218 protein-coding genes, 4 pseudogenes and 1 riboswitch (2 of these 223 only partly in view) are annotated in these 230,686 nt (G+C 46.0%); of the genes and pseudogenes, 162 read left to right on the top strand and 60 right to left on the bottom strand.

The window, feature by feature from the left end; all coding sequences use genetic code 11:
* Positions 1 to 475: the 3' portion of a hypothetical protein gene (locus ACNAZ4_RS08495; RefSeq protein ID WP_415813812.1), read on the top strand. The gene continues 92 nt to the left of window position 1, outside the view; only the last 475 of its 567 coding nucleotides appear in the window; its start codon lies off the left edge, out of view; it ends in the stop codon at positions 473 to 475.
* 410 nt (positions 476 to 885) lie between these two features.
* The gene (locus ACNAZ4_RS08490) at positions 886 to 2,385 is read left to right on the top strand and encodes a malate:quinone oxidoreductase (RefSeq protein ID WP_415813811.1); all 1,500 of its coding nucleotides are present in this window, start codon (positions 886 to 888) and stop codon (positions 2,383 to 2,385) included.
* A gap of 240 nt (positions 2,386 to 2,625) precedes the next feature.
* Here ACNAZ4_RS08490 and ahpF read toward each other — a convergent pair whose 3' ends face one another.
* From ahpF to ACNAZ4_RS08475, 3 genes are all read right to left on the bottom strand, one after another.
* Positions 2,626 to 4,155, bottom strand: a complete 1,530-nt coding sequence (ahpF, locus tag ACNAZ4_RS08485) for an alkyl hydroperoxide reductase subunit F (RefSeq protein WP_415813810.1) — start codon at positions 4,153 to 4,155, stop codon at positions 2,626 to 2,628.
* 13 nt (positions 4,156 to 4,168) lie between these two features.
* Positions 4,169 to 4,732 (bottom strand): alkyl hydroperoxide reductase subunit C, encoded by a 564-nt coding sequence (gene ahpC / locus ACNAZ4_RS08480; RefSeq protein WP_415813808.1) that lies wholly within the window; start codon positions 4,730 to 4,732, stop codon positions 4,169 to 4,171.
* 467 nt (positions 4,733 to 5,199) lie between these two features.
* Positions 5,200 to 5,688, bottom strand: a complete 489-nt coding sequence (locus ACNAZ4_RS08475; protein ID WP_415813807.1) for a hypothetical protein — start codon at positions 5,686 to 5,688, stop codon at positions 5,200 to 5,202.
* A gap of 30 nt (positions 5,689 to 5,718) precedes the next feature.
* Positions 5,719 to 5,802: riboswitch (cyclic di-GMP riboswitch) on the bottom strand.
* Between the two features lie 344 nt (positions 5,803 to 6,146).
* Here ACNAZ4_RS08475 and ACNAZ4_RS08470 point away from each other — a divergent pair.
* From ACNAZ4_RS08470 to ACNAZ4_RS08450, 5 genes are all read left to right on the top strand, one after another.
* Positions 6,147 to 7,082, top strand: coding sequence for an ImmA/IrrE family metallo-endopeptidase (locus ACNAZ4_RS08470; RefSeq protein WP_415813806.1), 936 nt, complete (start codon positions 6,147 to 6,149; stop codon positions 7,080 to 7,082).
* 13 nt (positions 7,083 to 7,095) lie between these two features.
* Positions 7,096 to 7,434: a helix-turn-helix domain-containing protein gene (locus ACNAZ4_RS08465; protein WP_415813804.1), complete on the top strand. Its 339-nt coding sequence runs from the start codon at positions 7,096 to 7,098 to the stop codon at positions 7,432 to 7,434.
* A 281-nt stretch (positions 7,435 to 7,715) separates the two neighbouring features.
* Positions 7,716 to 8,666 carry a heme-dependent oxidative N-demethylase family protein gene (locus ACNAZ4_RS08460; RefSeq protein ID WP_415813803.1) on the top strand — a complete coding sequence of 317 codons (951 nt, stop codon included), beginning with the start codon at positions 7,716 to 7,718 and terminating at the stop codon, positions 8,664 to 8,666.
* Positions 8,663 to 9,118, top strand: a complete 456-nt coding sequence (locus tag ACNAZ4_RS08455) for a dimethylamine monooxygenase subunit DmmA family protein (protein WP_415813802.1) — start codon at positions 8,663 to 8,665, stop codon at positions 9,116 to 9,118. The genes ACNAZ4_RS08460 and ACNAZ4_RS08455 overlap by 4 nt, the downstream gene beginning before the upstream one ends.
* An 11-nt stretch (positions 9,119 to 9,129) precedes the next feature.
* Positions 9,130 to 10,095, top strand: coding sequence for a PDR/VanB family oxidoreductase (locus ACNAZ4_RS08450; protein ID WP_415813800.1), 966 nt, complete (start codon positions 9,130 to 9,132; stop codon positions 10,093 to 10,095).
* Positions 10,096 to 10,144: 49 nt separating this feature from the next.
* Here ACNAZ4_RS08450 and ACNAZ4_RS08445 read toward each other — a convergent pair whose 3' ends face one another.
* Positions 10,145 to 11,377: a dicarboxylate/amino acid:cation symporter gene (locus ACNAZ4_RS08445; protein WP_415813799.1), complete on the bottom strand. Its 1,233-nt coding sequence runs from the start codon at positions 11,375 to 11,377 to the stop codon at positions 10,145 to 10,147.
* A 225-nt stretch (positions 11,378 to 11,602) separates the two neighbouring features.
* Positions 11,603 to 12,595 carry a DUF3231 family protein gene (locus tag ACNAZ4_RS08440; protein WP_415813798.1) on the bottom strand — a complete coding sequence of 331 codons (993 nt, stop codon included), beginning with the start codon at positions 12,593 to 12,595 and terminating at the stop codon, positions 11,603 to 11,605.
* Positions 12,596 to 12,913: 318 nt separating this feature from the next.
* On the opposite strand from ACNAZ4_RS08440, the gene ACNAZ4_RS08435 reads away from it, so the two are divergent.
* The 4 genes from ACNAZ4_RS08435 to ACNAZ4_RS08420 all read left to right on the top strand — a co-directional run bounded on the left by ACNAZ4_RS08435 (position 12,914) and on the right by ACNAZ4_RS08420 (position 18,772).
* Complete coding sequence (locus ACNAZ4_RS08435) at positions 12,914 to 13,087, top strand: lipoprotein (RefSeq protein WP_415813796.1); 174 nt, start codon at positions 12,914 to 12,916, stop codon at positions 13,085 to 13,087.
* 96 nt (positions 13,088 to 13,183) lie between these two features.
* Complete coding sequence (locus ACNAZ4_RS08430) at positions 13,184 to 16,267, top strand: efflux RND transporter permease subunit (protein ID WP_415813795.1); 3,084 nt, start codon at positions 13,184 to 13,186, stop codon at positions 16,265 to 16,267.
* Between the two features lie 727 nt (positions 16,268 to 16,994).
* Positions 16,995 to 18,170, top strand: coding sequence for an Alp7A family actin-like protein (locus ACNAZ4_RS08425; RefSeq protein ID WP_415813794.1), 1,176 nt, complete (start codon positions 16,995 to 16,997; stop codon positions 18,168 to 18,170).
* A 14-nt stretch (positions 18,171 to 18,184) separates the two neighbouring features.
* On the top strand, positions 18,185 to 18,772 hold the full coding sequence (locus tag ACNAZ4_RS08420; protein ID WP_415813793.1) for a hypothetical protein: 588 nt from the start codon (positions 18,185 to 18,187) through the stop codon (positions 18,770 to 18,772).
* 43 nt (positions 18,773 to 18,815) lie between these two features.
* Here ACNAZ4_RS08420 and pepF read toward each other — a convergent pair whose 3' ends face one another.
* A complete protein-coding gene (gene pepF / locus ACNAZ4_RS08415; protein WP_415813792.1) occupies positions 18,816 to 20,633 on the bottom strand; it encodes an oligoendopeptidase F in 1,818 nt (605 codons plus the stop codon).
* A gap of 178 nt (positions 20,634 to 20,811) precedes the next feature.
* Here pepF and ACNAZ4_RS08410 point away from each other — a divergent pair, with 178 nt between their 5' ends.
* Positions 20,812 to 22,437: an ATP-binding protein gene (locus tag ACNAZ4_RS08410; RefSeq protein WP_415813790.1), complete on the top strand. Its 1,626-nt coding sequence runs from the start codon at positions 20,812 to 20,814 to the stop codon at positions 22,435 to 22,437.
* Between the two features lie 60 nt (positions 22,438 to 22,497).
* Here ACNAZ4_RS08410 and ACNAZ4_RS08405 read toward each other — a convergent pair whose 3' ends face one another.
* Positions 22,498 to 23,670 carry an MFS transporter gene (locus ACNAZ4_RS08405; RefSeq protein ID WP_415813788.1) on the bottom strand — a complete coding sequence of 391 codons (1,173 nt, stop codon included), beginning with the start codon at positions 23,668 to 23,670 and terminating at the stop codon, positions 22,498 to 22,500.
* A gap of 198 nt (positions 23,671 to 23,868) precedes the next feature.
* Between ACNAZ4_RS08405 and ACNAZ4_RS08400 the strand changes: the two genes are divergently transcribed.
* The 7 genes from ACNAZ4_RS08400 to ACNAZ4_RS08370 all read left to right on the top strand — a co-directional run bounded on the left by ACNAZ4_RS08400 (position 23,869) and on the right by ACNAZ4_RS08370 (position 28,527).
* Positions 23,869 to 24,327 (top strand): DUF2243 domain-containing protein, encoded by a 459-nt coding sequence (locus tag ACNAZ4_RS08400; protein WP_415813787.1) that lies wholly within the window; start codon positions 23,869 to 23,871, stop codon positions 24,325 to 24,327.
* A gap of 3 nt (positions 24,328 to 24,330) precedes the next feature.
* Positions 24,331 to 24,780, top strand: a complete 450-nt coding sequence (locus ACNAZ4_RS08395; protein ID WP_415813785.1) for a hypothetical protein — start codon at positions 24,331 to 24,333, stop codon at positions 24,778 to 24,780.
* Between the two features lie 75 nt (positions 24,781 to 24,855).
* The gene (locus ACNAZ4_RS08390) at positions 24,856 to 25,983 is read left to right on the top strand and encodes an NAD(P)/FAD-dependent oxidoreductase (protein WP_415813783.1); all 1,128 of its coding nucleotides are present in this window, start codon (positions 24,856 to 24,858) and stop codon (positions 25,981 to 25,983) included.
* A 195-nt stretch (positions 25,984 to 26,178) separates the two neighbouring features.
* On the top strand, positions 26,179 to 27,027 hold the full coding sequence (gene ypfJ / locus ACNAZ4_RS08385) for a KPN_02809 family neutral zinc metallopeptidase (RefSeq protein WP_415813782.1): 849 nt from the start codon (positions 26,179 to 26,181) through the stop codon (positions 27,025 to 27,027).
* Positions 27,028 to 27,121: 94 nt separating this feature from the next.
* The gene (locus ACNAZ4_RS08380) at positions 27,122 to 27,619 is read left to right on the top strand and encodes a cupin domain-containing protein (RefSeq protein WP_415813781.1); all 498 of its coding nucleotides are present in this window, start codon (positions 27,122 to 27,124) and stop codon (positions 27,617 to 27,619) included.
* A gap of 163 nt (positions 27,620 to 27,782) precedes the next feature.
* Positions 27,783 to 28,130 carry a DsrE/DsrF/DrsH-like family protein gene (locus ACNAZ4_RS08375; protein WP_415813780.1) on the top strand — a complete coding sequence of 116 codons (348 nt, stop codon included), beginning with the start codon at positions 27,783 to 27,785 and terminating at the stop codon, positions 28,128 to 28,130.
* Between the two features lie 16 nt (positions 28,131 to 28,146).
* The gene (locus ACNAZ4_RS08370) at positions 28,147 to 28,527 is read left to right on the top strand and encodes a peroxiredoxin family protein (protein WP_415813779.1); all 381 of its coding nucleotides are present in this window, start codon (positions 28,147 to 28,149) and stop codon (positions 28,525 to 28,527) included.
* Between the two features lie 158 nt (positions 28,528 to 28,685).
* On the opposite strand, the gene ACNAZ4_RS08365 is transcribed toward ACNAZ4_RS08370, so the two are convergent.
* Positions 28,686 to 29,942, bottom strand: coding sequence for a GGDEF domain-containing protein (locus ACNAZ4_RS08365; protein WP_415813778.1), 1,257 nt, complete (start codon positions 29,940 to 29,942; stop codon positions 28,686 to 28,688).
* 256 nt (positions 29,943 to 30,198) lie between these two features.
* Here ACNAZ4_RS08365 and ACNAZ4_RS08360 point away from each other — a divergent pair, with 256 nt between their 5' ends.
* On the top strand, positions 30,199 to 31,074 hold the full coding sequence (locus ACNAZ4_RS08360) for an SGNH/GDSL hydrolase family protein (protein WP_415813777.1): 876 nt from the start codon (positions 30,199 to 30,201) through the stop codon (positions 31,072 to 31,074).
* Positions 31,075 to 31,228: 154 nt separating this feature from the next.
* Here the strand turns inward: ACNAZ4_RS08360 and ACNAZ4_RS08355 are convergent, their stop codons facing one another.
* From ACNAZ4_RS08355 to ACNAZ4_RS08345, 3 genes are read right to left on the bottom strand one after another with little or no spacing between them, the layout of a single operon-like run.
* Positions 31,229 to 31,606: a VOC family protein gene (locus tag ACNAZ4_RS08355; RefSeq protein ID WP_415813775.1), complete on the bottom strand. Its 378-nt coding sequence runs from the start codon at positions 31,604 to 31,606 to the stop codon at positions 31,229 to 31,231.
* 10 nt (positions 31,607 to 31,616) lie between these two features.
* The gene (locus ACNAZ4_RS08350) at positions 31,617 to 32,438 is read right to left on the bottom strand and encodes an alpha/beta fold hydrolase (RefSeq protein ID WP_415813773.1); all 822 of its coding nucleotides are present in this window, start codon (positions 32,436 to 32,438) and stop codon (positions 31,617 to 31,619) included.
* A gap of 35 nt (positions 32,439 to 32,473) precedes the next feature.
* Positions 32,474 to 33,535, bottom strand: a complete 1,062-nt coding sequence (locus ACNAZ4_RS08345; protein ID WP_415813771.1) for an alpha/beta hydrolase — start codon at positions 33,533 to 33,535, stop codon at positions 32,474 to 32,476.
* A gap of 153 nt (positions 33,536 to 33,688) precedes the next feature.
* Between ACNAZ4_RS08345 and ACNAZ4_RS08340 the strand changes: the two genes are divergently transcribed.
* Together ACNAZ4_RS08340 and ACNAZ4_RS08335 are read left to right on the top strand one after the other, a co-directional pair.
* On the top strand, positions 33,689 to 34,222 hold the full coding sequence (locus tag ACNAZ4_RS08340; protein WP_415813770.1) for a sigma-70 family RNA polymerase sigma factor: 534 nt from the start codon (positions 33,689 to 33,691) through the stop codon (positions 34,220 to 34,222).
* Positions 34,200 to 35,180: a DUF4179 domain-containing protein gene (locus tag ACNAZ4_RS08335; RefSeq protein WP_415813769.1), complete on the top strand. Its 981-nt coding sequence runs from the start codon at positions 34,200 to 34,202 to the stop codon at positions 35,178 to 35,180. Before ACNAZ4_RS08340 ends, ACNAZ4_RS08335 begins: the two co-directional genes overlap by 23 nt.
* A 17-nt stretch (positions 35,181 to 35,197) precedes the next feature.
* On the opposite strand, the gene ACNAZ4_RS08330 is transcribed toward ACNAZ4_RS08335, so the two are convergent.
* Positions 35,198 to 35,734, bottom strand: coding sequence for a dihydrofolate reductase family protein (locus ACNAZ4_RS08330; protein ID WP_415813768.1), 537 nt, complete (start codon positions 35,732 to 35,734; stop codon positions 35,198 to 35,200).
* A 60-nt stretch (positions 35,735 to 35,794) separates the two neighbouring features.
* Here ACNAZ4_RS08330 and ACNAZ4_RS08325 point away from each other — a divergent pair, with 60 nt between their 5' ends.
* From ACNAZ4_RS08325 to ACNAZ4_RS08315, 3 genes are all read left to right on the top strand, one after another.
* Entirely contained in the window at positions 35,795 to 36,259 is a 465-nt protein-coding gene (locus ACNAZ4_RS08325; RefSeq protein ID WP_415813766.1) for an HAD family hydrolase, read from the top strand.
* 694 nt (positions 36,260 to 36,953) lie between these two features.
* The gene (locus ACNAZ4_RS08320) at positions 36,954 to 37,646 is read left to right on the top strand and encodes a response regulator transcription factor (protein WP_251480845.1); all 693 of its coding nucleotides are present in this window, start codon (positions 36,954 to 36,956) and stop codon (positions 37,644 to 37,646) included.
* Positions 37,624 to 39,858: a sensor histidine kinase gene (locus ACNAZ4_RS08315; protein WP_415813764.1), complete on the top strand. Its 2,235-nt coding sequence runs from the start codon at positions 37,624 to 37,626 to the stop codon at positions 39,856 to 39,858. The genes ACNAZ4_RS08320 and ACNAZ4_RS08315 overlap by 23 nt, the downstream gene beginning before the upstream one ends.
* Positions 39,859 to 39,893: 35 nt before the next feature.
* Here ACNAZ4_RS08315 and ACNAZ4_RS08310 read toward each other — a convergent pair whose 3' ends face one another.
* Positions 39,894 to 40,727, bottom strand: coding sequence for a hypothetical protein (locus tag ACNAZ4_RS08310; protein WP_415813762.1), 834 nt, complete (start codon positions 40,725 to 40,727; stop codon positions 39,894 to 39,896).
* A 203-nt stretch (positions 40,728 to 40,930) separates the two neighbouring features.
* Here ACNAZ4_RS08310 and ACNAZ4_RS08305 point away from each other — a divergent pair, with 203 nt between their 5' ends.
* Entirely contained in the window at positions 40,931 to 42,136 is a 1,206-nt protein-coding gene (locus ACNAZ4_RS08305) for an MFS transporter (protein WP_415813761.1), read from the top strand.
* Between the two features lie 41 nt (positions 42,137 to 42,177).
* On the opposite strand, the gene ACNAZ4_RS08300 is transcribed toward ACNAZ4_RS08305, so the two are convergent.
* On the bottom strand, positions 42,178 to 42,546 hold the full coding sequence (locus ACNAZ4_RS08300; protein ID WP_415813760.1) for a cytochrome-c oxidase: 369 nt from the start codon (positions 42,544 to 42,546) through the stop codon (positions 42,178 to 42,180).
* Between the two features lie 232 nt (positions 42,547 to 42,778).
* Between ACNAZ4_RS08300 and ACNAZ4_RS08295 the strand changes: the two genes are divergently transcribed.
* Both ACNAZ4_RS08295 and pgmB read left to right on the top strand, forming a co-directional pair.
* Positions 42,779 to 45,070, top strand: coding sequence for a glycoside hydrolase family 65 protein (locus ACNAZ4_RS08295; protein ID WP_415813759.1), 2,292 nt, complete (start codon positions 42,779 to 42,781; stop codon positions 45,068 to 45,070).
* Between the two features lie 497 nt (positions 45,071 to 45,567).
* A complete protein-coding gene (gene pgmB / locus ACNAZ4_RS08290) occupies positions 45,568 to 46,236 on the top strand; it encodes a beta-phosphoglucomutase (RefSeq protein WP_415813758.1) in 669 nt (222 codons plus the stop codon).
* Positions 46,237 to 46,434: 198 nt separating this feature from the next.
* Here pgmB and ACNAZ4_RS08285 read toward each other — a convergent pair whose 3' ends face one another.
* On the bottom strand, positions 46,435 to 47,496 hold the full coding sequence (locus ACNAZ4_RS08285; RefSeq protein ID WP_415813757.1) for a hypothetical protein: 1,062 nt from the start codon (positions 47,494 to 47,496) through the stop codon (positions 46,435 to 46,437).
* 176 nt (positions 47,497 to 47,672) lie between these two features.
* Here ACNAZ4_RS08285 and ACNAZ4_RS08280 point away from each other — a divergent pair, with 176 nt between their 5' ends.
* Positions 47,673 to 48,572, top strand: coding sequence for an NAD(P)/FAD-dependent oxidoreductase (locus tag ACNAZ4_RS08280; protein WP_415813756.1), 900 nt, complete (start codon positions 47,673 to 47,675; stop codon positions 48,570 to 48,572).
* A 328-nt stretch (positions 48,573 to 48,900) separates the two neighbouring features.
* Here ACNAZ4_RS08280 and ACNAZ4_RS08275 read toward each other — a convergent pair whose 3' ends face one another.
* Positions 48,901 to 50,436 carry an FAD-dependent oxidoreductase gene (locus ACNAZ4_RS08275; RefSeq protein ID WP_415813755.1) on the bottom strand — a complete coding sequence of 512 codons (1,536 nt, stop codon included), beginning with the start codon at positions 50,434 to 50,436 and terminating at the stop codon, positions 48,901 to 48,903.
* A 181-nt stretch (positions 50,437 to 50,617) separates the two neighbouring features.
* On the opposite strand from ACNAZ4_RS08275, the gene ACNAZ4_RS08270 reads away from it, so the two are divergent.
* From ACNAZ4_RS08270 to ACNAZ4_RS08255, 4 genes are all read left to right on the top strand, one after another.
* On the top strand, positions 50,618 to 51,952 hold the full coding sequence (locus ACNAZ4_RS08270; RefSeq protein WP_415813754.1) for a UDP-glucose dehydrogenase family protein: 1,335 nt from the start codon (positions 50,618 to 50,620) through the stop codon (positions 51,950 to 51,952).
* Positions 51,953 to 52,021: 69 nt separating this feature from the next.
* A complete protein-coding gene (ybaK, locus tag ACNAZ4_RS08265) occupies positions 52,022 to 52,498 on the top strand; it encodes a Cys-tRNA(Pro) deacylase (RefSeq protein WP_415813753.1) in 477 nt (158 codons plus the stop codon).
* A gap of 186 nt (positions 52,499 to 52,684) precedes the next feature.
* Entirely contained in the window at positions 52,685 to 53,782 is a 1,098-nt protein-coding gene (locus ACNAZ4_RS08260) for a PRK06851 family protein (protein WP_415813752.1), read from the top strand.
* Positions 53,783 to 53,934: 152 nt separating this feature from the next.
* Positions 53,935 to 54,405: a collagen-like protein gene (locus ACNAZ4_RS08255; RefSeq protein WP_415813837.1), complete on the top strand. Its 471-nt coding sequence runs from the start codon at positions 53,935 to 53,937 to the stop codon at positions 54,403 to 54,405.
* A 336-nt stretch (positions 54,406 to 54,741) separates the two neighbouring features.
* Here ACNAZ4_RS08255 and ACNAZ4_RS08250 read toward each other — a convergent pair whose 3' ends face one another.
* Positions 54,742 to 56,103 (bottom strand): YjiH family protein, encoded by a 1,362-nt coding sequence (locus ACNAZ4_RS08250; protein ID WP_415813751.1) that lies wholly within the window; start codon positions 56,101 to 56,103, stop codon positions 54,742 to 54,744.
* A 236-nt stretch (positions 56,104 to 56,339) separates the two neighbouring features.
* Between ACNAZ4_RS08250 and ACNAZ4_RS08245 the strand changes: the two genes are divergently transcribed.
* Positions 56,340 to 56,588 carry a hypothetical protein gene (locus tag ACNAZ4_RS08245; RefSeq protein WP_415813750.1) on the top strand — a complete coding sequence of 83 codons (249 nt, stop codon included), beginning with the start codon at positions 56,340 to 56,342 and terminating at the stop codon, positions 56,586 to 56,588.
* A 39-nt stretch (positions 56,589 to 56,627) separates the two neighbouring features.
* Here ACNAZ4_RS08245 and ACNAZ4_RS08240 read toward each other — a convergent pair whose 3' ends face one another.
* The 5 genes from ACNAZ4_RS08240 to ACNAZ4_RS08220 form a co-directional block, all read right to left on the bottom strand.
* Positions 56,628 to 58,286 (bottom strand): glycoside hydrolase family 13 protein, encoded by a 1,659-nt coding sequence (locus ACNAZ4_RS08240; protein ID WP_415813749.1) that lies wholly within the window; start codon positions 58,284 to 58,286, stop codon positions 56,628 to 56,630.
* A 76-nt stretch (positions 58,287 to 58,362) separates the two neighbouring features.
* Entirely contained in the window at positions 58,363 to 59,388 is a 1,026-nt protein-coding gene (locus ACNAZ4_RS08235; protein ID WP_415813748.1) for a LacI family DNA-binding transcriptional regulator, read from the bottom strand.
* Positions 59,389 to 59,412: 24 nt separating this feature from the next.
* A complete protein-coding gene (locus tag ACNAZ4_RS08230) occupies positions 59,413 to 60,234 on the bottom strand; it encodes a carbohydrate ABC transporter permease (RefSeq protein ID WP_415813747.1) in 822 nt (273 codons plus the stop codon).
* Positions 60,234 to 61,094 (bottom strand): carbohydrate ABC transporter permease, encoded by an 861-nt coding sequence (locus ACNAZ4_RS08225; protein ID WP_415813745.1) that lies wholly within the window; start codon positions 61,092 to 61,094, stop codon positions 60,234 to 60,236. Before ACNAZ4_RS08225 ends, ACNAZ4_RS08230 begins: the two co-directional genes overlap by 1 nt.
* 205 nt (positions 61,095 to 61,299) lie before the next feature.
* On the bottom strand, positions 61,300 to 62,604 hold the full coding sequence (locus ACNAZ4_RS08220) for an ABC transporter substrate-binding protein (RefSeq protein WP_415813744.1): 1,305 nt from the start codon (positions 62,602 to 62,604) through the stop codon (positions 61,300 to 61,302).
* Between the two features lie 411 nt (positions 62,605 to 63,015).
* On the opposite strand from ACNAZ4_RS08220, the gene ACNAZ4_RS08215 reads away from it, so the two are divergent.
* Positions 63,016 to 63,876, top strand: coding sequence for a Cof-type HAD-IIB family hydrolase (locus tag ACNAZ4_RS08215; RefSeq protein ID WP_415813742.1), 861 nt, complete (start codon positions 63,016 to 63,018; stop codon positions 63,874 to 63,876).
* 20 nt (positions 63,877 to 63,896) lie between these two features.
* Positions 63,897 to 64,994: a PQQ-dependent sugar dehydrogenase gene (locus ACNAZ4_RS08210; protein ID WP_415813741.1), complete on the top strand. Its 1,098-nt coding sequence runs from the start codon at positions 63,897 to 63,899 to the stop codon at positions 64,992 to 64,994.
* A gap of 272 nt (positions 64,995 to 65,266) precedes the next feature.
* Here ACNAZ4_RS08210 and ACNAZ4_RS08205 read toward each other — a convergent pair whose 3' ends face one another.
* The 10 genes from ACNAZ4_RS08205 to ACNAZ4_RS08160 all read right to left on the bottom strand — a co-directional run bounded on the left by ACNAZ4_RS08205 (position 65,267) and on the right by ACNAZ4_RS08160 (position 74,471).
* Positions 65,267 to 65,923: a TetR/AcrR family transcriptional regulator gene (locus ACNAZ4_RS08205; RefSeq protein ID WP_415813739.1), complete on the bottom strand. Its 657-nt coding sequence runs from the start codon at positions 65,921 to 65,923 to the stop codon at positions 65,267 to 65,269.
* A 22-nt stretch (positions 65,924 to 65,945) separates the two neighbouring features.
* Positions 65,946 to 66,977 (bottom strand): ABC transporter permease, encoded by a 1,032-nt coding sequence (locus ACNAZ4_RS08200; RefSeq protein ID WP_415813738.1) that lies wholly within the window; start codon positions 66,975 to 66,977, stop codon positions 65,946 to 65,948.
* On the bottom strand, positions 66,967 to 67,689 hold the full coding sequence (locus ACNAZ4_RS08195; protein WP_415813736.1) for an ABC transporter ATP-binding protein: 723 nt from the start codon (positions 67,687 to 67,689) through the stop codon (positions 66,967 to 66,969). The genes ACNAZ4_RS08200 and ACNAZ4_RS08195 overlap by 11 nt, the downstream gene beginning before the upstream one ends.
* 125 nt (positions 67,690 to 67,814) lie before the next feature.
* Complete coding sequence (locus ACNAZ4_RS08190) at positions 67,815 to 68,714, bottom strand: FixH family protein (protein ID WP_415813735.1); 900 nt, start codon at positions 68,712 to 68,714, stop codon at positions 67,815 to 67,817.
* Positions 68,711 to 69,385, bottom strand: coding sequence for an ABC transporter ATP-binding protein (locus tag ACNAZ4_RS08185; protein WP_415813734.1), 675 nt, complete (start codon positions 69,383 to 69,385; stop codon positions 68,711 to 68,713). The genes ACNAZ4_RS08190 and ACNAZ4_RS08185 overlap by 4 nt, the downstream gene beginning before the upstream one ends.
* Positions 69,382 to 70,179, bottom strand: a complete 798-nt coding sequence (locus tag ACNAZ4_RS08180; RefSeq protein WP_415813733.1) for an ABC transporter permease — start codon at positions 70,177 to 70,179, stop codon at positions 69,382 to 69,384. Before ACNAZ4_RS08180 ends, ACNAZ4_RS08185 begins: the two co-directional genes overlap by 4 nt.
* Positions 70,143 to 71,471: a nitrous oxide reductase family maturation protein NosD gene (nosD, locus tag ACNAZ4_RS08175; RefSeq protein ID WP_415813731.1), complete on the bottom strand. Its 1,329-nt coding sequence runs from the start codon at positions 71,469 to 71,471 to the stop codon at positions 70,143 to 70,145. The genes ACNAZ4_RS08180 and nosD overlap by 37 nt, the downstream gene beginning before the upstream one ends.
* Before the next feature lie 2 nt (positions 71,472 to 71,473).
* The gene (locus ACNAZ4_RS08170) at positions 71,474 to 72,034 is read right to left on the bottom strand and encodes a hypothetical protein (protein ID WP_415813730.1); all 561 of its coding nucleotides are present in this window, start codon (positions 72,032 to 72,034) and stop codon (positions 71,474 to 71,476) included.
* Between the two features lie 90 nt (positions 72,035 to 72,124).
* A complete protein-coding gene (gene nosZ, locus ACNAZ4_RS08165; protein WP_415813836.1) occupies positions 72,125 to 73,996 on the bottom strand; it encodes a Sec-dependent nitrous-oxide reductase in 1,872 nt (623 codons plus the stop codon).
* Between the two features lie 19 nt (positions 73,997 to 74,015).
* Complete coding sequence (locus ACNAZ4_RS08160) at positions 74,016 to 74,471, bottom strand: cytochrome C (RefSeq protein ID WP_415813729.1); 456 nt, start codon at positions 74,469 to 74,471, stop codon at positions 74,016 to 74,018.
* Positions 74,472 to 74,770: 299 nt separating this feature from the next.
* Here ACNAZ4_RS08160 and ACNAZ4_RS08155 point away from each other — a divergent pair, with 299 nt between their 5' ends.
* On the top strand, positions 74,771 to 75,106 hold the full coding sequence (locus ACNAZ4_RS08155) for a hypothetical protein (RefSeq protein WP_415813728.1): 336 nt from the start codon (positions 74,771 to 74,773) through the stop codon (positions 75,104 to 75,106).
* Between the two features lie 24 nt (positions 75,107 to 75,130).
* Here the strand turns inward: ACNAZ4_RS08155 and bshB2 are convergent, their stop codons facing one another.
* Together bshB2 and ACNAZ4_RS08145 are read right to left on the bottom strand one after the other, a co-directional pair.
* Positions 75,131 to 75,796: a bacillithiol biosynthesis deacetylase BshB2 gene (gene bshB2 / locus ACNAZ4_RS08150; protein WP_415813726.1), complete on the bottom strand. Its 666-nt coding sequence runs from the start codon at positions 75,794 to 75,796 to the stop codon at positions 75,131 to 75,133.
* Between the two features lie 25 nt (positions 75,797 to 75,821).
* Positions 75,822 to 76,169 (bottom strand): YojF family protein, encoded by a 348-nt coding sequence (locus ACNAZ4_RS08145; protein ID WP_214705205.1) that lies wholly within the window; start codon positions 76,167 to 76,169, stop codon positions 75,822 to 75,824.
* Positions 76,170 to 76,443: 274 nt separating this feature from the next.
* On the opposite strand from ACNAZ4_RS08145, the gene ACNAZ4_RS08140 reads away from it, so the two are divergent.
* Complete coding sequence (locus ACNAZ4_RS08140) at positions 76,444 to 76,800, top strand: DUF2512 family protein (protein WP_415813724.1); 357 nt, start codon at positions 76,444 to 76,446, stop codon at positions 76,798 to 76,800.
* 441 nt (positions 76,801 to 77,241) lie between these two features.
* Here ACNAZ4_RS08140 and pdxK read toward each other — a convergent pair whose 3' ends face one another.
* Entirely contained in the window at positions 77,242 to 78,066 is an 825-nt protein-coding gene (gene pdxK, locus ACNAZ4_RS08135; protein ID WP_415813723.1) for a pyridoxine/pyridoxal/pyridoxamine kinase, read from the bottom strand.
* A 605-nt stretch (positions 78,067 to 78,671) separates the two neighbouring features.
* On the opposite strand from pdxK, the gene fdhD reads away from it, so the two are divergent.
* The 11 genes from fdhD (at position 78,672) to ACNAZ4_RS08080 (ending at position 90,957) form a co-directional block, all read left to right on the top strand.
* Positions 78,672 to 79,466 (top strand): formate dehydrogenase accessory sulfurtransferase FdhD, encoded by a 795-nt coding sequence (fdhD, locus tag ACNAZ4_RS08130; RefSeq protein ID WP_415813722.1) that lies wholly within the window; start codon positions 78,672 to 78,674, stop codon positions 79,464 to 79,466.
* A gap of 63 nt (positions 79,467 to 79,529) precedes the next feature.
* Positions 79,530 to 82,502, top strand: coding sequence for a formate dehydrogenase-N subunit alpha (fdnG, locus tag ACNAZ4_RS08125; RefSeq protein WP_415813834.1), 2,973 nt, complete (start codon positions 79,530 to 79,532; stop codon positions 82,500 to 82,502).
* The gene (locus ACNAZ4_RS08120) at positions 82,502 to 83,335 is read left to right on the top strand and encodes a 4Fe-4S dicluster domain-containing protein (RefSeq protein WP_415813721.1); all 834 of its coding nucleotides are present in this window, start codon (positions 82,502 to 82,504) and stop codon (positions 83,333 to 83,335) included. The genes fdnG and ACNAZ4_RS08120 overlap by 1 nt, the downstream gene beginning before the upstream one ends.
* Positions 83,328 to 84,035: a formate dehydrogenase subunit gamma gene (locus ACNAZ4_RS08115; RefSeq protein WP_415813720.1), complete on the top strand. Its 708-nt coding sequence runs from the start codon at positions 83,328 to 83,330 to the stop codon at positions 84,033 to 84,035. The genes ACNAZ4_RS08120 and ACNAZ4_RS08115 overlap by 8 nt, the downstream gene beginning before the upstream one ends.
* A gap of 97 nt (positions 84,036 to 84,132) precedes the next feature.
* On the top strand, positions 84,133 to 84,942 hold the full coding sequence (locus ACNAZ4_RS08110; RefSeq protein WP_415813719.1) for a formate dehydrogenase accessory protein FdhE: 810 nt from the start codon (positions 84,133 to 84,135) through the stop codon (positions 84,940 to 84,942).
* A gap of 16 nt (positions 84,943 to 84,958) precedes the next feature.
* Positions 84,959 to 85,558: a molybdenum cofactor guanylyltransferase gene (mobA, locus tag ACNAZ4_RS08105; RefSeq protein ID WP_415813718.1), complete on the top strand. Its 600-nt coding sequence runs from the start codon at positions 84,959 to 84,961 to the stop codon at positions 85,556 to 85,558.
* Between the two features lie 31 nt (positions 85,559 to 85,589).
* Positions 85,590 to 86,822 (top strand): molybdopterin molybdotransferase MoeA, encoded by a 1,233-nt coding sequence (locus ACNAZ4_RS08100; RefSeq protein WP_415813717.1) that lies wholly within the window; start codon positions 85,590 to 85,592, stop codon positions 86,820 to 86,822.
* Positions 86,823 to 86,835: 13 nt separating this feature from the next.
* Positions 86,836 to 88,755 carry a molybdopterin biosynthesis protein gene (locus tag ACNAZ4_RS08095; protein ID WP_415813716.1) on the top strand — a complete coding sequence of 640 codons (1,920 nt, stop codon included), beginning with the start codon at positions 86,836 to 86,838 and terminating at the stop codon, positions 88,753 to 88,755.
* A 406-nt stretch (positions 88,756 to 89,161) separates the two neighbouring features.
* A complete protein-coding gene (locus tag ACNAZ4_RS08090) occupies positions 89,162 to 89,626 on the top strand; it encodes a molybdenum cofactor biosynthesis protein MoaE (protein ID WP_023613507.1) in 465 nt (154 codons plus the stop codon).
* Positions 89,619 to 89,852, top strand: coding sequence for a molybdopterin converting factor subunit 1 (gene moaD, locus ACNAZ4_RS08085; RefSeq protein ID WP_415813715.1), 234 nt, complete (start codon positions 89,619 to 89,621; stop codon positions 89,850 to 89,852). Before ACNAZ4_RS08090 ends, moaD begins: the two co-directional genes overlap by 8 nt.
* An 85-nt stretch (positions 89,853 to 89,937) precedes the next feature.
* The gene (locus ACNAZ4_RS08080; RefSeq protein WP_415813714.1) at positions 89,938 to 90,957 is read left to right on the top strand and encodes a thiazole biosynthesis adenylyltransferase ThiF; all 1,020 of its coding nucleotides are present in this window, start codon (positions 89,938 to 89,940) and stop codon (positions 90,955 to 90,957) included.
* A gap of 96 nt (positions 90,958 to 91,053) precedes the next feature.
* On the opposite strand, the gene ACNAZ4_RS08075 is transcribed toward ACNAZ4_RS08080, so the two are convergent.
* Positions 91,054 to 91,383: a YflT domain-containing protein gene (locus ACNAZ4_RS08075; RefSeq protein WP_415813713.1), complete on the bottom strand. Its 330-nt coding sequence runs from the start codon at positions 91,381 to 91,383 to the stop codon at positions 91,054 to 91,056.
* A 171-nt stretch (positions 91,384 to 91,554) separates the two neighbouring features.
* On the opposite strand from ACNAZ4_RS08075, the gene ACNAZ4_RS08070 reads away from it, so the two are divergent.
* The 3 genes from ACNAZ4_RS08070 to ACNAZ4_RS08060 all read left to right on the top strand — a co-directional run bounded on the left by ACNAZ4_RS08070 (position 91,555) and on the right by ACNAZ4_RS08060 (position 93,151).
* Positions 91,555 to 92,235 (top strand): uracil-DNA glycosylase, encoded by a 681-nt coding sequence (locus ACNAZ4_RS08070; RefSeq protein ID WP_415813712.1) that lies wholly within the window; start codon positions 91,555 to 91,557, stop codon positions 92,233 to 92,235.
* A gap of 195 nt (positions 92,236 to 92,430) precedes the next feature.
* The gene (locus ACNAZ4_RS08065) at positions 92,431 to 92,757 is read left to right on the top strand and encodes a YwdI family protein (protein ID WP_415813710.1); all 327 of its coding nucleotides are present in this window, start codon (positions 92,431 to 92,433) and stop codon (positions 92,755 to 92,757) included.
* A 22-nt stretch (positions 92,758 to 92,779) separates the two neighbouring features.
* The gene (locus tag ACNAZ4_RS08060) at positions 92,780 to 93,151 is read left to right on the top strand and encodes a DUF423 domain-containing protein (RefSeq protein ID WP_415813709.1); all 372 of its coding nucleotides are present in this window, start codon (positions 92,780 to 92,782) and stop codon (positions 93,149 to 93,151) included.
* A gap of 43 nt (positions 93,152 to 93,194) precedes the next feature.
* Here ACNAZ4_RS08060 and ACNAZ4_RS08055 read toward each other — a convergent pair whose 3' ends face one another.
* The 6 genes from ACNAZ4_RS08055 to hemQ form a co-directional block, all read right to left on the bottom strand.
* Positions 93,195 to 94,712 (bottom strand): MDR family MFS transporter, encoded by a 1,518-nt coding sequence (locus ACNAZ4_RS08055; RefSeq protein ID WP_415813707.1) that lies wholly within the window; start codon positions 94,710 to 94,712, stop codon positions 93,195 to 93,197.
* A 150-nt stretch (positions 94,713 to 94,862) separates the two neighbouring features.
* Positions 94,863 to 96,887: a TRAP transporter permease gene (locus ACNAZ4_RS08050; protein ID WP_415813705.1), complete on the bottom strand. Its 2,025-nt coding sequence runs from the start codon at positions 96,885 to 96,887 to the stop codon at positions 94,863 to 94,865.
* Positions 96,884 to 97,354 carry a DUF1850 domain-containing protein gene (locus tag ACNAZ4_RS08045; protein ID WP_415813704.1) on the bottom strand — a complete coding sequence of 157 codons (471 nt, stop codon included), beginning with the start codon at positions 97,352 to 97,354 and terminating at the stop codon, positions 96,884 to 96,886. The genes ACNAZ4_RS08050 and ACNAZ4_RS08045 overlap by 4 nt, the downstream gene beginning before the upstream one ends.
* Entirely contained in the window at positions 97,344 to 98,324 is a 981-nt protein-coding gene (locus tag ACNAZ4_RS08040) for a TAXI family TRAP transporter solute-binding subunit (protein ID WP_415813703.1), read from the bottom strand. The genes ACNAZ4_RS08045 and ACNAZ4_RS08040 overlap by 11 nt, the downstream gene beginning before the upstream one ends.
* Positions 98,325 to 98,469: 145 nt before the next feature.
* Positions 98,470 to 99,024 (bottom strand): spore coat protein GerQ, encoded by a 555-nt coding sequence (gene gerQ / locus ACNAZ4_RS08035; RefSeq protein WP_415813702.1) that lies wholly within the window; start codon positions 99,022 to 99,024, stop codon positions 98,470 to 98,472.
* Between the two features lie 254 nt (positions 99,025 to 99,278).
* Positions 99,279 to 100,022 (bottom strand): hydrogen peroxide-dependent heme synthase, encoded by a 744-nt coding sequence (gene hemQ, locus ACNAZ4_RS08030; protein WP_415813701.1) that lies wholly within the window; start codon positions 100,020 to 100,022, stop codon positions 99,279 to 99,281.
* Between the two features lie 254 nt (positions 100,023 to 100,276).
* Between hemQ and pta the strand changes: the two genes are divergently transcribed.
* Both pta and ACNAZ4_RS08020 read left to right on the top strand, forming a co-directional pair.
* Complete coding sequence (gene pta, locus ACNAZ4_RS08025) at positions 100,277 to 101,254, top strand: phosphate acetyltransferase (RefSeq protein ID WP_415813700.1); 978 nt, start codon at positions 100,277 to 100,279, stop codon at positions 101,252 to 101,254.
* 126 nt (positions 101,255 to 101,380) lie between these two features.
* Positions 101,381 to 102,217 carry a lipoate--protein ligase family protein gene (locus ACNAZ4_RS08020; RefSeq protein ID WP_415813699.1) on the top strand — a complete coding sequence of 279 codons (837 nt, stop codon included), beginning with the start codon at positions 101,381 to 101,383 and terminating at the stop codon, positions 102,215 to 102,217.
* 119 nt (positions 102,218 to 102,336) lie between these two features.
* Here the strand turns inward: ACNAZ4_RS08020 and ACNAZ4_RS08015 are convergent, their stop codons facing one another.
* The gene (locus ACNAZ4_RS08015) at positions 102,337 to 103,197 is read right to left on the bottom strand and encodes an RsfA family transcriptional regulator (protein ID WP_415813698.1); all 861 of its coding nucleotides are present in this window, start codon (positions 103,195 to 103,197) and stop codon (positions 102,337 to 102,339) included.
* A 335-nt stretch (positions 103,198 to 103,532) separates the two neighbouring features.
* On the opposite strand from ACNAZ4_RS08015, the gene ACNAZ4_RS08010 reads away from it, so the two are divergent.
* From ACNAZ4_RS08010 to ACNAZ4_RS08000, 3 genes are all read left to right on the top strand, one after another.
* The gene (locus ACNAZ4_RS08010; protein ID WP_079506214.1) at positions 103,533 to 103,754 is read left to right on the top strand and encodes a YuzB family protein; all 222 of its coding nucleotides are present in this window, start codon (positions 103,533 to 103,535) and stop codon (positions 103,752 to 103,754) included.
* Positions 103,755 to 103,986: 232 nt separating this feature from the next.
* Positions 103,987 to 105,303 (top strand): HD domain-containing protein, encoded by a 1,317-nt coding sequence (locus ACNAZ4_RS08005; protein ID WP_415813697.1) that lies wholly within the window; start codon positions 103,987 to 103,989, stop codon positions 105,301 to 105,303.
* 18 nt (positions 105,304 to 105,321) lie between these two features.
* The gene (locus tag ACNAZ4_RS08000; protein ID WP_415813696.1) at positions 105,322 to 105,834 is read left to right on the top strand and encodes a YwgA family protein; all 513 of its coding nucleotides are present in this window, start codon (positions 105,322 to 105,324) and stop codon (positions 105,832 to 105,834) included.
* Positions 105,835 to 106,122: 288 nt separating this feature from the next.
* Here the strand turns inward: ACNAZ4_RS08000 and ACNAZ4_RS07995 are convergent, their stop codons facing one another.
* Complete coding sequence (locus tag ACNAZ4_RS07995; protein ID WP_415813694.1) at positions 106,123 to 106,308, bottom strand: 2-hydroxymuconate tautomerase; 186 nt, start codon at positions 106,306 to 106,308, stop codon at positions 106,123 to 106,125.
* A 203-nt stretch (positions 106,309 to 106,511) separates the two neighbouring features.
* Here ACNAZ4_RS07995 and ACNAZ4_RS07990 point away from each other — a divergent pair, with 203 nt between their 5' ends.
* Positions 106,512 to 107,099: a site-2 protease family protein gene (locus ACNAZ4_RS07990; RefSeq protein ID WP_415813833.1), complete on the top strand. Its 588-nt coding sequence runs from the start codon at positions 106,512 to 106,514 to the stop codon at positions 107,097 to 107,099.
* Between the two features lie 12 nt (positions 107,100 to 107,111).
* Positions 107,112 to 107,624 carry a YwhD family protein gene (locus ACNAZ4_RS07985; RefSeq protein ID WP_415813693.1) on the top strand — a complete coding sequence of 171 codons (513 nt, stop codon included), beginning with the start codon at positions 107,112 to 107,114 and terminating at the stop codon, positions 107,622 to 107,624.
* Positions 107,625 to 107,806: 182 nt separating this feature from the next.
* Here ACNAZ4_RS07985 and ACNAZ4_RS07980 read toward each other — a convergent pair whose 3' ends face one another.
* Entirely contained in the window at positions 107,807 to 109,870 is a 2,064-nt protein-coding gene (locus tag ACNAZ4_RS07980) for a transglycosylase domain-containing protein (RefSeq protein ID WP_415813692.1), read from the bottom strand.
* A gap of 208 nt (positions 109,871 to 110,078) precedes the next feature.
* Here ACNAZ4_RS07980 and ACNAZ4_RS07975 point away from each other — a divergent pair, with 208 nt between their 5' ends.
* From ACNAZ4_RS07975 to ACNAZ4_RS07960, 4 genes are all read left to right on the top strand, one after another.
* On the top strand, positions 110,079 to 110,243 hold the full coding sequence (locus ACNAZ4_RS07975; protein WP_415813691.1) for a hypothetical protein: 165 nt from the start codon (positions 110,079 to 110,081) through the stop codon (positions 110,241 to 110,243).
* A gap of 121 nt (positions 110,244 to 110,364) precedes the next feature.
* On the top strand, positions 110,365 to 111,192 hold the full coding sequence (speE, locus tag ACNAZ4_RS07970; RefSeq protein WP_415813690.1) for a spermidine synthase: 828 nt from the start codon (positions 110,365 to 110,367) through the stop codon (positions 111,190 to 111,192).
* A gap of 79 nt (positions 111,193 to 111,271) precedes the next feature.
* Positions 111,272 to 112,144: an agmatinase gene (gene speB / locus ACNAZ4_RS07965; RefSeq protein WP_415813689.1), complete on the top strand. Its 873-nt coding sequence runs from the start codon at positions 111,272 to 111,274 to the stop codon at positions 112,142 to 112,144.
* A gap of 154 nt (positions 112,145 to 112,298) precedes the next feature.
* Positions 112,299 to 113,618: a short-chain fatty acid transporter gene (locus tag ACNAZ4_RS07960; RefSeq protein WP_415813688.1), complete on the top strand. Its 1,320-nt coding sequence runs from the start codon at positions 112,299 to 112,301 to the stop codon at positions 113,616 to 113,618.
* Here ACNAZ4_RS07960 and ACNAZ4_RS07955 read toward each other — a convergent pair.
* Both ACNAZ4_RS07955 and ACNAZ4_RS07950 read right to left on the bottom strand, forming a co-directional pair.
* Complete coding sequence (locus ACNAZ4_RS07955; protein ID WP_415813687.1) at positions 113,607 to 113,948, bottom strand: hypothetical protein; 342 nt, start codon at positions 113,946 to 113,948, stop codon at positions 113,607 to 113,609. The genes ACNAZ4_RS07960 and ACNAZ4_RS07955 overlap by 12 nt on opposite strands.
* Positions 113,949 to 114,003: 55 nt before the next feature.
* Positions 114,004 to 114,156 (bottom strand): DUF1540 domain-containing protein, encoded by a 153-nt coding sequence (locus tag ACNAZ4_RS07950; RefSeq protein ID WP_415813686.1) that lies wholly within the window; start codon positions 114,154 to 114,156, stop codon positions 114,004 to 114,006.
* Between the two features lie 174 nt (positions 114,157 to 114,330).
* Between ACNAZ4_RS07950 and ACNAZ4_RS07945 the strand changes: the two genes are divergently transcribed.
* Positions 114,331 to 114,768, top strand: a complete 438-nt coding sequence (locus ACNAZ4_RS07945) for a YwiB family protein (protein WP_415813832.1) — start codon at positions 114,331 to 114,333, stop codon at positions 114,766 to 114,768.
* Positions 114,765 to 116,435, top strand: a complete 1,671-nt coding sequence (argS, locus tag ACNAZ4_RS07940; RefSeq protein ID WP_415813685.1) for an arginine--tRNA ligase — start codon at positions 114,765 to 114,767, stop codon at positions 116,433 to 116,435. The genes ACNAZ4_RS07945 and argS overlap by 4 nt, the downstream gene beginning before the upstream one ends.
* 232 nt (positions 116,436 to 116,667) lie before the next feature.
* On the opposite strand, the gene uvsE is transcribed toward argS, so the two are convergent.
* Entirely contained in the window at positions 116,668 to 117,627 is a 960-nt protein-coding gene (uvsE, locus tag ACNAZ4_RS07935) for a UV DNA damage repair endonuclease UvsE (RefSeq protein ID WP_415813684.1), read from the bottom strand.
* Between the two features lie 94 nt (positions 117,628 to 117,721).
* The gene (gene cls, locus ACNAZ4_RS07930) at positions 117,722 to 118,921 is read right to left on the bottom strand and encodes a cardiolipin synthase (RefSeq protein WP_415813683.1); all 1,200 of its coding nucleotides are present in this window, start codon (positions 118,919 to 118,921) and stop codon (positions 117,722 to 117,724) included.
* A gap of 239 nt (positions 118,922 to 119,160) precedes the next feature.
* Between cls and ACNAZ4_RS07925 the strand changes: the two genes are divergently transcribed.
* The 10 genes from ACNAZ4_RS07925 to ACNAZ4_RS07880 all read left to right on the top strand — a co-directional run bounded on the left by ACNAZ4_RS07925 (position 119,161) and on the right by ACNAZ4_RS07880 (position 133,363).
* A complete protein-coding gene (locus ACNAZ4_RS07925) occupies positions 119,161 to 121,272 on the top strand; it encodes a (Fe-S)-binding protein (protein WP_415813682.1) in 2,112 nt (703 codons plus the stop codon).
* 471 nt (positions 121,273 to 121,743) lie between these two features.
* Positions 121,744 to 122,931, top strand: coding sequence for an acetyl-CoA C-acetyltransferase (locus tag ACNAZ4_RS07920; protein ID WP_415813681.1), 1,188 nt, complete (start codon positions 121,744 to 121,746; stop codon positions 122,929 to 122,931).
* A gap of 70 nt (positions 122,932 to 123,001) precedes the next feature.
* Positions 123,002 to 123,853 carry a 3-hydroxybutyryl-CoA dehydrogenase gene (locus tag ACNAZ4_RS07915; RefSeq protein WP_415813680.1) on the top strand — a complete coding sequence of 284 codons (852 nt, stop codon included), beginning with the start codon at positions 123,002 to 123,004 and terminating at the stop codon, positions 123,851 to 123,853.
* Positions 123,854 to 123,914: 61 nt separating this feature from the next.
* Positions 123,915 to 125,045 carry an acyl-CoA dehydrogenase gene (locus ACNAZ4_RS07910; RefSeq protein ID WP_415813679.1) on the top strand — a complete coding sequence of 377 codons (1,131 nt, stop codon included), beginning with the start codon at positions 123,915 to 123,917 and terminating at the stop codon, positions 125,043 to 125,045.
* 228 nt (positions 125,046 to 125,273) lie between these two features.
* Positions 125,274 to 126,413 (top strand): acyl-CoA dehydrogenase, encoded by a 1,140-nt coding sequence (locus ACNAZ4_RS07905; RefSeq protein ID WP_144479193.1) that lies wholly within the window; start codon positions 125,274 to 125,276, stop codon positions 126,411 to 126,413.
* 18 nt (positions 126,414 to 126,431) lie between these two features.
* Entirely contained in the window at positions 126,432 to 127,085 is a 654-nt protein-coding gene (locus tag ACNAZ4_RS07900) for a TetR/AcrR family transcriptional regulator (RefSeq protein WP_415813678.1), read from the top strand.
* Positions 127,086 to 127,087: 2 nt separating this feature from the next.
* A complete protein-coding gene (icmF, locus tag ACNAZ4_RS07895; protein WP_415813831.1) occupies positions 127,088 to 130,348 on the top strand; it encodes a fused isobutyryl-CoA mutase/GTPase IcmF in 3,261 nt (1,086 codons plus the stop codon).
* A 249-nt stretch (positions 130,349 to 130,597) separates the two neighbouring features.
* Positions 130,598 to 130,804 (top strand): hypothetical protein, encoded by a 207-nt coding sequence (locus ACNAZ4_RS07890; protein WP_415813677.1) that lies wholly within the window; start codon positions 130,598 to 130,600, stop codon positions 130,802 to 130,804.
* A 108-nt stretch (positions 130,805 to 130,912) separates the two neighbouring features.
* Complete coding sequence (gene rpoE, locus ACNAZ4_RS07885) at positions 130,913 to 131,497, top strand: DNA-directed RNA polymerase subunit delta (protein ID WP_415813676.1); 585 nt, start codon at positions 130,913 to 130,915, stop codon at positions 131,495 to 131,497.
* 264 nt (positions 131,498 to 131,761) lie between these two features.
* Positions 131,762 to 133,363, top strand: coding sequence for a CTP synthase (locus tag ACNAZ4_RS07880; RefSeq protein ID WP_415813675.1), 1,602 nt, complete (start codon positions 131,762 to 131,764; stop codon positions 133,361 to 133,363).
* 67 nt (positions 133,364 to 133,430) lie between these two features.
* On the opposite strand, the gene ACNAZ4_RS07875 is transcribed toward ACNAZ4_RS07880, so the two are convergent.
* Positions 133,431 to 133,946: a DUF2529 domain-containing protein gene (locus ACNAZ4_RS07875; RefSeq protein ID WP_415813674.1), complete on the bottom strand. Its 516-nt coding sequence runs from the start codon at positions 133,944 to 133,946 to the stop codon at positions 133,431 to 133,433.
* A gap of 197 nt (positions 133,947 to 134,143) precedes the next feature.
* Between ACNAZ4_RS07875 and ACNAZ4_RS07870 the strand changes: the two genes are divergently transcribed.
* The 12 genes from ACNAZ4_RS07870 to spoIIR all read left to right on the top strand — a co-directional run bounded on the left by ACNAZ4_RS07870 (position 134,144) and on the right by spoIIR (position 146,020).
* Positions 134,144 to 134,518: a response regulator gene (locus tag ACNAZ4_RS07870; RefSeq protein ID WP_144479181.1), complete on the top strand. Its 375-nt coding sequence runs from the start codon at positions 134,144 to 134,146 to the stop codon at positions 134,516 to 134,518.
* A 300-nt stretch (positions 134,519 to 134,818) separates the two neighbouring features.
* Entirely contained in the window at positions 134,819 to 135,676 is an 858-nt protein-coding gene (locus ACNAZ4_RS07865; RefSeq protein WP_415813673.1) for a class II fructose-bisphosphate aldolase, read from the top strand.
* A 253-nt stretch (positions 135,677 to 135,929) separates the two neighbouring features.
* Positions 135,930 to 136,577 (top strand): fructose-6-phosphate aldolase, encoded by a 648-nt coding sequence (gene fsa / locus ACNAZ4_RS07860; RefSeq protein ID WP_415813672.1) that lies wholly within the window; start codon positions 135,930 to 135,932, stop codon positions 136,575 to 136,577.
* Between the two features lie 538 nt (positions 136,578 to 137,115).
* Complete coding sequence (locus ACNAZ4_RS07855) at positions 137,116 to 138,402, top strand: UDP-N-acetylglucosamine 1-carboxyvinyltransferase (RefSeq protein WP_415813671.1); 1,287 nt, start codon at positions 137,116 to 137,118, stop codon at positions 138,400 to 138,402.
* A 137-nt stretch (positions 138,403 to 138,539) separates the two neighbouring features.
* A complete protein-coding gene (gene glpX / locus ACNAZ4_RS07850) occupies positions 138,540 to 139,502 on the top strand; it encodes a class II fructose-bisphosphatase (protein ID WP_144479174.1) in 963 nt (320 codons plus the stop codon).
* Positions 139,503 to 139,780: 278 nt separating this feature from the next.
* Entirely contained in the window at positions 139,781 to 141,052 is a 1,272-nt protein-coding gene (rho, locus tag ACNAZ4_RS07845) for a transcription termination factor Rho (protein ID WP_415813670.1), read from the top strand.
* A gap of 143 nt (positions 141,053 to 141,195) precedes the next feature.
* The gene (gene rpmE, locus ACNAZ4_RS07840) at positions 141,196 to 141,405 is read left to right on the top strand and encodes a 50S ribosomal protein L31 (protein ID WP_041964628.1); all 210 of its coding nucleotides are present in this window, start codon (positions 141,196 to 141,198) and stop codon (positions 141,403 to 141,405) included.
* Between the two features lie 309 nt (positions 141,406 to 141,714).
* On the top strand, positions 141,715 to 142,335 hold the full coding sequence (locus ACNAZ4_RS07835; protein WP_192471835.1) for a thymidine kinase: 621 nt from the start codon (positions 141,715 to 141,717) through the stop codon (positions 142,333 to 142,335).
* A 278-nt stretch (positions 142,336 to 142,613) separates the two neighbouring features.
* Positions 142,614 to 143,063 (top strand): hypothetical protein, encoded by a 450-nt coding sequence (locus ACNAZ4_RS07830; protein ID WP_415813669.1) that lies wholly within the window; start codon positions 142,614 to 142,616, stop codon positions 143,061 to 143,063.
* Positions 143,064 to 143,253: 190 nt separating this feature from the next.
* Positions 143,254 to 144,327 carry a peptide chain release factor 1 gene (prfA, locus tag ACNAZ4_RS07825; protein ID WP_415813668.1) on the top strand — a complete coding sequence of 358 codons (1,074 nt, stop codon included), beginning with the start codon at positions 143,254 to 143,256 and terminating at the stop codon, positions 144,325 to 144,327.
* Complete coding sequence (gene prmC / locus ACNAZ4_RS07820) at positions 144,320 to 145,186, top strand: peptide chain release factor N(5)-glutamine methyltransferase (protein ID WP_415813667.1); 867 nt, start codon at positions 144,320 to 144,322, stop codon at positions 145,184 to 145,186. The genes prfA and prmC overlap by 8 nt, the downstream gene beginning before the upstream one ends.
* A gap of 99 nt (positions 145,187 to 145,285) precedes the next feature.
* On the top strand, positions 145,286 to 146,020 hold the full coding sequence (gene spoIIR / locus ACNAZ4_RS07815) for a stage II sporulation protein R (RefSeq protein ID WP_415813830.1): 735 nt from the start codon (positions 145,286 to 145,288) through the stop codon (positions 146,018 to 146,020).
* Between the two features lie 218 nt (positions 146,021 to 146,238).
* Here spoIIR and ACNAZ4_RS07810 read toward each other — a convergent pair whose 3' ends face one another.
* Together ACNAZ4_RS07810 and ACNAZ4_RS07805 are read right to left on the bottom strand one after the other, a co-directional pair.
* Positions 146,239 to 146,580, bottom strand: a complete 342-nt coding sequence (locus ACNAZ4_RS07810) for a cupin domain-containing protein (RefSeq protein ID WP_415813666.1) — start codon at positions 146,578 to 146,580, stop codon at positions 146,239 to 146,241.
* 12 nt (positions 146,581 to 146,592) lie between these two features.
* Positions 146,593 to 146,970, bottom strand: a complete 378-nt coding sequence (locus ACNAZ4_RS07805; RefSeq protein ID WP_415813664.1) for a globin domain-containing protein — start codon at positions 146,968 to 146,970, stop codon at positions 146,593 to 146,595.
* Positions 146,971 to 147,275: 305 nt separating this feature from the next.
* Between ACNAZ4_RS07805 and ACNAZ4_RS07800 the strand changes: the two genes are divergently transcribed.
* From ACNAZ4_RS07800 to spoIID, 37 genes are all read left to right on the top strand, one after another.
* On the top strand, positions 147,276 to 147,668 hold the full coding sequence (locus tag ACNAZ4_RS07800; RefSeq protein ID WP_415813662.1) for a KGG domain-containing protein: 393 nt from the start codon (positions 147,276 to 147,278) through the stop codon (positions 147,666 to 147,668).
* 141 nt (positions 147,669 to 147,809) lie between these two features.
* Complete coding sequence (locus ACNAZ4_RS07795) at positions 147,810 to 148,253, top strand: GNAT family N-acetyltransferase (RefSeq protein ID WP_415813661.1); 444 nt, start codon at positions 147,810 to 147,812, stop codon at positions 148,251 to 148,253.
* A gap of 142 nt (positions 148,254 to 148,395) precedes the next feature.
* Positions 148,396 to 149,439, top strand: coding sequence for an L-threonylcarbamoyladenylate synthase (locus ACNAZ4_RS07790; RefSeq protein WP_415813660.1), 1,044 nt, complete (start codon positions 148,396 to 148,398; stop codon positions 149,437 to 149,439).
* Positions 149,440 to 149,571: 132 nt separating this feature from the next.
* Positions 149,572 to 150,126, top strand: coding sequence for a manganese efflux pump MntP (locus tag ACNAZ4_RS07785; RefSeq protein WP_415813659.1), 555 nt, complete (start codon positions 149,572 to 149,574; stop codon positions 150,124 to 150,126).
* Between the two features lie 119 nt (positions 150,127 to 150,245).
* Positions 150,246 to 150,683: a low molecular weight protein arginine phosphatase gene (locus ACNAZ4_RS07780; RefSeq protein ID WP_415813658.1), complete on the top strand. Its 438-nt coding sequence runs from the start codon at positions 150,246 to 150,248 to the stop codon at positions 150,681 to 150,683.
* A gap of 76 nt (positions 150,684 to 150,759) precedes the next feature.
* A complete protein-coding gene (locus tag ACNAZ4_RS07775) occupies positions 150,760 to 152,055 on the top strand; it encodes a methyl-accepting chemotaxis protein (protein WP_415813657.1) in 1,296 nt (431 codons plus the stop codon).
* A gap of 332 nt (positions 152,056 to 152,387) precedes the next feature.
* Entirely contained in the window at positions 152,388 to 152,828 is a 441-nt protein-coding gene (rpiB, locus tag ACNAZ4_RS07770; protein ID WP_415813656.1) for a ribose 5-phosphate isomerase B, read from the top strand.
* Positions 152,829 to 152,846: 18 nt separating this feature from the next.
* Positions 152,847 to 153,419, top strand: coding sequence for a TIGR01440 family protein (locus ACNAZ4_RS07765; protein ID WP_415813829.1), 573 nt, complete (start codon positions 152,847 to 152,849; stop codon positions 153,417 to 153,419).
* Positions 153,420 to 153,558: 139 nt separating this feature from the next.
* Entirely contained in the window at positions 153,559 to 154,800 is a 1,242-nt protein-coding gene (locus ACNAZ4_RS07760; protein WP_415813655.1) for a serine hydroxymethyltransferase, read from the top strand.
* Between the two features lie 177 nt (positions 154,801 to 154,977).
* Positions 154,978 to 155,607 carry a uracil phosphoribosyltransferase gene (upp, locus tag ACNAZ4_RS07755; protein WP_415813654.1) on the top strand — a complete coding sequence of 210 codons (630 nt, stop codon included), beginning with the start codon at positions 154,978 to 154,980 and terminating at the stop codon, positions 155,605 to 155,607.
* A 33-nt stretch (positions 155,608 to 155,640) separates the two neighbouring features.
* A complete protein-coding gene (wecB, locus tag ACNAZ4_RS07750) occupies positions 155,641 to 156,762 on the top strand; it encodes a non-hydrolyzing UDP-N-acetylglucosamine 2-epimerase (protein ID WP_415813828.1) in 1,122 nt (373 codons plus the stop codon).
* A gap of 443 nt (positions 156,763 to 157,205) precedes the next feature.
* A complete protein-coding gene (locus ACNAZ4_RS07745; protein WP_415813826.1) occupies positions 157,206 to 159,491 on the top strand; it encodes a S8 family serine peptidase in 2,286 nt (761 codons plus the stop codon).
* 267 nt (positions 159,492 to 159,758) lie between these two features.
* Positions 159,759 to 159,980: an AtpZ/AtpI family protein gene (locus ACNAZ4_RS07740; RefSeq protein ID WP_079506312.1), complete on the top strand. Its 222-nt coding sequence runs from the start codon at positions 159,759 to 159,761 to the stop codon at positions 159,978 to 159,980.
* A gap of 6 nt (positions 159,981 to 159,986) precedes the next feature.
* The gene (locus tag ACNAZ4_RS07735; RefSeq protein WP_415813653.1) at positions 159,987 to 160,358 is read left to right on the top strand and encodes an ATP synthase subunit I; all 372 of its coding nucleotides are present in this window, start codon (positions 159,987 to 159,989) and stop codon (positions 160,356 to 160,358) included.
* A gap of 24 nt (positions 160,359 to 160,382) precedes the next feature.
* The gene (gene atpB / locus ACNAZ4_RS07730) at positions 160,383 to 161,093 is read left to right on the top strand and encodes a F0F1 ATP synthase subunit A (RefSeq protein ID WP_415813652.1); all 711 of its coding nucleotides are present in this window, start codon (positions 160,383 to 160,385) and stop codon (positions 161,091 to 161,093) included.
* A 72-nt stretch (positions 161,094 to 161,165) separates the two neighbouring features.
* A complete protein-coding gene (gene atpE / locus ACNAZ4_RS07725) occupies positions 161,166 to 161,381 on the top strand; it encodes a F0F1 ATP synthase subunit C (protein WP_079506318.1) in 216 nt (71 codons plus the stop codon).
* 263 nt (positions 161,382 to 161,644) lie between these two features.
* On the top strand, positions 161,645 to 162,163 hold the full coding sequence (locus tag ACNAZ4_RS07720; protein WP_415813651.1) for a F0F1 ATP synthase subunit B: 519 nt from the start codon (positions 161,645 to 161,647) through the stop codon (positions 162,161 to 162,163).
* Positions 162,160 to 162,696 carry a F0F1 ATP synthase subunit delta gene (locus ACNAZ4_RS07715; protein WP_415813650.1) on the top strand — a complete coding sequence of 179 codons (537 nt, stop codon included), beginning with the start codon at positions 162,160 to 162,162 and terminating at the stop codon, positions 162,694 to 162,696. Before ACNAZ4_RS07720 ends, ACNAZ4_RS07715 begins: the two co-directional genes overlap by 4 nt.
* Positions 162,697 to 162,720: 24 nt before the next feature.
* Positions 162,721 to 164,229 (top strand): F0F1 ATP synthase subunit alpha, encoded by a 1,509-nt coding sequence (gene atpA / locus ACNAZ4_RS07710; RefSeq protein ID WP_415813649.1) that lies wholly within the window; start codon positions 162,721 to 162,723, stop codon positions 164,227 to 164,229.
* Between the two features lie 102 nt (positions 164,230 to 164,331).
* A complete protein-coding gene (locus ACNAZ4_RS07705; RefSeq protein ID WP_415813648.1) occupies positions 164,332 to 165,192 on the top strand; it encodes a F0F1 ATP synthase subunit gamma in 861 nt (286 codons plus the stop codon).
* Between the two features lie 86 nt (positions 165,193 to 165,278).
* A complete protein-coding gene (gene atpD / locus ACNAZ4_RS07700) occupies positions 165,279 to 166,691 on the top strand; it encodes a F0F1 ATP synthase subunit beta (RefSeq protein WP_415813647.1) in 1,413 nt (470 codons plus the stop codon).
* A 22-nt stretch (positions 166,692 to 166,713) separates the two neighbouring features.
* A complete protein-coding gene (locus ACNAZ4_RS07695) occupies positions 166,714 to 167,121 on the top strand; it encodes a F0F1 ATP synthase subunit epsilon (protein WP_415813646.1) in 408 nt (135 codons plus the stop codon).
* An 850-nt stretch (positions 167,122 to 167,971) separates the two neighbouring features.
* Positions 167,972 to 168,349: an NADH-quinone oxidoreductase subunit A gene (locus ACNAZ4_RS07690; RefSeq protein WP_415813644.1), complete on the top strand. Its 378-nt coding sequence runs from the start codon at positions 167,972 to 167,974 to the stop codon at positions 168,347 to 168,349.
* On the top strand, positions 168,340 to 168,852 hold the full coding sequence (locus tag ACNAZ4_RS07685; protein ID WP_023613587.1) for a NuoB/complex I 20 kDa subunit family protein: 513 nt from the start codon (positions 168,340 to 168,342) through the stop codon (positions 168,850 to 168,852). Before ACNAZ4_RS07690 ends, ACNAZ4_RS07685 begins: the two co-directional genes overlap by 10 nt.
* Positions 168,853 to 168,855: 3 nt before the next feature.
* Positions 168,856 to 170,256: an NADH-quinone oxidoreductase subunit C gene (locus tag ACNAZ4_RS07680; RefSeq protein WP_415813643.1), complete on the top strand. Its 1,401-nt coding sequence runs from the start codon at positions 168,856 to 168,858 to the stop codon at positions 170,254 to 170,256.
* A 3-nt stretch (positions 170,257 to 170,259) separates the two neighbouring features.
* The gene (locus tag ACNAZ4_RS07675; RefSeq protein WP_415813642.1) at positions 170,260 to 171,360 is read left to right on the top strand and encodes an NADH-quinone oxidoreductase subunit D; all 1,101 of its coding nucleotides are present in this window, start codon (positions 170,260 to 170,262) and stop codon (positions 171,358 to 171,360) included.
* Entirely contained in the window at positions 171,360 to 172,373 is a 1,014-nt protein-coding gene (gene nuoH, locus ACNAZ4_RS07670; protein WP_415813641.1) for an NADH-quinone oxidoreductase subunit NuoH, read from the top strand. Before ACNAZ4_RS07675 ends, nuoH begins: the two co-directional genes overlap by 1 nt.
* 48 nt (positions 172,374 to 172,421) lie before the next feature.
* Positions 172,422 to 172,841 carry an NADH-quinone oxidoreductase subunit NuoI gene (nuoI, locus tag ACNAZ4_RS07665; protein WP_214705974.1) on the top strand — a complete coding sequence of 140 codons (420 nt, stop codon included), beginning with the start codon at positions 172,422 to 172,424 and terminating at the stop codon, positions 172,839 to 172,841.
* Positions 172,838 to 173,362 carry an NADH-quinone oxidoreductase subunit J gene (locus ACNAZ4_RS07660; protein ID WP_415813640.1) on the top strand — a complete coding sequence of 175 codons (525 nt, stop codon included), beginning with the start codon at positions 172,838 to 172,840 and terminating at the stop codon, positions 173,360 to 173,362. Before nuoI ends, ACNAZ4_RS07660 begins: the two co-directional genes overlap by 4 nt.
* Positions 173,359 to 173,673 (top strand): NADH-quinone oxidoreductase subunit NuoK, encoded by a 315-nt coding sequence (gene nuoK, locus ACNAZ4_RS07655; protein ID WP_415813639.1) that lies wholly within the window; start codon positions 173,359 to 173,361, stop codon positions 173,671 to 173,673. The genes ACNAZ4_RS07660 and nuoK overlap by 4 nt, the downstream gene beginning before the upstream one ends.
* A gap of 142 nt (positions 173,674 to 173,815) precedes the next feature.
* Entirely contained in the window at positions 173,816 to 175,678 is a 1,863-nt protein-coding gene (nuoL, locus tag ACNAZ4_RS07650) for an NADH-quinone oxidoreductase subunit L (protein WP_415813638.1), read from the top strand.
* Entirely contained in the window at positions 175,678 to 177,198 is a 1,521-nt protein-coding gene (locus ACNAZ4_RS07645) for an NADH-quinone oxidoreductase subunit M (RefSeq protein WP_415813637.1), read from the top strand. Before nuoL ends, ACNAZ4_RS07645 begins: the two co-directional genes overlap by 1 nt.
* Before the next feature lie 6 nt (positions 177,199 to 177,204).
* The gene (gene nuoN, locus ACNAZ4_RS07640; RefSeq protein WP_415813635.1) at positions 177,205 to 178,725 is read left to right on the top strand and encodes an NADH-quinone oxidoreductase subunit NuoN; all 1,521 of its coding nucleotides are present in this window, start codon (positions 177,205 to 177,207) and stop codon (positions 178,723 to 178,725) included.
* 226 nt (positions 178,726 to 178,951) lie between these two features.
* On the top strand, positions 178,952 to 179,188 hold the full coding sequence (locus ACNAZ4_RS07635) for a DUF1146 family protein (RefSeq protein ID WP_415813633.1): 237 nt from the start codon (positions 178,952 to 178,954) through the stop codon (positions 179,186 to 179,188).
* Positions 179,189 to 179,425: 237 nt separating this feature from the next.
* The gene (locus tag ACNAZ4_RS07630; protein ID WP_415813632.1) at positions 179,426 to 180,145 is read left to right on the top strand and encodes a YwmB family TATA-box binding protein; all 720 of its coding nucleotides are present in this window, start codon (positions 179,426 to 179,428) and stop codon (positions 180,143 to 180,145) included.
* Between the two features lie 32 nt (positions 180,146 to 180,177).
* Positions 180,178 to 181,485, top strand: a complete 1,308-nt coding sequence (gene murA, locus ACNAZ4_RS07625; RefSeq protein WP_415813631.1) for a UDP-N-acetylglucosamine 1-carboxyvinyltransferase — start codon at positions 180,178 to 180,180, stop codon at positions 181,483 to 181,485.
* A gap of 411 nt (positions 181,486 to 181,896) precedes the next feature.
* Positions 181,897 to 182,925, top strand: coding sequence for a stage II sporulation protein D (gene spoIID / locus ACNAZ4_RS07620; RefSeq protein WP_415813630.1), 1,029 nt, complete (start codon positions 181,897 to 181,899; stop codon positions 182,923 to 182,925).
* A 73-nt stretch (positions 182,926 to 182,998) separates the two neighbouring features.
* On the opposite strand, the pseudogene ACNAZ4_RS07615 reads toward spoIID, so the two are convergent.
* Both ACNAZ4_RS07615 and ACNAZ4_RS07610 read right to left on the bottom strand, forming a co-directional pair.
* Positions 182,999 to 183,823, bottom strand: a pseudogene (locus tag ACNAZ4_RS07615) (nuclease-related domain-containing protein); the annotation flags it as partial.
* Between the two features lie 466 nt (positions 183,824 to 184,289).
* Positions 184,290 to 184,727 (bottom strand): VanZ family protein, encoded by a 438-nt coding sequence (locus ACNAZ4_RS07610; protein WP_415813629.1) that lies wholly within the window; start codon positions 184,725 to 184,727, stop codon positions 184,290 to 184,292.
* Positions 184,728 to 184,927: 200 nt separating this feature from the next.
* Between ACNAZ4_RS07610 and ACNAZ4_RS07605 the strand changes: the two genes are divergently transcribed.
* The 8 genes from ACNAZ4_RS07605 (at position 184,928) to ACNAZ4_RS07570 (ending at position 195,091) form a co-directional block, all read left to right on the top strand.
* Positions 184,928 to 185,857 (top strand): peptidoglycan DD-metalloendopeptidase family protein, encoded by a 930-nt coding sequence (locus ACNAZ4_RS07605; protein WP_415813628.1) that lies wholly within the window; start codon positions 184,928 to 184,930, stop codon positions 185,855 to 185,857.
* 126 nt (positions 185,858 to 185,983) lie between these two features.
* Entirely contained in the window at positions 185,984 to 187,975 is a 1,992-nt protein-coding gene (locus ACNAZ4_RS07600; protein ID WP_415813627.1) for a penicillin-binding transpeptidase domain-containing protein, read from the top strand.
* 120 nt (positions 187,976 to 188,095) lie between these two features.
* Positions 188,096 to 189,700 carry a gamma-glutamyltransferase gene (gene ggt / locus ACNAZ4_RS07595; RefSeq protein WP_415813625.1) on the top strand — a complete coding sequence of 535 codons (1,605 nt, stop codon included), beginning with the start codon at positions 188,096 to 188,098 and terminating at the stop codon, positions 189,698 to 189,700.
* 308 nt (positions 189,701 to 190,008) lie between these two features.
* Positions 190,009 to 190,191 (top strand): hypothetical protein, encoded by a 183-nt coding sequence (locus tag ACNAZ4_RS07590; RefSeq protein WP_214705988.1) that lies wholly within the window; start codon positions 190,009 to 190,011, stop codon positions 190,189 to 190,191.
* Between the two features lie 154 nt (positions 190,192 to 190,345).
* Complete coding sequence (locus tag ACNAZ4_RS07585; protein WP_415813624.1) at positions 190,346 to 190,648, top strand: DUF4212 domain-containing protein; 303 nt, start codon at positions 190,346 to 190,348, stop codon at positions 190,646 to 190,648.
* 45 nt (positions 190,649 to 190,693) lie between these two features.
* Complete coding sequence (locus ACNAZ4_RS07580) at positions 190,694 to 192,364, top strand: sodium:solute symporter family protein (protein ID WP_415813622.1); 1,671 nt, start codon at positions 190,694 to 190,696, stop codon at positions 192,362 to 192,364.
* Positions 192,345 to 194,219, top strand: a complete 1,875-nt coding sequence (locus tag ACNAZ4_RS07575) for a DUF294 nucleotidyltransferase-like domain-containing protein (RefSeq protein ID WP_415813621.1) — start codon at positions 192,345 to 192,347, stop codon at positions 194,217 to 194,219. The genes ACNAZ4_RS07580 and ACNAZ4_RS07575 overlap by 20 nt, the downstream gene beginning before the upstream one ends.
* Positions 194,220 to 194,425: 206 nt before the next feature.
* Positions 194,426 to 195,091, top strand: a complete 666-nt coding sequence (locus ACNAZ4_RS07570; RefSeq protein ID WP_415813620.1) for a 3'-5' exonuclease — start codon at positions 194,426 to 194,428, stop codon at positions 195,089 to 195,091.
* A gap of 89 nt (positions 195,092 to 195,180) precedes the next feature.
* Here ACNAZ4_RS07570 and ACNAZ4_RS07565 read toward each other — a convergent pair whose 3' ends face one another.
* The gene (locus tag ACNAZ4_RS07565) at positions 195,181 to 195,969 is read right to left on the bottom strand and encodes a LysM peptidoglycan-binding domain-containing protein (protein ID WP_415813619.1); all 789 of its coding nucleotides are present in this window, start codon (positions 195,967 to 195,969) and stop codon (positions 195,181 to 195,183) included.
* A gap of 395 nt (positions 195,970 to 196,364) precedes the next feature.
* Here ACNAZ4_RS07565 and spoIIID point away from each other — a divergent pair, with 395 nt between their 5' ends.
* Entirely contained in the window at positions 196,365 to 196,637 is a 273-nt protein-coding gene (gene spoIIID, locus ACNAZ4_RS07560; RefSeq protein ID WP_031307660.1) for a sporulation transcriptional regulator SpoIIID, read from the top strand.
* 204 nt (positions 196,638 to 196,841) lie between these two features.
* On the opposite strand, the gene ACNAZ4_RS07555 is transcribed toward spoIIID, so the two are convergent.
* A complete protein-coding gene (locus ACNAZ4_RS07555) occupies positions 196,842 to 197,180 on the bottom strand; it encodes a hypothetical protein (RefSeq protein WP_415813618.1) in 339 nt (112 codons plus the stop codon).
* Between the two features lie 410 nt (positions 197,181 to 197,590).
* On the opposite strand from ACNAZ4_RS07555, the gene essC reads away from it, so the two are divergent.
* The 16 genes from essC (at position 197,591) to ACNAZ4_RS07475 (ending at position 219,401) form a co-directional block, all read left to right on the top strand.
* Positions 197,591 to 202,210: a type VII secretion protein EssC gene (gene essC, locus ACNAZ4_RS07550; protein WP_415813617.1), complete on the top strand. Its 4,620-nt coding sequence runs from the start codon at positions 197,591 to 197,593 to the stop codon at positions 202,208 to 202,210.
* Positions 202,203 to 202,454 carry a methyltransferase gene (locus ACNAZ4_RS07545; RefSeq protein ID WP_415813616.1) on the top strand — a complete coding sequence of 84 codons (252 nt, stop codon included), beginning with the start codon at positions 202,203 to 202,205 and terminating at the stop codon, positions 202,452 to 202,454. The genes essC and ACNAZ4_RS07545 overlap by 8 nt, the downstream gene beginning before the upstream one ends.
* A 123-nt stretch (positions 202,455 to 202,577) precedes the next feature.
* A complete protein-coding gene (locus ACNAZ4_RS07540; RefSeq protein ID WP_415813615.1) occupies positions 202,578 to 203,318 on the top strand; it encodes a hypothetical protein in 741 nt (246 codons plus the stop codon).
* A 179-nt stretch (positions 203,319 to 203,497) separates the two neighbouring features.
* Positions 203,498 to 204,238, top strand: coding sequence for a hypothetical protein (locus ACNAZ4_RS07535; RefSeq protein WP_415813614.1), 741 nt, complete (start codon positions 203,498 to 203,500; stop codon positions 204,236 to 204,238).
* Between the two features lie 6 nt (positions 204,239 to 204,244).
* Complete coding sequence (locus ACNAZ4_RS07530; protein WP_415813613.1) at positions 204,245 to 205,651, top strand: Mbeg1-like protein; 1,407 nt, start codon at positions 204,245 to 204,247, stop codon at positions 205,649 to 205,651.
* Between the two features lie 3 nt (positions 205,652 to 205,654).
* A complete protein-coding gene (locus ACNAZ4_RS07525) occupies positions 205,655 to 205,846 on the top strand; it encodes a hypothetical protein (RefSeq protein ID WP_415813612.1) in 192 nt (63 codons plus the stop codon).
* Between the two features lie 28 nt (positions 205,847 to 205,874).
* A complete protein-coding gene (locus ACNAZ4_RS07520) occupies positions 205,875 to 206,180 on the top strand; it encodes a WXG100 family type VII secretion target (RefSeq protein WP_415813611.1) in 306 nt (101 codons plus the stop codon).
* A 30-nt stretch (positions 206,181 to 206,210) separates the two neighbouring features.
* Positions 206,211 to 206,513: a pore-forming ESAT-6 family protein gene (locus tag ACNAZ4_RS07515; RefSeq protein WP_415813610.1), complete on the top strand. Its 303-nt coding sequence runs from the start codon at positions 206,211 to 206,213 to the stop codon at positions 206,511 to 206,513.
* A gap of 412 nt (positions 206,514 to 206,925) precedes the next feature.
* Entirely contained in the window at positions 206,926 to 208,239 is a 1,314-nt protein-coding gene (locus ACNAZ4_RS07510; RefSeq protein WP_415813609.1) for an FHA domain-containing protein, read from the top strand.
* A gap of 18 nt (positions 208,240 to 208,257) precedes the next feature.
* Positions 208,258 to 209,028 (top strand): PP2C family protein-serine/threonine phosphatase, encoded by a 771-nt coding sequence (locus tag ACNAZ4_RS07505; protein WP_415813608.1) that lies wholly within the window; start codon positions 208,258 to 208,260, stop codon positions 209,026 to 209,028.
* 72 nt (positions 209,029 to 209,100) lie between these two features.
* Complete coding sequence (locus tag ACNAZ4_RS07500) at positions 209,101 to 211,050, top strand: protein kinase domain-containing protein (protein ID WP_415813606.1); 1,950 nt, start codon at positions 209,101 to 209,103, stop codon at positions 211,048 to 211,050.
* 61 nt (positions 211,051 to 211,111) lie between these two features.
* Positions 211,112 to 211,804, top strand: coding sequence for a hypothetical protein (locus ACNAZ4_RS07495; RefSeq protein ID WP_415813605.1), 693 nt, complete (start codon positions 211,112 to 211,114; stop codon positions 211,802 to 211,804).
* 13 nt (positions 211,805 to 211,817) lie between these two features.
* Positions 211,818 to 216,737: an Ig-like domain-containing protein gene (locus ACNAZ4_RS07490; RefSeq protein WP_415813604.1), complete on the top strand. Its 4,920-nt coding sequence runs from the start codon at positions 211,818 to 211,820 to the stop codon at positions 216,735 to 216,737.
* A gap of 75 nt (positions 216,738 to 216,812) precedes the next feature.
* The gene (locus tag ACNAZ4_RS07485; protein ID WP_415813603.1) at positions 216,813 to 217,001 is read left to right on the top strand and encodes a hypothetical protein; all 189 of its coding nucleotides are present in this window, start codon (positions 216,813 to 216,815) and stop codon (positions 216,999 to 217,001) included.
* Positions 217,002 to 217,017: 16 nt separating this feature from the next.
* Positions 217,018 to 217,788: a hypothetical protein gene (locus ACNAZ4_RS07480; protein WP_415813602.1), complete on the top strand. Its 771-nt coding sequence runs from the start codon at positions 217,018 to 217,020 to the stop codon at positions 217,786 to 217,788.
* 14 nt (positions 217,789 to 217,802) lie between these two features.
* Complete coding sequence (locus tag ACNAZ4_RS07475; protein WP_415813601.1) at positions 217,803 to 219,401, top strand: Mbeg1-like protein; 1,599 nt, start codon at positions 217,803 to 217,805, stop codon at positions 219,399 to 219,401.
* 26 nt (positions 219,402 to 219,427) lie between these two features.
* Here ACNAZ4_RS07475 and ACNAZ4_RS07470 read toward each other — a convergent pair whose 3' ends face one another.
* On the bottom strand, positions 219,428 to 219,619 hold the full coding sequence (locus ACNAZ4_RS07470; RefSeq protein WP_415813600.1) for a hypothetical protein: 192 nt from the start codon (positions 219,617 to 219,619) through the stop codon (positions 219,428 to 219,430).
* A 298-nt stretch (positions 219,620 to 219,917) separates the two neighbouring features.
* Here ACNAZ4_RS07470 and mreB point away from each other — a divergent pair, with 298 nt between their 5' ends.
* The 6 genes from mreB to ACNAZ4_RS07440 all read left to right on the top strand — a co-directional run bounded on the left by mreB (position 219,918) and on the right by ACNAZ4_RS07440 (position 224,368).
* Positions 219,918 to 220,922: a rod shape-determining protein gene (gene mreB, locus ACNAZ4_RS07465; RefSeq protein ID WP_415813599.1), complete on the top strand. Its 1,005-nt coding sequence runs from the start codon at positions 219,918 to 219,920 to the stop codon at positions 220,920 to 220,922.
* Positions 220,923 to 221,122: 200 nt separating this feature from the next.
* Positions 221,123 to 221,941, top strand: coding sequence for a flagellar hook-basal body protein (locus ACNAZ4_RS07460; RefSeq protein ID WP_415813598.1), 819 nt, complete (start codon positions 221,123 to 221,125; stop codon positions 221,939 to 221,941).
* Between the two features lie 55 nt (positions 221,942 to 221,996).
* A complete protein-coding gene (locus tag ACNAZ4_RS07455) occupies positions 221,997 to 222,845 on the top strand; it encodes a flagellar hook-basal body protein (protein ID WP_415813597.1) in 849 nt (282 codons plus the stop codon).
* 18 nt (positions 222,846 to 222,863) lie between these two features.
* Positions 222,864 to 223,124: a DNA-directed RNA polymerase subunit beta gene (locus tag ACNAZ4_RS07450; RefSeq protein WP_415813596.1), complete on the top strand. Its 261-nt coding sequence runs from the start codon at positions 222,864 to 222,866 to the stop codon at positions 223,122 to 223,124.
* Positions 223,125 to 223,212: 88 nt separating this feature from the next.
* Positions 223,213 to 223,635 (top strand): 3-hydroxyacyl-ACP dehydratase FabZ, encoded by a 423-nt coding sequence (gene fabZ / locus ACNAZ4_RS07445; RefSeq protein WP_415813595.1) that lies wholly within the window; start codon positions 223,213 to 223,215, stop codon positions 223,633 to 223,635.
* Positions 223,636 to 224,053: 418 nt separating this feature from the next.
* Positions 224,054 to 224,368 carry a hypothetical protein gene (locus tag ACNAZ4_RS07440; protein WP_415813594.1) on the top strand — a complete coding sequence of 105 codons (315 nt, stop codon included), beginning with the start codon at positions 224,054 to 224,056 and terminating at the stop codon, positions 224,366 to 224,368.
* A 34-nt stretch (positions 224,369 to 224,402) separates the two neighbouring features.
* Here ACNAZ4_RS07440 and ACNAZ4_RS07435 read toward each other — a convergent pair whose 3' ends face one another.
* On the bottom strand, positions 224,403 to 224,525 hold the full coding sequence (locus ACNAZ4_RS07435; protein WP_415813593.1) for a hypothetical protein: 123 nt from the start codon (positions 224,523 to 224,525) through the stop codon (positions 224,403 to 224,405).
* Positions 224,526 to 224,660: 135 nt separating this feature from the next.
* Positions 224,661 to 225,095: a YwpF family protein gene (locus ACNAZ4_RS07430; RefSeq protein WP_415813591.1), complete on the bottom strand. Its 435-nt coding sequence runs from the start codon at positions 225,093 to 225,095 to the stop codon at positions 224,661 to 224,663.
* A gap of 260 nt (positions 225,096 to 225,355) precedes the next feature.
* On the opposite strand from ACNAZ4_RS07430, the gene ssb reads away from it, so the two are divergent.
* From ssb to ACNAZ4_RS07395, 7 genes and pseudogenes are all read left to right on the top strand, one after another.
* On the top strand, positions 225,356 to 225,757 hold the full coding sequence (ssb, locus tag ACNAZ4_RS07425; RefSeq protein WP_415813590.1) for a single-stranded DNA-binding protein: 402 nt from the start codon (positions 225,356 to 225,358) through the stop codon (positions 225,755 to 225,757).
* Positions 225,750 to 225,956, top strand: a complete 207-nt coding sequence (locus tag ACNAZ4_RS07420; protein ID WP_415813589.1) for a hypothetical protein — start codon at positions 225,750 to 225,752, stop codon at positions 225,954 to 225,956. The genes ssb and ACNAZ4_RS07420 overlap by 8 nt, the downstream gene beginning before the upstream one ends.
* 102 nt (positions 225,957 to 226,058) lie before the next feature.
* Positions 226,059 to 228,517: pseudogene (locus ACNAZ4_RS07415) on the top strand (Ig-like domain-containing protein); the annotation flags it as partial.
* A gap of 19 nt (positions 228,518 to 228,536) precedes the next feature.
* Positions 228,537 to 228,607 (top strand): annotated as a pseudogene (locus tag ACNAZ4_RS07410) (YHYH domain-containing protein); the annotation flags it as partial.
* Position 228,608: 1 nt separating this feature from the next.
* Positions 228,609 to 228,661: pseudogene (locus ACNAZ4_RS07405) on the top strand (hypothetical protein); the annotation flags it as partial.
* A gap of 31 nt (positions 228,662 to 228,692) precedes the next feature.
* The coding region (locus ACNAZ4_RS07400; protein ID WP_415813824.1) for a choline-binding protein A at positions 228,693 to 228,848 on the top strand (156 nt) is incomplete at its 5' end.
* 121 nt (positions 228,849 to 228,969) lie between these two features.
* Positions 228,970 to 229,836, top strand: a complete 867-nt coding sequence (locus tag ACNAZ4_RS07395) for a hypothetical protein (protein ID WP_415813587.1) — start codon at positions 228,970 to 228,972, stop codon at positions 229,834 to 229,836.
* 155 nt (positions 229,837 to 229,991) lie between these two features.
* Here ACNAZ4_RS07395 and ACNAZ4_RS07390 read toward each other — a convergent pair whose 3' ends face one another.
* Positions 229,992 to 230,686 carry the 3' portion of a hypothetical protein gene (locus ACNAZ4_RS07390; protein WP_415813586.1) on the bottom strand. It continues 88 nt past the right edge of the window, so only the last 695 of its 783 coding nucleotides appear in the window; the start codon falls outside the window, past its right edge; it ends in the stop codon at positions 229,992 to 229,994.

Raw genomic sequence — 230,686 nt, 5'->3', positions numbered from 1 at the left:
GGGAAATTGGCAGTTCTGGATGGTATTGTCTTTTTTGCTGCTGCCTTTGATTTTATTGTATTTTTTTATCGACCGGAAAAGGTTATTTGAGATTTTTTTCTTTGGGTATACGGTTCACATCCTGTGGACCTATTTTGAACAGGTCCTTGCAAATTACAGTCATTTTATCCATACATACTTTCTCTCGCCGTGGTTTCCTCCGGCGCTAAGTATGACTGCCTCTGCCTTGCCAGTGGGTTTTTTGCTGGTCTATCAGTATTGTACGAATCATGATAAAAACTTTTATATTTATTCCGCGTTGCTAAGCGCTGTTTTTGCCTTTGGCTTCGCAACGATAGAAAAATACATTGGTCTGGTGAAAATCGAGAGAGGGATGCATCAAGTTTATATTTTTCTTATAGATATCGGGATTGTGTATTTCGCTTACTGGTTTACAAAATTGATGATTAAATTCAGGGATAGAAGGAATAGTTAAGCAGGCTGAACGATGTCATATCGTCCAGCCTTTATTGTTTATACGGTTCTTCCAGAGTAATATCGTCTACATTTCATGATTGCGGATTTTGATTCGCGAAAACATTTCGTCTCCTTTCCAATCTCCTCTAACTCATAAATTAGCCAAAACAAACTCTGGATAGGTCACTTATTTTCAATATACAATTTCAAAAATATCAGCGATTTTACCGGGTTTGGTGGCTGGTGAATCTTGTGGGAAGACTTCACACTTTTTTACAGTGACAAAATAGTTTATAATTATCAGTAAATAGTAGAAATTTTAATCCTCAAGTCATTATAATAGATTATGTTACGGTTTTAACAAAGACAGAAATGGTGTGTCCCTTTTCAGACGCGCCTACTCAAATATATGGGACAAGGAAGGATAAAATGAGCAACGTACAGAAAGCTACAGACGTTATCTTAATTGGAGCCGGAGTCATGAGTGCGACGTTGGGATCATTGCTGAAAGAGTTAGCACCGGAGTGGGAAATCAAAGTGTTTGAAAAACTTCCTTCGGCAGGTGAAGAGAGCTCCAATGAGTGGAATAATGCGGGTACTGGACACGCAGCCCTTTGCGAGTTGAACTATACACCTGAAAAATCCGACGGATCAATCGATATAACCAAGGCCATCAATGTCAACGAACAATTTCAGCTTTCAAGACAATTCTGGTCTTATCTAGTAAAGAGCAATTTAATTCGCAATCCCCAGGATTTCATCAGGCCGCTGCCACATATGAGTCTAGTAGAAGGGGAGAAAAATGTTACCTTCTTGAAAAACCGATTTAAAGCGCTTTCAGGTGTTCCGATGTTCCAGGGAATGGAGTTCTCGCAAGATCCTGCAAAACTGAAGGAGTGGATTCCTTTAGTCATGGACGGCCGTACGTCGACTGAGCCGATTGCTGCGACAAAGATTGACTCTGGAACGGATGTTAATTTTGGCGCCTTGACACGGATGTTGTTTGAGCATTTGGAGAGCCAGAATGTCGAGATGAACTATAAGCATAGTGTGAAAGATATCAAACGTGCGAGCGATGGGACATGGGAGGTCAAGGTGAAAAACCTTGATAGCGGCCAAGTGGAAGTCCATAAAACCAAATTCGTCTTTATCGGAGGCGGGGGAGGAAGCTTGCCATTGCTGCAAAAGACAGGCATCCCAGAATCAAAGCAAATTGGCGGATTCCCTGTGAGCGGCTTATTTTTGGTCTGCAACAACCCTGAAGTTGTCGAGCAGCACCACGCGAAGGTTTACGGAAAAGCTAAGGTGGGAGCACCACCAATGTCAGTGCCTCACCTCGACACTAGATTCATCGATAACAAAAAGTCCCTGCTGTTTGGACCTTTTGCAGGCTTCTCGCCTAAATTCCTGAAGACAGGATCGAATCTGGATTTGATTGGTTCTGTCAAACCGAATAACGTCATGACCATGCTCGCCGCAGGCATGAAGGAAATGGCCCTGACGAAATACCTGATTGAGCAAGTGATGCTTTCCCATGAAAAGCGCATGGAAGAACTGCGTGAATTCATCCCGAACGCCAAGAGCGAGGACTGGGGAGTGGTAGTTGCAGGACAACGTGTACAAGTCATCAAAGACACAGATTCAGGCAAAGGCACTCTGCAATTCGGCACCGAAGTCGTAAGTGCTTCAGATGGCTCCGTAGCAGCATTACTGGGCGCATCCCCAGGTGCATCAACTGCGGTTAACGTCATGCTGGAAGTGCTGGAAAAATGCTTCCCGGAAAGAATGTTTGAATGGAAAGATAAAATCAAGGAAATGGTCCCTTCATATGGAATATCCTTAGCAGCCAACCCCGAGCTATTCCATGAGATTCATGAATCAACGTCGCAGACGCTGGGATTAAGCGATAAAGAGCGGGTTTATAGCTGATTAATAAATTTTGAAACCTTCGATCCAAGTTGGATTGAAGGTTTTTTGTTGTTTTTAGATTTTCATGTGGGATTGGGCGGATGAGTGGCGAAGTGCATGTGTTATTTTGACAAGTTAGGAGGTGTCGAGGGAAAAGCTGTCAAAAATCCCGACAGGTTTGCCGTAGTTGGAGAGGGTTCCTCTTCAGAGCAAACAAAAAAACCGCTCCACTGCCAATCCAGGCAGTAAAGCGGCTTTCTATTAGTTACGAATCATGTAATCAAATGCTCCTAATGCTGCGGTGGCACCTGATCCCATTGAAATGATGATTTGTTTGTATGCACTGTCCGTGCAGTCGCCTGCAGCGAAGACGCCAGGCAGGTCTGTGGCACCGTGCTTGTCTACGACAATCTCGCCGAAGCGAGTGCGTTCAAGCGTGTCACCGAGCCATTCTGTGTTCGGTACGAGGCCGATCTGGACGAATACGCCTTGTAATTCAACATGGTGTTCTTCGCCTGATGCACGGTCAATGTACGTAATTCCGTTCACTTTGTCAGTTCCGGTAATTTCGCTTGTCTGTGCGTTTGTCACTACTGTGACATTTGGAAGGCTGTGCAGGCGGTCCTGTAGAACAGCATCAGCTTTAAGTTCAGGATTGAACTCGATGACTGTTACATGCTTTACGATTCCTGCCAGGTCGATTGCTGCTTCAACGCCAGAGTTTCCTCCGCCGATGACAGCTACATCTTTTCCTTCGAACAATGGTCCATCACAGTGAGGGCAGTAGGCAACGCCTTTGTTCTTGAATTCAGCTTCTCCTGGTACGTTGACATTGCGCCAGCGGGCACCAGTCGAAATGATGACAGTTTTACTCTTCAGGACTGCACCATTTTCAAGTTCCAGTTCGATCAGGTCTTTCTTCTCCAGGCGTGTGGCACGCTGAAGGTTCATGACATCGACGCCATACTCTTTAACATGCTCCTCAAGGCTGGCAACAAGCTTAGGGCCTTCAGTGTGCTTGACACTGATGAAGTTCTCAATGCCTAAAGTATCCATTACCTGGCCGCCGAAGCGCTCAGCAACGATACCTGTACGGATGCCTTTACGCGCTGCATAGATGGCTGCACTGGAACCAGCCGGTCCGCCGCCAACAACAAGGACATCATAAGGTTCTTTGTCAGCGAGCTCGGAAGCATCCGGACCTGAACCCATTTTTGCAAGAATTTCTTCAAGGGACATACGTCCGCTTCCGAATGGTTCACCATTCAGGAATACCGTTGGCACGGCCATGACCTGCTTGCTTTCAACCTCATCCTTATACGCTGCGCCATCGATCATGACATGGGAAATGCCGGGATTCAAAGTGCTCATCACGTTCAAGGCTTGTACCACATCAGGACAGTTGTGGCAGCTGAGGCTGACATACGTCTCAAAACGATATTCGTCTTTAATCGCTTTGATTTGGTCAATGACTTTCTGGTCTACCTTAGGAGCTCTGCCGCTAACCTGCAGCAGGGCAAGGACTAATGAAGTGAATTCATGTCCTAAAGGAATGCCTGCGAAAGTCACTCCAGTGTCTTCACCGGCACGGTTGACACTGAAGCTTGGTGTTCTTTCTAATTCTGCATGCTCCACTTTAATGTGGGATGACATTGTTGCCAATTCATCAACTAAAGCCAGCATGTCTCGTGATACATCATCCGATCCGGCGCTAACTTTAAGCAGCACATCGCCCTCCATCATCTGAAGATATTGGGCTAATTGTGCTTTGATTTCTGCATCTAATAACATGGGAGTGTACCCCTTAAATCTTTCCTACAAGATCAAGGCTTGGTTTAAGAGTTTCTCCGCCTTCTTTCCATTTTGCAGGGCAAACTTCGCCTGGGTTGTTGCGTACATATTGTGCTGCTTTCAGCTTGCTTACTACCTGGCTAGCGTCACGGCCGATTCCGCCTGCGTTGATTTCAACAGTCTGGATAACGCCGTCTGGATCGATGATGAAAGTTCCGCGCTCTGCAAGACCATCTTCTTCGTTCAATACATCGAAGTTGCGAGAGACCTTCTGTGAAGGGTCGCCAATCATGATGTACTCGATTTTGCTGATTGCTTCAGAGTGGTCGTGCCATGCTTTGTGAGTGAAGTGTGTATCAGTTGATACAGAGTATACTTCTGCTCCCATTTCTCTTAATGTAGCATATTCGTTTTGCATGTCTTCAAGCTCAGTAGGGCATACGAATGTGAAATCAGCTGGATAGAATACAACTACGCTCCACTTGCCTTTGAAGTTTTCTTCAGATACCGTGATGAATTCTCCGTTGTGGAATGCGTTTGCTGTGAATGGTAAAACTTGAGTCCCGATTAATGCCATGATTAAGTTCCTCCTTAAATTGGTTGAATTATTTTTGAAATAGTTTCCCTGAATGAATTCAGTTAACTATTCGGTAAACTAGAATAATTCTAATTCCGTAATTATTATCGTATAGCGGTAATTATTTTGTCAAGCGATATGATTCTTTGTTTTAGCAGATATAAAAACTCAGTCTATATCTATTATGGACTGTATCTTAAATAAAATGCCAATAATAAGCAGGAAATTTAATAAAAGAGACAATTCCTATTCATAATTCTCAATTATAGATTGAAATTGGAGTTATTTATTAAGCTTACTAAATCTCTTGTATAAAAGATTTAGAGATTCTATGGCTTTCTGATTTTTATTTTCTGAAATACTTCGTGAAGCTGCTTACAGGGGGAATGTTATGTCAATGAATGAAATTGACACCAATAGAGGAGGGCATAAAAAAACCATGAACAAAGAGTTCATGGTTCTAAACGTTATTGTAATGGAACGCCATTTACATATAAAGTGCCAGTGCTAGGGATTTTTTCTACATTGGTGATAATATGGCCAGAGTTTCCAGGATATTCATCCCCAACCTGAAGCTCTCCATTTTCAGTCTTATCAATACCAGTGATATTGAAACCAGTAAATTGATTTGACTTTCTTGGATCGTACGTAACACCTGATGAAAGAGTTACAGTGTTTTGATTTGTAACGTTGTGCACTTTCTCGCCTCTAGTTCCCTCGCCAGTAGTCCAAGTTACAGTTACCGCATACGTATTTACTGTTTCATAAGTAAATACTAAGTTTTTAGCTTGTTTCTGCAATTCAGCATTATTCCAACCCAAAGCCTGCTGAACATCACCCTTACCAACAAATCCTGTACCTGCTGATGAGTCATATGTTACTGCCGCCAACGAAGAACTTGCAAAGATCCCCATTGCCAATGCGCCTGCTGCTAATCCTGTTAATACCTTTTTCATTTTCCATCTCTCCTCTTAGATTTTATGTATTCCTAAGAGGGCCGGTTACACTAGTAGCTCCATACAGCCCAAGTGTCCAAATAAAGACTGTACTTCAAAGCTTCCCGCATTAACGATGGAGGATCATAGTGGCCACTAAATATTACCATCGTTATAGTTTCATTTTATATTAAACTTTAGTTAAAAACTAACATTTTTTATCGACAATTTTTTTATCCTGAAGGTAAAAAAAAAGTACTAACATAGTTAGTACTTAAAAGAATTGGGAGGAAATAGAGAATAATTCATTCTCTAATATTAATTGTATTTTAAACAACAGTGGAATGGAAACCTATTTCGTTAGACAAGTTTCCTTATTAAATAGAAAAATTTGTCTAAAATACAAAATATCCTTTTCCTGGGAGATTGTAATAAAGTATAGTTAGTTTAGACAGTAAGCGGGATCGGAGGGGTCCATCATGAAGAATTTGAGGCAAAAGGTCTTTTATCTTTTTTTCCTTCTTCCTTCTTTGGCTTTAATCTTTTTACATATCAAAATTCCACAGGAACTGGAGTGGAATGTGGTTTTCTTTTTATGCATCATGGTGATTTTTGACAGGATGAATCTCAAGATGTTTTCCGGTTTTCGTTATTCGTTTTTCCATGTCATGTTATCCTTGATTATTTTTGATCGTTTTTCAGTTGTATACGGTTTTATTTATCTTTTAGTAGATAGCTTGTTTGCTATATTCTCGAAAAAACGCGGGAGTTTGAAGTCGACAATCGCTTTGTTGTCGATGTATATCATCATAATAATCGCGTGTAATGAAGTTTATAATGACTATACCGACAAAATGTACCTGGCACGTTATCTTACTTTGATTTTAATGTTAGCTCTTAGTATGGTGTTTAAATATATTTACGTCTGGCTTGAAACAGGAGCGATGACCAGCAAGATGTTCATTGACAGATTCGGCCCAATGACGTTTGAGGTCTTGATCATTTTTCCGATTCTTGCGTTCTATGACCACTTGGATGTCAATCTGGTTCTGACTTTCTTTCTTTCCTACTATACTTTTATAGGTTTCCTGCACAGAAAGTTCATGGCGGTTAACCATATGCATATTGACTCATTGACGGCCAGGATTGAAAAGAGATTTGGAATACAAGTACTGTACAGGGATTTGAGTTTAATAAAAGGGATATACCATCCTGGCAGGAAAATGATTATCATTGATGAAAAGTTGGACTATCCAGAGCAGATTCAGACAATCGTCCATGAATTGCTGCACCATCAAACATATAAAGTTCTTAAATTGCCCGATATTATCGTGGAAATGATCATTACCTTATTTGAGGCGATTGTCAGCTGGTACTATATTATTTCGTATAAACGTGTTTCGAATTTAGATTAAAGGGAGAGTTATTATGACGACGCCATTAGGCCAGGAATTAAGGAGATTGAGAAAAGAAAGGGGCTTGCGGCTTGAGGATGTAGCGAATGGTACAGGCATTACGCTGCAGTACTTGAGTATGCTTGAAAAAGGTGCCAGGAAGTCGGTTTCTTTTGAAATCATGGCGGATATTTCACGGTTCTATGGAGTTCCTCTCGATTATTTTGCTGCCTTTCTGAAAAAGGAGGATTCAGAGCCCCTTACAGATGTGGAAATTATGCTTTGGCAAGCGATAAATGAAAAAGTCCGGGATGAGATTTACTATAAAAAAGGAAGATCGTTAAAAGAGATTTTTTCAAAAATGTTGAAGTAAGGAAACGGCGGCTAATTCGTAAAAAGATTAGGCGTTTTTTAGGCTGGAAATTACCATTCATGAATACCTTGGCTAAAAAAACAAAAAGGATAGGCAATCATGCTTTTACATACCCGATCAGCATCAAGACTCTTAAAGTCAGCAGCGGAAATCAGTATTTTTATCTAATGGACTTATGGGGAAAATGAAAAGTGAATAATTTCAGGATATTGTTATCGAATCCATTCTCAATTTTCAGTATAGTATTAATTATATAAATAATTCTGAAAAGTGGTGAGAAGATGACTATCAACGGGGATTTGCTGGCCTTTCCATATCCATTCGCCGATGGAGATGCATATAGATACTCTAACAATGCAATACCATTAAATCCACCAATTGCCATTGAATTGACGGAATCTTATTTAGAGGAAATAAACCTGAGGAGAGAATTGCTGACAAATCACCCAGAACGCTGTTACCACTCCATGCCGCATACAATGGATGCCCAGTGGGAGGTGCTGGATTTGATCCTGCACCAGCTGGCCAGTTCCTATCCTGAGAACTACCAGCTGGTAATCAACGATAATCATTGGATTTTCACTAACCATCTAACAGGTGAAAATCATTCCTTCGATTTTGGGGACCAGGCGACAATGGACATTGAGCCCTTGGATTTTGTCGGCCGGCATGTCCAAGAAGATTTGATTTTAATGATGCAGCGGGACGGGGATTTATTCCTGGATGCAGGGCAGCTCTGCTTTCCAGCCAATTGGTCGCTGTATTTTGATGCTGGCATGTCGTTCAAAGAAATCCATACGCCAATCCCGGGGTTCAAGTCGGAATCACTTGATGAACGCATCCTTCAGTTTTTAATGAGAATCGAGGCAGGCAGTCCATGGTGGCGGAAAAACTGGTCGCTTATGGCTGGGGAACGGCTGGATACCTCGCTTGAAACATTCGCTGAGTGGGGTCAGGCTCGAAAAAAAGTAACGAAAGCAAATGCAGGGGAACTGGCCAACCTGCGGGTTGAGGTACAGAAACTTTTCCGTCTGCCAAAAAGTAATGGGATTCTATTTACTATTCATACACACATGCTGCCGCTTGGAACGTTCATCCAGCATACCCCATGGCTAAAGCAATTTTCGGCGATCCTCAAAGAACTTCCTGAATTCATCGCAGAATATAAAGGGATTTCTCTGTACCGACATGCAGTTCTTGAATATTTGGAGGAGGAACTGAAGAAAAGATGAGTGTAAGCAGCTTTAAAAAGATAAGTCGGAAAAGAAAAATCTTGTTTATCGTCGATTCAGAGGGGGCCGAGGCTTTTTCTGACCTTTTACAGCAGTCATTGTCTGAAAAAATTCCATTTGATTTTCATATTTTCATAGAGGGGCAGGAAGCCATGCTGAAAACCTGGTTCAACACGCAAAAAATGGGGACCTATCTATACATATCAGGTTCGGCGGAATTTGTGATGATGGTAAAGGAGCTGGCATTTGAAGCAGGCTTTTCCGAGCATGAAATGCAGATTGTGACACGGGGTTTTTTACCGAAAAAATTAATATGCTGTAACTGTCATAGTGAGAATGAAGCCGGGGACAACAAGCATGTCAAATGCAGGCTATGCGGGCAGGAACTCGAGGCATCCAATCATTATTCCCGCCGATTGGATGCTTACTTGGGATATGTAACGATCAAATAAGAGAGAGGGGAATGAGATTGCATCACGGTACATCAATTGAAGTACGAGTGAAATCGATAAAAATAGAGACAGCAACCATTAAAAGGTTCACCCTCGAAGCAGTGGATGGCGTCAAGCTTCCGTCCTTTGGCGGCGGTTCCCATATAATCACTTATTTGCCGCATCCTTCAGGCATAATGGAAAGACATTATTCAGTTTTTAACCTTTCAGAGCCAGGAGTCATGGAAATCGCCGTACGCCTGGCAGAGCCTACGAATGGCGGCTCGGTATACTGGCATCACAATGTCAGCGAAGGGGATGTCATTAAAATCAGCTATCCGAAAAACCATTTTCCAATGAGCTTTCAAGCTAAGCACCATGTTTTTTATGCAGCCGGCATTGGCGTTACGCCTTTTTTATCAATGATGGCTGAGCTATCCGAAAAGAATCAATCATTTGAGCTGCATTATGGAGCGAAAACAAAGGAACAATGCGCTTTTTACGATGTGCTGAAAGAACGATATCCAGAGCAATGCCATTTTTATTTTTCAAAGGATGAAAGTCCGAACAGGTTGTCTCCCGTATCACTTCTGGATCACAATATCGGGACACATGTTTATTTTTGCGGACCAGAAAACATGATTGGAGAATTCACACAAGCAGCAAAAACCTACGGCTATCCTTCTTTCAATATCCATTCCGAGCGATTTGCTCCACCTGTAAATAAACAGGCCAAGCCATTTACCGTCACCCTAAAGAAAAGCGCTAAGCAGCTGGAAATCCCAAAGGATCGTTCTTTGCTGGATGTAATTCGTGAAAATGGAATCAACCTGCCTTATTCCTGCAGGGTTGGCGGTTGTGGGACTTGCGAAGTGAGAGTATCAGAGGGGAAAATCACCCATTTTGATTCCTTTTTGACGGAAGAACAACAGAATACCAATCAAACGATGCTATGCTGTGTTTCCCGTGGGGAAGGGCATTTAGTATTAGACTTATAGAGAATAGAAAAACCGCATCCAGTCGAGAATGCGGTTTTCGGAGTTGTTATTATGACCGAGCCATTTCTGCTTTCTTTTCAGATTGGTCGACTACTGCTGCGCCGACGACGTCGCCGACAACATTCGATGCAGTACCGGCCATGCCGATGATCGCATCGACGCCGGCGATCAGTGCAACGACTTCAAGCGGCAGGTCGAACATCGTCAGCACCACGGACAGGGTGACAAGGCCTGCTGCTGGAATGCCGGCTGTCCCGATTGAAAGCAGTGTGCCGACAAGGACGATGGTGACGAAATCAATCAGTGTGAAATTGGCACCAGTGACATTGGCGGCAAATACAATCGATGCGCCCATCCTTAGTGCACCGCCATCAGAGTTGAACACGGCTCCAAGTGGCAAACTGAAATTCACCATCTTCTCGGAAATTCCAGCCTTTTTCGCACTCTCGATTGCCACTGGCAGGGAAGCGAGGCTGCTGGAAGTAAAGAACGCCGTTGTATACGCATCCTTCGTATTTGCGAAAAAGCTCCTGACCGGAATCTTGAACAGTTTGAGTGTCCCGCTGTACACGAATACCCAGAGGATGATAATCCCAATATAGAATACCGCCGTAAATTCCAGCAGGGAAGTTAATGTATCCCACCCCTGGGTGCCAAAAGTGGATGCGCTGATCGCAAAAATACCAATCGGAGCGTAAAGAAGGATCCCCTTTAGAATCCTGAAGAACAGCTCATTTGCTGCTTCAAGGAATGTTTGCAGCTGCGTACCGTATTGCTGAGCCTTTTCCTCGCCGGAAAACCTCATTCCTGAAATCGTGAAGCCGATGATAATCGCCAGAAACATAATCGCCATCAAGTTCCCCGATGTGAAAGCCGAAAAGAAATTATCCGGGACAATGCTGAAAATGACATCAGATATGGACGGTGTCGCAGGCTTCTCTACGGTTGTAGCAGGGAGTGTCAACGACTTCCCAGGATTGATCCATAACGCAAGACCCAGACCAATCAACACTGCCGCAGCCGTTGTCACTCCATAATAAAGGATCAATTTCCCTCCGGTCCTGCCAAGTTGCGCAGGGTTCATTTGATTGACCGCCAGCACAACCGTCAGGAACACAACAGGAGTAGCAATCAGACTAAGCAGCTTGATCAACAGAGTGCCAAAAGGCTTTAAGACCTCCGCATCCGCTCCCAGCAAAACACCAGCCAATATCCCCAGAACAAAGCCGATCGTCATTTTTAAAATAAATGATGAATTTTTGTATGAATTCCATAGATTCACTTTATGTACCGCCTTTTTTATAAAGATTAACCCAGTGAAAATACAAATAAATTCCACTAATTAATAAACTACACCTGTTCAGGGAATGAGACAATAGAATCTTCGTAAAAGATATGGTGAAACTCTCGTTTTAGGATGGAAAACAGCAAAAAAGACTTTATGTACCATAAAAATAAGTACACCAAGTCTATATGTTGGAAGTCTATATTTTAAATTCAGAGGGTTTCACACCTTCCGATCCAATGCCTGTGGCGGCTGTTCGAGCCATTTTTCGGTGATGGTCAGGAGGAGGCCTTTTCCGTAGTATTTTTTCATCTGAGTGGAGACCATCGTGAATTTGGTGACAATGTCTGACCGCAGGCTTGATGTAAGGGCCTGGTTGATCATGATGAAGCAGAACATTCCGAGGCAGGTATTGACGAAAAACAGCATCAGTTTATCGGAAAAGGGTGAATCTTTTACCTCGAAAAAGTTGAAATCGCCTGAAGCTGAATAGGGGATGTTTTCTTTATCCAATACATCCTCGAGTGCATCCAGCACTTTTTTGAGAGCAGCTACACCTTTGTTGAAGTGTTCTTTTACATCTTTATGCCTGGCAAGCTTGCTGAAGGTCACGAGGACCATTTTTGAAAAACGGGCACGGTGGATGACTCTGGACAGGTTGGCGATTTCTGCTGCGTTTACAGGCCTTGAGCCGCCAAATAGGCCATTGAGATAGTTCATCTCATCTACCAGGTCGACGGTGTGGTCCATCGCTACCTGCGGGGATTTCAGAAAAATGCCCTGCTGCAGCATCAGGTCGGTGATTTCATTTTGAATCTCCAACGTAAATTTGATCGCTTCCTGAAAATAATCCCGGATTTCCTTGCGTGTGCAATCAGGCAATGCGCTCGGATATGTACTTAGTGAAAGCATCGTAATATCATGGCAAAAATATAAAATGAACGTGTCAGAAAAAACCTTATCAGCATCAAGCCTTACATCTTTCTCGGTAAAACCAAGAGGGATGGTGAGGTTTTCTTTGCGGAAAATACCCATCAGGTCGTTGAGACTTTTCTCTGAAAAACTGACCATCTTTTCAGCGATCTTTTTAACTTCCTCATCATCTGCTGTCTCAAAGAAATATTGAAAAAAACGCAGTTCCATGCTGCTTTTCAGGTAGGATGACCAAATATTCGATACTTCTGTTGAGGTTAAGCCTGCATGTGTTTCACCCATCGATAAGTCACTCCTTTCCCGTTATTGTTTGTCTTTTTAAGAAAATTATTACAGCCATTAAGTGATTTTTCCCTGAGTTACATAGAACCATTATGTAAGGAGATACTTTTTTAAAGGCTATTTCCTAAAGATTGTTGTTAAAATCCTAAAGGCGATTTTAACGTGATAATACCCATTTTTTAGGTCGGTACTAAGTTTGCAAGCTCTTTTCTCATAATAGTCGTGAATTGTGTGAACAATCTTAGGTAATTCAATTCTATTTTGCAGCCAATAGCAACAAAGTTTGAGAAAAGAGCCTTTTCAAAAGGAGGTTATGTAATGAGAAGGTTTTTGATGATGGTATTATTGGCAATTTCCATGTTCTCAGTTACAGGGTGTGGCAACGATGCGCCTCCTGAAGATGATGAACAACTGGAAGATGTTGAGGAAGAAGATGAGATTGGCGATGGCGAAATAATGATGAATAATACCAAAGACCCACTTTTTAAGTAAAGTGGGTCTTTTATTGTACGTATAGAATTGACAAATGACCGGTCAGTCATTACCATTATTAATGTGTATAAATGATTAGTTAAGGTAGGTGCAATAGTGAAAAATCTGGTCAATTTTGTGCTTGGGAATAAACTGGCGGTTTGGCTGCTTACAATCATCATCACGGTATCAGGAATTTATTCAGGTACCCGGATGAACATGGAGACGATCCCGAATATCTCCATACCGTATTTAATGGTCATGGATGTCTATCCCGGAGCTACTCCTGAGAAAGTAATGAACGATGTGTCCATCCCGATTGAAAAAGCGGTGGAAGGACTGGAAGATGTAAAATACGTCTATTCCAATTCATACTCCAACATGTCCAGTATCCAGGTTGAGTATGAATACGGTATTGATATGGATGAGGCAAAGCGTGCATTGCAATCCGCGCTAGACACGGTCAAGCTGCCTGAAGGATCCCAGGAACCGACCGTCACAGCGATCAGCATGAACATGATGCCGATTGCGGCACTGAGTGTCAGCAGTACGAAAGAAGATATTGTGGAGCTGACATCGACAGTCGAGGATATCCTGCTTCCGAAAATCGATAAAATCGACGGAGTCGCTTCCGTAACGATAACTGGGCAGCATATTGAAGAAGTAAATCTTGCGTATGATGAAGCAAAAATGACTCAATTCGGCTTGACTGAAGACAAAGTGAAGGAAATGATCCAGGCAAGCAATCTGGGCGTATCCCTAGGGCTTTTTGAATTTGAGGAAGGCGAGCAGGCCGTTGCTGTTGATGGCAAGTTCACTACTGCCGAGCAACTGAGGAACATGATGATTCCGGTGACTCCAACAGAAGCAACTCCATCACCTTTTGTAAAGCTTAGTGATATTGCTGAAATTGAGCTGGTTGGCAAGGTGCAATCCATTTCCCGTACAAACGGCAAAGATGCGATCGCCCTCCAGATCGTCAAGGAACAGCAAGCGAACACGGTTGATGTTGTGAATGCTGTTAAAGATTTAATCAAAGAAGAACAGGATAAAATAGATGGCTTGACCATCGACGTATCATTGGATCAGGGTAAGCCAATTGAAGAATCTGTAACAACGATGATTGAAAAAGCTTTATTTGGCGGATTGATTGCGGTACTGGTTATTCTGCTATTTTTACGAGATTTCAAGTCTACGATTATATCAATTGTATCGATTCCAGTTTCGATTTTCATGGCGTTGCTGCTTTTGAACTGGATGGGAATCACACTTAATATCATGACACTTGGTGCGATTACTGTTGCCATTGGGCGGGTGATAGATGACTCGATCGTCGTGGTGGAGAATATATATCGGCGACTTCATTTGAAGGAAGAAAGATTAACAGGGCGTGCGCTTGTACGTGAAGCAACAATTGAAATGTTCAAGCCGATTTTGTCATCTACACTTGTGACGGTAGCAGTTTTTGCACCATTGATTTTTGTAGGCGGCATGGTAGGAGAATTGTTTGCTCCGTTTGCGCTGACGATGACTTTTGCACTTGGGGCTTCGTTGATCGTAGCGATTACCATCGTGCCTGCGCTATCACACTTCCTGTTCAAAAAGAAGTTATATGGTGAAAAAACAGAAGGCAGCCACAAGGAAGGCGGTAAACTGGCAAACTGGTATAAAGGCGTCTTGAACAAGTCGCTTAACCATAAAATCATCACTTCCGTTATTGCTGTTTTGCTTTTAGCTGGAAGTCTGGCGCTGACACCGATTATCGGCTTCAGTTTCATGGGCAGCGAGGAAGACAAGGTTATGTACCTTACTTATACACCTACAGCAGGCGAGCTTAAGGAAGAAACAATTGAGAATGTCGCTGAAGTCGAAGAAAAAATGCTCAAACGTGATGATATTGACATCGTTCAAGTATCGATTAGCGATGAAGCTGACCAGATGTCCGCAATGATGGGCGGGGGATCAGGCGGAGGCTTGATGTACCTGATTTTTGACCCTGATATGGAGAATTTCCAAGAAGTCAGGAAAGAAATTGAAGAGTATGTATTCAATATTGGACAAAGCGGCGAGTGGAAAAGCCAGAATTTCGGCGGCATGTCGATGCCGGAGAATGAAATCAGCTATACTTTCTACAGTGAGGATCTAGGCAAGCTGACGAAGGCTGTTAGAATGGCTGAGGACGAGATGAAGGGTATTAAAGGCTTAGAAGATGTTAGTTCCAGTGCAGAGGAAGCCTACGTGGAATACACCTTCAAGGTCGAACAGGACGAATTGCTGCAATATGGCTTAACAGCAGGGCAAATCGTCATGATGTTGAATCCGAACAAAACGAAGGATGTTTTGACGACGATTGAAAAAGATGGGGAATCACTTGATGTCATCGTCCAGCAGGAGCAGGAAAAGCAGCCAAAGTCGGTTGATGATATCCTTGATACAGAAGTATCTACAGCCATGGGAACAACGATGCCTTTGTCTGAACTGGTAACAGTTGAAAAAGGTACAACGATGAATACACTTGCCCGGAGCAAGGGCCAGTACTATGCATCCGTATCAGGAACGGTTACAGATGACGATATCTCGAAAGCGTCTGCTAAAACTCAAAAGGCAATTGATGCTATAGATATGCCTAAGGGTGTAGAAGTTGGTGTTGCTGGTGTACAGGCGGACATGACTGAAACATTCACACAGCTTGGAGCTGCGATGCTGGCCGCTATCGCAATCGTTTACTTCATCCTGGTTGTTACCTTCCGTGAAGGTGTAGCACCATTTGCGATACTCTTCTCGCTTCCATTTGCAGTTATCGGCTCGTTTGTTGGCTTGCTTATTGGTGGCGAAACGATTTCCGTGTCGGTGATGATGGGTCTGTTGATGCTGATTGGTATTGTTGTTACGAATGCAATCGTGCTTGTAGACCGGATCATCCACATGGAACGTGATGGATTGACGATGCGTGAAGCCGTCCTTGAAGCAGGAGCAACACGTTTACGACCAATTCTTATGACTGCAATTGCGACTGTCGGTGCCCTAATTCCATTAGCCATGGGCTCAGGAGGCGGAGGCTTGATCTCAAAAGGCCTTGCCATTACGGTAATTGGCGGTTTAACAAGTTCAACACTGTTAACACTGATTGTTGTGCCGATTGTTTACGAAGTTTTATCGAAAATATTCAAGAAGAACCGTCGGGAAATAAGAGAAGATTAATAATCAGCCCCTGTGGATGACCAGTCGTCCACACGGGCTCTTTTAATGCCTTTTTTTGTGTCCTGCAACGCCAAGCATTCCTGGTAGAATTAGTAGTTGCTGTCTTTTCTTCCTCTTTCACCGTGTTTCGACAATTCTCAGCTTTTTTTGTTCTTCTTTTCAAGCAGGGGAGGGGGGCTTCATATTACTCACTTTACATAGTTAACCCAATTTGAAAGATCGTTACTGTTATACATGCTTATTTCATGAAATGGATATTGATTTCTTTGAGCTTTGTCCATGTTCGTTTTTCCAACTACTCTCTTACCTTTAACTTCTTAACAATTTAATTTATTTATATATCTCAAATCTATTTAATACTCCCTCCTTAAAAATGAATTCTTTTCATCGGCAGGACAGGGGAGGGGGCTCTTATAGCTCTATTGATAGGTAAAATAAGGTAAAAATCTTAATGTATACAAAAATGTAGACATGTATACGATTTGTAAACAACCCGTGTACAATTACGTTTACATGTATACAATTACGTACACATGTTGATATATAAAGATGTATACAGGTTTGTATTCATTGTGTACAATTATGTATACAAACAGCGCGAGGTTTACATCGTGTTTACTTGTTTACAATTACATTTCTTTTTGCCTGTAAATCTTGCAGTATCTATTATTTCCCTTTACCTTTAGAATAGTAGGAAAGTATACATAAATGAAAAGGAATGATATGAATGACGAAATCAAGAATTGCAGCAGTTGATGTTGGGAACGATTCTATAAAAGCTATTTTCGGAGAATTTGATAACGAACTGAATATCCCTAATATCGTGGCAAGGGACACTGAAGACCGCCCTGTAATCGGTATTGAGGAACTTGATGCGAAGGACCCTCTTGATGGAATCCATATTCGTGTCCACTCCCCTGCCCTGAAAGAAAATAACGCAATCTATCGCGTCGGTAACCTGGCAACTAAAAGCGATAATGCTACAGAACTAGATCCTGGCAGCAGCAAGTCAGAAGAGGACCAGACATTGATCATGCTTTTCGCTACTCTTGCATTGGATGCAGTCAATGAAGACAATGCCAAGCTTTTCACGAAAAACAAAAATGTCATTGATGCGAATTATACGCTTGGTACTGGCCTTCCGCTTCGTGAAGTGAAGGAAGGGAAAGATGCTGGCTATCGTTCCAAGCTGGTTGGATCCGTTCACCAGGTAGAATTCCTTGTGACTCCTAAATACCAGGGACTGAAAGTGAACATCAAATTCGATGAAGTGAAGGTTTATCCTGAAGGCTTCGCGGCTTATATCAATCTAGTTATGGATAACAGCCTGAAAATCATCAACAAGGATTTAATTGATAGAAGAATTCTCATCCAGGATATCGGTGGGTTATCTACAGATATCGCTGTCATCAAGAACCGCAATGTCGATGATGACAAGGCACAGGGCTTCAACCTTGGTGTGTCTGAAGCGCTCGAACAAATCAGGGAAGAAATCCGCAGCAAGCATGGCGTCGAGTTGGACAGCCGCACGGACGTTGTAGAGATCATCACGCGCAAGAATGATCGCAACCATATCATGGTCAAGGGAAGCCGTACTAGCGTCCATGACATCACGGACCGTATCCTTCTTGAACTGGCCAAAAAGCAATACCGCCTGCTTCGCAATGTGTGGGCAAAGAATTCCCAGACAGAAATCTGCTACTTTGTCGGCGGAGGCGCAACAGTCTTAAAAGAATATATCAAAACATTGAACAATAATCTCGATGGCTATAACATCGAATTTTTCGAGGATGAAAAAGAAAGCATCTGGATGATGGCGAACGCTTATTATAAGCTCATCATGGATTATGTGAAGAAATCAGAGAAGAGCAGCAAAGCCGCTTCTGAACCTGTTAAAAGCTAAAATAAGGTGATCCTATGAAAAAAACCAACCCAAATGAGATTAAGAGAGGACAAGCATTGTCATTTCGTGTGCCCTCTGATACACCAGACCATATCTTAAGACATCTTCAGAACCTGAAGGAAACAGAGCGAAGGAATTTCTCGAGCAAGATTGCTGAATTTGTCGTCAAAGGTGTGGGGAATTCCTATTCAAGGGAACGCGAAACGATTACAATCCCCCTCCCTCGGAGTCTCAGCAAATCGCAGCGGGATTGGATCAAGCATGAGCATTCTGAAGCCTTGCTGGGCAATATCGTCTATCATCTTTTGACGGATCCGTTGCGGGCAACCGCACTGCTGGCCTCATTGAACAGCAAGTCAACTGAAATCGATGAAGCCCTTTACCTGCAGGAAGAGGATATGAACATGCAAACGGTAATTTCGGAAGAGGAATCACCGGTAAGGCAGGAAACTGCCTCGAGTGCTGAAATCGAAGAAATTGACGATGATTTGGATTCGTTTGAATGGGAGTCAGTCCAAGAAACGGAAACACCTGATCAGGAAGAGACAGAAGAAGATCTGGACGACCTGCTGGGTGATTTCCTTTCCAAAATGAATAAGTGAGCATGAAGAAACCCCATGGACCTCCATGGGGTTTCTTAGATATTTATTGATACGATGCCTCCAGCTGGTCAATCAGTGATCCAACATAACCGACAGCCTTACGTACCGGTTCTGGTGTCGACATATCGAGTCCGGCATGCTTCAGCAATTCAAGCGGCTTCATGGTTCCGCCTGCGCGGAGCACCTCAAGCCAGCGGTCAACAGCCGGCTGCCCTTCCTCCTGGATCAACTGCGAAACGGCGGTCGATGCAGTCAAGCCTGCAGAATAGGTGTAAGGATACAAGCCCATATAGTAATGTGGCTGGCGCATCCATGTGAGACCTGCTCCTTCATCGATTTCGACTGTATCGCCCCAGAAACCGGTGAGGACCTCTGTTTTCAATTCAGTAAGGGTTTTAGCAGTCAGTGCCTTGCCTGCTTCTGCATGAGCATATACACGGCGCTGGAACTCAGCCTCCAGCAGATGGGTCACGAAGTTATGATAATAAGTTCCCAGCAGCTGCAGGACGACCCAGCGAATCATCTGCGGGTTATCCTTATTTTGGTCAAGAAGATATTGGGCCAAAAGCATTTCATTCATCGTGGATGGTGCTTCAATGAAATACATGGATGGACGCACGTTCATTATACGCTGATTTTCATTGGCCAGGTGAAAATGGCCCGCATGGCCGAATTCATGTGCCAGCGTGAAACAGCCGCGCATATTGTCCGCCCAGGTGATGAGGATATATGGGTGAGACCCATAAGGGCTCGAGCAAAATGCACCTGTAGACTTTCCTACATTATCGGCAAGGTCTACCCATCTGTCTTCAAAGCCTTTCTCAACCATTGCTGTATAATCCGGTCCCATTACCTTCAATGAATCGGTAATCAGCTGTCGTGCCTCATCATATGTGATTTGAGGGTCAAAATCCGGATCAAATGGAGCCTTCAAGTCACAGAACATCATTTTATCCAGGCCCAGCACCTTCTTCTTTAACTGGGCAAACCGGCGCATATGCGGAGCCAATTCCTTGTAGATGATGTCGATTTGGTTATTGTACATTTCCTTTGTTACCTGCTGTGGCTCCAAAAGCATATCGGTAACAGAGTCATAGTTCCTCAGCTTTGCCAGAGTCACCTGTTTTTTCACCTCAGTGGCATAGGTGGCAGCGATGGTATTTTTATATTGTTTAAGGGTTGAAACAAATGAATCATAGGCTTTTCTGCGGACATAAGTATCCGGTGAGAATTCATAGCGGCTCTCGAACAGCGCAAATGAAACTGGTAATTCGTTGTCTTCTTCGTCCCGGATTGGTGAAAACTCCATATCCGCTAGTTTGGCCATATTGTATATGTTATAAGGTGCTGAATGGACTTCCCCTAATGCGGCAAGGACTTGCTCTGTTTCAGGCGATAATTTATGCTTTTTCGTTTCCAGAAGCTCCATGATAGTCTTTTTGAAAGGCTGGAGTCCTTCCTCTGCCTCGATGAATTCATCTGCTTTGCCTTCATCGAACTCAAGGATTTCGGATGAAATAAAGGATAGTGCAGCCATCGCTTTAGTACCAACTGCGCCGACCCGTGCTGAATTAGCCTGGTTCACTGGGTCAGTACCGTCAGCGGATTGCTTCAGGCTTGCATATGTACGAACCTTGACCAATTTCTTTGTTAACTCTTCCTGGGCAGTAAGGCATTCCAGTAAAGCTTTCGGCCCTGTATGTAAGGTTCCTCTGAAGTCGTCGAATTTTTTTACATCGGCCCCGATCTCCTTCAGTTCATCCTCCCACTCTTGATCGGAAGGGTATAGATCATTAAGGTCCCAGGTCAGTGATTCGTGAACTTCTGAGCGGGCAAGACGTTTTTCAACAGTTTTTTTCATGTTTATCTCCTCCTTTATCCTTTCATATTACTACGAATCCCGAAATAATTTAAGTTATAATTTAACTATTTTAAAAATTTAAACATAATTACAACTATTTGCATTGAATTTTATGGAAAAGGTGTAATCTCTGGTTTATGATAATTAATAAATTCAGAAATATATAGGTGGGAGCCAGTTGATTTTAATAGATTACATAATTAATCTCTCAATGCTTTCTTTAATGGTCAGTACTCCTTTAGTCATTCGCTCTTACCTGAATCATAAGCCAATCAAGCAATTGTGGCTCTGGGTAGGATTATACGGGGGTGTTGTTTCCACTGTACTTGTAATGTTATCTTTCCAGGATCAAGGTTACTCATATGATATTCGGTATTCCATCATCATTTTGGTTTTCGCTTATCTCGGACCAGGTGCAGGCATGATTACCGGCAGTATTGCATTGGCGTCAAGGTTAATGGAATCTGAAAACTGGTTTCCTGCGATAATTGGCTGGTTTGTGGTGATGACCATTTTGTTCGTTGCTCACAAATTTACTATGCATTGGAAACCAGCCAGAAGAGTTATGGTTTTGCTGTGTTCTTATATAGTCACATATATTATTACTGTACCAATAATTTTAAACGTCATTAGAGACAATCCAGTTTTCCATCTTCAATACTTATTGTTTGTTTCAATAGGAGTACTTACTGGTGGAGTATTGATCGAGTCATATGAAAAGTTATACAGAATTATTAAGGAACGAAAGAGGATGGAGCAGACACTGGAGGAAAGTGAATCAAAATACCGCCTCATAGCCGAGAATACATCAGATCTCATCATGGTAATGGATAAAGAGCATGCCATAACTTATTTTTCACCCTCTCATGAGATGATATTGGGATTCAGGGTTGCAGAGCTTGAAAAAACGGAGATTTGTAAGTTAATTCATCCAGAGGATGTTGTGAATTTCCGAGGAACTATCACACAGCTTATGGAAAATAAAGAATCAATGCCATTAGAGTTTCGTTTTCAAGATAAAGATGGAAAATGGATGGATTTTGAGTCCCGCTGGATGCCGGTAATGAGTGATGAGCAGGTGATTGAGCACATTGTTATAATAAGCCGGGACATTTCTGAGCGCAAAAAAGCAGAAGAGATTCTTTTGCAATCTGAAAAGCTATCGATTGTTGGGGAACTGGCTGCAGGGGTAGCACATGAAATTCGGAACCCTCTTACTACAATTAAGGGTTTTATTCAGCTATATGGAAAAGAAGATAAGTTGAATGAAATAAACAACTTGCTTTTAAGTGAACTAGAGAGAATTGAAACGATCACAAGTGAAATGCTTTCTTTAGGGAAACCGCAGGCTATTCAGCTCAACCGGGCCAATTTATGTGATTTGATCGATCATACAGTCGAATTCTTATCCCCGCAAGCCAATATGAAAAATATACAATTCAGCCGCAGTTATCTGGGCACTGATTTCTTCATAACATGTGAGAAAAACCAGATTAAGCAAGTGTTCCTGAATATTTTCAAGAATGCTATGGAGGCTATGCCCAAGGGTGGAAATATTGATATAAAACTTCAAAAAGGGATAAATGATGATTGTATCATTTCTATTCAAGATGAAGGTTGCGGCATTCCAGAAGAATTGATTCCGCGCTTAGGGGAGCCATTTTATACATTGAAAGAAAAAGGGACCGGACTCGGGTTGATGATTTGCCATAAAATCATTAAACAACACAGTGGGTCGATTTTCTATCATAGTAAGCTCAATCAAGGAACTTTAGTAGAAATAGAATTGCCCTTAACAAATTAAGCAGGTAGAACAACTGTATACAACAGGAGGATGGTAACTATGCCATCCTCCTGTTTGTCATTATTGGTCTAACGAATGGGAAGTTCTTGTTCGGGCTTGATAGATTTGATATAAAATCAGGGCAATTATTGATAAAACGATCCCTGAAATATACGGCAACCCAATGGCAACTGAGAACAGCCATCCGCCTAATGGCGGCCCGATGATTCTGCCGAGGGAGTCGAAGGATGAGAGCAGCCCGGTTGTTCCGCCATGGCCGGTTGTTGACTTCTTTGTCAGTAAGGAGGAAACACTAGGCCGGATCAATCCGTTACCGATTCCGAAAATGGTCAGGAATAATGCGGCAGTGCCAAAACCTTCAGTCAGGAGGATCAAGCCAAAGCCAATGGCAGAAATGACAATGCCGAGCTGAATGACCTTTCCTTCGCCTATTGTCTTCGTCAACCTGCCGACTAATCCGCCTTGCACAACTGCACCGGCAAGTCCCATGATCATGAAAATATAGCCCAATTCAACTGAACCAAGTCCAGCTCTTTCCGCCGCGAAGTAGGCGAAGGTCGCCTCAAGTCCAGATAATGAAAGAGATACGAATAGCTGGAGCAAAAACAACATGGACAGAGGTCCAGTGAAGGCTTTCAATAATGAAGTGCGCTCCCGTTCCTCGCTATTGCGCTGATCCGCTGAAAGGGACTCTTTCAATACAAAGGTGACAAATAAGAACGTGATGAGTGAAGTGGCACCAGCAATGTAAAATGGTGTGCTCAGGCTTGCTTTGGAAAACACACCGCCGATCGCAGGACCAAAGATGAAGCCCAGTCCAACAGCAGCTCCGATGATTCCCATCCCTTTTCCGCGATCCTCTTCAGAGGTGATGTCCGCGACATAGGCCATGACCGTCGGCATATTGGCTGATGACAGGAACCCGCCGATAATCCGTGCTGCGAACAGCATCCACAGCTGGGTTGAAATGGCCATCAGGAAAAAGGATAAAGACAATCCAAGAATACCGATCATGATGACCGGCTTCCTGCCAATCCGGTCTGAAATGCGGCCCCACATTGGCGCGAATATAAACTGCATCAAGGAGTATACGGCCATCAACAATCCGAGTTGTGTCGGCGTCGCCCCGATTTCCTCAGCGTAGAAAGGGATGACCGGGATGATGATGCCGAATCCAACCATCACAAGAAACATGACTAAAAATAAAATAGGCAGAGCCTTTTTTGTATTCATTAGCGTATTCACTCCATTATTTTAACGATAACTTTTGGCGATAATGAAAATTATATCAGAAACCGTGGGGGTATTGCGAAAACATAGTCCCAAAAACTTTTTTATCATGAAAACCTTTTTATCTTGATAAAGGTTAGTTGCCCGTCGGTTTGGATATATAAATCAAAAGTTGAAATATACCCCGAAAGGAGTTTTACAATGAGCCCAAATACGAAAAAGAATTTCCTGGGAATCGGCAGTTTTATTCTTGGCTTTGGATTTATGGGGGCGATGGACGGCATTATTTTTCACCAATTGCTCCAGTGGCATAGCGTTATAATGAATACAACAAGGACTGGACAGATAGCAAGTGATGGGATCTTCCATTTTGGCGTGACAGTCGCTCTGGTCATCGGAGGTATTTTTCTATGGCTGGCAGGGAGACCGTCAGAAGTATCACGGGGGATTAGCCGGCTTGTTGGTGGATTTTTAGCTGGAGCAGGCATTTTCAATTTGGTTGAGGGCCTGGTAAATCACCACCTTTTAAAAATCCATCGGGTCAAACCTGGCGATCCTAACGCTTTATTTTATGATATCGCCTTTCTGACGTTAGGGTTGCTGCTGGTAATCATCGGAGAGGCAATTCGAAGAAAACGACCAAGGGTTAATGAGGTATAAATCATGTACAGAACGCTTAGTTTTATTGTCATTTTCTCTTTTGTCTCAGTGCTGCTCTACTTTCATAACCAAAATAGCCATTATCAAGCATCAGATCACTTAGAGAGTCATGGGCATGAGTTAATCAACGTACCTGCAGGAGAAAAAACCCCGGGGATCAATGGTAAGGTAATGAAGGACCCATCAGGTTCATGGCTGCTTGCAATAGACACGGAGAATTTCGATTTTGCTCCAGAAAAGGTTGGATCAACAAAGATTACCTTTAACGAAGGACATGCCCATATCTATTTGAATGGAAAAAAGGTCAATCGGTTGTACGGGAAGTATTACAATTTAGGAGAATTGGATAAAGGGACCTATAAACTCAAGGTTACGCTGAATGCGAATAACCACGATTCCTTGGCGATTGACGGAAACGAAATAGCCTTTGTTCACGCCTTTGAGGTGAACTGACTTAAGCCTTTTGAGTCTGTAATGGAATTTCTGTAGAATGGTAAACAGGAAAATTTTACAGAAAAAGGTGTTGTGATGAAAAAATATGTGGTCATCGGAGCAGGGATTCTAGGCGCCTCTACCGCTTATCATTTAGCTAAGGCTGGAAAGAGTGTGACAATCATTGATCGAGGGGAGCCGGGGCAGGCAACAGACGCTGCTGCCGGGATCATCTGTCCGTGGCTGAGCCAGCGGCGGAACAAGGCATGGTATTTCCTGGCGAAAAATGGTGCGGCCTATTATAAATCGCTGATACAACAGCTAGAGATAGATGGTGAACATGAAACCGGATATCAGCAGACAGGGGCTATAAGCCTGCATACCGTTTCGGAAAAATTGCTCAAAATGGAAGAACGAGCGATACAAAGAAAGGAAGAGGCCCCTGAAATAGGCGATATCCAGCAGCTGGATGCGAAGGATACAAGGGAGTTGTTTCCGCCGCTATCCGAGGAATTTTCCTCTGTCCATGTAAGCGGGGCTGCACGAGTGAATGGCCGGCTGCTGCGACAAGCGTTATTATCGTCTGCACGAAAACACGGAGCTTTATGGGTGGAGGGAAATGCAGCGCTTGATTACTCGAGCGGTAAGGTGACAGGGGTAACTGTCGAAGGTACAAGATATGAGGCGGATAAGGTGATCATCACAGCGGGTGCGTGGGCGCCTGAGCTGTTAAGGCCGCTTGGGATGGAGCTGAAAATTACTCCGCAAAAGGCCCAGATCATCCACATGCAGCTTGAAAATTTGGTGACGGGGGACTGGCCCGTTGTGATGCCGCCGAATAATCAGTATATCGTGGCATTCGAGGGCGGAAAAGTGGTGCTTGGCGCTACGCATGAAGACGGTATGGGATTCGACCGGCGGCCGACTCTCGGCGGTATGCATGAAATCATTCATAAAGCCATGGAGGTGGCGCCTGGACTGGCAGATGGAACCTTCATTGAAGCGAAAGTTGGCTTCCGTCCTGTAGCCCCGAACTTCCTCCCGATCATTGGCCAGGTTCCAGGGTTCGAGAATCTCTTCCTGGCAAATGGACTCGGTTCCTCCGGCCTGACAGTCGGACCATATCTAGGTGATCAGCTTGCCAAACTTGCATCTGGAAGAGAACTTGATATCGACCTAGCCTTGTACGATCTATCAGAAGCGATCGACATTGATATTTCCTAGGCAATGAACAGAGAGCAGAACACTTTTGGGTGTTCTGCTTTTATTTTTTTTCAGAAGGTGCCCACGGTAAAAATCGCTGCTGAAAAAAATATTAATGGAAAGGCAAATAAATCGCTACATAGCGGGTATAACACTAAGGAAATCAATAAGTATGTCCAATCAGTGTTTATTATAAAGCAGGGAGGAACCATCAAGATGCAATGGAAAGGCAGAAGAGCGAGCAGCAATGTAGAAGATAGAAGAGGAATGGGCGGCGGAGGCATGCTGATGGGCGGCGGCCTTGGCGGGATCATCCTATTGGTCGTCATGACCTTCCTCGGAGGGGGCGATATGGGTGATGTCCTTAACAATATGACGAACAGTGGGAACCAGTCTCCTGCTCCTTACGAGCAAACAGCAGAGGAAGAGGAACTGTCCCAATTCGTCTCAGTCGTCCTGGCCGATACAGAAGAAGTGTGGTCCAAAGTATTTGCAGAACAGGGCATGGAATATCAGGAGCCGACTCTTGTTCTCTATTCCGGCAGTGTCCAGTCTGCCTGCGGAATGGCCGGTTCACAGGTAGGGCCGTTTTATTGTCCGGGTGACCAGAAGCTGTATATCGACCTGAGCTTCTATGATGAACTCCAGACTAAATTCAAGGCACCTGGTGATTTCGCGATGGCATATGTCATCGCCCATGAGGTCGGACACCATGTGCAAACATTATTAGGAACATCCGATAAACTGAATTCACTCCGCGGCAAACTGAATCAGACGGAATTCAATAAATATCAAGTACGTTTTGAACTGCAGGCCGATTATTTGGCAGGCGTTTGGGCGCATCATGCCCAGGGGATGGGTGTGGTCGAAGAGGGCGATCTTGAGGAAGCACTGAATGCAGCAAGTGCCGTCGGCGATGACACCATCCAGAAACGGTCACAAGGCTATGTCGTTCCGGAAAGCTTCACTCACGGTACATCGGAGCAAAGGAAAAACTGGTTCTACAAAGGCTATAAAGCGGGTAACCTGGAACAGGGAGACACGTTTAAAACACGAGGATTTTAGGTAGAGATAAGAAGAGGCCTTTTTGGCCGAAGCCATCATTGTGGGGGATGGCACTTAACTTTTAACTTTTTAAAAGAAAGGAGCAGATTCCACAATGGAAACACAAATACAATCGTTTTTTGCAAAGGACACAGGTGATATTCCAAACAATCCGACATTGCCGGTCATTGTCTATCAGGGTGCTTTTGATGACAACCTAAGCATCGAGGAACAATTCGAGCAGCATAATTGGACAGGAACCTGGACGGGTAATGTTTACGATTATCACCACTATCATACCAATACCCATGAAGTGCTAGGCGTAAAATCAGGCAGCGCAACATTGCAAATCGGCGGTGACAGCGGAGAGCGGCTCGAGCTGAAAGCTGGGGATGTGCTGGTCCTGCCGGCGGGGACAGGCCACAAGAAAATCGACAGCAGCCAGGATTTTGCCGTCGTTGGCGCCTACCCGAACGGAAGGAAGCCAGATTTGAAAACAGAAGACCCTGGAACAAGGGCACAGGCGCTATCCCAAATCAAGAAGGTACCGGTACCGGAAACAGACCCGGTATATGGAGATTCAGGACCTCTTCTTCATAAATGGGTAAAGTAAGGATATGTGGACAGGCAGCAGTTGGGAATCCTAACCTCTTGCTGTCTGTTTTTTTGTTTCTAAAAATACGGCATTGGGTATATAATAATAGTGCAAACTGTTCATGTTAGACCGCCGTTTGGAGAAAATAACTAGAAGCAGACAAACGAAAGAAGGGTCGCGAATGGCCAATAAGAAATTTGTTTATTTCGTTTCATTAAGCTCCAATGTCCCCTATGTTTTGAAAAAAGCGCTGAAAAAAGCAGCAGAAGAGAATGAAGTATCGATTTTCTTTGATCTGGATGGCGCCAGGGTACTGGATAAACGGTATTTAAAGATTATGGAGAGGACCCACAATATTGATCTGCAAAAAATGATGCAGCAGGCGATGAATCTGGGCATCAGGTTTTATGGATGCCAGATGAATGTCCTGATTGCTGATGGGCTGGAACTTGTTGAAGGAGCAGAACTGTCTGGGGTTGCAACTTTTCTAGAAGCCGCTTACCAGGCGGACGCCGTGTTAAGTTACTGATGGAGGTGAAATGCTGATGGAGAAGAAGAAGGTAGTGGTGATGGCCTTGCATGATGAACTGGAGTCGGCATATCCTCCCCTGAATGTAGCCGTAGGGGCTGCCTCATCAGGCGCGGATGTCATCCTTGCTTTTTCCCGTAAAGGAGTGAACATCCTGGATAAACGGTATGTATCGGTCCCGTCCGAAAACCTGGAATATCTAGCGAACGCAATGAACGACTTTGGCGTATCCTCTGTCCATGAACTTCTCGGTATCGCCGTCGAAATGGGAGCCCATCTGTATGTAGTCGATCTCGATGTGAAAGACGATTTCGAGTTCATCCACCCCGCCGAACAAGTACCGATCAAATGGATCTTAAACGAAGCAGCATCTGCCGATTTGTTCATGCATTTTTGAGGTACAGGAACGAGGCGGACGAACCTGGTTGAAAAGCTGTCAAAAAAAGTTCTGGATTTAGACAGGTTTGAGTGTTGAAGCAGTAAAGCTGTCAAAACCAGCCTCCTTACCTCATTTTAGTCACAAAAAAAGACAGAGATACGAATTCTCTGTCTTTTTTACATGGCATTCACCGGAACCTTCCGGGAATGTTCGTCCTTGACGGTAACTTTGTTTTTGCCGAGCTCCTTTGATTGCAGCAATAGCTGGTCTGCGTAAATATAGCCTTTTTCCATGGAGGTATGCTCGTTTACTTTGAAGTAATACAGCCCAAAGGAAGAGGTGATGGTGACGTTATGTTTCTCGGATTGATAATCGACTTCGACTGAGCTTGTCTCGACTCCGTGACGGATTTTTTCTACGAGGTCGATGGTTTGGCGGAGGGACTTATTCCTCAGGATCATCGTGAACTCTTCTCCGCCGCTGCGGAAGACGTAATCTACCTCTGATAGATAGCTTTTAAGAGTATTGGCAAAATGCTGGATGACCCGGTCTCCTACCGCATGATTGTAAGAGTCATTGATCAGCTTGAATTTATCGATATCGGCTACGACGATGCCGATTGTTTCGCCGGCCTGGTTTAGCTCGGACATTTTTTTATCCATGTAAGCCCGGTTTGGAATCCTGGTCAGGAAGTCTGTATAGGCCATTTGTTCGAACTTGTCCCGTTCGATTTTGTTTTTGATGCTTTGCGACTTCGAATGGAAGGAACGACTCACAAGGTAGTTCAGGATGAACAGTCCGACGACCATCTCCCATTTCTGCTCAGTCAGCAACAGCAGCAGCAGCCCGTTCGTGAACGCTGTTTTGCCAAGATCGAGCCAGTTGTTGCTTTCCCTGAAAAACCTGACAGCCTGCTGGACGTTTTTGATTTCGCCCATAATATAAAAGGCCATCGACAAAAAGGTGTAGGAAATCAATGTGGTGGTCACGGTCAGGATGCACATAAGGATCCAGAAACCGAAGGGTACTTTATCGAAAACCTGGTATCCCCATTGAAACAGAAAATAACCGATGGAGTAAATCAGTGCATGAGCGCCTATATTGTAAAATGTATCCCAGAATTCATCTTCATCAGCGGTTTTTGAACTTTTCCGTGAAAAGTAGACGGTGAACCGTAAGATGGTTTCGAAAATAAACAGTCCAATCGGGCCTGCGAAAATGCCGAAGGATAAACTGTAGCTGATTCCGTAGTCGAATTTCAGGGTCCCGTTCTGCGCGGTAATGCGCAAGTGATTGTAAAGGGTAGAAAATAACCAATAAATGAATAATGCAATAAAGAATACATTTTTATCTAATGTCAAATCACCCAGACCAAAAGCAACGGCAATTGCAGTAAAAAATAATGTAAAATCATATAACCTAGCTTTCAGCATAGGCAAAAATTCCCCTTTCCCAAACTCTACCATCCTAATTTTATCCTAATTGTATTTACAGTTGCAAAGTAATTTTTTGATTTGTGCAAATTTTTGTTCCATTTCATTGTCTGTTGCATATCATAAAGGGCTATAATGGATATATAAACTTCTGGTGTCAGAAAACAACCCTTAAAAAGGGATTTTTTCGCAGTTTGTCGAATAATCTATAGTATATATTCTGAATATTTAATTAATAAATAGAGAGGGGTTTTACATGGAGCTACTATTTGGCAGTATTTTGGTGCTTTTATTGTTTGCTGCGGCAAGTTTATCACTGTACTACCAGCGGAAGAGCAAGTTGAAACACTTGCCTGCCAATAATCCGCAGACTTTTCTGGAAAAAGGCCAGCGCCAGGAAGGCAAAAAGCTTGTTGCTGTGATTGGCGGCGATGCGGTGCATGGAAATATCAGCTACAATTTCGTTGATGATGCAGCCAGGAGGCGGAGCTGCAAGGATTACCAATTCATCAATGCAGGCGTGAATGGAAGCACGGCTTATGATGTCCTGCAGCGACTGGACAGTGTGATTGCCTGCCAGCCGGACTTTATAGTGATCCTTGTCGGCCTGAACGATGCCTCGGCTAAAATTGCCCCAGAGTTTGCCAGGAAAAATATCAAGCTTGCAGAGCAATTAGAAAAGCCGTCATTACTGGTGTACGAAAAGAACCTTGGTCTGATTGTTGCAAGGCTGAAAGCAGAGACCCAGGCAAAAATCGGCCTTTTGTCGTTGCCTGTCGCAGGGGAGAACCTTTTTTCAAAAGCAAATAAGGAAATTGACCAGTACAATGAGGTCATCAAGAAGATCGCGGAAGTGAACAATGTTTCCTACCTCCCGTTCAACGAAAAGTTAAAAGCCTACCTTAAAGGAAAAGGCCAGATAAGGGGACGCTCGCTGAAAAACAGCATGAAGCTGTATGAAAAAGCAGTCACCGACCATTTTGTGTACGGATACAGCCTTGACCGCATATCGGCCCGGAATGGATATCTGCTGCTGACAGACGGCATCCACCTGAACAGCACGGCCGGGATGATGGCCGCTCATCAAATCGAACTATTCCTTAAAAAGAATGAATTGAAAGCAATCCAATGAAAAAGGATCCTGCACATGCGGCAGAATCCTTTTTGGTTTTTTTGTGTGAACCTTAAGACTTCACACTCCAGCCGGATTTTCCGCATACTTGGCTTGAAAGCATCTTCGGAAAAAAATAAGGCCAGTAAGAGCTGATCCATGCCAAAACAACCCTCTATGCAACAACCTCGGAAATAAAGGCGTGGGTATTCTCTTCAGAATCCATAAAAAACACCATCCAGGTTTCTGTATTGCCGATTTTCGCGACAACATGCGGCTCCCCGACGAAGTTCACCCCAGCTGAAAGAAGCTCTTCATACTTTGCCTTGAGATCTCCAACCTGGAAGTAAAGCACGGAACTCGGGTGGGCAAATTGCTCATTTTCCGGGAGAGTTAACAAGAGCCTTACACCGTCACAATCGAAGAATGCCATTGTATCGGTATTGAATAAAAGGGTCAGCCCTAATTTTTCCTGATAAAAAGCAGTGGCTCTTTCAATATTTTTAACAGGGATGCCGATTTGGCCGATTTTTTGAATCTGGTTTGATTGCATGACTTTTCTCCTAATAGTGTTTTTTCAGGAAGGCCCTTATGTCTGTATCAATGTTTTCAAGGTTTTCAGGTGATGGAAAATGGCCCATCTGATAACTTTTAATTTCAAGTTGCTGGCCGAAAAGTCCTTCCGCTTTCTGGAAAATCTTTTTCCCTGGAAAAAATAGATCCTCTGTGCCGGCAATCACAAGCGTTGGAGCAAGGTAATTTTTCAATTCGTCCAAAGTGGTCAGTTTGGGCATTTCCTGCTCGAGAGTCGTGTATTTGAAAATACTGCCGATAATTTCCTCATCGAGTTGGTTCATACTGTTCAGTGACATGGTATTGGCAATCTTCCTGAGGCTGTTCGCAGATCCATTCACCTTGTATGAGAGCATAGGGATCAGGATTTTTCTAATCATTTCCAGCTTGGATCCAAGGCTGATTCCTGCAGGTGCGACAAGAACTGCGCACTCAATTCTTTCAGGTGAAAAGGCAGCAAGCCTGAGGATGATTCCTCCGCCATAAGATGGTCCAATGAATGCACATTTTTCGATATGATAATGGTCCATTATATCCTGTATCCAATGGGCGAAGCTTTCGTCCGCCGCAGAGATTCGGGTTTCATCACTGTAACCGGGATGCCCGACGGTGTCAGGCGCATAAACCGTATATTCATTTAGCAAGCCCCTGAACCACGATAAGGTGACAGGATTGATGCAGTTTCCGCCCTGGAAAATGAATAATGGCTTTCCGTCTGCCTTCCCCAATTTAAGGACATGCGTGCTGCCAAACCTCGTCTTGACGTAATCGCGTCCGATCAGGGAGTCGAACCTGGGCAAGATACTCTTCATATTGGCTTAAAATCTTCTCTTTTCCTGCCAGGCTTTTATAAATGGATTTCATGGATCGGTACCTCAGCTTTGATATGCTTCAATTCTTCAATCAGATGCTGTTCGATCAATGCCGTGTCATCCGGGTGGAAAAGATGGGATGATTTTTCCGTCCAGATGAAACGCTTGCCCGCGGTGGTTTTCATTGTGTTGAAATATTCCTCGACAAGATGGGCATGGACGTGGACATCCTTCCTGCCATGGATGAACGTGACTGGAACCATAGCTTGAGGTATATCTTTTTGCACATTGATTTTCGGGATATTACGGATGAATTCGTCTGTATAAATCAACTTGAATCCACTGTAAAAGGAGTGGAATACATCGGCTAGCCCATAATCATTCGAGGTGAGCATGCCGAGAGACACTTTTGCAAGGCCGGGATGCTTGATGGTGTCATCCTGATACACCATCGAATTGTACTTCATTTGCCATTTCCGCAAAACACCCCATTGTTTATAGCCTTCTGTAAAAGGAGGGTCCCCAACCTCCTCCAGTTCATTCAACGCTTTATAGTCACCGCGCCGCTTGGCTTCTTCTTTTACCCAGCTGAGAGCTGCAGAGTCATTTTCCGTCCAGCTGATGATCTGCGAGATGCCGACATAGGAATGAAATTTTTCAGGATGCTTTTTCAGGAGATACATGCCGATCAACGTGCCGAATGAATGAGCAGCAAGAAAGATTTGTTCCTGGCTGAATGTTTCTCTTAAAAAATCGGTCAATTCCGCTGCATCCGATACAAGCTGATCAAAGGTCATGGATGTTTGCGGTATATCTTTGTGATACGATTTTCCTGTGCCGCGCTGGTCCCAGAACACGACGGTGAAGTGCTTGACCAGCTCTTTCGTGTTGGTAGCGACCGTATAATCCTTCCCCCTTGATGAAACACCAGGAAGGGGCATGGATGGTCCGCCGTGCAAAAATAACAGAACAGGATTCTTCGGTGAGTAGGACTGGATGAGGATGGTCTGTTGGATTCCGCCGATGGTGATCGTCTCGATCCGGTCGATTCCTTCTGCGGGAATATGAAAATCAGGCTTGCGCAAGAAAAAGCCCATACCTTCACCTCTTTCGATAGACTATCAATGTAAATAATTCCGTGGTAAGCTTCCATTTATTACTATATTACTTTAGTACTAGAAAAATATCTCGAAAATGTTGAAACTTTTTTTCACCTGATTCAGCTCTAAAGAGTGAAAGGAGGTCAGGAAATGAAAGAAGAAAAGCTAGTGAAGAAAGCAGTGAAGGGGAATGCAGCGGCGTTCGAAGAGCTGTTGATATTACATAGTGAGCGATTATACCGCACCGCTTTTCTATATGCGGGGAACAGGGAGGATGCGCTTGATATTGTCCAGGAAACCTCATGCAAAGCATTCCTGGCGGTGGGGCAGCTGAAGAATGAGCAATACTTTTTAACCTGGCTGACGAGGATTTTGATCCATTGTGCTTATGACGTTTTGAAAAAAAGGAAAAAAGAAATGCCAGTTGAAAAGCTGGTCGAGCAGCCTTGTAGCGGAGATGACCGGGTCGCAGAGAACCTGGATCTGATGGAGGCCATTACTCTGCTGAAAGAACAGCACAGGACAGCGATTATCCTGTTTTACTATCATGACCTGTCAATCAGCGAGATTGCCAGAAGTATGGACATACCCGAAAATACCGTGAAAACCTATCTGCAGCGGGGCAGAAAGGAATTGAAAAATAGATTGGGAGGCGAGGCAAATGGAAAAGAAAACGTTTCTTGAATCCGTCGGCCAGATTGAAGTACCTGAAGAAGATGTCGTAAATGCGATCAAGGCGGGTGTCCGGAAAGGTAGCAGAATGAAGCCTAAACGGAGACCGCTTTTTAAAGCAGCCGCAATATCAGCAGCTGCTGCAGCTCTATTCGTATCATCCGGATTTTTGGTTCCATCAATGGCGAGTGTGATGGCTGAAATCCCTTTTCTGGCAAAATTGTATGAGAATGACAAGGTAGCTGAAAACCTGGCCTCTCAACAGCTGATTACTGAATTGAATGAACAAGCGAGTTATGGTGGCATTGATGTGACAGTTACAGAAGCCTACTATGATGGAGCGGTCATCGGCGTGAGCTTCGATGTGAAGGGGAAGGTCAAAGGGAATGATGACGAGATATACGCATTCTATGAAATCTTCGACCGTGACCCGAATATAGAAGAAACGATGGAACTGGTGAAATTGGTGCCGGATGGAGCAGGCTATAAAGGACATATCCAATTGAGCTACCCGAGGAGCGAGCTGCCGGCAGAAATGAAATTGCCGTTGAACTTCCTTGGAATCGGTGAAATCGATGACAGCTGGAAGGATGAGCAGGGAAAATGGAATTTTGATGTGCCGATTTTGCAGCTGCCGTATGAAACGGTCGAACTTGGTCAGTCAACTGAACTTGGTCAGCATAAAGTCACGCTTGAAAAACTGATCACGGGGAAATCTTCGACCGCGATTGAATATACACAGAGCTACCCAGAAGGCGGCCAAAGGATGATGCTTGATCTTTTTGATGGCAAGGGCAAGCAAATCATCGGCGGGACTTCGGATGCAAAGCTTGAAAGGAAAACCGAAAATCGCGTGGTGACGGAGAAGAGAAGGGTCACGATCCCTATGGTACTTGATTCGGATGTTCTTGAGGTCCAGCCGGTATTGGAATCAGGGGAAGAACTGGACTCAGTCAAAATCGAATTATAAAGGAAAGGCGCTGGACGTCATTCAGCGCCTTTTTTCAATGTATATTTCAGTGCCGCAATCTGCCCGAATCGGCCTGTATCGGTCAATTTAAAATCTGCTGGCGGAGTGCCATCCGGAAACAGAGGGATTCCTTCGCCAATTGTTTTAGGAATGATATAAAGCTCCATTTCGTCGATCAGCTTTTTTTCAAGGAATTGCTTCACTAGCTCACCGCCGCCGACAAGCCAGACGTACCCATCAGAAACTTCCTTAAGGCGCGAGACCAGGTTTTCCATGTCTTCGTCGGTAAATGTGACATGGGGAGTGCTTTCCTGGGGCTGCCGGGTGAGAACATAGCAGTTTTTGCCGGCATAAGGGAACTCATCCGTCAATTTCAGGACTTCCTCATACGTTTTCCGCCCCATGATCACCGTCCCAACCTGACTGTAAAATTCACCGTAACCATTATCGCCATCACCTTCGACATCATCGAGCCAGTCAACAGCCCCATCAGGCCTAGCGATATAGCCATCAAGGCTCGTTGCGATATACAATATGACGTTGTTCTTTTTCATCGATATCCTCCATCCAGGTGTATAATAACGTTATTCTATCAAATATGAGGGGGCAACTGCATGCTTGCATTGAATATCCCGGGGAGAGGCCGGTTCAGCCTGCATCATCTGGTCCTGGATTTTAACGGGACGATTGCTTTTGGCGGCGAGATGATCTCTGGTGTCGGAGAAAGAATCCAGCAGCTAAGCAAGGAGTTGGAGGTCCATGTCATTACAGCCGATACGAGCGGAAGTGTAATCCAGCAATGTGAGGGACTGCCTGTCACCGTACAAATTCTCCAATCAGATAATCATACAGACGAGAAGGGGAAATTTGTCCGGGGGCTGGATGGCGTAATCTGTATGGGCAACGGAGCGAATGATGAAGCAATGTTCGCACAATCCGACCTCGCCATTGCCATAGCCGGAAGAGAAGGCTGCGCAACGGCAACACTATTAAAAAGCGATCTGATAATTGCAGATATCAATGATGGTTTGGACTTGCTGCTGAATCCTAAGCGGTTGATCGCTACGCTGCGGAAGTAGGCGGGTGAATTCTTATGAGCCTTACGCAAATGCCAGGGGTTATGATTCTCCAATAGCGAACCCGAGCTGGAAAAAAACGCCCGAAATTTCCAGTTCGCCAATAAAAGTTGATTTTCGCCAATAAGTAGGATGAAATCGCCAATAAAACTCCAAAATCGCCAATAAAATTGTGAAAACCGCCAATAAAATTGTGAAAATCGCCAATAAAATTGTGAAAATCGCCAATAAAAAGATTAAACAATAATAAACAGGTATCAAACTTACCCAATCGCTCAATATCCCCAAGATTGAGCCGATTTCCTCTGCGGGAAAGCTTCATTTTTATAAGGCTCTTTTCTCAAACTTTGTTGCTATTGCCTACAAAATAGTATTAAATTATCTAAGTTTAGTCGCACAATTAAAGCTTATTATGAGAAAAGAGCTTGCATACTTAGTACCGACATAAAAAATGGCTATGATCACGTTAAAATCGGCTTTAGGATTTTAACAACAATCTTTACGAGAACAGCCTTTTATAAAAACCATCGCCAAAATTACCTTTCCTCTCATCCTTCATAAAAATATATAATAGATTCACACACCACTTTTACCATTATTAAGAAAATCTTAAGATTTATGCTCGGTGAATATTAAGGTTCACTGCCTAGAATAGACAATATCAAAGCTTGCCTGTAAGGGAAGGGGGTTATCATTCGTGGAACAATACAATGTGCTTGTCGTGGATGATGAGAAAGAGATACGGGATGCGATTGAGATTTATTTAAAGAACGAAGGGATCAAGGTCATTAAGGCGGCTGATGGTATCGAGGCGATCGAGAAGCTGAACGAGCAGCCGGTCCATTTGATCCTGCTCGATGTGATGATGCCGCGGCAGGACGGGATTACGACGACGTTCAGGATCCGGGAGGACAAGAATATCCCGATCATCATTTTGAGCGCGAAGGCGGAGGATACCGATAAAATTCTCGGGCTTCAGGTCGGTGCTGATGATTATGTGACGAAGCCGTTCAATCCGCTTGAACTGATCGCCAGGGTGAAGTCGCAGCTCAGGAGGTATGTCACGCTCGGTACATACGAAGGGAAGGCGAAGGTGATCGACCTGAATGGCCTGACACTTGATCAGTCCTCGAAGGAGGTCACCGCCCATGGTGAACCGGTGAAACTGACGCCGATCGAGTACAAGATCCTCGAACTGCTGATGACGAATGCCGGCAGAGTGTTCTCCATCAATGATATTTATGAGCGTGTATGGAAGGAGCCGAGCTACAATGCCGAAAACACAGTGGCCGTCCATATCCGCAAGATCCGTGAAAAAATAGAGATCGATCCGAAGAATCCAAGATTTTTGAAGGTGGTGTGGGGGATTGGATATAAAATCGAAAAGTAAGTATTTATTTGCAGCCTGGGTGCTTTTGATTGCATTCGGTTTGAGCGGGCTTTTTTCCGTGCTGACAAATGGCAGCCGGTTTATGCATGGAGATTACTTTGATTCTGACGAATATAACTCACAAATGGATCAGTTCATTGCCATGCTGAATGTCTACGAGCTTTATGAAATGCCGAAAGAAGAAATGAAAAAGCAGATTACCGTTTCAGATGAGGAAATTGAAGAACATCGTACTAGATATGGCAATCTCAGTGATCAAATTTCCAATATCGGGATGCAATATGAAGACCAGATCCAGGCAGCCATCGATTCGGAAAACAAGGCAGCTGAGGAGGTCCTTAAGAAGGAAAGAGACGAAAAGATCGCGGATATCACAGAGAATTTCAACAGTGATGAATATGTCCGCGCTAAAATCGTCAAAGAAAAAGAGAAGAAGATTGATGATTTTTACCAAAGGCTTGGTGCTTACCGCAGTAACTTCAACAATCTTGGGAATGCCTTCAAATATTACCTGAAAGACAACACAACAGGAGAAGTGATTACAAATCTTAATTTGGCAAAGGGCGAATCGGCATCTGACTACATGAACAAAAAAGATATGTATTATGTGGTGGATTACGCGGGTCTGGAGAAGAATTATTTATTCAGTGGATATAATGAGAATTTCCTGCCTTATAACGAAGTGGCTGAAACGATCCTTGAGAATCAAAAAGACCGGGATTTGTCCGGTCAAATCGGTCTCTCCAAGCATGCATCAGAAAAAAACATCGCCATCATGAATTATCAAGACTACCAGAAAGGGCAAAAGCTCTTCTTCGGTTATCTTTTATCAAGCATTGCTGCCTTGATTGTGAGCTATTTCCTGGCAAAACGGAAGCCGGCAACCGTGTTTGGCTCATTCGACCAGTGGAAGTCCTTCTATGGGAGAATCCCGCTGGATGTAAGGGCAGTGCTGCTTTTAACGACAGTGTTTTTCCTTTTGCTGTCGATGACTTTGATCAGTGAACAATTTGTTTATTATCACTCAAATGTCTTCGCAACCCTTACCGAGTTGATCATCAGTCTGGTTGCTGCGGCAGCTTTGCTCGCATTCGGGTGGATCCAGCTGAGATTCCTTTCGGATTACCGCAAGGATTGGCCAAAGCTGAAAGAGGATTTGAATAACAGCCTTTTAGTTAAAAGCTACCACGCCATTCTTGATGCCTTTATAATCAAGAGCATCGGATTCCAGCTGCTTGTCATCCTCGGGATTGCGTTTATGATGGGCATGCTGTTAGTTGCAGTCCTTGCAGCAGGCGGAGGAGAAGTAATCGTCATTGCATTCATTATTGGTGTTATCAGTCTTCCAATTTTCATCATGGTGATGAGGAAAGCAGGCTATTTGAATAAGGTAATGAAGCATACGGAAGAACTGGCTGCAGGTAATTTAGGTGCCGACATACCGGTGAAAGGAATATCGGCAATCGCCAGGCATGCAGCGAATATCAATGACCTGCGGACTGCGGTGAATGTCTCGAACAAGGAACAGGCAAAAAGTGAGCGCCTGAAGACGGAATTGATCACGAATGTTAGCCATGACCTCAGGACTCCGCTGACTTCAATCATCACGTATACAGAGCTCCTTAAAACGCCTGATCTCGCGCCAGAGGATCGTGAGTCTTACCTTGAGATTCTTGACCGGAAATCGAAGCGGCTCAAAGTACTGATCGACGACCTATTCGAGGCAACGAAAATGGCGAGCGGCAATATCGAACTGCACAAGGAGAAGGTCGACCTCAACCAGCTGCTCCAGCAGGCGCTGGCCGAGCATAATGAAGCGCTGAGCCAGTCGTCACTGCAGCTGAGGGTTTCCCAGCCGGATCATCCGGTGTATGCTTTTGTCGACGGCCAAAAGCTCTGGAGGGTGTTCGATAACCTGATTGGCAATATCCTGAAGTATGCGCTTGAGAATACGAGGGTCTATATTTCGGTAAAAGAAGAGAGAAACCAGGTGGTGCTCACTTTTAAAAACATCACTAAGTACGAGCTGGGCGAAGACCTGGATGAACTGTTCGAACGGTTCAAACGAGGTGACCAGTCACGCCATACAGAAGGTTCCGGACTCGGGCTGGCGATCGCCAAATCGATCGTTGACCTGCACGAAGGCACACTTGATATTGAAGTCGACGGCGACCTGTTCAAGGTAAAAGTCATCCTCGAACAATTAAATTAACACCAATATCCCCCTTTGCTATGCAGAGGGGGCTTTCACTGTTTTTGGCGGATTTTTATATAAAGAAACCTTGATAGCAGGACCATAACTGCATTGAAAGAGATATTCCAGAGCTTGTTCAATCGCATTTTCAAAAGCCCGGTCCTCTCAAGAATCCAATCCGTTCCGGTCAATCCCAAAAACATGGTCAGCCGGGGGAAGATCCCCTGCCTTGAAGAGTTGATGACAAAGAAAACTGCCCGGACCAGACTGTAGAGCGGAGCGATGATAAAATGCTCCCGCCATGAGTGGTAGATTCCCCGCCCAAAGCGGACTTTCCTGCCGACTGCTGATATATAGAGCAATGTAACACAGATGACCTCAGTTGAAAAGTATTGGGCAATCACCAGGGCCCATTTTTTATCCGCATTCAGCGCCTTGTAAAACAAATCGCTGATATTAAAATAAATATTCATAAAGAATACTGTATAGGAAGGCTTCCACCAATAGGCATTATAGATGTTCAAACTCAGGAAATATTTTTCAATGCCATAATAGATCAGCGTGCTGCCGAGCTTCCAGTACCCATTTTTTCGGTACAAAGTCAGGAGGGTAGCCGTGATGGGAACATAAAACCCCTGCGATAAAACCGCCCCGAGAATTTGATCGTGAGCCTTTTTCTTAAGGATTTTTGGTTTATAGGAATAGCCTTTGAACAAATTAAGGACCGGGTACTCGAATAAATAAGCCAATCCAATATTGGTGAGCAGCAAGGGCCATATATTCTTTTGCCGGCTTCTTTTCGTGAATATGAAAAAAAGCAAGACATGAACGGCAGTCAGCAGCAGAAAGGGAAGGGCGTTCTTTTTTGCGAGTTTGGTTTTTTTCATATCCAACACTCCAGCTTTTTCAAAGTATATAGCTATAATGTTCGCTAATTCTTTGAAATTATTTACCGGGAAAGTTTTTGTGAATTTATATCATGACTAGTGTCAAGACAAGTGGTAATATGGTAGAGCAAATAATTTTATATGTTAAAACAAACCATTTTAGGGAAACTATTTGTATCGAATTAGTGTTGTAGGAGGGTTTTATGAGAAAGTCACAGGAGATTTCAGAAAAGAAGCTGCTCGGAATTGCCGGACTGGGCTGGATGTTCGATGCGATGGATGTGGGGATCTTGTCCTTTATCATCGCTGCCCTGCAGGTGGATTGGGGCTTGACTGGCAAGGAGATGGGCTGGATCGGCAGTGTGAACTCGATCGGAATGGCTGTCGGTGCCCTCATATTTGGATTGCTGGCTGACCGGATTGGCCGGAAAAATGTCTTTATCATCACATTATTGTTGTTCTCTGTCGGAAGCGGGATATCTGCGATGGCGACTACATTGTCATTCTTTTTACTGCTGAGATTTTTTATCGGGATGGGGCTTGGCGGGGAATTGCCGGTTGCGTCCACGCTTGTTTCTGAAAGTGTGCCAGCTGAGAAACGCGGTCGCGTTGTCGTCCTGCTCGAAAGCTTCTGGGCGGCAGGATGGCTGGTTGCTGCTTTGATTTCCTACTTCGTCATTCCGAAATTCGGCTGGCAAATGGCGTTGATCCTAAGTGCATTGCCGGCATTGTATGCACTGTATCTTCGCATCAACCTGCCGGATTCGCCAAGGTTCCTGGCAGTTGCCAAGAAGGAACGGCTGACGATGAGGGAGAGCATTGCCGAAGTCTGGTCAAAAGAACATTTCAAGAGAACGGCGATGCTCTGGATTCTTTGGTTCAGTGTGGTATTTTCCTATTATGGAATGTTCCTCTGGCTGCCGAGCGTGATGGTCATGAAGGGCTTCACATTGATCAAGAGCTTCCAATATGTCTTGATCATGACTCTCGCCCAGCTTCCGGGGTATTTTACCGCCGCATGGCTGATTGAAAAAGCCGGAAGGAAATTCGTGCTGGTTGTTTATTTGATTGGAACCGCCTTTAGCGCCTACTTGTTTGGGACGGCAGATTCACTGGCCTTGCTGATTACGGCTGGAGTTTTGCTGTCATTCTTCAATCTTGGTGCCTGGGGTGCATTGTACGCCTACACGCCGGAACAGTATCCAACGACAATCCGCGGTTCGGGAGCGGGTATGGCCGCATCCTTTGGCCGCATCGGCGGAATTGTCGGACCCTTGATGGTCCCGTATTTGTCAGCGCAAAATCTATCAATCACAACCATCTTCACAATCTTCTGTATTGCGATCCTGATTGGTGCCGCAGCCGTATTTTTCTGGGGTACGGAAACGAAGCAGAAAGAGCTTGCATAAAGAAAAAGTTCGCCTTTTGAGGGCGAACTTTTTCATCTTAATTAAGCTTTTACATATTTGAACACATTCACAAGGAAGAGAATGCCTCCAATGACCACGACCAGTGATCCGACAATGGCAAAAACAGTGAAAATGACGCCGCCTACCAATATGGATAAGGTAATCCCGCCCTGCATGGCCGGCACCCCAATGTTATGGAGCCAGAAGTGTGTTGAGGCAAGCTTGCTGTTCCCGGCCTGCGGAAATAGGTAATAAATCGTCCCGAATAGGGCCATTGATACCCAGCCAAGCAGGTTCAAGTGGGCATGGACAGAGGCGAGCGTGAAGTCATGTACGATCCCCATAACAATTCCTAGAATGATGGCAATGACAAAATAGACCGCAGCGACCTTGAAAAAACGGATGCTCAAAGTTGTTTTCCTCCTTTCTAATTAGTCCTTTTAGATTATATAAAATTTCTGATAATTTATAACATATGTACTACAGAAATAGGTAAATTAATTTTTCCTGTGCATTATGATAGTAAAATAATAATAAGTTCAGGATGACACAAAAATAACACCTTTGGTTTTATCATTTTTCCGGAAATTCATGATATAATAGTGCAAACGTTTGTACAACTTCTTAAAGGGAGATAAAGCTATGAAAAGATTATTTGGAATTGATAGCTGGAAGATCGTCGAAACGGACTTGAATAAAGAGGATTTCCGCCTGGCTGAAAGCATCATGAGCCTCGGGAACGGCCATATGGGCATGCGCGGGAACTTTGAAGAAACATACACAGGAGATTTCCATCGCGGGTCTTACATTGCTGGTGTCTGGTTCCCGGATAAAACTCGTGTAGGCTGGTGGAAAAATGGCTATCCGAATTATTTTGGAAAGGTCATCAACTCAACGAACTTTATCGGAATTAAAGTACTTATTGATGGGGAAGAGTTGGATTTGCACAATGCTGAAGTAAGCGATTACTATCGCGAGCTTGATATGCAGCATGGTGTCCTGACACGTAAATTCACCGTCAGCCAAAACGGCAAGGAAACAGAAGTGGAAGCCGTCCGCTTCCTGTCAGTAGCTGATCAGGAACTGGCTGCGATCCGTTACTCTGTCACTGCCAAGAACTATAATGGAAACGTTACCTTTGTTCCTTATCTAGATGGAGACGTCCGCAATGAAGACTCCAACTATGATGAAGACTTCTGGTACGAAATCAGCAGGGATGCTGCAGACTATCGCGGCAGCCTCGTCATGAAGACGAAAGACAATCCATTCGGGACACCGACATTCCAGGTGGCGACCACAATGCAAACGGTTGTCGAAGGCGAAGTAGCCAAGCTTGAAGTCAGTGAAAAAGAAGAATACATGGAAAATGTCATCGAAGTAAAAGCTGAACAAGGACAAACGGTAACCCTTTACAAATATGTCGCTGTCACAACGGACCGTGACTATGAAGAAGGCGAACTGGTTTCAAAAGGCCGTGAAGTGCTTGATCGTTCTGTTGAAAAAGGCTTCGAACAGCTATTGGAAGAGCATAAAAATGGCTGGCTGAGCCGCTGGGAAATCGCCGATGTCGAAATTGCCGGCGATGATGAGGCGCAGCAGGGTATCCGTTTCAATCTGTTCCAGCTATTCTCGACTTATTATGGTGAAGATTCACGCTTGAACATCGGCCCTAAAGGCTTCACAGGTGAAAAATACGGCGGTGCGACTTACTGGGATACAGAAGCTTACGCCATCCCGCTCTACCTTTCTACCGCAGAGTCCGAGGTTGCCCGCAACCTGCTGATCTATCGCCATAACCAGCTGGACGGCGCTTATCATAATGCGAAGCAGCAGGGACTGAAGGGTGCGCTATACCCAATGGTTACTTTTACAGGCGTAGAGAGTCATAACGAATGGGAAATCACGTTCGAGGAGATTCACCGAAACGGTGCGATCGCCTACGCGATCTATAACTATGTGAACTACACAGGAGATAAAGAGTATCTCCGTGTATACGGAATCGATGTGCTATCTGGCATCTCCCGTTTCTGGGCTGACCGCGTCCACTACAACAAGTCCAAGAACGTCTACATGATGCATGGCGTAACCGGACCGAATGAATACGAAAACAATGTGAACAACAACTGGTACACAAACCGTATCGCTGTCTGGACATTGCGCTACACGCTTGAAGTCATCGAGTTCCTTAAGCAGAACGGCCATGAGGCGCGCCTCGCAGGCCTTGAGTTCACCGATGAAGAGCTGGCGAAATGGCAGGACATCATCGAAAAAATGTACTTCCCGTACGATGAAGAAAGAGAAGTATTTGTTCAGCATGATACATTCCTTGATAAGGACTTGAAGACGGTGGATGAGCTTGCAGCCGAAGACCGCCCGATCAACCAGAACTGGTCATGGGATAAAATCCTGCGCAGCTGCTTCATCAAGCAGGCAGACGTCCTCCAGGGACTGTATTTCTTCAACCATGAATTCACGGAAGAAGAAAAGCGCCGCAACTTTGAGTTCTATGAGCCAATGACCGTCCATGAATCTTCCCTATCCCCAAGTATCCACGCAGTCCTTGCTGCAGAACTTGGCATGGAAGAGAAGGCGTACGAAATGTACAACCGCACGGCGCGCCTTGACCTAGACAACTACAACAACGATACAGAAGACGGCCTGCACATCACAAGCATGACAGGTGCATGGCTGGCAATCGTCCAGGGCTTCGCAGGCATGCGCACAGCGGAAGGCACACTGTCATTCGCGCCATTCATCCCGAAAGCCTGGGATCAATACAGCTTCAAGATCATCTACCGCGACCACTACATCAAGGTAGAAGTGAACCAGGAAAACGTCGTCCTTACACAGCAAGGACCAGAACTCGCCATGAAACTATACGGCGAGGACGTAACCATCCCTGCAGAAGGCGAGCTTTCTGTAAAATTGAAATAAGTTGATGCAGAGATCTTTGGGCAAGCCTGAAGGTCTCTCTCATTGGGGAAAGATTTAGGTGCGTGAATTGCGGTGAAATGTCTGAGAAGATTGATTTAATGGACATTTTGGAGAGCGGAAGGTGTTGAAATGTCCAAGAAACGTGATTTAATGGACATTTTGAAGAGCAGAAGACGTAGAAATGTCCAAGAAACGTGATTTAATGGACATTTTGAAGAGTGGAAGGTGTTGAAATGTCCAAGAAACGTGATTTAATGGACATTTTGGAGAGCGCAAGGCGTTGAAATGTCTAAGAAACGTGATTTAATGGACATTTTGAAGAGCGGAAGGCGTTGAAATGTCCAAGAAACGTGATTTAATGGACATTTTGGAGAGCAGAAGACGTAGAAATGTCTAAGAAAAGCGGTTTAATGGACATTTACGTGTGTGAGTCGCAATGAAATGTCCAGAATCTGTTTCTGAGGCTGCATGAAGGATTCATGAAAGGAGTTTTGACGATGACTAGACCATTACAAGCATTTATTTTTGACCTTGATGGGGTCATTACGGATACAGCGGAATACCACTTTTTAGCGTGGAAGGCGCTGGCGGAGGATTTAGGGATTACGTTTACCCGCGAGGACAATGAGGAGCTGAAGGGTGTATCCCGGATGGATTCTCTCGAAAAGATCCTTGAGCTGGGCGGCCGTACAGGGGATTTTTCAGCTGAGGAAAAAGAAGCATTGGCTGAGAAGAAAAATGAGCACTACTTGACATTAATCCAAAACATCACTCCTGCTGACCTGCTGCCGGCGATCAAGGAACTGATTGCAGATATTAAGGCAAAAGGTCTTAAGCTGGGCCTTGCGTCAGCGAGCAAAAACGCGTTCACCGTCATGGAGTCGCTCGGAATGAAATCCGAGTTTGATATCATCGTTGACGCGAAAACCGTCGTGAACGGCAAGCCGCATCCGGAAGTCTTCCTTCGCGCTGCTGAAATGCTTGGTGTTGAGCCGGAAGCATGCATTGGCGTTGAGGATGCAGCAGCGGGCGTACAGGCGATCAAAGCGGCCGGAATGTTTGCAGTCGCTGTCGGTCCTACGGAAAGCTTCGAGATTGCTGATATTGTCTATGCAAGTACTGATGAGCTTTCATTTGAGAAAATCGTAGAAGTGTATAATGGCTAAAATTTTAGAACCCAGTCGCAATTGTGCGGCTGGGTTTTTACTTTTTTTGAGAGAATAATGTGCTTCATCGAGAGATTATCGCTGTGAATCGAGAGATTATTCCTCTTTATCGAGAGATTATTCATTTGCATCAGTAATTATCAGTCTTCATGAGGAATTTCAGGCAGCTAAGTGAGAGATTAATCGCAAAAAAAGCGATCACTCATGGAGTGACAGCTTCAATTCACGATAAAACACATCAGGTTCGTCGACATTCAGGACAATCCGGTTCACTGTTCGCTTCATTCCATACAAAAGCTGGACATCTTGCGGCTGATGAAGCAGGATTTCGAACATTGGTTTTTCCTGGATCAAATCTGGCACCCTGGCATCCAAAAGCAAGGCTTGCTCTTTTCTGCTGAATTTTTCCGGTCCGTTATAAGGTTTGATTTCCTTGATATTCCTTAAAGGCAAATGCATTGATTTTGAAAAACCTGTCTGCAATAACAAGTGATTTTCTGTCAGCAGGAATGGAGTCAATCTAGTCGCCTGGAGTTCGGCCAGGATGAAAAGGACTCCATATATATTCAAAAACAGAAGGATGTAAGACACGATGGGGTTCCAGCTGTGAAGGAAGTAGTGCAGTCCCACTGATTCGATTGCGATGGCATGGATAATCATGATGTAGACAGCATTCACGGTTGTTTTTTGATGATAGGTAAAAGCCGTGCCTTGCTCAATCTGAACTTTCTTTTTCCAGGAAAAAAGCGCGTAGTGGAACAGGGAAAATTCAGTGACAAGGATTTTGGCAGCACGATGACCCGGCAGGCTTGTTTCAACAGCCTTTCGAATGTTGAAAAGAAAGAACGAATTTCGGCTTGCCAGGGTTTTATATTCTTTTACCAGTTTCGGCAGCCTTGTGACAACAGTATAGGCTATATAAAGCTCGAATAGCAGGAATGCGCCTTCGGAAACCATTAAAAGATAGGGAAGAAAAGGATAAGCTGATAAATGATGCTGAGGGACGATGAAGTAGGCAATGGCAAAGCCTGCGAATACGACGAGTCCCATATATTTGATTGAATACCTTTTGCGAATGACCATGAAGTAGGTTAAGAGAGGCAAAATGATCAACAGGTCCAGCAGTGAACCGATGACTGCACCCTCTGGTACCGGCCCGAACACCGGTGTTTGGTAAAGGATGAAATTCGTTGCCAGAATCAAAGAGGCTAAACTGGCAAAAAGCAAGATTCTTGATTCTTTCATAAAGGTATTTGTCATTATTATCCACCTCAACTTCATTATAACGTATACCATAGTGCCTAAGTTAGCTATTTTGGCGTCTTCGAACAAAACTAGTGTTAGTAAAAACATTCAGAATACATTTGCGGGATTATCCGCTCTTCAACAGGGAAATATGCTACTATGGGAATTTTTAAAAAGGACGGTGTAGCAGTATGTACGATTGCCTTATCGTTGGAGGCGGGATTGCCGGACTGCAGGCGGCGATTCAGCTCGGACGTTATAATCATAAAACAATGGTGCTTGATGCAGGGGATGGACGGTCGGCATTATGCCAGAGCTATCATAATATCCTGGGCTATCCGGATGGTGTCAGCGGCCCTCAGTTACGGGAAATCGGCCGAAAACAGGCTGCACAGTATGGTGTGGAGTTTGTGATCGGTAAGGCTGAAGACGCACAGAAAACAGCGGAAGGCTTTAAAGTGAAGGACGGGAACGGGAACACTTATAATGCGAAGACATTGCTTCTCGCCACAGGAGTGATGGACCGGATTCCTCCTTTTCCGGATCTGATGCCTACCTTGGGAATCAGCGTGTATGTCTGTCCGGATTGCGATGGACATGAAGTGAAGGACAAGTCGACAATCGTGATGGGATCGGGTAATCCTGGTGCCAACATGGCACTGACCTTGAATTATTTCACCGATAAGCTCACGTATGTGAATCATGAAAACAAAGAAGTGGACGAGGATGCATTGTCAGCCCTGAAGGAAAAGGGAATTAAGTATGTTGAAGGGCCGATTGAAAAGGTATTGGCAGACGGTCCTGACTTTAAAGGAATTCTGCTTGCAAACGGTGAGGAACTGACTTCAGAACGCGGCTTCATAGCCTTCGGCGGGAATGAAGTGAAATCACAGCTCGCGCAGCAACTTGGCGTCGATCTTCATAAAAACAAGCATGTATTAGTCGACCCGCGTACGAAAATGACCAATGTCGAGAACGTCTGGGCCGCAGGGGACCTGGTAGCCCATTCCGAGCAGACAACAATCGCGATGGGAGATGGCATGCAGGCCAGCATCTGGATTCATAAAACACTTTTAGCGGAAAAGGGATAATTAGCTATTAGAAGGTTGTTTCATCCTTGTGAAAGCAATCTGTCCCGATTGGGAGCGAGGCAATATTGATTGGGAGAGAGGATATCTCCAGTTGGAAGCAGAATATCTCCAATTGAGAGAAAAATATCTCCAGTTGGAATCAATGTATCCCATTTTCGAGCAAGATACCTCCTAATGGAGCAGGATATTCCCAGTTGGAATCATTATAATCCCAGTTGAGTCCACTTTATTCCCGGTTGGCAGCAAGATATTCCCGGTCGGGGACATGCCTCCCTGCTGGACAAAACAAAAGGTAAGCCGCCACTCAAACGTGAATGGCGGCTTTGCTTTATTCCAAATCGACTTTTTCCAGCGGCAGTTCGGCAGGGCCGTCAATGACATCTCCCTTATAGGAGAAGCGTGAGCCGTGGCATGGGCAATCCCAGGTGCGATCGCCGTTGTTCCATTTTAGCTCGCAGCCCATGTGGGTACAGGTGGTATCGACGACGTGCAGCTGGCCGTTTTCGTCGCGATAGGCTCCTGCCCGTTTGCCGTTGACTGTTACGGCAGCACCTTCGTCGTTGCTAAGGCTTTCGGGATTGGTTGATGGCCGCTCCAGTTTCCCTTTAACCAGTTCCTTTGCGACGGTGGCATTGTCAGCAACGAATGTCGCCACATCAGGTTTTGCATGGAATCTTTGCGGTTCGAAAACGTCCACATACGGATTGTCTTTCCTTAGGATAAGATCGGACATGAGCAGCGCGGCATTGATGCCGTTGCTCATTCCCCATTTCCGGTAGCCTGTGGCAACAAAGATGTTATCTGTGCTTGATGAGTATTTGCCGACGAAAGGAATTTTATCAAGCGTCGTCGGGTCCTGCGCGCTCCAGCGGAATGGGATTTCCTTAACGCCGAATGTCTTGGCTGCGAACCCCTCGAGTGCTTCATAATACTGGTGCGTATTATCATCCTGTCCGGTGATATGGCTGTCTCCGCCGAACAGCACCAGTTTTTCGCCATTCCAGTCTGTATAGCGCAGGGAGCGTGACGGTGTCTCGGCATTGATGTACATGCCGCCCGGGAATTCCTTTTCGGTCTTAACAGCGAGCACATAGGAACGATGGACCTGCATCCTTGAAAAATAGAACCCTTTTAGATCGTAAAAAGGGAAGTGGGTGCTGATGATCATCTGATTGCAGTGCACCTTATGTCCGTCTCTTGTGGTCACAACAGGCTCAGAGCCTTCCTCCATATCAACTGCGGTTGTATTTTCATAAATCTGGCCACCCATTTCCGTAAAACGCTCCACCAGATGTTTCAAAAATTTCAGCGGGTGGAACTGAGCCTGGTTCCGCATGACAATCGCAGCCATCGCATCGACCGGAATCGGCACCTCGGAAACATACTCACTGCCCACCACGCCCAGTTTTTCATAGGCCTTGAATTCCTTCAGCAGCTTTTCCATTTCCTTATCAGAATTGGTATATAAATAAGCATCTTCGTCGGAAAAGTCGCAATCGATCTGCTGTTCTTTGACGAGATTTTTGACAAACTGCATCGCGTCATAGTTGGCCTGATAGTAAAGACGTGCCTGATCCTCACCAAAGTGGCTGATCAGCTCGTCATAAATCAACCCGTGCTGTGCGGTCACCTTTGCGGTTGTATGTCCGGTGGTGCCGTTTAAAATGCTGCCGGCTTCAATTAAGGCCACTTTTGCGCCAGCCTTCGCCAGCAGGTAGGCAGAGGTCAAGCCAGTGATCCCTCCGCCAATAATCGCAACGTCTGTCTTCAGGTCCTCCTGCAGCTTCGGAAAAGAAGGCAGTTCAGCTGTTTTACGCCAGTAAGGCTCAGGGAAACGCGGCAGCTTTGAAGTATAATCGTTCATCAACAATCCTCCTTAAAAGTCTTCATAATCACTAATTTTTCCTATTTTAGTGAGAATCATGCTAGTTTTCCTTTTACCCCCTAAAAATTTACATAGACAAGTTTTTGCCAAATTAAGCGAATTGGCCAGGATTGCGGGTGCAGCATGATAAAATAAAGAATAAAAAGTTACGGAGGCCAATATGGAAATCGCAGTTTTTGGGACAGGCTATGTTGGCCTTGTCACCGGTGTTTGTTTTGCCGAAATGGGTTACAATGTCACTTGTTTTGATATAGATGGAGATAAAATCACTGCCCTTTCTGAAGGGAATTGCCCTATTTATGAGCCTGGCCTTGAGGAGATGCTGAAAAGGAATCTTGCGGAGGGCCGGCTTTATTTTACAAATGAATCAACAAACGCCTGCAGGAAGGCTGACTATATTTTCATCGCTGTCGGAACGCCTGAAAATGAAGACGGGTCGGCGAATCTGGGATACCTGGATGCCGCGGTTGCCTCGATTGGCAAGAGTTTGGACAGGGATGGAGTCATTGTCATTAAAAGCACGGTGCCTGTAGGGACAAATGAACGTGTGAGGAAACAGCTGGAGGCGATTATACCGAGTGAACTGCGGGTAAGCGTCGTTTCAAATCCTGAGTTCCTCCGCGAGGGCTCGGGCATTCTTGATACCTTCCACGCGGACCGGATTGTCATCGGGGCAGATGATCATGAGGCGGGCCGCGCGGTGGCAAAGCTGTATGAACCATTTGGCAGGCCTGTAATACAGACAGATGTCCGCAGTGCGGAGCTCATCAAGTATGCTTCCAATGCGTTCCTGGCGACGAAAATCAGTTTTATAAATGAAATCGCGAATTTATGTGAACATACGGGTGCCAATATTGAGGATGTGGCAAAGGGAATGGGCATGGACCATCGTATTGGCAGCCAGTTTTTAAACGCGGGGATTGGCTATGGCGGATCCTGTTTCCCGAAGGATACGAAGGCGCTGGAAAAACTGACGGAGTACTATGATTATGACTTTAAAATCCTGCGGTCCGTCATCGAGGTGAACAGCAGGCAGAAACAACAGCTTTTCCATAAAGCGAAGGAGCTGTTTGGGAGCCTTCAGGGAAAAAGGGTGGCCGTGCTGGGCATTGCGTTCAAGCCGCATACCGATGATATCCGGGAGGCGCCTGCCGTTGAGCTGATCACCAGTCTGCTGGGGGAACAGGCAGATATCTCTGTTTATGATCCGGCTGCTTCCGGCAAGGTCTCAGATCTTTTTGGCAGCAAGCTTTATTATGCTGAAAATGCTGACACTGCCATCAAAGGAGCAGATGCGGTGTTCATCATGACCGAATGGCCGCAAATAACAGAATACGATTTAGGGCGCTATCCGTTATTGATGAGGCAGCCGATTATTTTTGACGGCCGGAATTGCTATGGCCTTGAAGAGGCAGAAACAGCTGGACTGACGTATTTTTCTATCGGCAGGAAGGCAGTGAATGTTCACGACACCCTGAAGAGTCTCAAGCGTTGATGGTCATTGTGCCTGACTGGAAGTATAAGGTAAAATGAACCTAAAAACCTCAGTTTGGGAGGGACCAGGATGGCGAAGGTTAAAACGAATGCGATGCGGATCCTCGATACGCAAAAGGTGCCGTATGAGATCCTTACTTATGACGCGAATGACGGCAAGATAGACGGTGTTGCGGTTGCCGGCAAGATCGGCCGCGATGCCGCACAGGTCTACAAGACGCTTGTGGCAGTAGGGGCAAGCAAGAATTTATATGTCTTTGTCATTCCGGTTGAAGCGGAGCTGGATTTGAAAAAGGCGGCAAAGGCAGCTGGCGAGAAGAAGGTAGAAATGCTGCCGGTCAAGGATATCCAGAAATTCACCGGCTATATCCGCGGCGGCTGCTCACCAGTCGGCATGAAAAAGAACTATCCTACGTTTTTGGATGGGAGCGCACAGGAACTTGAGACCATCATCGTCAGTGCCGGGAAAATCGGCTTCCAGGTCGAGCTGGCACCGGAACAATTACTCAATGCTACAAGTGGTAGATATGAAAACTTGATAAAATAGAAGAATCACTTTAAACCTGTGCAACAGTCACTATAAATGATTGCTGCACAGGTTTTTTTGCATTAAGAAATAAAAGGACAGGTACAGTATCAATCTGGGCATTCACCCAGCGCCTATGCCCTGCATATAGTAAGGGGGAAGCAGAAACTTGCCGTTATGATCAACGGCTGGAGGGAGTGCGATTATATGACGGGAAAAATCCTCAATTTTTTTGCCGGCGGCAACACAGCACGGGGTTTTTACAGCTTGTATGACTCAAGCTTGCAAGGCTTGTCACGGTTGTTCATATTGAAGGGCGGTCCGGGAACAGGTAAGTCATCACTCATGAAAAAGATCGGGAGTGAATGGCAGGAAAAAGGATATGATGTTCAATTTCTGCATTGTTCCTCAGATAATAGATCGATTGATGGTGTACTGATTCCTGAACTGAACGCGGGAATTGTGGACGGCACAGCGCCTCATGTTATCGAGCCTAAGGCTCCCGGAGCGGTCGAGGAGTATATCAATCTTGGGGAAGCATGGAATTCCGGGAAGCTGCAGGAACATAAGCAGAAGATCCAGGAACTGTCTGGAAAAATCAGCGGAGCATTCAACCGTGCATACAGCCTTTTTGCTGAAGCGCTGAGAATCCATGATGAATGGGAAAAGATCTATATTGAAAATATGGACTTTGAAAAAGCGAATGTTCTGACAAACAGATTGATTAAAAATTTCTTTGGCGACACGAGGTCAGCAACGGGAAGTGGGCGGGTATATGACCGGTTCCTTGGCGCAGCCACACCTGTTGGCGCAGTCGATTTTGTCCCGAACCTGACAGAAACAGTCGGTAAAAGGTATTTCATCAAAGGCCGTCCCGGATCTGGAAAGTCGACGATGCTGAAAAAATTGGCTGCAGAAGCACAATCCCGGGGATACGATGTAGAAGTTTACCACTGCGGATTCGATCCCCACAGCCTTGATATGGTGATTGTCCGCGAGCTCGATTTTGCGATTTTTGACAGCACGGCACCGCATGAATATTTCCCGGAAAGAGAAACGGATGAAATCATCGATATGTACGAAGAACTTATCGCTCCGGGAACCGATGAGAAGTACGCCGCAGAAATCAAGGATGTCGGCGGAAGATATAAAGACAAAATGAACGAAGCAATCGCCTCACTGGCCTATGCAAAAGAACTTCGCGACCAACTCGAAAGTATCTATATCGGAGCCATGGACTTTGCAAAGGTGGACGAAATCACCGGCCAGATCAAAAAAGAATTTGAAAACCTTAGTGCAAATTAGCACCAAACTGGGCGTTTCGCATAGTTTACATGGAATACATCAAGAGAGGGGATATGAGTTTGAATAACAACAACTTCTACCCATACGGACCGAGTCAACATTATGAAGATGATTATGACTGTTATGAAAATGAGTACGACCAGAATGTGGATATGAGGACATTCGGCGGGTTCCCAGGCAGCCCAGGAGGATTTCCGGGTGGACCAGGAGGGTTTCCTGGAGGTCCCGGGGGATTTCCAGGCAGCCCAGGAGGATTTCCGGGTGGACCTGGTGGGTTTCCAGGCAGCCCAGGCGGATTCCCTGGAGGACCAGGTGGATTCCCAGGCAGTCCCGGTGGAGTTCCCGGCGGCACACCAGGAGGAGGCCAGGCAGGAGGGCCGCCATCGTCCCCGCCGCCAGCCTTCGTGCCGCAGGAACAGGCAACAGCCTTTGCAGTTGACCCAGGCGGAATCCGCCGATGCATGTTCCGATTCACTTATATTTGGCTGATTGATGGCAGAAGCTTCTGGTTCTATCCAGTCTTCCTCGGCCGCAATTCAGTTGCCGGCTGGAGATGGAGCCGCCGCCGCGGATGGGTCTACTTCGGCATAAACCTGAGACAGATCAGGTCATTTCAGTGTTAGATAAGAAGAAGTGAAAAGAGAAGCGAATCGCTTCTCTTTTTACTTTGTTGCTTTCACAAGGCTGTTTAAAGATTGTTGTTAAAATCTTAAAGCCTTTTTTTAGTGATAATAGCCATTGTGTATGTCGTTACTAAGTTTGCAAGCTCTTTTCACATAATAGTCGTGAATTGTGTGGACGATCTTAGGTAATTCAATCCATATTGTAGCGAATATCAAAAAAGTTTGAGAAAAGAGCCTTCACAAAAGTAAAAACCGGCTGGAATCGCACCAACCGGTTTTCAAAGGCTATTTTATTTTACTTTACGTTCATTCGATGATTATTTGTTACTAATCGTTTTAAAAAAGCATATGCGCAACCAATACGATGATTGGCAATGTTACAATCGTACGCTGGAGGAAAATGATGAACAGTTCCCCGAAGCTTACGGGAATTTTTGATCCTAGCAATAATCCGCCGACCTCTGACATGTAGATAAGCTGGGTTACGGATACAGCGGCAACGATGAACCTTGTCATCGGGCTGGCGATATCGGCACCGATAACCGAAGGGAGGAACATGTCTGCAAAGCCGACGATCAGTGTCTCGGATGCAGCTTTTGCCTCAGGGACCTGCATCAGTTCAAGCAGCGGGATGAACGGCATACCAAGCCATTGGAATACTGGTGTGTATTCCGCGACAATCAGCGCTAATGTTCCAAGCGCCATGACGATCGGCGCAACACCCATCCACATATCGAGGATATTGCGGATGCCGGCAAGGAAGAAATCCTTGAAGCTTTTATTAGTGCTTGCTTTTTCGACTGCCTGTGCCATCCCCCAGGAGAATGGTGTGTAGCCATCTGGAATGTTTTCCTCAGAGTAATCATTGTTCTGCTCCACGAAATACGTATCCTTTTTCCTTGATAGCGGCGGGATTCTCGGGAGCAGGATCGCAGCAACGACGCCAGCACCCGTCACCGTAAGATAGAAGGGGACGAACATGTGAGCCAGATTGACCTGGGAAATGACAACCAGGCTGAACGTGATCGAAACAACCGAGAAGGTCGTCCCGATGACAGCTGCTTCTCTTCTTGTATAATAGCCTTCTTCATACTGCTTGCTTGTCAGCAGGACACCGATCGTGCCGTCACCAAGCCATGAAGTCAGACAGTCAATCGAAGAGCGGCCAGGCAATTTGAAAATCGGACGCATCACTTTTGTCAGCAATGTTCCAAATAACTCGAGCAAACCGAAGTTCAGGAGCAACGGAAGGAACAAGCCCGCAAACAGGAAGACAGCGAACAGGATTGGTAAAAGGTCATTGAGCAGCAGTCCGCCTGTGTTCGGCGACCAAACGGCTTCAGGTCCTAATTTGAATAACGTCATGATGGCGAAAATCGCGCCCAAGATGCGCGCACCAAGCCAGATTGTCGGTACATCGAATAACGCTTTAAGAAAATGATTGCGATTCAATATTTCTGGTCTTAGTGTTTTAATCAATAAAGTCCCAATCAAAGTCAGAACGATGATCACTGTCATGATCGCCGGCAGCGTGCCGCCAAGCAAGTCCTGGACCCAGCCTGACAATACCGCGATTGGAATCGTGATTTCTCCTTTATAGGAAATCGGGACCATGAAAAAGAATATTCCTATTAAAGAGGGGATGATGAATGCTAATAAATCCCCTGTTGATCTCGTTTTACGCAATGGTTTTTCCAAAATTCATTCACCCTTAATACATATTTATAAGCCAAAAATCATTTTAATGCATTACTCCTGATTTGCCAACACTTTTATCAGTCCAGTTCCTTCCTGTGTTATATTCTCCTAAAGCTAGCAAGCTAAACTGCAAACAGGCATCTATTTAGTCAAATTCAATATTTACAGGAGGAATCCTTCTCTGAACGAGGAATTTTTAATAGGACTATTATCTTATTTTCATAGGAGAAGAACGAATGAATGTAATACTGGAAAACGTAAATCCAGAACAAAAACACGTATTAAGGAACCTGCACTCTTTGTATCTTCACGATTTATCAACCTATACAAATGGACTTACGATAAGCGAAGATGGCAGTTTTGAATTTGATTCGTTTTCGTTCATTTGGGAAAAAGTTTATCTGCAGCCGGGGATTCATATAGAAGAGCATGTGAAAATGCAGGATCGGGAAGAGGTTATTTATCAAACGTTTTTAATGGTATAAAGCAAAGGGAGTGCCTCCAATAGGGCACTCCCTTTCTCATTATTTAATATAAACCCGTGTTTCAAAAGGCTTGAGCGTAAATTCTGCCGCAGGTCTATGCTCTTCCACTTGATAATTATTGAGCACAAGCTTACTTGTCTCAAACTGAAAGCCTTCGAATGCAAAGCTTGCCGGCTCAGCAGACAGGTTCGAGATGACAATCGCCTGCTCGTCGTCCAGTGTGCGCGTATATGCATACACCTGCTCATGAGCTTCCTGCACCAAATCATATGTGCCGTAATTGAACACTTCATGGGTTTTCTTCATCTGAATCATTTTCTTGTAAAAATGAAGGATGGAGTCCTGGTCCTTGAGCTGTGCTTCGACATTGACCTCTGTGTAATTCGGGTTCATGCCAAGCCATGGATTTCCAGTTGTGAACCCGGCATTTTCGGCATCTGACCATTGCATAGGTGTCCGTGAATTGTCACGGCTTGTTGCCCAGATAAAGTCCATGATTTCTTCATGTGGCACACCGTTTTCACGTCGGATGTTGTAAAGGTTCTTGATGGCGACATCATCATAATCTTCAATTGACGGGAACTGGACATTCGTCATGCCAATTTCCTGTCCCTGATAGATGAATGGAGTTCCCTGCATCAGGAAGTACATTGCCGCAAGCGCTGTCGCACTTTCGCGCCAGTACTCTTTGTCATCTCCCCAGGTTGAAACGATTCGCGCCTTATCATGGTTTTCGATGAATAACGCATTCCAGCCATGGCCTTCAAGGCCTTTTTGCCAGCGGGTAAAAGTATTCTTCAATTTTGCCAGATCGAGTGCTTTCTTTTCAGAGTCCCACAGGTCAAGGTGTTCAAATTGGAAGACCATATTGAACTTGCCCTGTTCCTCGCCGACCCAGAGATCCGCTTCCTCGATGCTGACGCCATTTGCTTCGCCAACGGTCATGATGTCGTATTTAGAGAAGGTCTCCTGTTTCAGCTCCTCAAGGAAAGTCTGGATTCCGTCGACATTCATATGCTTATCAAAGGATGACACATACTGAAGCCCTTCAGGATTTGGCATATCCTTCAGGCCTTCTTCCTTTTTGATATGGCTGATCGCGTCCACACGGAAACCATCGATTCCCTTATCAAGCCACCAGTTGATCATGTCGTACAATGCCGTGCGAACTTCTTTGTTTTCCCAGTTCAGGTCAGGCTGTTTGCGGGAGAAGATGTGCAGGAAGTACTGGTCTGTCGCCTCATCATACTCCCATGCAGAGCCGCCAAAAATGCTCTCCCAGTTGTTCGGCTCAGCGCCATCCTTGCCGTCGCGCCAGATATACCAGTCGCGCTTCGGGCTGTCCTTGGATTCGCGGGACTCGATGAACCATTGATGCTCATCGCTCGAGTGGTTGATGACAAGATCGATGATCAGCTTCATGCCGCGCTTGTGCGTCTCGGCAAGCAGTTGGTCAAAATCCTCCATCGTCCCGAACTCATCCATGATATCCTGATAATCACTGATATCATACCCATTATCGTCATTAGGGGACTTATACATCGGGCAAATCCAGATGACATCGATTCCTAAATCCTTCAAGTAATCAAGCTTTGAAATCATTCCTTGCAAATCACCGATGCCGTCGCCGTTGGAATCCATGAAACTCCTCGGATATACCTGATAGGCAACAGCCTCTTTCCACCATGTATGTTTCAAATGTGAACCCTCATTTCTTTGTTTGATCCTGATGTAACCTGTCATTTCATATTAATCATTCTGCACTGTCTGGAACTTACTTATTTATCGCACTGCAAGATTTTCGCTCAATTATTTTTGCCGGTATTGTGATTCGCTTCGGCAAAGAGTCCGGATTTTTGATGAGATCGATTAAACAGTTAGCCGCTTCGAATCCCAGCTGGAAAATATCGATATTGACCGAGGTCAGCTGAGGCTTCATATGCTCTGCCAGCGGTACATCATTGAAGCTGACAATCGAAATATCATCCGGCACCGTAATATTTAATTCCTCCGAGTAACTCATCAGCTCGATCGCTGTAAAATCATCCGCTACTACCAGGGCAGTAGGGGGCTCATGAGAGGATAGGAACGACTGGATGCCTTCCTTTCCCCCGGATTTCAAGCATTGTTCATGGATGATATATTCCTGATCAAAAGGTATTCCAGCTTCCTCATGGGCCTGTTTGAAGCCTTCGAGCCGGTCAATCGTGAAAACATATTCAGTATTGACACCGATAAACGCAATTCTTTTATGGCCAAGGCTGATCAGATAGTCTGTCACTTGCCTGGTGATATAGATATTATCATTGTCGACATAGGTAATCCGCTCGGCGTTCTTGCTCGGCCGGCCGATGACAGTAAAAGGGAATTTTTGTTTCAGCAGATAGTTCATGATCTTGTCGTCTGTCTTTGAGTACAGAAGGATGATTCCGTCAACCCGTCGACCCTGGACCATCGAAACAACCTGCTCGTAAATTTCCTCATCTGTAATGCCGGTTGTTAAATATACCCCGAATTGGTGTTCATGGGCTTTCATGCTGATTCCTCTGATGACTTCAGGGAAAAAGGGATTCTGCAATGCCTGGGTGGCCGAATTAGGCATGACGATCCCGATCGTTTCTGTACTTTTTCCAACGAGACTGCGTGCCTGGTAATTAGGATGATACCCCAGTTCATCCATCACTTTACGCACACGTTTCTTCGTTTCGTCATTGATGTGAGGATGGTCCCCGATTACCCGGGAAACGGTGGAAGGTGACACACCGGCTGCCCTGGCTACATCTTTGATTGTGACTGCCATTGGTCGTCTCTCCTATAGTATCGATTATTTTACCGAACCTTCTGAAACTCCCTTGATGATCTGCTTTTGCAGGAAGAAGTAAATGATGATGACCGGGATGATCGCGATCGTCAATCCTGCCAGCGCCAGATGCCATTGCTTCGTATATTCACCAAAGAAGAAGAACATCTTAAGCGGTATTGTTTCCATTCCCTGCTGGTTGATGACAAGAGAAGGGAGCAGGTAGTCGTTCCAGATCCAGATGATGTTCAAAATTGCCACAGTGACCGAAACGGGCTTCAACATCGGGAAAATGATATACCAGAAAATCTGGAACCGGTTCGCGCCGTCGATTGTCGCCGCTTCATCGAGTGATTTTGAAATACCGCTCAATGTTCCATGATAAAGGAAGATCGACAGGCTCGCGCCAAAACCAAGGTACATGAAAACCAGTCCAGCTCTGTTCAGCATCTCAAGCTTTCCGAAAATGGATACAAGCGGGATCATAACTGATTGAAATGGAATCAGCATCGCTGCAACGAACAGCATGAAGATGATTCCGCTTGTTTTTCCGCCTCGTCTTGACAGTGCATACGCAGCCATCGAGGAGAAAATGATGATCACGGCAACTGCAAGCACGGTAATCAGCAAAGAGTTGAAGAATGTTTTGATAAAATCAAGGCGCTCAAATGCGACCGTATAGTTATCGAATGTAAAAACGTCCGGAAGCTTCAAAGTATCTTCGAACATTTCACGCTTTGTTTTAAAAGAGTTAACGATCATCAAATAAAACGGGGATAGCCAGATCAGTGCAAGGATGATGCCGAGAATTTCCAGAAGGATTCTGCTTTGCTTCTTCTTTTTCATTACATCTCGACCTCCCGTTTCTTATTGATATACACCTGTGTCAACGAAATGGCAGCGACGATCAGGAAGAAGATGACCGCTTTTGCCTGTGCGAAAGCCATCGCGTTTTCGACGAATGCCGTCTTGAAAATTTCCATCGCGACCATCTGGGTGGAGTTGTAAGGGCCTCCGCCAGTTAGCGACAGGTTCTGGTCATAAAGCTTGAAAGAGTTGGACAGTGTCAGGAACAAGCTGACCGTGAATGCTGGCATGACCAGCGGGAACGTGACATGGTAAAAGCGCTGGAAGCTGTTCGCTCCGTCAATTTCAGCCGCTTCAAGCAATTCCTGCGGCACCCCTTCAAGGAAGGAGATATAGATGACCATGATGTAACCAGCCATTTGCCAGCTCATCAAAATTGCCATTGCCCAGAAACCTGTTGTCTCAGTCGACAGCCACCCCTGGAGGCCTTCCACGCCGATCAGCTCACCAATGCTGGCGAAAACCTTCGTGAAAATGAACTGCCAGATGAAACCTAAAATCAAGCCGCCGATCAGATTCGGCATGAAGAAAATCGTTCTCAGGATATTGTTCGTCCTGAATTTCTGTGTGACCAGCAAAGCCAGGGAGAGGCCAAAAAAGTTGATCAGGAACACAGAAACGACAGTGAATTTTGTAGTGAACCACAGGGCATTCCTAAATTCTTCTTCAGCCCAAAGTGCTTTATAGTGTTCAAGACCTACAAAAGATGGGGTCTTAATCCCATTCCAGTCTGTAAATGAATAATAAACGCCGTAAGCTAGCGGCAGAAGAACCACCACAGCCAGGGCAAGCAAAGCTGGTGCAAGGAAAAGCCAGTACCAAAGATTCCGGTTGCGCATCTGTAAATCCTCCTATTCTTAATGGTGTAATAATCTAGTTAAATAAAAGGTGCTCACTAGCGCTGCAGAAGAATTATGAAAAAACCGGCAGCGGGGCTTTTTCATAATTCCGCCTGATTCAGCGATGGAGCAAGCGCCTCTTTAGAAAAAAGATAGGAAACAAAACAGCCGCGGCCGTTCTGTTTCCTTCTCTGGTGAAAAGCTATTATTTACGAGCGTCTGCCCATGCTTTGGAAGACTCTTTTACAAGTTCATCCCAGCTCATTTCGCCGCTTACGTACTTCTGGATGTTGACACCAAGCTTTTCTTGCCCCCAGCCAGTTGGGTAACCCATGAAAGTCCAAGCCAAAGTCTTGCCAGCTGAAGAGTATTCATAGATTTCTTTTGCAAGAGGGTCAGAGATCTTGCCAGCGTCATATCCTTCGTAGGCAGGAATGAATTTGAAGTCTTCGATGACGGCAGTCTTGCCTTCTTCAGAAGTATATAACCAGTCTAGGAATTCCTTAGCTGCTGCTACTTCTTTGTCATCCTTGTTGCTGTTTACAGCCCAGTACATTGGTACACCTACAGGGATTGAATCTTCTTTGTAGCCTTCAACAGGGATCGGAAGGATGCCAACGCCGCTGTTAGCAAGCTCTTCGTCGATTCCAGCGATTGAACCAGATACCCAGTTACCTTGCTGGATGATCGCTGCTTTGCCAGTAGAGAATAGCTCTTCAACCTGCTTCGCATAGTCAAGGCTTACAGTAGGCTGGTCAGAGTATTTGTTTTGCAGGTCAAGAATCTTCTTGAACGCATCGCCATGCTTGAAAGTAACTTCCTTAGCTTCGAATGCATTGATTACGTTCTGGTCAAATTCAGGTGCAAGGAATACGTTTGAAAGGTGAAGTCCTGTTACCCAAGTTTCTTTAGCAGGAAGAGCGAATACAGATGTAAGGCCAAGGTCTTTCTTCTTGCTGTCAAGTGTCTTAACTGCTTCTTCTAGAGCGCTGTAGCTAGTGATGCTCTTAGGATCGATCCCTGCTTTTTCAAAAATGCTTTTATTATAGATGAAGCCATATCCTTCCTGGTTGTATGGAAGTCCAAGAACTTTGTCGTCTTTCGTTACGCCTTCAAGAGTTCCGCTTAGGGCAGCTTTTGCTGCTTTTGTATCAGAAAGGTCTGCAAGCTTCTCTTTCCAGTCCTCAACATCCTGCGGTCCGCCGACGTTGTAAATTGCAGGTTCATTGCCTGAAGCGAACTTGGATTTAAGTGCTGCACCGTAATCTTCGCCGCCGCCCACAGTTGTGATGTTGATGTCTACATCCTTATGTGCATCTTCATAAGCTTTTGCTAGGTCTTCGAACTGATCCTTGAATTCTACCTTGAATTGGAAAATGTCAACGGTAACTTGATCGCCGCCGCCATCTCCTGATTTTTTCGCGTCATCGTCGGATGAACATCCTGCCAGACCGCCGCCAACTAGAAGCCCAAGAGAAAGAACTGCTGGAAATAGCTTTTTTGCTTTCATTGCTGAGATACCCCCAAATTTTTTGTTTTTTTGGCATGCAATCACATGCGTTTCCGAAAGCGTTTGCATATTTTGCGTAGATTCAGAGAAGATATTGAATATATACAACACTTTTAAAACGCTTACATATGAAGGGCGGAAATCCTGTATATGTTGATATAACAGGACTCTTTGAGGAAAATGCAATAATGCTATCCTTATATGCAAACGATTGCAGCTTGTGGCTACATAATAGCATATGATTTTCAACATGACAATATGAAAGTTTCAGAGAATTTTAGCTTGCAAAAAAGTTAGATTCCCTAGGCTAAAACCACAGCGTGATGTATATACACGTATTATTTGCTTGTGACGGGTTTGAAGGTCTATCATGGATGATAATACTGAAAAATAACTGCAGAAGGTGAAGACATGATTAAGTGCATAGCAACAGATATGGATGGAACATTATTGACGGCGACACAGGAGATTACACCTGAAAACCGCGAAGCGATTTTAAAGGCGAAGGAGCAGGGGGTTGAAGTAGTGGTAGCAACCGGGCGCTCTTACCAGGAAGCAAGATTCGTGGTGGAGGAAGCCGGACTTAAGCTGCCGATGATCTGTGTGAATGGTGCTGAAATCCGCTCGGTAGCGGGCGAAGTTGTGGCCTCCAATCCGCTGGACAAGGCTAAGGCCCGCCAGGCTGCACTGCGTCTTGTGGAAAATGGTGTCTACTTCGAGATGTATACAAATCAAGGCACATTCACAGAAGACGAAGATAAAGCAATTTCGATCATCGTGGATATTTTTTCAACAGCCAATCCAGAAGTGCCAATCGAGCAGATTGCCGCGGCAGCTGAGGAAAGGGTACATAAAGGACTGATTACGAAGATTGATCAGTATGACCATTTATTCGAGGACGATCAATATGAAATCTACAAGCTTTTGGCCTTTTCGCTCGATGATGCCAAACTTGGTGCTGCCAGGTCTGGTTTGAAGGAAATCGCCGGGTTGGCAGTGAGTTCATCCGGACGGGAAAATATCGAGATCACAAGCCTTGACGCCCAAAAAGGCATCGCCCTGGAAAAATTCGTTCAATCAAGGGGGATCAGCCTCGAAGAAACGATGGCCCTCGGAGATAATTTCAATGATGTGTCGATGCTTGAAAAAGTCGGGAAGCCAGTCGCGATGGGCAACGCAGCTGAAGAAATCAAAGTCCTGTGCGGCGAAGTGACCATGACAAATGAAGAGAGCGGTGTAGGAAAGGCGATTATGAAGGTGTTGGCAGACTGATTTAAGAAAGGACTGGTGACATGAAAAGAATCTTGTATGTGCTGCTGGCGATGCTGATGGTTTTATCAGGATGTACTGGCAGTGATGAAGAAACAAAACCTGCCGGTGAAGAGATTGAAAACCAAGGTGACGAGGAAGCTGTTGCCCGGGTTGGCGAGCTTGAGGTTGTGGCAGAAAATCTGCAAGTGCCGTGGTCGATCAACAAAATCAATGACACATTTTACTTAAGTGAGCGTCCCGGTTCGATTGTGAAAATCGATAGCGGCGGCACGACAAGGCAAAAGGTTTCTTTGAAAAAAGGATTGTCCCAGGCCGCTGAAGCCGGATTGCTTGGCTTCGTGATCGCACCCGACTTCGAGCAATCCAACAAGGCATTTGCCTACTACACATACGAGAATGACACCGGCCAGTACAATCGGATTGTCGAACTGACTTTGAAAAATGATGAATGGAACGAAGGCAGGCTGCTGCTGGATCAAATCCCGAGCGGACGCTTCCATCATGGCGGCAGGCTGAAAATCGGCAGTGACGGAAAATTATATGCCACAACAGGTGATGCCGCAACAAAGCCGGAAATTGCCCAGGATTTATCCTCGCTTGGCGGAAAAATCCTGCGGATGAACCTTGATGGAACTGTTCCCGCAGATAATCCATTCGAAGATTCATATGTATACAGCTACGGCCACCGCAATCCGCAAGGCATCGCCTGGTCAGAGGATGGAACGATGTATGCCAGCGAGCACGGGCCATCCGCCCACGATGAAATCAATCAGATAGAAGCAGGGAAAAACTACGGCTGGCCGGAGATCACCGGCGATAAAACAAACCAGGGCATGGAAACACCGATTTTCCAGTCCAGCAGCGATACATGGGCACCATCAGGCATGGCGGCACATGAAGGCAAGCTATATGTTGCAACATTAAGAGGCAATGCACTCCGCGAATTCGATCCAGCTGCAAAAACGACGAAAGAAGTCGTCAAAGGAGTTGGCCGGATCCGCGATGTGTTGGCGGATGGGGAGTATCTTTATTTCGTCAGCAATAATACAGACGGCCGCGGCAACCCGAGTGAGGGTGATGACAAGCTCTATCGCGTGAAAATCGTTGAATTGCCGTAAAAATAGGGGAGCAGGACGCTATACAGGTGTCTAGCTTCCTATTTTTATGGCTCGAAATTAATTTATTGGCGAAAATCGAGTTTTATTGGCGGAGTTCGCAATTTTATTGGCGAAAAAAATCTATTATTGGCGATTTTCATTGGTTTATTGGCGAAAATCAAAATATATTGGCGAACTGGAAATTCCCCGTGATTTTTTCCAATTCAAAAAACTGCACCTCCATTGTTAGACAAAAAACTAACAATGGAGGTGCAGTTCAACCCGCGCCGGGTTTAATTCCCGCTGTTCGGTCCCGCCAATCCATGCATGATGAATTGGATCGTCCGTTCTGTTTCTGCTTCATCATCCCACTCTGCTTCGGGCAGGATCATATAGCGTGCGATCAAATATCCGAAGATGGAGGAAAACACCATCCTGAACACGCTGTAGGCAGGAATTTCGATGATTTGGCCTTTTGCCTGATAATACTCTACGAGCTTTATGAACCGTTCGTAGATCTGCAATCCGATGTGCTCCTTGAAAAGCTCCTTCAATTCTGGATGGAACGGGATTTCCTGCACCAGTATTTTCACAGTGGGCAGGTTCTTGATCAAGAAATCCCGGCGGTTTTCCAGCATCGCCTTAAGGAAGTCTTCAACATGCTCATAGTCCTGGTCCAGGACTTTCTTTAAATCTTTTATGATAAAAGGGGCCACGAACTTTGCCATCACTGGGGCGACAATCGCGAGCAGCAAATCCTTTTTCGTCTTATAATGCCTGAAAATCGTTCCTTCCGCTACGCCTGCCTTTTTAGCAATCTCACTAGTTGATGTAGCGGAAAAGCCTTTTTCTGAGAAGGACTCAATCGCGGAGATGATGATTTTCTTCTGCTTATCCGTTAGTTCTTCTCCGTCCATCAACTCATCAATCTTAAATTCATGATCTGTCATTGGTAACTCCTTTCGCCACGTTTCAGACGGCACGGTGCTTCCGCAGTGCTAAAATATTCAGGAACATGAATAAGGCGGAAAAACCGGCAAGCATCAATAGATTACCGTAAATGGCATCCCAGCCATATCCTCTAACCATAATATCACGCAAAGCTTCTGCAGCATAATACAGTGGCGTGATCGGTCCGAGCCAGCTCAGCCAATCGGAGATCGTCTCAAGATTGATCAGGCCGGAGAAGAAAAACTGCGGCACGATGATGATCGGGATGAACTGGATCATCTGAAACTCGTTGTTCGCGAATGCCGACAACAGTGTCCCGAGTGTCAAAGCCGTCATGGACAGCATCAGCGTAATCAGCAGTACATAGATAAACGAACCTTCCATCAGCATGCCGAGGATATAGATTGCATACCAGGCGATCAAGGTAGCCTGCAAAAGGGTGAACAGGCCGAATCCAAGTATATAGCCGACAACAATTTCCCACTTCCTCAACGGACTTGCCAGCAATTTTTCAAGCGTGCCGCTCGTTCTCTCCCGCAAAAATGAAATCCCGGAAATGATGAACACAAAGAAGAAAGCGAAGAATCCAAGCAATACAGGCCCAAAATAATCAAATTGACCCATATCCTCGGAGCCGTGAAGGTATTCAGCTCTCAATTCAGGACTCCCTTGTGAAGGCATCAGCTGTTTTGACGCCTGCTGGAACCACTTCATAAAAGCGCCATTAACAGAAGGATCGCTTCCTTCAAGCACAATTTTATCCACCATTGGACCTTCAAATACGACATATCCATCAAGAGAATGGTCGAGGGCAGCTTCCTTCGCATTTTTTACAGATTCATATTCTGTCATTTTAACATCCTCTAAATCCAGTTTGTTGATGACTGCGTCAGGGGCATTGACGAAACCGATCTTCGGTATATAATTTTCTCCATTAAAGACAAGGTGGAGCATTGTCAAGATCAAGAGAGGAGCAACGAGCATCATCGCAAGCGTCCTTTTGTCCCTCAGAAATTGCCGGATGATCCGGATTGCCAGAGCTCTAATTCGCATGCTGGACACCTCCGTATGCTAAAAATGCTTCTTCGACGCTGGCTGTACCGGTCTTTTCCTTTAACTCGACAGGGGTGCCGACGGCAATCAGCCTTCCGTCACGAATCAGCCCCAGCCTGTCGCACTTCTCTGCTTCATCCATGACATGTGTTGTAACAATCAGCGTCTTGCCGCTATTTTTCAAATCATAGAATCCTGACCAAATGCTCTGACGGAGAACAGGGTCGATCCCGACGGTCGGCTCATCGAGGATCAGCAGCTCAGGCTCATGCAGCAATGCTGCCGCAAGTGATAAGCGCCGCTTCATGCCTCCAGAATAATTGGTTACCAGTTTGTTAAGATGCTGCGAAAGATCCACCAGCTCCATCACTTCCAGGATGCGTTTTTTTCGCTGCGATCCTTTCAAACCGAATAGGGAAGCGAAGAATTCAAGGTTTTCCCTGGCGGACAGTTCGGTATAGAGCGCATCGGATTGCGCCATGTAGCCGATTCTTTCAATCAATGCCAATGACGGCATTTTTTCACCAAAAAGATAGTTCTCACCCTCGCTTGGTGTCTCTAGTCCGACGAGCTGCCTGACAAGAGTGGTTTTTCCTGCACCCGAGGGACCGAGCAGGCCGAAAATCTCGCCACTTTCAATTTCTAAATTGATGTTATTCAAAACATTATGCTTTCCGTAGCGTTTGCTTACGTTGCGTATAGAAACGATCATTGAGTCTTCACCTTCCTTTTTGAAGTGAGTAATCACTCATTAAAAGTGTAACAAATCAATGTGGTTTTGTATAGTGAGTAATCACTCACATTTTTCGACACAAAAAACCCTCTTATAAGAGGGCTTTACATAATCTTTATTTGAAGGGAATTCACCTGGCTTACCAGCAGTTCTTCGTATTCTTTTTCAGCGGTAAATTGGATTTCCTGATCTTCGGCCTTTGGATTTTCTTTTTTCACTTTTTCGATTAGATCGTTCTGAACCTTCTGGGTGAGGACAATCCGGGCATATTGCTCCTGCTGTATGCTCCAGAATCTTTCTTCACCAAAGTCGGCAATCAGCTTTTGGGCTACTTCCGAAGTATTATACTGGTTTCGGACGTTTTCAATCGCGGCATTTACTTCCTGTTCAGTTGCCTTATGTCCTTTCTCAGTGCCCAGCATTGCCATGGCCCTTAGCCGGATGATCTGTGTTAACAGCTGATTCCTGTCCTGGTTCAGTTTTTCCTGATTGTCCCAGTAGGTAAGTGCTTCATCTAGCTTTTCGCCATCGTACTTCTTTCGGTCGGTTTCGCGGTTGATTTCAATATGAAGCTTATTAATAAACTGGTAAAATTGAAGGTCTTCGTCTGTGATCCATTGACCGTTTATAGAAGCAACTCCTTCAGCCTTTTTGACCTTCAGGTTCATCACTTTTTCTTGTCTCAGTCCATCCTTCTCCAGATAAAAAGCTGCTTCCCATTCTCCGGCCATTGAAAAATTGGCACTTCCAACATAAACGCCATCTGGTCCTTCTTTTAGTTCGACATTGATCGCTCCGTGATCCATACTTGACATCGCTAATTCCACGTCAATCTTGAGGCCTTTTACAGCCTTGCCGTTTTCGGTGACTTCGATTTCAAATTCGGATTCATCACCATTTGCAAACACTGGTTCATTGGTGATATCCACCTTCCATTCCGGTTCCTGATTGCAGCCAGCCAGCAGGATTGTTATCAACAAAAACAAAGATGCTACTTTTTTCATTTTTCCGCTCCTCCTAAATCCTGAGTCTTTAAAAAATCGTCAACTGTGTATTTTTTCATTTTTCCATTCTCTAAAAAAGCTACATGGGTACAAATTTTCTTGATTTCATCCAGGTGATGGGAAGAGAGGAGGATGGTTTTATCCGTCAAAGATTGCAGGACTTCTAAAATCTCCTTCCGTCCCATTGGGTCGATTCCGCTTGTCGGTTCGTCAAGGATCAGGATATTGGCATCCTGGTACAGTGTGATGGCGAGCCCAAGTCGTTGGAGCATCCCCTTCGAATACCCTTTAACGGCACGGTTGCGGTCTTCCCATAGTCCGACTGAAGTCAAAACTTGCTCTATTTTTACCGGGTCTGTCTTTCCTGTGCCGGCTTGGGCAAAAAACGTGATATTTTCGTAACCTGTCAGAGCAGGGTAAAGCATGAATTTTTCCGGAAGATAGGCAATCTCATTTTTCCAGCGTTTAGTTTTTTTTCGGGACTTTCCATTTACAAGGATTTCACCTTTGCTGATTTGTATGAGTCCCAGCAAACTATTGATAAAGGTCGATTTCCCTGCACCGTTTCTGCCAACCAGCGCACATACCTCATTTTTTTCAATTGATAGGCTGATATCATTCAAGATTTCTTTATTGCCATAGGACTGTGTTAAACCTGAGACATTGATCATTCCAAACCCTCCTTGCGATGAAGCAATACAGAACCAAGAATTGAAGCAGCCATCCAGAATAATAGGCTGGCTGTAAGGAATACACCAGGCTGCAGCCACATGAACGATTTTAAAAGATGGGACATATGCCCGAATGAGTAGATGCCCAAGCCTGTTTCAAGGTACATCCTTACTGCCTGGATCGGGTTTAAAAAGTATGCGATTGAGTAGAGTTGTACATTTTCATGTGTTACATCCTGAATGATCGAAAGCAGGGCAAAGTCATGCAAGAAAAAGAAGTAAAACCAGATGACGACCGCCAGTCCAGCCATTTGCATCCTGGACTGGCTGATGCTGCCAATAAAAGCGCCTATTTGCACAAAAACCAGCATCAAAGCCGAGATGGACAGGATAAAGACAAAATATGTTCCAGGGTCAGTTTTGAAATAAACTTTTAAAGGAACGAGGTAGATGAAGAACCAGATCATTAACGGACTCAAAAGGACTGCGTGCATCCCTATGCTCTTTTTAATGAGAAAGGTCATAAAACTTTCCTGCCTCGTCAAAAGCATGACCAGTGTTTTTTGCTCTTTTTCCTGGAAGATGGAGAATGCCCCCATGAACAGGCATAGAATCGGGATAAAATAAATCAGTGTATCGAACAGGTTGATCAGCAGGATGTAAAATCCCTGATCATAGGAAAAAGCGGACGATCTCACAAGTAAAAGAACAGAGACCAGCATGACAGTGCCGATTGCGAGCCATAGCCCTTTTCCTCTTATATTTTCCTTCCATTCCTTCCAAATAAAATACATAGCAGTTTTCTCCTTTTTGCGAAGATTGCCGTCACACCAACGGCTATGGCAATAGCGACAGGCAATTTTTGTTTTCGGCTGCCAGCGAGTGGATCAGGATCCTCAAACATGACTTTCTCGTGATCCAGCAGTTCGTTCATTTTTTCATAGATTTTAATGGCTGGGCTTTTTAAAAAAAGATAGACAAGTTCTTGGTCCTCAATCAGTTCATAGAGCGAGGATTTATAGACTGCCGGGCTGTCACCAATCCCATTTTGGTCAAGATCCAGCAGTGGAAAGGACCTGCCCCAATCATTGCCAATTCCATCCAGGCTCCACTCATTCCTGCCAGTACCGCCCAGCGTTACAGCCGGTATCGTATTTTCTTCAATTAAGTTCTCGGTAAAAACCTGTTCGTTCGAACTTGCCCATAGCTCGATTCCAATCTGGTTCTGGGAGATTGTGTTCGATCGGATCAAGTTGTCGGTAGATTGATCTATATATAACCCTCTCTGATTCATATAGAAAGTATTGTTCTCAATGTTATTTTCGTTTGCTGACAAAACCAGCAATCCAAAAGAGCGGTGTCCATAATTAAAGATGAATTGATTATCTTCCAATTTCAGTTGATTGGAGTGCATGATGGCTGCTCCGCCTGTATTAAAGGTGAATATGTTGTTTTTGAATTCGTTGCGGTCTGAGTACATATAATGCAGACCGTAACGTGTTTTTGTTATTTCATTGCCTAATGCCTTGTTATCATTTGCATAATCGAAGAACATGCCATCTCTTGTGCCTTCGATATAGTTGTTTTTTAATAGGTTTCCATTTGAATAATAAACATGCAGCCCATTTCCCTGGGCAGCGATTTCACCTTTTCCAAGTCCGGTTATCCGGACGTCTTCAATCGTATTATTGTGCGCTTTGCTTAAATAAACTCCATGAAAGGATTGTTCAATCGTGATATTTCTTATGGCATTTCCATCTGTATAGATTTTAATCGCCGCATATTCTTCAGGGCTGTTGCGGTCCATCCCGCTTTTTCTGACCTCGAGGCCTGTTACGGTGACGCCTGGGGCACGGACGGAAATGACATTGCCTTTGCCATCTCCTTCAATGACAGTCCCTTTTTTTCCCATTAGGGTGAGCGGCTTATCGATTACGATATTGCCGGTATACGTCTTATTCTCAAGCTTAATCACAGCGCCGTCCTTGGCTGAATCAATGACGGCCTGCAGGTTTTCTGCTGCCGCTCCCTTTTCCGGAAAAATAATCACGGAAAGGAGCAAGAGCAGCCAAAGGATTTTTTTCATGATCAACGATCCTTCCAAAGGGGGATGAGAATCAGGATGAATGCTGCTATTACTAAAAAAGAACCCATGCCAAGATAGCTGTTTGTTATGAAGTTCGCGAGTGTGTTCTCACCAATAATCGGCGGAACAAATGGGTCAACTTTAATCGGTGCGGTTGGGCTGAGATCTGTTCCAAAGTCATGAAGCCAGCGGCGCAAGTCCCAGACGCCAAGCAGTCCGCCGATAGAAAAAATTCCGATCAGGGCATAAAGTGCCTTTTTGCTTCTCAGCAGGGCCGTGATGAGTGTTAATGCAGCCAAACCGCCAATCAGATATTTTAGGTAGCCGAGTTCAGGGAAGTTCTCCTCACTGAAGCCTTTCATGCCAATATAGTGGTTCAGTCCATTGACGATGTCGATTTCACCTTGCAGTTTATCTGGATAGACGATGATGTTTAATCCTTCTGGATATTGGGGAGCGAAAAATTCCATTCCCCACCATGGGAAAAATAATGAAGCGCCGATCAATGCAGCTGCTGCAGCAATCAATCCGGAGGAAAGGGTGGAGAGTTTTTTTCCGGCCAAGGGAATCACACCTTTCTATTTAATAGATTTAAAATATGTGAGGGTATCAACATTAGAGGCTGATACCCTTCACATGTTTTTGCGCAGGAATTATGGTTTTACAAGGAAGTAACCCGTCATTTCCTGATGCAGAGCTGAGCAGAAGTTTGTGCAATAAATCGGGAAGGTTCCTGCTTTATCGGCTGTGAATTCCACCGTATTCGTCTGTCCCGGCTGTACTTCAATATTCAAATCATAGCCATTGATGGCAAATCCGTGGGTGATGTCCTGGTCAAAGTCAATGTTTGTCAGGTGAATAAACACCTTATCTCCTTTTTTGACCTCAATCTGGTCAGGTCTTTCGGCTTTGGCATCAAAAATGAATTTTGAGCGCATGGCAATTCCGTATACATGGACTTCGTTGCCTTTCCGTTCGATTCGTGTTTCTTCCTGCTTATAAACAGCATCAGGATTCTTTTCGTCCTTAGGGTAGACGGTGATGGTCTTGATTTTATCTGCTTTGATCATTTGAGCGTAGTGCGGCTCTGGGTTTACCGGAGCAGACTGGATGATCTCCATCTTGTCTCCGCGCAGGTCGATCAGCTGCATGGATTCAGGATGGGAAGGGCCAACAGATAGGTAGCTGTCTTTGGCAATTTTATTTAAGGCGATGATGTACTTTCCATCAGGTGCGACGGTATCTCCTTCAGCGGCAACAGAATGTCCAGGAGAGTACTGTACAGGAACGCGATCCAGTGTTTCACCTGTCTTTGGATCCCATTTCACGATTTCAGATGAAATGAACATGGTTGTGTAAGCCATGCCTTTATCATCAAATTGTGTATGAAGAGGTCCTAGCGCATTTTCAGGGTTAACTTCTCTTTCCATCACAGATTCATACTTAATGATTGGAATACCATTTCGTTCTCCTGCGAAATCTTTACTTTCGATCGCTTTGAATGCTTTTTCAAAAGAGAAAACGGTCATCGATGGTGCTAATTTACCGGAGGCAATAAAGTGCTTGCCATCAGGAGTCACATCGACACCGTGCGGCGATTTTGCTACCGGAACCAGGTACATGCCGCCCTTATGTTTTTCAGGGAAAATCATTTTCTGGCCGGTCACTTCATCATATTTTCCATCCTTGACCATTTGCTCGAGCTCTTTCCAGTTGAACAGGACGATGAAGTCGCGGTCTGCCTGGGAAGCGTTAATCTCCAGGTTCGTCGTTGCTTCTTCTGTATTATAGGTGGTCATGACTGCCCAATCCTTGGACATCTTTTTCCCGGCATCAGATAAATCATAGGACCATGGCGGAAGAGCAACCTGGTAGGCAATATTCAATTTTTCATTTTTCTCATCAAAGGTGACTGCGGACATGACGCCGCGGTACTTTTCACTATAATCATCTAATGGTGCGTACTCTTTGCCAATCGGAACGGCGAAACGGGTTGGCAAGAACATGTATTCAGTGTTTTCTGTAACGAAGGCTGCGCAGTGCGGGCCGCTCGTATTTGGTACTTCGATGATATCTTTGACGGTGAACGTTTCAAGATTCATAACTGCTGCACGGCTGTTGCCTACATCCGTCGCAAACATGTATTTTCCATCATAATCGCCATTTGTTTCAGAAAAGGCCGGGTGATGAAGATCGCCCCATGAAAAGCCGCCCAGCATTTTTTTTGAATGATTATCAAAGCCGTAGCCTGTTGCTGAATCCGGGCTGAACACCGGCACTGTCCTGATATGTCTCATGGATGGAACGCCATAAATGAACATTTGGCCAGAGTGGCCGCCAGACGCGAACAGGTAGTACTCATCCTTTTCGCCAAAAGGCACATATACTTTTTCGGCATTCGTCTTGTTTTTGCTGCTATTTGCGATTGCTTCACTTGGATTTCCAGGAGAAAAATCAGCGAAGAAAACAGTCGCGGCCAGCAGACCGGTAGCAAGTCCCGAGGCAATTGGTATCCATTTTTTCATCAACCTTGCACCACCCTTTTTATTTTTTTGAAGCTTCCTCTAATAGTTTTACTACTTCTGCGATCTCTTGTTCTGTTAGTGGATTTCCACTAATAACACCTGACATCACTGCTGATGTCGGTTCCTTTAAGAACTGGTCAACCGGTTTACCGTGCTTTCCTTCAACATTTTCGAATGCCTTGGACAAATCCGGGCCAGTTGCACCGCCTTTCAGATTCAGGGAAGAAACGGAATGGCAGCCAAGGCAGCCCTTGGATTTTAAGATGTTTTCGTCAGCAGAAACGGTTTCAGCAACTGGCTTGTCATCCTTCTTCTCTTGTTTGTTGTCAGCCGCTGGCTTAGTATCCTCTTGTCCTTTGGCAGCGGTCTCATTGGTGGCGGTTTCATTACTGCCGCCAATAACAGCGAATGCAACATAACCGATTCCCAGGCCAAGCAGGGCACTTATGACAAAACTGATTAAAGCTTTTTGCATGGACTTCATAACCCCCTTCATTTAATGAATTCACTAACATCGTACATGGGGAGGAGGGGTGAAAAGTGTGATGCAGTTCACATTAAAAGTGGGGAATTGTGAAAGGAATATGAACAGGATGTGTCCATTTTATGAAGTGATAAAAAGCGGACGAGGCCTTTAAAATTTTTGCTGAGCCTGAAATACCGAAGAGAAGGGGATGAAAAATAAGTGAAAAAAAGGGTTTTTCAGAGGTTTGCGGAATTACTTTTATAGTGCATTGCCTGGCAACTCTAATCCATAAAGCAGGAAGTGATCGTTTGCTAAAAAAGAAAAAGTGGCTGATCCTTACGCTGGCTCCACTCCTACTAATCGCCGGTCTTTTTATCTACGATGCAAACTTAGACGTTTATACGACTAAGGCTGCCGGAACCCTCGTCTATAAAAATAATGAATATTACACAGGTTATGACACCTATAAAAAATACTATTTGAACGGCGAAAGAAAGTTTGAAATCGACAAATTGATAGGTAAGACAGATAGCAGCAAGTTTATAGGGTTTAAGGAGTCTGTGTGGAGCATCAAGGGTGAACCAGAGAATGAAGTGGTGTTCGTAAAAGGATTGATGATCGAAGGGGTATATGAAAAGAAATGAAAAAATCCACCTGCAACAGGTGGATTAAAATTTATAGGTCCAAAAGCGTTCATTATTCAGCCAGGCCATTGTCTGAGGATCCTTCTCCTTCAGCTTCTCAGCCATATTTTCAAGCATCAGCTGGGTCTGCGAGCGGTGGGCTCGAATCGCATCCAGTTTAACATCGGCTACAGCGCTGATGTTATGGACGACATCTGGTTCACCGAGCTCTTCTACACAGTTACGCGAGAATGCGACACAATGCAGCTTCGGTCTGTCTGCTTCAGGTATCTTTTCAACCGCGCGAACCACCGCTGCACCTGTTGCCTCATGGTCTGGGTGGACAGAGTAGCCAGGGTAGAATGTGATGACAAGCGAAGGGTTCAATTCTGATATCAGCGAGGACATCAGGTTTGTCAGCATATTTTCATCCTCGAATTCAATTGTCTTGTCACGGAACCCAAGCATTCGCAAATCGTTGATTCCCATAGCCCGTGCTGCTTCCTTTAATTCCTGCTCACGGATAGCAGAAAGGGTTTCACGGTTCGCGAATGGGGGATTCCCCATATTCCGTCCCATCTGGCCAAGTGTCAAACAAGCATACGTGACAGGCGTCCCCATATTGACATGTGATGCAATTGTCCCTGAAACACCAAATGCCTCATCATCAGGATGAGGGAACACGACAAGTACTTGCCTTTCTTTTTCCATCGTAAGATCTCTCCTTTCAGCCGGGTTATTCGAACGGCGTTTCACTTATTTCAAGGGCGACAGCAAGCTTTCCGGTAAAATCATGGCCTGCAAGCAGCAGCCTGCCTTTATCATCAATCTCAAAGTGGGTGATTCCTTCTGCGTAAACCCAGCCAAACGGAATCTTTAAACCAGCCCGGTATGGGCCTTCACCAGTAATCTTCGCACGTTCATAAGTGACCTTCGCATTTCGAATATATGCGCCTGATGAAAAGAATGACTCATCGTTATGGGAGGCATATGCCCCATTTGTTGTTTCCAAATGAATATAGACTTCTTTGTCTTTAAAACCGTCCAATGCTTCCTGGACATCTGACAAAATTACCGGATCCATTCTTGTTCCTCCTTCCCGGATTTCGATGTTTTCAATTTATAATAGCCGAAGCAGCAGCCTTCTATGTGTAAAATGAAAGATTCGCCTTTCGGTCTATCGACAAGTTTTCGCGGCTTCATCCTTCTGCTTTTGATTGCATCAATCTTTTTAAAATCGATTATATCTATATTACTAAAAAATCTTTCTTAAAGCGAAATGTACGCTCGGAGGTTTTTACAGTAAGTGTTTAATCAGGAAAGCAGATGGAAATAGTGAAGGGAAAAGGAGGGAGCATATGGAACACGCAAAAGCATTGCTGATTAAAGCGATCATGACATTCGCCATCTTGCTTCTGTTTTTGGGCAGTTATGCAGGGATAGGGGATATCCTGATCATCACCCTTGTCCTGGGGGCCATATCCTACCTGGCTGGAGATTTGTTTATTCTTCCAAAAACAAGCAATCTGACAGCTTCACTTGCCGATTTTGCCTTGTCGTTTCTCGTCATATGGGGATTGGGGCTGATGTTGTTTGAACAGGCCAATGGCTTGATTGGTGCATCACTTTTTGCAGCTGCCCTGATCGCGTCTGCTGAATGGTTCTTCCATAGTTATATCGCAGATCGAGTTCTTCATATCAACCGGAAAATATAATAGAAAAAGTAGATCGGGTATTTCCTGAAAAGTGTCCGTGATAAGAGCTCTAATGGACAAAAACATGAGGGAATCTCAGAAAAGTGTCCATGATAAGAGCTCTAATGGACAAAAACGTGAGGGATTCCTGAAAAAGTGTCCGTGAGAAGGGCTCTAATGGACAAAAACATGAGGGATTCCTGAAAAAGTGTCCGTGAGAANGGCTCTAATGGACAAAAACATGAGGGATTCCTGAAAAAGTGTCCGTGAGAAGGACTCTAATGGACAAAAACGTGTGGGAATCTCAGAAAAGTGTCCGTGAGAATGGCTCTAATGGACAAAAACATGAGGAATCCTCAGAAAATTGTCCATTAAGAAAGGCTCTACCAGACAAAGTATGCTTTTCCAAACATCAATAGGAACAGAAAAAAGGATGGCGGCTGCCATCCTTTTTATTATGGTTTATTCCCCGCGGTTGCCGTCTGCGTATTTGTTGTAAGCAAGATGCGCGGTTGGTCCTACATATTCGTTTAGTCTGAAGCCATGCTTGATCGCCTCTGTGATGAATTTTTTAGCGACTTCCAGTGCTTCAGGGACTGTTTTGCCTTTTGCCAGCTGAGCTGTGATGGCGGATGCGAATGTGCAGCCTGCGCCATGTGTAAAGCTTGTTTCCACTTTTTCTGATTCGAACAGGGTGAAGTCTTTTCCATCATATAGAAGGTCGACTGCTTTTTCATGGTTCAGCTTGCTTCCGCCTTTGATCATGACGTTCTTCGCGCCAAGGTCATGGATTTTCGCAGCTGCTTCCTTCATGTCATCAATCGTGCGGATTGGACCTGTCTGTGCCAGCTGCCATGCTTCGAAAAGGTTAGGCGTGACGACAGTCGCTCTTGGAAGTAGCAATTCCCTCATAGCGTCTGTGTTTTCAGGCATCAATACCTCATCTTCTCCTTTGCAGACCATGACAGGGTCGATGACGACTTTGTCCAATTTATATTCATCGATTTTTCGTGCAGAGAGCTCGATGATGTCTACTGTTCCCAGCATTCCTGTCTTCATCGCATCGATTCCGACGGAAAGGATGGTTTCCAGCTGCTTTTCGACCAGCTCGACTGGCTGAGGGAAAACTTCGTGATGCCAGTGGTTCTTTGGATCCATGGTCACAACTGTTGTAAGAGCAGTCATTCCATAAACGCCCAGCTCCTGGAACGTTTTAAGATCGGCCTGGATGCCTGCGCCGCCGCTTGTATCGGAGCCTGCGATTGTTAACACCTTTTTCAAACTCATGTAAACTACCTCCATTTATAGAATGGCGGCTGCCTGAATGGACAGGCCCGTCGCCTTCAACACTTTCTTATGATTATACCAATTCTGTCAGAATAGACAAAGAATTGGTTTTTGAGAAAGAAGAACAAGGTAAAAAATAACTTTTGACAATTCTGTGGCATTAGTATGTTGACGTGATGAAAGTTACTGAGGGGAAAAATAAATTGATATAGCATGAGTAATGTGTAATTTGGCTCAGGCCGATTTTTTCGCAAAACGAAAATATTGGTTTAAGCCTTTGTTAAAGAAATCGACAATTTTCATCTATATTATTGTAACAATTGAAACGGTTACTACCATGTATATTCCAGTACATTAAAGGCAGGGGGGTATTAATCCCTTTTGCATAAGTGAAATGGTTTTTTTGTACAGCACAGCATCCAGGAAGGAAGCGACTGCTCCTGTCAACGCCGTTTCAAGATTATAAAAAATCTAATGTTACAGAGTAGATTATAGAGATTGCCAGTTTGCAAGATGGATCACAGTCTTTCATTTCCAAAGAATTTGAAGGATGCCGACTGCTGCACCGGACCCACGGATGACCGAACAGATAAGGGGTGAAGAACATGACAAAGAAAGGCTGTCCTGAAGAATATCCAATCAGCCTGAAACTGAATGGATATGAAATCGCTGTTTTCCAGCTGACAAATCAGGATCTCGAAGATTGGGTGTACGGCTACCTTTTTTCAGAAGGATTGATTGATGGACCGGAGGACGTTGTCAGCGTTGATTTTAGTGAAAAGACAGGCACATTGAATGTGTCGTTATGCAATTCCTTCGATCCTGAGCAGATGTTTTCGAAAAAGAAGCACTATACAGCCGGCTGCGGCCGGGGGGTGACCTTCTTTTCGATGACGGATGTCAAAAAGTTCAATAAAGTGAATTCCGATGAAACGTATTCGTTGACCTATTTATTGAAAAAACGGGCGGAATTCGCGCAAAATTCGCCATTGTACCTGGAAACAGGCGGAATGCATGGTGCCTGCATCATCCTCGAGGATGGAAGTATCGAGGTCCGGGAAGACATCGGCAGGCATAATGCTGTCGACAAGATTATTGGCCACGCAATCCGAAAGCGTTTGCATCCCGACCGGCTCGTACTGTTGACGACCGGCAGGGTTTCATATGAAATGCTCTCAAAAGCAGCAAAATTTGGTTTTGCCGTCATCGGTTCCCGCACAGCTGCCACCAAGCAGGCGGTACAGCTGGCAAGATTCCTCCATATTGAGGTCGTCGGCTACCTTCGCGGGAAAATGGCGACGATTTATACATCGGCCGGGAGGATCAACAATGATTTAACCCCGCCCGCTGCTGCGGATGACCTGCTTGAAAGGGGGGAAGCCCAGCAAGTATTGAATTAACACCAACTGTGGGATTAGGGATGTTCAAGCAACTATTGGGAAGGAGAGAGAGAGATGGTTGAAATCAACCTGAATCGAAGGCAGTTTTTGAAGCTGTCAGGCGCCACTGCGGCAACCCTGGCTGTTATTGAGCTCGGCTTCAATGAAAAAGAAGTCCATGCGAAATCAAAAGAATTCAAGATTGCCAAAGCTACTGTTACACCAACCATTTGTCCATACTGCGCTGTGGGCTGCGGGATATTAGTCCATACGAAAAACAATGATGTGGTATATACGGAAGGGGATCCGGATCATCCCATCAATGAAGGAAGCCTGTGCAGCAAAGGGACAACGATCAGACAATTATTCACCTCTGAAAAACGCGTTCTGAAGCCTCGTTACCGGGCACCTGGAAGCGATAAGTGGGAAGAAAAGGACTGGGGATGGATGCTTGATACCATCGCCAAGCGCGTGAAGGAAACACGTGACAAATCATTCATGGAAAAATCGAATGGAATAGTTGTCAATAAAACAGAAGCGATCGCCAGCCTTGGCGGCGCAGCACTTGATAATGAAGAAACATATTTGCTCGCGAAAATGATGAGAGGGCTTGGTGTCACCTATTTAGAGCACCAGGCACGAATATGACACAGTTCAACGGTTGCCGGTCTGGCACCTTCATTTGGTCGTGGAGCAATGACAAATCACTGGAATGATCTGCAGCATACCGATTGTGCGCTGATCATTGGCGCGAACCCTGCTGAAAACCATCCGGTCAGCTTCAGATGGCTTTTAAAGGCATGGGAAAACGGAGGGAAAATACTATCAGTCGACCCGCGTTTCACAAGAACGTCATCACAGGCTGACACTTATGCTCCGCTCCGTTCTGGAACCGATATTCCTTTTATCGGCGGATTGATCGATTATGCGATTGAAAACAATCTTTTCCACAAAGAGTATGTTGCTAAATATACAAATGCCTCCTTTATCGTCAAGGAAGGCTTCGAATTCAAGGACGGCTTGTTCAGCGGATATGATCCAAAAACGCGAGCATATGACAAGGCAAGCTGGTCATTTGAAACGCAAGAAGACGGAACTCCGGTCAAGGATGAAACACTTCAGCATCCTCGCAGCGTCTTCCAGCTGATGAAAAACCATTATTCCCGTTATGATGTCGACACTGTGTCTGCAGTGACAGGAACACCTAAAGAAGATTACCTGAAAGTGGCTGAGGCTTTCTGTTCAACAGGAAAGCCTGGAAAATCCGGTACAATCCTTTATGCGATGGGTACAACCCAGCATACGGTCGGTACCCAGAACGTCCGCTCATATGCCATGCTGCAGCTGCTTCTCGGCAACATCGGTATGCCTGGCGGCGGGGTAAACGCACTTCGCGGCGAATCAAACGTACAGGGCTCAACAGACTTCGGTCTTTTGTTCGGGGACCTTCCAGGATATCTGGGAGCGCCGAAAGAGCTTCCTGAACACGCAACTCTTAAGGCTTACCTCGAAAAAGAGACGCCTGCGGCGGGATATTGGAGCAATAAGCCAAAATTCGTCGTCAGCCTTCTCAAGGCATGGTATGGCCCTAATGCGACAAAGGACAATGAGTTCTGCTATCAGTACCTTCCAAAAGGAAACAAGAACTATTCCCATATCGCGCTTTTCAATGCGATGTATAAAGGCGAGCTGGATGGCGCATTCCTGTTTGGGACCAACCCTGTAGTCGGCGGTCCGAATGCAGGCAAGGAAAAAGAAGCACTCAGCAAGCTTGATTGGCTGGTTGCAATTGACCTTTGGGAGACAGAAACCTCAGCATTCTGGCAAAAAGAAGCTGGCAGCGATCCTTCAAAGATCAACACAGAGGTATTCCTGCTTCCGGCCGCGTCCTCCTACGAGAAAGAAGGAACGGTTTCGAATAGCGGACGCTGGATGCAGTACCGCTGGAAGGCAATTGAGCCTAAAGGTGAATCAAAGGCAGACATGGAAATCATCCATATGCTGATGCAGCGGATCAAAGGCATGTACAAAAATGAAAGCTCACCTGCTGCAAAAGCAATCAATGCACTGTACTGGAATTACGGTGAACATGATCATCCTGAATTCGATCTTGTCGCCCGTGAAATCAACGGTTATTACACGAAGACAGGCAAACAGGTCGAGAACTTCGGCATGCTGGCAGATGACGGATCGACTTGCTCCGGCAACTGGATCTATTCAGGCTTCTATCCGGAAGAAGGCAACCTGTCCAAGCGCCGTGACAACAAGGACAATGGCATGGGCAACTTCCTGAACTGGTCCTATGCATGGCCGATGAACCGCCGGATTCTTTATAACCGCGCATCTGCAGATCCAGCCGGCAAGCCATGGAACAAGGATAAGTCAGTCATCTGGTGGGATGGCCTCGCGAAAAAATGGACCGGACATGATATTCCTGACTTCAAGCCAGTGGTCGCTCCTTCTGACAAGGGTGGCACGAATCCATTCATCATGCTTAAGGATGGCGTCGGTGGCATGTTCGCTCCAACGCTTGCAGACGGACCGTTCCCAGAACACTACGAGCCGTTTGAAAGTCCGGTGCCGAATGCATTCTCCAGCCAGGAATTCAACCCGACGATCAAGGTCTGGGATGGTGACTTCAACCTGAAAGGCACGAAGAAGCAATACCCGATCGTAGCTACAACGTATCGTGTAAGTGAACACTGGCAATCAGGATCCATGACAAGGAACCAGCAATGGCTGTCAGAATTGATGGGCCATATGTACATCGAGATGAGTGAAGAGCTGGCGAAGGAAAAAGGCATCAAGAACAAGGACCAGGTCATCGTGACATCAGCGCGCGGCGAGGTAAAAGCCTATGCGATGGTGACGAAACGCTTCAAGCCGCACACAGTGAACGGCAAGAAAGTTCACCAGATCGGCATGCCTTGGCACTTCGGATATAAAGGATATGCAACAGGGGATACAGCAAACCGCTTAACACCTCATATCGGGGACGCCAACACGATGATTCCTGAATATAAGGCATTCCTCTGCGACGTAAGGAGGGCTGACTAATGGCAACGGCTGAATATGTAAAATTTGTTGACGTGACCAAGTGTGACGGCTGCCGCGCCTGTATGGTCGCCTGCAAAAACTGGAATGACCTTCCGGCTGAGCCGGAAGCGTTCCAGGGCAGCGTCCAATCACATGCGAATGTAACGGCGAATACCTGGAACGTGCTGTCGTTCATTGAACACGAAAATGGAAAAGGCAATCTTGAATACCTTTTCCGCCACTCATCCTGTTTCCATTGTACGGAAGCTGCCTGCGTTAAGGTATGCCCCGAGGATGCCATGCACTACACAGAATTTGGCACTGTCGATGTGAACACTGATAAATGTGTCGGCTGCGGCTATTGCGTGCAGAACTGCCCATTCGATGTGGTCCAGCTGGCAACATATAAAGACAAGAACGGCAAGGAGTACAAGAAGGCGCAGAAATGCACGATGTGCGTGGACCGTCTTGAAGAAGGCATGCAGCCTGCATGTGTCACTACCTGCCATACTGATGCAATGGAATTCGGAACGAAAGAAGATATGCTGAATAAAGCTAAAAAACGCCTGGCCGAAATCAAGGATCGTTTCCCTAACGCGATGATCTACAATCCTGAAGGAGTCGGCGGTACCCATACGATTTACGTCCTTGCTGAAAAGCCATCCGTTTACGGATTGCCTGAAAAGCCTAAGGTTCCGACATCAGCGGTCGTCTGGAAGGATTACGCACAGCCAATCGGCAAAATGATGCTTGGAGCGACAAGCATGGCTCTCGTCGGCGCATTCGTCAGCAATAAGCTTTTCAATAAAGAGGGCAAAGGACATGAAGAAGATGGAGGTGGCAGCAATGAGTAATACGAAGTACTCAGGTGTGAAGGTAAAGCGGTTTTCAAAAGGCTTTGTCATTGCGCATGCTGTGAACGCCATTTCATTCTTCGCCCTGTATATCACAGCACTGCCGATGTATACAGAATGGTTTGACTGGCTATATCCCGTGCTTGGCGGTCCTGAAGGTGCAAGATTGCTTCACAGGATTTTCGCCATCGCGTTCGTCACGCCGACTTTCATCTGGCTGATCATGGATCCGAAAGGCCTGCTTCGCTGGGGCAAGGAACTTGTCACCTGGAAAAAGAGGGATATCCAGTTTTTCACCGAGTTCGTGAGGGAGCTGTTCGGTTTCAAGTTCAAGCATGTCAAACAGACATTCTTCAACGCTGGTGAAAAAATCAACTCGATCATCCAGATTTTCACGGCAATCCTGATCATCGGCTCCGGTTTCCCGATGTGGTTCCCGGCTCTGTTCCCGAAAGTGATGGTCCAGTGGGCCTATGTCGCCCATAACGTCGGCTTTGGTCTTGCGATCGCAGTCGTGGTCGGCCATATCTACTTGAGTGTCATCCACAAAAATTCACGTCCAGGCTACACGGGCGTCATCACAGGTGAGGTTCCGGCAGAGTGGGCAAAGGACCACTATACGGAATGGTATGAAGAAGAAGTCAAAAAAGGCAACTTCCCTGACCTGGATAAAAACAAGAACAAGAAAAAAGGCGCGTAAAAATCAATGATCGAGGGAATGGGTCCAAAACGGGCCCATTCCCTCAAAATTTAATTCGTCGCTGCTTAATAAAAACTTATGAAAAGAGGCTACTGCAATGAAAAAGTCCGTTGTCTCGAAGGAGTACCAGAAACTGCAGAAGGATATCATCAGTTTGCAGGAACAATGGAAGACATCACTGGACCCTGACCGTATACAGCCCAAACTTGATAAAGCGGCCATGGAGGCAGGGGTGCCTGTCGCTGCATTGACGGCCATTGACTTTGATATTCCCCTATTCTTACAGTGGATAGAGGATATAGGCGAGCTTTTAGCGAAATATCAACCAGAGCTTGTAAAATCGATGGAATCAATCAAGAGACTATTAGATGAAGAGACAGCAAAACGCTGGATTGATGAGGCTTTTGCTTTTAACCATATTTATTTTGCCAGCTTTGCAGAGGAGCATGGTATCGATGAGTGGATCCCGCAATTCATCGCTGAAACCGTCTTGCGGCCATACTTGCAGCTGACCGCGGAAGAAGTCCAGGATGAAATTCAATTTGCCGTTCACGGCGCCGGATGTCCTGTCTGCGGTGAGCCAGTCCGACTTGCGCAGCTTGAGGACGGAGGCAAAAAAGTATTGCACTGCCCGCGCTGTCTGGCCCACTGGCATGATAAGCGCATTACATGCTCACATTGTGGCAATGAAGACCATGAAACAGTCCAGTTCCTGACCATTGAGGGTGAATCTGCTGCCCAGATCCAGGTTTGCGAGGAATGCAAAGGCTATACAAAAGTAATCGATACCAGACAATATATTGTGAAGCCGACACCGGCAATGCTAGACTTGAATACAATCCACCTCGATTTTGTCGCACAGGAAAATGGCTACAAAGCCGCTGGGGAAACCAAACAGACAAATTAAAAGAAGGTGCTGTGGGATGAAAGCCGGAGCGATTATTTTATCAGGCGGAAAGTCTAGCAGGATGGGAACAAATAAGGCTTTCCTGAAATTTCACGAAAAAACGAATATTGAGAGAATTAAGGATGAGTTACAGCACGTATTTGATGATATAATTCTAGTAACGAATGATCCTGAATCCTATCAGTTTTTAAATATTAAGAGTGTGACAGACCAATATCCGGGTTCTGGTCCGCTGGCAGGAATCCATACGGGGCTTGAGGCATCAGATTACGAAGAGAATTTCATCGTGGCCTGTGATATGCCATTTGTGTCCGCAGAGCTTGCCGAAAATCTTGTGAAAGCGCTCAAGCACCATGATGCGGTCGTGCCTGTCAGTGATGGCGTGAAGCATCCGCTTTTTGCAGCCTATCAAAAACGCGTCGCCCGTGAAGCAGAGAAATGCATCGGGGATGGAACATTAAGGATCAGGCAAATGCTTGAAAAACTGGATGTCCGCTACCTTGATGATTCAGATTTGCAGCTGTATTGCGGGAGCAATCTTGAACGCGTCTTTTTCAATATGAATCATCCAGAAGAATATGAAAATGCGAAGAAATGGGCGGAATCCGGGGAATAGTTTTCAGGTGCTAGAAAGGAAGTTAGGCAGCATGCAATTTTTCAAAGTGAAAACGGTTGAAGAGACCTTTGCATTAGTTGATGAGAAAATCAGCAAGATCAAAGAAACCGAAGTTCGTGCGCTTGATGAGGCACTTCATTACATCCTGGCCGAGGATATCAGGGCGGAGGAGAATGTGCCGGGCTTTGACCGATCCACCGTCGATGGCTATGCCGTCATCGCCCGGGATACCTATGGCTCATCTGAATCCATGCCAGGATTCCTGAATGTCGCCGGCGAGGTGCATATGGGCGAAGAAGCTGTAAAACCGGTCGGCAGGGGAGAAGCAATCTATGTCCCGACGGGCGGAATGCTTCCTCCAGGCAGTGACAGCGTCCTGATGATTGAGCATTGCGAGGAAATCGGCGGGCTGTTGAATACGTACAAGCAAATCGCACCGGGCGAAAACGTCATCCGCGCAGGCGAAGATATCCGCGCAGGTGAGGTGCTGTTGACACAAGGCACGAAATTGCGTCCGCAGGAGCTCGGAGCCCTGGCAGCACTTGGCGTTTCCGAGGTAAATGTCTATCGTAAGCTGAAAGCTGCATACCTTTCTTCAGGGGACGAAATCGTTCCTTATGAAACGAAAACACTTGAAACCGGACAAATCCGCGATATCAATTACCTGACCGTCAAGGGCCTGGCCAATGAATGGGACATCGAGGTCATTTATGGCGGCATCACCCGGGATGACTATCAGGAATTCGCCAGCAAGGCACGCGAATTATATGAACAGGCGGACTGCCTTATTTTATCAGGGGGAAGCTCAGTCGGAACGAAGGACTACACGACGGAAGTCATCCAGTCCCTTGGAGATCCGGGCGTGTTTGTCCACGGAATCTCAATCAAGCCAGGCAAGCCGACGATCCTCGCTGTAGCGGATGGAAAACCGGTCATTGGACTGCCGGGCCATCCAGCATCGGCGATGATCATCTTCAAGCTGTTTGGCGAACAGGTCTTCAGGAAGCTGAAGGGTGAAAAATACGAACAGAAGCCAGAGCGGATTTTTGCCCGCATTGTTAAGAATATTGCCTCCTCACCAGGACGATCCGATTACATAAGAGTGAGACTGGAGAAAAGGGACGGCGAATGGTGGGCCGAGCCGATTATCGGCAAGTCAGGCCTGATCACCACTTTGGTAAAAAGCGATGGAATCGTCGAGATTGTTTCTGAAAAAGAGGGGATTTCTCAAGGCGAATACGTTCCAGTAATTTTGACGAGATAGGGGGAGACGCATCATGGATAAAATACGTTATAACCGAAAAATCTACCTTGAAGACAAGCCGAGAGCACAAGCCAGGGAAGAAGTGCTGGCCGCGTTCGACCTGCCTCAGGAAAAAGAATGGATCCCTGCTGTCTCAGCCCTGGGCCGGATTACTGCTGAACCTGTTTTCGCCAATGTATCGATGCCCTTTTACCATGCATCCGCGATGGACGGAGTCGCCGTCAATGCGGAGGATACTTATGAAGCCCATGAGCAGCGCCCGCTCCATTTGAAAATGGACGAACAGTTCAAATATGTTGATACCGGGAACGCGATTCCGCCGGAGTTCAATGCCGTCATTATGGTCGAAAACATTCACGTCATTGATGATGAAACCATCGAAATCATTGAGCCGGCAACGCCGTGGCAGCATATTCGCCCGATCGGTGAGGATATCGTCCAGGAGGAAATGCTGTTCACACAGGGGCAGATGCTGCGTCCTGCGGATCTCGGGGCACTCCTTGCAGCCCAGGTGACCGAAGTTTGTGTCGTGAAAAAGCCGTTGGTGACGATCATTCCAACAGGGAATGAACTGGTCAGCGCAGATGCGTCACTGGCTTCAGGCAGGATCATCGAGTTCAATGGAACTGTTTTTAGCGCTTATGTAGAAGATTGGGGCGGCAATCCCTATCTGCATCCGATCGTGAAGGATGAACCGGAAAAAATCAGGGAAGCGTTGCTGAACGCGGTCGAAACCTCTGATATTGTCGTGATCAACGCTGGTTCTTCTGCAGGTTCAAAAGATTATACTGTACACATTCTTGAGGAACTTGGCACTGTTTTCACCCATGGTGTCGCGACAAGGCCGGGTAAGCCTGTCATACTCGGGAAAATTGAAGATAAAGTAGTCATAGGTGTGCCGGGATACCCAGTTTCGGCGTATATGGCGCTTGAGTGGTTCGTCAGGCCGCTCGTTTGCAAGTATCTGGGGGTACCAGAACCCGAAAGGCCGAAGCTTGAAGTGAAGCTTGGCCGCAGGATCGTCTCCACGATGGGGGCGGAGGACTTTGTCCGAATGAATATCGGCTATGTGGATGGACAATTCGTCGCCAATCCGCTGACACGCGCGGCGGGCGTCACGATGTCGCTTGTGCGTGCGGACGGCTTGCTCGTCGTCCCGCCGGAAGAACTGGGATATGAACAGGGAGATACAGTCATGGTCGAGCTATATAGGCCGGTTGAAGAGATCAGGAACGCGATCGTCTTCAGCGGCAGCCATGACCTGACGATTGACCTGCTGTCCTCCCAGCTCAAAAATCAGCGGACCGACATGAAAATTGTTTCTTCCCATGTTGGCAGCATGGCCGGATTGATGGCAATTAGAAAAGGGGAAGCCCATGTAGCGGGCATTCATTTGCTTGACCCGGAGACAAAAGAATATAATGTTACCTACGTAAGGAAACTGCTTGCCGGGCAAGACGCAGTCCTTTATCCTTTCTTGAAAAGAACCCAGGGCTGGATGCTTCCAAAAGGCAATCCGCTTGGAATAAAAAGTGTCGGTGACATCGCCAATACGGGTGCGGATTATGCCAACAGGCAAAAAGGCGCCGGTACCCGGATCCTGTTCGATTTATTGTTAAAAGAAGCTGGTCTCGACGCAGACCAGGTCAACGGCTATGACCGTGAAATGTTCTCCCACCTGAGCGTCGCTGCTGAAGTGAAGGGGAACGAAAACGCTGCCGGACTCGGCATCTTCCCAGCTGCTAGGGCGATGGGGCTCGACTTCATCCCAGTCGCAGACGAAAGCTACGATTTGCTGATGACAAAAGCATTCTTCGAAAGCGAAAAGGGTATATGGTTAAGGTCCGTGATCCAATCAGAAGCCGTCAAAGCAGACGTATCCAAAATCGGCGGTTATGCAGTCGTCGAGAACCCTGAGCCTGTTTATTTTTAAAGGTCTCTATCTGACAAAACGGAGTCAGAACCCGTGGAAAGTGTCCGATAGAAGGTCTCTAATGGCCAAAACGGAGTCAAAAACCTGTGAAAGTGTCCAATAGAAGGCCTCTAATGGCCAAAACGGAGTAAGAATCCTGTGAAAGTGTCCGATAGAAGGCCTGTAATGGCCAAAACGGAGACAAAATCCGGGAAAAGTGTCCGATAGAAGGCCTCTAATGGACAAAACGGAGACAGAATCCGGGAAAAGTGTCCGATAGAAGGCCTCTAATGGACAAAACGGAGTCAAAAACCTGTGAAAGTGTCCAATAGAAGACCTCTAACGGACAAAACGGAATCAGTAATCGAGAGAAATGTCCATAAACATATTAAATCCTGATCCGGATCAGTTTATTGAGGTGATATTGATGAATTATGAAATAGCTAAAGATCCAATCAACGTTCAATCGGTCATTGATAAAGTGGTCCAGCGTGAAGCGGGGGCAATCACAACTTTCATTGGCACTGTCCGTGAATTGACAAAGGGCAAAAAAACCCTTTACCTTATATATGAAGCATACGAGCCGATGGCCGTGAAAAAGCTGGAGCAAATCGGCACGGAAATCCAGGAACGCTGGAATGGCGCCGAGGTTGCGATTACGCATCGCGTCGGAAAGCTCGACATCACGGATATCGCCGTGGTGATTGCCGTTTCCACGCCACACCGAAACGATGCCTATGAAGCGAATCGCTATGCAATCGAGCGCATCAAGGAAATCGTCCCAATTTGGAAGAAAGAGCATTGGGAAGATGGAGAAGAATGGATTGGCAACCAACTAGAAACTGTCCCATATCCGACAGGGAAACCGGAGGAGAAGGATCTCAATGAATAAAATATTATTTTTTGCCCATCTTCGTGACGAAGCAGGCCATGAATCAGTCGAAATTGAAGCAGCAGGCAAGACAGTTGCCGAGCTGAAGCAAATGGTCGCAGAAAAATATGGTATCCAAAAGCTTGATACGTCAATGACAGCAATCAATGAAGAATTCTCGTCCAATGATGAAGTCATTAAAGCAGGAGATACAATTGCCTTCATTCCGCCTGTATCTGGCGGTTGATCATTCATAGCATATTACAGCGCCCCGTTCCGTTGACTTAAGGGTCAATGAATCAGGGCGTTTCTTTTACAGGAGGGATGCACTTATGTCAGAAAGATATTCACGCCAGACGCTGTTTCCTCCAATAGGCAAGGGCGGTCAGGAGAAAATCCGCAGCAAGCATGTCCTGATGATTGGTGCAGGAGCACTTGGGTCAGGGAATGCCGAGCTGTTGGTAAGAGCGGGCATCGGCCGGCTGACGATTGTCGACCGCGACTATGTTGAAGCAAGCAATCTGCAAAGACAGCAATTATACACAGAAGAGGATGTCGCAGAGAAGCTTCCAAAGGCTGCAGCAGCTGAAAAAAGGCTGAAGGCCATCAACTCTGAAGTTGCAATCACCGCAATGATTGCTGATGCCACTCCTGAAAAACTCGCTGAACTTATTGATGGAGTCGATTTGATCATCGATGCCACAGATAATTTTGAAACACGTATGGCGATCAATGATATTTCGCAAAAGTTCCGGATTCCGTGGATTTATGGGGCCTGCGTTGGCAGCTTTGGCATGAGCTTTTCGATCATTCCCGGTAAAACGCCATGCCTGAACTGTCTGCTGAAAACCGTTCCGCTGCAGGGGATGACTTGTGATACAGGAGGCATTATCGGGCCAGCTGTGCAAATGGTCATTGCCCATCAGGGAGCGGAAGCGCTGAAAATCCTCGTTGAAGACTGGGATGCGGTCAGGACTTCTTTTGTCAGCTTTGATCTGTGGCGGAACCAGTATACAAGCATGAAAATGTCAAAAGCAAAAGACCCGGGATGCCTCTCCTGCGGCGAGCATCCTGAATATCCGTATCTGGATGTCGAAAATATGACCAAAACGACCGTGCTTTGCGGACGTGATACAGTCCAGATCAGGCCGCCGAAACAACAGCAGCTCAACCTCCAGGACACAGCTGAAAAAATGAAGGATTTGGGTTATCAGGTAAAAGGGAATCCTTATCTGGTATCTGTAGAAATGGATGATAACAGGATGGTCATTTTCGAGGACGGCCGTGCTTTGATTCATGGAACGAAAGATCTGGCGCAGGCCCGAAGCATCTACCAGCGGTTCTTTGGCTAGGAATCTTAAAACGCGCAAACCCCCTGCCGGCTTCGGCAGGGGGTTTCTATGATAAACGATCGCAGCGGATCGGATATGCTGCAGATGAGGTTGTGTTTACTTCACTTCATCGGCTGCGACAAGGACTAAACGGCCTTTGTCCAGCTCCGCCTCATACTGCTCAGCTTCTTGCTTTGAAAGACCAAGGGATTCGAATTTGTTGCGCAATTCGTCTCCGCGTGACTTGAACACATTGCCGATGGAGTCAAAGAAACCTTGTTCCTTGAAGCCCACACCGCCGGTTTCTGTTGCATCCGTCAAGTGCTCACTGCGGTCTTCATCATGAGCGAATATATAAATGTTTTCTTTTCCAAAACCAGCGGCTTCCAGAGAGCTGATTTTTTCAGTGGCTTGTACACCATTTTCTACTACTTCTACTTTTAACATAATATCTTCCTCCTTAAGAATTTGTAACCTATACTAGTTTGGGAAGCTGTTATAGCCTTCTCCGTCTACACTATTTATATAACCGATATCTGCTGGATTAAACATGCTGGCAAAAGTTCACATATCGTTTCGGGAATCGGGTAGTTAGATAAAAAGAAAGGAGTGATCAGGATGCGCTTGATGCAAAACGGCTGGGCACCGCTGCTGGCAGAGGAGTTTGAAAAAGCCTATTTTCTTGATTTAAGAGAGTTCTTGATGGAAGAATACCAGAACAAAACAGTTTATCCTGAGAAGGAAGACATCTTCAATGCATTGCGATATACCGATTATGAAGAGGTAAAAGTGGTCATCCTTGGCCAGGATCCCTACCATGGACCAGATCAGGCGCATGGCTTGAGCTTCTCAGTAAAACCAGGGGTTGCGATCCCGCCTTCACTGAGGAACATGTTCAAGGAACTGAACGCTGACCTGGGCTGCGACATTCCCGATCATGGCTATTTAAAAAAATGGGCAGACCAAGGTGTCCTGCTTTTGAATACGGTGCTTACTGTCAGGAAAGGTGAAGCCCATTCCCACAAGGGGAGAGGCTGGGAAACGTTCACCGATAAAGTCATCACCTTGCTGAATGACCGTGAAAAACCAGTGATTTTCATCCTTTGGGGCAAACCGGCCCAAAGTAAATTGAAGCTGATTGATGAAAGCAAACATAAGATCATTATGTCTGCCCATCCAAGCCCTTTGTCCGCAAGAAGAGGCTTCTTTGGAAGCAAGCCTTTCTCCACAGTCAACGGATTATTGCGAGAGTGGGGGAACGCGGAAATCGACTGGCAAATCGAAAAGCTTAAAGATTAATCGCTCTGGGAAAACAGAGTTTTATTCTGCTCAACCTATGCTTCTTGAAAAATCAAATCGACATGTTCCACGTGGAACTGACAGCATTTTTCTTATTAAGTCGAAAAAAGATCCGAATTATTGTAGAATGGAACCGTACATCATGATGGAGTGCAAGGATCATTTATATCAGGTATCGCCCTTGGAGGTGAGTTAATGAATATTTCACTGCAAAAATTGCTTTCGAAAATGGAAGATGAATTAAACCGGGCAAAATCGGCCCAATCCGAATCTGCACAGCGTGAACGAATCCAGTCGATTAAGACGCTTTGTGAGCTTGTTCTTGATGAACCGTTGCAGCAGGGGTCAGGCACGTCCGCGCGAAGCCATGTCGTCCAGCAGCCAGCTCAGCAATATATTCCTGCTCAACCAGCTTTTCCTCAGCAGCAGATGCCGGTAAGCCAGGCATCACCAATGGTTCCGCAGCCGAAAAAGCTGGAAATGGATGACAATTCAAACGGAGACTCGCTGTTCGATTTCTAATTTTAAGATGGAGGTGAAAGTCATGAAGTTATTCATCATAATCGGGGCAATCAATGCCTTCCTTTCAGTCGCACTCGGGGCTTTTGGGGCGCATGGGCTTGAAGGCAAGGTTGAACCAAAATATCTAGAGACATGGAAAACCGGTGTTACATATCAGATGTTCCATGCAACCGGAATCTTGATCATTGGAGTCCTGCTGGGAAAACTTCCTGCAACATCACTCCTGAACTGGTCAGGCTGGCTGATGCTGATCGGTATCATCCTGTTTTCCGGAAGCCTTTATGCTTTGACACTTACAAAAATCAGTATCCTGGGGGCCATCACCCCGCTTGGCGGAGTATCATTCCTCGCTGCCTGGGTATTGGTGATCATTGCTGCAGTCAAATACTTATAAACAAAAAGAGCGTGCCGGCTGGCACGCTCTTTTTACAGGCTCATTAAGATTCCTTGACAATCGTTTTGTTGACCTCAACCCGTTCTTTCCCCATTAAAAAGACGGCAACCGCCGATACAGCAATTGGAATCAACGCCAGTGCGAAAATATGGGTGATCGAGGATGACATAGCATCGACGATTTTATCGAGGACGAATCCAGGGATTTGAGAACGCTGTCCCGACTGGAATAATTGCTGCGGGTCTCCCATCAGCTGGTTTCCTTGTCCGCCGCCCATTCCAGCGAAGGCACTTTTCAGCTTATCCATGAACGTGTTATTCTGGATGGTCCCAAATATGGTGATGCCGAGTGTCATTCCCAGTGAGCGAAGGAATGAATTGGTTGAATTCGCTGATCCTCGATGCCTCGGATCGAGATTGTGGATCGAAGCAGTAGGGAGGAGGGAGAAAGAAAATCCCATCCCAAAGCCAACCAAAATCATGAAAAGTGTCAGGATCAGCCTTGATGTATCAGGGGACATCATGCTGAGCAGCAGCATCCCTGCAAAGTAGGCGATAACCGAAATGAACATAAGGTTCCGATAGCTGGTTTTGGTCTGGAAAATCCCGCCGACCGCACTGCCAGCAACAGAACCAAGCATCATCGGTGTTAAGATCAGTCCCGCAGTCTTCGCCGATCCTCCATAAACCGCCTGGACAAAGATAGGGATATAGACTGCGAGAATGATGAACGTTGCTCCGTAGAGGAAGGCAAGGACCTGGGATGTGGCGAACAGGCGCCTTTTAAACATCCAGAAGGAAATGATTGGTTCCTCTGCTCTTCTTTCAGCAAAAATAAAGACTAAAAAGAATAAGGCGAAGCTTGAAAACAATGCAATGATTTGAATTGAGCCCCAGTCAAATTCCTTCCCGCCAAGCTCAAGGGCGAACATTAAGCTGACAACTGCGACGACCAATGTGAAGGCGCCGGCCCAGTCGATTTTCTGTTTGGAGTGCTCAGTGGACTCATGATAATACTTGACGATAAAGAATAAAGAGACAATGCCAATCGGGACATTGATGTAAAAAACCCAATGCCAGCTGAACCAGTCAGTGATATATGCTCCAAGAAGCGGTCCGAGGACGCTTGAAGTCCCGAAAACGGCGCCGAGCAGGCCGGTCATTTTGCCGCGCTTTTCAGGCGGGAAAATATCAAAAACAATCGTGAAGGCAATCGGCATCAAAGCTCCGCCGCCGATTCCCTGGATTGCTCTGAAAATGCTGAGCTGCACCATTGTTTGGGCGATTCCGCAAAGCGCAGAACCCATCAAGAAGACGAGCAAGCCAAAAATGTAAAATCGTTTCCGTCCATACATGTCTGACAGCTTCCCGAAAATGGGCATGCCGGCCATCACGGTAACCATATAAGCAGAGGTCACCCAGATGAACTTGTCAAAGTCGCCAAGGTCCGCGACTATGGTTCCCATAGCCGTCGCGACAATCGTATTATCCATTGCGGCCATCAAAATCCCAAGCAGTAACCCCGCCACTACCAATTTAATATTGCTATCATTTGAAACCAAATCATCCACCAGCTTCCTTAATTGGATATAGTAAGTATATAAATTTTATTTTTCGAGTAGAATCTTTGTCAAGAATTTATAGGCTGAAAGAGGGCGTTTTATATCAATGGAAAAAAGGAGCACGCCTGAATCGGCGTGCTCCTTTGGCGGTCAAATTCCAATATTGATATTCTGTTCTTTCCTGCTGGCCATATAGTTCAGGCCGAGTATGGCAGCGACGATGATTACACCTGCGATATCGGTGAAGGTTTCAGGGATGATCATCATCAAGGCCCCGATTCCGAGCAGCAATCTGAATGCTATATTCATATTGGTTTTGAAATAGCCCTCTATCGCGGCGCTCAATGCGATGATTCCAATTACGGCTGTCGCGGTGATCATCAGGATTTCCGGAAGTGGTGCCATTGGGAATTCCTTCGTATTCACTGCGGCATTGGTGGTATCGATCATCAGCATTGCCGGGTTATAGACGAACAAATACGGAATCAGGAATCCTGCTGCCGCAAGCTTCAATGCAGTGAAACCTGTCCTCATCGGGTCTCCTCCGGAAATTCCGGCTCCAGCAAAGGCTGCCAGGGCCACTGGCGGAGTGATGTTCGCGAATATGCCGAAATAGAAGACGAACATATGAGCAATCAGGATAGGGATATCAAATTCAGCCAGTGCCGGTGCTGCCATCGTTGCCGTAATAATATAGGCAGGAATGGACGGAAGTCCCATACCCAGGATCATGGACGCGATCATGGTGAAGAACAATGTAAGGAACAGGGAACCAGCGCCAAGGCTTGCGATCGAAGATGTCATCACATTTCCGAAGCTTGTCAAGCTCACAACACCAATGATGATTCCGACTACCGCACAGGCCACCATTACGGATAACGATTGTCTTGCGCCGTTGTCCAGGGCGGATAATACATCTTTCACAGACATCCGGGTATTTTTCCGGAAGGCCGCTACAACCACTGTTGAAACAATGGTATAAAAGGCTGCATGCCCGATCGGAACGTTCTGATAGAGCATGAAGATGAGGAATGCGATAGGCAGAAGCAAATGCCCGCGTTCTTTCATGATTTCTTTTACACGCGGAAGATCTGATTTAGGGATGCCTTTCAGATTCTTCCTGCCAGCCCGGAAGTGCACCTGCATGATGACGGCCAGGAAATACAATACCGCTGGGATTAAAGCTGCCAGAGCAATGGTCCCGTAGGCTACACCGGTCGTCTCTGCCATGATAAAAGCACTTGCTCCCATGATTGGCGGCAAAATTTGACCGCCAATCGATGCGCTTGCTTCGACGGCTCCGGCAAAGTTCTTGGAATATCCGATTTTTTTCATCAAAGGAATGGTGAACGCACCGGTGCCCACAACATTCGCGACAGCGGCACCATTAATGCTTCCCATGAATCCGCTGGAGATCACCGCTACCTTTGCTGGACCACCTTGTTTGTGACCGGCAAGCGCCAGGGCAATATCGTTAAAGAATTGGCCCATTCCCGATTTTGCCAAAAATGCCCCGAACAAGATGAATAGGAAGATAAAGTTCACGGAAGCGCCGATGGCTGATGAATAAAGCCCTTCGGTTTTTAAATATAACTGGCCGAAAATATCACCAAGGTCATATGGGCGAGTCATCATCTTGATGGGCATGAAGTCCATATGGCTGATGAATGGATATGTCAGGAAAATCAATGCCAGGATCGGCAAAATCCATCCTGTCACACGGCGGGCTGCCTCGAGGACAAGGATGACAGTCAGGATCGCTATGGCGATATCCGTTGAATTCGGAATCCCGCCGCGGGTGGTGACGATGGCTGTGTATTCAGATATTAAATAACCAGCTGTCAAAAGGGCCAGGAAAAATAAAATCCAATCATACCAGGCGACCTTGCTTCGATCCTGCCTGGATGTTAAAGGATATAACAGAAAAATGAGTGCTATTCCCACAGCTACGTGGATGGCCCTTTGCTGAAGCGTGGGCATTGGGTTGAATGTAATGTATAGATGGAACAGAGAGTAGAGGACGGCAATTGCGGAAACAACAACGAATGTCCTTTTGCTGGCAAACCTCCTGACTTTCGATTCAGAGTCGAACTTTTCAAGGATTTCTGCTTGCTTTTCCTCATTGAAAATTTCTGTATCGGATACTGCGTTCTTCTTAACTCCGTCATTGTTCATTTGAAATCACCTCTTATAATCTGCCATACAGGGAGTTTCTTGTTCTTGATCACAAACGTCTCATGATCTGGTGCGATTTTATATAATGGGATGGAGCGGCTGGCTGTGTAAAGCGTTGTCTTCACATTTTTTGAGACAACCAAATTGATTTCATCCATCTTATTATTCAGTTCCATATGGACAAACCCGTCGGAGGAAGAGATGACTTTTCCTGTTGAGGGAGTGCCAGCACCGAACGTTTTGAATCTCGTCTCAGTTAAATAGAGACTGTCGTCCTTTAATGTGTATGTTTCGAACCACGGTTCTTTTTCGACTGAATGGATCCATCCAATCTCGAACTGGTCGTCCTTCAGGAAGAACCGGCTGTCATTATACGAAACTTCTATTACAGGAATCTTGATAAAAAGGATAAGAAGGAGCACTGTGAATAAAGTGCTCCCCATAATCTTGAACCTTTTATTTTTCATCGTAATATTTTTGTGCTCCTGGGTGCACCGGTGCTACCATGCCTTCCTGGGCAGCTTCTAAAGATATCTCGGTTGCCGCCTGATGGGCATTGCCGAGTTTATCCAGGCTATCAAAGAAGGTCTTCGTCAATTTGTAAACATCATCATCGCTCAGGTCACTTCTGACTGCCAGAGCATTCATGATGGCTGCTGTCGGTATTGGATCTGAATTTCCATACGTATCGGCCGGGATTTCCAAAGAAACAAAGTATGGCTGATCCTTGGCGATTTCCTTGATTTTGTCCGGATTGACAGAGACTAATTTAATGTCCAGTGTTTTGGCAAGTTCTAATACGGAAGCGTTTGGCAGGCCGCTTGTTAAAAATGCTGCATCAATCGATCCGGATTTCAAACCATCCGCTGCTTCAGCATAGCCTAAGTAGTCGACCTCAATATCATCGTATGTAATACCATGTCCATTCAGCAAGTTGCGGGCATTTACCTCTACACCTGAGTTTTGGTCGCCGACGGCTACACGCTTTCCAACCAGGTCTTCAATCGTCTCGATTCCAGACTTTTCAGTCGTAACAATTTGCACATAGTTAGGGTATAGAGTCGCCATTTGTTTTACTTCTTTCACCGGCTCCTTGAAATTGCCTGTCCCTTCAACCGCTTCAGTTAAAACATCACTCATGACAAAAGCCATATCGACTTTTCCTTCTTTTATCAGATTGATATTTTCTACTGATGCACCTGTTGCTTGCGATTTGGAATTTACGCCGTAAACTTCGGAATACTCGTTTGCCAGTGCAGTTCCAATAATGTTATAAGGCCCTGAAGATCCGCCGGTCGCGATCGTGACTATTTTTGTCTCCAGGCCCTCGCTGCTGCCGCCTTTGCCGGAAGATTTCTCATCACTTCCGCAGCCTGCAAGCAGTAAACCCGCCATAAAAGCGCTTACAGTAATGGCTCCAATCTTTTTAAAGTTCATGTAAAATCACTCCCCTTTAACAGTTTAATGCTCAAAATTAGTTTAGCAAACTAGTAGTTCGAATACAAACAATGTTGCGTGAATTCCGAAAATTATAACAAACAAAAAAACGGCCGAAGCCGCTTTGGAAGGATATTCGACATTATTAGCGAGGTGGGTAAGCTGTCAGCCCAGCGCCGCCGCCGAATGGATAGTCGTATTCGATTTCTTCATCGAATGTAACATAATCAAGGTAAATCATCGGTAATAGAATGCGTTTTCCTGTTTGCGGGTCACTGAGGATGAGGTGGTCACGTCCGGCAGCTTCAATGATTCCCTGGAAAATTTTCGCATTCCATTCGGAGTTGTTTTCAAAAGTAGCGTAAACAGTTGCGAGCTTCCCTTTGTTCAGGCGAAGGATATTCTCGATATAAGATGCTTCAATTGGAAGCATTCCCGGTACCTGGACACCTCCGACTGCGCTTCCACCTACACCTGGCATGGCACCGCCGGATTGGGCAGGGAAGGGAGTGGCCTGCGGGAATCCTGATTGGCCCATCTGCCCCATTTGTCCCATTTGTCCCATCTGTCCCATTTGACCCATCTGAGACATTTGAGGCACCTGTCCTTGTGCAGCAGATTTTTCTTCTGTGCCGCTATACGGCTGATACATCTGCGGATAGGTTCTGTAGTTATAGTATGGATTATTGTATTGAGTCATTGTGTAGCCTCCTTATTATGATTTTCCTTTCATTCAAATTCACCTTATTTATGTAAATGGTGAAATTGAGCTTTAATAGGATGGGGTACAAGTAAAGTGAATCCTCACTATTCCATTCATATGAGAAAAGCTTCATTTTATGACTCAAATATTTCGTATGCAGGTGGCGTAAGGAAGGGGCATAAACTTTGCTTCATATTCATAGCAAAGGACAAAAAAATCCCCGGACATTTGTCCGGGGATTTATCGATTAATTAAACATTCAGGAATGAAACTACGCGGTCTTCTTCCAGCAGGTTTCCTACGAAGAATGAACCGAATTCGCCATAGCGTGCGCTGACTTCGTCAAAACGCATTTCATAAACAAGCTTCTTGAATTGAAGGACATCGTCCGCGAACAATGTTACGCCCCACTCATAGTCATCGAAGCCTACAGAACCAGTAATGATCTGCTTGACTTTGCCTGCATACTGGCGGCCGATCATGCCGTGGCTGCGCATCATATTGCGGCGGTCTTCCATCGGAAGCATGTACCAGTTGTCTTCGCCCTGGCGGCGCTTGTCCATTGGATAGAAGCAAACATACTTCGCCTTTGGAAGTTCAGGGTAAAGGCGGGCAAGGATTTGCGGATTCTGGTATGGATCTTCGCCTGCTGGCAGATAGTTGCTCAGCTCGACAACAGATACATAAGAATGAGCAGGAATCGTGTATTCAGCAAGTCTGGACTTGTTGAACTCTGTCTCGATTTCATTCAATTCTTCCATTGTCGGGCGCAGGATCATCATCATGAAATCTGCTTTTTGGCCAACGATTGTATACAGGGCATGGCTTCCTTGTTTTTCAGCCTGGGTCTTGTTCCACTTTTCTACAAGGCCAAGGAATTCATGGACGATTTCCTGGCGCTCTTCAGCCGGGAGCATCTTCCAGGTTGTCCAATCAACCGTGCGGAAATCATGAAGGGAATACCATCCATCTAAAGTCTGTGCTGCTTCAGTCATTTTATATCACTCCTATAAATCAACAATATACCAATATCATATCATAGTTTCTCCATTCGTCATGTTAATAAAACCCCGTTTGTTTATACTGTATGTAAAAAGGATATTTTGTTAAAGATTGCAAATAGTAAAAGGGGCAGGCAAACATGCTTGAAAATTTTCAATAAAAAGACTTCAAGTCTGTAAACGGTAACATTCTTGAATTTTAAGGTTGGTAAAGTATGCTATAAGTATAGATTAAAGGAGGAGTCAGCATGAGTGATTTATTTGAAGGCTTGAAAGCCAAATTAAGCGGACAAAATTTACGGATCGTTTTTCCGGAAGGCCTCGATGAACGGATTCTCGCAGCAGCAGGAAGACTGGCTGCAGACGGAGTATTAACACCCATTTTAGTAGGGAATATCGAACAAATCCAGACGAAGGCAGCAGACATGGATGTATCGCTTGATGCAGCGGAAATTTATGATCCTGCCAACTTTGCGATGATGGATGAGCTTGTCGCTGCATTCGTTGAGCGCCGGAAAGGGAAAGCCACCGAAGAGCAGGCTCGCCAGGTTCTTCTCGATGAAAACTACTTTGGCACGATGCTTGTGTATTCAAACAAAGCGGACGGACTTGTCAGCGGTGCAGCACATTCCACTGCCGATACGGTAAGACCGGCATTGCAGATCATCAAGACGAAGGAAGGCGTGCGCAAAACTTCCGGTGTCTTCATCATGGTACGCGAAGATGAGAAGTATGTATTCGCTGACTGTGCGATCAACATTGCGCCTGACAGCCAGGACCTGGCTGAAATCGCTGTTGAAAGTGCGAAGACAGCAAGAATGTTCGACGTTGAGCCGCGCGTGGCCATGCTAAGCTTCTCAACAAAAGGCTCTGCTGTTTCCCCTGAGACGGAAAGAGTATCAAAAGCAGTCGAAGAAGCCAAGCTTCGTGATCCATTATTGATCGTCGACGGCGAGTTCCAGTTCGACGCAGCCTTTGTTCCATCTGTTGCCGAAAAGAAAGCTCCGGATTCAGTGATCATGGGCAATGCGAATGTATTCGTATTCCCAAGCCTCGAAGCAGGGAATATCGGCTACAAAATCGCTCAGCGCCTAGGCGGATTCGAAGCAGTCGGACCGATTTTACAGGGCTTGAACCGTCCAGTGAACGACCTGTCCCGAGGCTGCAGCGAAGAAGACGTGTACAAGCTTGCACTCATCACAGCAGCACAGGCGTTAACTAAGTAAAAATAGAATTTCTCAGCCGGTCGGAATTTTTCGATCGGCTTTTTTAATCTGGTCCCGTATTAGTTGCGGGGCCACATATGCTATAATATCAACGAAAAAGATAGAGAAGGAAAAGAGGAAACAACGATGGATGAGGCGCTTAATTTACTGCGTCAGGATAAATGGAGATTGATCGACCAGTCGGCGCTCGGCATGCAATTTCATGCTCTGCAGTCTTTCGGGACGGACGATACATTATGCGAATCGGTCGGTAAAGGACAGTCACCGGCAACCGCGAGGGCATGGGTCCATCATGACACGGTTGTCCTCGGCATCCAGGATACAAGGCTTCCTTACCTCCAGGACGGCCTCGATTTTCTCGAGGAGCAGGGCTATCAGTATATTGTCCGCAATTCAGGCGGTCTCGCCGTCGTGCTGGACGAAGGTGTCCTGAACCTGTCGCTCATTTTACCTGAAAAGGAAAAAGGGATCGACATCAATCGCGGCTATGATGCCATGTGGTTTTTAATCAGGGAAATATTCGCTGACTTCAATAAAGAAATCGAAGCAAAGGAAATTACTGCTTCCTATTGTCCAGGAAGCTATGATTTGAGCATTGATGGCAAAAAGTTCGCCGGCATTTCGCAGCGCCGCCTGAAAAAAGGGGTCGCTGTGCAAATCTATCTGTGCGTGACGGGGAGCGGCAGCCAGAGGGCTGAATTGATCCGTGGATTTTATGACCGCGCCAAAAAAGGGGAAGTCACGAAATTCGCCTATCCAGAAGTGCAGCCGGAGGTCATGGCCTCCTTGTCTGAATTATTCGGGATCGAGCTGACTATCCAGGATGTCATGCTGCGATTTTTGACATTCCTGAACACCCACAGCAACGAGCTGGCCTCAGGATATCTGAACGGAGACGAGATTGAGCTTTTTGACCATTATTATAATCGTGTCATCGAACGGAATGAGAAATTCCTGGATTAGGATATAACACAAATAAGGAAAGCCGGAAATCAATGATTTCCGGCTTTTTAAACATAAGAGGGGATTGCTGCCAAACTCTTCTTCTCCAACTATTATCTATTTAATTAATAACTAGATATCTATTCGGCTACTTTTTCGAGATTGCCGTTGCGGTCCATCTTGAACTTGGTTGCCGGACGCTCTTCTTCTTCAAACAAGGCGAGTTTGCGGGCGCGGTTCATAATTTTCATGAGTGTTTCGTAATCTTCCTGCATGGTGTTCGTATTTTTCTCAAGCCTGTTAATCTTTTGCTGCAGCTCTTCATTCTGTTTTCGTAAACTATGGATTTCGCGCTTCAATCTTTCATTCTCACTCTTATAAATGTCCACCTGGAGCGATGAACCGTTCAGGCTTTGCAGATAGGCAATGACATGTCCCATTGTCAGTCCGGTTGTCGGTACAGTGTGACGGACAGGTGCCGTGTGGGATACTTGTGTTTGGGCAGCCTGGACTGGCATTTCAGCCATTTCCTCAGCAGTTTCCTCTGCATAATCATTCCTTGCCTTTTCCTTATTCACTAAATCTTGCATTTCAGCCATCAGTGCAGCATCAATCTGCCTGTCATCCTGTTCCAGCAAGGATAGATCGAAGGTTGGCTGGACTTCATCGCTCAGTTCTGCTGCAGGCAATGATCCTGTCAAACTTTCATCCAATGTTGGGACTGGCGGATTGTATAGCAGTTTCTTCTTGCCGCTCTGATCTTTTCCTAGGATTCTCTGTCTCTGTTTACGCTGCTTTTTAGCGAGCTGCAAGGCTTTTTCATAGTTATGCCTCACGACTGCGTTCCAGCGGAATCCGCAGGCGGCAGAAGTGCGGTCGAGCTTGTCGCCCACCTCTTCAAAAGCATTCAATTGGGTGCTTCCTTCCCTTACATGGCGGAGCACGGTTTCAGCCAGCAATAAATCATTTTCCTCTGTCCAGGCATCCTGGCGTGTTTTCATTCTTCTTCAACTCCCTTTTACTTTGGTTAACTATTGAAACTTATATTTCAATCTTGTCCTGAAATTGGAAAGCTTATACATCGTATAATTGGAGGATAGTAGATTTTTTGCGGGAAATACGTGTTTTCCATTTAGATAGATAAGCAAATGGACCTGTTCAACAGCTTGCATTCAAGACCAATAAGAGGTAAAATACGCTTTAGTCTATAAGAAAAGCGCAAGCGCCTGTTCAGCCATAGAGCAAATAAGGAATGGGACAAGCAATCCAGATTCCTGCTGATGCACTGGGAATGCGCGGCGCAGCTGGACAGTTTTTAAAGAAAGGGTTGTCCTAAATGGCAAACGAATTCCGTGTTTGCGACGATTGTCAGGCCGTAAACCTTAAAACATTGATTCCGAAGCTCAAGCAGCTTGATCCTGAAGCAACTGTCGACATCGGCTGCCAGTCCTATTGCGGACCAGGCAGGAAGAAGACATTCGCGTTCGTCAATAACAGGCCAGTCGCTGCACTGTCTGAAGAAGAGCTCATGGAAAAAGTGCAGAAGAAGCTTAAATAAACTTTTTCCTTATATAAAATAGATAAATCACCTTTAAACCACCGTTTAGAGGTGATTTTTTTTCCGGAAGCAAACTTGCAAACTAGTTTATAAACCCCGGAAAATTGGAATGAAAGGAATAGGCTTTCAGAAAGCAGTATGCAATTTTTGTAAAAATTTGCAGAAGATCGAGATGATTTGACGAATGAAACAGGCTATAATAAAAACAAGCTAATCAGGAAGAAGGAGAACGATGGAATATTCGGAAGAAAAATTACTTGAAGAAAAAGTATTCAAAGATCCAGTACACCGGTATGTCCATGTCCGTGACCGGGTCATCTGGGATTTGATCGGGACGAAGGAATTCCAGCGCCTGAGAAGGGTCAAGCAGCTCGGCACAACGTACCTGACCTTCCACGGAGCTGAACACAGCCGCTTCAACCATTCACTGGGAGTCTATGAAATCACCCGGCGGATCGTTGACAATGCGTTCGCTTCCCGACCTGAATGGGATGAAGGAGAGCGCCTGTTATCATTATGCGCAGCCCTGCTCCATGACCTTGGCCATGGCCCGTTCTCGCATTCATTCGAGAAGGTATTCGACCTTGATCATGAGGATTTCACAAGGGAAATCATCCTTGGCGACACCGAAGTGAATCAGGTGCTTTCAAGGGTCGCAGCAGATTTTCCGAAGAAGGTTGCGGAAGTGATTGAAAAAACCTATGAGAACAAGCTTGTCATCAGCCTGATTTCGAGTCAGATCGATGCTGACCGGATGGATTATCTGCAGCGGGATGCTTATTTTACAGGAGTCAGCTACGGACATTTTGATATGGAACGGATTTTGCGCGTCATGCGCCCGCGCGAGGACCAGGTCGTCATCAAGCAAAGCGGGATGCATGCTGTCGAGGACTACATAATGAGCCGCTACCAGATGTACTGGCAGGTTTATTTCCACCCAGTGACAAGGAGTGCCGAGGTCATCCTGACGAAGATCCTGCACCGTGCCAAACACCTTCATGAGCAAAACTACACGTTTAAACATAAACCGCATCATTTTTACTCTATTTTTGAGGACCGCATGACTTTGCAAGACTATTTAAAATTGGATGAAGCCGTGTTCCTCTATTATTTCCAGATATGGGAGGAAGAGGAGGACCAAATCCTGAGCGATTTGTGCCGCCGCTTCAATAACCGCAATCTATTTAAATATGTCGAGTTCGACCCTGCCAAGGAATACAAGAAGCTGGCGAAACTTTCTGTGCTGTTCGAGCAGGCGGGGCTCGATCCGGAATATTACCTTGTGGTTGACTCATCATCAGACCTGCCATATGATTTCTACCGCCCAGGCGAGGAGGAAGAGCGCCTGCCGATCCACCTGCTGAAGAAAAACGGCGAAATCCGCGAACTGTCGCGCGAGTCAGAGATCGTCGACGCCATTTCCGGAAAAAGAAGGACTGACCACAAACTTTATTATCCTGCCGATTTCCTCGAAAAAGAAAAAGCACGGCCTGAAATCGCGCAGATTGCACAGATTCTTGAACTGAACTTAGACAATGGGACCATTTGATACAGGAGTTGACTCATTTTGTTAAAAGACCACGCTAAAATCATACAAGCCATTTCAGTTTCTGGAGAAGTCATCGGCAGGAAAAAGCTTCAGAAAATGATCTATATCGCGAAAAAATTGGAATTCCCGTTCCAGGAACGATTCCAGTTCCACTTTTACGGACCGTATTCCGAAGAGCTGACCCTGAGGGTGGAAGAGCTTTGCAATATGGGCTTCCTCGACGAAGTGAAGGAAAAGAAAGGCGGCTACTATCAATACCGTTACAACTTGACGGAAGCAGGCCAGGAATTCCTCGGTGAAAACAGCACCGAGATGCCATGCCTCGGCGATTGCCTCACCGACATCAACGACCAGAATGCAAGATTTCTTGAACTCGTTTCAACGGTTTTATATTTTGATAACTTGCCAGAAGCCGAAGTCCGCGAGAAAATCCAGACCGTGAAAAAGAGCCAGAAATACACAGACGAAGAAATGGACGATGCTTATGCTTATATCGCGAGTTTGAAAACAAAATCAAAGCAATTGGCTTAATACCATTCATAATGAATCGAGCATGGGACCTTTTAGGGGGATGTGCTCGGTTTTTTTTGTGGGGTCGAAGAAGGAGTGATTAGGCAATATAGAGGAACAAACATGTGCCCGAGAAAAGGAGAAATCGCAGTTCACGGTCACAAGTGCGGGAAATATGTGCCCGGACTAGGGAAGGAGCAGGGAAACCGGTCACATAAAAGAGAAATATGTGACCGGAATAGGGAAAGAGCAGGAAAACCAGTCACATAAAAAGAAAAAAGCCCAGATTCCTCTGAGCTTCCACCGATCCTACTCGTCACTCAACCGCTTGCCTGCTACGGCGTAGTGGTTCTTTGTCATTTCTTCGATGAAGACGACGACTTTTTCTTTTGGTGCGCCTGTTGTTTCGCTGACTGCGTCTGTTACCTTTTCAACTAGTGCTTTCTTTTGGTCCTCTGTGCGGCCTTCAATCATTTTTACTGTTACGTATGGCATTTGTTTTGCCTCCTTAAAATGATAGATATGTAAATCTAAATTGAGTTTTTCATAAATCGCCTAAATTCGCAAGTCTGACGGAGGATTCACTTTTTCCCTTTCGCATAAAGATAAGTTATACTTTATAGAAAAGACATAAAGGGGAATGGGTTGTGTTTTTCTACTATTCATTGGAAGAAATTCCGTATGTCGTTGTGGCGTTGATGGTTGCGTTTGCCGTGCATGAATTTGCACACGCATGGGTGGCTTATAAGTTCGGTGACCCGACGGCCCAGAGGCAGGGGCGGTTGACGCTGAATCCAATTAAGCATCTTGACCCGCTGGGGACCATCTTCATTTTTATCGCCGGTTTCGGCTGGGCAAGGCCGGTTCCGGTCAATCGTTTCATGTTCAAGAATCCACGGCTTGCCGGTGTGCTTGTATCGGTTGCCGGACCTGTCAGCAATCTAATTTTGGTTTTCCTGGCATTCGCAATCTGGTACATATTTGTCACGCTTGGTTTGGCCCAGGGAGTTCCGCAATTTTTCCTGGATTTCCTTAATATTTTCATCGGGCTGAATACGATGCTGTTCGTTTTCAACCTGTTGCCGTTCCCGCCGCTTGATGGCTACCGGATCATTGAGGATCTGGCACCGGCGGACATCCGGGCAAAAATGACCCAATACGAAGCATACGGTTCAATCATTTTCTTGATCCTGGTGATCACGCCCCTTGACCGATATACAATCCAGCCGATTTTCAGCTATTTGATTCCGGCTGTGACTAATGGAATATCCAATCTGTTTTTCTAGGAGGTATTTTTCATGGAAGAAAAAAAGGGAAAGAATATAGGGTTCAATATTATAAAAAATGACCCGATGGACGGCCATAAGGGCTTTGGCAAAGGCGTCCTCACACTTGATAATGTATCACCGGTCATCATTGACGTGGATGCAGACGAGGCAGCTGTAGAGGTCGGTGCGATGCACGCGCGCAGTGCTGTCGAGAAGGGCATTAAATTCCTCCCTGATCGCAACGAAGTGCCTGATGCCAAGCTATACTGGGTGGTCTGGGTTACAATCGACAGGAAGGAAGAGGGCCCTTATTACGCGGGCGTCACGGCCTGTGAAATGACCGTAAACCGTGAGATCCGCCGCGGTTACAAGTCGCTTCCGGAGCATGTGAACCGTCTCGACAAGTCGATCAAGCGCCATATCATCGTCGACCATATGGATGAGAAATCAAAGAAAATCCTTGCAGACTTCCTGAAGAGCCACGACCCTGGCATGTGGGAGCGTTCTGAAGAGAAGTTGAAGACCGATTTATCAGTTGAGTAGGGACTGGATAACTATCCCAATAATTTGTCTAAATTGTGACATTTAATGCCTAGTGACAATATCTGGCTTGCTCAATTTCAATAAAAAAAGTAAACTGATAACAGCGTAAAACACATTTTATGCTAGGACGAGAAAAAACCCCGAAGCGATGCTCCGGGGTTTTTCTTTTGATGTTTGTGGTTCTATAATCCGAACCACCGCTTGTACCATGGCTTCTTACCCTTCTTCATCTCTGGTTTTTCTTCTTTATGCTCTTCGTGTTCCAGGTGGTCTGTGCAATATTCGGTTGGCTCTGTTCCTGCCGCGAACAATGTCTCCCTTTTCACCGGACAGTTATCGGAGGCGAGGTTTCCGTTTGCGGGGTCCACATAGACGGCGACCGTGCCCTTGGCGGCCTTGAATTTTTTCACAGGTTCATTGTCGAGCGCTTTTTCCATGAAGTCCATCCAGATATTTTTTGCATATGATTTTTCCACGGTCAGCTCAATCGGCTTCCCTTTGTCATATCCAGTCCAAACGGCGGATACGAGTTGCGGGGTATAGCCAACCATCCAGCTGTCTGTTTCGGTTGTTCCTGATTTTGCCGCGTATGGCCGCGTCATCTTTTTGATCAGCGTGCTTCCTGTCACGGAAGCATAGCCATTCAATTTTTTATCGAAGATGCCTGTCAGCATATGGGTCATCACCGACGCGAGTTCGGGCTTCAATATTTCTTTCTTTTCACTCTCATATTCATAGATGACCTCGCCTTTATGGTTTTCGACTTTTGTGATCAGGACTGGTTCAACTTTTTTACCGCCATTGGCTAAAATACTGTAGGCATTGGCCATCTCGATGACCCTGACGCCCGAGGTGCCCAGTGCAAGTGAAGGAACCTTTTCCATCTCAGTCTTGATTCCAAAGCGCTTCGCTGTCTCGATCAGTGTATCCTCTCCAAGGAACAGATGCGTCTTAACGGCGTAGACGTTATCCGACAATGCCAGAGCCTGGGCCATCGTGATATCATCTTCAGCGTATTTGTTATTGAAATTATGCGGCGTATACTTCGACCGCCCGTCATCGAACAGGAAGGTTGTCAGCTGGCTTTTCATTGTTGTCGACGGCGTGAAACCATTTTCGAGAGCAGCGTAGTACAGGATCGGCTTCATCGTCGACCCTGGCTGCCTGACAGCCTGCACAGCCCGGTTAAACGGGCTCTCCTCATAATCCCTGCCGCCGACGAGCGCATTCACATACCCATTTTTCGGATCCATTGCCACCATGCCTGCCTGGATCTCCGAATCGTCCGCGATCATTTTGCTGATCGACTCTTCGGCCACTTCCTGCTGTTCAAGGTCCAGGGTTGTATAAATCCTCAGACCGCCGAGCGAAATCGTCCGGTCATCAAAATTCAAAGAGTTCCTGAGCGCATTTTGGACAGCGTCCTGAAAGTAAGGAGCCGTGCCAATCCTGTTATGCTGGTGCTCACCGACAAGGTCCAGCTTTTCAATGCTGGCTTTTTGCATGGCAAGCTCGGTGATATAACCATTCGCCTTCATTGTGTTGAGAATCGTCTGCTGGCGCTGCTTTGCTTTTTCCATTGAAGAAAAAGGCGAATAGATGCTGGGGCCTTTCGGTATCCCTGCAAGCATGGAAGCTTCCGCCAGGGATAGATTCTTTGCATCCTTGCCAAAATAATAAATGCTCGCTGCCTGGACGCCATATGCTCCGTGGCCGTAATAAATCGTATTCAGGTAGCCTTCAAGGATCTCATCCTTGGAGTAATTCATCTCAAGCCTCAACGTGTAGAGTGCCTCGGTCGCTTTCCGTGACCACGTCTTATCATGCTCGAGGAAAAGATTCCGGGCGTACTGCTGGGTGATCGTGCTCGCACCCTGCACTTTGGACATTGCCTTCACATCCGCAAGCGCGGCACCGGCAATCCGCTTATAATCAAACCCGTTATGGGTAAAAAAGGTCCTATCCTCAATGGAAATCGTCGCATTGATCAAATGGGGCGAAATATCCTTGAGTGCCACCCAATAGCGCTTCTGTCCGGAATGGCTTTCGCCGATCACCGTCCCATCATTAGAAAAGAACAAGCTTGATTGCGGCACGGCAAGCGGGGGCGGCCCCTGAAGCTTTGCGTAGCCGATCAGCGAAAAATAGACGATCGTCGCCAATGCCAGGCCCGCTAGCCCGAAAAAGATCAAAGCACGCAAATATTTGATTGTTTTGCGAAACCGCTGGTCGGTCATCAGCTCCATACTGCTTCCCCCTAAAAAGATAGATAGTATCAGTATGAAAAAAAACGGCCTCTTTTAAACATAGAATAAAAGATAATTAAATTTTGCTTGCATTTTTGCTAGATTCAACTATACTTTTTCTGATGTTTGTATTCGTGATGTTGGGGAAGTATAAAAAAGAAATGCGGAGGCGACTGTTCAACTCCGACAAGCGCTGGAGGGCCTGACATTGAAGTCGTTTTTTGATTTCATTGGCAGGACCGAAACCGAAATGTATAGCCGACTGTTCAGAAACGCAGAAACTGGAGACTCCGACAAAGAAGCGATTTTTGCTTCTGCCGGCGGAGTTGAAGTTTCGGAGTTTCTAGGAGGCGAAACTGGACAAGCGTCTTGAGGAGTTAGGAGCCGCAGCTGGACATATATAATCTTTTGGACAAGACATTCAGGAGTCCAATACATGAAAAATTCGCCGCAGCATGACGGAAAATTTTTTTGCCGAAAGGAAGGAAGAAAAAATGGGTCTTTGGTTTACAGAAAAGCAGACAGAAAACTTTGGTATCACGATGAAAGTGAACAAGACGTTACATACAGAACAGACTGAATTCCAGAAGCTTGACATGGTTGAAACAGAAGAGTGGGGCAATATGCTTCTTCTAGACGACATGGTCATGACTTCTGTAAAAGATGAGTTCGTTTACCACGAGATGGTTGCGCATATTCCATTGTTCACGCACCCGAACCCTGAGCATGTATTAGTTGTCGGAGGCGGGGACGGCGGTGTCATCCGCGAAGTGCTTAAGCACCCTAGCGTGAAAAAGGCGACGCTTGTTGATATCGATGGAAAAGTCATCGAGTACTCAAAGAAATACCTTCCGGAAATCGCAGGCAAGCTTGATGATCCGCGCGTTGACGTCCAGGTTGGCGACGGCTTCATGCATATCGCTGAAAGCGACAACCAGTATGATGTCATCATGGTTGACTCTACTGAGCCAGTTGGCCCTGCAGTGAACCTGTTCACAAAAGGCTTCTACGCTGGAATTTCAAAGGCTTTGAAGGAAGACGGAATCTTTGTTGCTCAGTCTGACAACCCATGGTTCAAGGCTGACCTGATCCGCAACGTGCAGAAGGATGTTAAGGAAATCTTCCCGATCACCCGCCTTTATGTCGCGAACATCCCGACATACCCAAGCGGAATGTGGGCGTTCACACTTGGATCGAAGAAGTATGATCCACTTGAAGTCAGCGAGGACCGCTTCCACGAAATTGAAACAAAGTACTACACAAAAGAACTTCATAAAGCAGCTTTCGTTTTGCCTAAATTCGTTGGCGACCTTGTGAAATAATTAAGATATGCACTATGGCTTCCCGGCAAATCCGGGGGCCGTTTTATTGTGAAAAATTTTATTGAAAGAGGTGCTTGTAATGCGTTTTGATGAAGCCTATTCTGGCAATGTGTTTATCGGCAGCCATTCTAACTTTGGAGAAAGCAAGGCCGTCCTTTACGGCATGCCAATGGACTGGACTGTCAGCTACCGTCCGGGTTCACGTTTCGGCCCGACCCGCATCCGCGAGGTATCGATCGGCCTTGAAGAATACAGCCCGTATCTTGACCGCGAGATGGCGGACCTCAATTACTTCGATGCAGGGGATATCCCGCTGCCATTCGGGAACGCCCAGAAGAGCCTTGATTTGATTGAGGAGTACGTCGACAAGCTTTTGGCCGAGGAAAAATTCCCGCTTGGAATGGGTGGCGAACACCTCGTATCATGGCCGGTCATGAAGGCATTTGCGAAAAAGTACAAAGACCTTGCCATCATCCACTTCGATGCACATACGGACCTTCGCGAACACTATGAGGGTGAGCCATTGTCGCACTCAACGCCGATCCGCAAGATTGCCGACCATATCGGACCTAAGAATGTCTATTCATTCGGAATCCGTTCAGGCATGAAGGAAGAATTCGAATGGGCCAAGGAAGTCGGTATGCATATTTCTAAATTTGAGGTGCTTGAGCCGCTGAAGGAAGTATTGCCGAAGCTTGCCGGCCGTCCGGTTTATGTGACGATCGACATCGATGTACTTGATCCTGCCCACGCGCCTGGAACAGGAACAGTCGACGCAGGCGGAATCACTTCAAAGGAATTGCTGGCATCCATCCATGCCATCGCAAACTCCGAAGCAAATGTAGTAGGAGCCGACCTTGTAGAAGTAGCGCCAATCTACGATACATCCGAAATGACCGCAAACACAGCAAGCAAAATCATCCGTGAAATGCTGCTTGGATTTGTAAAATAAGAAAATTAAGCAATGCTCCCTTGATTGAGGGAGCATTTTTTATGGCCTTTTTTAAAAACCAGCTCCTAATAGTTGATATTAAAGAAGGAATATTCTGAAACATATAGAAAATATACTAATTATGAACGTAACTACTAAAAAGGAGGTAATAAGGATGAAAATGTTGGTTTCTTTTTTCAACCGCTTGATGCAGCGGTATTTGCCTGATCCGTTTCTATTTGTCATTATCTTAACTTTTGTTGTGTTTGGATTGGGCCTGATTTTTACCGATAGTGGTCCTTATCAGATGGCCCAGCATTGGGGCGGCGGCTTCTGGAGCTTGCTGACATTCTCGATGCAGATGGTGCTCGTGCTGGTGACAGGGCATGTCCTGGCGAGCAGTAACATCTTTAAAAAGGGACTGGGTGCGCTGGCATCGCTGGCGAAATCGCCGGGGCAGGCGATTGTGATCGTCACGGTCGTTTCGATGATCGCAAGCTTGATCAACTGGGGCTTCGGTCTTGTCATTGGCGCTTTGTTCGCGAAAGAACTGGCGAAAAAGGTGCAAAATGTCGACTACCGACTGTTAATTGCAAGCGCTTACGGAGGATTTATCGTCTGGCATGGCGGCATCTCGGGTTCGATTCCCCTGACGATTGCGACGGAAGGCCATTTCTCCCAGGACCTGATTGGCATCATCCCGACTGACCAGACGATTTTTGCCGGCTTCAATCTTTTAATTATCTTAATCTTGCTTATCGTCTTGCCGGTAATTAACCGCCTGATGATGCCGTCGAAGGATCAAACGGTGGCGGTCGATCCTGTAATGCTGGAAGCGGATGTCCAGGCAGCAGCGATTGAGCAGGGAGCGATGACTCCTGCAGAAAAGCTGGAAAACAGCAGGATCATTTCGTTATTGATCGGGATAATGGGCCTTGTTTTCCTGTTTTACTATTTTGCGACAAACGGATTCAAACTGAATCTCGATATCGTCAACTTCCTGTTCCTGTTCCTTGGAATCCTATTCCATGGCACGCCAAAGCGATTCCTTGATGCGGTCGTGAATGCGGTAAAGGGAGCGAGCGGAATCATCATCCAGTTCCCTTTTTACGCGGGAATCATGGGAATGATGACAGCATCAGGCCTGGCAGCGGTCATGTCGGAAGGCTTCGTATCGATCTCGAATGAATTCACCTTCCCGTTCTTCACCTTCCTGAGCGCAGGTCTCGTCAACTTCTTTGTGCCATCGGGTGGAGGACAGTGGGCGGTCCAGGCTCCAGTCATGCTTGATGCAGCCCAGACACTTGGTGTTTCGATTCCGAAAACGGCGATGGCTGTTGCCTGGGGCGACGCTTGGACCAACCTGATCCAGCCGTTCTGGGCACTGCCAGCTCTGGCGATTGCTGGTCTGAAAGCAAAAGATATCATGGGATACTGCGTCCTGATGCTGGTGGTTTCAGGGGTTGTCATTTCAGCTGGATTGCTATTTTTCTAAATATAGGTCCTGGTAACAGTCTTTCAGTTCGCGGAATTCCCTAGACATGACAAAACCGGCAGGCATTAGCCAGCCGGTTTTTCGCATTGTAAAGGAAATTATAAAAGTATTTTTGTGTAGATTACTCCATATGGGTGTCATAATCCAGCTCCAGCGCCTAGCCCCTCGAGACGCTTGTCTAGTGTCGCCTCCTAGAAACTCCGAAACTTCAACTCCGCCCGCAGAAGCAAAAAGCGCTTCTTTGTCGGAGTCTCCAGTTTCTGCGTTTCTGGGCAGTCGGCTATACTTTTCGATTTCGGTCCTGCCAATGAAGTCAAAGAACGACTTCACTGTCAGGCCCTCCAGCGCTTGTCGGGGCTGAACAAGGCGCTTGCGCTTTTTGTTCTTACATCTTTTCAAATGTATCACAAATAGTTTCTCTTTCATTTGATGCCTGTTTTCCGGAATTCGCGACTACTAGGATTGAATCGGCAACACATTTGTCACCCTCAGCCCAGTATTTACAGTTTTCTACTTCGCATTTAACTTCAATTTTCATGAAGGCCACCTCCTTAAAAGGTTTTGATAATTAATACCCGCTTTTGACAAAAGTTAATCCTGTCAGGGTATTCCACCTATCATTCAAATCTCCGATAACCTTGCACTTTCAAAGGAGAATATTTATACTTATAAAGTTATAATAGAGTTAGAAAAGGATGTGTTATCGGTGTCGATGGGACCCGCTGAACAGACTCCTGTAAAGGTGACGGTGAAAACGGCGATTTATAGTGGCAGTGAGAAGGATACTTTTGAATTGACCACTTTTGGCCGATACTATAAAAAAGCGAACAGCTCGTACCTCCAGTATGATGAAGTGATGGAGGAAGGGGATGTTCATACGACGGTGAAAATGTCAGGGAATGAAGTGCTGATCCTGCGCAGCGGCGCAATTAAGATGAGGCTTCATTTTCTGCTGAATAAAAAAACTCCGGGAAATTACAAGACGCCATACGGGCTGCTTGAGACTTCTGCGCTGACGAAGCGCCTTGACCTGGATTTTAACGAGGAAAAGCAGGAGGGCCATGTGGACTTGCTGTATGAAATGGCGATCCAGGGCGCGAATGCAGGTACATACCATATGACGATCAATTATAAGGAGGAAGGCAAATGAATATAGTTGAACAGGTTCAATTGAAGCTGAAGGAAGAAATCAAGCAGGCGATCATCAAGGCCAATCTTGCTGAAGAAGCGCAGATTCCGGCTGTGATCCTTGAAACGCCAAAGGAAAAAACGCATGGTGACTACTCCACAAATATGGCGATGCAGCTTGCCCGCGTGGCGAAGAAAGCTCCGCGCCAGATTGCTGAACAGCTGATCGAGAACTTTGATAAAAGCAAGGCATCCATCGAGAAAATTGAGATTGCCGGACCGGGCTTTATCAATTTTTACATGGACAATAGTTATCTGACGGATTTGATTCCGGCAATTCTTGAAGAAGGCGATCACTACGGGGAGTCGAACGTAGGCAACGGACAGAAGATCCAGGTTGAGTTCGTTTCTGCCAACCCGACTGGCGACCTTCACCTTGGACATGCACGCGGTGCGGCTGTCGGCGATTCATTGTGCAATGTGCTTGCTAAAGCGGGTTACGATGTTTCCCGTGAATACTATATCAATGATGCCGGCAACCAGATCAATAACCTGGCGCTCTCTGTTGAGGCTCGATATTTCCAGGCGCTTGGCATGGACAAACCTATGCCTGAGGATGGTTACCATGGTGCTGATATCATCGGGATCGGGAAGACCCTCGCTGAAGAGTACGGCGATAAATATGTGAATGTTCCGGACCAGGAGCGTTTCGATGCATTCCGCGAGTACGGCCTGAAATACGAAATGGAAAAACTGAAGCAGGACCTTGAAAACTTCCGTGTTAAGTTCGATGTTTGGTACTCAGAAACTTCACTATATCAAAACGGCAAAATTGACGTGGCGCTTGAAGCATTGCGTAAAAATGGCCATATCTATGAGGAGGACGGCGCAACATGGTTCCGTTCATCTGAGCTCGGAGATGACAAGGATCGTGTGCTGATCAAGCAGGATGGATCTTATACTTACCTGCTGCCTGACATTGCCTACCATAAGGACAAGCTTGAGCGCGGCTTTGAAAAGCTGATCAACATCTGGGGCGCGGACCACCACGGTTATATCCCTCGTATGAAGGCAGCGATAGAGGCACTTGGCTACGGCCGTGATGCCCTTGAAGTCGAAATCATCCAGCTCGTCCACTTGTACAAAAATGGTGAAAAGATGAAGATGAGCAAGCGTACGGGTAAAGCCGTGACAATGCGTGATTTGATTGACGAAGTGGGCCTGGATGCAGTTCGTTACTTCTTCGCGATGAGAAGCGCGGACACACATATGGACTTTGACCTTGATTTAGCTGTATCACAGTCCAACGAAAACCCAGTATTCTACGCACAGTATGCACATGCCCGCATTAACAGCATCCTGCGTTCTGCAGCAGAGCAAGGCTTGATTTTTGACATCGAAGCAGACTTCAAGCATATCCAATCCGAAAAGGAAACCGACCTGCTGAAAAAGCTTGGAGAATTTCCGCTGGCCGTTGCCGAAGCAGCCCAGAAGCGCATGCCGCACCGAATCTCCAACTACATTTTCGAACTGGCATCCGTCTTCCACAGCTTCTACAATGCTGAAAAAGTACTGGACCTGGACAATAAGGAAAGAACAGTAGCCCGCCTGTCACTGATCAAGTCAGCGCAGATCACTTTGAAGAATGCACTTGAGTTGATCGGGGTATCTGCTCCGGAGAAGATGTAATACAAAAAATGATAAGACCCAGCACAATAAAGATGGCTGGGTCTTGTTTTATTTGGAAAAAATCGAGCATAATTTCCAATTCGCTATATAAAATTGAAAGTCGCTATAAAAACGCAAAAGTCGCTATAAAAATGATTTTTTCGCTATAAAACCAAAATTTTCGCTATAAAATTGTTTATCACACATAAAAATCCTTTTTGTGCTATATAAATTCTAATAAAATGCATGATATTTAAGTCTTCCACTCCAAAACAGCCCCGCCAATCCGCTTGACTCCGCGGATTTTAGCCAGGTCCTCGACGAGCTTCAGCGCTGCTTTGTCTTTTTCCTTTGCTTCAATCATGAAATCAACGTCTTGGCCGAAGCTCCGCAAAATATCGATCAGCGGAAGGATGAATTCATGATCGACGTAATCGGCATGTGACCGGTACGCTTTTTCCGATTTCGGCGAGGAAATGTGTATTTTCGGCTTCATCCCGATCCGTTCCCAGGTCGCAAATCCGGCTGGAAGCAATTTTTCCAGAGGCTCTTCGCAAAGGTTTGCCATGTGGTGATGGTAATCGAACATGAACGGCACATCCTCTTTTATACAGGTTTTCAATGTTTCTTCTGAATTATAGGTTTTATCATCGTTTTCAAGCGTGGTGATTGCCTTGATATGCGGAGGCAGTTTTGCGAAGTTTTCATGAAAACGCAAAATCGTCTCTTCCTTGTTGCCATAGGCGCCGCCAATATGGATGTTGATGAGTGCGCTGTTTTCCAGTCCCATTGCTTCGAGCATACCGTGGTGATATTCCATATCGATGATGGCGTTTGCGGTCACTTCCTCCCGCGAGGATGTGAACAGCGTAAACTGGTTTGGGTGGAAGCTCGTGCGCAGCCCATGCTTTTTCACCAATGCCCCAATCTCGAGCCACTTATCACGGAATGGCGTGACATAATCCCACTTGACCTCCGGGTGAGTCGCAAGCGGAGCGATTGAGCTCGAAAATCGGTATAAAGGGATATCATGGGCGATATTGTAATGGATCATTCTTTCAGTGTTCAAGAGATTTTGATAGGTAACGGAAAGCAGTTTTTCATATCGTTCAGCTTCAGGAAGCTGTCCGTATCGGGCAAACGTAAGTGCCTTGGAGGGAGATGCATCCCACAGGCTGATGGCGGTGGATACATATCCTAGCCGAATGATCATAATAGAACCTCCTTTTCCGGAGGAGGTCGAACACTAACTCCGGTATGTTATAGGAAGGCTTTTTTTCGCTGCTTTTCGAAAATGCGAAAAAAGCCTATAGGAAAAACGAAATCGTCCTTGCGGCGGTTTCTTTGAATGACAGGAACAGATTTCCGGCCCTGAAGTCAGCAAGTGATGCTTTATGGGAATCTAACATGTCCTCCGTCAAAATATGCTTCACTTTCTTAATAAAAAAAGGGTCATATACTAAACAATTCAATTCGTAATTCAAAAACATGCTTCGTTTATCGAAATTGGCTGTACCGATATCACAAATATTGTCATCAATCATCATGACCTTCGCGTGGTAAAATCCCTTCGAATATTGATATACTTCGGCACCATCCTTGAGGAGGGACCGTAAATACCTGTACGATGCTTCTTTTACGAGAATATGGTCGGACTTATATGGGACAAGGACCGTAACGGAAACTCCCCGGGCGATCGCAGCGTTCAATTGGTCAAACACCTTTTTGCTTGGAATGAAATATGGCGTGCCGATGATGATGGATTCCCTTGACTCGCTGATTAGAGTAACAATTAAACTTTCCAGTGAATCGCCTTCGGTTGGGACGAACTGCTGGCGGATCGTCCCTTTCGGCAAAGGTGGGAAATAGGCCTTGTTCTGCAGGAGATTTACCTTGCTTGCACAATGCCAGTCACGTAAAAACTCCTTTTGCAGATCAAGTGTCCCTTCGCCGGTTATTTTCAAATGATAATCCCGCCACGGCGAAAGCTTTGGATCATGGTCATTATACTCATCACCAATATTAAAGCCGCCAAGGTATCCGACATGTCCATCAATAACCGTAATCTTGCGATGGTTGCGGACCTGGGACGAGTAGAACAGGAAGGGAGGCTTCGGAATATGGGTGTAGGCGAACTCCACTCCGGCTGCTTTCAGAGACTGGATGGTTTTCCGTTTCAAGTTGCTGCCAATCCAATCCACCAGGAGCCTGACCTCGACACCCTCCCGTGCTTTCTCCTTCAATAAAGAGACGAACTCGTGGCTGAGTTTATCATCTTTGACGATATAAAATAAAATATGGATGTGCTGCCTTGCGTTTGTTATTTCAGAAAATAAATCCTCAAACAGCTCTGGTCCCTTCGCAAAGATCTCGAGGTCGCTGTATCTGTCTGGAAATGCATACTTTTTTGCGTTTGCAAGATGCTGTTTCCTGCCAAGAAGGAAGTCGGTGGCGACCCACAGGGCAATCCCGGCTATTATCCAAAATATCATTGATGCAATTCCCATAACGTTTCGGCTCCCTTGTAAAAAAAATAGGGTGTACATTTCATATTATTTTTGCCGAAAACGCTTTATATATGTTAAGTTCCTATAAAAGAGAGAGTGTAAACAATTTTCAGAAATGAATGGAAATGAGTTGACTGAATGCTCATTCATTATATAATGGAGTTAAAGGTAAATTCAGAAAATTGGTTTGGTTAAAAATTTTCTTCCAAAATTCAGCATCGAAAGGGGTAAATGATTTTATGAACGGTTTGCTTTGGATCAACTTTATTGCGTTCTTGCTTGTAACCGCTTACGCGATCAGTTTGTTCGTTTACGTGGTAAAAACAAGAATCGAATACATCAAGCTCGGCAAGAAATCAGAGTTTGATGATGATATCAAAGACCGCTGGAGAAGAATCCTTGTCCATGTATTCGGCCAGAAAAGGCTGTTGAAGGACAAGAAGAGCGGTGCGATTCACGTAATGTTTTTCTATGGATTCCTTCTTGTCCAGTTCGGGGCAATCGATTTTATCTGGAAGGGCATCAAGCCTGGCTCGCATTTGCCGCTGGGGCCGTTGTACCCGGGCTTCACATTCTTCCAGGAACTTGTTACTCTGACAATCCTTGTGGCGGTTGTATGGGCTTTTTACCGTCGTTATGTAGAAAAGCTTGTCCGACTTAAGCGCGGGTTCAAAAACGGACTGGTATTGCTGTTCATCGGCGGCCTGATGCTTTCAGTGCTGCTCGGAAACGGAATGGGCATGATCTGGCATGGGCATGAAGGAACATGGACAGAGCCTGTCGCTTCGCTTATTGCCGCAGCATTCAGCGGAATTCCTGAGGCAGCAGCCATTACGGTATTCTATATCGCCTGGTGGATTCACCTATTGTTCTTGCTTGCATTCCTTGTGTACGTGCCGCAATCAAAGCACGCCCACTTGATCGCAGGACCAGCCAATGTCTATTTGACAAGGGTTGACTCACCGGGAAAAATCACAAAGATCGATTTTGAGGATGAAACACAGGAAACATTCGGTGCCGGGAAAATCACCGATTTCAATTATGAACAAATGATCGACTTTTATGCTTGTGTGGAATGCGGCCGCTGTACGAATATGTGTCCGGCAACAGGCACAGGGAAGATGCTGTCACCGATGGACTTGATTGTCAAGCTTCGGGACCATCTGACACTTCACGGCGCAGCAGTCACCTCCAAGCAGCCTTGGGTTCCGACATTTGCTTTCTCAAACACAAAGGGCAACCAGATCGCTTTGGCAGCAGCCGGCCAGGGAGTCAATGAATCTGCTGCAGCTATGGCGTACAGCCCAAGCATGATCGGCGATGTCATCACAGAAGAGGAAATCTGGGCATGTACGACTTGCCGTAACTGTGAAGACCAATGTCCGGTCATGAACGAACACGTTGATAAAATCATCGACCTTCGCCGTTACCTGGTTTTGACAGAAGGCAAGATGGATGCTGATGCACAGCGCGCGATGACAAATATCGAACGCCAGGGAAACCCTTGGGGATTGAACCGCAAGGAAAAAGAAAACTGGCGCGAGCTTCGCGACGATGTTGTCGTTCCTACGGTTAAAGAGCTTAAAAAAGCTGATGAAGAATTCGAATACTTATTCTGGGTCGGCGCAATGGGTGCATTTGACAACCGCAGCCAAAAGATCGCTCTGTCATTCGCCAAGCTAATGAACGAAGCAGGCGTTAAGTTCGCGATTCTTGGAAACAAGGAAAAGAACTCTGGGGATACTCCTCGCCGCCTTGGCAATGAGTTCCTGTTCCAGGAGCTGGCAACAAAAAATATCGAAGAATTCGAAAAAAATGAAGTGAAGAAAATCGTGACAATCGATCCTCACGCATACAATATCTTTAAGAATGAGTATCCAGACTTTGGCCTTGAAGCAGAGGTATATCACCACACTGAACTTCTCGCTCAATTAGTCAAGGAAGGAAGACTCACTCCGAAGCATGCAGTGAACGAAACGATTACCTTCCATGATTCCTGCTACCTTGGCCGCTATAACGAGGTATATGACGCACCGCGTGATATCCTCAAAGCGATCCCGGGCGTGGACCTCAAGGAAATGGAACGCAACCGCGATACAGCAATGTGCTGCGGTGCTGGCGGCGGCTTGATGTGGATGGAGGAAGAAACGGGCCACAGAATCAACGTTTCCCGTACTGAACAGGCTCTTGCTGTGAACCCGTCCGTTATCAGCTCCGGATGCCCATACTGCCTGACAATGCTCTCCGATGGCACAAAGGCGAAGGAAGTTGAAGATAGCGTCGAGACACTTGATGTTGCCGAACTGCTAGAAAAGTCCGTTTTCGGTGAGATTAAACCATTAGTTTCTTAATTAAAGGCTGTTTTCGTAAAGATTGTTGTTAAAATCCTAAAGCCGATTTTAACGTAATCATAGTCATTTGGTATGTCGGTACTAAGTTTGCAAGCTCTTTTCTCATAATAAGTGTTAATTGTGTGACTAATCTCATGTAATTCAATCCTATTTTGTAGGCAATAGCAACAAAGTTTGAGAAAAGAGCCTAATTAAAATACTTTAATCCAAAATAGTAGAAGTTGACTCACATTAAAAATTCGATATATAACAGAATTTTTAGCAAAGTGTTTCAATTTCTACTATTTTTAAAGTAAAATGAATAGTATGATAAAGCGCTTACATTCATCTTCAGCAAGAATCCACTTTTTATAGCCTCGCGAATCAGCAACAAGATTTTTTTTGGACCAGTATCGAGCGAGCGTTCAGTCACTCAATGTCGCAGGGAATTTTCATTTTTAAAAATTAATAGATTGAAAGGGAGAGATGGCAATGGGAAGAACAGTCATTTTAGCAGGGGCGAGAACACCTTTTGGCAAGCTTGGCGGCGGGTTGAGCAGTTTTTCAGCCAGTCAGTTAGGAGGAATTGCTGTAAAGGAAGCATTATCACGCGCTGGGGTTAAACCTGAGGAAGTCGGCGAAGTCATTCTCGGGACCGTGCTCCAGGGTGGCCAGGGGCAGCTTCCTTCACGACAGGCAGCAAGAGCAGCAGGCCTTCCGTGGGAAGTGAAAACTGAAACCATCAACAAGGTTTGTGCATCCGGAATGCGCAGCCTGACACTTGGCGACCAGATCATCCGAGCGGGAGACGAAGAAGTGATCGTGGCCGGCGGAATGGAGTCGATGAGCAACGCGCCTTATATCATGCCGAAAGCACGATGGGGCTTCAGGATGGGCGACGGCCAGGTGAAGGACCTGATGATCCATGATGGCCTGACATGCAGCTTCAAAGGCGTCCACATGGGAACATACGGAAATGAAGTAGCGAAGGAATACGAAATCAGCCGCGAGGAGCAGGATCAGTGGTCGTACCGCAGCCACCAGAGGGCAATCGAAGCGATTGAATCAGGCAAGCTTGCTGAAGAAATCGTCCCAGTTGAAGTGCCGCAGCGTAAGGGAGACCCGGTTTTGGTCCAGCATGATGAAGCGCCGAGGAAGGACACTTCAGTTGAAAAACTGGCAAAACTGGGACCGGTTTTCAATTCGGACGGCACGATTACAGCAGGCAATGCACCAGGCGTCAATGACGGTGCGGCGGCCCTCGTGCTGATGAGCGAAGAGCGCGCACAGAGTGAAGGCAGGAACCCGCAGGCAGTGGTTTTGGCTCATGCCGCAATTGCCACGGAAGCAAAGGACTTCCCGAAAACTCCGGGAATTGTCATCAATGAATTATTGAAAAAGACCGACAAAACAATTGAAGAAATCGACCTTTTTGAAATCAATGAAGCATTCGCGGCGGTTGCATTGACAAGCGGACGCATCGCGAACCTTGATCCGGAGAAGGTCAATGTCAACGGCGGCGCGGTTGCCCTCGGACACCCTATCGGTGCAAGCGGCGCGCGCATCATCCTGACATTGATGCATGAACTCAAACGCCGCGGCGGCGGGGTCGGCATTGCGGCGATCTGCTCAGGCGGCGGCCAGGGTGACGCGGTGATGATCGAGGTTCCTAAACAATAACAAAAAAGAAGGAGGGCATTTGCGGAAGCAGCCCTCCATAGATACAACTTTTTGAGGAGGAGAATGAAAAATGAGTGTGAAAACAATTATGGTAATCGGCGCAGGCCAGATGGGATCCGGTATTGCCCAGGTATGTGCGCAGGCAGGTTACGATGTCCTGTTGAACGATCTGAAGCCGGAATTTGTGGAACGCGGACTTTCCGGAATCAAGAAGAATCTTAACCGCCAGGTAGACAAAGGGCGGATGACAGCAGAACAGCTGGACGCAGTTGTTGATAGGGTTACTGCCTCTACCGACCTTCAGGATGCAAGTAAGGTTGACCTCGTCATCGAAGCGGCTGTCGAGAACATGGACATCAAGGCGAAGATTTTTGCCCAGCTGGATGAAATCGCACCTGAACACGCAATCCTTGCTTCCAATACATCTTCATTGCCGATCACTGAGATCGCTGCAGCAACAAAGCGTCCGGAAAAAGTCATCGGCATGCATTTCATGAATCCGGTACCTGTCATGAAGCTGGTCGAAATCATTCGCGGCCTGGCTACTGCTGATGAAGTGTATCAGACCATCGAGGATATCACCAAGACATTGGAAAAGGTTCCTGTAGAAGTGAACGATTTCCCTGGCTTTGTTTCCAACCGCATCCTGATGCCGATGATCAACGAAGCCATCTACACTTTGTATGAAGGTGTTGCGACGAAGGAAGCGATCGACGAGGTCATGAAGCTTGGCATGAACCACCCAATGGGACCATTGACGCTTGCGGACTTCATCGGCCTGGACACATGCCTCTACATCATGGAAACGCTGCATGAAGGCTTCGGCGATGACAAATACCGTCCATGCCCATTATTAAGGAAATATGTAAAAGCCGGCTGGCTCGGCAAAAAATCCGGCCGCGGGTTCTACTCATACGAATAAAGAATTCAGCGACAAATGCGTCCATACATACTCACTGTCTGGGCGTCTGGAGGGTGAAAACATGAATCTGAAATTCACAGAAGAACAGGAAATGATGCGTAAAATGGTCCGTAATTTTGCACAGACCGAAATTGCGCCATTCGTTGAAAAAATGGAAGAAGGCGAGTTCCCGAGGGAGATTTTAAAGAAGATGGGCGAACTTGGCTTGATGGGAATTCCGGTGCCTGAGGAATATGGCGGTTCAGAGATGGACTTCATTTCCTATATCATCGCCATCCATGAAATTTCCAGGGTCAGCGCCACGGTCGGCGTCATCCTTTCTGTCCATACATCCGTAGGCACGAATCCGATATTGTATTTTGGCACGGAAGAGCAGAAGAAAAAATATGTGCCTAAGCTTTCTTCAGGCGAATATCTCGGCGCATTCTGCCTGACGGAGCCAAGCGCAGGTTCCGATGCAGCCAGCCTGAAAACACGGGCGGTCAAGAAAGATGGCCATTATGTATTGAACGGATCTAAGGTGTTCATCACCAACGGCGGCGAAGCGGATGTGTATATCGTGTTTGCGTCCACCAATCCTGAAGCAGGTCCAAAGGGCGTCTCTGCATTCATCGTCGAAAAAGACACACCGGGTTTCATCGTCGGCAAGGATGAGCACAAAATGGGTCTGTACGGATCCCGGACAGTCCAGCTGACATTCGAGGACATGAAGGTGCCGGAAGAAAACCTGCTTGGCCAGGAAGGCGAAGGATTCAAAATCGCGATGAGCAACCTTGACTCCGGCCGCATTGGCATCGCGGCACAGGCACTCGGAATTGCCGAGGCCGCATTGGACGCGGCGACCGCCTATGCAAAAGAAAGAGTCCAGTTCGGCAAGCCAATCGCAGCCCAGCAAGGCGTAGGCTTCAAGCTGGCTGACATGGCAACATCTGTCGAAGCTGCAAAACTATTAATCTACCGCGCAGCCCAATTGCGTTCAGAAGGACAAAAATGCGGGATGGAAGCTTCCATGGCAAAATTGTTCACCTCAAGAACAGCAGTTGAAGTCACCACCGAAGCCATCCAGGTATTCGGCGGCTACGGCTATACAAAAGAATACCCAGTCGAACGCTACTTCCGCGACGCCAAAGTCACCGAGATCTACGAAGGAACAAGCGAGATCCAGAAGATTGTTATTAGTAAGCAGTTGTAAGCTGAGTATTATGACAGGTTAGACAGTGGAAGCCTGAGAGCTGTCAAGAAAAGCTGGTTATTATGACAGGTTAGGGTGTGAAAGCCGCAAAGCTGTCAAAAAAAGCTAGTTATTATGACAGGTTGGGCGATGAAAGCAGAAAAGCTGTCAAGAAAACCATGTTATTTGCAAGCTGTATACGACAGCTGCCTATATAAACTAAAACAAACAGTAACGGAGGAAACAATAATGAACTTTCGATTATCTGAAGAACATGAAATGATCCGAAAAATGGTCCGTGATTTTGCGAGGAATGAAGTGGCTCCGACGGCTGCTGAGCGTGATGAAGAGGAACGCTTTGACCGTGAGATTTTTGACAAGATGGCGGAGCTTGGCCTGACTGGTATTCCATGGCCTGAAGAGTACGGCGGCATCGGCAGCGACTATCTCGCATACTGCATTGCGGTTGAGGAATTATCACGTGTTTGTGCATCGACTGGTGTCATGCTTTCAGCACATACTTCACTTGCTGGCTGGCCGATCTTCAAGTTCGGGAACGAAGAGCAGAAGCAAAAGTACTTGCGTCCAATGGCTGAGGGAAAAAGCATTGGTGCTTACGGACTGACTGAACCAGGCAGCGGTTCTGATGCAGGTGCGATGAGAACGACTGCGAAAGAAGATGGCGACCACTATGTGCTTAACGGCTCAAAAATCTTCATCACAAACGGCGGGGTAGCGGATATCTATGTTGTATTCGCGTTGACTGACCCTTCAAGCAAGCATAAAGGAACGACTGCGTTCATCGTCGAAAGCAGCTTCCCAGGATTCTCTGTCGGCAAGAAGGAAAAGAAGCTGGGAATTCGTTCATCTCCGACAACAGAAATCATTTTTGAAGACTGCCGCGTGCCAAAGGAAAATATCCTTGGTGAAGTGGGCGAGGGTTTCAAAATCGCGATGATGACACTTGACGGCGGCCGTAACGGTATTGCTGCACAGGCAGTCGGAATTGCACAGGGTGCTCTTGATGCGGCTGTTGATTATGCAAAAGAACGCCAGCAATTCGGCAAGCCGATCGCTGCGAACCAGGGTATCGGCTTCAAGCTTGCTGATATGGCTACATCTGTCGAAGCTTCAAGACTATTAACCTACCAGGCTGCATGGCTGGAATCTGAAGGCCTTCCTTACGGCAAGGAATCAGCGATGTCCAAACTATTTGCCGGCGACACAGCGATGAAGGTGACAACTGAAGCTGTCCAGGTATTCGGCGGCTACGGCTACACGAAGGACTATCCAGTTGAACGCTTCATGCGCGACGCAAAAATCACGCAGATCTATGAAGGAACACAGGAAATCCAGCGTCTTGTCATCTCAAGAATGCTGACGAAATAACAGGGCGGGGCAGAAGAGATGAAAAAGCGAGAAGTGCAGGCGTCGGTAAAAGATGAGCGACTTGTGAAAAAAAGGCGCGACCAGATGATCAAAGGGGCCGTAACCCTTTTCAAGCAGAAGGGCTTCCACCGCACGACGACCAGAGAGATTGCCCGGGCTTCAGGCTTTAGCATCGGTACCCTATATGAATATATCCGCACAAAGGAAGATGTGCTTTACCTTGTCTGCGACAGCATCTATGACGAAGTTCGCAACCGCCTTCAGGAAAATCTCGACACGAACCAGGGGACGCTCGAGAGCCTGAAGGTCGGAATCGCCAATTACTTCAAGGTCATGGATGACCTGCAAGACGAAGTACTCGTCATGTACCAGGAGGTCAAATCGCTGACAAAGGATGCCCTTCCATATGTGCTGAAAAAAGAAATCGAGATGGTGGGGATGTTTGAGGATGTGATCCAGCGCTGCGTCGAAAATGGCGAGCTTGACCTGGATGAAAAACACGTCAAAATCATTGCCCATGATATTTTCGTCCAGGGGCAGATGTGGGGATTCCGCCGCTGGGCGCTGCAAAAGCTCTACACTCTCGAAGAGTATACAGAGCTGCAGACAGAACTGCTTTTCAAAGGGATCAAGGGGTCGGAAATGAAAATAGGAACAGGGGGAACAAAATGAGTATGCCGGAAATGTATAAGCCAAAGAACCATATTCGCTTTGTGACAGCTTCAAGTTTGTTTGACGGCCATGATGCCTCAATCAACATCATGCGCAGAATCATCCAGTCGTTGGGCGGCGAGGTCATCCACCTTGGCCATAACCGCTCAGTCGAGGAGGTCGTCAATGCCGCAATCCAGGAGGATGCTCAGGGAATTGCGATTTCATCCTACCAGGGCGGCCACGTTGAGTATTTTAAGTATATGTACGATCTTTTGAAGGAAAAGGGTGCTTCCCATATCCGCATTTACGGCGGTGGGGGCGGCGTTATCATTCCGCGGGAAATAAAAGAGCTTCATGAATACGGGATCGCCAGGATTTTTTCACCGGAAGACGGCCGGAAATATGGCCTTAACGGCATGATCGAGCAGATGATCAAGGAATGTGATTTCCCAACCGTTACTCCAGAAGGCGTGGAGGAAATCGAAAAGCTGGAAGCGGGTGACCCGAATGCGGTCTCCAAGCTGATCACGCTTGCCGAGCAGCATGTCGGATCGGAAAAAGAAACAGCTGCGGCAGTCGAAACCTTGATGGAAAAAGTCAAGACCATGACAAAAGCTGTACCAGTCGTGGGTATCACCGGTACGGGGGGTGCTGGAAAAAGCTCATTGACGGACGAACTGATCAGGCGCTTCATCAATGAGATTCCTGAAAAGAGAGTAGCGATTTTATCAGTCGATCCTACGAAGCAAAAAACAGGCGGTGCACTTCTAGGCGACCGTATCCGCATGAATGCGATTTTTTCTCCACGAGTTTATATGCGCAGCCTGGCAACAAGACAATCCAGATCCGAACTATCGCTGGCCATTAAAGATGCAATCGATGTTGTGAAGGCAGCAGGCTTTGACCTAGTCATCGTCGAAACGAGCGGCATCGGCCAGGGCAATGCGGGAATCACAGATGTGTGCGATGTTTCCATGTATGTGATGACAAGCGAATTCGGCGCGCCATCACAGCTCGAAAAGATCGACATGATCGATTATGCTGACTTGATCGTCATCAATAAATTCGAGCGCAAAGGCTCTGAGGATGCAAAGCGCCAGGTGCAGAAGCAGTATCAGCGCAGCCATTTGTTCTGGGACAAAGAACTGGACGAAATGCCTGTTTACGGCACGATCGCCAGCCAGTTCAATGACCCGGGCACGAACGCGCTGTTTGCAGCCCTGGTCAATAAAATCAATGAAAAAGCAGGTACTGACTGGACGACCTCTTTTTCTACCAGTGCGGTAGTTGAAAAACAGAACGTCATCATCCCGAATGACCGCCGCTATTACCTTCGTGAAATCTCGGAAACGGTGCGCGGCTACCATAAACACGCAGCAGAGCAGGCAGAGCTTGCCCGCAGATTGTTCCAAATCGGAGGTACAATCGAGGCGGTAAAAGAAAGAGAAACAAACAGCGAAGTAGTTTCCTCACTTCAGGTTTTAAAAGAAGAAGTAGAGAAGAAGCTGACGCCTGAATCCAAATATATTCTCGAAAACTGGGAATCCCTCAAGGAAAAGTACAGTGCCGACCAGTTCGTGACTAAGATCCGCGATAAGGAAATTGTCACAGAGCTAAGGACGAAGAGCCTTTCAGGTTTGAGCATCCCTAAAGTAGCACTGCCAAAATACAAGGATTACGGTGAGATTTTGCGCTGGGTATACCTTGAGAACGTGCCAGGAAGCTTCCCGTACACTGCGGGCGTATTCCCGTTCAAACGTGAAGGCGAGGATCCGAAACGCCAATTTGCTGGAGAGGGAACACCTGAACGGACGAACCGTCGTTTCCACTACCTGTCGAAGGACGACAGCGCCAAACGTTTGAGTACGGCTTTTGACTCCGTTACTTTATACGGAGAAGACCCTGATTACCGGCCGGATATTTACGGAAAAGTCGGCGAGAGCGGCGTCAGCGTTTGTTCGCTTGAAGATATGAAGAAGCTGTATGCAGGCTTTGACCTTTGCCATCCATCAACATCCGTGTCGATGACGATCAACGGACCGGCACCGATCATCCTGGCGATGTTCATGAACACAGCGATTGAGCAGCAGGTTGAAAAGAAGGAACAAGAGCTAGGCCGCAGGCTGAATGACGAAGAGCTTGCGCAAGTGAAGGAAATGACGCTCCAGACCGTCCGCGGTACGGTTCAGGCAGATATTTTAAAAGAAGATCAGGGACAGAATACATGTATCTTCTCGACTGAATTCGCACTAAGGATGATGGGCGATATCCAGCAGTATTTTATCGATGAAAAGGTCCGGAATTACTATTCAGTATCGATTTCCGGCTACCATATCGCTGAAGCAGGCGCAAACCCGATTTCCCAGCTCGCGTTCACGCTGTCAAATGGCTTCACTTATGTTGAATACTATTTGAGCAGAGGCATGAAGATCGATGACTTTGCGCCGAACCTGAGCTTCTTCTTCTCAAATGGCCTTGATCCTGAGTATTCCGTGATCGGCCGCGTTGCCCGCCGCATCTGGGCAACTGTCATGAAGAACAAATACGGCGCAAATGAGCGAAGCCAGAAGCTGAAGTACCACATCCAGACTTCTGGACGTTCGCTTCATGCGCAGGAAATCGACTTCAACGATATCCGTACGACTTTGCAGGCTTTGATGGCGCTGCATGACAACTGCAACTCGCTTCATACCAATGCGTATGACGAGGCGATCACCACGCCGACCGAGGAATCTGTCCGCCGTGCGATGGCGATCCAGATGATCATCACGAAGGAGCATGGATTGACGAAGAACGAAAACCCGCTTCAGGGAGCGTTCATCATCGAAGAGCTGACAGATCTGGTCGAGGAAGCCGTCCTTCAGGAATTCGAGCGGATCAATGACCGCGGCGGTGTGCTTGGTGCAATGGAAACCCAGTATCAGCGCGGTAAAATCCAGGATGAATCGATGTACTATGAAATGAAGAAGCATTCCGGAGAGCTGCCGATCATTGGAGTGAACACCTATCTTAATCCAAATCCTCCATCAGAAGAAGAAATCGACAAGATGGAGCTTGCCCGTGCGACGAAAGAAGAAAAAGAAACACAGATCCGCAATCTAGAAGCGTTCAAGGACAAAAATCAGGACCAATCCGAAGCAGCGCTTGAACGGTTGAAGCAAACCGCAGTCAGCGGCGGCAATATTTTTGCCGAACTGATGGAAACCGTTAAATATGCAAGCCTCGGACAAATCACGAGGGCACTTTACGAAGTAGGCGGACAGTTCCGCAGGAATATGTAAAGGGTTGTTTAAAAAACAACGATATGGTGTAAAAAGTAGGGCGTGGCAGAAAAGACTTTTGCAATGGACCTGAATGGGCAAGATGGCTTATAGGCAAACTATAAGCCATCTTGCATTTTATGGTGCTCGTTTCGTAAACTAGTAACCAATGGAACAACTTTCATCAATTTTTTTCTGTCATTTCGCGGAGAATCTTATATAATCTAGTTATCGGTTCATACATACGACCTACTTCAGGATGTGAATTTTGTGAAATCGGTTATGTTCACTGCAGGGGCTGTTCTGGCCGCTGCAGCCATGTATTATCTTTATCAGCGACAGTTGGGCGCAATACCATTTTTCATTCTTTCAATTGCTTTCTTTTTGCTGGCATATGGCCAGTTGAAGAAAAGGAAGAAGACTGGCAGCGGGAAAGTCGGAATGGAAAGCGAAAAAAGCCGGAAAAACGGCAGATAAAACTGGCATAAAGGTTTAGAATTTGTTTATAATGTAGAATATGCATTCTGGGATAATTTCCTTGTTTTCGGACGAATGGCCGGGTAAGGCCTGGAATAGAGAAAGGAAGTGCGAACATTGAGTTTAAGCAAATACTCAAAAGAAGAGCTTCAAGAAATGTCAATGATTGAAGTTGCCTATGAAGTTTTGAAAGAGAAGAAGCAAGCAATTACGTTTCAAGAGCTGATGGCGGAAATCAAGAGCGTCCTTAAATTGGACAAGACTGATTATGCTGAAAGAATGGTACAGTTTTATACAGATATAAATATAGATGGACGTTTCATGTCCCAGAGTGAAGGGCGCTGGGGGCTTCGCGTCTGGTACCCTGTCGACCAGATCGAAGAAGACAATGTCACAACAGTCAAGCCGAAAAAGAAGAAGGCGAAGAAAGCTGTTGATGAGGACGATTTAGATCTTGATGAATTCGATGAAATCGATGAAGAAGATCTTGACTATGACGATATCGACGATTTCGATGAAGATGACGACGATGATGTTATCGACGAAGACGACGATGATGATGAAGATGAGGACTTCGATGAGGACCTCGAAGATTCTGATGACTTTGAGGACGATGATGAGCTGCTTGAGGATGAAGAGGAAGACTTGCCGCTCGAAGATGAAGATACCGAAGATGAAGACGAAGAACAATAATTAACAACTTGACTTTTATATTTACCGGCTGTAGAATACTTTTTGGGCTCCTTAAAAAAGGACGATTAAGTAAAACAGCCACAAAACGCTCCCCATACTTTGTATGTGGGGCGTTTTTTTTTGTTTTTTACAGGCTAAAAATTACCCCTGTACAATCCGCTTGCAAAAACTGTAGCAGGCGATATGAAAAGGGTAAAAATTTAATTAATAAATCAATTAAACAGGTGCATATTGTACAAACTGTTTGATGAGGGGGATTACACAATGGCAAAGTATATTTTTGTTACGGGCGGAGTAGTTTCGTCATTAGGTAAGGGAATCACAGCAGCATCCCTTGGAAGATTGCTGAAAAACAGGGGTTTGGACGTGACGATCCAGAAGTTCGATCCATACATCAACGTGGACCCAGGAACAATGAGTCCTTACCAGCACGGTGAAGTATTCGTGACGGACGATGGCGCAGAAACGGACCTGGACCTTGGTCACTACGAGCGTTTCATCGACATCAACCTGAACAAATACTCAAACGTGACAACAGGGAAAATCTATTCAACAGTCCTGAAAAAAGAGCGCCGCGGTGACTACCTTGGCGGAACTGTACAGGTCATCCCGCACATCACGAATGAAATCAAGGACAAGGTTTTCCGTGCCGGCAAAGAGACGGGCGCAGATGTTGTCATCACTGAAATCGGTGGTACTGTCGGGGACATCGAATCACTGCCATTCCTGGAAGCGATCCGCCAGATCAAGAATGATGTTGGCCGCGACAATGTAATGTACATCCACTGTACACTGGTTCCTTACATCAAGGCAGCCGGCGAAATGAAGACAAAGCCAACCCAACACAGCGTAAAAGAATTGCGCAGCCTGGGAATCCAGCCAAATATCATCGTTCTCCGCACTGATATGCCAATTTCACAGGACATGAAGGACAAGATTGCCCTGTTCTGCGATATCGACAAGGAAGCGGTAATCGAAGCAACTGACGCTGAAACTCTTTATTCCATTCCTCTGGCCCTCCAGGAACAGAAAATGGACCAGCTTGTATGCGATCACTTCAAATTAAACTGCAATGAAGCAGACATGACAGAGTGGAATGCGCTGGTTGAAAAAGTGACTCATCTTTCCGGAAAAACAAGGATTGCCCTTGTTGGTAAATACGTTGAGCTTCAAGATGCCTACATTTCTGTGGTTGAATCATTGAAGCATGCAGGCTATGCATTTGACAGTGATATTGAAATCAAATGGGTGAACTCTGAGGAAGTGACAGAGGAAAACGTCGTTGAATTGCTGAATGACGCTGACGGAATCCTTGTTCCAGGCGGATTTGGCGACCGTGGAATCGAAGGAAAGATCCTTGCAACTAAATACGCACGCGAGAACAAAGTGCCATTCTTCGGGATTTGCCTGGGCATGCAACTGGCATCCGTTGAATTTGCACGCCACGTTCTTGGCTTGAAAGATGCTCACTCTGCAGAAATCCTGCCAAGCACACCATATCCAATCATCGACCTTCTTCCAGAGCAGAAGGATATTGAAGATCTTGGCGGAACACTTCGCCTGGGACTTTATCCATGTAAGCTTGCCGAAGATACAAAAGCATTCGCTGCCTACGGAGATGACCTGGTATATGAGCGCCATCGCCACCGTTACGAGTTCAACAACGAATACCGTCAGGCAATGGAAAAAGAAGGCTTCATTTTCTCAGGGACAAGCCCTGATGGCCGTCTTGTCGAAATCATCGAACTGAAGGACCACCCATGGTTCCTTGCATCACAGTTCCACCCTGAATTCACATCAAGACCAACACGTCCACAGCCATTATTCAGGGACTTTATCGAAGCATCCATCAAGACAAATAAATAACATGCAAAAAGAGCCGGCGAATTCGCCGGCTTTTTGCATGTTTACTGATGTTACTTACGTGTTCGGATTAGTAGTCTTCCAAAATTTCCCCGATTGTGAATTTCAAACCAAAGTAGATGAACAGGGCGGCCATGGAAGTAGGATAGCCAACTCGGTTGCCCATATCATCCGGCAGCAGCCCTTTTTTGATCCGCAGATCAATATGGACATCGGCCAGAGTATTTGTTCCTTCATTTTCATTCCGGACGGTAGAAATCGCCACGAACGGAATCCCTTTTTCCTGTAACATGATTGCGATTTTGACTGCCTCTTCATCATCAGCATAGCGGCTGACAATCAGCACGCGGTCGGCCGCTTCCACTTCCGTTTCCTCCGCGAAAATGGCTGCGGATTGAAGAGGTTCCTCTCCATAAACAGCCTCAAGTTCAACGGCCTTCATCTCACTTGTACTGAAAATATAAATTTTCCCCTCACCTGCAGCAGCCTGTGCCAGCAGCCGCGCGCCATCCTCAATTGAAAACTCTTCTTTTTCCATCAGCCGATTGAATAATCCGGCCAATTGTGTCGAAAACATTTTTAACATTCCAGCACCTCCGTCTTTGCCAATACTGATTATAAAGTACTACAATGAAAATAAAAAAGCATCTGTCGAAAATAAGTTTCAGAATATGGCAGGAATTTCAAGTCTTTTAACGAATTGTGTAATGGGGAAAGAACGAAATCGATTTCAGGAAAAGATCATTCATTCATTTATAACTTTTATTAGGGGGAAAAGGCGGCATGAAAGAAAAAATACTCATTGTTGACGACCAGTTTGGCATCAGAATTCTACTTAATGAAGTGCTGCAAAAAGAAGGTTATCAAACGTACCAGGCTGCAAATGGCGTCCAGGCTCTGGAACTGGTTAAGAAGCACCCACCTGATCTCGTTCTTCTGGACATGAAAATCCCGGGTATGGATGGAATTGAAATTTTAAAAAGAATGAAAGTGATCGACCCGGATATCCGCGTCATCATCATGACCGCCTATGGCGAACTGGATATGATCCAGGAAGCGATGGACCTTGGGGCACTGACCCACTTTGCCAAGCCATTCGACATCGATGATATCCGTGCAGCCGTTAAGAAATATTCACAAACCGTTTCAAAAGATTAAGATACATAAATCGCCCTCAGGATGCTCCGGGGGGTTTTTTCTTGCCGGAAAAAGTGAGTTTACAGACAAGTGAAACTATTGATAGCGCTTGCTTTATAGCATTTTTATGACACTTTCAAAAACAAGGCTTGAACAATGGCAATTCTTATTTTCTTTTGGTATGATTACATATGAATTCCACAGGATCAATTCGTTTTGATGAATGCTTTCTCGGGTACATAATCAAATGCAGAGAAGGAAAACCTTTAAAATGGTAGCATAGTCAAAAAGACGATTGATCATAACGAAGGAGGAAAAATAATGCCTTTAGTTTCAATGACAGAAATGCTTAAAAAAGCGAATGCGGAAGGCTACGCTGTTGGGCAATTTAACTTAAATAACCTTGAGTTCACTCAAGCGATCCTTCAGGCTGCTGAAGCTGAGAAGTCACCAGTTATCCTTGGTGTTTCTGAAGGTGCTGCACGCTACATGGGCGGCTTCAAGACTGTTGTCAAAATGGTAGAAGGTTTGATGGAGGACTATAATACAACAGTTCCTGTCGCTATCCACCTTGACCACGGTTCTAGCTTTGATAAATGTAAAGAAGCAATCGATGCAGGTTTCACATCTGTAATGATTGATGCTTCACACGGTCCTTTCGAAGAGAATATTGAAATCACTTCAAAAGTGGTAGAATACGCTCACTCAAAAGGTGTTTCTGTTGAAGCTGAATTAGGAGTAGTTGGCGGACAGGAAGATGATGTCGTGGCAGCTGGTGTTATCTATGCTGACCCTAAAGAGTGTGAAGAACTTGTTCAGCGCACTGGAATTGATTGCCTTGCTCCTGCACTTGGATCTGTTCACGGCCCTTACAAAGGCGAACCGAACCTAGGTTTCAAGGAAATGGAAGAAATCAACAAGACTGCTGGCGTACCATTAGTATTGCACGGCGGAACTGGAATCCCTACAAAAGATATCCAGAAGTCCATTTCTTTCGGTACGGCTAAAATCAACGTTAACACTGAAAACCAAATTGCTTCTGCTAAAGCAGTTCGTGAGACTCTTGCTGCAAAGCCAGAAGAGTATGATCCACGTAAATATCTTGGACCAGCTCGCGACGCAATCAAGGAAACTGTAATCGGCAAAATGCGCGAATTCGGTTCTTCCAACAAAGCGTAATAGCAACAAAAATTTGTTATAATAAAACCGCCTTATATGAGGCGGTTTTTATCCATTTATATAATTTAGAATATTTTAAATTAATTCGAGAATTGTCCAGCTTCAGTGCCTACCCCCTCGAGACGCTTCGGTCCGCCCGATGAGGTCAAAGAACGACTTCACCGGTCGGCCCTCCAGCGCTTGTCGAGGGTGACCAAGGCGCTTGCGCTTTTCTCGTATGTTTGAAAATTTTGTCGACTGGAGGCGTTTACAAATGAAGTTTTTTATCGATACTGCGAATATGGAAGAAATCCGCGAGGCCTATACTCTGGGAATTTTATCAGGTGTCACAACAAACCCGTCACTTGTGGCAAAAGAAAAGAATGTTAAGTTTGAAGACCGCCTGAAGGAAATCACCGAATTGGTCCCTGGCTCTGTCAGTGCCGAAGTCATCGCGCTTGATGCAGAAGGCATGATCAAAGAAGGGAAAGAGCTTGCAGAGATTGCCCCGAACATTACGGTCAAAGTGCCAATGACCCCAGAAGGATTGAAGGCTGTTTCGGTATTCTCAAAAGAGGGAATCAAGACGAACGTAACACTGGTCTTCAGTGCGAACCAGGCATTGCTGGCAGCAAGAGCGGGAGCTACATACGTATCACCATTCCTTGGCCGCCTCGATGACATCGGCCATAACGGACTCGACCTGATTTCAACGATTGCCGAAATCTTCACCATCCACGGCATCGACACAGAAATCATCGCCGCATCCATCCGCCACCCGCAGCACGTAACAGACGCAGCACTTAGAGGCGCACACATCGCCACCGTACCATACAAAGTCATCCAGCAAATGTTCAACCACCCGCTGACCGACAAAGGAATCGAAGCATTCTTGAAAGACTGGGAATCTCGCGGGAAGTAATTTTTTTCTTGATTTTGAAAAGTAATCAGGGTATCACGCCCTGTTGATTGAAGTGGAAGGCGCGAAGACTCCTCCGAAAATGCTAACGCATTTCCATCGTGCGTGGGCGAACTCTAAGAAGCTTATTCAAAGTCCTGCGGGAGCATGGGTCAAGGGAGACCCCGCAGGAGTGAAACGACGAGGAGGCTCCCCGGGCCACCCGCGGAAAGCGAAGCGGCTGGAACGAAGGTCAACAGCCTTGATTAACAGAGCCATAAAATTTAGCATATGGGCAATAGAAACATAGTCTGCCTGATAGAGGCTAAGCCAAGTTAGGAAGTTTTACCCAATTCAATCTTTTTTGCATTTTATTACATGAAATTGGGAATATCGTGTAAACTAAGGAATAGAAAACTCCCGGAATCTGAATATTTTTAATGGAAAAATATACCTAATTGATTTCGGTCATTTTAATCTAGTAGAGCCTATATCGGTCTTAGCTGTACATTGTTTGCATCTCCAGCTTGACCTTACATCACGGCTTAGAAGGGAGTCAAAAATGGAAAAGCTTAAGATTGCCGGCGGTTATCCTTTAAAAGGGACTGTTCGGGTCAGCGGTGCGAAAAACAGCGCGGTCGCTTTGATCCCCGCAACCATTTTAGCTGAATCGCCTGTAACCATAGAAGGTTTGCCGGATATTTCCGATGTTCATATGCTCAAGGACTTGATGGAGGAAATCGGCGGTTCTGTTGAATTCTCCAACAATGAAATGACGGTGGATCCGTCTTCCATGATTTCCATGCCTTTGCCGAATGGAAAAGTGAAAAAGCTGCGAGCTTCTTACTATTTGATGGGAGCTATGCTTGGCCGTTTCAAAAAGGCTGTCATCGGACTCCCAGGCGGCTGCCATTTGGGCCCAAGGCCGATCGACCAGCATATAAAAGGATTCGAAGCGCTGGGAGCCAGCGTGACAAATGAACAGGGTGCCATCTATCTTCGTGCAGATGAGCTGCGCGGGGCAAGAATATATCTTGACGTCGTAAGCGTTGGGGCAACGATCAATATCATGCTTGCAGCTGTACGGGCAAAAGGACGCACTGTCATTGAAAATGCGGCGAAAGAGCCGGAAATCATTGACGTAGCAACATTGCTCACCAATATGGGAGCGAAAATCAAAGGTGCCGGTACCGATGTAATCCGCATTGATGGTGTGGACGAGCTTCACGGTTGCCGCCACACGATCATTCCGGACAGGATCGAGGCAGGAACCTATTTAATTCTTGGAGCTGCGATTGGTGATGGTGTCACGATCGATAATGTCATCCCGCAGCATATTGAGTCACTTGTGGCCAAGCTGAAGGAAATGGGTGTGAAAATCGAGGCGAGTGATGAGCAAATCTATGTTGCTCCTGCTGAGAAGTACAAAGCAGTCGACATTAAAACGCTCGTTTACCCAGGATTCCCAACGGACCTGCAGCAGCCATTCACCGCGCTGCTTACAAGGGCGGAAGGCTCCAGTGTCGTTACGGATACCATCTATGGCGCACGCTTCAAGCATATCGATGAGCTGAGAAGAATGAATGCAAATATCAAGGTGGAAGGCAGGTCGGCGATCATCAGCGGACCGGTCAAGCTGCAGGGAGCCAAGGTCAAGGCAAGCGATCTCCGTGCCGGAGCTGCTCTTGTCATCGCCGGACTTATGGCTGAAGGTGTCACTGAGGTAACGGGTGTAGACCATATCGATCGCGGTTACAGCCACATCGTAGAAAAGCTAAATGGACTTGGCGCCACAATTTGGCGTGAAGATATGACCTCTGAAGAGCAAGAAGAGGTAAAAAAATCATAAAAAGTATAGTACAATGGAGTTGTACAATACAAATAGTGGTGCTAATGCTTAACTGAAATGCATAATAGTATAACCTATTTGATGAGGTATACCATTTCGGTGGGCATTAGCCCCTTTCATGATTAGGGGATGATCATATGGAACGAAGCTTAACGATGGAGCTTGTCCGCGTGACAGAGGCGGCGGCGCTTGCTTCAGCCCGCTGGATGGGACGCGGTAAAAAAGACGAAGCTGACGATGCGGCAACGTCGGCAATGAGAGATGTGTTTGACACCATCCCGATGAAAGGTACTGTCGTAATCGGTGAAGGAGAAATGGACGAAGCACCGATGCTTTATATCGGTGAAAAGCTTGGGACAGGTTATGGCCCGCGTTTGGACGTTGCGGTCGATCCGTTGGAAGGAACGAATATCGTAGCATCCGGCGGCTGGAATGCCCTTGCAGTCCTTGCAGTGGCAGATAACGGCAACCTGCTTCACGCACCGGACATGTACATGGACAAGCTTGCGGTAGGACCTGAAGCAGTAGGAATGGTCGATATCAATGCGTCCGTCCTTGATAACCTGAAGGCAGTCGCAAAAGCGAAGAATAAGGATATTGAAGATGTTGTCGCGACGGTATTGAACCGTCCGCGCCACGAACATATCATTGCCCAGCTTCGCGATGCAGGAGCAAGGATCAAATTGATCAATGACGGCGATGTAGCCGGCGCCATCAACACGGCGTTTGATACTACCGGCGTCGATATCCTGTTCGGTTCAGGCGGAGCCCCTGAGGGTGTAATCGCTGCGGTAGCGCTGAAAAGCCTCGGAGGCGAAATCCAGGGTAGATTGCTTCCGCAAAATGACGCAGAACTAGAGCGCTGCAAAAAAATGGGCATCGATGTCAACAAGGTCCTCCTTATGGAAGATTTCGTCCGCGGCGACGATGCGATTTTCGCAGCCACAGGCGTAACCGACGGCGAACTGCTTAAAGGAGTCCAGTTCAAAGGCTCTTACGGCTCAACCCACTCAGTCGTCATGCGCGCCAAATCAGGCACAGTCCGGTTCATCGAAGGCCAGCACAGCCTGAAGAAAAAACCTCACTTAGTCATGAAATAATAAAATTTTTTACTACAACTGCAAACCCTTACAGGTCCGCTGCCTTTACCACCTAAAGGCAGCGGATAAATAAAAAGATTGATTATTTTTCCTATTTAAGGGTAAAATGAAAATTGTTTTGAAAATAAAGCATAGATCAAAAAATGTTTTACCTTCATTAATTCCTTCTTACAACCTTCAAAGGAACTCATTTCTTCTTTTTCCATCCATACGCTGATATTCTTATACTTTTCTTTATGGGGGAAATCGAAATATTTTAAGGCGTGGTGACATTCATTATGGAAGTAAATATTTCAAGCTTAGAAAATATGAAATTGAAAGAGCTTTATGAACTCGCAAAAGAGTATAAAGTCTCTTACTACAGCAAGTTGTCGAAAAAAGAACTTATTTTTGCTATTTTAAAAGCGCGTGCAGAGCAGCAGGGTTACTTTTTCATGGAAGGTGTACTGGAAATCATCCAGTCTGAAGGCTTTGGATTCCTGCGCCCGATCAATTACTCCCCAAGCTCAGAGGACATCTATATTTCGGCATCACAGATCCGCCGTTTTGATTTGAGGAACGGGGATAAGGTATCGGGGAAAGTGCGTCCTCCTAAAGAGAACGAACGTTATTTCGGCTTGCTCCAGGTCGAGGCTGTCAACGGTGATGACCCGGAATCGGCAAAAGAAAGGGTTCACTTCCCTGGATTGACGCCATTGTATCCGGACCGTCAGATGAAACTCGAAACGACTCATAATAAAGTATCAACTAGAATCATGGATGTCCTCGCCCCTGTCGGCTTTGGACAGCGCGGATTGATCGTCGCGCCGCCTAAGGCTGGTAAAACGATGCTGATCAAAGAAATCGCCAACAGCATCACAACGAATCATCCAGAAGCAGAACTGATTGTGCTGTTGATCGATGAGCGTCCGGAAGAGGTAACCGATATCGAACGTTCCGTAGCCGGCGATGTTGTCAGCTCTACGTTTGATGAAGTGCCTGAAAACCATATTAAGGTTGCTGAGCTTGTGCTTGAGCGTGCGATGCGCCTTGTTGAGCATAAGCGTGATGTCATCATCCTGATGGACAGCATCACTCGTCTTGCCCGTGCCTATAACCTTGTCATCCCGCCAAGCGGACGTACATTGTCCGGCGGTATCGACCCTGCGGCATTCCACCGTCCGAAGCGCTTCTTCGGTGCTGCCCGTAATATCGAGGAAGGCGGCAGCTTGACAATCCTTGCTACTGCGCTTGTGGATACAGGTTCACGCATGGATGATGTCATCTATGAAGAGTTCAAAGGAACAGGCAATATGGAGCTTCACCTTGACCGATCACTTGCCGAAAGAAGGATCTTCCCAGCAATCGACATCCGCCGATCCGGAACGCGAAAAGAAGAATTGCTTATTCCAAAGGACCATCTGGACAAACTGTGGGCGATACGCAAATCGATGTCCGATTCACCGGATTTCTCAGAAAAATTCCTGCGTAAGCTAAGACAGTCCAAGTCGAATGAAGATTTCTTCGCGGTACTGGGCGAAGAAATGAAAGGCAGTAATAAACGTTCATAGTTCCATATTATGGATGTGAAAAGGAACTTGAAAAATAGAATTGGACTTGTTATAATGAGGTCAGTGTGTTTTTCCAATAACGGTTTATCCGTTGATTATAACTCTGTTTCGGATATGATTCAGGGCGGAAGGAGATGAAAAGAATGAAATCAGGAATTCATCCAAACTACAAAACAGTTAAGGTGACTTGCGCATGCGGTAACGAATTCGAAACTGGTTCTGTTAAGAACGAGATTCGCGTTGAAACTTGCTCTGAGTGCCACCCATTCTATACTGGACGTCAGAAGTTTGCTGAAGCTGGCGGACGTGTTGACCGCTTCAACAAGAAATACGGTCTTAAAAACAACCAGTAATAGTAATATAAGAAACCAAACAGGCAAGAAGCTTTGCGACTTGCCTGTTTTTTATTTTGCTTTTTTTGAAGAAACTTGGTACATAAATTTATTTTTGTTAACTTTATTAATGTGTCTGGATTCAGCACTGATTTTTGTTATAATGGAAAAAGCTGAAAAAAGTGTCGAACTTTTAATCAGGCTTTTTTCGTACCTTTATGGCATGAAAAAGCCGTAATTCTACGAAAGCAGCTTTTTGTATAAAGCCCGCTCCAGCGTCGAAAGCGCATGAGCGATTCATTTTTTCCACTGAGGAAGGAGAGGCCGACCATGTACGTTATGAAACAAAGCGGCTGGATCGAATTGATCTGCGGCAGCATGTTTTCCGGTAAATCCGAAGAACTGATCCGCCGCGTGCGCAGGACGCAATTTGCTAAGCAAAAGATTGCTGTTTTCAAGCCTGCGATCGATAACCGCTACAGCGAAGAATCGGTTGTATCACACAACGGAACTGCAGTTACTGCCAAGCCTATTGCCAACTCTACTGATATTTTCAAGCATATCAACCCTGATATCGATGTCATTGCGATTGATGAAGTGCAATTTTTCGATAATGAAATCCTTCCGGTCGTCCAGCACCTTGCAGACAGCGGATACCGCGTAATCGTTGCCGGCCTTGACCAGGATTTTCGCGGCGAGCCATTCGGGTTGATGCCTGCGTTGATGGCTGTTGCAGAAAATGTGACCAAGCTTCAAGCTGTGTGTGCAGTCTGCGGATCGCCATCAAGTCGTACTCAGCGTTTGATAAACGGCAAGCCAGCCTCATATGATGATCCAATTATTCTCGTTGGAGCGTCCGAATCATACGAACCACGCTGCAGACACCACCATGAAGTGCCGAAATCACCGAATGAGCTGAAAATCGAAAAAACGACGGAAAGCTTAACATAAAATTGTCTGATCCTCCCGTCTAGCGGGGGGATTTTTTTTGCAGGTAAGAATTCCCTTATATTGGTTAATTGTGCAATTATGTAACTTTACCGTGCAATTATCGCACTTTAATATGCAATTATTGCTTCTTTCCGTGCAATTATGGTTCACTATTACGCAATTATAGTCGCTGAGTGAGAGAATAATTTTTCCAGCCGGGCATTTCTCCCGAAAAAAGCCGCGCTCCTTGCATGGTTGATCCCTACGAGGGGCAAGATAACGGCGGGAGGTGCCATAATTTGAAAAAATTACTCATATTGCTCATGTTCGCGGTGGTTTTGGTTTCAGGATGTGGCCAGGATAATACGGAATCTGTCTATGACAAGGATGAAGACCAGGCTGGTGTCGATTTGAATAGGGAGCATGACGGAGTCCGCCACGGGGATGGTCCTAATTTTACAAAGGACCAGGACAATGGCATGACGATGACCGATCAGAACCCGAATTTGCTGAATACCGACAATGAGAACCACCACAGTTTTTCCCAGGATGTCCAAAAAGCGAAGGATGTCATCTCTGACGCAGGTTATGAACCAGGTTCGATCTGGATCAACGGCGGGGAGATGAATGTGACGGCTAAGCTTCAAGGACGGGTAACCCGGCAAGATCGTGAAGATGCCCGGAAAACCTTGCACAACAGCCTGGTAAAAGCTTTGCCGCGCTATGACATCAAAGTCAATATTGATTAACAATCACATCGGGACAGCATGCTCAGCATCGGGCATGCTTTTTCGCTTTTAATCGGGCTGAGTGGCTCTGTTGTTTATAATGATTTTGACTGAAAGTGGCACCTATACTATAATTAGAATGTTATGCTATGAAATTTTACGATTATGTTTGAATCCATATGTAGGATTATGAAAATAGAGGTGAATGTCCGTGTTTGATCGTCTTCAAGCAGTTGAGGATCGTTATGAAAGATTGAATGAACTATTGAGTGACCCGGAAGTAGTCAATGACTCCAAGAAGCTCCGCGAGTATTCCAAGGAGCAGTCTGACATCCAGGAAACGGTCATGGCTTACCGTGAATACAAAGAAGTGAAAGAGCAATTGGCCGACGCAAAGGCGATGCTCGAGGATAAGCTTGATGCTGATATGCGTGATATGGTCAAGGAGGAGATCTCCGAGCTTGAGCCGCGCATTGAAGAACTGGAAGCACGAATCAAGATTCTTCTTGTTCCGAAGGATCCTAATGATGACAAAAACGTTATCATGGAAATCCGCGGCGCTGCAGGCGGTGACGAAGCTGCCCTGTTTGCCGGCGACCTTTACCGCATGTACAGCCGTTATGCTGAATCACAGGGCTGGAAAACGGAGGTCATCGATGCCAGCACGACTGGTGTAGGCGGTTTTAAAGAGATCATCTTCATGATCAACGGAAATGGCGCTTATTCTAAAATGAAGTTCGAAAACGGCGCGCACCGTGTACAGCGTGTTCCGGAAACGGAATCAGGCGGCCGCATCCATACTTCAACAGCTACTGTTGCTTGTCTCCCTGAAGCTGAGGAAGTAGAAATCGAGCTGCATGATAAAGACATCCGCTTTGATGCATTTGCATCCAGTGGTGCCGGCGGACAATCCGTTAACACGACAATGTCAGCTGTACGTCTAACGCATATTCCAACAGGAATCGTTGTATCTTGCCAGGATGAAAAATCACAACACAAGAACAAAGACAAGGCGATGAAGGTACTTCGCGCCCGCGTCTATGACAAGTTCCAGCAGGAAGCACAGGCGGAGTATGACCAGGTTCGTAAATCTGCTGTAGGTACAGGGGACCGATCCGAGCGAATCCGTACGTACAACTTCCCGCAAAACCGCGTGACCGACCACCGCATCGGCCTGACAATCCAGAAGCTCGACCAGATCCTTCAGGGCAAAATGGATGAAATCATCGAAGCGCTAATTATGGAAGACCAATCTCAAAGACTTGAGAGTGCGAACAATGACTAATCTCAAACTGTATGAAGCCCTCAATTGGGCTTCTTCTTTTTTAAAAGAACATGATCGCGAGGAGTTTGCCGGTGAGCTTTTACTAAGGCACTATTCGGGGCTGTCCCGCACCTCGATGCTGATGAAGATGCGCGATGAACTAGATGGGGAAGTGTGGACGGAGTTCCAGGCCGCTGTAAAAAGGCATGCAGAAGGTGAACCGATCCAGTATATCATCGGCTCAGAGGAGTTTTACGGCCGCCGCTTTGAAGTGAACGAGCATGTGCTCATTCCCCGTCCGGAGACCGAGGAGCTTGTTCATGGCACGCTTCAGCGGCTGGAAAAGCTTTTTCCGGAAAGCGGCCCAATTGATCTCGTTGATGTCGGGACCGGAAGCGGAGCGATTTCAGTCAGCCTGAAGCTGGAGAAACTGGAATTGAAGGTGTCAGCTGTCGACCTGTCAGAAGACGCCCTCGATGTTGCGCGAAAAAATGCCAGCCAGCTGGGTGCGGACATCGAATTCTTCCATGGCGACCTGTTGCAGCCGCTTATTTTACAAGGAAAAAAAGTTGATGCTGTCATCTCGAACCCGCCTTATATCCCCGTTTCGGACCAGGAATGGTTGTCAGACATCGTGACCAAGCATGAGCCGCATATGGCGCTGTTTGCCGGGAAAGATGGATTGGACCTGTATCGCCGCTTCATGGACGAGCTGCCGCTTGTGTTGAAGGAAAAGGCACTCGTCGGCTTTGAAATCGGTGCCGGACAGGGAGAAGCCGTTCGAGAGCTTCTGGAAAAAACCTTCCCGCACGCCAGAGTTGAGGTTGTGTTTGATATCAATGGCAAGGACCGGATGGTATTTGCCGAAATGGATTCCTGATCAAAGGGAGTCCATTTTTTTACAAAAATTACTAGTTTAAGAATCTATCAAACTGTCCACACTGTGACTAGTGAAGGGATGGTGCGAGAGATGATGATGATGATGAAAAAATCAGGGGCTTATATTTACATACTCCTATTATGTGCAGGTACGATGTTAAGTTTATATACACCGAAAACGGAAGTGGCAGCCCAGGAAGCGACTGTCATACCAAACGAAGCGATCCGGCTGAGGATCCTGGCGGAAAGTGACCTGGAAAAAGATCAGGAAATCAAGCGGCTTGTCCGCGATGAAGTCAACAAGGAGATCACCAAATGGGTCCAGGACCTGACATCGATTGAAGCGGCAAGGGAAGTGATCAAATCCAAGCTTCCAGAAATCCAGAAGATCGCCGAAAAAGTCGTCGCAGAACAAGGTTCGACACAGAAGGTAAAAACAGAGTTCGATAAAGTCCAGTTTCCTACTAAACTATACGGCCAGTTCCTCTATCCGGCAGGTGAATACGAGGCCATCCTCATCACCCTGGGCGAAGGCGAAGGAGCAAACTGGTGGTGCGTCCTGTATCCGCCGCTATGCTTCCTTGATTTCTCAAACGGCGAAGCAACAAGCGAAGGCTTCGACGAGAATACAGGCAAAGGTGACGTGAAAGTGGCTGCTGAAGACAAAAACGCAGACGCAGATCAGGAAAAAGAAGCGGAAAAGGATGAGAAATCGTCAAAAAAGGACAAAAAATCATCAGAAAAGGATGAAAAACCAGTCTACGAAGGCAGCGAGGAAGAAGAAGTAGAGGTTGCATTCTTCCTGGTCGAGATCTGGAACAGGATTTTTGGATAAAAAATGGCCCCTGCAAAGGTTGCAGGGGCTATTTTTAAGCAAGATTAATCTTAGGAAACTCTCAATTTAAAATAATTCGACCACATTTTAAATTAATTTGGCGGATTTCAAGATATATCGACCACATTTTGAATTAATTTGGCGGATTTCAAGATATATCGACCACATTTTAGAATATATCGACCAAATCCGTTATTTTATCAACCAACTAGCATATCTTAAATGTTTCGCGCAAATCTCTCATCCGGGATCTTGTTGAGCATCACATATAAAGTGACAGGATCGGAACCGGTATTTTTATAAGATAGTTCTTCGCTGCCGCTCAAATGAACGGTTTCGTTTGCAGCTGCGGTTACTTCCTCTCCGTCAACCGTAAACGTTCCTTCACCCTGCATCGTTAAAATGAACACTTCTGTGCCTGGATGCGTGTGCTTCGGCAGCTCCTGGCCTGGCATGAAATTCAGCAGGAACACGGTGCTGTCCCCTTTTTTAAAGACAACCCGTTTTGTAAACTGTTCTTCGCTGAATTCCTGGTATTGTTTCAATGTTTGTTTTTCCATGATTGGCCCTCCTTATTGGCTGTTGATCATTATTGGTGCGATCTGGCTCAAGCGCCCGAACAAGGCTTTGCCTCCCTCGGTTTCCAGTAATCCTGTTTCGGTCAATGTTTCATGCATCAGCTTCAGCCATGCTTGCGCGCGGACAGGGGTAATCTCAAAAAGCATATGCCTGGCCCTCATATTGGGAGGTCCGAATTCCTCGCTGTATAATGCGCCGCCGCCGGTCAGCTGAGTGAGGAACATCCACTGCTTCCTCTTGATCTCTGCCATATCTCCTTCAAACAACGGACTAAGCTCTTCGTTTTCATAAACCTTTGGATAAAATGTATCAACAATTTTGCGGATCGATTCGTCTCCGCCAATCTGTTCATATATTGTTTTAATTTCCATGCCGTGCCCCCTTTTTGAGAAAGGTTTTCATTTGTATGATTTTATTATAACCATACACAACGAGGGACATAGTGACCTAAATCACTCACTTATGAATTTTTCACTATGGGAAGCTAGGAAACATTAGCTAGCTTCTATTAAGAAATACATGGTAATGGAGGAAAAATGACTAGACAAATTTCCAAAAATATTACAGTCCTTGGACAAGCAGATTACATTCTCTTGAATCTAGTTTCAGCCTGGGAGAATCCGGATATTCAGAGTAGTGTAACATCAAAACTCAGATTTCAAGGAGGATGAGTAAAATGGCTAAAAACAATAACAATGATAAGATGTCACGTGAAGAACGAGGACGTATGGGCGGCGAAGCAACAAGCCAGAACCATGGCAGCGAATTCTATCAGGAAATCGGCCGTAAAGGCGGCGAATCAACTTCGAACAATCACGATCAAGATTTCTATCAGGAAATTGGCCGCAAAGGCGGAGAGGCGACTGCTGAGAGCCATGACAGCGAATTCTACCAGGAAATCGGGAAAAAAGGTGGCCAATCAACATCCGAGAGCCACGACAAAGACTTCTATCAGGAAATCGGCCGCAAAGGCGGAGAAGCGACTTCTGAGAACCATGACCGAAGCTTCTATGAAGAAATCGGTGAAAAAGGCGGCAATGCCCGTAACAACAACAACAATAACAACTAGACATCCAGCTTAGAAAGCTACATTTAAAAGAAACACGGCAGCGTTCACAGATGTGGAGCTGCCGTGTTTCTTTTTTTAAGTTCTACTTTTTTCAATCCTCTCATATTCATTTAGTAGAATTTAAAAGTTGGGGTGATAGATATGACATGGAAAATCAGAAGTGCAAATAAGGAAGATCTGCCGAAGCTCGAGGCCTTTTTAACAGAGGCAGGGGTAAGCCCGCAAGGTTTGGCAGAGTCGGTGGAAAACTTTTCTTTGATGGAGAATCAGGTAGGTCAACTCAAGGCATGCCTGGGAGTAGAGCCTGTGGACAAAGCGGGTTTGCTGCGTTCCTTCGTCGTTTCCCCGCAAATAGCGCAGCCTGATCTGATGCTGCTTTTTAAAAGAGCGTTCTTGACGGCGAAAAGCCAGGAACTCGAGGAACTCTACCTCGTCACCAACAAAATGAGCGCAATCTCTTTTTTCGGCAGTCTTGGATTTGAAATGTTGAATCAATCCGAAATTCCTGAATCCCTTCTTGAGAAAAATCATCTTAAACAAGTTTTAACTGTGGATAACTCCGCAATTATGAAAATAATTCTGTGAATTGTGGATTAATCCACAAAGTTATCCACGGTTTCTTTAAAGTTGTACACAATTTGTGGATAAAAACTTGTTTTCACGTGTTTCTTCTTTTATACTTTCATAGAAATAGACTAGTATAGCGAGAAGTAAAAGGTGGATGTAAATGCAAACTCTAATGTGGACAGTGGATAAGAATGTGGATAATTTAGAAACATATCCACAAATCAAAGAAGCTGCACAAAATCTGAAGCAAAATGAAGTCGTCGCGTTTCCGACAGAAACCGTTTATGGACTCGGCGGCAACGCAGAAAGCGATGAAGCCGTATTGAAAATTTTCGAGGCAAAAGGAAGGCCTGGGGATAACCCGTTGATCATCCATATTGCCAATACTGAACAGATTCATTCCTTTGTAAAAGGAATCCCTGAACAGGCATCGCGATTGATGGATGCTTTCTGGCCTGGTCCGCTGACGATCATCCTCGAAAAGAAGGAGGGGACTCTTTCTGAAAAAGCAACGGCCGGGTTATCCACAGTCGCAGTCAGGATGCCTGACCACCCTGTTGCCCTGGCACTCATCGAGGAATCGGGCCTTCCGCTTGCGGCACCGAGCGCGAATCTGTCAGGTAAGCCAAGTCCGACGACGGCTGCGCATGTTGCCGATGATCTGACCGGCAGGATTTCTGGGATTGTCGACGGCGGCGCGACTGGGGTTGGCCTGGAATCAACAGTGGTCGATTGCACCGGTGGAATCCCCGTGATTTTAAGGCCTGGCGGCGTAACGAAGGAGCAGCTGGAAGAAGTAGTTGGAGAAGTTTCGGCAGACCCGGCGTTGACGGATGAAGGCCAGGCACCGAAAGCACCTGGGATGAAATACCGCCACTACGCGCCAAACTCGCCTTTTTATCTGGTTGATGGATCAAAAGAAGAAATCCAGCAGCTTGTGAATGAAAAGCGGAATGAGGGCCAGAGAGTCGGCGTGATGACCACAAAGGAAAACAAGGATTTTTATGACGCGAATGTCGTCAAAACCTGCGGCGAAAGAGCACGCCTCGAAACCGTCGCGGAAGCACTTTATGATACACTCCGGGCCTTCAACAAGGAAGACCTTGATATCATTTTCGGCGAAATCTTCCCCGAACAGGGCGTCGGACAGGCGATCATGAATCGATTATCAAAGGCATCTGGTCTGCCGATTATTATCAAATAGAAGAAAGGCGCTTCAGTCTTGGAGCGCTTTTTTGCTGTTGCGGCCGGCATGAGTCATAAACTTCCAATTCCATGCTTCTAAATCTTTTTGGACGTGCATATGCTGAATTAGCAAGTCCGAGGGGGCGAAGACATGGCAGCAATAGCCGGCGAATTATTCACACTGATGTTGATGGCATTCGCATTGGGAATGGATGCATTTTCCGTGGGTCTCGGAATGGGCATGTTCAGGCTGACGAAAAGGCATATTTTTAAAATTGGCGTCACGATTGGGTTGTTCCATGTGTGGATGCCGCTGCTTGGGATGGTGGCAGGCCGATTTTTGTCCGAGCAGTTCGGGGCAATCGCAGGCTATATTGGCGGCCTGCTTCTAATTGTGCTCGGTGTCCAGATGATCTGGGCAAGCTTCAAGGAAGAGGAGACAAGCTTGATCACTCCGGTTGGCAAGGGGTTATTGATTTTTGCCCTGAGCGTCAGCCTTGATAGTTTTTCCGTCGGCCTCACACTGGGAATCTATGGCGCGAGGACGCTGCTCGTACTGATTTGCTTTGGAGTCGCAGCGATGGTCCTGACATGGGCTGGCCTGCTGGTCGGAAAAAGAGTACAAGGGTGGCTTGGTACATACAGCGAGGCATTGGGAGGAAGCATTTTGCTCGCGTTCGGGCTGAAGCTGCTTCTGCCACTATAAAATTTTTTGTGCACCTGCAATGCGGGTGTCTTTTTTTGCGTACGTTTCCAATTGGCAAAAATGAAAATGCTTCAAGTTTGTCTTATAATGGAGAAAACTTCAACACAGGAGGGAAACGCATGGCACGCATTTTATTTGTCTGTACCGGAAATACATGCCGAAGCCCGATGGCGGAAGCGATCTTAAAAAGCAAGCAGCTGTCCGGCGTCGAAGTGAAGTCGGCGGGAGTGTATGCTCCGAACGGCGCAGATGCTTCAGTCAACGCGAAAATCGTCCTTGAGGAAAATGACATCAGCCATGATCATCGCTCCTCGACATTGACGAAGGAAGCGATCGATTGGGCGACAGTGGTTTTGACGATGACCGGGAGCCATAAAGGGCTGATTCTGAGCCAGTATCCAGATGGTGCTGAGAAAACTTTTACATTGAAAGAATTTGCCGAAGAGAGCGGAAGCCTTGATGTTGCAGACCCGTTTGGCGGAAATACGCAAATTTATCGAGAAGCTTTTCAAGAAATTCAAAAAAGTATCGAAAGAATCATCGATAAAATCCGATAATACCCTTGAGAAAACTTTTCGCAGTGATTCGAAAAGTGGAGCGATGTAAAATCAACTTTTTTCAGGGGGATTGTCAGTGGATTCAAAACGAAGCTACAAAATGGGATTGCGAAAGAAAGTGGTCATGCTGACGACCGTGTTGGCGATTATCACGTATTCAACAAGTGCATTCTTTATCTATTTCCTTTATCCTTATGTCCAAAAGTTTATTGGAATCAATTCGGTTGTTTTTACAGCATCGGTCCTTGGGATGGGGATCTTCTGGTCCGGGCTGCTTGCGTATATGGCGGCCGGCCTGATCATCAAGCCATTGCAAAAGCTTGAGCAGTCTGCTTTGAACGCAGCACAGGGCGAGATTGGCGAGGATGTTGAAGTCTCGAAATCGGATGACGAAATCCGTTCCCTGGGACTGGCCTTCAATAACATGCTGTCAAACCTGCGCGAGATGGTCAGCCAGATTGACGAGAATTTCAATGAAACGAATGAAAAAGTAATCCGTATTTCAGGGCAATCCGCAGCAGCCTCCGAACAGGCGACGATCATTTCGACGACGATCAAGGAAATCGCTGCCGGTGCTGATTCCTCGGCATTGTCGACGCAGACGACGGCGGAATCAGTTGATGAAGTCATCCGGATCGCAGAGGATGTCCAGGAAAAAGCGCGCACATCTGAATCAATCTCTGTGGAAATGGTCAAAGACCTGCAGGAATCAAAGGATGCGATTCATTCGCTGATTTCGGGAATTGAAAGACTTGCGAATGATAACCGCGAATCGCTTGGCACGGTCAAACGCTTGGAAGAAAACGCGACAAAAGTGGAGCAGATCATCCAGCTCGTTGGCGATATCGCCGCACAGACAAACCTGCTTGCATTGAATGCATCGATAGAAGCAGCGCGTGCCGGTGAGCATGGCAAAGGCTTCGCGGTTGTCGCCGAAGAAGTGAGGAAGCTTGCCGATCAGAGCGCGGATGCCGTCCAGGGAATTTCAGGCTTGATCCAAAACATCCAGTCTGAGGTCCAGAATGTCGTCGGCCAAATCAGCAGACAGGTCGATACCGCAAACGGAGAAGCGAAGAAAGGCGAGAAGACAAACCAGGTGATCGAAGAAATGACCGGAACCATCCACGAGATGGCAGAAGTGATCCATGCGATTACCGCACTTGTCGAAACGCAAATGGAGACCATCCAGCATACATCCACCCAATCGCAGGAAATGGCTGCGATCGCGGAAGAAACCTCAGCCGGAGCATTGAGCGTAGCATCAGCAGCCGAGCAGCAGGCAGAAGTCATTGCCGATGTAGAAGAGTTGGCGGTCGAACTGCAAAACCAGGCCGGAAAGCTAAAAAGCACGATTACAAAGTTTTCGTTATAAATATTTGTTTTGGCCACAGCTATGATGATGCTGTGGTTTTCTTTTTTTAATTGGAAAAAATGACGCGGAATTTCCAATTCGCTATAAAAATGAAAAAGTCGCTATAAAAGATGGAAACTCGCTATAAAAAGCAAAAAGTCGCTATAAAAAAGTGAAACTCGCTATAAAAAACAAAAAGTCGCTATATAAAAAGTGAAACTCGCTATAATATCTTTTCCTGATCAGATTTTATCAATGAAATAAACCGTTTTCTTTATAATCCGGTGAGAATATGAGAAAATAACGGTAGAATGAATCGCCCCGCAAGCGGGAATACATAGGAGGATTTTACAATGAAGGTTGCAATTGCTTCAGACCATGGCGGAGTCAATATCCGCGAGGAAATTAAGAATTTGATGGATGAAATGAATATCCAGTATGAAGATTTCGGCTGTGAGTGCGGAACTGTTGACTATCCTGACTATGCGCTTCCGGTTGCGGAAAAAGTGGCGAACGGAGAGTTTGACAAGGGAATTTTGATTTGCGGAACAGGCATCGGCATGAGCATCGCCGCGAACAAGGTGAAAGGCATTCGCTGTGCGCTGGTGCATGATGTTTTCAGCGCGAAGGCAACGCGCCAGCACAATGACACCAACATGCTGGCGATGGGCGAGCGCGTCATTGGACCAGGGCTTGCGCGTGAGATTGCTGCTGTATGGCTGACAGAGGAATATGAAGGCGGCCGCCACGAAAACCGTGTAGGCAAAATCAAGGAATACGAAAATAAGCAGTAAGATTGTAAAAAGGAGGCGCTGACACTGTCTATTCAACAATGGGAAGCAGAATTGAACTCCATCCTTACCAATTTTAACGAACAGGTACAGCTGAAAAAAGGCCAGGTGCTGGTTGTCGGCTGCAGTACGAGTGAAATCATCGGGCAGCGGATTGGCACAGCCGGTACGGATGAGGTCGCGGCAATGGTCTTCAGGCAGTTTCGCGATCTTCAGAATCAAACAGGTGTCCAGCTGGCGTTCCAGTGCTGTGAGCATTTGAACAGGGCACTCGTTGTCGAGCGGGATACGGCAGAGCAGAAGCAGCTGGACGAAGTCACGGTGATTCCCGTGAGGAATGCAGGCGGGGCAATGGCTGCACATGCCTACCAACACCTCGATAAACCTGTTGTCGTCGAATTCATCAAGGGAGACGCCGGCATTGATATCGGAGACACCTTGATTGGCATGCAACTGAAGCATGTTGCCGTACCTGTCAGGGTGCAGCAGAAAAGTGTCGGCCATGCCCATGTGACACTGGCGAAAACAAGGCCGAAGCTGATCGGCGGCGTTCGTGCCGTTTACGAACATACAAAAGAAAATGAATCATGCTAATAGCCGACCGCAGCAGAACCAGATCAATGGTTCTGCTTTTTCCGGCGTCATCCTTTTCTTTCATCATAATATCGGCTAAAATAAGAATGAATTTTCTAATAACGGAACCAGGCAATACATATTAAGAGGGGGAACTTACGTGAAGCACTTGTCACAGCAGGATAGCCAATTATACGCAGCAATGCAGGATGAATTGAAGCGCCAGCGTACGAAAATCGAATTGATTGCATCGGAGAACTTTGTCAGCGAGGCAGTCATGGAAGCGCAGGGATCTGTACTTACGAATAAATATGCGGAAGGTTATCCAGGCCGCCGCTATTATGGCGGATGCGAGCATGTCGATGTTGTCGAAAATATTGCCCGTGACCGCGCGAAGGAAATCTTCGGTGCAGAGCACGCAAACGTCCAGCCGCACTCAGGTGCTCAGGCAAATATGGCGGTTTATTTTACTGTCCTTGAACAGGGCGATACCGTCCTCGGGATGAATCTGTCGCACGGCGGTCATCTGACGCACGGCAGCCCGGTCAACTTCAGCGGCGTCCAGTATAATTTCGTCGAGTACGGTGTCGATGAGGAAACTCAAGTCATCGATTACAATGTGGTTCTTGAAAAGGCACGCGAGCATAAGCCGAAGATGATCGTTGCCGGTGCGAGTGCTTACCCAAGAGCGATCGATTTCAAGCGTTTCCGTGAAATCGCGGATGAAGTTGGCGCATATTTGATGGTCGATATGGCGCATATCGCCGGTTTGGTTGCAGCGGGCTTGCACCAGAATCCGGTTCCATATGCTGATTTTGTCACGACGACTACCCATAAAACGCTTCGCGGTCCGCGCGGCGGGATGATCCTTTGCAAAGAGGAATTCGCGAAGAAAATCGACAAGTCCATTTTCCCGGGAATCCAGGGCGGCCCGCTGATGCATGTCATCGCTGCGAAAGCAGTGGCATTCGGCGAAGCGCAGGAGGATTCTTTCAAAGAATACGCCCAGAATATCATTTCAAATGCCAATCGCCTGGCAGAAGGCTTGAACAAGGAAGGAATCGACCTTGTATCGGGCGGTACAGACAACCATTTGCTGTTGGTTGATCTGCGTTCGCTTGGCCTGACTGGCAAGGTAGCGGAAAAGGTGCTGGATGAAATCGGAATTACCGTCAACAAAAATACGATTCCTTTCGATCCGGAAAGCCCGTTCGTCACAAGCGGAATCCGTATCGGTACAGCTGCCGTCACAAGCCGCGGCTTCGGGCATGAAGAGATGGACGAGATCGCTTCATTGATCGCGTTCACCCTGAAAAACCATGAAGATGAAGCAAAACTGGAAGAAGCGCGCCAACGCGTTGAAGACCTGACAAGCAAGTTCGAACTATACCCTGAGAGATAAAATCACACCTGGCGGCCCTTCATGAATGAGGGCCGCTTTTTCAGGGGAAAATCATTAGGCTGAAGCGGTTGCTTGTGCAGAGGTTTTTCTGTAAAATTAAACGAAGTGTGATTCAGCAGATCTTACATATAACAGACGGTGTTCACAACTCATTTACCTTTAAAAGGAGCGATAATCATGGCAAAAGTATACGTATTTGACCATCCATTGATTCAGCATAAACTTACTTATATCCGCGAAAAAAGCACAGGCACAAAGGAATTCCGCGAGCTTGTAGACGAAGTCGCAACGCTGATGGCGTTCGAAATCACGCGTGACATGCCGCTTGAGGAAATTGAAATTGAAACACCAGTCGAAAAGACAAAATCAAAAGTACTTTCAGGAAAGAAGCTTGGCATCATCCCAATCCTGCGTGCAGGAATCGGAATGGTTGACGGCATCCTGAAATTGATTCCGGCTGCAAAAGTCGGACATATCGGTCTTTACCGCGATCCGAAAACATTGATGCCAGTTGAATATTATGTGAAGCTTCCAAGCGACGTTGAAGAGCGCGATTTCATCGTCGTTGACCCAATGCTTGCAACAGGCGGTTCCGCGGTCGAAGCGATCAACTCATTGAAAAAACGCGGCGGAAAGCACATCAAATTCATGTGCCTGATCGCAGCTCCAGAAGGCGTAGAAACGGTAAAAGAAGCGCATCCTGACGTGGATATCTATATCGCGGCGCTCGACGAAAAGCTGAACGACCATGGATACATCGTACCTGGCCTTGGAGATGCAGGAGACCGTTTATTCGGAACGAAGTAAGGAGTGTTTGATTTGAGTCAGCCTATTAAAGTCATGACTATTTTTGGGACACGCCCGGAAGCGATCAAAATGGCTCCGCTTGTCCTTGAATTGCAGAAGCACCCTGAACACTTTGAATCGATTGTGACGGTCACTGCCCAGCACCGCCAAATGCTGGACCAGGTATTGAACATTTTCGATATCACGCCGGACCATGACCTCAATATCATGAAGGACCGCCAGACTTTGATCGATGTAACGACTAGAGGTCTGGAAGGTCTGGATAAAGTGATGAAGGAAGTGAAGCCGGATATCGTACTGGTGCATGGCGATACAACGACTACTTTCGTGGCGAGTCTTGCGGCTTACTATAACCAGATTGTCGTTGGCCATGTTGAGGCCGGACTGAGAACGTGGAATAAATATTCCCCGTTCCCTGAGGAGATGAACCGCCAGCTGACAGGCGTCATGGCAGATTTGCATTTTGCCCCGACTTCAAAGTCAGCGGCCAACCTGCTGCAGGAAAACAAGCCGGAAGAGAACATCTTCGTAACTGGCAATACAGCGATTGATGCATTGAAAACGACGGTAAAAGATGCTTACCAGCATGAAGTGCTCGACAAGCTCGGCAATGACCGCCTGATCCTGATGACGGCGCACCGCCGCGAAAACCTCGGCGAGCCAATGCGCAATATGTTCCGTGCCATCAAAAGGATTGTCGATGAGCAGAAGGATGTACAAGTGGTGTATCCGGTCCACCTTAACCCGGTGGTCCGTGAGCTAGCCGATGAAGTGCTGGGCAACGATCCGCGCATCCATCTGATTGAGCCGCTTGACGTCATTGATTTCCATAACTTTGCATCACGCGCCTACCTGATTCTGACCGATTCTGGCGGTGTGCAGGAAGAAGCGCCTTCTCTTGGAGTGCCCGTTCTGGTTCTTCGCGATACGACCGAGCGTCCGGAAGGGATTGAAGCAGGTACATTGAAGCTTGCCGGGAATGAAGAGCAGCCAATCTATGATATGGCTACAGAATTGCTGACAGACCGCGAAGCTTATGAAAAAATGGCCAAAGCTTCAAATCCATACGGCGACGGCCGCGCATCAGAACGAATTTGCGAAGCGATCCGTTTTTATTTTAATAGAACAGAAAATCGTCCTGAGCAATACAAATAAGAAATCGATTAGACACCTCTTTTTTAGGAAAAGGGGTGTTTTTTTTGTTTAGGTTGCTGCTGACTGGTAAAAATCAGCAAAAAATATCATTTGAATTAGGAATTGCAGCGGAAACTGGGATAATTGCACGGTTGAGTCCGAGAATTGAACACTCATATCAAATAATGGCGTGAGGAACCACCGTATTTCACGGTAATGTAAAATAATTGCGTGAGAAATCACCGTATTGCATGGTAATGTCTATTAATTGCGTGAGAAATCACCGTAATTGCACGAAAAAGTCAAATAATTGCGCGATAAATCACTGTAATTGCGCAGTAAATCACTATAATTGCACGAAAGTTATTTATAATTGCAGTTTCATCCTATTTTTGGAAAAACACCCTCTGCATAATAGCGGCCGCTAAATGAAACGCTAAACGGAAAAAGGGGGATCTGTCTTGATAAAGCGTTCATACCTGATTTTTATTCCGATCCTGCTGATCCTCACTGCTTTCCAACACCAAAAACTGCAGCATCCGCCGATTCCGCGTGAAGATCCCCATGCTGAAAAAATCGCCATTGTCATGACGGATGAGCCGGTGGAAGAACAGCAGATCAAAAATACACTGAAAAATTTCAAAAATACGAAGCTTCGCCGTGTGTTCACGCATGCGATCAATGGGTATTCTGTGCAAGGGCCAGCTTCTGAACTGAAGCAGCTCGAAGGGACAGAAGATGTAAAACTTGTTTCTGAAGTCAATACATACAAAGTGGAGAACTCGGCACTTCACCAGCCGCAGCGCTATCAATCCAGCTCAAGCTTCACTGATAACTTTGAATTGATAGGAACGGAGGAAGTCCATGGGCTGCTTGATGAAAAGGGGAAGCGCCTGACGGGGAAGGGGATTACCATCGGGGTGATCGACACAGGAATCGATTACGAGCATCCTGACTTGAGGAGAAGTTTCGCCGGCGGCCATGACCTCGTTGATGGCGACGATGATCCGATGGAAACGAAGGGAATGGGATTTAAAAGCACGCTTCACGGCACGCATGTGGCTGGTGTCATTGCGGCAAACGGAAGAATGAGAGGCATGGCCCCCGAAGCGAAAATCGTTGCCTACAGGGCGCTTGGTCCGGGCGGAAGCGGAACGACCGAGCAGGTGATCGCGGCGATTGATGAAGCGATAAAGGATAAGGTGGACATCCTGAATCTTTCGCTCGGCAATGATGTGAATGGTCCCGACCTGCCGATCAGCCTCGCGCTTAACAAAGCGGTTGATGCAGGGATTGTCGCCGTCACGTCATCGGGAAACTCCGGTCCGAACCGCTGGACGGTTGGATCGCCGGGGACTGCTTCAAAGGCGATATCGGTCGGCGCTTCCACACCCCCGATGCAAGTACCGTACATCACCGCAACGGGCAGCACGGAAGAAATCCGGCTCGAGCTATTACAAGGTTCGGACGATTGGAAGATCACCCAGAGTGAAAACCTGGTGTTTGCAGGAATGGGCAAAAAAGAAGACATGAAGGATGTCAGTGATAAGCTCGTCCTTGTCGAGCGGGGCACGTTGACTTTTACCGAAAAAGCGAGGAATGCCTTCGAAGCTGGCGCGATCGGGGTCATTATTTACAACAATACGGACGGGACGTTCTTTGGCAACCTCGAAGAAACCCTGCCGATTCCAGTTGCTGCTATCAGCAAAAAGGCTGGATTGGCTTTGAAAAAGCAGCTCAAAAACAACACGATGCTGATCCGCGTCCATTTAATAGAAGAAAAAGACATCCTTGCAGACTTCAGTTCCCGCGGCCCGGTGACTGTTACCTGGGAAATCAAGCCGGACATTGTCGCTCCAGGAGTCGCAATCAACAGCACGATTCCCGGAGGCTACCTGCCGCTTCAGGGCACGAGCATGGCAGCGCCGCATATTGCCGGTGCGGCTGCCCTCATCAAGCAAGCACACCCGGATTGGACTCCTGCTGAAATCAAGGCGGCAATCATGAACACCGCCAAGGAAATTCAGGACCGGAAAGGAAAACCATACCGGACATTCGAGCAGGGAGCAGGCCGAATCCAGACAGAAGCTGCCATCGAGACTGAAAGCCTGGTCATTCCCGGATCGCTGCAATTTGGGAAATTTCAGCTGGCAGATAATATGCACCGGCATGGCGCCCGATTGAAAGTGAGAAATACCGGCTCCGACACAAAGTCCTACTCCTTCTCGATTCCGAAAAAGCAGCAAGGGATTGCATGGGAGCTGCCTTTGAGCTTTACGCTCAAACCAGGTGAATGTAAGGATGTCGAAGTGGCGATGAAGGTTTCCCCGGAGATGCTTGCTGACAAAATCAATGACGGCAGCCTGGTGATAGAGGATGGGAAAAATAAGATCCGTATCCCCTATCTGTATGTCCTCGAAGAACCGGATTACCCACGGGTGATGGGCTTCGGCTTCGCTCCAGCCGACTCAGGAGCGGCTTTCCGCTATGAAGTGTATCTCCCTGGTGGAGCCGACGAGTTTGGAATTGCGCTTTTCGATCCGGACCAATTCCGGTTCATCGGTTTTCTCGATTGGGGGAGGAAGCTGAAAAAAGGGATGGTAGAAAAGGAAATACCGCTTGAAAATCTGCCGGAGGACGGGGTGTACCTGGCAAAGGTATTCGCGAAGAAAGCGGGGCGCGAAAGCATGATTGAAACGATGATCTATATCGACAAAGCATCTATGAATAACAGGGCCGGAAAAAGGTAAATCCTTTCTCCGGCCCTGCTTTTTTCTGTTATAATAATATAATACTGAAATAGGGTTGATGGTATATATTCACAGTGAAAACTTTGTGAATTTTTTCACCCCAATGGATTGACATTGACATTTGCCTATTGTATGCTTACAAAGGGCATAAAATGATAAGGTTTTCAATGTTGATATGCAAGCTTTTTTTATGTGAAAATATTGTTTTTTAAATAATATTTTTCACTCCCCTGATTGTCCATTCTCTATAGTGAGGATGCGTTTTTTATGCGCCGAAACAACCGCCACCCTTTACAAGCGATGGCACTCATGTCCGCTATACTATCTCAATTGGTAGGCTCCATTTTAATTGGCATATTTTCCGGAAGATGGCTGGACCGTACCCTTGGTACAGAGCCACTTTTCTTAATATTCGGATTGCTGATCGGATTGGCGGCAGGTGTGTATGCCATGCTCCGCCTCATCCAACACTTCTTTTCGGGAGACTAGCCATCTATGGAAATCAAGGACTTGTTTACTCGCCAGCGCAAATACATATTCACTCTGTTGTCACTATATGTACTCGGGTACGGCTTTACAAGCTATCAATCTGTTTTTGCCGGGTTGATCTTTGGTACAAGCCTGAGCCTTTTTAATTTATGGCTGCTAGCGAGGAAAATGAACAACTTTGGTGATTCGGTGGTGCAGGGGAAGAAGGTACGCTCGCTCGGTTCGATGTCGAGACTGGCAACTGGAGCGCTTGCCGTGATCGTCGCGATGAAATATCCGGATCGCATAAACCTTGTATTCACGATTTTGGGATTAATGACAGCTTATCTTGTCATTATGATAGATTTTTTTGTCCAGTCTTTTCAATCACGTAAATAGCGGGGAAGAGAGGTGAATTAACTAATGCATCATGAAGCTCCTTTAGTTCCATTTTTAGGACTTTATTTTAACCTGGCAAACATGCTGATGATCACAATAGCAAGTGCTATCGTCTTCATCATTGCAGTACTTTCCACTCGAAGGCTTGCGATGAAACCGACAGGGATCCAGAACTTCATGGAATGGATTATGGATTTCGTGAAAGGAATCATCAACAGTACGATGGACTGGAAGGACGGGGGAAGATTTCATGTACTTGGCATAACATTGCTGATGTATGTGTTTGTAGCCAATATGCTGGGTCTGCCGTTCTCTGTCGTTGTCGACAATCAATTATGGTGGAAATCACCGACAGCTGATCCGGTCATCACACTGACTCTTGCAGTCATGGTGGTAGGACTTTCCCATTATTATGGCGTCAAGCTTAAAGGGACTGCCGAATACGGTAAGGAATTTTTCAAGCCGTTTTGGTTCATGTTCCCGATCAAGATCATTGAAGAGTTCGCGAATACGCTCACTCTTGGTCTTCGTCTTTACGGTAACATTTACGCAGGTGAGATTCTTTTGGGTCTGCTTGCAGCCGGCCTCGCGACTGATACAATGACTACTTTGGCCGCAGCGGTTCCAATGCTTATATGGCAAGGATTCTCGGTATTCGTCGGGGCAATCCAGGCGTTTATCTTCACTATGTTAACGATGGTTTATCTCTCTCATAAAGTGAGCCATGACCATTAATATATACCCTGTTCATTTATTGGACAAAACTTTAAAAAACATTTTTTCATACATTAAAGGAGGAACTTTATAATGGGTTTATTAGCAGCAGCAATCGCAATTGGTTTAGCAGCACTAGGTGCAGGTATTGGTAACGGTTTGATCGTATCACGTACAGTAGAAGGTATCGCTCGTCAGCCAGAAGCTCGCGGTATGCTTCAAACTACAATGTTCATCGGGGTTGCATTGGTTGAAGCGATTCCTATCATCGCTGTAGTTATCGCGTTCATGGTTATTGGTGCAGAATAATTAATTAAATTCAAATGGCGAAGATCATTCCGCGCGAACCTTCGCCATTCTATTATGTCGGCTTCCTTACGGAAAGGCTTGCCATTCCGGCGGGAGCAGACCTGAATTTGAATGTAAGCAATCGTTTGAGATAAAATCGGGCAAGCCCGGGAATTGGTGCGGGCAGCCCCTTAGCGTTGGCCACTAGCCGCAGGCTTCCGGCCAGATGACGCATGTTGGACCTTTTTAATCATGGTACAACTCTTGAAGGGAGTGAATCGAGGGTGTTAACAATGAATTTTGTATTGGGAGCGGCTTCCGGCCTTAACACTGGTGATATCTTGTTCCAGCTTGTTATGTTCCTTATTCTGTTAGCATTGCTTAAAAAGTTCGCTTGGGGTCCATTGATGGGCATCATGAAGGAACGTGAAGAGCATATTGCTGGCGAAATCGGAGCGGCTGAAAAGAGCCGTGCTGAAGCACAGAAACTTTTGGAAGAACAGCGTGACATGCTTAAGCAGGCACGCACAGAAGCACAGGGCCTAATTGAAAATGCAAAGAAACAGGGCGACCTTCAGCGTGATGAAATCATTGCACTGGCACGCACTGAATCTGACAGAATCAAAGAATCTGCGAAGCTTGAAATCGAGCAGCAGAAGGAGCAGGCTGTTGCGGCAATCCGCGAGCAAGTTGCTTCACTTTCTGTCTTGATTGCTTCAAAAGTAATCGAGAAGGAAATCTCTGCAGCTGACCAGGAAAAGCTCATCAATGAATACATTCAAGAGGCGGGTAATGCCCGATGAGCAACTCGACAGTAGCAAAGCGCTATGCCCTGGCACTTTTTCAACTCGCTTCTGAAAAGCAGGCTCTCCCACAGGTTGAGGAAGAGCTTCGCGCTGTAAAAGAAGTTGTTGTGAACAATCCGGAATTGACTGCGTTTTTAAAGTCTCCGAAACTTCCTAATGAGAAGAAGAAAGAAGTTTTAAAAACAGCATTCGGATCTGTAAGCACGTATGTCCTTAATACTCTGATGATTTTGGTTGACCGCCACCGCGAAGACCAGATCGCAGACGTTGCTGACCAGTTCATCGCCCTTGCAAATGATGCAAAAGGCGTGGCTGAAGCAAAAGTCTATAGTGTCCAGCCGCTTTCGGCTGAGCAGGCTGAAGCTCTTTCAGCTTCGTTCGCGCCGCAGGTTGGCAAACAGTCACTTCAAATTGAAAACATTGTAGATTCCAATTTGCTTGGAGGCGTAAAGCTTCGCATTGGAAACCGCATTTTTGACGGCAGCTTGCGCGGCAAGCTCGACCGCTTAGAACGTAAATTGCTAGGCTAAGATTCGTAGATAGGGGTGAAACTCATGAGCATCAAAGCTGAAGAAATCAGTGCGCTGATAAAATCGCAAATCGAAAATTATCAGTCGGAAATTCAAGTGAGTGATGTGGGTACAGTTATCAGTGTTGGTGACGGTATCGCCCGTGCTCATGGCCTCGACAATGTCATGGCTGGAGAACTTGTTGAATTTTCAAACGGCGTTATGGGTATGGCACAAAACCTGGAAGAAAATAACGTCGGTATCATCATCCTTGGACCTTTCACGGACATCCGTGAAGGCGACGAGGTACGCCGTACGGGCCGCATCATGGAGGTTCCTGTAGGGGAGCAGCTAATCGGCCGCGTCGTAAATCCTCTTGGACAGCCAGTAGATGGCATGGGTCCAATCAACACAACAAAAACTCGTCCAATCGAGTACGCTGCACCAGGCGTTATGGACCGTAAATCCGTTCATGAGCCACTGCAGACTGGTATCAAAGCGATCGACGCTCTTGTGCCAATCGGCCGCGGACAGCGTGAATTGATCATCGGTGACCGCCAGACTGGTAAAACATCTGTAGCGATCGATACAATCCTTAACCAAAAAGGCCAGGACATGATCTGTATCTACGTTGCAATCGGACAGAAGGAATCAACTGTACGTAACGCAGTTGAAACTCTCCGTAAGCACGGCGCGTTAGATTACTCTATCGTTGTTACAGCATCTGCATCTCAGCCAGCACCACTTTTATACCTAGCTCCTTACGCTGGTGTAACAATGGGTGAAGAATTCATGTACAATGGCAAGCACGTTCTTGTTGTATATGATGACCTTTCAAAACAAGCGGCAGCATACCGTGAACTTTCCTTGCTGCTTCGCCGTCCTCCAGGCCGTGAAGCTTACCCAGGGGATGTATTCTACTTGCACTCACGCTTACTAGAGCGTGCTGCTAAGTTGAGCGACGCTAAAGGCGCAGGCTCAATCACAGCACTTCCGTTCATTGAAACGCAGGCAGGCGACGTTTCTGCTTACATTCCAACGAACGTTATCTCGATCACAGACGGACAGATCTTCTTGCAGTCCGACCTATTCTTCTCTGGCGTACGTCCAGCGATCAACGCAGGTCTTTCTGTATCCCGTGTAGGTGGATCCGCTCAGATCAAAGCGATGAAGAAGGTATCTGGTACACTTCGTCTTGACCTTGCTTCATACCGTGAATTGGAAGCATTCGCACAGTTCGGTTCTGACCTTGACAAAGCAACTCAGGCAAAACTTAACCGCGGTGCCCGTACGGTAGAAGTACTTAAACAAGATCTTAACAAGCCGCTTTCAGTTGAAAAGCAAGTTGCGATCCTATATGCACTGACTCGCGGCTTCCTAGACGATATTCCATTGCAGGATATCCGCCGCTTCGAAGGTGAATACCTTTCATGGTTAGACCACAACCATACAGAAGTGTTAGACCATATCCGTTCTACGAAGGAACTTCCTTCTGATGACGATATGGCTGCTGCACTAAACGCTTTCAAAAAGACGTTCGCAGTATCTGAGTAATCGTGATTAAGTAGCAGCGCCAGCACTCCTTATTAAAAAAAGGACCTGGCTCCTGCTTCTACTTGGACTAACAATCTATGTAAAAGGGTGGTGAGAACCGAAATGGCATCTTTACGCGATATAAAAAACCGTATTACTTCGACTAAAAAGACGAGCCAGATCACCAAAGCAATGGAGATGGTATCCGCAGCTAAATGGAACCGTGGGGTCATGAACGCGAAAGCATTCGTTCCTTACATGGAAAAAATCCAGGAAGTGACTGCCTCAATCGCAATGGGCAGCAAGGATTCCAACCACCCAATGCTGAACAGCCGTCCAGTCAAGAAGACGGGATATCTAGTGATTACATCTGACCGCGGACTTGCAGGGGCCTACAACAGTAACGTCCTTCGCCAGCTGTACCAGACAATCCAGCAACGCCATAAATCAAATGACGAGTTTGCGATCATCGCGATCGGGCGTGTCGGCCGTGACTTTTTCCAGAGCCGTGGCATGAACGTTGTCCTTGACATCGTTGGCATCGCTGACCAGCCGTCCTTCTCTGAAATCCAGGATATCGCCAGCAGCACAGTTGGCATGTTCTCGGACGGAACATTTGATGAATTATATATTTACTACAGTCATTACGTCAGCGCGATCGCTCAAGAAGTAACCGATAAGAAGCTTCTTCCGCTTACGGATATAGCTGGAGCTTCAACAAAGCTTACTTCCTATGAATTTGAGCCGAACGCTGAGGAGATCCTGGAAGTTCTCTTGCCGCAATACGCAGAAAGCTTGATTTATGGAGCACTGCTTGACAGCAAAGCAAGTGAACACGCTGCTCGTATGACAGCCATGAGAAACGCGACGGACAACGCGAAAGAGCTGATCAATTCACTCAGCTTGAGCTACAACCGCGCACGTCAGGCTGCGATTACACAGGAAATCACCGAGATCGTCGGTGGAGCTGCAGCGCTCGAATAGTATTTCAATGACAATCGGGGATGTGGCGTGAAGCCGCATCCCATCATGATGTATATATTTCAACTAGTACGATAGGAGGGAACAAGATGAACAAAGGACGCGTTCTCCAGGTTATGGGTCCGGTTGTTGACGTTAAGTTTGAAAGCGGCAATCTTCCAGAGATCTATAACGCTTTGAAAATTGTTACCAGCGATGCGGATGTGAACATCGAACTAACTCTTGAAGTAGCCCTTCACTTAGGCGATGACACTGTTCGTACAATCGCGATGTCTTCCACAGACGGCCTTAAGCGTGGCGTGGAAGTATTAGATACAGGTGCTCCAATCTCCGTTCCGGTTGGGGACGTAACACTAGGACGTGTATTCAACGTATTGGGTGAGTCAATCGACCTTGACGCTCCACTGCCAGCTGAAGCACGCCGCGATTCAATCCACAGGGAAGCTCCAACATTCGAACAGCTTTCAACTGAGGTAGAAATCCTTGAGACAGGTATCAAGGTAGTTGACCTTCTTGCTCCATATATCAAGGGTGGTAAGATCGGATTGTTCGGTGGTGCCGGTGTAGGTAAAACCGTTCTTATCCAGGAATTGATCAACAACATCGCTCAAGAGCACAGCGGTATTTCCGTATTCGCAGGTGTTGGTGAGCGTACACGTGAAGGTAACGACCTTTACCATGAAATGACTGACTCTGGCGTTATCAAGCAAACTGCGATGGTATTCGGACAGATGAACGAGCCGCCAGGAGCACGTATGCGTGTTGCCCTGACTGGTTTGACAATGGCTGAATATTTCCGTGATGAGCAAGGCCAGGACGTTCTATTCTTCATGGATAACATCTTCCGTTTCACGCAAGCAGGTTCTGAGGTTTCTGCCCTACTTGGCCGTATGCCATCAGCGGTAGGTTACCAGCCGACTCTTGCAACTGAAATGGGTAAATTGCAGGAACGTATCACATCTACTAACGTAGGTTCTGTTACTTCCATCCAGGCGATCTATGTACCAGCCGATGACTACACTGACCCGGCTCCGGCTACAACTTTCGCTCACTTGGATGCAACAACGAACCTTGAGCGTAAGCTTTCTGAAATGGGTATCTACCCAGCGGTGGATCCGCTTGCTTCGACTTCACGTGCATTGACACCTGAAATCGTTGGCGAAGAGCACTATTCAATTGCTCGCCGCGTACAGCAGACATTGCAGCGTTACAGAGAACTTCAGGATATCATCGCGATCCTCGGTATGGATGAGCTTTCTGACGAAGATAAGCTTACTGTACACCGCGCTCGCCGCATCCAGTTCTACCTGTCACAAAACTTCCACGTAGCTGAGCAGTTTACTGGTCAGAAAGGTTCTTACGTGCCAGTTAAAGAAACAGTTAAAGGATTCGCAGAAATCCTTGACGGCAAATATGACCACCTTCCAGAAGATGCATTCCGCCTAGTCGGCCGAATCGAAGAAGTTATCGAGAATGCAAAACGTATGGGTGTAGAGGTCTAATAACGGACCAGGAGGGTAAAAAATGAAGACGATTAAAGTCAGTGTTGTTACTCCCGATGGGCCGGTGTATGAATCAGATGTTGAAATGGTAAGCACAAAAGCGAGCACAGGCGAGCTTGGAATCTTGCCAGGCCACATTCCAATGGTTGCACCGCTACAAATTGGCGCTGTCCGTTTGAAAAATGGCAGCAATTACGAGTTCATCGCAGTCAGCGGCGGCTTCCTTGAGGTCCGTCCAGAGCAGGTAACCATCCTTGCTCAATCTGCAGAACAATCAGCTGAAATCGATCTTGAACGTGCATTAAGAGCAAAAGAACGCGCAGAACAGCGCCTGCATGAAAGAAAGCAGGAACACGTTGACTTCAAGCGTGCAGAACTTGCCCTTCAGCGTGCAATCAACCGTATTTCAGTTGCTGAACGCAGAATATAAGATACGCTTAACACCCTCCGGTGATGCTGGAGGGTGTTTTTTATGTGGTGATTGAGATAGGAGATGTGGTGCACTGTAAAAAGTCGTATCTCGCTGAAATCAGCTGCCAGTTGATTAGCAAATATGGTAGTGAATTCCGTTTCGCTATAAAAACTCAAAACTCGCTATATAATCGAAAAAGTCGCTATAAAAACTCAAAAGTCGCTATAAAATCCGCAAACTCGCTATAAAAACTCAAAACTTGCTATATAAATAATATTTTCGCTGTAAAAACAATTTGATATCAACAATGGGCAGGCTTTAATCAAGAAACCAAGCTGAAAAATTCGTTTGCAAAGAGTAATACCGACTTTTTCTACCGAAAAAACAGACGTTTAATGCACAATTCATCATTCAATTTCTAGATAATCATCCTCAAAAACTCCAGCCATTCAAAAAATCCACAATTCTGCCATAAAATCAACGCTGTAACAGAACCCACAAATGTTGACAAACGTCACTGACAATCAGCCCTGGATTGTTTTAAATAGAAAATGTAACCGAATGTCTTGTTTTGAACAAGGTTCTGTGAGGCTGCACCCTCAAGTACGCGACAGGTCAAACACAAGACAGCCTTATAAAAACAATGAGAATAATTTGCCTTCCGGACAACTAAGTATGGAAGGGGACGACTCATTCCTGCTGTCCGAAATTGTTCAGAAAAAGATACTATTTTTCTATCAAAATGTGCTTGGAAGAAGGTTGCCAGATTGTTCAAAGCCTTGTCGACACACTATTGCAACAATGGTATAATTGTTATCGGTTACAAGTTTAAAAAGTATGAAAATTTTACAACATTGGAGGGATGGGCATGGAACAGTTGAATCTATATCAAAATAACTATTTGATAGTCTTTGTGTTCCTATGTCTCGGGGTATTGCTTCCAATCGTCGCCTTGTTTGCCGCTAAGCTTCTGCGGCCGAAATACAAAGACGACGAGCGGAAATATACCACCTACGAGAGCGGGATGGAACCGTTCAGCGATGCTCGGGTCCAGTTTAATGTCCGTTATTATGTGTTTGCCCTTATGTTCGTTATTTTTGATGTAGAAACAGCGTTTTTGTATCCATGGGCTGTCGCCTACGAGAAGCTGGGGATCTTTGCATTGATTGAAATGCTGATCTTCGTTGTCATGCTTCTGATCGGACTCATCTACGCATGGAAAAAGAAGGTGCTAAAATGGATTTAAAATTGGATGATTTCTCACCTGAAGAAGTGGCAGAACTCCAAAGGAATGTATTCGTGACAACTCTTGAGCAGGTTAAAGGATGGGCCCGAAGCAACTCGATGTGGCCTATGACATTCGGTCTTGCCTGCTGTGCGATCGAAATGATGGCATCAAGCTCGGCTCACTATGACCTGGACCGTTTCGGGACGTTTTACCGGAACTCGCCGCGTCAGTCTGATGTCATGATTGTCTCAGGTACCGTTACGAAGAAAATGGCTCCGACTGTCCGCAGGCTGTATGACCAGCTGGCAGAACCAAAGTGGGTAATCGCGATGGGTTCTTGCGCGACAGCAGGCGGTCCCTATGTAAAATCATACTCAGTTGTAAAAGGTGTCGATCAGATTGTGCCGGTCGATGTTTACATACCGGGGTGCCCGCCGAATCCAGCAGCATTGATTTACGGGATTAATAAATTGAAAGAGAAAATCCGTTATGAGGCGAAAACCGGGAAGAAGGTGATCTAACCGATGAGCGGGGAAAAGGATTTAGAGCAGATAAAAAGAGAAGCAGCCCAAAAGGCGAAGGAGCTTGCAAAGCAGCGTCAGGCTGCCAAACAAGCAGGGGAAGGAAATGACCCGAAAGAGGTTGCCGACAAAGTCGCGGAACCTGAAGTGAAGGAAACCGAAGCGAAAGCGGAAGCACCTGCTGGTGACGACGCCGAGCTAGCGAAAAAGAAGGCCGCAGCCGCAGCGAAAGCCAAGGCAGCTGCACTTGCGAAAATGAAAGCGAAAGAGCAGTCCGGGGAAGCTCCGGAGGCAAAAGAAGAAGAGGTTTCGGCACCGGCCGAAGGACAGGACGCTGATCTTGCCAAGAAGAAAGCTGCTGCAGCCGCAAAGGCAAAAGCAGCCGCTCTCGCAAAGATGAAAGCGACTGGCCAGACAGAAGAAAACGCCGAAGCACCAGCAGTATCTGAAACTCCAGCATCAGCGGACGCTCCAGCCGGAGACGATGATGACCTGGCGAAAAAGAAAGCTGCAGCCGTAGCGAAAGCCAAGGCAGCAGCGGCAGCAAAAAGGAAAGCACAGGAGGCAGCCGGAGAAGCAGATGCTCCAGCCGGAGATGACGATGACCTGGCGAAAAAGAAAGCCGCAGCTGTAGCGAAGGCTAAGGCAGCAGCGGCAGCAAAAAGGAAAGCACAGGAGGCAGCTGGAGGAGCAGACGCTTCAGCAGGTGACGATGACCTGGCGAAAAAGAAAGCCGCAGCTGTAGCGAAGGCCAAGGCGGCCGCAGCAGCAAAAGCAAAAGCAGCAGGCGGCGGAGGTTCCGCGGACGACGAGAAAGCGAAAGCGATTGCCGCAGCCAAAGCAAAAGCCGCAGCAGCAGCGAAGGCGAAGTCAGCAGCTGGCACGAAAGCCGGAGCAGATGAGCCTGTCGAAGAGAAGAAGCCATCTCCAAACCAGCCTTACCTTGATAAATATGTAAAAGCAATCACCGACAATCTTGGCGATGACATTTTGGAAGATTCGTATATTAACCCTCTTTCAAAGGATGTGCCAACGCTTGTCGCAAAGAAAGAATCCTATTATCGCCTGGCTGAATTCCTGAAGTACAATGAACTACTTGGATTCGATTATCTGTCAGAGTTGCACGGAACGGATTTCCAGACACATATGGAAGTGTATGTTCACTTGTACTCATACAAGAACAGACAGTCAGTTGCGCTGAAAGTAAAGCTTGACCGTGACCAGCCGGCCGTCGAGTCATTGGCGAACCTGTGGGCAGGAGCGAACTGGCCAGAGTGTGAAACTTACGACCTGCTTGGCATCAAATTTGAGGGCCATCCTGACCTCCATCGCATCATGCTTGGTGAAGACTGGGTCGGCCACCCATTAAGAAAAGACTATGAACCGTATGATGTGGAGGTGTAGCCCGTGATACGCACAGAAGAAATGCTCTTGAACGTGGGCCCGCAGCACCCTAGTACACACGGTGTATTTCGCCTCGTTCTTAAAATTGACGGGGAAATCATTGTAGAAGCGAAGCCTGTAATCGGCTACCTGCACCGCGGCACTGAAAAGCTTGCGGAAGATCTGCAATATACCCAGATCATCCCGTACACAGACCGGATGGACTATGTATCGGCGATGACGAATAACTATGTCATCGTCCATGCTGTCGAAACGATGATGGGCGTCCAGATCCCTGAACGCGCCGAATACTTAAGGATACTAGCAATGGAGTTGAACAGGGTTGCCAGCCACCTGCTTTGGTGGGGAACATTCATCCTCGACTTCGGTGCGACAAGCCCATTGCTTTACGCATTCCGTGACCGGGAGATGATCCTGAATCTGCTGAATGAACTGTCCGGTGCTCGTCTGACGTTCAACTACATGCGTGTAGGCGGTGTCAAATGGGATGCTCCGGAAGGCTGGATCGAAAAGGTAGCGGAATTCGTGCCATACCTGAGGGAACAGCTGAAGGGTTATCACCAGCTTGTATCAGGGAATGAAATCTTCCTGAACCGTACGAAAAATATCGGTACATATACAAAGGAAGATGCAATCAATTATTCATTGAGCGGCCCGAACCTGCGTTCAACCGGCGTCAAGTGGGATTTGCGCAAGGATGAGCCGTATTCAATCTATGACCGTTTCGATTTCGATATTGTCACTCGTGACGAAGGCGATGCGCTTGCCCGTTACTATGTAAGGATGGGCGAAATCGAAGAATCACTGAAAATCATTGAACAGGCTGTGGAGCAATTCCCGAAAGAGGGAGAAATCATGGCCAAGGTTCCAAAGATCATCAAGGCTCCAAAAGGGGAAGCGTTTGTCCGGATCGAAGGCTCCCGGGGCGAAATCGGCTGCTATATTTCCAGCGATGGCAAAAAAGAGCCGTACCGCCTCAAGTTCAGAAGGCCTAGTTTCTATAATCTGCAAATCCTCCCTAAACTGCTCGAAGGTGAAAGCATTTCAAATCTGATTGCAATTTTAGGAGCGGTTGATATCGTTCTTGGGGAGGTAGACGGATAATGGTTCAGGAGCTACTCGAATCCAGTGCTGGCCTTATGAATTTCAGCATCTTCTTCGTCCTGGCTGTCGTCCTTTTGTTCGTAATCCTTGGATTCGTAACAATGGCGATTCTGGCAGAGAGGAAAGTGCTCGGTTTCATGCAGGGCCGTTATGGTCCAGCCCATGTCGGCGGTAAGTGGGGGCTGCTGCAATCCGTAGCCGACGTCGTAAAGCTTCTTGTAAAAGAAGACTTAATTCCAAAAGCAGCGGATAAGCCGCTGTTCATCATCGCACCGGTCATCGCGTTCGCGCCGTCCTTCATGGTCATGGCGACGATCCCGCTGACAGATAAATTGCAATTTGCCGACCTGAATGTCGGATTCCTGTATTATATCGCGATTTCAGGCCTGACGATCGTCGGGATGCTGATGGCAGGCTGGGCATCCAACAATAAATACTCATTGCTAGGCGGTATGCGTGCCGCGGCCCAGATGATTTCCTACGAAATCCCGCTGGTCATGAGCGTCTTGGGGATTGTCCTGTTATCAGGAAGCCTTAACCTGAATGACATCGTCGAAACACAGCAGAACAATGGCTGGTTCATCCTATGGCAGCCGATCGCATTCATCGTGTTCTTCATCGCGGCTACAGCCGAACTGAACAGGGTGCCATTCGACCTTGCCGAAGCGGAGAACGAGCTTGTTGCCGGGTTCCACACAGAGTATTCCGGATTCCGCTGGGCGATGTTCATGCTCGCTGAATATGTGTATATGTTCGCAATGTCTGCTTTGATCACTGTATTATTCCTTGGAGGCTGGCTGCCATTGCCATTCCTTGGGTTCATCCCTGGAGCTGTATGGTTCGCGCTGAAGTTCAGCCTTGTGGTTTACATCCTCATCTGGTTCCGTGCTACGTTCCCGCGTATCCGCGCAGACCAATTGATGGAGTTCGCCTGGAAAGTGCTTTTGCCGGTTGCGCTGGCAAACATCTTCCTGTCGGCATTGATCAAAGAATTTTTCTCTAACTTTTTCTAAAATAGGAATGGAAGCAGCATCGCTTCCTGCATTAAAGGGGTGAATTACGTGCTAGGATGGACTAAAGGATTAGCTTATACCCTTAAACAATTGACTCGCGAAAAGGTGACTTACGATTATCCGAACGAACCGATTCCGCTTCCTGACAGGTTCCGCGGGATCCAGAAGTTTTATCCTGAAAAATGCATCGTCTGCAACCAGTGTGCCAATATTTGCCCGACCGATTGCATTAACTTGACTGGTAAAAAGCATCCTGATCCTACGAAAAAAGGCAAGATCATTGATACGTATGATATCAACTTCGAACTTTGCATCCTCTGTGACTTGTGCACAGAAGTGTGCCCGACTGAAGCGATCATCATGACGAATAACTTTGAACTTGCTGAATACAGCCGGGATGACTTATTCAAGAACCTGGAATGGCTTGACGAAAATGATGAGAATATACGGAAGGTGAATAAAGCATGACGTTATCAGGCGAATTCTTTGCGTTTATGTCACTTGCTTTAGTGGCGGTAATCGGCGGCGTGCTTTTATTGAACCTCACCAAGATCATCCACATGGTCGTAGCGCTCGTCTTTACATTCGTCAGTATTGCAGGTATTTATGTGCTCTTATCCGCTGAATTCCTGGCGGTCATCCAAGTCATGATCTATTCCGGCGCCATCACCATCATGATGCTGTTCGGAATCATGCTTACCCGCCACCATGGCGACGAAGAGGAGCCAAAGGGCGGAAGATTGCGCAAGCTTGTGCTGCTGCTAGGTGTTCTTGGCTTTGGCGCAGCAGTCTATTTCGGAATCTACGACTTGAATTTCGAAGCTTTGCCAAATACGCTGCATGAAAATAACACAGAACAAATCGGGATATCTCTTTTCTCGCATTACATCATCCCGTTTGAACTGACATCCGTGATCCTGCTGGCTGCGCTTGTCGGCGCAATCGTACTCGCGCGCAAGGATGACGAAAAGGAGGGTGATCAGGAATGAGTTCTGTTCCGGTTTCAGCCTATCTGGCACTTGCACTAATTCTTTTCTGCATCGGACTGTACGGTGCCCTGACAAAAAAGAACACAGTCATTGTTTTGATTTCAATTGAACTGATGCTGAATGCGGTCAATATCAATCTCGTAACCTTCAGTAAATACGGAGCGGTTCCGTCGATCACCGGTCAGGTATTCGCGCTGTTCTCCATCGCGGTGGCAGCTGCTGAAGTAGCGGTTGGACTGGCGATCCTGATTTCGCTTTACCGCAACCGCAGAAGTGTCAATATCGATGAAATGAATCAGTTGAAAAATTAATGGAACTTTTCATAAGCGGCAACGGCCGTGTTAATCAGAAGATTTTTAGTAGCTGGACTGCCCCGCATGATGCGGGCCTCAATCTGACGGGCGTACAAATGAAAGATCACGCGCGCGTTCAAAAAAGGGGATTGTGATATTAATGGAGAATGCTTGGCTCATTCCGCTGTTCCCGCTTGTATCCTTTCTATTCCTTCTGCTGTTCGGAAAAAAGCTTAAAGAAGCGAGCGCATTCGTCGGAATCCTTACGACGCTAGCCTCACTTGTCTACTCCATCCTCGTGCTCCTTGAGCGCCTGGAGAGCCCGACACATAAAGCTGAAGCCGTTTGGCTCACTATTGGGAATCTGGAACTTACTGCGGGTTTTGAAGTAAATCAATTAAACGCATTGATGCTGGTAATCGTATCTCTTGTCAGCTTCCTTGTACATACCTACTCAAAAGGATATATGCATGGTGATGAGCGATTCCCGGTTTTCTATGCTTATCTTGGACTCTTTACTTTTGCAATGCTTGGTCTCGTCATCTCGCCGAACCTTTTGCAGACTTATATTTTCTGGGAATTGGTCGGTGTCGGTTCATTCCTGTTGATCGGATTTTACTTTTATAAGGAAAGCGCCAAAGCGGCTGCGAAGAAAGCCTTCATCATGACCCGTATCGGGGATGTCGGACTCTTGATCGGAATGATTCTTTTATTCTGGCAAACTGGCAGCTTTGAATATGATGAAATTTTTGCAGCAGTAGAAGAAGGCGCAATTTCCGGAACGATGATCACCTTGACTGCAATCCTGATTTTCATCGGGGCAGTTGGTAAATCAGGTCAGTTCCCGCTGCACACATGGCTTCCTGACGCGATGGAAGGCCCGACGCCGGTTTCTGCGTTGATCCACGCAGCGACAATGGTTGCGGCTGGTGTGTACTTGGTCGCTTCACTGTTCCCGCTGTTCAACGCGAGTGAGACAGCGATGCTGACGGTAGCGATCATCGGAGCGTTCACGGCGATTTTTGCGGCAACGATCGGCCTTGTCCAGACTGACATCAAACGAGTGCTTGCGTTCTCGACTGTCAGCCAGCTTGGCTACATGATGCTCGCATTGGGATCTGCCGGCTATGTGGCTGGAGTATTCCACTTGATGACCCACGCTTTCTTTAAAGCGTTGTTATTCCTTGCAGCAGGCAGTGTCATCCATGCTGTACATACTCAGGATATTGAAAAAATGGGCGGGCTATGGAAGAAGCTTACGTTCACGGGACCTTTGTTCTTGGTCGGAACGCTGGCCATCAGCGGTGTCCCATTGTTTTCAGGCTTTTTCAGTAAAGATGAAATTTTGATCGCTGCATGGGAACATGGCAATTATGGCCTGTTCTGGCTTGCGGTGATTGCGGCATTTTTCACAGCATTCTACATGTTCCGCCTGTTCTTCATGGTCTTCTCAGGTGAAGCGCGCAGTGACATGAAGAATGTCCATGAATCGCCATCTGTCATGACGATGCCAATGGTTGTCCTTGGAGTACTGGCAGTCGTTGCCGGTTATGTGAACACACCCTGGTTCGGCACATTCCTTGGTGACTGGCTTGTCGAAGGCAACGAAGCACTTGGACATGGCCATATCGAAGGACCTGGCTGGATCATGATTGTCGCGACAGCGGTCTCCTTGCTCGGCATCCTGCTTGCATGGATGATGTACAGCAAGAAGTCGATTTCACGCGACTGGCTGTCCAGCAGGGCGCCAATTGCCTATGGCATTGTGAAAAATAAATACTATATCGATGAATTTTATAATCAAAGCATCGTGTTCGGCGCAAAGGCAGTCAGCTTGTTCCTGCGTTTCATCGAGCTCTTCCTTGTTGAGGGACTCGTGAAGCTGACAACAGCAGCTGTCCAGGGCCTTGGTAAAGCCGGTGCGAAAATCCAGAACGGCCAGGTACAGACTTACGGCACAATCGCCTTCGTCGGCCTTGCAGTCCTGATTGTCATCTATGCGTTAACAGGGGGGTATTTATAATGGATTTCAACTATTTTCTTACCTTGCTGGTATTCTCCCCTTTACTAGGAATCCTGCTTTTGGTGTTCATGCCGAAAGCGAACGAATCAGGCATTAAAATGCTTGGCGTATTGGCAACATTGCCATCCTTGATCCTGGCTTTGATCGCATACTTTTCATATCGCGGCGGCCATGACCTTGCCAACTTTTCGGAAAAATTCCGCTGGATTCAATTCGGCGGGCAGGGTGCCGAGCAGCAGGGTATGTTCGCGGTGAACTACGAACTTGGCATCGATGGATTCGGTTTGATCATGGTGGTACTGACAGCAGTGATCGCAACACTTGCGGCAATCGCATCCTTCCATATCAAAAAAGAGTGGAAAGGCTATTACATGCTGTTCCTGCTTCTCGAAATTGGGATGCTCGGAGTATTCACATCGCAAAACCTGATCCTGTTCTTCCTGTTCTTTGAAATCACCTTGATCCCGATGTTCTTCCTGATTGGGAAATGGGGCTATTACGAAAAAGAAAAGGCTGCCTACAGCTTCTTGATTTATAACGGTCTTGGCTCAGCGATCCTGCTGATTGTCATCATGGTGCTGTTCTCAAGAACGGGCACATCCAATATCGAAATGCTGAAAGTGATGATGAACACAGACAATGCGCCGCTTTTCGCGCCGGTGTCAGATTCACTGAAAATGGGATTATTGATTGCCTTGCTTGTTGCTTTCGGTGTCAAGCTGCCAATCTTCCCGCTGCACAGCTGGATGCTGCGCGTGCACGTTGAAGCACCGCCATCAATCGTCATGATTCACTCAGGGATCCTGCTGAAGATCGGGGCATTCGGTTTGATCCGCTTCGGGATGGGCATCTTCCCTGAACAATTCGCGGAACTAGCCGGGCTGCTTGCAGTACTGGGTGTCATTAACCTGCTTTACGGAGCATTCCTTGCTTTTATCCAGACAGATTTCAAAATGGTCCTTGCTTACTCTTCTATTTCCCATATGGGGATCGTTTTAATCGGACTTGGAGCATTAAATGAGGCGGGAATTCAAGGTGCTATTTTCCAGGTCGTCTCACATGGCCTGATTTCGGCACTATTGTTCTTCCTTGTTGGTGTCCTGTATGAACGCACGCATACGACAACCCTCGCCAATCTTGGCGGCATGGCAAAAGGAATGCCGCTTGCTGCAGGCTTCCTGCTTGCTGGCGCGATGGCTTCACTTGGACTGCCTGGCATGTCCGGATTCGTCAGTGAATTCATGGCATTCCTCGGTTTGTTTAAAGAGATGCCAGTTCTGGCGGCAGTCGGTACGCTCGGCATCATCATGACAGCTGTTTATCTGCTGCGTGCAGTGCTGGCCATCACATATGGCAAAGCAGAGCGTGAATTTGTCGGCATCACAGACATCCGTTCATTCGAATGGGCACCGGTGTTGGTACTTGTCGGCTTGATCGTCCTGGTCGGTGTATATCCGGCCGTTCTCAGTGAACCGCTTCAGGCAACTTTAGAGACTATCTTGATGGGAATAGGGGGGTGATGAAGGATGGATCTAGATACACTTCTATCATTTGATTGGGGGACGATGACTCCGGAATTCATCATCCTTGGAATCATAGCACTTTTATCAGTCGCTGATTTATTCATGCCAAAGCATGTCGACCGCAAAATCCTTGGATGGGTCGGGTTTGCCGGTGTGGTGCTTGCGCTGATTTCACTTGTAACCCTGTTGGGTACGCAAACAACATCGATTTTATACGATACTTTCAGGCTTGATTCATTCGCAATCGCCTTCAAGCTGATCCTCCTTCTGGGAGCGGCGCTTGTCATGCTGTTGGCGATTGATTTCAGGGCGAATGATGGACTTGAGGAATACAAAGGCGAGTTCTACTACCTTTTCCTCACTGCCTTGCTTGGAACTATGTTCATGGCATCAAGCGGCGACTTGATCACTTTATTCGTCGGCCTGGAATTGCTGTCCATTCCGTCCTACATCCTCGCAGGTATGCGCAAACGCAACCTGAAATCGAACGAATCAGCGATGAAATACGTCCTGAACGGCGGCATTTCATCTGCCATCACTTTGTTCGGTATGAGCTATGTGTTCGGAATTGCCGGAACGACTAACTTAAAAGGAATCGCTCAGACCTTCAGCGGCTTGAATGATCCTCAGCATATTTACATTCTTGGACTGGCATTCTTGATGATTTTCGTCGGCCTGTCCTTCAAGCTGGCAACTGCTCCATTCCATATGTGGGCACCTGATGTGTACGAAGGAGCACCGACTCCAGTGACGGCGTTCCTGAGCGTCGTCTCCAAGACTGCCGGCTTTGTCATCATCCTGCGCATCCTGCTATCCATCTTCGGATACGTCCCGGTTGCCCAGGAAGACGGCCAGCCAATCCCGCTGCTGTTCGCGATGCAGGACTACATTGCATTCCTGGCAGGAGCAACGATGATCATCGGTAACGTTATTGCCTTAAGGCAGCGCAACATCAAGCGCATGTTCGCGTACTCAAGCGTCGCGCATGCCGGTTACATCCTTGTCGCGCTGACAGCAATGTCATTCGTGACCTTCGATGCCATCTGGTTCTATCTGCTGGCATACGTGTTGATGAACCTTGGAGCGTTCGCCGTGATCCAGGTGATCACAGCTAAAACTGGTTCAGAAGATATCAGCCATTTTGCCGGACTTTACCGCCGCTCGCCATTACTAGCAGTCGGAATGGGAATCTTCATCCTGTCACTCGCAGGAATCCCTGGTACAGCAGGCTTCATCGGTAAGCTGAACATCTTCATGGGCGCGTTGATGGTCGACCAAGCACATTACGTGCTTGTCTCGATCATGATCGCAACAACCGTCATCTCGTATTTCTACTACTTCGGAGTCATGACACAAATATTCTTCCGTCCGGCAGCAAGCGATGAAAAAATCAAGCTGCCAGCAGGAACAACCGTCGTCATCCTGGTAGCAGTAATCGGAACGATCCTGTTTGGAGTCATGCCAAACCTGGCCATCGACTTCATGCACAATAATTTCAACCAGTTCGTTGATTTTATGAGATAATCAGTAAGTATGAATGGTTTTGGGGAAAATTCATTCATGGAAACAAAGGGGTAAATTATGCTGGCCTGCGAAATTTGCGGGCCGGTTTTTTTGTGCGGATTATCCGCGTCAGCCTAATGAAAAATATTTGTTAGAAACAATGAAACTTTCTTTAAAGTAAAACGTCTATAAATAAGGGTAACCATCCCCGTTTATGGTAAAATGGCAAGTGAAGGGAGGAGAGTATATGCTAACAGGTTTTGGCGGCTTTGCGCTGACCAGCATTCTGACACATCTGGTTTTCATCGCTCTTTCATGGTGGGCACTCCAGGCACTCCAGTTTGATAAACTGCTGAGGGCGAATCATGTACTTCAAGCCCGCGTTTTATATATCATGCTTTCCATCGCACTAGGGTCCATAGTCAGTAATTTCTTCCTTGATTACCTCCAATGGTCGCAGCAGCTTCCGATGATTTTTCAATAGCTGTTAAGTCATATCCAAATTGGTAAAAAATTAGGTCTTCATACATGTTTCCAAAACGAAGAAAATGAAGTATTATTCTCTTTGTGTTTGTTTTTTTGCGCAAGCATGTTTGTTTTTTCACAATCGATGAACACCCGGCCAAGTTGGTACATAGAATGTTGTCAAAAAGTGACGAGAATTCCCAAGTATGTGATTTGCTCTCCTGGTAAGAATGGTAATAAGGGGAGAGTGAAACATATGAAGAAGATTCCATTTATTTTATCAATTTTTGGCATTATTGGTTTTATTGTGTTCCAAGCTGGGAATAAGACGACTGTAGCTGACGCAGATCATGAAATAAAAACACTGGCCTCGGTTTTACAGAACGAAGATATTTTAATCACTGGTTGGTCTTTATATGCAAGGGAAACATTGGAACAGGAAAATGTCGAAGCATTGGTGAAGGATCTAAAGGTCCAGCTTCCGGAGTGGACATGGTCAGGACACGATGGAGAGATAACAGCTGTTATGAAGTCTTCCGATATACTGGAAAAAATTAAAATTGTTTCTACCGACACAAAGGGCCCTTTACATACGTACGTGATGTATGAGGTCAGAGGTCAGTACTGGAATAAAAATACAGAAACCTTTTTAAACAAAAATTTACCAGGCAGAATATTTGACATTTTTCGAGGAAACGCAACAACTTTCTCTTGTGTAAAAGGCGAAATCAATGATAAGATAAAATCGGCTTTACCTGTTTACAAAAGTAAATTGCTGAAGGCCTTTAACGCTCGTGAAGTTGAAGGGCTGGCAGAAGAATCATTCATTTCCTCTTCCGCCGTTTCGCCTTTGTTCGACAAGACACTGAGCAACGAACATGACATGAACATGCAGCTTGGATTACGGAAAACTGAACGAATGGGCGCTAAGACTACCGTGGTAGTTGGCACACCCATCATAACGATTGAATATTAATATAGAGAAATTGGACGCGGAGGGGAATACACTTGGAAAAAATCATCGTCCGCGGCGGACAAAGGCTAAGCGGTTCTGTAAAGGTTGAAGGAGCTAAGAATGCCGTCTTGCCTGTTATCGCTGCAACATTATTAGCAAGTGACGGAAAAAGCGTAATTCGTGATGTGCCAACTCTCTCCGATGTATATACCATCAACGAAGTATTACGTTCTTTAAACGCCGTAGTGGAGTTTGAAAATAACACGATTACAGTAGATGCATCCAGAGAGTTAAAAATTGAAGCACCGTTTGAGTATGTTCGTAAAATGCGTGCTTCTGTATTGGTTATGGGATCCCTGCTTGCCAGGAATGGCCGTGCTCGCGTAGCATTACCAGGCGGCTGTGCAATCGGTTCCCGTCCTATCGACCAGCACCTTAAAGGCTTTGAAGCAATGGGTGCTACAGTCAAGGTAGGCAACGGTTTTATCGAAGCCGAAGCAGTCAATGGTCTGCACGGAGCTAAAATATACCTTGATTTCCCTAGCGTTGGCGCTACGGAAAATATTATGATGGCTGCTGTCCTTGCAAAAGGTACAACAATCATTGAAAACGTCGCAAAAGAACCGGAAATCGTCGACCTTGCCAACTTCCTGAATAAAATGGGAGCAAAGGTAAAAGGCGCAGGCACTGGCACGATTAAGATCGAAGGTGTTGAAGTACTGTTCGGTGCTGACCACAACATCATTCCTGACCGAATTGAAGCAGGAACCTTCATGGTTGCGTCTGCCATCACTGGTGGAAACGTGCTTGTAAAAGGCGCAGTCCCAGAGCATCTTTCTTCATTAGTAGCGAAGATGGAAGAAATGGGCGTTACCATCATCGAGGAAGAGGATGGCCTTCGTGTCATCGGACCTGAAAAATTGAAAGCAGTTGACATCAAGACAATGCCGCACCCTGGTTTCCCGACAGATATGCAGTCACAAATGATGGCCTTGCTATTGCGCGCACAGGGAACAAGCATGATCACCGAAACTGTTTTCGAAAACCGCTTCATGCACGTGGAAGAATTCCGCCGCATGAATGCAAACATCAAAATCGATGGCCGCTCTGTCATCATGAACGGACCATCTGACCTTCAGGGAGCAGAAGTGGCAGCAACTGACCTGCGTGCCGCAGCATCACTGATCCTGACTGGTCTTGTGGCAGATGGAGTTACACGCGTAACGGAACTGTATCACCTGGACCGCGGCTATGTGGACTTCCATCATAAGCTCGCAGGACTGGGCGCAGACATCGAACGCGTCAGCGAAGTAGAAGAACAGCCAGTAACTGAAAAATTAGTCTCAGACATGAACGCATAAATAATACTGCTCATAAAACCGGAGAATTATGCTTTAACGTATAGTTCTGCGGTTTTTTGATTTTTTGACTGGATTTTTTCAGGGCTCTTTTCTCAAACTTGTTGCTATTGACTTATCTAAATTTCTTCACCAAATTAATGTATATTAAGAGAAAAGAGCTGGCCAACTTAGTACAGATCTGCAAAATGGCTTTTATCACGTTAAAATCGGCTTTAGGGTTTTGACAACCATCTTTACGAAGACAGCCTTTCAAAAATTTTTGTCCAATTTCGACCGACTTATTATGAACATTTTATAAGAAAATATGCAAAATGTGAGCTTTTTCAATTTCTGTCATAAAAGCTTGTCCGCCTCCATAAGAATGGAATGAGACGGTTAACGGCCGTAAAATTTCATAATGGAGGCTTTTCTATGTTAAAATTCAAACCAATCATCCTACTAGCTGCAATCCTTTTCGCTGTCACACTCTTGATTCCATCCTTGCTCGTCCTCCCTTTTATGGAAGAAAAGGCAGGCGGAAAGCTTGGAGAAGAGCTGCAAACTGAAGCAAAGGAGGCTGCCGCTATGCCTACAGCAGATTCAGCAATCGAGGTGGCTGTCTACCGGACAGCGTTATCCAAAACCGAGAAGCTTCCACTTGATGACTACTTGATTGGCGTCGTAGCCGCTGAAATGCCAGCTGAGTTCGAGCTTGAGGCATTGAAGGCACAGGCGCTGTCAGCGAGGACTTATTATGTAAAACAAATGCTGAGCCCAAATAAAGTTGGCGTTCCCGAGGGTGCACAGCTGAATGATACCGAAATCCATCAGGTTTTTAAAAATAAAGAAGAGTTGAAGAAACAGTGGGGTACCGACTACAAATGGAAGATGAAGAAAATCGCCGATGCTGTAAAAGCCACTGACGGCCAGGTGCTTACCTATGATGGTTCGCCAATCGACGCGACTTTCTTCTCAACATCGAACGGGTTCACAGAGAATTCGGAGGAATACTGGTCAAATTCACTGCCATACTTGCGCAGCGTAGAAAGTCCATGGGACCTGAAGTCGCCGAAGTTCCGCAGCCAGGAAGTGAAGACAGTGGCCGAGGTGGAATCTAAATTAGGCGTCAAGCTGCCGAACTCCGCGGAAATTGGCAAAGTCATCTCCAGGACATCCGGAAACCGCGTCGCCAAAATCGACATTGGCGGAAAAGTACTCACCGGCAAAGAAGTACGTGAAAAACTTGGCCTGCGCTCAAGCGACTTCAGCTGGGAACTCAAAGGCAACAACGTCATCATCACCACAGAAGGCTTCGGCCACGGCGTCGGCATGAGCCAATACGGCGCCAACGGCATGGCCACAGAAGGCAAGAACTATCAGGACATCGTCAAACACTACTACAAGGGTGTAGAGATCAGTGATGCGGATAGCATGCTGAATAAGGTGACTGCGAAGAAATAAAATAATAATAATTACAAGGCCAGGGCGAAGAGCAGCCCTGGCTTTTTAGCGCGGGTTTGTATGGTTGTTTGACTTATTGCTTATTCGCGAGCTTGAAGAAAGTCTCGATGTCTGGAGGCATGTGGTAGAAGCGGCCATGAGTATTGCCAGTGAAGGGGAGATTCAATGAAATTAAAAGATCACTGGCTGTTTTAGAAGAAATACCAATGCAAAAGTCTCTACACATCTGATTCTTGATTGTTGGACTAATAAGGAGGAAAAACTCTTTTACAGTTTTATGGTGAGCTGTTTTGGATTTATGTTCACACACAGGACAATGCCAGATCCACTTTTCGCGATTAATTCCATATGATAAACAAGACGGGCATTGAACACCCTTTTGAAGATCGTCTGGAGTGAGGGAATATTGTTTCAGAATGTCCGGGTGAGGTGGAGTATGATTCTTTACAAGTGACTTTGATAACTTTTTTACTTCTTTATCAGTAAAACTTGGATTTGGGGTGGTATCGTCGATCTGAAGAACGCGACTTAATAATACATCTCCTTTTACTATCAAGTTATTCAGGGAGCGGTCACTTACCTTGATAATAGTAGAAGCATTGCTGATTGCAACTAGTTGGTATATGGGCGGAACACTGAACTTATGATTCTTCAGCCATCTCTTCAAATGCCAGGCTTGCATACGAACTTGGTTAATGGGATTATCATATGATTTCTCTTGGTCATTCTTTGTTTGAATCATTTGTTCGGAATGTTTGTCAAAGAAAAGAGTGCCAGAATAGGCTTTTGTTTCAATTAGAAGGATATAGCGAAGAGTTAAAATGAGAGTATCAATCTGGAAATGCCATTTTTCATCTTGCAGGCGTAAATCCCGAAAGATATGGTAACCTTTTTCAGGTAAAAAACTTAAACGTTAATCCGTTTGCAGTTCACCTCTATATCCAGCACGCCAGGCTTTGTAATCTGACTCAATTAATGTGAATTTTGGGTGATTTGGTAAGATTCTTTCCATTAAAGCCTCATACATAAGAAGCCGAATGGGATATGTCCGTTCTTTTTCTATCAAATTATTCACTTCCCTATTAGTTTTTATACGGATTCTTTATTTTCACTCCGAATACCTGCGGAAATAACGATTTTATTATGAAAGTTTTATGTCCGAAGTAACTAATCATAATATAATTCTACGGTTGGGAGCGATAATTTAACGGTTGCAGCCATTAATCTAACGGTTATAGCCAATCATTTAACGGTTGGACTAATTGACTGTGCGAGTCACTACTAAAAAAACAAAAAGCCAGCCCCCATAACAAGGCCAGCCCCTTAAAAACCGTAATTAATAACCATCTTAAAAACAAATCCAGCTAAAACCCCCGAACTCTCTCCTCAATCCCACGCAAAACCCTCCCCAGCCGCGCAAACTTGCCGCTGAAGTAGGCGTGATGAATGAAGTGCGATGCCGCTAAAACCCCGATTACGTCTTTTATAAAATCAATCACGGTGGCGGATCGCGCCGGGACGAAGCTTTGATGGACCTCGTCGAGCAGGCCGTACAGGATGGCCACGCCCATGAAGGCGAAGCTCATCACCGGTGTGAAGCGCCCGGTCGTCAGCGCGGCCAGGACGAGCAGCACATACAGGATGCCGAACTCAACAAGATGGAGTGATTCTTTTAAAAAGCGGTCTACACCTCGGTCTGGCAGTTCGATGACTGCAGTATCGGGCAGGCTGGACATGATCCAGATTGCCGCCATATAAGCGAAAGGCAGAAGGCGCAGAATCCATAATAATAACTTTTTCATGATAAAACCTCACTTTATAGTAGTAACCCAAACGTAGCGGGAAGTGGGCACCAAAACGCTTTGATTAGCTGAGATTTAGTGCCAAAAAACTTTTTTGCATAAAATCCTAACTTTTGTCGAAAAATAAGCAGTAAAAAATTTTTCAACTCTATGTATATATTTTTTCGCTTCTGTTCAAACTGATTGCTGAGGTGATGAAAATGAGAGAGGAAGAAAAAAGATCTTCTCAAGACAAAAGCAAGAACAGCTTTTTCAAGAAGCGGTGGGTGTATCCAACAGTTTATATTGCTAGTGCCGCAATCATTCTAACTGGTGTCCTTTGGTATCAAAACAGCGCGACTGATTCTCTGGATCAGTCAGAGTACAAAGCGACTGACATGCCTGGCAAAAAGATTAATGACCAGCCTGCAGTTGAAGTGAACCGCGCTATGGAGAACTTCGTAATGCCAGTGGTGAGTGAAGATGATGCTGTCATCCAAATGGGATTCTACGATAATGACAGCGATTCGGCAGAGCAAGAAGCAGCTCTAGTGTTCTATGATAATACTTACCATCCGAACACTGGTCTGGACATTGCAGCAAAAGACGGCAAGGAATTTGATGTAATCGCGTCACTTAGCGGTACTGTCAAGAATGTCATGGAAGATGCTGTACTTGGAAATGTCATTGAAATCGAGCATGACAAAGGTATTGTAACACAATATCAGTCAGTGAAAGACTACAAAGTTAAGGTTGGCGACGAGGTTGAGCAAGGCCAAGTCATTGCGAAGTCCGGTACAAGCCTGATCAATGAGAAGGCTGGCAACCATGTACACTTTGAGATCCGCAAGGACAATGTACCTGTCAATCCGCATGAGTACTTCAATAAGCCGCTTAGCGCGTTTCAGGATGCTAATGTAACAGAAGAGAAGGCTTCATCTGATGCAGATGCAGGAAAGTCTGAAGACGCTGTCGAGGAAGATGCTGAAGGAACCACTCCATCTAAAAAAGATGTAGAGGGTACGACTCCAACAGAAGAGAAGCCTGCTGAAGATGGCTCTGATAAAAAAGACGCTGGACAAGATGAAGACAAGGATGCAGGTAAAGACAAAGATTCATCCACTGACTCCGATACTTCAAGCAACTCATAATAAATTCAAAAATTTTGGAACCTGCCTGGCTTTAAAGGCGGGTTTTTTTATTGGATTAATAAGGAATGCGCCAAGCTTAAATAATTGGAAGTTCTGTGGTAAAATCATACAGGAGGAGGGGTACATATGAAACGAGCTTTGTTCATAATAATGTCGGTGCTAATGGCCGCTATCATTTCAGGCTGCAGCAAGGAACCGACTCCCGAAGAACGGTTTTCCCAGTATGTGAAGCTATGGAATGACCAGAAATTTGACGAGATGTATGGATTTTTATCAGCTGAAGCGAAGGATTCGATTACAAAAGAGGAATTCGTCTCCCGCTATAATAAAATTTATCAGGATTTAGAGATAGACAAGCTGAAGGTCAGCTACAAGCAGCCTGAGGAAGAAAAGGAACACGAGGAGGATGCAGAGCTTCCTTTCTCGGCAAAAATGGAGAGTGCTGCTGGTCCGATCGAATTCGACCATAATGCCACTCTTGTAAAAGAAAAACGTGATGATGATACGAACTGGTATGTGGACTGGAACACAACTTATATTTTTCCTGAGCTTAAGGCAGGAGATAAACTAAGCTTCAAGAATGTCCAGGCAGAACGCGGCAGCATCCTTGACCGCGATGGGAACGGACTCGCGATCAACGGCACTGCTGTCCAGGTCGGAGTAGTCCCTGGCGAGCTTGGCGAGCAGAAAGACCAGACAATCGCCAAGGTGGCAGAACTGCTCGATATGTCCGAGGAGCAAATCAACAAGGCGATGAACGCTGGCTGGGTAAAAGATGACCTGTTTGTTCCATTGAAGAAGATTTCGAAGGAAGACAAAGGTCTGCATGAGAAATTATTTTCGATGAATGGAGTGAAAAGCCAGGAGGTGGGGGCCCGTGAATATCCATACGGAGCAGCATTGTCCCACTTAATCGGCTACGTCGGCCCAATCACAGCCGATGACCTTGAAAAATTGGAAGGAAAAGGGTATACAGCAACCGACCTCATTGGCCGCCGCGGCCTCGAACAGGTTCTTGAAGACCAATTAAAAGGAACGAACGGTGTCAGGATTTCGATTGTGAAGGAAGATGGCACAGTCAAGACACTCGCAGAACAACCGGTGGAAAACGGGAAAGACGTCAAGCTAACCATCGATGTTGTCGCCCAGCAGCAATTGTATGATCAGCTAAAAGGAAAGGCTGGTATGGCATCAGCCATCAATCCGGCGACAGGCGAAACGCTGGCCCTTGTCAGTGCACCAGGCTTCGACCCGAATGAAATGACGCTTGGAATCTCGCAAAACAAACGTAAAACGCTAGAAGAAGACCCGCTCCAGCCATTCTTGAACCGTTTCAGGCTGACCTATGTGCCAGGGTCAGTGATGAAGCCGATCACCACGGCAATCGGCCTTGAGAGCGGCAAGCTCCAGAAAGATACTGCGTTTGAAATCAACGAGAAACAATGGCAAAAAGACGCATCATGGGGCAAGTACAAGGTGACAAGATACTCTGATGTCAAAGGCAGCATCAACCTGGAAAAAGCCCTGGTCTATTCGGATAATATTTATTTCGCACAGGCAGCGCTTGGAATGGGACAGGATACTTTTACAGAAGGCCTGAAAAAATTCGGCTTTGAAGATCAGCCGGAATACCTCTACCCAATCGAGCCATCGCAAATAGGCAAGATTGACAGCGAAATCCGCCTGGCAGACTCTGCCTATGGCCAGGGGCAGATTGAAATGAATGTCCTGCACCTTGCGGCCACTTATTCGCCATTCGTGAACAATGGCAACCTAATCAAACCGATCCTGAATATGGAGGATGAACAGGGCCAGGTGTGGAAGGAAGGCCTGGTCAGTGATGAGCATGCCGCAACGATAAACAGCATGCTGACGAAGGTCATCACCGATCCAAAAGGAACCGCCCACAACGGCCTGATCGCCAATTATCCGCTCGCAGGTAAAACAGGCACCGCGGAAATCAAAGAGAAGCAAGGTGAAAAAGGCAAGGAACTCGGATGGTTCGTCGCCTACAACCCGAATGCAGCAGACATGATCGTCGCAATGATGATCGAGGACTCTGGGTCCAAGGATGTTGTTTCGCGGGTGAAGTCGTTTTATGAGTTAAGAATGCAATAGTTGACTGTGTTAAGTCCGGCCAAATCAGGCCGGACTTTTCTTTTTAGGTATTTCTATTTCGAATTTTCAATTATTTTGGTATAATATTTCGCAAGACGAAAAAATATTGGGGGAATCAGAATGTCTTTGCATACATATCCATATCCTTCCCAGCGAATGGCGGCGGTGGCGCGCAATGGGATGGTTGCTACATCACAGCCGCTTGCTGCGCAGGCTGGGCTAGATATTTTAAAAAAGGGCGGCAACGCGATTGATGCAGCGATTGCGACAGCAGCATGCCTGACGGTCGTTGAACCGACTTCGAATGGGATTGGTGGCGACGCGTTCGCGCTTGTCTGGGTGAAAGACAAGCTGTATGGCCTGAATGCGAGCGGTCCTGCGCCGCAATCGATTTCGATTGAAAAGGTGAAAGAGCTAGGCCATGAAAAAATGCCTTCGCATGGCTGGATTCCGGTCACGGTTCCGGGTGCGCCATCTGCCTGGGCGGAATTATCGAAAAAGTTCGGACGTCTGCCGCTTACGGAAGTTTTGCAGCCGGCCATCGACTATGCTCGCAATGGCTATCCGCTGACTCCGATTCTCGCAAAATATTGGAAGGGTGCTTTCAATGCATACAAGAGTCGTTTCCAGGGTGAGGAATACGATGAGTGGTTCCGCGTTTTCGCTCCTGAAGGCAGGGCACCTGAAGCCGGTGAGATGTGGAAATCGGAGGACCATGCGAATACCCTACAGGAAATCGCCGAAACGAATGGGGAGAGCTTTTACCGCGGCGCATTGGCGGATAAAATTGCTGAAGCCTCTGAGAAGGCGGGAGCATTCTTAAGTAAGTCTGATCTTGAAAACTATCATCCGGAATGGGTGGAGCCTATCTCTGTATCCTACCGTGGGCACGAGGTCTGGGAAATCCCGCCGAATGGCCAGGGAATCGTTGCATTGATGGCATTGAATATTTTAAAAGGGTACGAGTTTACACATCGAGATGAAGTCCAGGGCGTCCATCTGCAGCTTGAAGCGATGAAGCAGGCGTTCACGGATGGCAAGGAATATGTCACCGACCCTAAGACGATGCAGGCCAAGGTAGCGGACCTGTTATCAGAGCAGTATGGTGAGGAAGCTCGCGCTAAAATCTCCGCTGAAGCAAGAATGCCTGAACCGGGCACACTTCCTAAAGGCGGAACGGTCTATCTGTCTACTGCGGATGGCGAAGGCAATATGGTATCGTTCATCCAGAGCAACTATATGGGCTTCGGCTCTGGTGTAGTCGTTCCGGGAACAGGAATCGGCCTGCAAAACCGCGGACATGATTTCTCGCTTGATCCCAAACATGCGAACGCGCTTGCTCCGGGCAAGAAGACATACCATACGATCATTCCTGGTTTCATCACGAAGGATGGCAAGGCAGTCGGCCCGTTCGGGGTTATGGGCGGTTATATGCAGCCGCAGGGTCATGTCCAGGTTGCGATGAACATGATCGATTTCGGAATGAATCCGCAGGCAGCGCTTGATGCGCCTCGCTGGCAATGGACCAGCGGAAAGCAGATTGAAGTTGAACATCATTTTCCGAACCATATCGTTAAGGAACTTGCAGCACGCGGGCATCAAATGAAGGTGGCGTACGATGGCGGAGGCTTCGGCCGTGGCCAGGTCATTGTCCGTGACCCGAACACGGGCGTCCTGACCGGCGGAACCGAAATGAGAACCGACGGCGCCATTGCCTGCTGGTAACATTATATTCTAATGAAGGAACACTCCCTCACGAGTGTTCCTTTTGTTATTCTGTAAAATCATTACAAACAGCCCAATTCTATGGAAACAAGTGAAAAAATTTTTTTCGACAAACTCCTATGCCTCAGAATCCCTCCAACCCCTACAGTTACAGACGAATTTTCCACGGTCTTTAAAAAATCGACATAGAAAGCGATTACATTTTCTAAAAATAACGTATTGACCAGCCTGGACATTATATGGATAATTAAATTAAATTTTCTAAAGATTTAGTTAAATGACTAAATTTAAGAATTGGAGGTTTCAACTTGATTATTTTAATCGGCCTGCTGGTGATTACCGGCATCAGTTTGTTCCTGGGCTTACGGAAAAACAAGGTGATTTTTCTGGCAGTCCCGTTCCTGAGCATCTTTCTCTACTTCCTCATCCAGATCATCATGGTCCCAGCCCCATTCTTTGAAACGTTAAAATTCATCTTCAGTCTAAGCTAGAATTTTTCCAACTCGGTATCAACCTTGCCTGGCGCAGGGTTCATATAATTAAATTTTGAAAAAGGAGTGGGGGAAAGCTTTTACGATGTTAGGCTGTGTCCGTCAATCATGAAGGTTTATACAAAGGGGATTAGCAAAAAAAAGGGGTGTAAATGTGAAGAAAATTGATAAGTCAGTTGCTGACGCTTATTTCCGTGAAAAAACCCGTAACATGATCGTTTATTTCGTCATCTGGTTTCTCGTTTCATTTGGCGCAGTGATGATCGCCGAGCCATTGAGCGAGATTTCGATCGGCGGCTTCCCGTTCCACTACTTCATGGGAGCGCAGGGTGCGGTGGTCACGTTCATCATCCTGCTGTTTGTCAACGCCAAGCTTAGCGACAGCATCGACAAGAAGTATGGAATCGACGAAGAGAAGAACGTCAAGCTGAGCGAAGGAAAGAGCCTGGACCATTAAGCCTTTGGAAAAGACAAAAAGAGCGTTTGAATAAGGGGGAGAACTTTGGATACACAATTCTTGGTCTCATTATCTATTATTTTAGCTACATTCGGTTTGTATATCGGGATTGCGATCTACAATACAGCTAAGCAAACGTCTGACTTCTATGTTGCCAGCCGCGGCGTCCCGCCAATTTTCAACGGAATGGCCATCGGAGCTGACTGGATGAGTGCCGCTTCCTTCATCGGGATGGCCGGTACGATCATGCTGCTTGGCTATGACGGCCTGGCCTATATCATGGGCTGGACGGGCGGATATCTGCTATTGACCTTCCTGCTTGCACCACAGCTCAGGAAGTATGGGCGCTACACGGTTCCTGAATTCATCGGTGACCGCTACAACAGCCACACGGCACGCGTCATTGCGGCGATTTCAACGATCATCATCAGCTTTACGTATTCGATCGGCCAGCTTTCCGGTTCCGGCGTGGTTATCGGGCGACTGTTCGAAATCGATGCGAAGCTCGGCACGATGATCGGGGTGGTCCTGATCGCAACATACGCAGCATTCGGCGGAATGAAGGGGATTACCTGGACACAGGTTGCCCAGTATATCATATTGATCATTGCCTATTTGATCCCGGTAATTTTTATGTCCCTGCAAATCACGAGCAGCCCGCTCCCATGGCTTTCATATGGCGAGCTGGTCGGGAAAATGGGTGAGCTCGACCGTGAGCTTGGCATTTCTGAATACTTCGCGCCATTCACGAACGGCACGAAATGGCAGTTCCTTGCCCTTATGTTCACACTGATGGCCGGTACGGCGGGCCTACCGCACGTAATCGTCCGTTTCTATACGGTATCGACGATGAAGGCTGCTCGCTGGTCAGGAGCCTGGGCACTACTTTTCATCGGCTTGCTTTACCTGTCAGCACCTGCCTATGCGGCATTCTCCCGTTTCATCCTGATGACAAAGGTTGCCGGCAGCAAAATCAGTGAGCTTCCTGCCTGGACGAAAACGTGGGTGGATACCGGTAAGCTTCAGGTTGCCGATGGAAATGGCGATGGAATCCTTGAGTGGGGTGAATTGATCATCTCCAACGATATCGTCGTTATGGCGACACCTGAAATCGCCAACCTTGGCGTATTCGTCATCGGCCTTGTAGCGGCAGGCGCTATGGCCGCGGCCCTTTCTACAGCAGGTGGCTTGATGATTGCGATTTCATCGGCATTTGCGCACGATATTTACTACCGTGTCCTGAAACCAAGTGCTACAGAGAAAACACGTCTGAACGTAGCGCGTATTTCGATCGTTGTAGCGACACTGTTTGCAGGCCTGATTGCGCTTAACCCTCCTGGAGCGATTACGCAGATTGTTGCCTGGGCGTTTGCACTTGCCAGCGGTACATTCTTCCCGGCACTCATCCTCGGTGTCTGGTGGAAGCGTTCAAACGCACAGGGTGTCATCGCCGGCATGGTCGTCGGCCTGGCTGTGACATTGGGATATATTTTCGCAGCCAAATACGGCGGCTACACGATTCTCGGAATCATCGACACCGGTGCTGGCGTATTCGGTGCCTCTGCAGCGATTTTAGCTAACGTCATCGTATCGCTTGCGACTCCGGCTCCATCGCAAAAAATTCAGGAAGAAGTCCTCGACCTTCGTTATCCTGAACAGATGTCTTATAAGAATGGTGAAGTCTGGATGAATGACGATGGAAACAAAGCTTTATAAAGAAATCTGGAAGGCCGTGCAGTTCCACCCCCTGTTTGAGGGGCTGGATGAACGCACGGCCCTTTCCCTTGTCGAGGAATGTGAAGCATTTTCCTATGGGAAAAGGGATATGATGCTCCAGGCGGACACACCACGTCAGGGGCTTTTGTTGATTTTACAGGGAATTGCCGAGGTGTTCGTGAAAAATGCCGCCGGGCAGGAGGAAGTATTGGAGGTCATTCAAAAAGGGGAAATCGTCGGTTTTTCAAGCCTCGCGGAATTCCTTGGCTTTGCGAAGTCCGAAAAAACACAGGCCAATGTTGAGGTCAGGGCGGTTGATGATGTCCGGGCCCTGCTGATTCCTTTTTCCGTGCTGGCGAAAAGATGGGACGACCACGATGTCCATGACTATCTGCTGACACAGGTGTCCATCCGCCTGAAGGATGTGTATGGATCGCTTGCGGAGCAGGTGGAAAGGGCCAGGGGAATCGGCGAGGGCAAGACGATTTTAGCGAGGGTCCAGGATATGATGTCGGAAAGCATCGCCTCCGTTTCCCCGGATACTAGCATCAAGGATACTGCCCGCAAAATGTCCGAACAAAAAACGAGCTCCGTGCTTGTCCTGGAACAGCAAGAGCTGAAAGGAATCATTACCGAGCGGGATATCGTCGGCCGGGTGGTAGCGCAGGGACTGTCATTTGATGAACCGGCGAGGCACGTGATGACCGAGAATCCGGTGACGATTTCAAGGTTTGCTTATTATTATGATGCCTTTTCAGAAATGCTTTTAAAAGGAATCAAGCATTTACCGGTCGTTGACCATGGCCAGGTATCGGGGATCGTGACATTGACCGATCTGCTTCGGAAAAAGAATGACAGTGTGATGAGGACAATCAAGAAAATCGAGGGGGCAAATGAAGCGAGCCTGCCTGAAGTCAAAGCAGCAATCTATGAAATTACCGAAACGCTCCTGCGGGACTCTGTTCCTGCACTGGCGCTGCTGGATATCGTGACGAAGCTTTACGACAGATTAATAGCCAGAGCGGTGGAGCTGTCCGTTGCGGTACTGGGAGAGCCTCCGGTGCCTTTTGCGTTCTATCTGATGGGGTCGGCCGGCCGAGGTGAGCAGTTCATGCTGACAGACCAGGATCATTTTCTTGTTTATGGCGAAACGAAAGAGCATGCATACTTTGAAAAATTAGGTACTGAAATCACCAACAGGCTCGAGGCCGCAGGCTATGCCCGCTGCAAAGGACTGATGATGTCGAGTGAAGAACAATGGAGGGGGACGGTGCTGCAATGGCAGGACCGCGTCCGGAAGTGGATGCTGCAATCGACGAATGAAAACATCCTGCTGGCCCAGAATTTTTTCTCCTATCGATTTGCTGCAGGAAGCGAACCGTTGAATAAAGAATTCGAAGCGAAAATCGCCGAGTTGCTCGACCGCTCAAAAATCTTCCTGTATCGCATGGTCCAGGCAGAAAAGGAGCAGGAAATTCCGACGCTCGATGAACCAATCCGCGCCCTGTTCAGGCTCGGCCGGAAAAGCCTCGACATGAAAAAAGAAGTCTTGTTCCCATTTCATCACAGCCTGCAGATCCTCTCGCTTTATTACGGCGGAATCCCGGGAACGCCCCTTGAGAAAATCGCCGTCTTAAAAGAGAAAGGCGTCTTTATGGAAGGATTCACCGACGACCTGAAAGAAGCCATCAGCCATGTACTCGACCTGTATATCAGGCAAAGATGGACAAATAAAGAAGGCAGCACAATCCTATCATTCACAACCATGTCCACCAGACAAAAAGACGAACTCATCCTAAGCCTGCGCACACTCCGAGAACTGCAAGGAATGGTATATGCTAGATTCTCAGTCTGAGAAAACGACAAATTTCGGGCGGTGCCAGGCACCACGAAAGCCCGAACAAATTGTGGGAACCCTCATCGGCATTGAAACGACAAAATTCGGGCGGTGACAGGCACCACGAAAAACTCACCCGGGCGGAGGGAACCTTCATCTTAACTGAGTTCGACAAATTCCGGGTGGTGACAGGCACCGATGTTGTGAGTGGAAAGGAGGCTGGCATGTTTTTTCAAAAAAGGAGTATTTCCTGCCCGCTTTTGTATGAGAAGATTCCTTTATCGACTATAATCGATGATCTTTCTTTTATTGTTTTCGACACGGAGACGACTGGTTTTCAGGTGGCGACTACTGATCGGCTCATTGAAATTGGCGGTGTTCCGGTAAAAGGCGTGAAGGTGATGGAAAATGACCGGTTTCAGACATATGTGAACCCTGAGCGACAAATTTCTCGGGAAATAATTGAACTGACGTCGATAACCGATGAAAAGGTGGCTGGCGCTCCGAAGGCATCTGAAGCAATCTCTGACTTTTTTGATTACATCGAATCTCATGAAACAGTTTGCCTTGTCGGCCATTATGTCGGCTTCGATCATCTCGTGCTGAAAAGCGAGCTGAAACGGGAAAAGCTGGGGCTGAAAAAGCTGTTTACCATCGATACGCTCGACCTGATCGGCTTTATTGCTCCTTCCTACGATATGCGTGATCTGGAACGATACGCCATGGCATTCGGGACAAGGATTTATGACCGCCATAGCGCCATCGGTGACGCATTGACGACAGCGTATCTGTTCACTGAGCTCCTGCAGCAGTTTAAGGACAGAGGATACACGACCTGGGGCGAGCTGATCAAAGCGACCGACAGCCAGATGCGTTCGATGCAGTTTTGATAGCATTGCATTGCGTATCGGTCAGCGATATGGAGATTTTTAAGGATATAAAATAAAGACCCGTGGCATATCGCCACGGGTCCTTCGCTTTATTGCATGCTAATCAAGGCGCCATTTCTAAAAGTAACAAGAACTTGCTTTCCGGCCATTTCTTGATATTTCCTGGCTGTACCGTATGATACTTTCAAGGGAATCGCCTTGCCATCAGCTTCGAACTCGACAGTGAAGTTGTCGGCTGCTCCGTTAATACTGGCTACCATCCATTCTGATTCACTCGGAATTTCCAGCTTTTGCCCAATCAATACCATATCGTGTTTCAAACCATTTGCTGACTTCAATTCCTTCATCGATACATCAAAACGCTGTGAGATATTGAATAATGTGTCACCAGCGCTGACAACATACATTCCTTCATATTGATCATAAATATGTGCCGGTACGGATAAGGCCTGTCCAACATAGATGGAATCTGTGATCAATTTGTTTTCCTTTTTCAAAACTGTCACCGTGACTCCATACTTTTTCGCAAGCGAGAACAATGTATCTCCTTTTTTGACAACATAGACTCCTGCTCCAGTCTCTACAGGTACCTCAAGTTTTTGGCCGGCCTTTATGAAATCGGAAGATAATGAGTTCACTTCCTTTAGCATTTTAACCGATGTATCATATTGCTTCGCCAGGCTGTACAGGGTATCTCCTTTTTTTACAGTATAAAATGACCCGATCGCATCTGTCTTCTTTTGAGCGAAACCAAGCATCAAGCCTGCCGCAACCGATCCGGCTAACGCCGCACCAATCAATTTCCTGTTCCTTTTCAATGTTTTTCTGCGTTTTTCATTTCTGATTCTCTGTTTTCTAGTTTGTCTGTAGGTAATCAAGTCGGCTTCTCCCCCAATGAAAAATAACTCCTTTACAAAAATTCGTAAGAAAACAGGTTTTTATGTACATAAATATGGGTAAACAGGAAAGTTTTTCTGAGTAAAATAGTTGAATTTTTCAAAAAACTTTCCAAAACCTTGTCCCTATTGCTTTTTTCTTGCATATATCCTCAACCAAGCTAATAAACTGTTACAAACCTGACAAAGAGAGTGTTTGAGGTGAGGAATCGTTTGAACAATATGAGAATTCAGCCGGGGACATGATTAATCATAGTAATATCCAGAAGGAGCCTCCTTCTGCCGCGATGGGAAATCATTCGCGGAAAACAGTATTGGCAGATAAAAGCGAGTCTCATTTCACACTTCTCACATCCAATTTAGGGAGGGCGAGTGGTGTGCACGATTACATCAAAGAGAGAACAATCAAGATTGGAAAGTATATCGTGGAGACGAGAAAAACAGTTCGCGTCATAGCGAAGGAGTTTGGCGTATCCAAAAGTACAGTCCATAAAGACCTGACAGAAAGATTGCCTGAGATCAACCCTGACCTTGCCAACGAAGTAAAAGAGATCCTTGATTATCATAAATCCATCCGTCACCTTAGAGGCGGGGAAGCAACAAAAATGAAATACCGCAAAGAGGAAAGGGAAGAAGAACCTGTGAAGTGAAAAAAATTCGACTGAAGCAGATGGGAGGGACCGTAATTCAGCTTTATCATTATTGTCGGCAAATCCAAAAAAAATGCCCAGCTTAGATCCAGAGAAGCCGGGCATCGCCACAAAAGGCGTGTATGATTCTGCTTTGATACATAGCGGAGGCTGCCGCCTTTTTATTATGGGGAAAAAGGGACAGGCTGTGCCCCTGTGTTCGTCTTACCGCATGCCGGTATTCTTCAGCCTTGCTTCCCGTTCGGCAGCTGCGCGTTCAGCGGCTGCCTTTTCCGCTGCTTCCCGAGCCTCTTCTTCCTTTCTGATTTCACTCGCTGCTGCGACGATATCCGGTCCAATGGAGAAAAGAAGCGTCTGCAATTCGGATATTTCCCTGCTTATGCTGCTGATTGCGTTATTGATATACACCATTTCCTGGGCCTGCCAGCTGCTGTTAAGATTCCCCTTGAAGTCCTGCAGCCTGCTTTTGACCTCATTCAATTCCTGTGCGTATTCATTGATTCTATTTGCCTGTGCATACGCCTGGCTCACATTGATTTTCACCTGGATCACCTGCTCATATTTTTAGATTCTTTGATTATAGTATGTATTTGAAAAAAATCCCAATGATTTATAAAAATAAAATTGGATTTTTTTAGTTGAATTGGGGTTTAAATTACATTTTATCGGGGTAAAAAGGACTAGTTTTATCGCTGTGTTGAGCCAGTTGGCACTTTTCAGGTTCTTCACTACTTACATATGGTAAGTAAAAACAGGACTAATATCCCTATTTTTCCAATTAAGGGGGCAATTAGTTGAATATAATTCCTGATATTGTAAGATGTTTATATATTTAGAGATGCACCTAAGGTTTGATGTAAAATTACACTTTTTGAGATAAAATGGTAAAAAATATGAAATTACCACTATACATACTGTAGAAATATACATATTAAGGCTGGGGAGGTTTTGAGGTGATTTTAACACTTTTTGACCGGAATCGGGTATTCGATCTCGTGTTGCCTGAACGAGTCACAGGAAGATACATACTGAAAACGGAAGACCAGGAGCACAATCCGGTCGATATGCTGGCGGTGGAAGCGGAAGACGGCCAGTGGTACCTGAAGTCCAATAAGCATGCATTCATCAAGAATACCGCCAACGAAATACAATCCAAGGTCCTCATCGAACCATTCAAAACCTATAGTATTCACCGCAACGATGATCAATCCGCGTTAGTCTATGTCGAGCCGCAAACGGCGGACCGCAATGAATTCACTAAACATATCGCAACTACCAATGTCATTAAAATCGGACGTTCCCAGGACAGCCAGATTTGTTTTTCAAACAAATTGGTCTCCGGTTCGCACTGCGTCATCGAATACAGCAGCAACGGCGATGCTGTGATCAAGGACTTCAACAGTTCAAACGGCACATATGTCAATGGCGAAAGAATCAAGGAAAAGCCGCTGGCTGTTGGCGATGTCATTTTCATCATGGGCCTTAAAATCATCTTCAACGGCCGCCTGTTGTCGCTGAACAATCCACATAAATCAGTATTCCTTGACCGGAACGCGTTCAATTCCTTCATTGCTGAAAAGCCGGTAGTAGAAAAAGAAATCAACCTCGATGAAATACATATTGAAGAAGAAAATGATCAGTTGTTTTACCGTTCGCCGCGCTTCAAGCGTGATATAGAGGAAACGACCATTAAAATCGATCCGCCTCCATCACAGCAGAATCCTGATGAAACGCCGTTGATGCTCTTGCTGGGTCCGTCTATCACAATGGGGATGGCTTCCCTGTTTACCGGTCTCCTGGTCTTGCAAAACGTAATGAGTACTGATGGGGATATCATGCGGGCGATGCCGACGTTGGTGATGTCAATCAGCATGATGGTCGGGACCGTACTCTGGCCGATTTTAACAAAACGATACGAGAAAAAGCGCCGCATCAAGCTTGAAGGCATCCGCCAGGAAAAGTATCTGAATTACCTTGCAGAAATGAAGCAGGTGATTGCGGATGAGTGCAAGCACCAGAGCGAGATCCTGTTCGAAAACCATGTCACGCTGGAAAACTGCCTGACAAGGATCAAGCGCCGCCAGCGCAATCTGTGGGAGCGCGGAATCGGGCAAAATGACTTTTTAAAAGTGCGCCTTGGGATTGGCGATTTGCCGCTGAATGCAGAAATCAAATATCCGGAAAAACGCTTCATGCTTGAGGATGACAATCTTCAGGATGAGCTGTATCAGATTGTGGAGAAGCCGCAGATTTTAACAGACGTTCCGGTCACGGTCGACCTGACGGAAGAACGGATCAGCGGGATCATCGGCAGAAGGGAAGAAGTGAAAAGCTTCGTCCAGGGGCTGATTTTCCAGCTGACAGCATTACATAGCTATGACGAACTGAAACTGGTGTTCATTTACGATGAACATGAGCATGATACATGGAATTTCGTGAAGTGGCTGCCGCATGTCTGGGATGACGGCAAGACGATCCGTTTCGTCGCCACTGATTCGAATGAAATCAAGGAGCTTTCGGCTTACTTTGAAAAAGAAATCAGTGCGCGCCAGGCGCTTGATGAGGAAGATCTTGCGGAGCTCGACAAGCATTATATCGTGTTCTCGATGAGCAAGAGCCTCGCTTCAAAGGCCGAGATGATCAATCTTGTTTTACAAGAAAAGAAGAATATCAAAATCAGCCTGGTCACACTTTATGATGAACTGAAAAACCTGCCAAAGGAATGCACAAATGTCATCGAGCTCGACAAGAGTTTTTCGAAAATCTATGACAAGGACGATATTTCTGGGAAATATGTCGGTTTCAATGCTGACAGCTATCTGGAGGCGGATGCTGAAGAGCTGGCAGTAAAATTGGCCAATATCCAGCTGAATACCTCACAGAAGGCTTATACCCTCCCGGATATGCTGACATTCCTGGAAATGTTTGGCGTTGGCAAAATAGAGCACCTCAATGCGCTGACAAAATGGAAGGAAAACAATCCGGTCCATACGATTCAAACGCAAATCGGTGTCGATACACAGGGCGACCCGTTCATGATCGACCTGCATGAAAAATACCACGGACCGCACGGCCTGATTGCCGGGATGACCGGTTCCGGTAAAAGTGAATTCATCATGACGTTCATTTTATCGCTTGCGGTCAATTACCATCCTGATGAAGTCGCGTTCATCCTGATCGACTATAAGGGCGGCGGCATGGCGAACGCATTCGAGGACCTGCCTCACCTGGCAGGTACCATCACCAACCTTGATGGAGCTGCTGTCAACAGGTCACTCATTTCAATCCAGAGTGAACTGAAGCGCCGCCAGGCCATTTTTAGCGAAACGAGTCGGGTTGTTGACCAGAGCAATATCGATATCTATAAATATCAGAAACTATACCGCGAAGGCATGGTAACAGAGCCGCTGCAGCATTTGTTCATCATTTCCGATGAATTTGCCGAGCTGAAGGCCCAGCAGCCTGAATTCATGGAGCAGCTTGTCAGTGCGGCGCGCATCGGCCGAAGCCTTGGCGTCCACCTGATCCTTGCGACACAGAAGCCATCGGGTGTCGTCGATGACCAGATTTGGAGCAACAGTAGATTCCGTATCTCATTGAAGGTGCAGGAAAAAGCGGATAGTATGGAAGTCATCAAACGTCCAGACGCCGCGGAGCTGAAGCAGACCGGACGTTTCTACCTCCAGGTCGGCTTCAATGAATTGTTCGAGCTCGGGCAATCTGCATGGGCAGGTGCACCGTACTATCCGTCCGACAGAGTCGAAAAGCATAAGGATGACAGTGTCGTCGTCATCGATGACCTCGGCCGCGTCATCAAGAATGCCCGTATCGATAAGCGCAAGTCGACTGTGAAGAATCCGCCGAAGCAAATCGATGAGATTACCGAATACCTGGCGAAAATGGCGCAGCAGGAGAACATCAAAGTCCGCCAGCTGTGGCTAGAGCCGATTCCTGAACTCATTTACGTTGATAAGCTGAAGAAGAAATATGGTGTCGTCCAGCAAGGTTTCCATCTGAATCCGATCATCGGCGAATACGATGATCCGGCAAACCAGAGGCAGCTGGTCATGAAGATGCCGATCACGGAGGAAGGAAATGCCGTCATTTACGGAATCGCCGGCAGCGGCAAGACGACCTTCCTGACGACGATGCTCTACTCCTTGATGGAAGAGCATACGCCGAACGAAGTGAATTTTTACCTGCTTGACTTCGGTTCTGAGACACTGGTCTGGTTCCGCGAAGCACCGCATGTCGGCGATGTCATGCTGTCGCATGAAAGCGAGAAGATCTACAATCTGTTCAAGATGCTGACCGGCGAGATTGAACGGAGGAAAAAGCTGCTTTCGAATTACGGCGGCGATTTTACCACCTACAACGAGATGTCGGGTGAGAGTCTGCCATCGATTGTAGTGGCGATCCACAATTACGCAGCGTTCTCCGAGATGTTCGAGGAGCTCGAGGAAGGGATTTCGTTCCTGACGCGCGAGGGCCTGAAGTATGGCATTTACTTCATCGTCACCGCGATCAATACGGGGGCGATACGCTACAGGCTGCTGCAGAACTTCAAGCAGATGTATGTGCTCCAGCTGAATGACCAGAGTGAATACTCGGGCGTACTGGGCAATACAGACGGAGTCTACCCATCCAAAGCGAAGGGACGCGGGATTTTCAAGAGTGATTCAACCTATGAATTCCAGACGGCCCATATCACAAGCGATATAGACAATATGTACACCTTCATCACGGACTACTGCAAGGAACTGCGCGAAACCTGGACGCAGCCAGCCGCAAAGCGCGTCCCAATTTTGCCGGAAAAAGTGGATGTGAACTATCTGCGTGATGAAGCAAAAAATATGACCAGCAACAAAGTACCGGTAGGGATCGAGAAAAACTCGCTGAAGACAGCATACTTCGATTTCCTTGGCAATTATATAAATGTCGTCACTGCTTCGCAAAACGACCAGTGCTCAAACTTCATGCAGGGTGCCGCTGAAATTTTCACCGCTTCAGAAGGCAGGGAGCTGATCGTCATCGACCCTAACGAGCACTTTGCGGCGGGCCGCACGCAGGATTACAAGTATATCGCTGAGCCAGCTGAACTCGAAGACACGATCGTCTACCTGTTCAACACGCTCGTCCACCGCAACAATACGACGAAGGATGCGATCGAAGCAGGCGAACAGCCGCCGGTATTCGGCAACATCACCTGCATCATCGATTCCTTCAACGATCTGATGATGTATCTGTCGCCGGATGGCCAGGATAAGCTCAAGGTCTTCCTTGAAAAAGGCAATGGCCTGAATGTGAACCTGATCATCTCAGACAGTGCCGATAAACTGAGCTCGATTTCATTCGAAGCCTGGTTCAAACAGCATGTATCGCTAAGCGATTTCATCTGGGCAGGCAATGGCATCACCGACCAGTACATCATGAAGCTCGGCAAGGTGACAAACGATATGTACCAGGAAATCCCGCCAGGCTTCGGCTATGTCGTGACAAAAGGAAAAGCAACACTCGTGAAGCTGTTAACCTCAGTAGAAAGCATGCAAGAGGAGGTAGCTTACCATGGATAAGGTGCTCGTTGAGGTCTTCATCCCGGCTTCGGAAAAATCATACGACGTCTTCCTGCCGCCAGAGAGCAAACTGCACGAAGTCGTCTACCTGCTCGCCGGCACCATGACCGAACTATCACAAGGATACTTCTCAGCAACACACGACACCATCCTCTGCGACCGCAAGACCGGCACCATCCTGAACATCAACCAGACTGTCGAAGAACACGGGTTGATGAACGGGGCAAAGTTGATGCTGATTTAGGTGCGACAAAGGGACGGTTCTTGTGTCTCGGAAAGTGCGACGTCTGACAGAATGTGAACATATGACCTTGGGGGCGGTTTTCATAAACCGGACCTCCCTTTTTAAATGGAAGGTGTGGAGAACTTGAAGAAGTGGATCATGCTGACTGCGGTGATTTTATTCGCAGTAATGGGAGGTGCGGGGTGTATGAGTTCGGAGAGTAAGGTTATGGAGCATCTAGAAGAGAAATACAATGAAAAATTTGAGGTTGAAAGCACAAAAGAAGGCAGTGTTATCTTTCCTGAAATGTATGGAAAAGACAAAGTGATGGCTCATCCAAAAGGAAAGCCTGAGTTTGTTTTCCTTGCAGGTGAAAGTAGAAATGAAGATGGGGTATACTATGACACCTATATTTTATCAGTATGGTCAAACCAGCTTGACCAGCTTTATAAGGATAAGGTGAACCAGGCGTTCAATGAAGATGTTCAATTCAAGACAATGCTGTTTGTGGAAGAAGAGAAATACACTGCAGAAAAGAAAGATTCATCTGTCACTGATTTTTTACAAACAGAAGACAATGGTGCTTTGTTTACTTTAAATATTGCAGTGAAGACTGACGGAGAACCGGAAGTGGAGAAATATTTGGAGCCGGTATATCAATTGCTGAACGAGCTAAAAGAATCTAATGCGAAATATTACGGAGTGACTGTCGGCTTTGTAAATCGTTCTGAAAATGTATCTGACTATATGAGGACATCTAATGTGAACAATATTGACTGGTCAAATCTTGATGCTAAAGTGTACGGAACTATTATGGTTGATGATTCAATGGATATTAGCAGCCCTGAACAGATCAAAGAATATTATCAACCGCAAGAGGGGTGATGTTATGTCCCTTGATCAATTAACTGATGAAGAGAAATGCGACAAAGGGACGGTTCTCGTGTCTCGGAAAGTGCGACGTGGAGACGATGTACGGTCCACAGAATTTGAACATATGACCTTGGGGGCGGTTTTTCATAAACCTGACCGCTCCTGTTTTAAAAATGGAAGGTGTGGAGAACTTGAAGAAATGGATTATGCTGGCTGCGGCAATTCTATTCGTGATTATGGGAGGTGCGGGGTGTATGAGTTCGGAGAGTAAGGTAATTGAGCATTTAGAAGAGAAGTATGGTGAAAAGTTTGAAATTGAAAGTATAAAAGAAGGCAGTGTCATTTTTCCGGAAATGTACGGGAAAGACAAGGTTATAGCACATCCCGATGGGAAATCAGAATTAGTTTTTCTTGCCGGCGAGAGCAGGAGTAAAGACGATGTGTACTACGATACGTATCCTCTCTCCAAGTGGTCGGCTGAGCTTGATAAAAAGTATAAAGACAAAATTTTGGAGCAATTTGGAAAAGGAATCGAGTATAAGGCTATCGTCTCGGCTGAAAGAGACACATACGATTCAATCAACGAAAATATTTCTTTTGATGAGTTCATGAAAAATGGAATTGATAATGTTGATGTCACTATTGATATTGCTGTCAAAACAGCAGGTGAACCAAATGTTGAAGAATATTATGAACCCATATATAACGTATTGAACATGTTGAAAGAAGAAAACACAGAGTACTATGGTGTTGCGGTGGGATTTGTAGATGAGTCTGAAAACATTTCTGATTATATCAGGACGGCCAATGTAAACAACCTTCCATGGTCAAATCTTGATGCTAAAGTATATGGAGCAATTCTGGTAGATAATCTGCGAGAAATAAATTCGCCTCAAGACATAGCTGATTATTACGAAAATTTTGAGGAGTGATCAGGATTGTCTATCGACAAATTAACCGAAGAAGAAAAAAACATATTGTTGATGCTATCTTATTATGATTTGCCGCCAAAAAAACTTCCTGAAAATTTGACCATTAAGCAAGTATGGGACCTAGCTAAAAGAAATGCAGATCCAGATGAAGCAAGTTATATAGAAATCAATGCTTTTATAAATGGAAACAAATTAGACACCTCAAACTTAAACAATATTTCCTTGAAGGGTTATCAAAACTATAATCCTAATGAAGGTAATAATGTGAAAGGTGAATCAAACTCTGGCTTTGTAGGATATGCATTTGAAGATAATGAAGGCAATGCCACAGCAGTATTCAGGGGTAGTGAACCGATGGGGGATATGGGTCACTTAAGGACTGACTGGACATCCAACTTTGATGCTTCAATGGGAGTGGAAATCAAGCAACAGAAAGAAGCAGATGAATTTTATCAAAAATATCTTGGAGATGCATCGGGTGAAAGGCTGTTGCTTGGCCATTCCAAGGGTGGCAATTTGGCGGATTACGTTTTTATCAACAACCTTGATGATAACACCAAGGCATACGTAATAAATGCTGCTCCACTATATTGGTGGTCTCTATCCAAGAAGGAACAAGAGGCGTTGATGGGAGACCGGAATGAATTCATCGTCTATGCGTATGATCCTGTCTCGCAGCTTGGGAAGGTACCGTATGTCGATAAAACGATTGGTATTAAGGAAGATTATGATATTAAAAAACCATTCTATCCTCATTCATTGACGAGCAGTGCTGGATTCGATGAGAATGGCAATTTCAAAGTCTATGAGAATGGTCAATCTTTTGGCAGGTCTGTCCTAAACAATATGATCTTTGAAGACATCTTCCGTGAGCTTTCTAACTCCACTCCAATAAGAGCTTATAAGGCGGCTTACGTAGTCGCTAATGCTGCGGTAGCTGTTATGCATTACACAGCCAAGGCGATGACAGCAGCCGCCCATTTAATCCGGGAACAGACGGTGAAGCTTGTCGTCGGACTGGCAAAAGCCAAGAAGGAATTCGAGGAAAAGGTAAATTCTTTCTTTGCCGAGCTTATATCGAAGGCAGCCGTTAAGATCGGCAATTTTATAGACGGCCTTAACGGAAACAACTTCCCAATCGAACCCTATATAAAAGTAGACATCCCAAGGCTGTTCTACTACGCCAACCGTCTCCGTTCGGTCCAAAGGCGGATCGCGCAGCTCAATGACATGATTGATGATCTTTACTGGGAAGCGGGATTGGCCGGACTGGATAATGTCCTTGCTGCCGATATCAGCACGTCGTTCGACTTCAGGATTCCGGAAAGCATCAATTACTTAAACCGTACGGCAGAGCTTTTACAAAGGAATGAATCCTATCTCGCCGGAAAAGCCGGTTCGATCAGGGGGTAAACAATGGATGCAAAAGTGAGAAGCAAGATTAACAGGATTGCCAACGAAGCGAACGCGATTGCCAGGGAGCTTGATGAAATTGCAAATGGCGTAGGGCATGAATTCAAGGGAATCGGCTCGGTAAAAGCGGCCTCGGGCTTGCGCCGCTCCGCGGAAAAGTACCGCTACGTAAGCTACAAGTTAAGAAGAATATGACTCTATCAGACTTGAAAGGAGGTGAAAAATGATGGCAAGATCAATCACTGTTGAACCAGCGAGGCTTGAAACGACTGCTAACAAGATTGACCAGCAGGCAGCTGACTATGAAAGAAACTACAAAGCTCTTTTCAGTGAAGTTGAAGCGATGGCTGCAGCGTGGCAAGGTGCCGACAACCAGGCATACACTGCACAGATCAAAGGCTTCATGGACGACTTCCAAAAGATGACTCAGTTGATGAGACAATACTCTGAGTTCCTGAAGATGAGTGCGAAAACATACCGCGACACTCAATCTGAAGTCATTAACCAGGCTAAGAGATTGAGCAACTAATCCATAACATAACCCAGGAGGTGAAATACATTGGCAGGAGATGGAATCAAAATCTCGCTCGGCGAGGTTAGCAAAACGGCGGGCCAGATTCGCACGCTGAACCAGCAATTATCAACTAGGTTGGAAGAAATCAAGAAGGACATGAACGCACTTTCGTCATCATGGAACTCTGATGCGTCCAACACAATCCGCGGCAACTTCAACTCACTCGCACCACGATTTGAAGAATATCGCCAGGTCGTCGACAGCTACGCCAAATTCTTGGATAACACTGTCACAAACTACAACACCGCAGAAACAGCAATCAACAACAACGCCAGCTCTTTCAAGTAATCACTTATTACAGAGGGTAGGGGGCAAGCGGCATGTGCAGTTTGCCCTTCTGTAAAATGTACCCTTTCAGCGAGTGGATTTTTGCAACGGGGATTATCCGTCACTCAACGGGGATTATCCAGCATCCAACGGGGATTATTCACTTGCCGATGGATTATAAAAATACGCTGGTTACTGCTAACCCTAGATAAACTATGATCACCGGTAAAAAAAGCTATGTAACCGTTAAATAAGCTTCTCTAACCGTTAAATAAATTGCGCCAACCGTTAAATTAATTTCTCTAACCGTTAAATAGGCTGGATAAACGTTAAATTAGAGTGCGCTAAATGTAATTAATTTAGATAAATCCAGAAAACGAGCCCTTTTCGGAAAGAAAATCATACATAAATTCAAAATTGGAGTCGAAGTGCGATGATCAAACAGGTGGAATTTAAACTGGAAAGCTACGGAATCTCGAAATTCCTTTATTTTCATGCTGACAGCAAGGCGGATATTGATGGCGGCCAGGTGGAGCTGCTGAGAGCGAGCCGGGTTCCGGGGATCCTGCCGTGCCATGCGATTTTAGAGGGAGAGAACTGCTTTGTTCGCTATGACATGATTTCCGATAACACGCTTGAAATGCTGAAATCCGCGCCTGCGACGAAGGACCGGCTGTACAACAGCTTCCTCAACATTGCCGAAACACTGGTGGATGCTCAAGCAAGCGGCCTGGATATCGCGAATTTCGTGCTCAGCCAGCGTGACATCTTTATTGATAATTTTTCAAACAGATTAGTTTTTATCTACCTCCCAGTAAAAAATAATATTTTTGAAAAGGGATCACTTAAAGAGTTCCTGCAGGAATTACTGCTGTCGGCCCCTTATGACGAAAATGATGATGCCGTGTTTTTCATCAAACTCCATAATTTTTTGGTAGAGACAGAAGAAATCGCGCCGGAACTACTACTGGAAAAGATGAACGAGCTGGCCGGGGATGAAACGCTCGTCCGCCAACCGTACAAAATGCCGAAAAAACCGAAGCAGGAAGCGGCACCACAAGCAGCAACACAAGACCAAGAACCACTGCCGGAATCATCAGAGCTTGAAATCCCGGCCATAAATCCGAACTTCTACAGCCCGGGCAGTGAAGTTCATACGATGAAAACGAGCGTCGACAATGGCGTGCTCACCTCCGAATACACAAGCCAGAAAAAGGATGTAAAAACAGGGCGCAAGCTTGAAATCGAGGAAGAGGTCAATTACAAGCGCATCACGAGGGCTGAACTTGGTGACAACAATTCCTTGTTAAAAGAAGCTTCGGCACTCGGCGGCGGGACATCAATCAACATCCAGCCGGCGATTACCAGCAGTGAATCCGAAGACGCGGGCACGACAGTACTCGGTGTCATGGCAGATGAGGATGAGGGAACAACAACCCTTGGTCATACGACCCGCAGGCCATTTTTACTGGCGGTCTCAAAGAATGAAAAAATCACGATTGCCAAGGACTTTTTCAAAATCGGCCGCGATCCGATGAGGGCGGACTTTGCCTCTGAAAATAAAGTGATCGGCCGGGTGCATGCCCATGTGGTCGTATCGAACGGTGAATACTTTCTGGAAGACAATCACTCTACCAACGGCAGTTTTGTGAATGGCGTGAAGGTCTCGCCTAAGGAAAAAGTCAAAATCAAGCATGAAGACAAAATCAAGCTCGCGAACGAGGAATTCATCTTCAGGCTTTATTGATGGATAGGAGGAACCAGGATGGCATTTCAAGTGGCCTACCATACCGACATAGGAATCAAGAAGAAAACGAACCAGGATGGCCTGTTGCTGAAAACAGCGAAGACACCTGAAGGGGAGATCGGCATGTTCATCATCTGCGATGGCATGGGCGGATTATCCCACGGGGAGCTTGCAAGTGCGACGGTAATCAGGGGCATGTCCGACTGGTTCGACAACGATCTGCCAGAGCTGCTGGAGAATGGCATCGCTGAAAATGATCTTCCCGGCAAGCTTGAGGAACGGGTCCGCGAGTTGAACACCAAGATCCTTGAATATGGCGAGGCTTCGAACATCAAGCTCGGAACAACGATCACCGCGTTGCTCATCCTTCAAAAGCAGTATTACATTTTACAGATCGGGGACAGCAGGGCTTACAGCATCACCGATCACCTGGTAAAACTGACCGAGGACCAGACGCTCGTCGAACGCGAGCTGCAGCGCGGCAATATCACCGCGGAACAGGCAAGGATCGACCCGCGGCGGAATGTACTGCTCCAGTGCGTGGGCGCAACCAAGGATATCAACATCGTCATCACTTCAGGCGAAATAGAAAGCGGAAGCATGTTCATGCTCTGCACCGACGGATTTTACCATGAAATCTCAGATGAAGAAATGCTCACAAACCTGAACCCGCAGCATTTTACCAGTGAAAAAACAATGAAAGAAACGCTCGTTCAACTCGTCGAGCTCGCAAAAGAACGCCAGGAAGCGGACAATATCTCGATTCTTTTGGCAAAAAAGGAAGCATAGCGAGACAGGGGGACGGTTCTCACGTCGCAATAATAGGAATTTACTGGAACCACCCCCGTGTTTCTGGGAGGAATGACTTTGATACAAATTGGCACGATTATCGATGACAGATATGAAATATTGAAGGAAATCGGGCGCGGCGGGATGAGCGTCGTCTACCTGGCGATGGACAACCGGCTCAACAAGTCGCTCGTCGTCAAGGATATCCGCAAGCGCAGCAACAGCAATAACGAGCTGTTGATTAACAGTCTGGTCGTCGAAGCGAACATGCTGAAGAAGCTCGACCATGGTTCGCTGCCGAAAATCTATGACATCATCGAGTCCGAAGGCGACATTTATGTGGTGATGGACTATATCGAGGGCGAGTCGTTGAAGGAAAGGCTGACGCGTGACGGCAAAATTCCCGCAAAAGAGGTAATCGAGTGGGCGAAGCAGCTGAGCGATGTGCTCGGATACCTGCACACCCGCAAGCCTTATCCGATCATCTACCGTGACATGAAGCCGGACAATGTCATGCTCACGCCCGAGGGGAAAATCAAGCTGATTGACTTCGGGATTGCGCGGGAATTCAAAACCGAGAATCTCTCTGACACTACGAATCTCGGAACGAAGGGGTATGCGGCTCCTGAACAAATTTCCGGCAGGCAGACCGACGCGAAAACGGATATTTACAGCCTGGGAATCACACTCTACCATCTCGTCACCGGGAAAAACCTGAGCGAGCCGCCATTTGAAATCAGGCCGATTCGCGAGTGGGATCCGTCGCTTCCGGAAGGTCTCGAGCATATCATCAAAAAATGTACCCAGGCCGAGCCGGAGAAACGCTACCAGAACTGCGAGGAGCTGAGCTATGACCTCGAGCACATCAACAGGCTGACGAAGGGCTACAAAAACATGCTGATCAAGAAGCTGGCGATGTTCCTCGTCCCGGCCGTGCTGTTTCTCGGGTTCTCAACGACTTCCGCGCTAGGGTACAAAGGCATGAAAAATGAGCAGTTCCAGGATTATATGAATCTCGTCAATCAGGCGAGTATCGCGCTGATGGACGGGGAGCAGACCGAGGCGATCAAGCTGCTCGAGAGCGCAACCCGCGTCGACAAGGGGCGCCCGGAGGCTTACATCAATCTGCTTGATTTATATATTAATAGAAACCAGACAGACGAAGGACTCGCCAAGCTGGAATCATACATACAGGATGAATACGGGGGAGTCCACAAGAATAATGATGTCCTTTTCAAAATGGGCATGACCTATTTCGATGTGAAAAGGGATTACAATAATGCGCTGAAATACTTCCAGCAGGTTGATGAAAAAGAACGGCCGGATGTGAAATATTATAAATCTCTGGCAACGACCATGGGCAGCCTGAACGTCGACTATACGAAATTCGCCGGCGACCTTCAGGAGTTCCATGAGTACAATGACGGGCTGGCGAACGACAGCAAGAAAATTGATAACTACAATTCTCTTGCCAATATCTATATATCTTACAAAAGCCAGATTCCGGATGCGAATACCCAGGCGATCGAGATCGTCCAGAAGGCGAAGGAAATCCTGGCGAAGCTTGAAAACGAACAGCTCCAATTCAAATACGAAATGGAGTTTGAACAGAAGCTGGCCCAGGCGTACTACAGCCGCGGCGTCAATTCCGAGGACAAAGCGACTGCGCGCGGCGATTTTGAACAGGCGATCGAGCATTATAACAATCTGCTCGATATGAATGTTGCCGACCAGGAAGATGTCTATGTCAAAATTGGCGTCATTTATCAGGAGATGGGCGAATTCTCCCGGGCAGTCGAGCACTTCCGAAACACGGCACTGAAAAAATTCCCTGACAGCATCGACGCACATGTAAAATTCGGGAACCTGCTCCTCGACATTGAACAAAACAAAGAGGAAGGCAAGCGAAACTACGCCGAGGCGAAAAAAGTCTATGAAAAAGCAGGCAGCCTGCCAGGCGCCAAAGACGACGAAGGATACAAAAAACTCACCCGGCGCATGGAAAACTTGAATATTCTCTAGGGGAGTAATGGGATGGTCCCCAGTAAAAAGGGCTCTTCCCAAGAAAGGCAGTTGAAAGAGAATGGCATACCAGATCATGTTTTACGGCGGTATGGCAGGGGCGGCGATTGCGCTGGTGATTGCCATCACAGTCTATATAAAACTCAATATTGCCCAGGTGATTACGGACCTTACAGGCTGGAATTGGCCAGGTGCGGGGAGAAAAGCCCGGAAAACAACCAGCAAACAGACCGACACAACCACGAAGCCGACAACAAAGGAAATCCATGTCCGCAAGAATGTCGAGAAGGAAGTGGCAGCTGGTGAATATGTCGAGCCAACGGAGAAGATGGCGAGCGGGCAAATGAATTCGACCGCACTTTTGAGCCAAGAGAGTTTCAAACAGACTGCTCTTCTGAAGCAAGAGGAGCTTGACCCGACCGCGCTGCTTACGCCGGATGGACTCGAGCCGACGGCACTGCTCACGTCAGATGGACATGAAGCACCAGGACTTCTGGCCGCAACCCCCAAACGGGAACCAGTAGCAGCCACAGTATCAGCCGGAAGGGATCATTCAGATTCACCAACCGAGACGACCATTCTGTCCGATTGGAATGAAACCACCGTCCTGACAGCAGACCCGGACGAAACGACATTGCTGGATGAAACAACACTTTTAGACGACATCGATGAAACCACCTTGCTGACAGAGGAGGAACCACGTTTTCAGAAACAAGTGGATATCATGGTTGTCCACTCCAATACTATTATTTAAAGGAGAATGAGAAATGCTCGAACCAAGGAAAAAGAAAAGGCGGCCTAATAAGTGGGCAATTGTTATTCCCGTCGTCTTGGTGATGATATCCTCAATTTTAATTTTAAATGGAAAAGTTCTGTCAGAGCAGACTGATCCGAAAAGGTATATCTCTTTCGATGATCCTGATCTTCAATGGGAAATGGAATCCCAGCCATCTAAGGAAATATGGACTAACAAAGATAACATTTCCTTTGTTGTTAACTTGGAAGACGATTATGGAAGAATTGAGAATAAAGCTGAAGTAAATCCAGACGTTGATAAGCCCATTTCGGTTTCAGCAACACAAGGAGAAACCACGATTAATAACGTAACGGTTACCCCACAAGGAACAGGTGAAGCTTTTGAGGGAGTATACAATGTTTCCATACCAGTGGCAGCTGATGGCGCGGTTAAGATAGATGTTAATGTAGCGGCTTTGGAAAAATGGAGTAACCCGGCTTCTGCTGGATCCTTTATCGTTAATCGTGACACTACCAATCCAACAGCAGAGTTGAATAGCTCAAACGGCCTCGTTAACGATGATTTTTATACGAAAGATGTCACATTAACTGCAGTGGTCAACGAAGCAAACGTGGCACCTGACACAATAAAGATTTCCAAGAAAAAGAATGATGAAGCAGTGGAAATTTTCACGACAGAGGCTGCAAAGGATGGAAGGTATACAAAAAATCTTCTATTTAAAGAAAACGGCAATTATGAAGTAACCATCGAAGCAACAGACAAAGCAGGCAACAATGTTTCAGAAACCTTCCATTTGACTGTATCGAAACCGGGTAACGAACCGGTAGTATCGGTGTTCAACATGACTGATGGAGGAAATGCCATCAAGGATTATGCCATAGCGCAGCGAATTGGCGTCAAAGTTGACAGTGAAATTCTGATTGGTGAAGCAAGCCTTGTCATAGAGAAAAATGATGAAAAGGTTCTTGAGCAGCCAATGGTGCCGAAGAAAAGGACGACAGAAAGATTTGAATATGATCTCCCACTAAATGATAAAGGAAGTCTGGATGGTAACTATAAGATCAGCGTAACGGTAAAAGATCATCACAATAAGGGGATTCTCCATGACCCTGTCACATATTCATTCGTTGTCGACAATACAAAACCGAAATTCAATTACAATGTAGAGAATAATAAAGCTTATAGCTTGCAAAAGAATGAGAAGATGGATGTTGAGATCGAACTGGATGAAGCCAATATACAATCATCCAATATAGCGGTGACATTGCAGTATGCCAACGGAGATGAAAAGGACGTTTCGTCAAGTTCTAAAAATGGAAAAACCACTTTCGCAGCGTCAGAAGAAGGTGAATATACCATTCAGGCGACAGCCACCGACAAAGCTGGCAATGAAGTGAATGAAACCACCAAGTTTAAAATCGATAAAGAATCCGGCCCTGTCATTTTGATGAAAGCAGGAAGCCTTGAGAATGAACAACTTGATGGCAAGTATTTCAATAAGGATACTCAAATCGATTTTTACGTCACAGATTTAACTTTAACTGATAAGACCCTGATTATAAAAAAAGGGGAAGACACACTAGAGCATGATTCATTTAAACAATACTTGTTCACTGCACACACAAAACATATTTTCAAAGATGACGGCCAATACAGCGTTGAAGTGACAGCAAATGATTTTTTCAATAACCAGAACTCAAAAGGTCCATTCATTTTTACCATGGACCAAAAACCTCCAAGTCTTGAAATCCAGGGTTTAAATGAAAGTGAAGATTACGGAGGAAAGCAGGATTTCACCATCAAAGTGACGGATGAGAACTTTGACTTCGATCACACTAAGATAACACTCCTGCGTGATGGCCAAGAGCTAAAGAAAGAAGAAAAACCAGTAATTGAAAAAATAAAAGAAGAAAATGTTGAGGGTTTGCTTTATAAGTACAGTTTAGAAATTGACGGAAACTATGAAATCACATTCGATATCCTGGATAAAGCCGAAAACAGGCCGGTGAATGACTCACCCATTCAATTCACGGTAGACCAGGCCAATCCGAAGTTAATTGTGGAGGAAAGGCTAAAACAGAATGAGCATTATTATGAATTGAAGGATTTGACTTTCACAATTCAAGACTTGACCTTAGATCTGAAAAAATCCTTTATTAAAGTCACTAAAGAAGATGGATCAGTCATCATATTAAATGACTGGAAAAAAGGAAAGGACAAGAATTATTTCCAGGTAATGGATTTTGTGGAGGATGGAGACTATCAACTAGAATTTGAAGGCTATGATAAAAAGGGGAATAGTGAAACAATCGAACCATTACATTTTACGATAGATAGTGACGCTCCTGAAATCCATTTTACTGACGAAAGCATTGCAGAAGATGATACTGTAAAAGGCGGAAACATAATCAACGTAAAGATTGATGAACATAATCATGCTTTCATGAATGTAGATGTCTATTACACAGTGAATGGAGGAAAAGAAAAGAAACTTAAATGGACTGACAGCGGTGAAAGTTCCGTGAATTCCTACCCGTTCATTGGTGATGGTCATTATGTATTTACTGTGGTAGCTACAGACAAAGCAGATAACCGTTCAACTTTATCAAGGACTTTCACTATAGATGACACTCCACCGGAAATTGAAATTACGGATACTTCTCGGAAGTACTACAGTAACAAGGGTCGAGAGATCAAAATCAAAGTGGATGAACTTAACTTTGTGAAAAATAAAGTGAACATCGATTTAAAAGTGAATGAGAAACCAGTTGAATTCAAAGGTGATTGGAACAGAGAGGGAATTAGAAGTTTTATTGTAGATGAATTTGATGCTGATGGTGATTATGAAATCAAAGTTACAGCAGAAGACAAAGCCGGCAATCCAGCGAAAACAGAGACACATAAGTTCACAATTGACACGACAAAACCTCAAGTGGAATTAGAGACAGAAATCGAGAATGGTCTCAACTATAAGAAAAACATGCTGGTCAATATGAAAGTTGAAGACTGGAATATTGATTTATCAAACACCGATTTAGAGGTTAAGAAAGATGGTAAAATTTATAATGTAGGTAAATTGAAATTACTCGCTGATTCAAAAACAAAGGCTTTTAACAGCTACACATTCTTTGAAGAAGGTAAATATGTAATCAATCTGAAGTCGACAGATAAAGCTGGTAATACACAGAAAGAGGAACAGCTTTCATTCATCATCGACAAAACCAGCCCAGTCGTAAAAATCGATGGTGCAGAGAACAACTCATTCAATCCGGAAAACAAAAATGTCACGATCTCGATTGATGAACTGAATTTTGAAACGAACAATGTCAGCGTGAGCGCGACGATAGATGGAGCTGCATTCCCGATCGGTACTTGGAAGAACAGCGGGAAACTTTCGAAGCTGGGCTACAATTTTACCAGGGATGGCCTATACACGATCCTCGCTACTGCAGAGGATAAAGCCGGTAACGGTCCAATCACTGAAAAAAGGACCTTTACGATCGACAAGACAAAGCCTGAAATCGAGATTACAGGTGTGGAGAATAACGCCTATTACAATGTTGATAAACCTGTTAACGCTACAATCAAAGACGTAAACCTGGATATCAATAAAATCACTGTGACAAGAAATGGTGCGAGATATAATGCTGGCGGTTTCTCTGTAAATGGAAATCTTGCTTCCTTCCGACACAATTTCAGTGGAGAAGGTGACTACAACATCCTGGTTGAAGCAACCGACAAAGCGGGCAACAGCTTCAGCAAAACAATGACGTTCACGATCGACAAGACGAAGCCTGTCATCACCCCTAAATTCAAAGGGCAGAATCGTGTCATTAAGGATGGCGAGTATATCAATGAAGTGTTCACACCACAGTTTGCCCTGGATGAAGCGGAGGATATGATTGTTTCTGCGACTCTGAACAATGGTGCAAACCTTGGTAAAAACATTCCTGTTGCTGCAAGGGAAATGAAATACATTTACAAAGTTCTCGCTCGCGACAAAGCAGGCAATGAATCAACACTGGAAATCAGCTTCACGCTGGATACAACAAAGCCAGCGCTGAATATTTCTGGTGTACTCGATGGCTTTTTCAATAAAGACATCGCGCCGAAAGTGACATATTCAGATATCCATTTGGATAGTAGCAAGACATCCGTTACCTTGAACGGCAAGCCATTCGAAAACGGAACAAAGCTTGAATACGAACAGGATTATATTTTAAAAGCGGTTATAACAGACTTGGCGAAAAACGTTTCATCACGGACAATTGTCTTCACAATCGATAAAACAAAACCGGTCATCAAGTTCAAAGAGCCGATTTCCAACAAGTATTTCAATACTGACCTGCTGCCACAACTGTTGATCGAGGATATGAACTCCTATGACATCATCGCGATGATGCTTGACGGCAAGCCGTATGAAGCGGGAGACCCGATCAAGGAAGAAGGTAAGCACGTCATGTTCTTCGAGGTAAAGGATAAGGCAGGCAACATCCAGCAGCTGAGCGTCGAATTCATCATCGACAAAACCGCGCCAAAGGTAGTCTATGAAGGTGTGAAACATAAAGGGAAATACTATGAACCAGTGGACATCGCAATTCGCCTTGATAACCCGAATGACAAGATAAAATCAGTCATGATCAACGGTGAAATGTTCGACGGCGATGTAATTGAAGAAAATGGCTTCAAGGTCATCAAGACCAAATTGGGTGAAATCAAACCATACGCGATTAAAGTAACTGCGTCAGATGAGGCAGGCAACGAAAAAACTACGGTCATCTCATTCGAAATCGTCGAAAAAGGCGCGTTAGTGAAGTTTTATGAAAATAAACCTTTGCTAGGCGGGACGGTTGCAGGCTTGGTGGGATTAATCGGAGCAGCAGCGACTATGATGGTGAGAAGACGTAAGTTGAAAGTTGAAGAAGAATAAAGTAGAAAGAGAATCCAAAGGGCAGACTTCGCTCTTTGGATTCTGCTTTAATAATATGGCAAGGATGTGATTGGTTTGAAATCTGGATTCCAGGCCGAACGGAACGAAATCATCGCCGAATTAAATAGAATCACCAGGGAATTAGAATTGGCAGCGGAAGACCTGAGGAAATGTAAGGGGATTGGTGCAGAGCAATGCTCATCGAAACTGCATCAGCTGTCTGGAAAATATCAAAGAATCAAACACAAACTATATCAAGTTTAAATCTGGGAGTGGGACGATGAGAAAAATGCAAAAGGTGGTGCTTATATTCATGGGCATATTTTCAATGATTCTCGCATCAGCATGCGGTGATCAGGACAAAGAAGCAGTTGAAAAAATCGAGAAATCTCTAAAAGAGAAGTACGAAGAAGAGTTCACGGTAGAAAAAATAGGCGGCGGCTATGGGACCGTGACAACAAACACCCTCAAGGCCATTGTCTCACCTAAATCAGCGCCTGAGAAAGACTTCGATGTGGAGATTACGAAGGATTTGGATAAGGTTTGGGATCGATATATGAACGTTGTTATGTCCGAAAAGATGGATTTTAAAGCATCTGAAATGGCTAAATCGACTTTTGGCGAATCAGTTTGGGTGAAAACCAATATAAGCTCAGACGGATTGTCTTTCCCGAATGCTGAATTGAATAATCAAAAAATGGATGTAAAAGAGTATCTGAAATTGCAGTCGGATATTTCCGCCTTAATTGATGTTTTTGTGAAATCAGACGGGAAGATCGAAATGGAAAATGAAGCAAAAAAACTCGAACTATTTGCAGATGAACTTATTGCCTTTGGTACTAAGAGTGCCAACATAAGCGTTTATTATGTAGATGAAACAGTATTTGGAAATGTTGAAAGTGAATACGATGCACAGGAAGAGCGTGTTTTCAAACATTTCTCTGAAGAGGGGCGCAGCTATTACACCACATGGATGGAGATTGAAAACTCACAAAAGAATCAGTCTATTGATGAAATAGTAAAAAACTTTTCAGATAATCAAGTTGAATAAAGGCTGGTGGGCATATGACTTCGAATATGACAGAATCTGATCATAAGCTGCTTGCTGACATTGTATATTTGGATTTAACTCCTAAACTTCAAAAAAAATATGATCAAGGTAATTTAACCATTGGAGAAATGGCAGACCATTATCAAAAATCATTAGGAGACCTGGAGGACTATCGTGATATGTTTCGCTCTGGAGCGGAATTTGATCAATTTAAACAAACTATAACAAATCTTTCTGAGCCTTCATCAAAATATCATAGCTGGAAAATCAATCATATTGTAAATAACAATGATTCTACAGGATTTGTAGCCTACACCTTCGAACCAAAGGAAGGTGAAGCAGTAATCGCCTTCCGTGGCAGTGAAGCAATGGATGACCCACGGCATTTAAATACCGACTGGGATAATAATGGAACAACGCTCTATAAGGTTGAAACGGTTCAACAAGCTGAAGCCATCGAATACCTTAATACAGTCGGAGAAAAATACGACAATATTTCTGTTACAGGTCATTCATTGGGCGGCAATAACTCACTGGCCGGGTCTTTGTTAGCCAACGGAGAAATAAGAGATAAAATCTGGGCTGTACGGACCTTTAATGCTCCAGGCTTCAATAGAGAATTTTTAAATGCAAACAATCAGAGAATCGCGGAGATGAACCCGAGAATCTCCGAGTTTCAAAACGAAGACGATCTTGTAAGTTCTATTATGTTCAACCCTACAGACCCCATAATTATAGAGACCAACATGAAAACTTCTGATTGGAGGGGCAGGCTCCTGGATCCTTTATTAAAGCTGACAGACAGTCATTCACTACGCCATATGCCCGCCGATGAAAATGGCAGCTTAATCAGGAAGGAATACCAGCTGAAAAATCCTACTAATCTCTTTGTAGCCAATCTTACACAAGGTTTGCAGATGCTCCCGAATTCGCTTTTGGGTGGATTAGTGGATACAACTTTCGCCTTTTTAAATGGCCGTGTAAACCTGGACGGATTAATGAAGGGTGCACTATTACTAACTGCCATTTCGCCAGCAGCTACCCTAACTGTTGGTATTGTTACCATTAAAACAATCGTAACAGCAGCTGCGGTTATCTTACTTGTTACGGCAGCCATGACATTGAAAGACTATGCGTTTATGGCAGTAGAGCAATTCAGTCAAAAGGTATATGAGAAAGTCACTAATTATTTGGGAAAAGTTTTTGTGCAAATGGTGGTTGGAGGCGTTAAGCTGGCCATTTCCCTTAATGAATTTAAAGAAATGGTCAAGGAACAGGTGAATGCCTTTTTAGCAAAAGCCGTAATGTCCTTGGCGAAGTGGTGGAAATCTATTAGCGGTGGGGCGAGGGAAGTCATTGAAGTGAACACCGGTCAATTAAGAGCCGTCGCTTCTAGACTCTCAAGGGTCCAGCAAAGAATAGACCGTGTCGACAGCAGGCTCAACTCTTTGAGGAAAATGGCCCAATTGGATGATAAAATTTCAATCGCCATGATAGATTTCAGAGTAGGATATGATAATGAGCTGAGAAATGTCATTCATTACTTAAATTTTACTGCTTCAAAAATAGATGACTTAGAAAGAACGTTATCATTTAAAGCAAGAGGGATTTAAGAACTCTCTCTTGCTTTAAATGTATATCAATCCCCACTATCCCCGCTGTCACCATCCCCATCATCTGCATCATTTCCTTCCTCGCCGATGCTGTCGGGTGCTGAGGAGGGATTGCTGATATCGGGTGCTTCGCCACGCTGTGCGGATTGGCGCAAATTTTTAATGACTGTATAGGAAAGAAATAAAATAACGACGACTGCTGCAGTTAATAAGCCCATGTCATTCCTCCGTTCTTCATTCATTTTCTCTATTTTACCATTTTACAAAAAAACCGCGAATTTTTGCTAATATGACAAATTTCCACAAAACCTCCCAATTTTATTAACAGTTAGTTACTTCTTTATTACAAATGTGATAAAATAAACAATTAGGGTAGAATATGTTCGCAGATTGCGGCAACGTCTGATTATACTCGGACATTGTGGTCTATTTTTACATAGATGAAGGTTTTCGACAGCTGAGATCACGAGGATAAAGTGAGCCGCAGCCAGCGCATTTTTCAAGGAGGAAAAAAGAATGTTTGCTAGGGATATCGGGATTGACCTTGGTACTGCCAATGTGTTGATCCATGTTAAGGGCCGTGGAATTGTCTTGAATGAACCGTCTGTTGTGGCGATTGATAAGAATACGAATAAGGTTTTGGCTGTCGGGGAAGAGGCGCGCAAAATGGTTGGGCGTACACCTGGCAATATCGTAGCGATCCGCCCGCTGAAGGATGGCGTCATCGCGGATTTCGATGTAACGGAATCCATGCTAAAGCATTTCATCAATAAATTGAATGTAAAAGGGTTCTTGTCGAAGCCTCGCATCCTGATTTGCTGCCCGACGAACATCACAAGCGTCGAGCAAAAGGCGATCAAGGAAGCAGCTGAAAAAAGCGGCGGCAAGAAGATTTATCTTGAAGAAGAGCCAAAGGTTGCGGCAATTGGCGCAGGCATGGACATCTTCCAGCCAAGCGGGAATATGGTTGTTGACATTGGCGGCGGAACAACGGATGTTGCCGTTCTTTCAATGGGCGACATCGTTACTTCCCAGTCAATCAAAATGGCCGGTGACAAATTCGACGCTGAAATCTTAAGTTACATCAAACGTGAATATAAGCTGTTGATCGGTGAGCGAACAGCTGAAAATATCAAGATCCAAATCGGGACAGTCTTCCCAGGCGGCCGCAATGAAGAAATGGAAATACGCGGACGTGACATGGTTTCCGGCCTTCCACGTACAATTTCAGTGCGTTCCGAAGAAATTGAAAAGGCATTGAGGGAATCAGTTGCTGTCATCGTTCAAGCGGCAAAAACCGTTCTGGAAAAGACTCCGCCTGAATTGTCTGCTGACATCATTGACCGTGGCGTCATCCTGACTGGCGGCGGCGCATTGCTTCACGGCATCGACCAGCTGATGCAGGAAGAGTTGAGAGTACCTGTACTCGTAGCTGATAACCCAATGGATTGTGTTGCAATCGGTACGGGCATCATGCTTGATAATATTGACAAAATTGCGGGGCGCCGCAGAATCGTTTAAAACAAAAAGTCTGGAATTTCCCGGTTAAAAGACCGCGGGATTCCAGATTTTTTTGTGTTTTACCCAATTTTTCTGGAATAAAACCCAAAATCCTACATTTTCCTGCAAATTTTTAATGTTTCTTGCCGATATATTTCTTATAATAGAGAGTAGTGAAAAAATTCCTGTGCTCAGGATTTTTCCAATAAAGGGTGATAAGCATGTTCAAAGGTTTTTACACAGTCGCTTCCGGGATGCTTGCTCAACAGCGGAGAACCGAGATGCTGACGAATAATATGTCGAATGCCAATACGCCAGGTTATAAGGCGGACCAGGCGGGAATGAGGGCGTTTCCGGAGATGCTGCTGCAGCGTTTTGATAAGCAGCAAATTCCTACGGAAAATGGCTTGAATCTGCCGTTTAACAAGGAGATTGGCACAATCAATACAGGTGTTTACATGCAGGAAGCGATCCCAAAGTTCATCCAGGGTGATTTGCGCGAAACTGGAAGGAAGACGGATGTAGCGCTGCTTGATATTAATATGCCCGACAATGGATCGGTATTTTTCACGGTGCGCAATGGCGACGGAACAGTCCGTTATACAAGGAACGGAAATTTCACGGTTGATGCTCAGGGATATTTAACGACCGGGAGCGGCCATTATGTGCTGAATTCAGCAGGAGAGAGAGTCCAGCTATCAAGCGACCGATTCACTATTAATGAAGGTGGAGTTCTTGCCGGTGAAAACGGTGAGACGGAAACGCTTGGAGTAGCTTATGCGAACAATCCGCTCAGAATGGTAAAAGAAGGGGATGGCCTGTTCCGCACGGAAGACGGAGCACCACTGCCGACTGCTTTTGGTGCAAATGGCGTCCAGTTCAGGACGCAGCAGGGTTTTCTCGAGCAATCCAATGTCGACGTCAGCAAGACGATGACCGACATGATGACGGCATATCGCGCTTTTGAAGCAAACCAGAAAATCCTTCAGGCTTATGATAAGAGTATGGAGAAGGCTGCGACCGAAATCGGAAGGCTGTAACTTGTTTATTGGAAAACTATTCCGTGCCTATTAGGCACGCATCGAGGTATAAAATATGAACAGAACAATGATCACCGCGACAAATACATTATCCCAGCTGCAAAAGCAGATGGATCTGATCAGCCATAATCTTGCGAATGTGGATACTGCTGGTTATAAGCGCCGTGATGCGTCTTTCACTGATCTGCTGGTCCAGGAATACAGGAACCAGCCGAATAATACGCTTGAGCCTCAGAACCGGATGACGCCTTTTAACATCCGCCAGGGTACCGGCGCAAGGCTTGGACAGGTTCAACTGGTTTTAGCCCAGGGAAGCCTGAAATCAACTGGCCGTAATCTTGACACGGCATTCACGGCTGAAGGCCAATTTTACAGGGTGATGGTCCGGAATGAGGACGGCAGCTCGGCAATGCGCTTGACTCGCAATGGTGCACTGTATCTGACACCGCTGTCTGATAATGAATCCATGCTTGTCAATAGTGACGGGCATGCGATTCTGGATGAAAACAGCCAGCCAATCACTATTTCTGGCAATGTGAAAAATTTCTCCATCAATGAAACAGGGAGTTTTTCAGCGGAAATGTACGATGGGACGAGCCAGAATGTCAATCTTGGTGTAGTATTGGTAGAGAAGCCGCAGTTTTTGGAGCAAAAAGGCGACAATCTGCTTGGCTTGCCGGATAATCTTGCAGAACTTGGAGTGGATGAGACAGACATCCTGACCGCTCTCAATGGTCAGCAGCGAAACAGAATCTCGATCCAGCAAGGTGTCCTGGAGCAATCAAATGTGGACATGAGTAAAGAAATGACGGATCTAATCAATGTGCAGCGGAGCTACCAGTTCCACTCAAAATCGATTACACTGGCCGATCAAATGCTTGGCCTGGTGAACGGAATCCGTTAAGAGGGGAAGAACGAATCAATGGCTTTGAACAAGAATAATCAAGAAGCATTAACGCGTGAAGAAGTGAAAAAAGAAAAGAAGACACGCGAAAAAAGGAAAAGAATCCGGGTTCGCCTTATTCCGATCTGGCTTCGGATTATTATTGTAATCCTCCTGTTAGCTTCCAGCATCGTGCTTGGCGCCATGTTCGGCTACGCAATCATGGGCAACGGCAAAGCGAAGGATGTATTTGAGAAGTCTACCTGGACTCATATAGTGGATCTGGTCAATAAAGAATAAATTTTCGGAAGGAAGGGAGATTTCCCTTCCTTTTTAATTGCGTTTTTTAGTACAATGGTTAGTAAGTATTAGTAGGAGGTACTAAAATATGCTTGATATTACCCAAATCAAAGAAATCATCCCGCACCGCTACCCTTTTTTACTTATAGATAAAATCATTGAAGTCGAAGATGGCAAAAGGGCGGTTGGCATCAAGAACGTGACAGCAAATGAAGAATTCTTCAACGGTCACTTTCCTGATTACCCAGTTATGCCAGGCGTGCTGATTGTTGAAGCACTGGCACAGGTTGGAGCCGTTGCTATGCTGAAGCTAGAAGAAAACCGTGGCAAGATCGGCTTTTTCGCCGGAATCGACAACTGCCGGTTTAAAAGACAGGTAAAACCAGGGGACCAGCTTCGCCTCGAGGTAGAAATGATCAAATTGCGCGGACCGATCGGCAAAGGGAAAGCAGTCGCGACGGTTGATGGCGAGCTGGCTTGTGAAGCAGAGATTACGTTTGCGATAAAATAGTGTTTTTGCATTGGGACCCGATTTTGGATCGGGTTCTTTTTTATTTAATAGCGTTTTGCCTGAGGACTCGATTATGGTATTATCGGGTTCTTATTTTACATAATTAGTAAAAAGTAGTGATTATAGTTCATTTTGGAGTGATTAATGAAGAAAGTGAAGTGATTAATGAAGAAAGTGTAGTGATTAACGTTGATTATGTAGTGATTAATAAAGGAAATGTAGTGATTGACACCTTTTTGGTTCTTTTTTAACAGTTTCAGCTTTATTTTTGAATATAAAGTGTTGCCTTTAATAAGTCCAAGACCTGTTCCTGTTTTTTTAACAAATTAATGCAAGTTTTTTTCATAGGTGGGCAATCTAACAGCAGACCCGTGCAACAGGTCTCAAAAATACCTACTCATGAAAGGGGCTTTTACCTATGAAGAAAAAGCTATTTATGTTAATCGGTGGCTCTTTGCTGTCGGCTATGTTCCTTGCTGGCTGCGCGAATAATGACAATCAAAATCCGCCACCGGATGATAACATCGAAAATCCAACGGACAATGACATGAACGATAATAACGGAAATGTCGATGATGATGGCATGATCGATAATAACGATGAGAATGTTCCTGACACTCCGGATGTCAACACGGATGACGATGGCGATATGATGCGTGACAACAATGAGCCGGGTGAAGATGCTGTTGAAGACAACATCGACATGAATGACAAGGATAGAGAAGACGAATAAAAAAACGGGCAGGAATGGTTTCCTGCCCGTCATTTTATTCCCAATAATCCTTAAAATCATATTCAAAAGCATCAGAATCAAATTCATCATCTTTGTCAGTAAAACTTGACTCGGGAGTAACCAATACACTTATAAATACCATTAATCGTTCAATCACTAGGATTCCCCCTTAAAGATTGTTTACAAGCTATATTACCCACATTCTTAATGTAACAATCATTTGTTAAGGGAGACCCATTGAAATGTAAAGTTTGTATTAAAATGAATCAAAAAAGAGCCCAAGTGGACTCTATTATACTTTTTTCGGCTGCAAAATCTTCGGCCTTGTAATGATTTTGTCCTTGAATTCAGAGAGCAGTTCGTCGCCTTTGTAGCCTTTATCTAGCAGGTACTCGAGCAGCTTTTCCGGATAATCGCTCTTCGGTTTTGTCAGCTTTCCTGTTAAAAGGATACTGGCATTGTTCTGAAGCTTCTTGATACAGCAGACTTTTGTCAGGAATGCTGCCGGGTCGTTCTCTCGTTTGGTGATGACGACTTGAACGATGACTTCTTTGTCGTTGTCGCATGCGTCCTGGAAATACGGTATATATTTATGGTTGGTAAAAACCTCGACGAGCCAGGTGCCTTTGTCATCCTCTTTGTTGATAATCAGGCCGTCTTCCATTTCGATATCCACTAAAGCATCTTCATCAGCCAGCTGCATTGAAATCAACTTGAAAGTCTTCATGTCAACCACCTCCCGTAATACTTGTCCAAATTATAACACAGAGGAACCCGAAAACGAAAAAAACACCGTTTGTCGAAAGAAAAATTTCTGAATAGGCAAAATTCATTTTTGGCTGGAGCGGTCTAGCTGAAAACTGATTTATGGAGTATTAAATTATGCCATTACAGCTATTTTTTCAGAGAAAAAGACTATTTTCGACATTTTACTCCTGCCTTAAAAAGGAATATCATCAGGCTATAACAGTGAAAGGAGATGAAAAGGTGATCAATCAAGTAACGCTAGTTGGCAGGCTGACGCGGGATCCGGATTTGAGGTATACACCCGATGGCAAGGCGGTTTCAAATATCACGCTCGCAGTCAACCGCCATTATAAGAATGCCAGCGGCGAAATCGAGGCCGACTTCGTCCATTGCATCCTCTGGGGCAAGACGGCTGAAAACACGAGCAACTACTGTAAAAAAGGCGCTGTCCTTGGAGTGACTGGCCGAATCCAGACACGGCACTATGATAATCAGGAAGGGAAGCGTGTCTATGTGACCGAGGTCGTTGCCGAGGGAGTCAGGTTTTTAAGTTCGAAACCAGCTACCCAGTCCCAGCAAACGTCCCAGCCGCCGCAGCCAGTCCCACCTGTGCCGCAAAGAGAGGAGCTTCCATTTGTATAGCGAAACCGATTCAATCGAAAAGCTGCTGGTTAGCCTGATTAAAATGGTCGGTAAAAACAATGAGAAGATCGACGAACTCACCAAGCGTGTCCGCCAGCTAGAAATTGCCTCCAAAGAACAACAGGTTAATCGCGTCTACTCCTTCATAGCCGAGCCTCCGCGACCAAATTCCAGCAGAAAAGAATACGCACGATCATAACGAAGAAATAAATACACATTAGGATTTCCTCGGTACCACCTCACAAAGGATCTTCAAGAGAGAAATTCAATAACCGTATCTCCAATATACCCTCGAATTTTGATGCCGGCTGCGATTGCCGGTTTTTTCTTTTTTAAAGGATTTCTTAAAAATTACCTCCATCCCACCAACGAGATTAGTATATTTCTGGAACTATTAGTAAATGAAAAATTGCAAATATCCATCTATCGGGGTATATTCCTATATTTGAAAATACAATATAATGGAAATAATAGACGAATTTATATTGAGAGGAAAGTGGTTGTGAAAAAGTTCATCACTGGGTTAGGGTTTCTTTTTGTTTTATGTTGTTTTGGAATGCAGCAGGTTGCGGCAGAGACAGTTCCTGGCAATATCACCACAGACACCGTCTGGACAAAGGCGGGTTCTCCTTACAAGGTGGGGATGATCTCCATTTATCCCGACGCAACACTAACGGTCGAGCCAGGAGTTGAAATCATTGGTGCTGGAGGTGTCTCCTGGATTGATGTAAGAGGTAAAATCATTGCGCAGGGGACAGCAGACGAAAAAATTTACATAAAGGATGTCCAGATTAAAGGTTTTGATTTTCCGACTAGTTCCATTCGAGTTGAGCACGCAAAACTTGGCAGGACGTACCCGGGTTTCCTGATTACTTCCTTGTACCGCGAAGTGATTCTTAGGAACAATGAGTTTACAAAGGGGGACATCTCAATCGGATCCCCTAAAACAGATATTCAGATTGAAAACAACCTTTTTCAGGATGGTGCCTGGCTTAACCTAAATAATGGTACGGGAAAAATCCTCGTACAAAGGAATACCTTTTTTAATAAAGAAGACTATTACCCTTCAATAAGGATGAGCTGCAATGATCCTGATTGTAAAACTTCTAATATCGAAATCACAGAGAATAACTTTTTTGGTTTCCCGAGCTTTTTTGTCGAGGTTGAAAAGGGAAGGGAACTTACATACAACGGGGCGAATAATTACTGGAGCACCACTGACCCTTCTCAGTTAAAGCGAAGAATTCTTGACGGTGCACGGGAGGACCGCCTTTCTTCGGCGATTCTGGACTATAGCCCAATTGCCTATAAACCTATCGAAAACGGGTTGCCTTTGGGAGACCTTGAAGCGCCGGCAGTCAATAAATTAGGCGATAAAGAGACTGTCATCACAGGGTTGACCGATGCGGATTCCAGCGTATCAGTATGGAAGGATGGAGTACTCATCGGTGATGGAGTGTCGTCGGCAGAGGGAGACTACTCTGTGAATATTCCTGAGCAGCCAGGCGGAACCATGCTCAAGTTGACAGCAATAGATGGCAATGGCAGGACTAGTAAGGAAGCAACTGTTACAGTGAGTGATACGACTGCGCCGGCAGCGCCGCAGGTCAACAAGGTGAATGACCAGGCGACAAAGGTCGAAGGCATCTCAGAGGCTGGCATTACTGTCGTGATCAAAGTGAACGGAGACGAAAAACAGATAACTGCAGACACTGCAGGTCATTTTTCTATGGAAATCACTCCGCAACAAGCAGGAACGGTGATTGAGGTCCAGGTCATCGATGCGGCGGGCAACAAAAGTGCAAGCACTACAGTGACTGTCGTGGATGAACAGCCGCCAGCAAAAGCGGTGATTACTTCAGGTGAGGTGACAGACCAGTCTTCCTACCTGCAGGGAACCGCAGAACCGAGATCATTGGTAAAATTGCTGCAGGGTGATCAGGTTCTTCAATCCGCTTATGCAGACAGCTACGGGAATTTCACCATCATCTTCAATGAGCCATTCAAAGGCGATACCGTCATGAAGATTGTACTGGAAGACTCTGCAGGGAATATCAGCGAACCAGCAGTCTTGACAGTAAAAGACGTGACTCCGCCTTATGTTGATATCAATAGATGGGAACACGTCAATGAGAAATCGACTGAAATCAAGGGTTTTGGAGAAGCGGGCGTATTGGTAGAGATTATGAAAAACGGTCTGGTCATTGGCTCTGGCATCGTTAAAGCTGATGGCACATTTGCGATTTCTATTCCCGTCCAAGCGGGCGGTACCGAGTTAAATATCATAGCGACAGATAAAGCAGGAAATGCGAGCAACGTAACAGTGACGGTCATTGATCTTCCCGATCCGGATCTACTTCCACTAACAGTCGAGCCGATCAACACCCTCAGCACGGTGTTAAAAGGGAAAACAGCTCCGAATGTCTACGTGAACATTGAAATTGCAGGGGTCCTTCATGTTGTCCAGGCAAATGCCAACGGTCTGTTTGAGTTAAAAATAAATCCACTAAAAGAAGGCACGAAAGTATCGTTTTTAGCCAACAACGACGAAGCGCATTATAGTGAGGAAGTGGTGCTCACAGTCACCTGGAAAGCACCAAGCGGGTGGTATACAGACCAATCAGGAAACCAGTATTATTATGACCCCGTAACGGGCTTGCCGGTAAAAGGCTTCTTCCAGTCAGGAAGCAAAAAGTACTATTTTCAATCCAATGGCATCATGCATAAAGGCTGGCTGACGTTAAGCGGGAAGAAGTACTANTTNGACGGCTATGGNGTCATGCAAACAGGCTGGGAAACAATCAGCAAAAAGAAGTATTATTTCAATTCCAGCGGAGTGATGACAAAAGGNTGGCTGACGTTAAGCGGGAAGAAGTACTACTTTGACAGCTCTGGAGTCATGCANACAGGCTGGGAAACAATCAGCAAAAAGAANTATTACTTCAGTAAAAGCGGAGTAATGACAAAAGGTTGGCTGACCCTAAGCGGAAAGAAGTACTACTTTGACAGTAAGGGAGTCATGCAGACAGGCTGGAAAAAGATTAGCGGGAAATGGCATTATTTCAATAGTAAAGGCGTCAAAATAAAGTAAACCAGAAGCACGGGATTGCATTCTCGTGCTTCTCATATTTGGATAAAAGCCTATCTGCCTGCGAGGCAGAAAGGAATAAGGATAGACATACTCTTGTTTCATTTTAATGGGGGAGTACCTTATGAAAAGCTTCAAGTCATGGGGAGCGATCGTAATAATAGCATCGCTGATTGCTAGCGGACTTTGGTGGACAATAACAGAGATGAAAGACCGAAGAGACCCGCTGAATCAGGCTGACGCATTTGTTTACACTGACAACGGCATGCTTTATTGGTTTGAACTGACAAGCCGTAAAGGCAAAGTGGAAGGCAATCTTCACCAGGAAAAGCTGATGGATGGGTATGGGGACTCACCTTATATTGAAGAGAAAACCTTTCCGCTGACTGGAGAATCAACTGATAAGGGTTATGAGTTCAATGTAAACGTAGATGGAAAAACAATTTCGTATACTGCTTTCTTCTCCGGTCCACACCTTTCCGTTCAAAATCAGCAGGAAACAGAAAGTCATTTATACAATCCTGTCAGTGACGAAGAACTTGTTGAATATGTCGATGCGCTGCTAAACTATCATGCTGAAGAAAAAGAAAATGACCGAATAAAAAGGTTTTTCACTGATCTCCGTCAGGTATACGGATATCTTCATACCTCAGAGGATGGCACATACCAGTTGTTCATCAAAATCGATGAAGCCTTGCTGGAAGGCGAGCTGACAGGGTCCCTTCTTATGGTTAATGATACAGGGAATGAAAATCACCCATACGAAGAAGAGATAGCGGTTATTAACGGAATAACAGATGGTACTATGGTGGTAGTATACACCACAGTAGATGAAAAAAAGGCCAAATTGACAGGCCGTTTTTATGAAGGTGCTAATCGTTTCGAACTTTCCTCCTGGAAAACTGATGACAAACTTAAGTTTTATGCTGTAACGGAAGAAGAGTTTAAAAAGAGTCATGACGAGTTTAAAAAGAAGGTCCTCAATCGATAAAAATGCTCAGAGTTTTTTTGCCCTGAGCATTTTTTATATACCGACAATTATTGTTGTTCACATTCAGGAATGCTGAATTTAGATTTACGTGTGGTACCCTGCGCTTCCTTAGTTTTGCTAATTGAAAGGAGCAAAGAGTATGATCTCTTGCTTCCCTAATCAGTATTCACAATTGATAGATATTCCTTCCACTCAGTCTCCATTTCAGTAACTGTTTTTCCGTATATCTTCTTGAAATCCGATGGGATGTCTGAGCTGTCGTAAATCTTAAAATAGAGTAAAGAACCATATTGGTCAATTAGATAGCTGGAAAAACTCCCAACCTTCATCCAAGTTGCTTCAGCCACTTCGACGTCTTCCTCTGTATAGGGAGTGGAGCCCCACCCGTAATAAATTTGGTCCACGAAGGTGGTGCCGTTGAACAACTCTTCAATGCTTGCAACTTCTACATCTGCATAGTCAGTATACATTTCGTGAAGAAATTCCGGGCCATCAATGAGATAGGCAGAAAGCCCAGTAGCCGTGAAGCGGCCTCTGTAAGCGGACTGCTCAAATAGGTTTGAGGTTAGATTGGAATAAAAAAATTGTTCCTCGGCTTCTAGCTCAGGATCAAAAGAGAGGCCAGACAAATAGTCGTAACCATCTTTTGTGGTGACATTCAATGTCAGTACATCAACAACGGGCATGTCGCCATTTGCAAATTCCAGGATTTCAATGATTTCCCGCTCAAGTTCCATTTGAAGCCCTTTCAGCTTCTCCGTTTCAAGATCGTCACTGTTCAACAAGCGGACATGGACACCTTTTACATTAAATTCAAGGCTTGTAGGTATCTCCGCTTTTTCTTTCCAAG

It is taken from the genome of Mesobacillus thioparans, assembly GCF_965138835.1.
Classification (GTDB): Bacteria; Bacillota; Bacilli; order Bacillales; family Cytobacillaceae; genus Mesobacillus; species Mesobacillus thioparans.
This window is presented reverse-complemented; position numbering and strand designations above follow the sequence as displayed.

What these genes read in the sequence shown, in the direction of transcription:
- ACNAZ4_RS07685 (WP_023613587.1), top strand. Translation starts at nt 168,340, where the DNA reads ATGGATTTAAAATTGGATGATTTCTCACCTGAAGAAGTGGCAGAACTC.
- nuoN (WP_415813635.1), top strand. Translation starts at nt 177,205, where the DNA reads ATGGATCTAGATACACTTCTATCATTTGATTGGGGGACGATGACTCCG.
- ACNAZ4_RS08200 (WP_415813738.1), bottom strand. Translation starts at nt 66,977, where the DNA reads ATGCGAATTAGAGCTCTGGCAATCCGGATCATCCGGCAATTTCTGAGG.
- ACNAZ4_RS07690 (WP_415813644.1), top strand. Translation starts at nt 167,972, where the DNA reads ATGGAACAGTTGAATCTATATCAAAATAACTATTTGATAGTCTTTGTG.
- ACNAZ4_RS08280 (WP_415813756.1), top strand. Translation starts at nt 47,673, where the DNA reads ATGTACGATTGCCTTATCGTTGGAGGCGGGATTGCCGGACTGCAGGCG.
- ACNAZ4_RS08310 (WP_415813762.1), bottom strand. Translation starts at nt 40,727, where the DNA reads ATGAAAAAAACCAAACTCGCAAAAAAGAACGCCCTTCCCTTTCTGCTG.
- icmF (WP_415813831.1), top strand. Translation starts at nt 127,088, where the DNA reads ATGCCGGAAATGTATAAGCCAAAGAACCATATTCGCTTTGTGACAGCT.
- rpiB (WP_415813656.1), top strand. Translation starts at nt 152,388, where the DNA reads ATGAAGGTTGCAATTGCTTCAGACCATGGCGGAGTCAATATCCGCGAG.
- ACNAZ4_RS08060 (WP_415813709.1), top strand. Translation starts at nt 92,780, where the DNA reads ATGAAGTTATTCATCATAATCGGGGCAATCAATGCCTTCCTTTCAGTC.
- cls (WP_415813683.1), bottom strand. Translation starts at nt 118,921, where the DNA reads ATGGGAATTGCATCAATGATATTTTGGATAATAGCCGGGATTGCCCTG.
- ACNAZ4_RS08220 (WP_415813744.1), bottom strand. Translation starts at nt 62,604, where the DNA reads ATGAAAGCAAAAAAGCTATTTCCAGCAGTTCTTTCTCTTGGGCTTCTA.
- nosD (WP_415813731.1), bottom strand. Translation starts at nt 71,471, where the DNA reads ATGAAAAAAATCCTTTGGCTGCTCTTGCTCCTTTCCGTGATTATTTTT.
- glpX (WP_144479174.1), top strand. Translation starts at nt 138,540, where the DNA reads ATGGAACGAAGCTTAACGATGGAGCTTGTCCGCGTGACAGAGGCGGCG.
- ACNAZ4_RS08015 (WP_415813698.1), bottom strand. Translation starts at nt 103,197, where the DNA reads ATGAAAACACGCCAGGATGCCTGGACAGAGGAAAATGATTTATTGCTG.
- ACNAZ4_RS07440 (WP_415813594.1), top strand. Translation starts at nt 224,054, where the DNA reads ATGAAGAAAAAGCTATTTATGTTAATCGGTGGCTCTTTGCTGTCGGCT.
- pdxK (WP_415813723.1), bottom strand. Translation starts at nt 78,066, where the DNA reads ATGAGTTTGAAAAAGGTGTTAACAATCGCAGGCTCCGATACAAGCGGC.
- ACNAZ4_RS07570 (WP_415813620.1), top strand. Translation starts at nt 194,426, where the DNA reads ATGTTTTTTCAAAAAAGGAGTATTTCCTGCCCGCTTTTGTATGAGAAG.
- ACNAZ4_RS07635 (WP_415813633.1), top strand. Translation starts at nt 178,952, where the DNA reads ATGCTAACAGGTTTTGGCGGCTTTGCGCTGACCAGCATTCTGACACAT.
- ACNAZ4_RS08390 (WP_415813783.1), top strand. Translation starts at nt 24,856, where the DNA reads ATGAAAAAATATGTGGTCATCGGAGCAGGGATTCTAGGCGCCTCTACC.
- ACNAZ4_RS08110 (WP_415813719.1), top strand. Translation starts at nt 84,133, where the DNA reads ATGAAAAAGTCCGTTGTCTCGAAGGAGTACCAGAAACTGCAGAAGGAT.
- ACNAZ4_RS08270 (WP_415813754.1), top strand. Translation starts at nt 50,618, where the DNA reads ATGGAAATCGCAGTTTTTGGGACAGGCTATGTTGGCCTTGTCACCGGT.
- ACNAZ4_RS08275 (WP_415813755.1), bottom strand. Translation starts at nt 50,436, where the DNA reads ATGAACGATTATACTTCAAAGCTGCCGCGTTTCCCTGAGCCTTACTGG.
- ACNAZ4_RS07795 (WP_415813661.1), top strand. Translation starts at nt 147,810, where the DNA reads ATGACATGGAAAATCAGAAGTGCAAATAAGGAAGATCTGCCGAAGCTC.
- ACNAZ4_RS08440 (WP_415813798.1), bottom strand. Translation starts at nt 12,595, where the DNA reads ATGGGTGAAACACATGCAGGCTTAACCTCAACAGAAGTATCGAATATT.
- ACNAZ4_RS08225 (WP_415813745.1), bottom strand. Translation starts at nt 61,094, where the DNA reads ATGCGCAACCGGAATCTTTGGTACTGGCTTTTCCTTGCACCAGCTTTG.
- ACNAZ4_RS07905 (WP_144479193.1), top strand. Translation starts at nt 125,274, where the DNA reads ATGAACTTTCGATTATCTGAAGAACATGAAATGATCCGAAAAATGGTC.
- ACNAZ4_RS07810 (WP_415813666.1), bottom strand. Translation starts at nt 146,580, where the DNA reads ATGGAAAAACAAACATTGAAACAATACCAGGAATTCAGCGAAGAACAG.
- ACNAZ4_RS08365 (WP_415813778.1), bottom strand. Translation starts at nt 29,942, where the DNA reads ATGCTGAAAGCTAGGTTATATGATTTTACATTATTTTTTACTGCAATT.
- ACNAZ4_RS08255 (WP_415813837.1), top strand. Translation starts at nt 53,935, where the DNA reads ATGAGGACATTCGGCGGGTTCCCAGGCAGCCCAGGAGGATTTCCGGGT.
- ACNAZ4_RS07835 (WP_192471835.1), top strand. Translation starts at nt 141,715, where the DNA reads ATGTACGTTATGAAACAAAGCGGCTGGATCGAATTGATCTGCGGCAGC.
- ACNAZ4_RS08120 (WP_415813721.1), top strand. Translation starts at nt 82,502, where the DNA reads ATGGCAACGGCTGAATATGTAAAATTTGTTGACGTGACCAAGTGTGAC.
- ACNAZ4_RS07495 (WP_415813605.1), top strand. Translation starts at nt 211,112, where the DNA reads ATGGCATACCAGATCATGTTTTACGGCGGTATGGCAGGGGCGGCGATT.
- ACNAZ4_RS07985 (WP_415813693.1), top strand. Translation starts at nt 107,112, where the DNA reads ATGGAAGAAAAAAAGGGAAAGAATATAGGGTTCAATATTATAAAAAAT.
- ACNAZ4_RS08285 (WP_415813757.1), bottom strand. Translation starts at nt 47,496, where the DNA reads ATGACAAATACCTTTATGAAAGAATCAAGAATCTTGCTTTTTGCCAGT.
- ACNAZ4_RS07995 (WP_415813694.1), bottom strand. Translation starts at nt 106,308, where the DNA reads ATGCCATACGTAACAGTAAAAATGATTGAAGGCCGCACAGAGGACCAA.
- ACNAZ4_RS07950 (WP_415813686.1), bottom strand. Translation starts at nt 114,156, where the DNA reads ATGAAAATTGAAGTTAAATGCGAAGTAGAAAACTGTAAATACTGGGCT.
- ACNAZ4_RS07510 (WP_415813609.1), top strand. Translation starts at nt 206,926, where the DNA reads ATGATCAAACAGGTGGAATTTAAACTGGAAAGCTACGGAATCTCGAAA.
- hemQ (WP_415813701.1), bottom strand. Translation starts at nt 100,022, where the DNA reads ATGACTGAAGCAGCACAGACTTTAGATGGATGGTATTCCCTTCATGAT.
- fabZ (WP_415813595.1), top strand. Translation starts at nt 223,213, where the DNA reads ATGCTTGATATTACCCAAATCAAAGAAATCATCCCGCACCGCTACCCT.
- argS (WP_415813685.1), top strand. Translation starts at nt 114,765, where the DNA reads ATGAATATAGTTGAACAGGTTCAATTGAAGCTGAAGGAAGAAATCAAG.
- ACNAZ4_RS08425 (WP_415813794.1), top strand. Translation starts at nt 16,995, where the DNA reads ATGACGAAATCAAGAATTGCAGCAGTTGATGTTGGGAACGATTCTATA.
- ACNAZ4_RS07875 (WP_415813674.1), bottom strand. Translation starts at nt 133,946, where the DNA reads ATGTTAAAAATGTTTTCGACACAATTGGCCGGATTATTCAATCGGCTG.
- ACNAZ4_RS08020 (WP_415813699.1), top strand. Translation starts at nt 101,381, where the DNA reads ATGGATGAGGCGCTTAATTTACTGCGTCAGGATAAATGGAGATTGATC.
- ACNAZ4_RS08325 (WP_415813766.1), top strand. Translation starts at nt 35,795, where the DNA reads ATGCTTGCATTGAATATCCCGGGGAGAGGCCGGTTCAGCCTGCATCAT.
- ACNAZ4_RS08305 (WP_415813761.1), top strand. Translation starts at nt 40,931, where the DNA reads ATGAGAAAGTCACAGGAGATTTCAGAAAAGAAGCTGCTCGGAATTGCC.
- moaD (WP_415813715.1), top strand. Translation starts at nt 89,619, where the DNA reads ATGAATAAAATATTATTTTTTGCCCATCTTCGTGACGAAGCAGGCCAT.
- ACNAZ4_RS07695 (WP_415813646.1), top strand. Translation starts at nt 166,714, where the DNA reads ATGAAGACGATTAAAGTCAGTGTTGTTACTCCCGATGGGCCGGTGTAT.
- ACNAZ4_RS08115 (WP_415813720.1), top strand. Translation starts at nt 83,328, where the DNA reads ATGAGTAATACGAAGTACTCAGGTGTGAAGGTAAAGCGGTTTTCAAAA.
- ybaK (WP_415813753.1), top strand. Translation starts at nt 52,022, where the DNA reads ATGGCGAAGGTTAAAACGAATGCGATGCGGATCCTCGATACGCAAAAG.
- ACNAZ4_RS07790 (WP_415813660.1), top strand. Translation starts at nt 148,396, where the DNA reads ATGCAAACTCTAATGTGGACAGTGGATAAGAATGTGGATAATTTAGAA.
- ACNAZ4_RS08245 (WP_415813750.1), top strand. Translation starts at nt 56,340, where the DNA reads ATGAATGTAATACTGGAAAACGTAAATCCAGAACAAAAACACGTATTA.
- ACNAZ4_RS08080 (WP_415813714.1), top strand. Translation starts at nt 89,938, where the DNA reads ATGTCAGAAAGATATTCACGCCAGACGCTGTTTCCTCCAATAGGCAAG.
- bshB2 (WP_415813726.1), bottom strand. Translation starts at nt 75,796, where the DNA reads ATGGAAAAAGAAAGGCAAGTACTTGTCGTGTTCCCTCATCCTGATGAT.
- ACNAZ4_RS08205 (WP_415813739.1), bottom strand. Translation starts at nt 65,923, where the DNA reads ATGACAGATCATGAATTTAAGATTGATGAGTTGATGGACGGAGAAGAA.
- ACNAZ4_RS07460 (WP_415813598.1), top strand. Translation starts at nt 221,123, where the DNA reads ATGTTCAAAGGTTTTTACACAGTCGCTTCCGGGATGCTTGCTCAACAG.
- nuoH (WP_415813641.1), top strand. Translation starts at nt 171,360, where the DNA reads ATGGTTCAGGAGCTACTCGAATCCAGTGCTGGCCTTATGAATTTCAGC.
- ACNAZ4_RS07430 (WP_415813591.1), bottom strand. Translation starts at nt 225,095, where the DNA reads ATGAAGACTTTCAAGTTGATTTCAATGCAGCTGGCTGATGAAGATGCT.
- ACNAZ4_RS07880 (WP_415813675.1), top strand. Translation starts at nt 131,762, where the DNA reads ATGGCAAAGTATATTTTTGTTACGGGCGGAGTAGTTTCGTCATTAGGT.
- ACNAZ4_RS07455 (WP_415813597.1), top strand. Translation starts at nt 221,997, where the DNA reads ATGAACAGAACAATGATCACCGCGACAAATACATTATCCCAGCTGCAA.
- upp (WP_415813654.1), top strand. Translation starts at nt 154,978, where the DNA reads ATGGCAAAAGTATACGTATTTGACCATCCATTGATTCAGCATAAACTT.
- ACNAZ4_RS08230 (WP_415813747.1), bottom strand. Translation starts at nt 60,234, where the DNA reads ATGAAAAAGAAGAAGCAAAGCAGAATCCTTCTGGAAATTCTCGGCATC.
- fsa (WP_415813672.1), top strand. Translation starts at nt 135,930, where the DNA reads ATGAAGTTTTTTATCGATACTGCGAATATGGAAGAAATCCGCGAGGCC.
- ACNAZ4_RS07805 (WP_415813664.1), bottom strand. Translation starts at nt 146,970, where the DNA reads ATGGAAATTAAAACAATATATGAACAGATTGGCGGAGACGAATCGATC.
- prmC (WP_415813667.1), top strand. Translation starts at nt 144,320, where the DNA reads ATGACTAATCTCAAACTGTATGAAGCCCTCAATTGGGCTTCTTCTTTT.
- ACNAZ4_RS08185 (WP_415813734.1), bottom strand. Translation starts at nt 69,385, where the DNA reads ATGATCAATGTCTCAGGTTTAACACAGTCCTATGGCAATAAAGAAATC.
- ACNAZ4_RS07680 (WP_415813643.1), top strand. Translation starts at nt 168,856, where the DNA reads ATGAGCGGGGAAAAGGATTTAGAGCAGATAAAAAGAGAAGCAGCCCAA.
- ACNAZ4_RS08375 (WP_415813780.1), top strand. Translation starts at nt 27,783, where the DNA reads ATGGCCAATAAGAAATTTGTTTATTTCGTTTCATTAAGCTCCAATGTC.
- ACNAZ4_RS08435 (WP_415813796.1), top strand. Translation starts at nt 12,914, where the DNA reads ATGAGAAGGTTTTTGATGATGGTATTATTGGCAATTTCCATGTTCTCA.
- ACNAZ4_RS08380 (WP_415813781.1), top strand. Translation starts at nt 27,122, where the DNA reads ATGGAAACACAAATACAATCGTTTTTTGCAAAGGACACAGGTGATATT.
- rho (WP_415813670.1), top strand. Translation starts at nt 139,781, where the DNA reads ATGGAAGTAAATATTTCAAGCTTAGAAAATATGAAATTGAAAGAGCTT.
- ACNAZ4_RS08010 (WP_079506214.1), top strand. Translation starts at nt 103,533, where the DNA reads ATGGCAAACGAATTCCGTGTTTGCGACGATTGTCAGGCCGTAAACCTT.
- ACNAZ4_RS08040 (WP_415813703.1), bottom strand. Translation starts at nt 98,324, where the DNA reads ATGAACTTTAAAAAGATTGGAGCCATTACTGTAAGCGCTTTTATGGCG.
- ACNAZ4_RS07800 (WP_415813662.1), top strand. Translation starts at nt 147,276, where the DNA reads ATGGCTAAAAACAATAACAATGATAAGATGTCACGTGAAGAACGAGGA.
- ACNAZ4_RS07870 (WP_144479181.1), top strand. Translation starts at nt 134,144, where the DNA reads ATGAAAGAAAAAATACTCATTGTTGACGACCAGTTTGGCATCAGAATT.
- ACNAZ4_RS07610 (WP_415813629.1), bottom strand. Translation starts at nt 184,727, where the DNA reads ATGAAAAAGTTATTATTATGGATTCTGCGCCTTCTGCCTTTCGCTTAT.
- ACNAZ4_RS07780 (WP_415813658.1), top strand. Translation starts at nt 150,246, where the DNA reads ATGGCACGCATTTTATTTGTCTGTACCGGAAATACATGCCGAAGCCCG.
- ACNAZ4_RS07920 (WP_415813681.1), top strand. Translation starts at nt 121,744, where the DNA reads ATGGGAAGAACAGTCATTTTAGCAGGGGCGAGAACACCTTTTGGCAAG.
- ACNAZ4_RS08490 (WP_415813811.1), top strand. Translation starts at nt 886, where the DNA reads ATGAGCAACGTACAGAAAGCTACAGACGTTATCTTAATTGGAGCCGGA.
- ggt (WP_415813625.1), top strand. Translation starts at nt 188,096, where the DNA reads ATGTCTTTGCATACATATCCATATCCTTCCCAGCGAATGGCGGCGGTG.
- rpmE (WP_041964628.1), top strand. Translation starts at nt 141,196, where the DNA reads ATGAAATCAGGAATTCATCCAAACTACAAAACAGTTAAGGTGACTTGC.
- ACNAZ4_RS07490 (WP_415813604.1), top strand. Translation starts at nt 211,818, where the DNA reads ATGCTCGAACCAAGGAAAAAGAAAAGGCGGCCTAATAAGTGGGCAATT.
- ACNAZ4_RS08140 (WP_415813724.1), top strand. Translation starts at nt 76,444, where the DNA reads ATGGAACACGCAAAAGCATTGCTGATTAAAGCGATCATGACATTCGCC.
- ACNAZ4_RS07785 (WP_415813659.1), top strand. Translation starts at nt 149,572, where the DNA reads ATGGCAGCAATAGCCGGCGAATTATTCACACTGATGTTGATGGCATTC.
- wecB (WP_415813828.1), top strand. Translation starts at nt 155,641, where the DNA reads ATGACTATTTTTGGGACACGCCCGGAAGCGATCAAAATGGCTCCGCTT.
- ACNAZ4_RS07925 (WP_415813682.1), top strand. Translation starts at nt 119,161, where the DNA reads ATGAACGGTTTGCTTTGGATCAACTTTATTGCGTTCTTGCTTGTAACC.
- ACNAZ4_RS08145 (WP_214705205.1), bottom strand. Translation starts at nt 76,169, where the DNA reads ATGGATCCGGTAATTTTGTCAGATGTCCAGGAAGCATTGGACGGTTTT.
- ACNAZ4_RS08050 (WP_415813705.1), bottom strand. Translation starts at nt 96,887, where the DNA reads ATGAACAATGACGGAGTTAAGAAGAACGCAGTATCCGATACAGAAATT.
- ACNAZ4_RS08215 (WP_415813742.1), top strand. Translation starts at nt 63,016, where the DNA reads ATGATTAAGTGCATAGCAACAGATATGGATGGAACATTATTGACGGCG.
- spoIIR (WP_415813830.1), top strand. Translation starts at nt 145,286, where the DNA reads ATGATGAAAAAATCAGGGGCTTATATTTACATACTCCTATTATGTGCA.
- spoIID (WP_415813630.1), top strand. Translation starts at nt 181,897, where the DNA reads ATGTTAAAATTCAAACCAATCATCCTACTAGCTGCAATCCTTTTCGCT.
- ACNAZ4_RS07600 (WP_415813627.1), top strand. Translation starts at nt 185,984, where the DNA reads ATGAAACGAGCTTTGTTCATAATAATGTCGGTGCTAATGGCCGCTATC.
- nuoL (WP_415813638.1), top strand. Translation starts at nt 173,816, where the DNA reads ATGGAGAATGCTTGGCTCATTCCGCTGTTCCCGCTTGTATCCTTTCTA.
- ACNAZ4_RS08295 (WP_415813759.1), top strand. Translation starts at nt 42,779, where the DNA reads ATGAAAAGATTATTTGGAATTGATAGCTGGAAGATCGTCGAAACGGAC.
- ACNAZ4_RS07980 (WP_415813692.1), bottom strand. Translation starts at nt 109,870, where the DNA reads ATGGAGCTGATGACCGACCAGCGGTTTCGCAAAACAATCAAATATTTG.
- ACNAZ4_RS07960 (WP_415813688.1), top strand. Translation starts at nt 112,299, where the DNA reads ATGAAAATGTTGGTTTCTTTTTTCAACCGCTTGATGCAGCGGTATTTG.
- speE (WP_415813690.1), top strand. Translation starts at nt 110,365, where the DNA reads ATGGGTCTTTGGTTTACAGAAAAGCAGACAGAAAACTTTGGTATCACG.
- ACNAZ4_RS08350 (WP_415813773.1), bottom strand. Translation starts at nt 32,438, where the DNA reads ATGAAGAGTATCTTGCCCAGGTTCGACTCCCTGATCGGACGCGATTAC.
- ACNAZ4_RS07945 (WP_415813832.1), top strand. Translation starts at nt 114,331, where the DNA reads ATGGGACCCGCTGAACAGACTCCTGTAAAGGTGACGGTGAAAACGGCG.
- ACNAZ4_RS08005 (WP_415813697.1), top strand. Translation starts at nt 103,987, where the DNA reads ATGGAATATTCGGAAGAAAAATTACTTGAAGAAAAAGTATTCAAAGAT.
- ACNAZ4_RS08330 (WP_415813768.1), bottom strand. Translation starts at nt 35,734, where the DNA reads ATGAAAAAGAACAACGTCATATTGTATATCGCAACGAGCCTTGATGGC.
- fdhD (WP_415813722.1), top strand. Translation starts at nt 78,672, where the DNA reads ATGACAAAGAAAGGCTGTCCTGAAGAATATCCAATCAGCCTGAAACTG.
- ACNAZ4_RS08065 (WP_415813710.1), top strand. Translation starts at nt 92,431, where the DNA reads ATGAATATTTCACTGCAAAAATTGCTTTCGAAAATGGAAGATGAATTA.
- ACNAZ4_RS07735 (WP_415813653.1), top strand. Translation starts at nt 159,987, where the DNA reads ATGGAAATCAAGGACTTGTTTACTCGCCAGCGCAAATACATATTCACT.
- ahpC (WP_415813808.1), bottom strand. Translation starts at nt 4,732, where the DNA reads ATGGCATTAATCGGGACTCAAGTTTTACCATTCACAGCAAACGCATTC.
- ACNAZ4_RS08455 (WP_415813802.1), top strand. Translation starts at nt 8,663, where the DNA reads ATGAGTGTAAGCAGCTTTAAAAAGATAAGTCGGAAAAGAAAAATCTTG.
- ACNAZ4_RS07630 (WP_415813632.1), top strand. Translation starts at nt 179,426, where the DNA reads ATGAAGAAGATTCCATTTATTTTATCAATTTTTGGCATTATTGGTTTT.
- ACNAZ4_RS07545 (WP_415813616.1), top strand. Translation starts at nt 202,203, where the DNA reads ATGGATAAGGTGCTCGTTGAGGTCTTCATCCCGGCTTCGGAAAAATCA.
- atpD (WP_415813647.1), top strand. Translation starts at nt 165,279, where the DNA reads ATGAACAAAGGACGCGTTCTCCAGGTTATGGGTCCGGTTGTTGACGTT.
- atpE (WP_079506318.1), top strand. Translation starts at nt 161,166, where the DNA reads ATGGGTTTATTAGCAGCAGCAATCGCAATTGGTTTAGCAGCACTAGGT.
- ACNAZ4_RS07525 (WP_415813612.1), top strand. Translation starts at nt 205,655, where the DNA reads ATGGATGCAAAAGTGAGAAGCAAGATTAACAGGATTGCCAACGAAGCG.
- ACNAZ4_RS08210 (WP_415813741.1), top strand. Translation starts at nt 63,897, where the DNA reads ATGAAAAGAATCTTGTATGTGCTGCTGGCGATGCTGATGGTTTTATCA.
- ACNAZ4_RS08100 (WP_415813717.1), top strand. Translation starts at nt 85,590, where the DNA reads ATGCAATTTTTCAAAGTGAAAACGGTTGAAGAGACCTTTGCATTAGTT.
- ACNAZ4_RS07475 (WP_415813601.1), top strand. Translation starts at nt 217,803, where the DNA reads ATGACTTCGAATATGACAGAATCTGATCATAAGCTGCTTGCTGACATT.
- ACNAZ4_RS08260 (WP_415813752.1), top strand. Translation starts at nt 52,685, where the DNA reads ATGACGGGAAAAATCCTCAATTTTTTTGCCGGCGGCAACACAGCACGG.
- ACNAZ4_RS07520 (WP_415813611.1), top strand. Translation starts at nt 205,875, where the DNA reads ATGATGGCAAGATCAATCACTGTTGAACCAGCGAGGCTTGAAACGACT.
- ACNAZ4_RS07910 (WP_415813679.1), top strand. Translation starts at nt 123,915, where the DNA reads ATGAATCTGAAATTCACAGAAGAACAGGAAATGATGCGTAAAATGGTC.
- ACNAZ4_RS08345 (WP_415813771.1), bottom strand. Translation starts at nt 33,535, where the DNA reads ATGGGCTTTTTCTTGCGCAAGCCTGATTTTCATATTCCCGCAGAAGGA.
- speB (WP_415813689.1), top strand. Translation starts at nt 111,272, where the DNA reads ATGCGTTTTGATGAAGCCTATTCTGGCAATGTGTTTATCGGCAGCCAT.
- ACNAZ4_RS07900 (WP_415813678.1), top strand. Translation starts at nt 126,432, where the DNA reads ATGAAAAAGCGAGAAGTGCAGGCGTCGGTAAAAGATGAGCGACTTGTG.
- ACNAZ4_RS07865 (WP_415813673.1), top strand. Translation starts at nt 134,819, where the DNA reads ATGCCTTTAGTTTCAATGACAGAAATGCTTAAAAAAGCGAATGCGGAA.
- ACNAZ4_RS08395 (WP_415813785.1), top strand. Translation starts at nt 24,331, where the DNA reads ATGTACAGAACGCTTAGTTTTATTGTCATTTTCTCTTTTGTCTCAGTG.
- ACNAZ4_RS07500 (WP_415813606.1), top strand. Translation starts at nt 209,101, where the DNA reads ATGACTTTGATACAAATTGGCACGATTATCGATGACAGATATGAAATA.
- ACNAZ4_RS08355 (WP_415813775.1), bottom strand. Translation starts at nt 31,606, where the DNA reads ATGCAATCAAACCAGATTCAAAAAATCGGCCAAATCGGCATCCCTGTT.
- ACNAZ4_RS08460 (WP_415813803.1), top strand. Translation starts at nt 7,716, where the DNA reads ATGACTATCAACGGGGATTTGCTGGCCTTTCCATATCCATTCGCCGAT.
- ACNAZ4_RS07505 (WP_415813608.1), top strand. Translation starts at nt 208,258, where the DNA reads ATGGCATTTCAAGTGGCCTACCATACCGACATAGGAATCAAGAAGAAA.
- nuoK (WP_415813639.1), top strand. Translation starts at nt 173,359, where the DNA reads ATGAGTTCTGTTCCGGTTTCAGCCTATCTGGCACTTGCACTAATTCTT.
- ACNAZ4_RS08450 (WP_415813800.1), top strand. Translation starts at nt 9,130, where the DNA reads ATGAGATTGCATCACGGTACATCAATTGAAGTACGAGTGAAATCGATA.
- pta (WP_415813700.1), top strand. Translation starts at nt 100,277, where the DNA reads ATGAGTGATTTATTTGAAGGCTTGAAAGCCAAATTAAGCGGACAAAAT.
- ACNAZ4_RS07575 (WP_415813621.1), top strand. Translation starts at nt 192,345, where the DNA reads ATGGAAACAAAGCTTTATAAAGAAATCTGGAAGGCCGTGCAGTTCCAC.
- ACNAZ4_RS07605 (WP_415813628.1), top strand. Translation starts at nt 184,928, where the DNA reads ATGAGAGAGGAAGAAAAAAGATCTTCTCAAGACAAAAGCAAGAACAGC.
- ACNAZ4_RS08420 (WP_415813793.1), top strand. Translation starts at nt 18,185, where the DNA reads ATGAAAAAAACCAACCCAAATGAGATTAAGAGAGGACAAGCATTGTCA.
- atpA (WP_415813649.1), top strand. Translation starts at nt 162,721, where the DNA reads ATGAGCATCAAAGCTGAAGAAATCAGTGCGCTGATAAAATCGCAAATC.
- ACNAZ4_RS08470 (WP_415813806.1), top strand. Translation starts at nt 6,147, where the DNA reads ATGAAGAATTTGAGGCAAAAGGTCTTTTATCTTTTTTTCCTTCTTCCT.
- ACNAZ4_RS08160 (WP_415813729.1), bottom strand. Translation starts at nt 74,471, where the DNA reads ATGCAAAAAGCTTTAATCAGTTTTGTCATAAGTGCCCTGCTTGGCCTG.
- ACNAZ4_RS07480 (WP_415813602.1), top strand. Translation starts at nt 217,018, where the DNA reads ATGAGAAAAATGCAAAAGGTGGTGCTTATATTCATGGGCATATTTTCA.
- pgmB (WP_415813758.1), top strand. Translation starts at nt 45,568, where the DNA reads ATGACTAGACCATTACAAGCATTTATTTTTGACCTTGATGGGGTCATT.
- gerQ (WP_415813702.1), bottom strand. Translation starts at nt 99,024, where the DNA reads ATGACTCAATACAATAATCCATACTATAACTACAGAACCTATCCGCAG.
- ACNAZ4_RS08405 (WP_415813788.1), bottom strand. Translation starts at nt 23,670, where the DNA reads ATGAATACAAAAAAGGCTCTGCCTATTTTATTTTTAGTCATGTTTCTT.
- ACNAZ4_RS08090 (WP_023613507.1), top strand. Translation starts at nt 89,162, where the DNA reads ATGAATTATGAAATAGCTAAAGATCCAATCAACGTTCAATCGGTCATT.
- ahpF (WP_415813810.1), bottom strand. Translation starts at nt 4,155, where the DNA reads ATGTTATTAGATGCAGAAATCAAAGCACAATTAGCCCAATATCTTCAG.
- ACNAZ4_RS07990 (WP_415813833.1), top strand. Translation starts at nt 106,512, where the DNA reads ATGGTTGCGTTTGCCGTGCATGAATTTGCACACGCATGGGTGGCTTAT.
- mobA (WP_415813718.1), top strand. Translation starts at nt 84,959, where the DNA reads ATGAAAGCCGGAGCGATTATTTTATCAGGCGGAAAGTCTAGCAGGATG.
- ACNAZ4_RS08095 (WP_415813716.1), top strand. Translation starts at nt 86,836, where the DNA reads ATGGATAAAATACGTTATAACCGAAAAATCTACCTTGAAGACAAGCCG.
- ACNAZ4_RS08340 (WP_415813770.1), top strand. Translation starts at nt 33,689, where the DNA reads ATGAAAGAAGAAAAGCTAGTGAAGAAAGCAGTGAAGGGGAATGCAGCG.
- ACNAZ4_RS08465 (WP_415813804.1), top strand. Translation starts at nt 7,096, where the DNA reads ATGACGACGCCATTAGGCCAGGAATTAAGGAGATTGAGAAAAGAAAGG.
- ACNAZ4_RS07915 (WP_415813680.1), top strand. Translation starts at nt 123,002, where the DNA reads ATGAGTGTGAAAACAATTATGGTAATCGGCGCAGGCCAGATGGGATCC.
- ACNAZ4_RS08070 (WP_415813712.1), top strand. Translation starts at nt 91,555, where the DNA reads ATGCGCTTGATGCAAAACGGCTGGGCACCGCTGCTGGCAGAGGAGTTT.
- ACNAZ4_RS07715 (WP_415813650.1), top strand. Translation starts at nt 162,160, where the DNA reads ATGAGCAACTCGACAGTAGCAAAGCGCTATGCCCTGGCACTTTTTCAA.
- nosZ (WP_415813836.1), bottom strand. Translation starts at nt 73,996, where the DNA reads ATGAAAAAATGGATACCAATTGCCTCGGGACTTGCTACCGGTCTGCTG.
- atpB (WP_415813652.1), top strand. Translation starts at nt 160,383, where the DNA reads ATGCATCATGAAGCTCCTTTAGTTCCATTTTTAGGACTTTATTTTAAC.
- uvsE (WP_415813684.1), bottom strand. Translation starts at nt 117,627, where the DNA reads ATGATCATTCGGCTAGGATATGTATCCACCGCCATCAGCCTGTGGGAT.
- ACNAZ4_RS07855 (WP_415813671.1), top strand. Translation starts at nt 137,116, where the DNA reads ATGGAAAAGCTTAAGATTGCCGGCGGTTATCCTTTAAAAGGGACTGTT.
- ACNAZ4_RS08180 (WP_415813733.1), bottom strand. Translation starts at nt 70,179, where the DNA reads ATGTATTTTATTTGGAAGGAATGGAAGGAAAATATAAGAGGAAAAGGG.
- ACNAZ4_RS08360 (WP_415813777.1), top strand. Translation starts at nt 30,199, where the DNA reads ATGGAGCTACTATTTGGCAGTATTTTGGTGCTTTTATTGTTTGCTGCG.
- ACNAZ4_RS07705 (WP_415813648.1), top strand. Translation starts at nt 164,332, where the DNA reads ATGGCATCTTTACGCGATATAAAAAACCGTATTACTTCGACTAAAAAG.
- ypfJ (WP_415813782.1), top strand. Translation starts at nt 26,179, where the DNA reads ATGCAATGGAAAGGCAGAAGAGCGAGCAGCAATGTAGAAGATAGAAGA.
- ACNAZ4_RS08195 (WP_415813736.1), bottom strand. Translation starts at nt 67,689, where the DNA reads ATGATCGTTTCTATACGCAACGTAAGCAAACGCTACGGAAAGCATAAT.
- pepF (WP_415813792.1), bottom strand. Translation starts at nt 20,633, where the DNA reads ATGAAAAAAACTGTTGAAAAACGTCTTGCCCGCTCAGAAGTTCACGAA.
- ACNAZ4_RS08335 (WP_415813769.1), top strand. Translation starts at nt 34,200, where the DNA reads ATGGAAAAGAAAACGTTTCTTGAATCCGTCGGCCAGATTGAAGTACCT.
- ACNAZ4_RS08075 (WP_415813713.1), bottom strand. Translation starts at nt 91,383, where the DNA reads ATGTTAAAAGTAGAAGTAGTAGAAAATGGTGTACAAGCCACTGAAAAA.
- ACNAZ4_RS08235 (WP_415813748.1), bottom strand. Translation starts at nt 59,388, where the DNA reads ATGGCAGTCACAATCAAAGATGTAGCCAGGGCAGCCGGTGTGTCACCT.
- ACNAZ4_RS08370 (WP_415813779.1), top strand. Translation starts at nt 28,147, where the DNA reads ATGGAGAAGAAGAAGGTAGTGGTGATGGCCTTGCATGATGAACTGGAG.
- ACNAZ4_RS07740 (WP_079506312.1), top strand. Translation starts at nt 159,759, where the DNA reads ATGCGCCGAAACAACCGCCACCCTTTACAAGCGATGGCACTCATGTCC.
- ACNAZ4_RS07470 (WP_415813600.1), bottom strand. Translation starts at nt 219,619, where the DNA reads ATGGGCTTATTAACTGCAGCAGTCGTCGTTATTTTATTTCTTTCCTAT.
- ACNAZ4_RS07645 (WP_415813637.1), top strand. Translation starts at nt 175,678, where the DNA reads ATGGATTTCAACTATTTTCTTACCTTGCTGGTATTCTCCCCTTTACTA.
- mreB (WP_415813599.1), top strand. Translation starts at nt 219,918, where the DNA reads ATGTTTGCTAGGGATATCGGGATTGACCTTGGTACTGCCAATGTGTTG.
- ACNAZ4_RS07395 (WP_415813587.1), top strand. Translation starts at nt 228,970, where the DNA reads ATGAAAAGCTTCAAGTCATGGGGAGCGATCGTAATAATAGCATCGCTG.
- ACNAZ4_RS08045 (WP_415813704.1), bottom strand. Translation starts at nt 97,354, where the DNA reads ATGAAAAATAAAAGGTTCAAGATTATGGGGAGCACTTTATTCACAGTG.
- ACNAZ4_RS08400 (WP_415813787.1), top strand. Translation starts at nt 23,869, where the DNA reads ATGAGCCCAAATACGAAAAAGAATTTCCTGGGAATCGGCAGTTTTATT.
- ACNAZ4_RS08190 (WP_415813735.1), bottom strand. Translation starts at nt 68,714, where the DNA reads ATGAAAAAAGTAGCATCTTTGTTTTTGTTGATAACAATCCTGCTGGCT.
- ACNAZ4_RS07660 (WP_415813640.1), top strand. Translation starts at nt 172,838, where the DNA reads ATGACGTTATCAGGCGAATTCTTTGCGTTTATGTCACTTGCTTTAGTG.
- ACNAZ4_RS08475 (WP_415813807.1), bottom strand. Translation starts at nt 5,688, where the DNA reads ATGAAAAAGGTATTAACAGGATTAGCAGCAGGCGCATTGGCAATGGGG.
- ACNAZ4_RS07450 (WP_415813596.1), top strand. Translation starts at nt 222,864, where the DNA reads ATGGCTTTGAACAAGAATAATCAAGAAGCATTAACGCGTGAAGAAGTG.